The organism is Methylobacterium sp. TK31, assembly GCF_055361545.1.
The window spans coordinates 1,190,852-1,412,567 of sequence record NZ_CM143964.1 but is presented as its reverse complement, the minus strand read 5'-3'; the positions used below and the strand labels follow the sequence as shown (position 1 = coordinate 1,412,567).

The following is a 221,716-nucleotide window of genomic DNA, read 5'->3' as shown; positions in this document are numbered from 1 at the left end:
GATAAAACGCAGCACCGCCCGCAAGATGCGCGACGGCCGCGCCCTCAACGCCGTCAACCGCCCCGCCCTGGTGGCGCTCGCCCACGCGCGCGGCATCCCGCTCGCCAGCCACGACGACACCACCCTGGCGGACGTCGCGCTGTCGCGGGACGAATCGGTGGTGCTCGCCGAGTTCCCCACCACCCTCGAGGCCGCCGAGGCCTCGCACGCGGCCGGCATCACCGTGATGATGGGAGCCCCCAACCTGATCCGGGGCGGCTCGCATTCCGGCAATGTCGCGGCCCACACCCTGGCGGAGGCCGGCACCCTCAGCATCCTGTCCTCGGACTACGTGCCGGCGAGCCTGCTGATGGCGGCCTTCGGACTGCCTGAGCGCGTCCCGGGCATCACCCTGCCGCAGGCCGTCGCTACCGTCACCGCCAACCCCGCCCGCGCCACCGGCCTGGTCGATCGGGGCCGCCTCGAGCCCGGCCTGCGCGCCGACCTCGTCCGCGTCCGCCTCGCCCGCGGCGTGCCGGTGGTGCGCCAGGTCTGGCGCGCCGGCGAACGGGTGGTGTGATGCCCGGCGGCTTCGTCCTCGTGGTCGGCCCGAGCGGGGCCGGCAAGGACACTCTCCTGCGCCTGGCGCGGGACGCGCTCGGCCCGGATCCGCGCTTCGTCTTCCCGCGCCGCCTCGTCACCCGGGCACCGTCGGCGCACGAGGACAACATCGCCCTCACGGAGGAGGCCTTCGCCGAAGGCGCCGCCGTCGGCGCCTTCGCCCTGCACTGGCGGGCGCACGGTCTCGGCTACGCGATCCCCGGCGAGACCCGAGACCAGGCGCGGTCCGGACGGGTGGTGACCTGCAACGTCTCCCGCCGGATCGTGGGGCTGGCCCGGGAGACCCTGCCGCATGTTGGCGTCGTCGCCATCACGGCAACGTCCGAGGTGCTGGCCCGGCGCCTCGCCGCCCGCGCCCGGCCCGAGGACGGCGACCTGCGCACGCGCCTCGACCGCGTCGTCCCGATCGAGGCCGATTACACGATCTGGAACGATCGCGATCCGGAGAGCGCCGCCGCCATGCTGGTCGCGCACCTGCGGGAGCGGGCGGCCTGACCTTCGGCCGATCGCGGGTTCCGTCGTTGTCCAAACGAGAAGAGCGCGGTCCCGTCGGGGCCGCGCTCTTCTCGTTTCAACGGTTCGGCCGAGCGCTCGCGCACCCGGCCGGATCTGGCGGCTCACGCCTCCTGGCGGGGTCCGCGGGCGCGATCCTGCTCGGCGTTGCGCTCGGCCTTGAGCTTCTCGGTGATGTCCTCGCCGGTCTCCTGGTCGACGACCTTCATCGAGAGGCGGATCTTGCCGCGGTCGTCCTGGCCGAGGAACTTCACCTTGACCTTCTGGCCCTCCTTGACGACGTCCGTCACCTTGGCGACCCGCTGCGCGGCGAGCTCCGAGATGTGGACGAGACCGTCCTTGGCGCCGAAGAAGTTCACGAAGGCGCCGAACTCCATCGTCTTCACGACGGTGCCGTCATAGATCATGCCCGGCTCGGCCTCCGCCACGATCGAGCGGATCCAGTTGTAGGCGGCCTTGATGGCCTTGCCGTCGCTGGACGCGATCTTCACCGTGCCAGTGTCGTCGATGTTGATCTTGGCGCCGGTCTTCTCGACGATCTCGCGGATCACCTTGCCGCCGGTGCCGATCACTTCCCGGATCTTGTCGGTGGGGATCTGCATGGTCTCGATGCGCGGGGCGTACTCGCCGAGCTCGGGACGGGCATCGGTGAGCGCCTTCGACATCTCGCCGAGGATGTGGACGCGGCCTTCCTGCGCCTGGTGCAGGGCGACCTTCATGATCTCCTCGGTGATGCCGGCGATCTTGATGTCCATCTGCAGGGAGGTGATGCCGGACTCGGTGCCCGCCACCTTGAAGTCCATGTCGCCGAGGTGATCCTCGTCGCCGAGGATGTCGGACAGCACGGCGTAGCGCTCACCCTCGAGGATGAGGCCCATGGCGATGCCCGCCACCGGACGGCGCAACGGCACGCCGGCATCCATCAGCGACAGCGAGGCGCCGCAGACGGAGGCCATCGAGGAGGAGCCGTTCGACTCGGTGATCTCGGACACGACGCGGATCGTGTACGGGAACTCGTGGGCCGGCGGCAGCACGGGATGCACGGCGCGCCAGGCGAGCTTGCCGTGGCCGATCTCGCGACGGCCCGGGGAGCCCATGCGGCCGGTCTCGCCCACCGAGTAGGGGGGGAAGTTGTAGTGCAGCAGGAAGGTCTCCTTGTAGGTGCCTTCCAGCGCGTCGATGAACTGCTCGTCCTCGCCGGTGCCGAGGGTGGCGACCACGAGGGCCTGGGTCTCGCCGCGGGTGAACAGGGCGGAGCCATGGGCGCGGGGCAGCACGCCGACCTGGGACTCGATCGGGCGCACGGTGCGCACGTCGCGGCCGTCGATGCGCGAGCCGGTGTCGAGGATGTTCCAGCGCACGACCTTCGACTGCGCTTCCTTGAACGCGGCCTTGACCTTCTCGGCCGGGAACTTCTCGGCGCCCTCGGCGCAGAGGGCGGCCATCACCTTCGCCTTCACGGCGTCGACGGCGGCGTAGCGCTCCTGCTTGACGGTGTTCTTGTAGGCAGCGCGCAGGTCGGCTTCGCAGACCTCCAGCACGGCGGCTTCCACGTCGCCGTTCTCGGGCGCGGAGAAGTTGCGGGGCTCCTTGGCGGCCTTCTCGGCGAGGCGGATGATCGCCTCGATGACCGGCTGGAAGTGCTTATGGCCGAACATCACGGCGCCGAGCATGACCTCTTCGTCGAGCTCCTTGGCCTCGGACTCGACCATCAGGACGGCGTCCTGGGTGCCGGCGACGACGAGATCGAGGGTCGAGGCCTCGAGGTCGGCCACGTGCGGGTTCAGGGTGTACTGGCCGTTGGCGTAGCCGACGCGGGCGGCGCCGATCGGGCCCATGAAGGGCACGCCCGACAGGGTCAGGGCGGCGGAGGCCGCGACCATCGCGAGGATGTCGGGATCGTTCTCGAGGTCGTGGGTCAGGACGGTGACGACGACCTGGGTGTCGTTGCGCCAGCCCTCGACGAAGAGGGGGCGGATCGGGCGGTCGATGAGGCGGGAGACCAGGGTCTCCTTCTCGGACGGACGGCCCTCGCGCTTGAAGTAGCCGCCGGGAATGCGGCCGGCGGCGTAGGCGCGCTCCTGGTAGTTCACGGTCAGCGGCAGGAAGTCGATGCCGGCCTTGGGCTCCTTGGCGGACACGACGGTGGCCAGCACCGAGGTCTCGCCGTAGGTCGCCATCACGGCGCCGTCGGCCTGGCGGGCGACCTTGCCCGTCTCGAGGACGAGCTTGCGGTCGCCCCACATCAGCTCTTCGCGTTGGATATCGAACATATGTCTAGCCTTCCTGCGGTCGGGCGAACCCGGCGCCGCCAGGGGCAAGATGGCGGGGGGCGCCGCATGCCGCGCCCCCCGCGATCCTGTCCCCGGCGCATCCGCCTTCAAGTCGCCCGGGTCTTCGGGTGGCCGGACCCATTCCGGCAGCCCGAACTGTCAAAACGCGGCCCCGGGCCGGGCCCGGAACCGCGTGGGAGTCGCCGTGCTTAGCGGCGGATGCCGAGACGCTCGATGAGGCTGCGGTAGCGGGCCTCGTCCTTGCGCTTGACGTAGTCGAGCAGCGAGCGGCGCTGCGAGACCATCTTCAGGAGACCGCGGCGGGAATGGTTGTCCTTGCCGTGGGTCTTGAAGTGGCCGGTGAGGTTGGTGATCCGCTCGGTGAGGATCGCCACCTGGACCTCCGGAGAACCGGTGTCCTTGCCGCCGGTCGCGTATTCCTTGATGAGCGCGGTCTTGCGCTCTGCCGTGATCGACATCGCAGTGCCTTTCGGTACGGGTTTTCGGAAAGGGCGGCCTCGTCGCGAGGACCGCGCCACGCTCGTGGAAGGCCGGTGCCGGGATGTCGTCCAGCACGGTCAGGCCCACAAGCAGCTTGTGCCCCGGCCCCGTTCGCACGGGTCGGAGCGGCGCGGACCATACACGAAACCCGCCCCGGCGCCAGCCCTCGGGGTGTCGCGGTCCCGCGCGAAGACGTTTCGAGGGGGGCTCAGGCCGCGGCGGCCTCGGTGCCGGCCACGGCCCGGATGTCGCTGGCCAGGGCCTCGATCCGGACGGGGTCCGAATCCCATGCGAACATGAAGCGGGCGCCCCCGCCGATGAAGGTGTAGAAGCGCCAGCCCCGGGCGCGCAGGGCCTCAAGGTGATCGGGTGCGGCGCGCAGGAACACCGCGTTGGCCTCCACCGGGAACATCAGCGCGAAGGTGGTCACGTCCGCCACGGCCGCGGCGAGGCGCTGCGCGCAGGCATTCGCGTGGGCCGCGTGGCGCAGCCAAGCCCCATCCTCCAGCACGCCGACCCAGGGGGCCGAGAGGAAGCGCATCTTCGAAGCGAGTTGCCCGGCCTGCTTGCAGCGGTATCCGAAATCCTCCGCCAGCGCGGCATCGAAGAACAGGATCGCCTCTCCGGCCGCCATGCCGTTCTTGGTGCCGCCGAAGCAGAGGAGATCGACGCCCGCCTTCCAGGTCATGTCGGCAGGGCTGCAGCCGAGGCTGGCGCAGGCATTGGCGAAGCGCGCCCCGTCCATGTGCAGGCGCAGACCGAGGTCCCGGCAGGTGGCGGCGATCGCCCGGATCTCGGCGAGGCTGTAGAGCTGACCCGTCTCGGTGGGCTGGGTGATCGTCACCACCCGGGGCTTCGGAAAATGGATGTCCGAGCGACCCGTGGCGACGTCCCGGATCAGGGCCGGATTCAGCTTGCCGTCGGGGCTCGCCACCACCAGAAGCTTCGAGCCGTTGGAGAAGAATTCGGGGGCGCCGCACTCGTCGGTCTCGACATGGGCCGAGGCCGAGCAGATCACGCTGTGATAGGATTGGCAGAGGGAGGCCAGCGCCAGGGCGTTGGCGGCGGTGCCGTTGAAGGCGAAGAACACCTCCGCGGCGTCCGTCTCGAACAGGCTCCGGAACGCATCGGCCGCCCGCTTCGTCCAGGGATCCTCGCCATAGGCCGGGACCGAGCCCCGGTTGGCCGCCTCCATCGCGGCCCAGGCCTCGGGGCAGATGCCGGCGTAGTTGTCGCTCGCGAATTGCTGGGGCTCGGGGGGCATGGTTCGCTCTCGTCTGGCATGGTCCGCATCCGGAGCGCGGCGATCGACCGAGACAGAGATATGGCGAAGCCCGTTTGTTTGCCGGTCCGGCCACATCCCCGCCGTTTGCCGGAGGGCGCCACCTTGCCCGGGAGAGCAGGTTGGCGTCGGGGAACGCCCCGACTCTTGATGCTGGCGGGCGTCCTACCAGAGGGGCAGCCCGCTGACAACACGGACAGGTTGCTACCCGTCTCCGTCCATGCTGTCCGACCGGGATTGGTGCTGTCGGAAACTCTGGCGTGGGACTTGCGCCGATTGGCGGGCGAACCACCCCCATGCGAAGGTCCGGCCGATGACGGGCAATAGCCTCACCGCACGCAAATCCGTCGCCGACATCCTGACGGCCGACGCCGAGGGCGTCGAGGGCGCACGCCTGCCGCGTTCCCTCTCCGCCTTCGACCTCGTGGCGCTCGGCGTCGGCGCAACCATCGGGGCGGGCATCTTCGTCCTGACCGGCACGGCGGCGGCGAACTATGCCGGTCCGGGCCTGACCCTGTCCTTCGTGCTCGGCGGCGTCGCCTGTGGATTCGTCGCCCTCTGCTACGCCGAACTCGCCGCGATGGTGCCGGCCCCGGGCAGCACCTACACCTATGCCTACGCAACCCTGGGCGAGGCCTGCGCCTGGATCATCGGCTGGGACCTCGTCCTCGAATACGCGATGAGCGCCGCCACCGTGGCGGTGGGCTGGTCGGGCTACGTCCGCTCGCTCCTCGGCGATGCCGGTCTGCGCCTGCCTCCGTCGCTCACGGCGGCCCCCTTCACCCCCCTGCCCGGCGGCGCAACCGCATGGTTCGATCTGCCGGCGGCGGCCATCATCGGCGCGCTGACCCTGCTTCTCGTGCGCGGCAACCGCGAATCGACCCGGGTGAACGCCGTGATGGTGGTGATCAAGGTCGCGATCATCCTGGCCTTCGTCGGGGTGGGTGCCGCCCACGTGGATGTGGGCCTGTGGTCGCCCCTGGTGCCGGAGAACACCGGCACCTTCGGAGCGTTTGGCTGGAGCGGGGTCCTGCGCGGGGCCGGCGTGGTCTTCTTCGCCTTCATCGGCTTCGAGACGATCTCGACGGCGGCGGGCGAGACGCGCCGCCCCCAGCGCGATGCTCCGATCGGGCTCCTCGGGTCACTGGCGATCAGCACGGTACTCTACGTGGCGGTAGCGGCGGTGCTCACCGGCCTCGTCCCCTATCGGGCCCTCGACGTGCCCGATCCCATCGCCAAGGCGGTGGAGGCGATTGGCTTCGGGGCCTTCGCGGTGGCGATCAAGATCGGGGCCATCCTCGGCCTGACCACGGCGGCGCTCGCCGCTCTCTACGGGCAGGCCCGGATCTTCTACGCGATGGCGCGGGACGGGTTGCTGCCGCTGGCCTTCACCCGGGTACATCCGCGCTTCCGGACGCCGGCGACCAGCCAGATCGCCATCGGCGCGGTGACCGCCCTGGTCGCGGGCCTGGTCCCGATCGACCTGCTGGGCGAACTGGTGAGCATCGGCACCCTCTTCGCCTTCCTGGTGATCTGCACGGCCGTGCTTGTCCTGCGCCGGACGGACCCGGCGCGGCCCCGCCCCTTCCGGGTGCCGGGCATGCCGGTGGTGCCGGTCCTCGGCATCCTGTCCTGCCTCGGGCTCATGCTCGGGCTACCCGGGGACACCTGGCTGCGGCTCGCCCTGTGGCTCGTCTTGGGCTTGGCGATCTATTTCGGCTACGGCCGACGGGCGGCGCGCCTGCGCCGGATGCGCGCGCCGGGCCAGCAGGTGGTCCCGGCGCGCTGACACTCAGGAGTAGTGACGCGGGCTCGGACGGCCGGAATAGCGCCGGCGCAGGTAGGAGACGAGCTTGGGGAGCAGGAAGGCGACGAGGAGCTTGCGCATGAGAAAACCTCCGGTTGGGTTGGACGGCCTGGAAGCCGCCGCGTCGCAAACCCAATGCGGGGTCGGGCCCGGGCGTTCCGGAGCCGGCTGAATCAATCCGCGGTCGCTGATCGGTGGAAGCGTGCCGCGCCGCCTCAGCGCACGATCACCGCGTGCACGCAGTAGCCCGCGAAGCGCTGATGCACCCGCGCCTCCGCGCCGAGCGCCGAGGCGACATCCGCGATCGTCTGCGGCAAGGCTGCCCGCGGCATCACCGAAAATGCCGCCAGCCAGCGGTTCAGGACAGCGCGGACGGGTCGCGGCAGGCCGGCCTGACCGCCGAAATCCACGACGTGGAGCTGGCCGTCCGGCGCGAGGTGTCCGGCGGCCTCGGCCAGCACGCGCTCCCAAGGCGGGATCATCGACAGGGCGTAGGAAATCACGATCCGGTCGAAGCGCGACCGTCCGAACAGCACTTCCGGATCGAAGGCGGTGGCGTCCCCGCATGCGAGGCGGATGCGGGGTTCGAGCCCGGCGCGGGCCACGCTGCGGGCGGCCGTCGCGAGCATCGCCGCCGAGACGTCGAGCCCGTGGCAGGCCGCTTCGGGATAGGTCCGGGCGATGCGCACGAGGTTGCGCCCGGTGCCGCAGCCGATCTCCAGCACGGCGCCGCCCGCCGGTACGGCGAGCTCCGCGATGACCCGATCGCGCCCGAGGAGATAGAACTTGCGGCTGGCGTCGTAGAGATGGCGCTGGCGCCGGTACATCCGGTCCATCGCGTCCGCGGCGTCGCTCACGCGGCACGCAGGCGGTAGAGGTGGAAGCCGCCGTAGATCGCCGAGCGGTCGCGGAGCACCGCGGCCCGGCTCTCGGCCTCCGCATAGTCCCAGGCTCCCAGAATCGCGCCCGGCACCCGGCCAGGCAGGCAGCGCTCGTCGGCGGCCGTACGGAAGATGACCCGCGCGCCCGGCCGGGCGGTGCGGGTGATCTCGGTCCACAAAGCGGTCAGGTCTGCGTCGCTCATCCAGTCCTGCGCGTCGAGGAGCACGTAGGCATCGGCGCTCCGGTCCGGGCTGGCGGCCAGGAATGCGGTCATCGATTGTTGGCGGTAGCTCACCCGCCCGGCCCGGGCCCGCAGGGCCTCGAAGTGACGCGGCTGCAGGTAGGGCGGCAGCGCGGCGTCGGGACCCGGCGCGTAGCCGCGGCCGAAGGCCTGCCAGGCGAAGTAGTTGTCGGCGAGGTCGAAATCGCAGGCGAGGCGCTCCAGACGATGGCGCAGGACGTCGACCATGCCGCCCGGCCGGTCCTGGGCGAGGGCGCGGTACTGGGCCGGCGGGATTCCGAGGCCGTAGAGGGAGGCCGGACGCCGGATCAGCCAGCGTATGAGGCGCTTCTCGAACAGCGGCGCGACGTGCGCGTCGAACAGGACGCGTTGCTCGGCCCTGTCGCGGGCCTTGAGGACGGCGGAGAGGTCGCAGCCATAGAGGCGGGCCAGCCGGTGTCCGGTCCCGATGAAGCGTCCGAGCAGGCCGTGCCGGAAGACGTTCTCGGAGAAGGCGGCGATGCGCCGGCGTCCGTCGAGGCGCCGGGCCTCCCAGTAGGCCCGCGCGGAGGCATCGAGGTGGGGCGCGATCTGCGCATCGTACGCAGCGATGTTGTCGGCCGTGTCGGCGCGCCCGAAGAAACGCCGGTAGGCCGCTGAATCGGGCAAGCGCGTCAGGGCCGCGAGCTTGAGCCGTCCCAGGGCGACATGCGCCCCGTTGAGATCGACCGCGCTGATTCGCGCCGGATCCGCGGTGAGGTAGGACAGCACGTTGCAGCTGCCGGAGGCGATGGCGACGACATGATCCTCTGGCCCCAGGGCCAGGGCCTCCATGTCGACCGCCGGATCCTCCCAGATCTGGGGGTAGACCAGCCCGCTGAAGGCCAGCGTGAACAGCCGCTCCGACAGGCCGGCGCGGGACAGGGCCCGGCTGCGGTGCACGGCCTGGGTCAGGCCGAGGCTGGTTTCGCGGCGAACCGCCCGTGCGGCAGGATTCATGCGGGCTCTCGGGCTGTCCATCGGGGATGATGGACGCCGCCCCTACGCCCCGCGCATGACCGGCCGGTGACAACCCTCACAGCTCCAGGGTGAGCGTCACCGGCGCGTGGTCGGAGGGACGGTCCCAGCCCCGGACGTGGCGGGCCACCGTCATGTCGCGCACCGTGCCGGCGAGGTCGGGGGAGACCCAGGCATGGTCGAGGCGCCGGCCCTTGTCGGCGGCCGCCCAGTCGGGGGAGCGGTAGCTCCACCACGTGTAGATCTTCGTCGGTTCCGGCACGAGCAGGCGGGCGGCGTCGATCCAGCCCGCCTCGCCCCGGAGGGTCTCGAGCCGCTCGGTCTCGACGGGCGTATGGCTCACCACGTCGAGGAGCTGCTTGTGCGACCAGACATCGTGCTCCAGGGGCGCCACGTTGAGGTCGCCGACCAGGATCGCCGGGCCCTTCACCCGCTGTCCACCCCAGGCGCGCAACGCATCGAGGAAGTCGAGCTTATGGGCGAATTTCGGATTGAGATTCCGGTCGGGGACGTCGCCGCCGGCGGGCACGTAGAAATCATGCAGCGCGATCCCGGCCGCCTTGCCCGCTTCCGGGCCCAGCACCGCCGAGATGTGGCGCGCGTCCTGGCGCTCGCAGAACGCCATCACGTCCCGGGTGACGAGGGGGAAGCGCGAGAGGATCGCGACGCCGTTATAGCCCTTCTGGCCGGCGAAGACGACGTGCTCGTAGCCCGAGCCGCGCAGGGCCTTGAGGGGAAATGCATCGTCCGGACACTTCGTCTCCTGCAGACAGAGGACGTCGGGCTGCGCTTCGGCCAGGAAGCGCAGGACCGAGTCGATGCGCAGGCGCACCGAGTTGATGTTCCAGGTGGTGACGGTCAGGCGCACGGCGTTCGGCTCGCGTGAAACTGGAAAATGTTTAAAGGATCGTGCGCGCGTCGGCGCGGCGGGCCGGCATAGACCGGATCGCCGCGCCCGTCGCCGGAAAATGCTGCGCTGGGAGCTCGCGATCTGTGCGGGCTCCGGGCGAGATCGAGGGATCGTCACCGTGTCGCGCATCCGTTCCGCGCTCTTCAATGCCTACTGGGCCGGCTGGACCGCCCTGTTCATCATCCCGCTGGCGGTCCTCGCCCTGCTGGGCGCGCCGGCGCGGCCCATCCGCGCCTTCACCAGGCTCTGGTCGCGGGGCATCCTGTTCGGCCTCGCCCGCATCGTCGGGCTCACCTACGTCGAGGAGGGCCGCACCCGCATCCCGGAGGAGCCCTGCCTCATCGTGGCCAACCACCAGTCGGCCTGGGAGACCCTGGCCTTCCTCGTGCTGGTGCCGAACGTCGCCATCGTGGCCAAGCGCGAGCTGGTGGCGATCCCCATCGTCGGCTGGTTCCTGCGCCGCTCACCGATGATCATCATCGATCGGGCCAACGGCACCCAGGCCCTGCGGGTGATGATCGACGAGAGCCGCGCGGCGATCGCTCAGGGGCGCTCGGTGCTGATGTTTCCCGAGGGGACCCGTGGCGGCATCGCCGAGCCGGTCCAGTTCAAGCGCGGCGTCGAGCTGCTCTACGCCAAGCTCGGCCTGCCGGTGCTGCCCGTGGCGGTGAATTCCGGTCTGTACTGGCCCCACGGGGGCGCCCGTCACAGTCCCGGTGCCGTCACGGTGAGCTACCTGCCCCCCCTGCCCCCGGGCCTGAGCGGCGCCGAATTCATGCGCGGCACGCAGGGGGCGATCGACTCCGAATTGAATCGCTGGCGTGACCCTGCCGCGCCGGCGGCCTCGACGCTGCAGGCCGAGGCTTCCTAAGGGGGCGACCCCTACGGATCGAGCCCCTCGGCCTTGCGCTGGGCCGCCCGGCGACGTTCGACGCGGGCCACCGAGAAGATCGAAGCCTCGTAGAGCAGCAGCATGGGGATCGCGAGCGAGAGCTGCGAGATCACGTCCGGCGGCGTCAGCACGGCGGCGGCCACGAAGACGAGGACGATGGCGTAGCGCCGCTTCTCGCGCAGGAATGCCGTGTCGATCACGCCGATCTGCCCGAGCAGGGTCAGGATCACAGGCAGCTGGAAGGCGATGCCGAAGGCGAAGATCAGCGTCATGATAAGCGAGAGATACTCGTCCACCTTCGGCAGGAGGGCGATCGTCGCCTCGCCCGGCTGCCCGATCTGCTGCAGCGAGACCGAGAACTGGATCAGCAGCGGCATCGCCAGGAAGAACACCACCAGGGCGCCGAGGATGAAGAAGATCGGCGTGGCGATCAGGTAGGGCAGGAAGGCTTGGCGCTCGTTGCGGTAGAGGCCCGGGGCCACGAAAGCGTAGATCTGCGTGGCGATGACCGGGAAGGCCAGGAAGCCGGCGCCGAACACGCTGAGCTTGATGTTGGTGAACACCTGCTCGAGGAAGTGCGTCGCAATCAGCTTGGCGTTCTCGACCCCCACCACGGAGACGTAGGGGTAGACGAGGATGTTGTAGATGTGCCGGGAGAAGAAGAAGCACCCGAAGAACATCACCACGAAGGCGGCCAGCGACTTGATCAGCCGCGACCGCAATTCGATGAGATGATCGAGAAGCGGGGCCCGTGAGGCTTCGATCTCGGCTTCGTCGGTCTCGTTGATCATCGGCCGGAATCAAGCTGGGGTTTGGCCGGCGTCTCGGGACGAGGCGACTCGGTGGGCGTGGCTGGCGGTTCGGCGGCCCAGGTGTGGGTCGCGCCCGGCGCGGGTACCTCGGGCACGGGACGCGAGGGAAGGTCGGGCAACGATTCCACCGAGGCGGCCGCATGTGCGCCGGGCTCGGGCGAGGCCTGGATCGTATTCTCGCGCTCGGCCAACTGGTCGGCGACGTTGGCGAGGCCCTGGGCCGGCGACGGCGTCGTCTTTGTCTCGGCCCGGCCATCGACGGCGCCCTTCAGCTCGTCGCGGATGGTCTGCACGGGATTGAAGGTCGGCCCCATCGTGCTCGCCGAGCGCTTGACCCCGTCCACCTCGCGGCGGATCTCGTCGAACTCGGCCTCGCGGATCGCCTCGTTGAACTGCGACTGGAACTCGCCGGCCATGCGCCGCATCTTGCCGGTGATCTGGCCGACCGTGCGCAGAGCCTTCGGCAGATCCTTCGGGCCGATGACGATGAGGGCGACGCCGCCGATCAGCATCACCTCGCCCCAACTCATGTCAAACATGGTGTCGACTGTCCCGCGACCGTACGCCGCCCATCAAACGGCGCGCTGCCATGGCAGGTCACGGCGCCTTGCGCCAGACCCGCCATCGGCCGCAGCGCCCCGGTTTCGCGTCGTGGGTCAGATGACCTTGCGGTCGGCCGACACCGTATTGGCGGTGGCGGGCTCGCCCTGGTGAGGCAGCGTCCGCACCGGCTCGCCCGCGCTCGGCGGCGGCACGGCCGTGGTGGTCGGCGTCTCGTCCTCGGCCATGCCCTTTTTGAAGGCCTTGATGCCCTTGGCGACGTCGCCCATCAGGTCCGAGATCTTCCCACGGCCGAACAGCAGCATCACGATGCCGGCGACGATGATCCAGTGCCAGATACTCATGCTGCCCATGGCAACCTCCCGCGCCGCAGCTCGAACACTGCGCGGCGCCGTCTCGTGTGTCGATTGAGGGCGAACCTAAGGATCGGGCACCCCGAGCACAAGAAGTGCGGGTGACGCGCGCTCCGTTCCGATCGCCGCATCGCGGACATGCAAGTTTCCCGCCCGCCGCCGGTTCATAGACCAGCGGCGTGCCATTGTCGCCTGATCGAACGGAACGCTCAGGCGGCCAGGGACAGGGCCGCCTCGAAGCGGGCGCGAGCCTCGTCCACGTCGAAGGCGTCGCTCTCGGCGGGAAGCCGGGCCAGGGCGCCCTCGGCCCGGCGCAGGGCCGCGCCGGCCAGGACGGGTGCGCCCTCGGCGACGCCGCGCATCTCGTCCGGATCGCCGTTGCAGTGCAGGCCGACGTCGATCCCGGCGGCGAAGCACGCCTCGGTGCGGGCCCGGAACGTCCCCTGGAGGGCGTGCATCGAGAGGTCGTCGGTCATAAGGAGGCCGTCGAAGCCGATGGCGCCGCGGATGATGTCGCGGATCACGATGGCCGACTGCGTGGCCGGATGCGCCGCGTCGAGGGCGGTGAGGACCACGTGGGCGCTCATGGCCATCGGCAGGTCGGCGAGCGCCCGGAACGGCACGAAGTCCTGGGCTCTCAGGGTGGCGAGGTCCGCCTCGACCACCGGCAGGCCTTTGTGGCTGTCGCAGTCCGCGCGGCCATGACCGGGGATATGCTTCATCACCGGCAGCACGCCGCCCTGCATCAGGCCTTCGGCCACCGCCCGGCCGATCTCGGCCACCCGGTCGGGCGCAGTGGCGTAGGCGCGGTCGCCGATCACGTCGTGCGCGCCGGCCACCGGAACGTCGAGGACGGGGGCGCAGTCGACGTTGATGCCGACGCTGGAAAGGTCATGGGCCATCAGCCGGGCGCCGAGATGCGCGATGGCCGCGGCAGAGCCGTTGAGGCCGCCGAAGCGGCGCCCTGCCGGATAGGCCGGCCAGTGCGGCGGCCCCATGCGCTGGACCCGACCGCCTTCCTGGTCGATGAGGATCGGGGCGTCCGCCCGGCCGACCGTGGTCCGCAGCGCGTCGGTCAATGCCCGGACCTCGTCGGGCGTGCCGATGTTGCGCTTGAACAGGATGAAGCCCCAGGGCGCCACATCCCGGAAAAAGGCAGCTTCCTGGGCCGAGAGAGTCTTGCCGGCGCAACCAAGGATCAGGGCACGGGAGGTCATGATCGGGGACGCATCCTGGGTGGTTTGCTCGATGGCTCGAGCGAGCGCGGCGGGACGGTTGTCGAGAGGGATTCGGCGACGAATCGACACCACGCCAATCGGGGCAGGATGCGGCCGGAAAACGTCGGAGGGAACGGGGGATGCCCAGGAGGCCGGCAGCGTGGCGTGACGGCCACAGGGCGCGTCGCGTGCCGAACCCACTCGGATCACCGGCGCGTGGGGCGACCGGGCGCGCAGAGGCGCCGAGGTCGACCGATCTTGTCGTCGAATCTCAGTTCTTGGCGACGAAGCACTGCCCGCCCGCACCCTGGAGTTGGGTGCAGAGGGCGGCCGCCTCGGTCTTGCCGAGAGGCCCGACGCGAACACGGAAGATCGTCTTGCCGTTGACTTCTGCCTGGCGGATCAGGGCGGGCTGACCGGAGAGCTGGCTGTACTTGCCCTGCATCTGACGGAACGCGGCCTGGGCCTCGCTCTCGCTGGTGCGCACGCCGAGCTGGACGGCGTAGCCGCCGCCCGAGGACGCTGCGGCGGGGGGCGTCGCCGCGACGGGCGGCGGGGCGGCGATGGCGGAGGTCGCCTCGGGCGCCACGGCGGCGACGCGCTGCGGCGCCTTGACGCGCGGAGCCGGGGCGGGTGTGGGCTCGGGCGGCGTCGCGGCGGGCGCCTCGGCCACCGGGGTCGTGGCCGCCGGCGGCGGCAGCCGGGTCGCGCGCTGGCGCAGGGACGGGCTCGCGGCGGCGCCGTCACCGGCGGCACCCGGGAGGGTCATGGTCGGGATCACCGAGGTCGGTGTCGCGGTCGCCTCGGCGGACGCCTCCCGCTGCGGCGGGGGCGGAGGCGTATCGGGCTTGACCGAGACGGTGCGGACCCGGCGCGGTTCGCCGAGGGAATCGGCGAGACCGCCCTGCTGGGCCGGCAGCGAGGCGGCCGGTGCCGCACTGCCGGGAGTCGCCCCGCCTTCGCCCGTCCCGAGGGCCGCGCGGGCGGCCTGGGCCACGTCGAGCGGCTGCTCCTCGCGGTTGACGATCCGGATCTGGCCGTCCTTGGCGGTGCGCTCGTAGATCTGCTTGTTCTGGTCGGGGATCTCGACGCCGTCGGACTTCTGCGGCGCGATCTTCAGGGGCGCGGTGTCGGCCAGGATGGTGGGGACGCCGCTGCCCCCGGTGGAATGGCCGTGCAGGCCGCGCCAGGCCAGGGCGCCGGTGACGCAGAGGGCGAGGACGCTGAGACCGGCACCCACCGATACGAGGCGGCTGCGCTTGCGCGGACGCTCCAGGGGGCGGACGCGGTCGTCGGCATCGTTGGGAGCGAATTCGGCCGCGTTCGGGTCCGGGTACCCGCCCTGCGCATCTCCGTACGCGCCGTGGTCGACGGAGGCGAGATACTGATCGAAGGCGTCGGTGGGCGAGGCCGGCTGCGGAGCGGGCTGATGCGCGTGCGTCGCAGCCTGAGGCGCATGGGTCTGGGCAGTCCGGGCCCGGGCCGGCGCATCGACGAAGCTCGGCTCGATCCGACTGCGGGCAGCCGCGTCGGCCCGGGAATCACGGGCCTGGAGCAGGGCACGGAACGGGTCGTCCTGCCCGACGATGCGGGCGAGTTCGGCCAGGGGGTCGGCTTTGCCCGCGCCCGGAGCCGGAACGGGGGCGGCTCCCGAGACGGGGGCCTGGGCCGGCGCCGGAGGCTGCTGCAGATCCCGCGCAAAGGCGTCGAAATCGACCGTCGCCCGCGAAGCGTTCGTCGTCATGGCAGCATCCCTCTTCACGCCGAGATCACCTCACCGCATTTCGTCCGGCGCGGTGACGCCCAACACCGCGAGGCCGGAGGCGACGACGCCCCGCAAAGCCTCAACGAGGGCCAATCGAGCCCGAGTGGAGTTTCGGTCGGCAGGATTAATAAACCGTAATTGCGGCAAGTCTTTGCCTTTGTTCCACAAACCATGCAGCGACGAGGCCAGTTCGTAGAGGTAGAACGCTACCCGATGCGGTTCATGCGCGGTCGCCGCCGCCTCGATGACACGAGGGTACTGCGTGACGAGTCGCATGATTTCGATCTCGCCCGGGTCGGTGAGCAGCGACAGGTTCGCTTCGCCGAGCAGGCCGACGCGCGAAAAGTCCTCGCCCGGCATCGCCTCGCGGGCTTGGCGGAACACCGAAACGCAGCGTGCATGGGCGTACTGCACGTAGAAGACCGGGTTCTCCTTCGATTGCTCCACCACCTTGGCGAGGTCGAAATCGAGGGTGGCGTCGTTCTTCCGGTAGAGCATCATGAAGCGGACGGGATCGCGCCCGACCTCGTCGACGACCTCGCGCAGGGTGATGAACTCGCCGGCGCGCTTCGACATCTTCACGGGCTCGCCCGCGCGCAACAGCCGCACGAGCTGGCACAGCTTCACATCCAGGGTGGCGTTGCCGTCGCTCACCGCCCTCACGGCGGCCTGCATGCGCTTGACGTAGCCGCCGTGGTCGGCCCCGAGCACGTCGATGAGGTCGGTGGCGCCGCGGGCGATCTTGGTCCGGTGATAGGCGATGTCGGAGGCGAAGTAGGTGAAGGAGCCGTCCGACTTCAGCAGCGGCCGGTCGACGTCGTCGCCGAACTCGACGGTGCGGAACAGGGTCTGTTCGCGGTCTTCCCAATCCTCGGGCAGCTGGCCCTTGGGTGGCGGCAGGCGCCCTTCGTAGACGAGGCCCTTCTCGCGAAGCTCCGCCAGCAGGGCCGGGACCTCCTCCTTGAGGGTGGCCTCCGAGAAGAACACGTCGTGGTGGATGCCGAGACGGGCGAGGTCGTCCCGGATCAGGTCCATCATCGCCGCGATGGCGAAGGCCCGCACGGTCGGCAGCCAGTCCGCCTCCGGCTGGTCGAGGAGGGCGCGGCCGTGAATCTCGGCCAGACGGGCACCCACGGGCACGAGGTAGTCGCCGGGATAGAGCCCCTCCGGAACCGGACCGACGGGCTCGCCGAGGGCCTCGCGATAGCGCAGGAAGGCCGAGCGGGCGAGCACGTCGACCTGAGCGCCGGCATCGTTGATGTAGTATTCGCGCGTCACGTCGCGTCCGGCCGCCACCAGAAGGTTGGCGAGCGCGTCGCCGAACACGGCGCCGCGCCCGTGGCCGACATGCATCGGTCCGGTCGGGTTGGCCGAGACGTATTCGATGTTGACCCGGCCCCCCGGCATGGCGCCGCGCCCGTAGCGCGCGCCCTCGGCGAGGGCCGCCCGGACGACGGCGTGGAAGGTGCCCGGGGCCAGCCGCAGGTTGATGAAGCCGGGGCCGGCAACGGTGGCCTCCGTCACATCCGGGTCGGTGCGCAGGGCCGCAGCCAACGACTCGCCCAGGGCTTTCGGGTTGGTCTTCGCCTCCTTGGCCAGCACCAGGGCGGCGTTGGTGGCGAGGTCGCCGTGACTCGGGTCGCGCGGCGGCTCCACCACCACGCGGGCGAGGTCGAGCCCCTCGGGCAGCTGCCCCGACCGGATCAGGGCCTGCACGGCGCCGCGCACGCGGCCCTCGAAGGTGGCGAAGATGTTCATGGTGCCGTAAAAATCCGTGTCCGGGGCTCGGCGGGGCCGTCCGTCCCGCGGGGAACGCTCCGCCCCCTCGCCCAGGCCGGGGCATAGCAAGCAGGCTCACGGGTGTCACGGCAGGGCTGGTCGCCCCGCGTCGTGAAGCCTTCCTTTCCCGGCACGGTTACCGGCCCGTTGGCGCGATCGCTCTGTTTCGCACCATCGCCGAGACGGCCGATTGGGCCTGTCGCGCGAGTGCCGCAATCGCGCCCGCGAATCGATAAAATTGCGCGGATCGACTTCAGCGCGGAACAGGTCCCGCGGCGGCACCCTGGCGGCATAGGACGTGAGGACGCCGCCATGGACCGGACGAAGATGATAGCGCTGATCCTGCTCGCGGTACTCGCCATGCTGACGACTGGCCCCTCGCAAGCCCAGACCCTGGCCGCCCTGCCCACGCCCTCCCCCGCCGCGCTGACCCTGGCCGCGGCCCGTCCGTTGCCGGCCTGGGCCGCCTTCTGCCAGCGCTACGCCGCCGAATGCGCTATCGACGCCAACGAGCCGAACCGCATCGCCCTCACCCCGGCCATCTGGAACACCATCGTCTCCATCAATCGCCGGGTGAACAAGTCCCTCGCTGCCGTGACCGACCAGGAGCACTGGGGCGTGCCGGACCGCTGGGATCTCGCCGAGGACGGCTCGGGCGATTGCGAGGACTTCCAGCTCCTCAAGCGCAAGCTCCTGGCCGAGACCGGCCTGCCGCGCCGGGCGATGCGGATGACGGTCGTCATCGACGAGAAGGGCGAGGGCCATGCCGTGCTGACCCTGGTCACCGACCGCGGCGACTTCATCCTCGACAACAAGACCAGTGACATCCTGGCCTGGTATCGGACCGGCTACGTCTTCATCAAGCGCGAGTCGGCCGACACCGTGGCATGGGTCTCGCTAGGCGGAGTGACCTCGCCCGTCACCACCGCCAACCGCTGAGAGCGCAAGGCGCGACGGGTTCGCGTCCCTCTCCCATCGAGACGGCGAGACGCGGAAACATCATTTCTCCTGTGGAACTGGTGTGGAACCAATGCGTTCGCCTGCGCGTTAACGCGGGTTTAACTTTCCGATTGAGCCCGGATCGTTCCCGTGTAAACCTTGTCGCTCCACCAGGGGATGGCAGGGCGACCGGCATGCGGCACGCGATACTGCGAAGCGTCGATGGATTGCCGCACGGGGAGCGTGGTGCCCTCTGGCGACGCCTCGGGCGCACCGTGCAGTTCGGTCTCATCGGCACCATCCTGCTGATCGGCGGTGCCAGCACCGAGGCCCAGACCGTCGCCGCCCTGCCCGCTGCGCCAGCTCTCGAGGAAGGTCCTCCGGCCCGTCCCGTCGCCGCCTGGACCGCCTTCTGCGCCCGGATGCCCGACGAGTGCACGGTCGACACGACCCAGCCCGCCGTCATCGCCCTGACGCCGCGCATCCGTGACCTCCTCAACCGCGTCAACCGTCGGGTGAACGCCCGGATCAAGCCGATCACCGACCTCGCGCATTGGGGCGTGGTCGACCGCTGGGACTATCCCGACGACGGCTTCGGCGACTGCGAGGACTACCAGCTTCTGAAGCGCCGGATGCTGGTGGAGCGCGGCCTGCCCCGCCGCGCCCTGCGGATGACCGTGGTCATCGACGAGATCGGCGAAGGCCATGCGGTGCTGATGGTCCGCACCGATCGCGGCGACCTGATCCTCGACAACAAGACGAACGCGGTCCTGTCGGGCCCGCGAACCGGCTACACCTTCATCAAGCGCGAAGGCCAGGACGGCCTCGCCTGGGTCACCCTGAACGGCGGCGCTTCGCCGGTGGCGACCGCCAACCGCTGAGAGGGGCGTCGCTGAAGAGCGCACGAAAAAGGCCGCCCCGGAGGCGGCCTTTCTGTTGGGTCGATGCAAGGAGCCGGCGGCGGTCCCTCGGCCGTGCGGCCAGGCTCGCTCAGACGCCCGCGATCAGGTGCGCGAGATCGAGGGCGACACGGCCGGACATCAGGCTCCAGCCACAGGCGATCATCGTGGCGATCATCACGAAGGGGATCGGACGGCGCTCCAGCCGACGCCCGCGCACGGTGTTGCGCAGGATGATGAAGGGTGCGCCGAAGGCCAGCATCGGTAGGGCCGCCACGGCCGTGACACCGCCGCGCTCCAGTAGGCTGAAGCTCGCGCGGCGCTCCGTGAACAGCTCGAAGGCGCTGGCGAGCAGGCCCGAGAGGGCGAGGCCGACGCAGAGGGTCTGCAGGGAGTCGAGGGCCGAGGGGCTGAGAGTCATGACGCGTACGCTCCACCATCGAGAGGCGATGTGGCGCGCAGTGTGCCGCGTCGTTTACGAAACGTTAAGGGTTTCCTGCCGTCAGGGTTAAATCCACGCACAGGCTCGTGCGGACGCAGAATTCCCCCGACAGGCGCAGAGCCCTCAATCCTCGAGGTCTATGTCCAGGATCGCCATGGCGAAGTTGAACGAGCGGTCGCCGTCCTCGTCGTCCACCGAGACCACGCCGAGGAATTCCTCGCCGATATAGACCTCGGCCGAATCGTCCTTCTTGGGGCGGGGAACGAGGCGGATGTTGGTGTTGGCGAAGGTCCGGCGGAGGTAGTCCTGCACCTTCACAATGTCGGTCTTGTTCACGCTGATCGCCTCTCGCGTTCGGGTCGGTCGGGGCCTCCGGCTCATGGCCGGTCGCGCGGCGGACCGGAGGACCTGCCGTTGGCGACCGGGGCCGGGCTGGCCCCCGCTTGCCACGCCACCGGGGGATGGGCAAGCCAGGGCGCCGGGCGGGCTCACCCGCGTGGCGGCGTCCGGTTCAGATGCCCTCGGCCATGTGGATGAACTGATCCATGGCGACGAGCTGGTCCATGGCGCGCGACGGCTCGGCGCAGCCGGCGGTGCCGACCACGCGGGCGGGTACGCCGACCACGGTGGTGTTGGCCGGCACCGGGCGCAGCACCACTGAGCCGGCGGCGATCCGGGCGCAGGCCCCGACCTCGATGTTGCCCAGGATCTTGGCCCCGGCACCGATCATCACGCCATGCCGGATCTTCGGGTGACGATCGCTGCCCTGCTTTCCGGTGCCGCCCAGGGTCACGGCATGGAGGATCGACACGTCGTCCTCGATCACCGCCGTGGAGCCGACCACGAGTCCGGTGGCATGGTCGAGGAAGATGCCCCGCCCGATCCGCGCCTGCGGGTGGATGTCGGTCTGGAACACCTCCGACGAGCGGCTCTGGAGATAGAGCGCGAGGTCGCGCCGCCCGGCGGTCCAGTACCAGTGCGCCAGGCGGTGGGCCTGGATGGCGTGGAAGCCCTTGAAGTACAGGACCGGCTCGATCGCGCGGCTGGTGGCCGGGTCGCGGTCGAGGACCGCGGCGATGTCGGCGCGGAAGTCCTGACCGAGGCTCGGCTCCGCGGTGATCGCCTCGAAGAAGCCGTGTGCGATCAGTTCGGCCGGCAACGAGGCGTGCCCGAGACGAGCCGCGACACGGTGCGCCACCGCTCCCTCGAGGGAGATGTGGTTGAGGATCGTCGCCACGATGAAGGAGGCGAGTTGCGGTTCCTCGCGGACGATCGCCTCGGCCTCGGCCCGAAGGCGCGCCCAGGTCGGATCGCACACCGCCAGCGGCTCGGAGCCTTTCGCGGCGATGGGGAACGGGCTGGCGGACATCGGGTCCTCCTCTGGACCGGGCGCGTCGCGTTGCGTTGGACCGGAGCGCGACGCGATGCGCGGATCGCGCCGCATTGGCGGGATTCCACTCCCGCCCCGCGGCATTCCGGGATGGTTATGCCTGTCGTCATGCGGTCAGACAGATGAAACGCGTGCCCAACCGGACGTCCCATAGCTTGGTGTGCATCGCACGGCCGATCAAGCCCATGCGGTTTCCAAGGGAGCCGCGCGGCAACGAACCGTCAGGCGCTGCGCCGGTGATCGAGGGTACCGAAGCGGGCCTCGATGGCCTCCGCCAGACGGTCGACCATCACGTCGACGGGGACGTCGGAGGTGTCGACCACGGACGAGGCGCGGGCATAGAGGGGCTCGCGGCTGGCGAGCACGGCGCGCAGTTCCTGCATCGCCGAGGGGTGGTCGCCGGTGGTGGTCAGTTCGCCTTGGTCGCGCACCCGCTGCATGTGCTCCTCGGGGCGGGCCCGGAGCCAAATCGTGAAGAAGGCCTGCAGCAGCAGATCGTAGGTCAGCGGCTCGGCGACGATGCCGCCGCTGGTGGCGAGAACCAGCGGGCCGGGATGCTCGGTAAGCCGGCGCAGGGCTGCCTGCTCCAGGCGGCGGTAGCCCTCCTGGCCGTAGATCGCGAAGATCTCCTTCACCGAGAGTGCGTTCTCGCGCTCGATCTCGGCATTGAGCTCGACGAAGGTCCAGCCCAGGCGATCGGCGACCCGGCGGCCGAGGGTCGATTTGCCGGCGCCGCGCAGGCCGATCACCGCGACCCGCGGCTGTGGCGCCTCGCCGCTCGCCGAGGATTGGCCCGACAGGATACCCTTGGCCAGGGCGATCTGCTCCGGCGAGGCATTGCCCAGGAGGTCGCGGATCACGTGCCAGTCCGGCAAGGTCTCCTGCCCGGCGATCAGGTCGTCGAGGCGCACGCCCATGGCGTTGGCGACTCGCCGCAGCAGGATGATCGAGACGTTGCCCTGCCCGCTCTCGAGCTGCGCGATGTAGCGCTCGGACAGACCGGAGGTCTGCGAGAGGAGCTTGCGCGACAGGCCCCGCACGGTCCGGGCGTGACGAACCCGCCGGCCCAGGTCAGCCAGGAAGGTCGATTCTTGTTCTACCGCGCCGGCCATGCCGTCGTCCGTTTCCTCAGTTCGCGTCCGGACCGGAAGGCCACACGCAGGTTGCTGCAACAGAATGTCGATTGCGGACTTATGGTCACAGATACGGAAATAGTGTGCCCATCAACCGTGGTTCGGTCACCCCGGAAAGCCGACACAGCGGATATTCAACGCCGGAACGACGCTCCTGGGTTGTTGCGATGATCGTGCCGGAACGGGTCCAAGCACGTCGCTTCGCATTGCACCATGTGAGACGAGGCGCGTCCCGACGCAAGCGGCTACGGACACCAGAACGGGGGAAACCCGTGAATCGGCCCTATCTCTCGCGCCATCGGGGGGAAGGCCAGGCGGACCCGGAGGTCTTGATCGGGGGAGTCTCGACCCAGGGGGCCTTGCGCCGAAACGCCGCGCGGTCGCCGGCGGGTTACTGCGCGGCCGGCGCCAGCGCCGAGGCCTCGAGAACGGTGCCGGCCACCGGCGCTTTCTTCGCGACGGTCGGGCGGCCGACGGCGGCGAGGGCGACGGCCGAGGGCCGGCGGGGCGGCAGAGGCACCTCGACCGATTCCGTGAACACGGCTTCGACCTGGGCGCCGGCCTGGGTCATCCCCGGGACGATGCCGGGGTGGGGACTGATGGCGGCCGTAGAGGCCGGGGGCACAGCGTCGGCCGGCGTCAGCGTCGCGACCTCGACCGTACCGAGACCGGTGAGTGAGGCGGGCCGGCGCGGTGGCAACGGTACCTCGACCATCTCGATCGGAACGCCGTTGGCTGTGGGGCTCGGCGCGTAGGCGAGTGCGGTGTTGGCGGCGATGACGGCGGGGCTGTCGGTGCGGGCGAAGGCATTGGCGAAGGCTTCGCCGGACTTCGGCGTTTCGAGGTCGTCGGGAACACCGGTCTCGATGCCGAGGCGCTTGGCGGCGTAGTAGTAGCCGCGGTTGTAGAAATTGTAGGCCTGGGCAATGTCGCCCTTGGCGGCCCGGTAGGCGCCTGCGAGGTAGGCGATGCCGTAGCGCAGGTTGACCCGCGGATCGAACAGCCCGGCCGCATCACCCTGGTAGCCGAGGCCCTTCGCGGTGGCGTGCTTGATCTGCATGAGCCCCAGTGCGCTGCCGCCCTTGGCATTCGGGTTGTAGTTGCTCTCGCGCTTGACGACCTGGTGGACGAAACTCGACGGAACGCCGTTGGCCTTGGCCTGCTGCTCGATCAGCGCATCGATGTTGTCCCGCGCCGCCGCACCCTGGGCCAGAGCCGCGCCGGGCGGGAGCATCCCGCACGGCATGGCGACCGCGGCGACGGCGAGGAGCAGGAAGCGCTGGTTCATCGGAGACCCGGATCGTCCTTGTTCTTGGACGGTCAAGGTCCGGGCGAATTGAGGCCGGAAAGCGGCTCAGACGGGTCCAGCGTGGCCGTTTCCCCATGTGCTGTGTCGCACATGGCACAGTGAAGGCCGGTAGGATCGGTTTGTACCCAGAGCGATTCGCCAACGTTGCCAAGGACCTCACGGATCTGCGAGGCCGTCGGCGGATGGGTGGCGTCAGCGCCGCAAAATGAAATCGTCGACGGCTTTCGCGAACCCATCGGCGTCATTCGTGGCCGTAACGGCTCGCGCTGCGGCCTGGACCGCCGGCGCCGCGTTGCCCATCGCCACGGAAAACCCGCTGCGGGCGAACATCGGTATATCGTTGGCAGCGTCGCCCAGGGTCGCGATCCGGGACCGGTCGATGCCGAGGTGCCGGCTCATGGCGTCGACGAAGGCGGCCTTGCCGGAGCCGGGCGGTGTCACGTCGAGATAATAGGCCTGCGATCGGTGGACGTCGGCGCGTCCCGCCAGCGCTGCGGCGATCTCGGTCTCGCACGCCTTCAGATGGATCGCATCGGCGCTGACTCCGACGATCTTGGCGGCGTGATCCAGCAGGGCCGCAAGGTTCGCGACCACGTTCGGCTCGGCCTGCAGGGTCCGGCGCTCGAGGTCGGTGTAGGGGCCATGCGGGTCGGTTAGGTTCCATTGACCGTGCGCGAACACCCAGATGTCGAGGCCCTTCGCCGCGAAGCGCCGCGCCGCTTCGCGGGCGGCCTCCGCCGGGATCAGCGTCTCGGACAGGATGGTGAAGTCGGGTGCGACCAGGGTGCTGCCGTTATAGGCTCCCATTGGGAGGGTCAGGCCAAGTTCTGTCGCCAGAGACTTCAGGCCCACGGGCGGCCGGCTCGACGCGAGGGTGAAGGCGATTCCCGCCGCCTCCAGGCGCCGCACGGCTGCCCGTGTCGCGGGCGTCAGGCTCTTGCCGGTGGTCACCAGGGTGCCGTCCACATCCGAGATCACCAGGGCGATGTCGGCGTGTTTCGTATCGGAGGACAAGGTCATGGACTTCGGCAGGGTCTCAGAGTTGCGGGGCACCCTCTCCCAATCCCAACCGGGCCACGATCGTTGCGACGATGGCCTCGGGTGCTGCGTCGATGCTCACCGCCAAGGCCTTCTCCCCCAGCACCGGCGGCTCCAGGATCGCGAACTGAGTGTCGAGGAGGCCTGCCGGCATGAAGTGCCCCTGCCGGCGCGCGAGACGCGCCTCGATCAGGGCCCGCTCGCCCTCCAGGTAGACGATCCGCACGTCGGTGCGGCCCCGGACCAGCACGTCGCGATAGGCTCGGCGCAGGGCCGAGCAGACCACCACGCCGGGCCTGCGCTGCTGCAATTGCGTATCGATCCAGGCGCCGATCGCCGCGAGCCAGGGCGCACGGTCGTCGTCGTCGAGGGGGTGCCCAGCCCGCATCTTGGCCACGTGCTCGGGGCTGTGGAAGCTGTCGCCGTCGACGAAGTCCCAGCCCAGATGCTCGGCGAGACGGGACGCCACCGTGCTCTTGCCCGAGCCCGAGACGCCCATCACCACGAGGACCATGGGCGTGCCGCCGGGTACCGGATTCTGACCTGATGGCATCGCGTGTCCTCTCCCGGCGGCCGTATCCAAGTGACCGACCCTGGCCTTCCAGTCGGTCTCGGCGTCTTAGCAGGCCAGGGGAGATGGGATTGTGCGGAAACATGCCCGCCGGCGGTTTGCTTCCCGAGACGTCTCAGGGCGCGAGCGCCGCCAACGGACAGGGAGCGGGCAGAATGGGATCGAGGGCCCGCTCGCGCAGGCGCTGGGGACCGAGGGTCATCGCGAAGAAGTCGTAGTACCCGCGCCGGTCGTTGGCGAGGAGGAACTGGAAGTGCATCCGGAACGGCCGCCAGCGCACCTTCCTGTAGGTCTCGATGCTGATGATTTCCCGGAACCGTGCCGAGCGTACCAGGGGGTTGGCGATCGACCTGCCCTGGAGGTCGAGGTCGAGATGTTCCACCGGATTGAAGCCGGGGAAGTTCATCCAGTCCTGGGGCGCCTGGAAATCAGCCCAAACGAGGCGCTGCGAGGTCACCAGGCTCGCGACGTCCGCGCGCAGGCCCTTCGCCGTGCCCTGCATCGCCACCAGGGGCAGGCCGGACCCGAGTGTGACGAGGGCGAGCGTGGAGGGACCGGTACCGAGGCACGGGTCGCGGGCGAGCACCCGGGCCGTCACCTCCACGGCGCTCAGGCCCCCGGAGGAGTGGCCGAGGATCAGGATCTCGTCGGGCGGGTCCCCGGCCGCCGCCATGCCGGCGCAGCGCGCGAGGACATGGTCGGCGAAAGTCTCCAACCGGCACGCGTAATCGGGCCTCCGCCCTTGGCCGTGCTGCCAGTTGAAGACCCAGTCGTTCAGGAGTTGCCAGAAGAAAATTCGATTGAGGAAAGCCTCCATCGCCTTGATCCAGACGATGCCGATGAGGAGGCCCGCCGGCAGCGTCACCCAGAGCGGCCAACCGAGGCTGTGTCCGAACGCCGTTCCGAGATGGGCATGCACGAAGGCTGCGATGGCCAGGGTGCAGAGGGCGAGGAGCAGGACCATCACCAGCGGATAGAGGATGACGTTGCCGTATTTCCAGTTCAGCCGGTAAAATCGCACCATCAGGCCGGAGAGGATGGTCTGAAGTGTTCCGACGACGAGGAGGCAGACGCTGACCGGGCGACTACGGCGAAAATCCTCCCGGACGAGGTCGTCCCACAGGAGGACGTCGTATGTGGTCTCGGCCCCCCGCGTCTCGGGCTGGGCCGCCACGCGCCAGCTCTGCACCAGCCCGTCGGGGCTCAGCGTCGCCCCCGAAATCCTGCGCCTGGGCTCGCCGAAGCGCTTGGCGTAGCGGGCCAGCTCGCGCACGAACAGCATGCGGTAGCGGCTGCTGCCCTCCGGGTCGTAGCCCGGAATATAGAAGATGTGCCGTCGCACGACCGGACCCGGAACGCCCTGGGCTAGACCGGGGGGCGTATAATCAAACGATGATGTCATCGAATCCGGTTCTGCCGAAATCCAAGTTATGTAAATCAAGCCGCGTGGTTCTAACGAGAGCGCATATCGCGGTGCGCCTTTCAAGCACCTTCCGGATCACAGTTTGTACGGGGAAAGGCGTGTGTAGTGGGGATGGCCGCCGGAGGCAGGATGCTCGCCGTCGGACTGTGACCCCACCGCCACGGACAGCGACCCGACGATGGTCTAGGCAGCCCATGAGAGAAACCGACAGGCGATCCTGCATGCGCGCACTGCCTTTGGCCCTCTGCACCGTTCTGGGGACCGCCCTGACGGTGTCGGGCTGCACGTCCCTGCTTCCCGCCGCCGGACCGACGACGGGTGCGGTGGTGGAGGGGGCCGACATCGCGACCAGCGAGGGCACGTTCGCGCGCTACGAGATCGTCGACCTGTCGGCGGCCACCATCGAGGCTTTGCGGGGGCGCGCGCTGGACAGCCTGCTGGCCTCCTTCGGCGACCGGCGCCCCTCCCTCGAGGCCGTGATCGGGGTCGGCGACTACGTGGCCGTGTCGGTCTGGGAAGCGGGCTCGGGCGGCCTGTTCTCCGGGCCCCTCGTGGCCGACCGCTTCTCGGCCGGGTCGAAGTCCGCCCTCATCCCCGAGCAGGTGGTGCCCCGCGACGGGGCCATCAGCGTGCCCTATGCCGGGCGCATCCAGGTGGCCGGACGCCGGCCCCAGGACGTGCAGGCCCTCATCGAGACCGAGCTCGCCGGCAAGGCGATCCAGCCCCAGGTGCTGGTCTCGGTCACCAAGGCGGTGTCCCAGACCGTCACCGTCACCGGCGAGGTCGTGGCCGGGGCCCGCGTGCCGCTCTCGGGCAAGGGCGACCGCCTGCTCGACGTGGTCGCCACCGCCGGCGGCGTGCGCGCGCCCGTCAACGAGACCTTCGTGCGCCTCTCGCGCGGCCCGCAGACCGCCACGGTGCCGCTGACCACCGTGGTGTCGAACCCGGCCGAGAACATCTTCCTGCGCCCGGGCGACACCCTGACCCTGGTGCGCGATCCCCAGACCTTCCTGGCGGTGGGCGCCCTGGGCAACGCCACCGAGATCCCGTTCCAGGCCGAGGGCATCACGCTCGCCCAGGCGCTGGCCAAGGCCCGCGGCCTGTCCGACTTCCAGGCCGATCCCTCGGGCACCTTCATCTTCCGCTTCGAGCCGGCCGCGGTGGTGCGCCGGCTGAAGCCCGGCAGCCCGCTGCTCGGCACCCCGCTGGTGCCGGTGGTCTACCGCATCAACATGCGCGATCCCAACAGCCTGTTCCTGACCCAGGCCTTCCGCATGCGTAACCGCGACCTCGTCTACGTCTCCAACGCCCCCTTCACCGAGGTCCAGAAGGTCCTCTCCGTCTTCTCCACCATCACCGCGCCCGTCTCCGCCGGCGCCTCTCTCTACGCGACAACCCGATAAGGTGTGATCCGCGGATGCGGACGTACCGCGTATGCGGCCCACGCCCGCGCCGATGGTCCCTCTTGCGTTCTCGCGCGGCATCGCGCACGGGTCGCTCGGCCCGATCGATGCCGGAAGGTACCGGGACATGGATCCGGTGCGCGCGCCGAACCTTGGCGGCTGACCGATCCGCCTCTATCTTCTAGCGAGGTCGACCGAGGCGTGAGACGGGGCGGGATGAGGTTCAGACGCGCGGCCCGGCGCTTCGGGCGCGCCGGCGGCTTGGCTGGCAGCCTGTTCCTCGCCGCCGTGATCGCCGGCACCGCGTCGGCCCGAGCCGACGTGGTGATCGGCGTCGCCGTCCCGCGCTCCGGCGCCTACGTGGCTGTGGGCGAGCAGGTTCTGCGCGGGGTCCAGGCCGCAGCCCGCGACGCCAATGCCAAGGGCGGGCTGGACGGCCAGACCATCGTCCTCGACGTGCAGGACGACGCCTGCGATTCCAACAGGGCCGTGGCAGTGGCCAACCACTACGCCACCCAGGGCGTCCGCCTCGTGGTCGGCCACGTCTGCTCGAACGCGTCGCTGGCGGCCTCGGAAGTCTACGCCGCCAACGGTACGGTGATGATCACGGCCGCTTCGGTCGCCGCCAAGCTCACCGACCGGGGCCTGCCGACGATCTTTCGGGTCTGCGGACGCGACGACGATCAGGCCAAGCTCTCGGCCACGGTGCTCGCGGAGCGGTTCCGCGACAAGAAGATCGCCATTCTCAACGACCTGACGCCAGGCTCGCGCAACCTCGCCGCCGCCACCAAGGAAAACCTCAACCGGATCGGCATCAACGAGGCCATCGCTACCGCCTTCGCGGCGGGCGATGCCGATGACGCGGCCCTGGCCGACCGCCTCAAGGAGGCCGGGATCGCGGTGGCGTATTACGGCGGAGACGCCCGCGAGATGGGCCGCCTCGTACGGATCTCGGCCGAGCGGGGCTTCAAGCCCCAATGGTTCGGCACCTCGGCCATCGCCACCCAGGAATTCGCCACGATCGCCGGGCCGGCCAGCAACGGCGTTCTGATGACCTTCTACCTCGATCCGCGCCGCAAGCCGGAGGCCGCTGCCGTGGTCGCCGCCTTCAAGGCCGAGGGCGTCGACCCGGAAGGGTCGACGATCTACGGCTACGCCGCGCTCCAGGCGCTCGTGGCGGCCGGCAACTTCGCCCATACGACGGAATCGAAGCGGATCGCCGCCACCCTGCACGCGGAGCGCTTCGACCTGGTGCTCGGTTCGGTCGGGTTCGACGGCAAGGGCGACGTCACCGCCCAGGGCTACGTCCTCTACGTCTGGAACGACGGCACTTTCACCTACGCCAAGTAGTTTTGCACCTACGCCGAGTGGTTTTTCCGGCGCCGCGCGGTTTTGCCGAGGCCAGGTGGCTTTCGCGAGCTCGTGTCCGCTGCGATGTGGTCCGGGCGGTCGCGACGTATCCGAACGTTTCGGGATCGTTTCCGGTCCTTCGTCGTTCGTGAACGGCGGACGTTCTGGCCGCGGACCGATCGCGCCGCAACGGGACGATTCGAGATCTTTCAGCGAGGCGTCATGCCCCCATCCTCCGTGCTCCCGGTTCCCGGGCGCCGTGCTCTCCTCTCTACAGGCCTCGGTGGCGCGGCGGCTCTCCTGGCGGCGCCCGCACGCGCCGAGGCGTCGCCGGACGTGCGCTGGCGTCTCGCTTGTGCCTTTCCCAAGAATCTCGACATCCTGTTCGGCGCCACCGAGATGCTCGCCCGCATCGTCGCGGAGGCCAGCGACGGCCGCTTCCAGATCCAGCCCTCGGGGCCCGGCGAGCCGGTACCGGCCGAGGGCCTCCTCGACTCCGTGGCCGCCGGCACCGTCGAGATGGGCTATGGTCCTGCGACCCTGGGACTGGCCAAGGACCCGACCTTCGCCCTGGCCACCGCTCTCCCCTTCGGCCTGAACGCACGCGGTCAGAGCGCCTGGTGGTTCCAGGGCGGTGCCGCCGAGCTGTTCGGTGAGATCTTCGCCAAGCACGGGCTGGTCGCTGTGCCGGCGGGGAATACCGGGGCCCAGATGGGCGGATGGTTCCGCCGCGAGATCAAGGCGCAGGCCGATCTCCAGGGCCTGAAGATGCGGATCGCCGGCCTCGGCGGGCAGGTGCTGGCCAAGCTCGGGGTGGTGCCGCAGGCGACCCCGGGGCCGGACATCTATGCCGCTCTCGAGGCCAAGACGATCGACGCCGCCGAGTGGATCGGCCCCTACGACGACGAGAAGCTCGGGCTTCAGAAGGTGGCTCCGACCTATCACTATCCCGGATTCTGGGAGGGCGCCTCGATGCTCCATCTCTGGATCCAGGCCGATGCCTGGAAGGGGTTGCCCAAGAACTATCGGACGATCGTCCAGGCGGCGGCGGCCCAGGTCCATGCCGACGTGCAGGCGAAGTACGACGCGCGCAACCCGCGCGCCCTGCGCCGCCTCGTGGCGGGCGGGGCGCAGTTGCGCCCGTTCCCGCAGGACGTGATGGAGGTCGCCCTGAAGACCGCCAACGACGTCTATGCCGAGATCGGCGCCAGGAACGCCGATTTCAAGCGGGTCCACGAGGCGATGAAGACCTTCCGGAACGAGGAGTACCTCTGGTTCCAGGTGGCGGAGTACACCTACGACAACTTCATGATCCGCGCCCGTGCCAGAGGATGACAGGGCCGGACAGAAAAAAGGCCGCTCCGAAGAGCGGCCCGAAGTCTAGGGAGGAAACGCCCAAGGAGGGCAGCAGGACCGCGACGCCATCGCGTTCCCGCAATGCACAATCTGAACCTCTCATGCGGAAATGCAAGGCGGATAGGGCAGGATCCGTGTCGCTTTTCGTGCCCCTGCACACGTTGCCCCATTTCTGTATCCAAAATGACGCACCCGAGCAGCCGGCAAATGCTGGTCCTGCCCGGTATGTCCCGATCCAAATGATGATGGGTCAAGGATTTGGGCGAATTCAGTTTTCGCGGATTCCTCTGCTGAATCCGCAGGGATCCGCCACGTTCCCCCGGTCTTTTCTGCCTGGGGTGCCGCGCGGGGCGACCACCCCACCTTTCATGACGAACCAGGAGGCGATGAGCGGCGATGGCGATTCAGGCGGGACGGATTCGGGTCCTCAAGGAGGCCGAGCACCGGGCGGAGGGACGCTACGTCCTCTACCTCCTGCAGCAGGCGAATCGCGCGCATGAGAACCCGGCGCTCGAACTGGCGATCGGGGAGGCCAACCGGCTCGGCCTGCCGGTGCTTGTTTGTTTCGGGCTGCTCGACGGCAAGAACGGCTTTCCCGAAGCCAATGCCCGGCACTACGCCTTTCTGCTCCAGGGACTCGCCGATGCGGCGGCCGGCCTGAAGGCCCGGGGCATCGGCTTCTGCCTGCGCAAGGCCTCCCCCGCCCGGGTCGCGATCGATCTTGCCGGCGAGGCCGCCCTTCTCGTCCTCGATCGTGGTTATCTCGCGATCCAGAAGCGCTGGTACGACGAGATCGTCGAGGCCGTCGACACCCGGATCGTCCAGGTGGAGGGGGACGTCGTGGTGCCGATCGAGGTCGCTTCGACGAAGCACGAATATGCCGCCCGCACCCTTCGCCCCAAGCTGCACAAGCATCTCGACGACTACGTCGCGCCCCTGACGGCCCGGAAGGTGAAGCACCCGGCAGGGCGCGGTCTTCCGAAATCCGAGGTCGACATCGCTGACCCGGAGGCGGTGCTGGCCGGCATGAGCCTCGACCGCATCGTCGGTCCGGTACGTCGCTTCACCGGCGGCGAGACCGAGGCGCGCCGGCGTCTCAAGGCCTATCTCGAAGGCCCCTTCGCCGATTACGGCAGCGATCGCAACCGGCCGGAAGCCGGGGCGGCCTCGCACATGAGCCCCTACCTCCATTTCGGCCAGATCTCGCCCGTCGAGATCGTGCTGGCGGTCCGCGCCGCCAAGGCCGGCGGCCGCGAGGACAAGGCGTCCTACGTCGAAGAGGTGGTGATCCGGCGTGAGTTGGCGATGAACCACGTCCACTACACGGAGGGCTACGACAGCTACGCGCGCGCCGTTCCCGAATGGGCGCGCAAGGTCTTGGCCGAGCATGCCGACGACCCGCGGCCGAAGACCTACACCGAGGCCGAGCTCGCCGAGGGCAAGACGCACGACGTCTACTGGAATGCCGCTCAGGCCGAGATGCGCGAGACCGGCTACATGCACAACCATCTGCGCATGTACTGGGGCAAGAAGATTCTCGAATGGTCGCCCAGTCCCGAGGAGGGCTTCGCCCGCACCCTGCGGCTCAACAACCGTTACTTCCTCGACGGGCGCGATCCGAACTCATTCACCAACGTCGCCTGGGTCTACGGTTTGCACGATCGCCCCTGGGCCAGGCGCAAGATTTTCGGGACGGTGCGTTACCAGAGCGAGAATTCCCTGCGGAAATTCGATGCCAAGGCTTATCTCCGGACCGTCGAAGATCTCTGCCGAGCGGAAGCGGGGGATGAGGGCTGACGCCCGTCGGGGTATGCCCCTTGCCTGCGGCCCCATCCGAAGTCCGTTCCCCCAATACTGGCGCCGAGCCGCGGATCGCATGCCCCCAACCCGCTCCCCCAAGGTGCTGCGAGCCCGTGTCGTGCAGGTCAAAGCCCTCCACACCAAGGTCCGGTCCGGGATGACCCCGCGCATGCGGCGCCTGCGCGGGGCCACCCGCGACGCGTTCGGATTGTGGCGCCACCGCCTGCTGTTCCTGATCGGCGGCATCGGCGTGGGGCTCGCCGCCGTGGTGATGGCGGCGCTGGCCGATGCGGCGCAAGGGGGCTTCCGACGGGTGCTCGGCCTCTCCCCTCTGGTAGCCCTCGGCCTGACGCCCTCCGGCTTCGCCCTCTGCGCATGGCTCGCCCGCGAGGTCTTTCCGAACGCGCAGGGGTCCGGCATTCCCCAGGTGATCGCTGCGCGCGAGACTGGCCAGAGGGCCCTGCGTCGCGCCCTCGTCTCTCTCAAGGTCGCGGCGGGCAAAATCGTGGTGATGAGCCTCGGCCTGCTGTTCGGTGCTTCTACGGGACGTGAGGGGCCGACGGTGCAGGTCGGGGCCGCGATCATGGCGGCGGCCGGCCACCTCACGCCGGAGCGGGTGCCCGGGCTCATCCTCGCCGGCGGGGCGGCGGGCGTGGCCGCGGCCTTCAACACGCCGCTCGCCGGCATCGTCTTCGGCATCGAGGAGCTCGGCAGGGCCTACGAGGCCCGCACAGGTGGGCTCATCGTCGCCGCCATCGTGGCGGCCGGGCTCACCGCGATGGCGCTCACCGGCAACTACACCTACTTCGGCACCTCCAACGTCGCCTTGCCCTTCGGGCCGGGCTGGATCGCCGTGCCGGTGCTCGGGGTCTTGGGTGGCCTCGCCGGCGGCGGCTTCTCCCGAATCGTCCTCCTGTTCGCACGCGGCCTGCCCGGGCGCCTCGGGGCTGCCATTTCCGCCCGTCCCGTCGCCTTCGCGGCGGCCTGCGGCCTCGGGGTCGCCCTGTGCGGACTCGCGTCCGGCGGAGCGGTCTACGGCACCGGTTACGAGGAGGCGCGCGCGCTCCTGCACGGCACCTCGGAATCCCACGCCGACTTCGCGCCGCTGAAATTCATCGCCACCCTGCTCTCGGCGATCAGCGGCATCCCCGGCGGCCTGTTCGCCCCCTCCCTCAGCGTCGGAGCCGGGCTTGGCGCCGCCTTGCAGGGCTGGTTCTCCGGCGTGCCGGTGTCTGCCCTGGTACTCGTCGGCATGGTCGCCTACCTGACCGGCGCCCTGCAGGCGCCGATCACCGCCTTCGTCATCGTCACCGAAATGACTCAGGACCACGCCCTGATGATCCCGCTCATGGTGGCGGCTCTGATCGCCGACGCCGTCTCGAAGGCGGTCTGCCGCGAGGGGCTCTACCATGCTCTGGCCCACATCCTCCTGGAGCGGGCCGCCGCCGAGGAGCGCCCTGCTGTCCCGGCCCGGCCTTGAGCGGCCTCGTAAAACAGCCGAGCTTGGGCGGAACGCATGGCTGCGCAGGCGGTTATCGGTCGGTTCCGCGAGCTGGAGTGTTGCGCATGACCCTGTTGAAATGGGCTCTCATCTGTTTCGTGATCTCCCTCATCGCGGGCGGCCTTGGCTTCACCGGCATCGCCTCGGGTGCCGGCTCCCTGGCCCGCATCCTGTTCGGCCTGTTCCTGGTTGTTGCCATCGTTATCGTCGTCGTGGCCTTCGCCATCGGGCAGGCGGTATTCTAGGGCGGCATCGGTGCCGGAGCGGATCGCCCTCGTCACCGGAGCGACCTCCGGCATCGGCACCGAGACTGCCCGCGGTCTCGCTCGCGTTGGGTTCCGCGTCGGCCTCGTCGGCCGGGATCCCGAGCGCACCGAACGCACGGCCGCCGAGATTCGGGAGGCCGTGCCCGGCGCCTCGATCGACGGCTTCGTGGCCGACCTCGCGTCGCAGGCGGAGATTCGTCGCCTCGCCGCCGAAGTCCGGGCTTCGTATCCGCGTCTCGACGTTCTGGTGAACAATGCCGGCGCGATCTTCGACCGTTACGCCACGACGGTGGACGGGATCGAGAGGACTTGGGCCCTCGACCATCTCGCCTATCTTCAGCTCAGCCTCGAACTCCTCGACCTTCTGAAGGCCAGCGCGCCGGCACGGATCGTCAGCGTTGCCTCGAGGGCCCATCGACGCGGGCGGATCGCCTTCGACGACATTGGCCACGCGCGCCGTTACAGCCCGATCGCCGCTTACTCACAAGCCAAGCTCGGCAATGTGCTGTTCAGTGCCGCCCTCGCGCGGCGGCTCTCAGGCAGCGGCGTCACCAGCAACGCTCTGCATCCAGGTGTCATCGCCAGTGGATTCGCATCGGGAACGGGCGGCTGGCTCGGCCTCGGCTGGCGCCTGATCCGGCCCTTCCTGTCGAGTCCAGAGGACGGGGCCACGACATCGCTGCACCTCGCGACCTCTCCCAGGGTCGAAGGCGTCAGCGGGCTCTACTTCGAACGCTGCAAGGCCGTGCCGTCCTCGGCCCTGGGTCGGGACACAGCGCTTCAGGAGCGGGTCTGGGCCGTCAGCTTGGCACAGTTGGGCTTAGCCGATCCGGTGCGGCTCTAAGAGAGGCCATGGGCGGCGTTCGTGCTTAAACTGTTGAAATCGTTTTCATGCACTGGACGCATGCCCGCTCCCCCACGGAAGCAATTGCATGGTGCGGTGCGAGATGGCATTTGAACGCCATGCACCGCGGCGATGGCGTCGCCGCGGTGTGCCCTTCTTGGGCGTTTCCTCCCTAGACTTCGGGCCGCTCCCTCACCGGGGCGGCCTTTTTTCTGTCCAGTGGATGGGCGTTTTATCCGCCCCTTGGCGCGCCGACAAGCAAAATTGTGCGCAATCACACGACGAGACGCAGACATTATTCTGCGCCGGCCCTCTCGGGCCGGCTTTCAACTCCTGCGATCACCCAGCCGGGGGCTGTGCCAGGAAGGCGCCGGACAGGGCCTGTTCGATCAGCGTCCGCGTTTCGGCAACGCCGTAGAGAGCGATGAACGAGCCGAAGCGCGGCCCCCGCGCCTCGCCGAACAGCACGTTGTAGATCGTGCTGAACCACGCCTGCGATACGCCGGGGCGCCCGTCCGGGCTCTTGGCCTTGCCCGACATGTCGGGGAAGTGCCGGCGCCCGACTTCGTAGACCACAGCCTGCAGGCCTTCGGGATCGACAGAGTTCTCGTGCGTGGCAAGCGTGGCGGAGAGATCCTCCAGCGCCGCCCGTTCCGCCTCGGTCGCGGCGCGATAGGTCTTGGCCGGCCTTACCAGATCGCGGAAATACGCCAGGGCATGCCCGACCAGGCGGGCGAGCACCGGATGGGTCTCCGGCCCGACATCCGGGTCGTAGCGGCGGATGAAGCCCCAGAGCACCGCCGGGTCCTCGGTGTTGGCCACCGCCGCGAGGTTCAGGAGCATGGCGAAGGTCAGCGCACCGCCCTTGCCGACCGCCTCGGCTGCAGGCGGATGTCCGGCATGCAGGTGCCAGACCGGATTGCCGAGCTTCTGCGCCGGCTCCTGGCCGGGGAACTTCTCGAGGAAGCCGAGATAGTCGTCGACCTGTCGCGGAATCATCTCCACGAACAGGCGCTTGGCCTCTCGCGGCTTGTTGTACATGAACAGCGCCAGGCTGTCGGCGGTGCCGTAGACCAGCCAGTCGTCGATCGACAGGCCGTTGCCCTTCGACTTGGAGATCTTCCTGCCGTCCTTGTCGAGGAAAAGCTCGTAGTTGAACCCCTCCGGCGGCTCGCCGCCGAGCGCCCGGGCGATCTCGCCGGAGAGCTTGACGGAATCGATGAGATCCTTGCCGGCCATCTCGTAGTCGATGCCGAGAGCCACCCAGCGCATGGCCCAGTCGGGCTTCCACTGCAGCTTGGCATGCCCGCCCGTCACCGGGGTCTCGTACCGTTCGCCGGTCTTCGGGTCGCGCCAGACCAGGGTGCCGGCCGCGACCCGGACCTCGTCGATGGCCACCTGCATCACCTCCCCGGTCACCGGGTGGATGGGCAGGAACGGCGAATAGCTCGCCGAGCGCTCGGCGCGCAGCGACGGCAGCATGATCGCCATCACGGCGTCATAGCGCTCCAGAACCGTGAGCAGGGCCGTGTCGAACACGCCCGAGCGATAGCATTCGGTGGCCGAGCGGAACTCGTAGTCGAAGCCGAAGGCGTCGAGGAAGCGGCGCAGCTCGGCGTTGTTATGGGCCCCGAAACTGTCATGGGTGCCGAACGGGTCCGGGACGCGGGTCAGCGGCTGGTTCAGGGCACCGATCAGCAGGGGCTTGTTCGGTACGTTGTCCGGCACCTTTCGCAGGCCGTCCATGTCGTCCGAGAACGCGATCAGCCGGGTCGGCACGCTGTCGTTGGTGAGAACCCGAAAGGCGTACCGGACCATGGAGGTCCGCGCGACTTCGCCGAAGGTGCCGATATGCGGCAGGCCCGAAGGCCCGTAGCCGGTCTCGAACAGAACCTCTGATTTCGGGCGGCGTTCCAGCCGCGCCACGAGCTTGCGCGCCTCCTCGAAGGGCCAGGCCGCGGCGGTGGCGGCCGCCGCGATGAGATCGGGGTCGGAGGGAAGCGGGGACGGCATGGGACAGCGTCAGTTCTGCGAGGATGGTCGGGACGGGCGATCGAGAAGGCCGGCACCGTAGGGAGGGCGACCCGGAGGGTCAACGCGGCAGCCCCGTCGGGACCCGGCTGGAGGAAACCCGGCCGGAACCCGCTGCGTCCTCACGGCGCCCTGCCGCTTTTCGTGTTCGAGCGTCTCATGCAGCGGCCGCCTCTTCGCAGGGTCGCCGTGATGTCGGCCCCGATCACGGGCCGAGGCCTCGCCCGGAGGTTCATCGATTCGAACCGCGATGCCGCCAGCGGAACTCCGAACGGCAGGGGCCAGGCCCGGCACGGGCACATGATGGCGTGCCCAAGCCCGAGACGGCCACACCATCCATCTCCCGGGTCCACCGCCAGTCCGGCGCCGTCGGACCGGCCGGGCCGCACAACACCGGCGGCGTGCGCAGCTCTCGGACGCAGGACGCCTCGAACCTGGACCGCGATCTGCTGCGGATGCAGCCGGCGCAGACCTGAAGCGTCTCCGGCGCCGTCCTGTTTCACATCCTTGCCGCGTGCACCTGCGAGACATGCTCCGATCCCGCTGCGCGGCCCCGGCCGGCGCGTCCGAGAGCATTCATGACTGCAAGCCCCACGATCACGAGTCCCACGATCACGAGCCCGACGACGGCACGCGCCATACCAGCCGCGGATCTCATGAGTAAGGTCAATGCGCCCGAAATCCGGGCCACCCGGCTCCTGTTCCTCATCGTCGGCTTCGGTGTGGCGGCCTGGGCACCCCTGGTACCCCTCGTGAAGGGGCGGGCGGGGCTCGACGACGGCACCCTCGGGCTGCTCCTCCTCTGCCTCGGCATCGGTTCGCTGGCCACCATGCCGGTGGCGGGCGCCCTGGCCGGGCGCTTCGGAACCCGCCCCGTCCTGGCAGCCGCCGTCCTCGTCACCGGCGCGGCGTTGTTGACCTTGTCCCATGCCGCCGGCCTGTCCGTCCTCGCAGCCGCCCTGACCACGCTCGGGATCGGCCTCGGTCTCCTCGACTGCCTGATGAACCTGCAGGCGGTGGCTGTGGAGCGCCGGGCGCAACGGCCGATGATGTCGGGCTTCCACGGCCTCTACAGTCTCGGCTGCATCCTGGGCGCGGCCGGCTTCAGCGTCCTCCTGAGCCTCGGCCTGTCGCCGCCTGCCGCGACCCTGGTTGTCGTCATTGCCATCGCGGCCGCCTTCCTGGCCGCCCTGCCCGGTATCCTGCCTGCGGTGGCGGACGGTCCCGGCGGCCCGGCCTTCGCCCTGCCGCGCGGCCCCGTGCTCGGCATCGGGCTCCTGTGCTTCGTCGTCTTCCTTACGGAGGGCTCGGCCCTCGACTGGAGCGGCGTCTTCCTGATTCAGGAACGCGGCCTCGATCCGACCCGGGCCGGCCTCGGCTACGCGGCCTTCTCGCTGACCATGACGGCGGGCCGCCTCGCCGGCGACGCCCTCGTGCGCCGGCTGGGACGTCGCCGCATCGTCGTCCTGGGCGCGCTCCTCGCGGCCGGCGGCCTCGGCCTCGCGACGGCGGTGCCCCTCTGGCCGGTGACGCTCGTCGGCTACGCCCTGGTGGGGGCCGGCTGCGCCAATATCGTCCCGGTTCTGTTCACCGCCGCCGGCCGACAGGAGACCGTACCGGCCAGCCTCGCGATCCCGGCCGTGACCACCTTGGGCTATGCAGGCGTGCTCGCCGGCCCCGCCGCCATCGGGCTCCTCGCCCATGCGACCAGCCTGACCCTGGCCTTCCTCCTGGTGTCCGTCCTTCTCCTCGCCGTCGCGGGCGGCGCCGGGCGAGTGCGCGTCTGAGGGGACGGTCAGGGATTCGGCCAGGAGAAGCGGATGTTGCCGTCGCGCAGGCCGGCGAGCACGACCTCGATGCCGCCCGATCGGATCATCCATTCGAGCCGGTGATCGCGATACGCGCGGCGGCGTCCGCCGGTGGTGTAGAGGTCGGCCGCCTCCGCCATCCGGGCGGCGGCCGCGTCGAACTCCGCGAAGGTGGACGCCACCGAGGGGCGGGCGCTCACCCGGGCGTGCCAGTGCGCCAGCGGCGTGCCGGGCGCGGGCCCGAGGCCGTAATGCACCGAGCGGTTGACCATCGGAGCCGCCGCCGCATCGGCCCAGCCGAAGCGCGCGCCGCCGAACCAGTCGGCGCTGCCGAGGCGGTCCGAGAGCCAGGCCTGAAGCACCGCCGTCTGCGCCGCCGCCTGGGCGCGCAGGTGCGCGGCGAGGTCCCCGCTGGCCCGGCGGAACCATAGCACCTCGCCGAACCCCCAGTTCACCGCCTCGTACTGGGTGTCGCAAACCTCTTCGGTGATCCGCGCGAAGGCCCGCGCGGCGGGCTCGGCCGGCAAGAGCGGCGGCTCCGGCCAGCGCTCCTCGACATATTCGAGAATCACGGTGGATTCCCACACCGTCGCGTCCCCGTCACGGAGCACCGGCACCTCGGTGCGGGGATTGGTGGCCGCGAAGGGGCCCTCCGCGCTTCCCGTACCGAAGCTCTCCGGTAGCTCGGACGTGAACGGCACGCCCTTCTCGCGGAGCGCGATCTTGACCTTCTGGGCGTAGGACGAGAGCGGGTGCTCGTAGAGCAGCATGGCGAAGAGTTCCTCGGAATTTGCGGGATGCCTGTCGCCCCAACGCCCGAAGGCTTGGTGGAGAAGTCTTGGTGAAGGCAGCCGGGATGCTGGACCGGCCCCTAGAACGGGCTCACCGGGAAGAACCGCAGGTACAGCTCGGCGTATTTCCCTTCGTCCCAGAGGCGCTGGAGCGCGTCGTCGAGGGCCCGCGACAGGGCCGGGTCGTCGGGGCGGGTGACGAGGCCGATGCCCTCGCCGAAATAACGGTTCTCTAGGTAGTCGCCACCCGTGAAGGCGCAGCAGCCCGCGGCGTCGACGCCGCCGATCCAGAGGGCGAGGTTGAGGCCGTCGGCGAAGACGTAGTCGACCTCGCCCCGGCGCAGCGCTCCCTCGGCGCTCGCGAGGTCGGTGAAATCCTTGCCCGCCGCCCTGGGGAAGAACGTCTTGAGGTAGGCGGCGTGCGCGCTGCCGCCGACCACGCCGACGCTGCGCTCGGCCAGGGCGGCGGCGGAGGGGGCGGGCAGGCCTCTGTCGGAGCGGGCGGCGAAGCGGGCCGGCCAGCGGAAATACGGTCGGGTGGCGAGGAAGCGTGCGCGCAGGGCCGGCGTGAGCGGGATCGCGGCGGCGACCACGTCGCCCTGCCGGTCGGCCAGGGCGTCGAGGAGGGTGTCGAAGCGCCGGGCCTGCACCGTGCAGGTCATCGCCAGGCGCTCGCAGACCGCGCGGGCGAGTTCCACCACGAAGCCCGTGGGGGCGCCGTCCGGTCCGGCGAAATGCAGGGGCGGGAAATCGTCGTCGGTCAGGAAGCGGACCGTGCGCGTGCTCGGCTGGGGCTCCATGCGCTCCTGGCGCGCGCGCGGATTCCAGAAGTTCGGGATCGTCACCCCGTCCGCCCGGGCCGGCGGGGGAGCGGCGAGACCGCACAGCGCCGCCGCCAGTGCAAAAGCGGAGACCCGGCGCCGGAACCGGCTTGTCTTTCGGCGTCCGAACGCAGAAGTTGCAGGCGTGGCGCGCGGGTTGCGCGTGGAATCGGACTGGCTCACGGCCCTCCCCTAGCACATCCGCGGGCCGCCGGGAGGCCGTGCGCGGTGTCGCTCCTCGGTTTCAGCGCTCCCGACGGGTGGCCCGCCCCGCTGCCGCCCGAAATCGGATTCCTCGCGCATCAGGGCTTCGACGCCGACCGCCTGGCCCGGGCCGCCGCCCTGGCCCGCGCCTGCGGCAGCGACGCGGCCACGGCGCTGATCCACGCCGACCTGATCTCCGAGGAGGCCTATTACCGCGCCCTCGCGGCCGCCCTGGGAACCGCGTTCCTGGCGGGCGATATCCAACTCGGCGACGCCACCCGCTTTCCCGACAGTCTCGTGGCCGGCCTCGCGCCCCTGACGGCTCCGCGATCCCTGGCCTCCTCCGGACCGGCCACGGTCCGCGCGCCGCGCGGGGCGGCCATCGCCGCCCTGCTGCGGACGGGCACGCGCTCGGCCATCACCACCCCGCGCGCGCTGCAGGCGGCGGTGTTTTCGGCCAACCCGGCCGGCATCGCCGCATTCGCCGCCGATACGCTGCAGCGCCACCGGCCCGACTGGGCCCTGGGGGCGGGCAGCCAGGCGCCGCGGCTCGCCATCGTCGGCCTCGCGCTCGGAATCGCCGGCCTCGCCGCGGGGTTCATCCCCGGCCCCGTCCTGATCGCCGCCTGGACCCTGGTGCAGCTCGGCTTCCTCGCCATGGTGACGGTCCGCATCGCCGCCGTCAGCGTCGAGGCCGAACCGCCCTTCGAGGCGCCGCTGCCGGATACCGCCCTGCCGGTCTACACCGTGCTGGTGGCGCTCCACCGCGAGGCCAGGGTGGTGCCGCGCCTCGTGGCGGCCCTGGCGCGCTTCGACTACCCGGCGGCCAAGCTCGACATCAAGCTGGTGATCGAGGCCGACGACCGCGAGACCGATGCCGCCCTCGCGGCGGCGCGCCTTCCGGCCCGGTTCGAGATCGTCCGGGTGCCGCCGGGCCTGCCCCGCACCAAGCCTCGGGCCCTCAACGCCGCCCTGCCCCTGGCGCGCGGGGCCTGCCTCGTGGTCTACGATGCCGAGGACGTGCCCGATCCCGGCCAGCTCCGCGCCGCCGCGACCCGCTTCGCCCATGCCTCGGCCGCGACGGCCTGTCTGCAGGGCCGGCTCGTGATCGACAACATGGATGACGGCCGCCTCACCCGCTGCTTCGCCATCGAGTACGCCGCCCTGTTCGATGTCCTGATCCCGGCCCTCGCCTCCTGGTGCGTGCCGATCCCGCTGGGGGGCACCTCGACGCATTTCCGCACCCGCATCCTGCGCGAACTCCACGGGTGGGATGCCTGGAACGTCACCGAGGACGCCGACCTCGGCATCCGCCTCGCCCGGGCGGGCTACCGCGTCGGCGACCTGCGCAGCGACACCCTCGAGGAGGCGCCGCGCGCCCTCCTGCCCTGGCTGCACCAGCGCACCCGCTGGATGAAAGGCTTCCTGCAGACCAGCCTCACCCATTCGCGGGCGCCGCGCCGCACGGCGCGGCAACTCGGGCCCCTCGGCACCCTCTGCGCCGTCGCCCTGGTGCCCGGAACGGTGATCTCCGCCCTCGCCTATCCGTTCCTGATGGGCCGCGCCGCCTACGACTTCGCCGCGTTCGCGGGGCGTGGCTTTCCGGCGCCCGGCGGGTTCTGGTCGAATTTCCCGACCGGCACCTCGGTGACGCTGTTCCTGGCCGGGCTGCTCGCCATGCTGCTGCCGGCGGCACTCGGCTGCGTCCGGCGCGGCTGGTTCGACCTGCTCGTCTGCGTGCCGTGGATGCCGCTCTACTTCCTGCTCGTGAGCCTTGCCGCCTGGTCGGGCCTGTTCGAACTCGTCCGCGCGCCCAATCGCTGGCACAAGACGGAGCACGGCCTCGCCCGAACCTCCCGCACCGGCGCGTTGCGTACGGGATGAGGATGAATTCGACCGGCGCCTCGGTCTCGAAATTGAGAATTGTTAAATATTAACGCTGGTCTGCGGGCCCTCAGCTCAAAAGCGCAGCCCAGACGCGCCGAACCGCAGCTGCAACTGCGGCGAAGGTCGATCCGATCATAAGTATCAAAAAGATAATGAGTAGCGTGAACCGGTTTTCCGATTCTGGAACGCTATCTGTTTCACTTCGGGCCATCGCAGCTCTCCGGTCTGGTAACTGCGAATATATCGCAATCGGTTTGCCAATGCGATGTGAACCCTTGGTGGCCTATCCCCTATTGGTAGAACACAACGTCGTGATCCGGTCGCCCGGTCGCGGGCCGCGCGACAGGGTCGGATCAACCCAGGTCCAGGGCCTCGAGCGTCTCGGCGACCCTCCGGCGCGCCGCCCCGGCCAGGGGCAGGATCGGGCGCGGCGGCTCCGCGCGGCAGAGCCCGAGTAGGTCGGCGCAGGTATAGATCACGCGCAGGCTCGAATAGGTCCGGAACAGGTCCCAGAGCGGTTCCAGCCGGGCATTCAGGCGCCGCGCCTCGGCGGCGTCCCCGGCTGCGACCGCCCGGACGATCGCCAGGGCGGGCTCCGGAAACAGCCCGGCGGCGACGCTGTACCAGGCCTCGCCGCCCGCCAGCAGCGTCTCGACGGCGTTCCAGTCGCCGCTGTAGCCGAGGGAGAACCCGGCCGGTACCACGGCGCGCAGCGCGCCGAGATGCTCCGCCGCCCCGCCCGGCTCCGGGGCCGGGCTCTTGATCGCGACGATCCCCGGAACCTCCGCGAGGCGGCCGACGAGGGCCGGCGTGAAGCGGAAATGGGTGGTGCCCGGGTTGTCGTAGAGGCAGAGCGGCAGCCCGGATTCCCGCGCCACCGTCTCGCAATGCACGAACACCTCGTCCTCGGTCAGCGGCGTGTAGGACATCGCCGCCAGGAGCCCGGCCGCGGCCCCGGCCCCCCTGGCGTCCTGGGCCATCCGCACCGCCTCGTCGGTGCGCAATGCGCCGACGCCGACGAGAACCGGCACGCGGCCCGCCGCCGCCTCGACGGCGGCCTCCACGGCCCGGCGGCGCTGGTGGCGCGCGAGGAACGCATAGGTGCCGGTGCTGCCCAGCAGGCCGATCGATCCGACGCCGGCCGCGACCAGGGGATGCAGCAGGGCGCGCAGGGCGCCGAGGTCGACCTGACCGTCGGCGTTCGCGGGCGTGATCGGAAAGGCCGACAGGACGGTCATGGTCGCTCCAGGGGCAGGCGGACGGGGCGGCGGCGGCCCCCGGTCGTCCGCGGCGGCTGACGGGATTTCGGCGCTCAGAGCATTTTGCCGAGTTCGGCCGCCGCCTCCTCGGGCGGGCGGGCAAGGTTCAGGGCATTGAGGAAGCGGTTCTGGCCGTTCATCACGTAGACGAGGGCGGTGTGCTCCATGGTGTAGTCGCCGTCCTTGGTCGGTACCTTGCGGACATAGGCGCGGTAAGCCTTCACGGCCGCGTTCACCTCTTCGGGTGAGCCGGTCAGGCCGACGATGCGCGGATCGAAGCTCGCCAGGTAGGTCTTCAGGGCGGCGGGCGTGTCCCGCTCGGGGTCGACGGCGATGAACAGCGCGCGGGTGTCCCGGCCCTTCGGCCCGAGGGCCTGGAGCACGTCGCCGATCTGCTGCAGCGTCGTCGGGCAGACGTCGGGGCAATGGGTGAAGCCGAAGAACACGAGGTGGGTCCGGCCCGCATAGTCGCGCTCGGTGACGCGCTGCCCGTCCTGGTTGGTCAGGGTGAAGGGACCGCCGACGCTGCTCGTCCCGGCCTCCTGGGTCTTCGGAGCGAGCACCACGAAGGCGGCGACGCAGAGCCCGACGAGGCCGATCGCGAAGGCGAGGAGGGGCAGGAGCGTGCGACGCATGGAAGACGGCCTTGCGGTCGAGGAAGGTGCCGGCTTCAGACCACAGCCGCCGAGCCTGGGCAATCCGCCAAACCGCCGCCGCCCAACCGCCGTCGAACGGGCTCAGCCCGGCTGCGGCTCGCCCGCACCCGGCTCGCCCGCACCCGGCTCGCCCCTGCGCCGGTCCACCGCCAGGGCCGCGCTCTCGCGCCTGAGCGGCCGGCCGACCGGACAGGCCTCCTGCACGAAGCCGTTGAGGGTGTTGAGCAGGCTGTCCTCCACCTGCCGGTAGAACACGAACTGCCCGCGCTTCTCGCCCACGATCAGGCCTGCCGATTCGAGCACCGAGAGATGCTGCGAGATCGAGGGCTTCGACATCGAGAACCGCCCGGCGATCTCCCCCGCACTGAGTTCGGTGTGGGCGAGATAGGCCAGGATCTTCCGGCGCACGGAGGAGGACAGGGCTTCGAAGACGCGCTGCATGGACGCAGGGTTTAAGCGATGAGCTAACCATTGACAAGTCCAGATGCAACGGTGTTTAGCTTATTGCCTAAACATCGAAGCAGGCTGCGCCATGGCTGAACCGTTCCGCTGCACCTCCACCGCCCGCATGGTCGCCGAAGCGGACACCTCCGCCGCCGAAGGGCACCTGGAATGGGCCCCGGCCAAGTCGCTCTGGATCACCGGGATGGTCGGCACCGCCCTGTTCCTCGGGCCCGTCCTCGTCACCCCCGGGGCCGTCGTGCTGTTCGCGCTCACCACGGTCGTCACCCTCTGCGCCGGCCATTCGGTCGGGATGCACCGGTTGCTCGTCCATCGCAGCTTCTCGGCCCGACCCTCCGTCGCGTATCTCCTGATCTATCTCGGGACGCTGGTCGGCATGGCCGGGCCGGTGGGGATGATCCGCCTTCACGACATGCGGGACTGGGCGCAGCGACAGGCCGAATGCCACGCCCTGCACGCCAACCGGCTGCCGATGCTGCGCGACGCCCTCCTGCAGATGCACGCCCGCCTCGTCCTGACGCATCCGCCCCGCTTCCAGCTGGAACCGCGGGTCGCGCAGGACCGGGTGCTCCGGTGGCTGGAGGCGACCTGGATGTTGCAGCAACTGCCCTGGGCCGTGCTGTTCTACGCCTCGGGCGGATGGCCGTGGGTGATCTGGGGCATTCCCGTCCGCATCGCGGTGTCGCTGACGGGGCACTGGCTCGTCGTGCACCTGACCCACCGCAACGGTCCGCAGGGCTGGGTGGTCGACGGCGAATCGGTCCAGGGGCACGACCTGCCGGCCGCGGCCTGGCTGACCTTCGGCGAGGCCTGGCATGCGACGCACCATGCCTGGCCGGACTCGGCGCGCCTCGGAACCGAGCCGGGCCAGGCCGATGCAGGCTGGCGTCTCCTGCGCGTGCTGGAGCGCCTGGGTCTGGTCTGGGACCTGAAGCAGCCGGGCAACCTGGAGCCCCGGGCCGGGGTGCGCCGGGTCGCGACGGCGGGGGCGCAGCCGGAGCCGCCGCCCCGCGCGCCCTCGGCGCTCAGATCGCGAGCTTGTCCGGCTCGATGGCGGCGATCGCCTCCCGGGCGCCCAGGCGGCGCAGGGCTTCGCCCACCATGAGGAGCGCCGGTCCCTCGTGACCGGACGCTTCGACCCGGTCGGCGAGGTCGCGGGCCGTCCCCTCCACCACCTGCTGGTGCGGGCGGGTGGCGTTGAAGACGAGCAGCGCCGGGGTCGCAGGGGCGAGGCCCTCGGCGATCGCCCGCTCCAGCAGCACGGCGAGGGTCTTCTTCGGCATGTAGACCACGGTGGTGACGCTCGGGTCGGCGAGCGCGCCCCAGTTCAGATCCTCGGGCAGCGCTCCGCGCCGGTCGTGGCCGGTGACGTATTGCAGGCGGCGCGCCGCGTCGCGGTTCGTCAGCGAGACGCAGAGCGAGGCGGCCGCCCCCTGCGCGGCCGAGACGCCCGGAACCACGCTGACCGGGATGCCGGCGGCCCGGCAGGCCTCGATCTCCTCGCCGGCCCGGCCGAACACCAGGGGGTCGCCGGACTTGAGGCGCACCACCTGCTTGCCGGACTTGGCGAGCTGCACCATCAGCGCGTTGATGTCGTCCTGGCGGCAGGACGGGCCGTGCCCGGTCTTGCCCACCAGCATGGTGCGGGCCTCGCGGCGGGCATAGTCGAGGATCTCGGGCGCCACGAGGTCGTCGTACAGGATGACGTCGGCGTTGCGCAGGCTGCGCAGGGCCTTGAGGGTGAGGAGCTCGGCATCGCCCGGGCCGGCGCCCACCAGCGTCACCGCCCCGCCCTTCGGCGCCGCCTCGGTCTGGCCCAGCAGCTCGGCGAGATCCTGGTCCGTCGGCACCCGGTCGGGCTCCGCGAAGGCGCGATCGGTGAAGCGCTCCCAGAAGGCGCGGCGGTCCGAGAAGCCGTGGAAGCGGCTCGTGACCTCCTCGCGCCAGTCGCGGGCGGCGCCGATCCAGGCCTTGAACCCGCGCGGCAGCATGCCCTCGATCCGGGCCCGCACGGTCTGGCCGAAGACCGGGGCAGCGCCCTCGGTCGAGATGCCCACCACCATGGGCGAACGGTTGACGATGGCGCCGAACTTCACGTCGCAGAGATGCGGCCGGTCGACCGCGTTGACGATGGCACCGGTCTTCCGGGCCGCGGTCACGAAGGCGATGCAATCGTCCTCGTCCTCCATGGCGCCGATGCAGAAGGCGGCGCCCGTCAGGTCCTCGGGCTGCCACTGGCGCAGGTGCAGGGTCACGGAGCCCGCGACGATCTCGGCCGGCACCGCGCGCAGCTCCTCGCTCGGCTCGGGGGCGTAGACGTCCACATGGGCCCCGGCGGCGGCCAGCAGCTTCACCTTCCAGGGCGCACCGCCGTTGGAACCGGCCAGCACCGCCCGCTTGCCGTGCAGCGGCACGAAGACGGGCAGGACGGCCAGGGGCTCCAGCCCTGCGGGGGCTCCGCCACGGACCGGATCGATGCCGGCGGGCCGGGTTTCACGGGGGGTGCGGGGCGTGCTCATGGGACTCGGGACATGGGTGTCGATTGGGCCGAAAGTGAGCCTATGCGGCGTTGCGCGCAAGCACCTCGGGCAGCAGCTTGCGGATCTCGGGGATGCACGAGCCGCAATTCGTGCCGGCCTTGCAGGCCGCACCCACCGCCTCGACGGTGCCGGCCCCCGCGGCGATCACCCCCGTGATGACGTCGAGGCCGACCCCGTGGCAGGCACAGACGGTCGGCCCGGCCGACGCGGTCTCGGCCCGGCCCGACAGGAGGGCGCGCCGGGCCGGGGGCGCGGGCTCCGGCTCGGCGAACAGGCCCTTGGCCTCCTCCCAGCCCGGGCGGGCCTCGGCCGGGCCCAGCGCCAGGCAGGCCACGAGGCGGCCGGCCTCGTAGACGGCGCAGCGGTAGCGCCCGCGGGCATGGTCGGCATATTCGGCGAGTTCGTGGCCCTGGAACAGGCCGCGCATCATCAGCGCCACGGCGCGCGAACTCTCCTGCGTGGCGAATTGCAGGCCCGAGCCGCCGGAGATCGTGGCCCGCGCCCACCACCAGCCCTCCGGCAGGGTGTGCGCGCCGCGGGTGAGCAGGAAGCCGCGGTTGCGGTAGGGCACCGGGGCGATGCCGGCCGGCGTCGCCTTCAATTCGGGCTGGCCGGAGACCGGATCGGGCACGCCCCGCACCAGGGCGCCGACCCGGGCATCCGAGGCGGTGGCGGCGCTCCAGTGGAAGGCCGCGAACAGGTTGCCCGGCCGCACGGCGTCGGTGACCATCGCCTCCAGGGTCGCGGTGCCGTGCGGCGTCGCGATCCGGGCGAGATCGCCCTCCTTCAGCCCGAGCGGAGCGGCGTCGTCCGGATGGATCTCCACGAAGGGCACGGAGCGGTGGGCCGAGAGGCGCTGGCTCTTTCCCGTGCGCGTCATCGTGTGCCAGTGGTCGCGGACCCGGCCCGTGTTGAGGACGAGGGGGTAGGCCTCGCTCACCGCTTGCGCCAGCGCCGGGGCCTGCACGGCCACGAAGCGGGCGCGCTTGTCGAAGGTGTAGAACTGCCCGTCGGCGAAGAGCCGCGCCTTGGCCTTGCCGCGCTTCGGCAGCGGCCATTGCAGCGGCGGCGTGGTCGCGTAGGCCGCATCGGCCATGTCGCTGACGGCCCCGATATCGAAATCGCGGGTGCCGTTGTTCTCGAAGGCCGAGAGGCTGGCATGCTCGCGGAAGATCGCGGCGCTGCCCGAATAGGCGAAGGCCTCGCCGTGGCCGAGGCGCTTGGCGACGTCGCAGACGATCTGCCAGTCGGCCCGGGCCTCGCCGGGGGCCTTCAGGAAGCTGCGCTGGCGCGAGATCCGGCGCTCGGAATTCGTCACCGTGCCGTCCTTCTCGCCCCAGGCGAGGGCCGGCAGCAGCACGGTCCTGCCACCCGTCGCCCGGGCGCTGTCGCTGTCGGCCACCGCCTCCGAGACCACGTAGAGGTCGAGGGACTTGAGGCTCTCGCGGATCAGGTCGGCGCGCGGCATCGACACGATGGGGTTGGTGCCCATCACCCACAGGGCCTTGATCTTGCCGCGCTCGATCGCCTCGAACAGGGCGACCGCCTTCATGCCCTCGCCGGTGATGATGTTGGGCGCGCCCCAGAAGCGGCGGACGCGGTCCACCTCCTCGGGGGTGAAGTGCATGTGGGCGGCCAGCATGTTGGCCAGCCCCCCGACCTCGCGCCCGCCCATGGCGTTGGGCTGGCCGGTCAGCGAGAACGGCCCCGCGCCGGGCAGGCCGATGCGGCCGGTGGCGAGGTGGCAGTTGATGATCGCGTTGCCCTTGTCGGTGCCTTGAGCCGACTGGTTCACCCCCTGCGAGAAAGCGGTGACGACGCGCTTCGTCCGGGCGAACAGCTCGAAGAACCGCGCCACGTCGGCCTCGGACAGGCCGGTGGCGGCGGCGGTGGCGGAGATCGTCGGCGCGATGGCGCGCGCCCGCTCGAGGGCGCCGTCGAGGCCGGTCGTGTGGTCGAGGACGAAGCGGTAATCGAGGGAGCCCGTGCTGGCGAGGTGCACCAGCAGGCCGGAGAACAGGGCGGTGTCGGTGCCGGCCTTCAGGCCGAGGAAGAGGTCCGCCTCCTCGCCCGTCTGGGTCCGGCGGGGGTCGATCACCACCAGCTTGGTGCCGCGTTTCGCCCGCGCGTCGACCATGCGGCGGAACAGGATGGGGTGGCACCAGGCGGTGTTCGACCCGACGAGGACGATGAGGTCCGCTTCCTCGAGGTCCTCGTAGCAGCCCGGCACGGTGTCCGAGCCGAAGGCGCGCCGGTGGGCGGCCACCGCGCTCGACATGCACAGGCGCGAGTTGGTGTCGACGTGCGGGGTGCCGAGGAAGCCCTTCGCGAGCTTGTTGGCGACGTAGTAGTCCTCGGTCAGGAGCTGGCCCGAGAGGTAGAACGCGATCGCGTCCGGCCCGTGCTGCTCCGCGATCCGGCGCAGGGACCCCGCCACGGTGCCGAGGGCCGATTCCCAGCTCGTGCGGACGCCGTCCACCTGCGGGTGGAGCAGGCGGTTGTCGAGGGAGAGCGTCTCGCCCAGCGCCGAGCCCTTGGAGCAGAGGCGCCCGAAATTGGCCGGGTGTGCGGTGTCTCCGGCGATGTCCGCACCCCCCTGCCCGTCCGGCGTGGCGAGCACGCCGCAGCCGACGCCGCAATAGGGACAGGTGGTCTTGACGGGGGCGGCCGGTGCCTGGACGTGCGCATTCATGGCGGAATCCTCGGCGGGTTTTCTATGGTCGTGGATGGAGGCAAGAGACGGGCCGGGGCAGACCGCCCACCCTCTCCCCTCTGCGGGAGAGGGTGCCTGCGGAGCAGGCGGGAGAGGGGCCCGCGCGACCAATTCGGAAAGGGCGGTGCTCCCCTCTCCCGACCCGCATGCGCGGGCCACCCTCCCCCGCAGAGGGGAGAGGGTTGAGATGGCGCGCTCAGTACACGTCGGCCTGATAGCGGCCGGTCTTCTTGAGATGGGCGAGGTAGGCCACGGCCTCGTCGGGGTTCTTGCCCCCGTGCGTGCCGGCGACGTCGATGATCGCCCGCTCCACGTCCTTGGCCATGCGCTTGGCATCGCCGCAGACGTAGAAATGCGCGCCGCCCTCGAGCCAGGTCCACAGCTCCGCGCCGGTCTCCCGCATGCGGTCCTGGACGTAGGTCTTCTCGGCGCCGTCGCGGGACCAGGCCAGCGACAGCCGCGTGAGCACTTTCCTGTCCTTAAGGGCGTTCAGCTCGTCCTTGTAGAAGAAGTCGGAGGCCTGCTTCTGGTGGCCGTAGAACAGCCAGTTCCGGCCCGGCGCTCCCGTCGCGTCGCGCTCGCGCAGGAAGGCGCGGAACGGCGCGATGCCGGTGCCGGGACCCACCATGATGACGTCCTTCGCGAGGTCCTCCGGCAGGGCGAACCCGTGCGCCTTCTGCAGGTAGACCTTCACCTTCATGCCCTCGGGCATCCGCTCGCCCAGATGGGTCGAGGCGACGCCGAGGCGCAGGCGCGAGCGGTGGCTGTAGCGCACCGCGTCGACGGTGAGCGAGACCCGGCCCGGATCGGCCTTCGGCGAGGACGAGATCGAGTAGAGCCGCGGCTGCAACTCGTCGAGGGCTTCCAGGAACACCTCGGCATCGGGGCGCGCGCCGGGGAACTTGTGGAGGGCGCCGAGCACGTCGAGATGGGCGGCGTCGCCGTCCGGGTCCTCGCCGGCGGCGAGCGCCTGCGCCTTCCGGCGCGCCTCCCCCGAGGTGAGGAGCGAGAGGAGCTGGTAGAGCCCGTCCGGCGCACCGCCCAGCGCGTAATCGGTCAGGAGCCGGTCGCGCAGGGTCTTGCCGCCGATCCTGCGCTCGGGCCGTGCGCCGAGCTCGGCGATGACCGCGTCGACCAGGGCCGGCGCATTGGTGGGGAACAGCCCGAGGGAATCGCCGACCACGTAGTCGATCGGCGTGTCCGTCAGGTCGATCTCGATGTGCCAGGTCTCCTTCTCGCCCCCCGGCGCGTTGAGGCGCGTACGGGAGACGAAGGTCGCCTCCACGGGGTTCTCCCGGCAGAATCCGAGCGGACCGAGTTCGGGGGCGGCCTTGGGCGCAGCGTCCTCGGACGCCTTCGGCGCTCCGCCGCCGGCGGCGCCGAATTCCTCCTCGAGCTTCTTCAGCATCCGGAGCGTGTCCTTGCCGCCCGGCTGGCACAGGTTCAGGCGCTCCTCGTTCTTGAGGAAGATCGCGTTGGCGTAGTCGGCACAGTTGTAGCCGCACTGACCGCAATCCTGCTGCGCCATGGCGGCCATCAGCTTCTGCGGCTCGGGCCGCTCCTTGGCCATCTCCATGCGCTCGGGCAGAGGCAGCGAGGGATCGTGCCAGGGCGCGTCGTCGTTGTCGGCGAGCCTCACGCCGCCGGCCGGCGCGTCGCCCGGTGCCAGCGCCGTGGCGCCCTCGACGGCGGGGCCCAGCAGCGCCGCGAAGTAGCCCGAGAGCCAGGCACGCTGGTCCGGATCGAAGGGGGCGGTCTCGGGGATGAGAACCAGGGGGGGCGTGACGTGCTCGCTCATGCGGCGGCCTTCAGGACGGGTTGCTCTTCGGCGATGTTGCGCAGGGATTCGGGGCCGGTGCGGGCGGTGAAGGCCTGGAAGCTCTCGTCCGGGCCGGTGCGGCGGGCGAGGTAGCTCCGCAGCAGAGCCTCAATGCGGGCCGGGCAATCCTCGGCCCTCACGGCCTTCCAGATCTCGGTGCCGATCTTCGGGCTGTCGCCGAAGCCGCCGCCGACGACGATGTCGTAGCCCTCGACGGTGTCGCCCTCCTCCGAGACCACGACCTTGGCCCCGATCAGCCCGATGTCGCCGATGTAGTGCTGGGCGCACGAGTGATGGCAGCCGGTGAGATGGACGTTCACCGGGACGTCGAGCTCCGTCAGATGGGCCTCGATGTAGTCGGCGATGACCAGGGCGTGGCCCTTGGTGTCGGAGGCGGCGAACTTGCAGCCGCGATTGCCCGTGCAGGCGACGAGGCCGGCGCGGATGCTGGAGGCCTCCGTGGTGAGTCCGAGCGCCGCGACCCGCGCCTGGACCTCGGCCACCTTCGCGTCGGGCACGCCGGAGAACAGGAAGTTCTGCCAGACGGTCATGCGGATGGCGCCGTCGCCGCATTCGGCGGCGATTCGTGCCAGGGCGCGCATCTGGTCGGTGGTCATCTTGCCGACGGGCAGGATCACGCCGATCCAGTTCAGGCCCTCCTGGACCTGACGGTGCACGCCCACATGGGCGAAGCGGTCCATGCCGCCGCGGGGCGCGACGTGGGCGGCGTCGACCCGGTCGAGCTTGGTCCCCAGCACCTCCTCGACGGCGGCGAGATACTTGTCGAAGCCCCAGGCGTCGAGGACGTACTTCATCCGGCTCTTGTTGCGGTTGGTGCGGTCACCGTTCTTGATGAAGACCCGCAGGATGGCGTCGGCGACCCTGTTGCAATCCTCCGGCTTCAGCACGACGCCGGTGTCGCGGGCGAGATCGCGGTGACCCGAGATGCCGCCCAGCACGAGGCGCATCCACACGCCCGGTGCGACGCTCGCCCCCTCCAGCACCCGCACGGCCTGGAAGCCGATGTCGTTGGTCTCCTCCAGCACCGGCATCACGCCGCCGCCGTCGAAGGCGACGTTGAACTTGCGCGGCAGGCCGAAGAGCGAGCGGTCGTTGAGGATGTGGTTGTGCCAGGACTTCGCCAGGGGCCGCGTGTCGAGCAGCTCCTGCGCATCGATGCCGGCCACCGGCGAGCCGGTGACGTTGCGGATGTTGTCGGCGCCCGCACCCCGGGCGGTGAGGCCGAGATCGATCAGCCCGTCGAGGAAGGGCTGGCCGTGCTCCGGGATGATCTCGCGGACCTGCAGGTTGGCCCGGGTGGTGACGTGGGCATAGCCGCCGCCATGCGCATCGGCCAGATCCGCGATGCCGGCGAACTGCCAGTGGTGCAGGATGCCGTTGGGGATGCGCAGGCGGCACATGTAGGAGTTCTGGGCCGGGGCCACCCAGAACAGACCGTGATAGCGCCAGCGGAAGTTGTCCTCGGGTTTGGGCGCCTTGCCCGTGGCGGCCTCGGCGATGAGCCGGTTGTGGCCGTCGAAGGGGTTCTCGGCGCGCTTCCACTTCTCCTGCTCGCAGAGCTTGCCGCCGGCCTTCACCGTGGCGTCCTGCGCCTTGATGTGGATCGCGTCGGGGCCGGTCGGCTCGGCCGGCGGGGCGGAGGCGCCCGGCCCGAGGGCCAGGCCGCCGGTCAGCCGGGCGGCACTGATGCCGGAGGCGAAGCCTTCCAGATAGCGCTTCTGCTCGGCGTTGAATGCGTCGGCCATGGGCGGGCTCCTCACGCTGCGAGGGGTTGGGAGACGGGCGCGGGGCGCCCGAACAGGAGGTCGTCGCGGTGATCGGCGATGGAGCCACCGGTGCGGATGAGCTCCTTGCACCAGCCCTGCTCGCCGATGTCGCCGACGAAGACCGCGCCGATGAGCCGGTCTTCGGCGACGACGAGCTTGCGGTAGAGGCCGAGGCCGGGATCCGACATCAGCACGGTCTCGGCCCCCTCCGGCGCCTCGATCTGGCCGGCGGAGAACACCGGCAGCCCCGAGACCTTCAGGCTGGTGGAGAGGGCGGTGCCGAGGTAGCTCGCCTCCTCGCCGACGAGGTGGCGGCTCAGGGCCTCGGCCTGCTCGTAGGCGGGCTCGACGAGGCCGTAGACCTGGCCCCGATGCTCCGCGCACTCGCCGAGCGCGTAGATCCGGGCATCGGAGGACTGCATCCGGTCGTCGACCGTGATGCCGCGCGCGGTCTCGATCCCGGCGTCCCGGGCCAGCGCCACGTTGGGACGCACGCCGACCGACATCACCACCAGGTCGGCCGGCAGGACCGTGCCGTCGGCCAGGACCAGGCGCTCGACCCGGCCGTCGCCCTCGACCGACGCGGTGTCGGCCTTGAGCAGCACCTTGACGCCGCGGGCCTCCATGGCCCGCTTCACCAGCCCGGCGGCGGCATGGTCGAGCTGGCGCTCCATCAGCCGGTCCATGACGTGCAGGAGCGTGGTGTCGACGCCGAGCCGCGCGAGGCCGACGGCGGCCTCCAGGCCGAGGAGGCCGCCGCCGATCACGATGGCCCGGGCGTGCGCCACCGCCGCCCTGCGGATGGCGGCGACGTCGGCGAGATCGCGGAAGGTCAGCACGCCGGGCAGGTCCATGCCGGGCTTCGGCAGGCGGATGGGCAGGGAACCCACCGCGAGGACGAGCTTGTCGAAGGGCAGGACATGGGCCTCCCCCACCATCACGAGGCCGTTCTCGCGGTCGATCTCGGTGACCGGCGCGCCGGTGATGAGCCGGATGCCGTGGTCCGCGTACCAGTCGAGGCCGCGGAAGGCGCAGGCGCCCTCGTCGACCTCGCCGCCGAGCAGGGACGAGAGCAGCACGCGGTTATAGGCCGCCTGCGGCTCGGCCCCGACGACGGTGACGTCGTACAGGCCCGGCGCCCGCTCGGTGAGGCGTTCCAGGAAGCGCAACGACGCCATGCCGTTGCCGATCACCACCAGCCGTTCCCGCATCGTCCGAGACCCGTTCCTCAGGCAGCGATGGCGGGCTTGGCGTGGCGCGCGTAGAGGAATTCGAGCACCTCGGCGCGGGCGTGGGTGTAGGTCGCGTCCTCCACGAGATCGAGGCGGCGGCGCGGGCGCTCGAGGTCGACCCGCAGGATCTCGCCGACGGTCGCGGAGGGGCCGTTGGTCATCATCACGATGCGGTCGGAGAGGAGCACCGCCTCGTCGACGTCGTGGGTGATCATGATCACGGCGTTCTTCAGCCGGGCATGGATGTCCATGAGCGAGTCCTGGAGATGGGCGCGGGTGAGGGCGTCCAGCGCCCCGAAGGGCTCGTCGAGGAGCAGCACCTTCGGCTCCATCGCCAGGGCCCGCGCGATGCCCACGCGCTGCTTCATGCCGCCCGAGATCTCGCTCGGGCGCCGGTCGGCGGCGTGGGTCATGTTCACCAGCGACAGGTTGTGGTCGATCCAGGCGTTGCGCTCGGCCCTCGACTTCTTGCCCTTGAAGACCTTGTCGACGGCGAGCGCCACGTTCTCGCGCACGGTGAGCCAGGGCAGGAGCGAGTGGTTCTGGAACACCACGGCGCGGTCGGGCCCGGGGCTGTTCACCTCCTTGCCCTCGAGCAGCACCCCGCCGGTGGAGGCCTTGAGCAGGCCGGCGACGATGTTGAGCACCGTCGACTTGCCGCAGCCCGAATGCCCGATCAGCGAGACGAACTCGCCCTTGTCGATCTTCACGCTGACGTCGCGCAGGACCTCGTTGGTCCGGCCCGAGCGGGTGAAGCTGATGCCGACGTTCTCGATGCTGAGATAGCTCATGGGATTGTCTCCTCAGGCCGTCGCGGTGCCGCGGGTGACCAGGGTGCCGACGAAGGCGACGAAGCGGTCGAGGATGAAGCCGATGATGCCGACATAGACGAGGGCGACGATGATCTCGGAGATGTGGGAGGAGTTCCACGCATCCCAGATGAAGAAGCCGATGCCGACGCCGCCGATGAGCATCTCGGCCGCCACGATGGCGAGCCAGGACAGGCCGACGCCGATGCGCAGGCCGGTGAAGATGTAGGGAGCCGCCGAGGGCAGCATGATCTTGGCGAAGAACTCCAGCGGGTTGAGGCGCAGCACCGCCGCCACGTTGCGGTAATCCTGCGGGATGTTCCGGATGCCCACCGCCGTGTTGATGATGATCGGCCAGATCGAGGTGATGAAGATCACGAAGATCGCGGAGGGCTGGCCGTCCCGGAAGGCGGCGAGCGAGAGCGGCAGCCAGGCCAGCGGCGGAATCGTGCGCAGCACCTGGAAGATCGGGTCGAGGCCGCGCATGGCCCATTCCGACTGGCCGATCAGGGTGCCGGTGAGGATGCCGGCGACGGTGGCCAGGGCGAAGCCGAGGGCCACGCGCTGGATGCTGGCGGCGATGTGCCAGAACAGGCCCTTGTCGGTGCCGCCGTTGTCGTAGAACGGGTGGGCGATGATGTCCCAGGCCTCGGTGACGACGCGCGAGGGCGGCGGCAGGCCGGCGCCCGGGCGCGAGCACAGCATCTCCCAGATCACCAGGAAGGCGATCAGCACCACGATCGGCGGGATCAGGTTCTTGGCGATGGTGTTCAGGGTGGCCATCGTGACGAGGGGCGCCCGCTTCGGCTTGGCCGGCGCGGCGGCGGCCGGGCTGGCCGCGAGGGTGGTGGTGTTGGCCATCACGCGATCCTCTTGATGCCGAGGCTGGACAGGTAGGCGGCCGGATCGGCCGGATCGAAGACCTTGCCGTCGAAGAAGGTCTCCTTGCCGCGCGAGGTCGAGGCCGGGATCGCCGTGACGCCGAGGGCCTTCGCCGCCTCGCGCCAGAGGTCCTCGCGGTTCACCTTGGCGACGAGGGCCTTGGTGTCGGTCTGCGCGTCGAACTTGCCCCAGCGGATGTCCTCGGTCAGGAACCAGAGGTCGTGGGACTGGTAGGGATACGACGCGTTGTCGTTCCAGAACTTCATCACAAAGGGGCTGTTCTCGACCACGCGGCCGTCGCCGTAGTCGATCGTCCCCTTGATGCGGCCGGCGACGTCCGAGACCGGGACGTTCATCCACTGGCGCTTGGCCGCGATGGCGGCGACCTCGTCCTTGTTCTCGGGCTTGTCGCACCATTGCTGGGCCTCGAGCACGGCCATCAGCAGCGCCTTGGTGGCGTTCGGGTATTTCTCCGTGAAGGAGGCCCGCATGGCGAAGGCCTTCTCGGGATGGTCCTTCCAGAGTTCGCCGGTGGTGAGCGCGGTGTAGCCGAGGCTCTGCTGCACGAGCTGGGCGTTCCAGGGCTCGCCCACGCAGAAGCAGTCCATCGTGCCGACCTTCATGTTCGCCACCATCTGGGGCGGCGGCACGACGATGGTCTCGATGTCCTTGTCCGGGTCGATGCCGCCGGCGGCCATCCAGTAGCGGATCCAGAGGTCGTGGGTGCCGCCCGGGAAGGTCATGGCCGCCTTCACCGACTTTCCGGCGGCCTTCTTCTTCTCGATCGCCGCCTTGAACACCTTCGCGTCGAGGGCGACCTTCTGGTCGAGGTACTCCTTGGCCACCGAGATGCACTGGCCGTTGGTGTTGAGCCGGGCCAGGATGTGCATCGGTACGGGCACGTTGTTCTGCGTCACCCGTCCGGCCGAGATGAGATAGGGCATCGGCGTCAGGATGTGGGCGCCGTCGATGCCGTTGCCCTCGGAGCCGAGCACGAGGTTGTCGCGGGTGGTGCCCCAGGAGGCCTGCTTGAGGACCTCCACGTCGGGCATGCCGTGCTTGGCGAAGAAGCCCTTCTCCTTGGCCACGAAGAGCGGGCTCGCATCGGTCAGGGCGATGAAGCCGAGCTTGGCCCCCTTCACCTCGGGGCCGGCGCCCTGCGCGAAGGCTCCGCCCGGCAGCGCGGTGCGGGCGAGCGCCGCCAGGGACAGCGTCGCGGCGGCACCCTTCAGCAGATCACGGCGGTTGTTGCGGAAACCGTCAGTCATCGAACCCGACATCCTCGAAAGCAATGGGCATCCATCAAAGAAAAAACCGCCGACCAAGCACATCCATCGAACGCAAGATCTGCGTTCCGTGGGGGACTCGGGTCAGCGGCTCTGCCGACGGATAAGGCTCGTCATCGTTGGCGAGCCCTCCGACACCTGCACGGGGCGTGCCAAGTCGGGTCGGCGCGTCGGGCCGGGGCGATGCGGGCGATGTCGGAATCGTTCCAAGGTCTTCGGGACGCAGCCGTTTGTCGAGAATGCCTCACCGTCCGAGCCCGGCTCCGGGGCCGGACGAGGCCGCGCCGATCGAGCCGGTCGGGCGCGCCTCCCCGTGTGTCTGCCTCGTCGCGCGCCAGCTGCCGCACTGCACAATTCACAGGCAGGCTGCCGGAACGGGCGGCAGCGCCCCGGCTCAGTCGCCGACCGCTGCAGCGTACAGGTCGGGTCGGTAGATCGCGCGGGCGCGGGCGGCCAGGGTCGGGTTGGGGAGGATCTGGCCGGCGGCGGCCATGCGGTCGAGAAGCCACTCCGCCTGTCCGGGCCGCGGCCGTTCGGCCTCCGCTCCGAACACCACGAACTGCTCCGCCCGCCGCTCGGTCCCGTCCGGGTCGATCACCACGGTGCCGGCCAAGGCCCGATGGACGAGCCCCGGGTCGATGCCGAGATGGCTCGGATGGGCGAGCAGGCTCGCCAGTTCGCGCCGATTCTCGGGGGCGGCGCACCAGTGCCCCGCCCGCCGCACCGCCCGGACCAGGGCCGCGCACGTCTCCGCCGCATAGGCCGGCAGGGCCAGCACCTTTTCCGGGCAGTCCGGCGCCAGCTCGCAGCCGAGGGCGGCGATGCGGCCGTAGCCCTCGGCCACCGCGACGCTGTTCCAGGGGCTGCCGACGCAGAACCCGTCGATCTGACCGGATTGCAGGGCCTCGGCGATCCAGGGCGGGGGGATGACCACCAGCCGGGTCGCGGCGTCGAGGTCGAGGCCGCCGCGGGCGGCGAACATCCGGAGCTGGTAGGTATGGCACGAGAAGGGGTGCACGGTGCCCAGGGTCAGGGGCCGGCCCTGCGCGGCCCGCCCGCGTGCGACGCGGGAAAACGCCTGCGCGATCGTATCGAGATCCGCGGCCTCCGGCGCCATCTCGGCCCAGAGCGGGCGCGAGACCGTGACCGCATTGCCGTTGAGGCTGAGCCCCAGGGGCACCACGAGGTCGGTCTCGGGACCGCTGATTCCCAGCGCGCTGGCGATGGCGAGGGGTGCGAGCATGTGGGCCCCGTCGAGGTGGCCCAGCGCCAGCTTGTCCCGGAGCGTCGCCCAGGAGGGCTCGCTGACGAGGTCCACCGCCAGGCCCTCGGCGGCGGTGAAGCCGCCCTCCACGGCGGCGATCAGGGGCGCCGCGTCGATGAGCGGCACGTATCCGAGGGCGAGTCTCATCGGGGCGGGCCTCTCATCCCAGGAGGTCCGCCGCCGTCACGATGGCGCGGGCGATGTCGGCGATCTTCCGCTTCTCGTTCATGGCCTTGCGCCGCATCGTCCGGTAGGCTTCCTCCTCGGAGAGGCCCTTGGCGGTCATGAGGATGCCCTTGGCCCGCTCGATCAGCTTGCGGTCGGCGAGTTCGCCCCGCGCCTCGGACAGTTCGCGCTGCAGCCGCGCGAAGGCGTTGAAGCGCAGGATCGCCACGTCGAGGATCGAGCGGATGCGCTGCGGCTGCAGGCCGTCGACCACGTAGGCGGAAATGCCCGCATCCATCGCCGCCTGCATCATCGGCACATCGGAGCGGTCGACGAACATCGCCACCGGCCGCTCCACGTGCCGGGACAGGCCCGACATCTGCTCCAGGATGTCCCGGCTCGGGCTTTCCAGATGGATCACGACCACATCCGGGTTCAGCGCGGCCACCCGGGCCGGCAGGTCGGGGGTGTCGGGCAGAACCACGACGCGGGTCGAGCCCGCCGCCGTGAGCCCCTCCTCGAGGATCGCGGCGCGCGCCCGGCTCGGATCGATCACGGCGACGGTCAGGGTCGGCTCGGTCATCGGGATCTGAGGGTGGGTCGGGATGGAGGAAGGGGTTCGGTTCGCGGCCGTTGGCTGGGGACTGCCATGTTCCGTCGGCGGGCGACAGGAAAACCTGCGCGATGATCCGACGGGTGAGGGCCCGGCACGCAAGCGGCGTGCCCGAACGACCGTTACCATCGCGAGAGGAAACAGCCCAGGTTCTGCCGCAAACGGACCGGCTAATGCCGTCGGCCATCGAACCGATCGCCGAATCGCACAGTGAGGTGACCCGGATGTCAGCGTGCACGCCCCCCGCTCCCTCGGCGTTCGACACGGGCACCGCACGCGGCGTCACCCCGCCCCTCCTGCCCACCCTGATGATGGCGGTGATCCTCGGCGCCGCCTCTTATCTCTGTCACGAGCCGGGTCGCGAGCCGGCGGCCGTGGCGCCGACAGCCTCGGCTCCGGCGACGGCGGTCGCGACCGCCCCCCAGGCGGTGGCGGCGACGCCCTACATCCCGGCGCCCCTCGCCTTCCAGACCCAGTTCCCGATGGTGGTGCTCGCTCAGGCCGAACCCGCTCCCGCGGTTCAGGCCCACAAGGCGCTTCCTCGGGCGGCGGCGCGCCTCGCCGCGCCGCGCCGGCTCGACGCGGCGCGCGTCGCCGGCAAGGCCCCCGCGCCCACGGCCACCGACAAGCCGCTGCCCTTCATGCCGGAGGCCGAGGCCGACGGCACGGTCGCCGCCGCGGACGACGGCATCCTGCCCGAGGTCGCCCTGCCCTTCGCACCGACGATCCGGGCCGTGACCCGAGCGGGCGCCGCGGCCGGTGCCTTCGTGGGCGCCGGCGGAGCGGCGATCGGGGCCGAGACCGCCACCCTCGGGGCCGCCGTGTCGGGCTGGGTCGAGCGCCTGCGCTGAGGCCGGGCGCCGTTTCGGGCGGCAGACACGCGGCAATTGCCGCGCCGACCCTGGACCCTGCCCGGTTCGGGGACTAGGTGGACGCCAGCGATGACGCACCGCCGCGCGCCGCGTGACGGTCGGCTGCGCGGATACGAGGACCTGGATGGCCGGACGGATCGAGGATTATGCACTCGTCGGCGATGGCCGTACCGCTGCGCTGATCGCCCGCGACGGCAGCGTCGACTGGCTCTGCTGGCCCCGCTTCGATTCCGCCGCCTGCTTCGCCGCCCTGCTCGGCACCGAGGACCACGGCTACTGGAAACTCGGTCCCGTCGATGCGGCGACGACCACCCGGCAGTACCGCGAGGGCAGTCTCGTCCTGGAAACCCGGCACGAGACCGCCGGCGGCGCCGTGCGGGTGACCGACTACATGCCCGCCAACGACGGCGCGCACCTCGTCCGGATCGTCGAGGGGATCGAGGGCTCGGTGCCCATGCGGATGCGCCTGCGCGTGCGCTTCGATTACGGGCTCGCCGTGCCGTGGGTCTCGCACAACGAGCTCGGCGATCTGCGCGCGATCTCGGGGCCGCACAAGGTGGTGCTGCGCACCCTCGTGCCGACGTTCGGCCAGGACCAGACCACCGTCTCGGAATTCACGGTCGAGGCGGGCCAGAGCGTGGCCTTCACCCTGAGCTACGGCGCCTCCCACGAGGACGACCCGGCGCCGATCCAGCCCCGCAAGGTGCTGTTCGAGACCGACCGCTACTGGCGCGACTGGTCGGGCCGGGCCGCCTCCGGCACCCCGTGGGACGCGATCCTGAAGCGGTCGCTGCTCACCCTGAAGGCGCTGATCTACCAGCCCACCGGCGGCATCGTCGCGGCACCCACCACCTCCCTGCCGGAGGATCTCGGTGGCGTGCGCAACTGGGATTACCGATTCTGCTGGCTGCGCGATTCCACCTTCACCCTCATCGCCCTGATGGATGGCGGCTACCTCGACGAGGCCCGCGCCTGGCGCGACTGGCTGGTGCGCGCGGTCGCGGGCAATCCGGAGCAGGCCCACATCCTCTACGGCATCGCCGGGGAGCGCATGCTGCCCGAGATCGAGCTCGACTGGCTGCCCGGCTACGAGAACTCGAAGCCCGTGCGCATCGGCAACGCGGCGGTGGAGCAGTTCCAGCTCGACGTCTACGGCGAGATCTTCGACGCGCTCTACCAGGCGCGCCAGCGCGGTCTCCAGGGCGACGCGGACGGCTGGCGGGTGGGCGAGGCGCTGCTGCGCCATCTCGAGAAGGTCTGGTGCACCCCGGACGAGGGCATCTGGGAGGTGCGCGGCGGGCGCCGGCACTTCGTGCATTCGAAGGTGATGGCCTGGGTCGCCTTCGACCGTGCCATCCGCTCCTTCGAGGAGGCGGAAGGGCACGAGCAGGACGAGATCCGCGCCACCGGCGTGAACCACCGGCCGAGCCGGGCCCGCGACGTGCCGGTGGGGCGCTGGCGCGAGATCCGCGACCAGATCCACGCCGAGGTCTGCGCCAAGGGCTTCGATCCCGAGCTGAACAGCTTCGTGCAATCCTACGGTTCGAAGCGCCTCGACGCGAGCCTGCTGCTGATCGCCCATATGGGATTCCTGCCCCAGGACGATCCCCGCGTGGTCGGCACCGTCGATGCCATCGGCCGCACCCTGATGCGCGACGGCTTCGTGCTGCGCTACGACACCGAGAACCAGACCACGGACGGGCTGCCCGGCGACGAGGGCGCGTTCCTGCCCTGCTCGTTCTGGTATGCCGACAACCTCATCGGCCTCGGCCGCTGCGAGGAGGCGCGTGCGCTGATCGAGAGGCTGATCGGCGTCTGCAACGATGTCGGATTGGTGGCGGAGGAGTATGATGTGCGGGCACAGAGGCTCGTGGGCAATTTCCCGCAGGCCTTCAGCCACGTCACGCTGGTGAACACCATTCTCAACTACAGCCGGGCCAAGGGTCCGGCCAAGGAGCGGAGCAGTGGCTCCGCGGATGCCGGATCCCCGGGTGCGGCCACGGCCGCGCCCCAACGGCGCGACGCCTGAGCGTTCGGAACGCGGTCGGCGAACAAGCCCAGAAACGAAGGACGACGAGCAATGAGCGGAGCAGACACCAAGCCGAACGCGGCCCTGAGCGAGATCGACAAGCTCAGCATCGACACGCTCCGGACGCTCGCCATCGACGCGGTGCAGAAGGCCAATTCCGGCCATGCCGGTGCCCCGATGGCGCTGGCCCCCGTGGCCTACACCCTGTGGAACCACTACCTGCGCTACGACCCGGCGCATCCGCACTGGCCGAATCGCGACCGCTTCGTGCTCTCGGCCGGCCACGCCTCGATGCTGCTCTACGGGCTGATTCATCTCGCCGGCGTCGTCGAGAAGGATGGCGGCAACGCCCCTGCCCTCACCATCGACGACCTCAAGAACTTCCGCCAGCTCGACAGCCGGACCCCGGGCCATCCCGAGTACCACTTCACCACCGGCGTCGAGACCACCACCGGCCCGCTGGGCCAGGGCGTCGCGAACTCCGTCGGCATGGCGATGGGCGGCCGCTTCCTCGGCGAGCGCCTCAACCGGCCCGAGCTGCCGCTGTTCGACTACAACGTCTACGCCATCTGCTCGGACGGCGACCTGATGGAGGGCGTCGCCGCGGAGGCCGCCTCCATCGCCGGGCACCTGCGCCTGTCGAACCTGTGCTGGATCTACGACAACAACACCATCACCATCGAGGGCCACACCGAGCTCGCCTTCTCGGAGGAGGTCGCGGCCCGCTTCCTCGCCTATGGCTGGCAGGTCCTGCGGGTGGCCGACGCCAACGACGTCCACGCGGTCTCGTCCGCCCTGGAGACCTTCCTCCAGTCCAGCGACCGCCCGACCCTGATCGTCGTCAACTCGATCATCGGCTACGGCGCGCCCAAGAAGCAGAACACCGCCAAGGCCCACTCGGACGCCCTCGGGGAGGACGAGGTCAAGGGCGCCAAGCGCGCCTATGGCTGGCCCGAGGACGCGCAGTTCCTGGTGCCGGACGGCGTCTACGACAACTTCCGCAACGGCATCGGCAAGCGCGGCGCCGAGCTCTACGCCACCTGGGACGGCTTCTTCCGCGAGGCGAAGGCGGCGGACCCGACCCATGCCGAGGAGCTCGACGCCTTCCTGGAAGGCCGGCTGCCGGAGGGCTGGGACAAGGACATCCCGGTCTTCGAGCCTGACGCCAAGGGCCTCGCCACCCGCGAATCCTCCGGCAAGGTGCTGAACGCCATCGCGCAGCACGTGCCGTTCATGCTCGGCGGCTCGGCCGACCTCGCGCCGTCCAACAAGACCAACCTCACCTTCGAGGGGGCCGGCTCGCTCACCCCCTTCGAGCCGGGCGGCCGCAACATCCATTTCGGCGTCCGCGAGCACGCGATGGGCTCCATCGTGAACGGCCTCGGCCTCGTGGGCCTGCGGGCCTACGGCGCCACCTTCCTGGTCTTCGCCGATTACATGCGCCCGCCGATCCGCCTCGCGGCGCTGATGGAGGTGCCGGTCTTCCACGTCTTCACGCACGATTCGATCGGCGTCGGCGAGGACGGCCCGACCCACCAGCCGGTGGAGCAGCTTCTGACCCTGCGGGCGATCCCCGGCCTCGTGACCCTGCGTCCGGCGGATGCCAACGAGGTCGCGGAGGCCTACCGGGTGATCATGGGCCTGAAGGACCAGCCGGCGGTGCTGGCGCTGAGCCGCCAGCCGCTGCCGACCCTGGATCGCTCGAAATACGCGGCCGCATCCGGGACCGCCCAGGGGGCCTACGTGCTCGCCGATTGCGAGGGCACGCCGGAGGTGATCCTCATCGGCACGGGGTCCGAGGTGCAGCTCTGCGTCTCCGCCTACGAGGCGCTGACGGCCGAAGGCGTGAAGGCCCGCGTCGTCTCAATGCCCTCCTGGGACCTGTTCGAGCGCCAGGACGAGGCCTACCGCAACAGCGTGCTCGTCCCCGAGGTGCTGGCCCGCGTCGCCGTCGAGCAGGGCTCGGTCATCGGCTGGGACCGCTACGCGGGCTCGGCCGGCACGATCATCGGCATGCACACCTTCGGCTCCTCGGCACCGATCAAGGACCTGCAGACGAAGTTCGGCTTCACGCCCGAGAAGGTGGTCCAGGCCGCCCGCGACCAGATCGCCCGGCATCGGAAGTAGGCGGCGCAGGGTCTCGGGACCCTGCTCGGAACGTGATCCTCCTCCCCGCGCGGGGCGGAGAGGTGCATGATCGATGACGGATGAGGCGACGCTGCCTGTCGTGCGCGGCGTCGCGATGACGGACGACGAGGAGTTTACATGAACCCGCTCAAGGCTCTCTTCCCCGAACAGGGTCAGGCCGTGTGGCTCGATTTCGTCGCCCGCGGCTTCGTTGCGCAGGGCAAGCTCAAGGCGCTGGTGGACGAGGACGGCCTGCGCGGCGTCACCTCGAATCCCTCGATCTTCGAGAAGGCCATCGGCGGGTCGTCGGAATACGACGACGCCCTGAAGGCCGTGATGGACAAGGGCGATGCCCGCGTCATCGACCTCTACGAGGGCTGCGCGGTGGCCGACATCCAGGCCGCCGCCGACGTGCTGCGCCCGGTCTACGATGAGAGCGACGGCGCCGACGGCTATGTCAGCCTCGAGGTCTCGCCCTACCTCGCCCTCGACACCGAGGAGACCCTGGCGGAGGCCCGCCGCCTGCACGAGCTGGTGGCCCGCGACAACCTCATGGTGAAGGTGCCGGCCACCCGCGAGGGCATCCCGGCGATCCAGGCCCTGACCGCCGACGGCATCAGCATCAACGTCACCCTGCTGTTCTCGGTCGGGACCTACGAGGCGGTGGCCCGGGCCTTCATCGCCGGGCTGGAGGCCTTCGCCGCCAAGGGCGGGAACGTCTCGAAGGTCGCCAGCGTGGCGAGCTTCTTCATCAGCCGCATCGACGTCGCCGTCGACAAGGCCCTCGACGAGAAGGGCGGCTTCGACGACCTCAAGGGCAAGGTCGCCATCGCCAACGCCAAGCTCGCCTACCAGCGCTTCAAGGCCATCCATGCCGAGCCGCAATGGCAGGCCCTGGCCGCCAAGGGTGCCAAGGCGCAGCGCCTGCTCTGGGCCTCCACGGGCGTGAAGAACAAGGCCTATTCGGACGTTCTCTACGTCGAGGCGCTGATCGGCCCCGAGACCGTCAACACCATGCCGCCGGCCACCATGGACGCGTTCCGCGATCACGGGACCGTCAAGGCCGCCATCGAGAGCGATGTCGCGGGCGCGCAGGCCGTGATGGCGCGGCTCGCCGAGGCCGGCATCGACATCGAGAAGGTCGGCGACACCCTGGTCGAGGAGGGCGTCCAGCTCTTCATCGACGCCGCCGACAAGCTCCTCGGCGCAGTGGCGAGCAAGCGGATCGACTTCCTCGGGACGAAGCTCGATGGGCAGACCCTCGTGCTCGGCGAGACGCTCGGCGCCGCCGCCAAGAAGGCGGTCGAGGAGTGGCGCGCGTCCGGCAAGATCCGTCGGCTCTGGGCCCACGACAAGACCGTCTGGAGCGGGGCCGACGAGGACCGCTGGCTCGGCTGGCTGCGCATCGTCGAGGACGAACTCGAGCACGTCGCCGATTACGAGGCCTTCGCCGAGGAGGTGCGGGCGGGCGGCTTCAGCGACGTCGTCGTGCTCGGCATGGGCGGGTCGAGCCTCGGCCCGGAGGTGCTCGCCGAGACCTACGGTGGCCGCGAGGGCTTCCCCGCCCTGCGCATCCTCGATTCCACCGATCCCGATCAGGTCCGCGAGACGGAAGCCGCGATCAGCCTGCCGACCACTTTGTTCATCGTGGCGAGCAAGTCGGGCTCGACCCTCGAGCCCAACGTTTTCCGCGATTACTTCCTCGGCCGGATGAAGGAGGTCGTGGGGAGCGAGAAGGCCGGCGCCCACTTCGTCGCCGTCACCGACCCCGGCTCGGCCATGGAGAAGGCCGCGAAGGCCGACAACTTCCGGCGGATCTTCTACGGCGTCCCGCAGATCGGCGGACGCTACTCCGTGCTCTCGGCGTTCGGCCTCGTGCCGGCGGCGGCCTCGGGCATCGACGTGAAGGCCTTCCTAGACACGGCCCGCACCATGGTCCGCTCCTGCGGCCCGGCCGTTCCGCCGGCCCAGAACCCGGGCGTGCTCCTCGGCACCGCCCTGGGCGCGGCCGCGCTCACCGCCGGCCGCGACAAGGTCACGATCGTCGCCTCGCCGGGCATCGACACGTTCGGCGCCTGGGCCGAGCAGCTCATCGCCGAATCCACCGGCAAGGAGGGCAAGGGCCTGATCCCCATCGACGGCGAGCCGGTCGACGTGCCGGCCGTCTATGGCCGCGACCGCTTCTTCGTCTACCTGCGCCTCGACGGGCGTGCCGATCCCCACCAGGACGAGGCCGTCCGCAACCTCGAGCGCGAGGGGCATCCGGTGGCGCACATCACCCTGGCCAACGAGGAGCAACTCCCGCAGGAGTTCTTCCGCTTCGAGATCGCCACGGCGGTGGCGGGCGCGATGCTCGGCATCAATCCCTTCGACCAGCCCGACGTCGAGGCGAGCAAGATCGAGACGAAGAAGCTGTTCGATGCGGCCGAGAAGAGCGGCGCCCTGCCGGGCGAGACCCCGATCTTCGCCGACGAGACGATCGCCCTCTACGCGGATGCGGGCAATGCCGGCGCCCTGCCCCAGGCGGTCGAGGGCCTGGACGCGGCGATCGCGGCGCATCTCGCCCGTGCCAAGGACGGCGACTACGTGGCCCTGCTGGCCTACGTGGCCCGCAATCCCGGCCATCAGGCGATCCTGCAGGAGGCCCGGGTGGCGCTGCGCGACACGCGCCGCCTCGCGACCTGCCTCGAATTCGGGCCGCGCTTCCTGCACTCCACCGGCCAGGCCTACAAGGGCGGTCCCGATACCGGCGTCTTCCTGCAGATCACCGCCGACCCGTCGGCCGATCTCGCGATCCCCGGCCGCAGCCTCGGCTTCGGCACGGTGGTGGCGGCCCAGGCCCGGGGCGACTTCGCGGTCCTGGCCGAGCGCAGGCGCCGGGCCCTGCGCGTGCACATCAGGGGCGGCCAGGTCGAGGCCGGTCTGAAGCGCATCGCCGCGGCGATCCGGGCGGCGCTGTAGGATCGGACGGCGGGCTCACCGGCAGCCAAGCGAACCCGCAAGCAAGCGAACCCGCGAGCAAGCGAAGACCCGGCCGTTTCCAGGAGGGAGCGGGCGGGTCTTCGGCTTTCGGGCGGTCCAGGACGCTCGCGATCAGGTGCGCGCGCGATCAGGTGCGGGGGACCCGTTGGCCTACGACGCGAAGCCGTTGTCCCGGCCCCAGATGATCGCCTCGCCACGGCGGTGGATGCCGAGCTTGCGGTAGAGCGCGGCCGCGTGATTGCGCACGGTGTTGGGTGTCAGGCCGAGGCGCTTGGCGATGGCGCCGTCGCCGAGGCCCTGGCAGATCAGGCGAAGCACCTCCGCCTCGCGTCGGGTCAGATCGGGCCTGGCCGGCGCGGGATCCGACGCGCGCGATTGGCGCAGGTTGCCGAGCTTCTCGATCAGGCCCCGGCTGAACCAGGAAGTGTCGGCCATCACGGCCTCGATCGCGTCGAACAATTCCCGCTCGGAGCGCTTGCGGTCGCTGATGTCCTGCAGCACGGCGAGGAGGCAGGCCTCCTCGCCGATGGTGACGCTCTCGGCAGAGACGAGGCAGTCGAGGTCGACGCCGTCGTGGCGGCGCAGGCAGGCCTCGAAGCCGAGGACGCTTCCCTGCGCGGAGAGTTCGGCTCCGAAGCGTTCGCGCTGGACGCGATCGGCCCACAGGCCGATCGCGTCCAGCGCCTGGCCGATCACGGCGTCCTCCTCGTGGCCGAAGGTCCGGCTGAAGGCCTGGTTGATCCCGAGGACCGCGAGGCCGTCGGCCCGGCACAGCAGCGTCGGCACGGGGGTCAGGCGGAAGGCGGTGGCGAAGCGCTCCTCACTGTGGCGCAGGGCCGTCTCCGCCTTCTTGCGCAACTCGAGATCGGCGAAGGTGAAGAGCATGCAGGGCTCGTCGCCCATGTCGATGGGCTGGCCGGCCACGATGACGAAGCGGGTGCCGCCGTCCGGCAGGCGCAGGCAGGCCTCCATCTGCGGGATCGTCTCGCCGGCATTGAGGCGGGCGATGGCGAGGTCCCGGCTGCGGGCCTCGTTCAGCACGTCGATCTCGTAGACGCTGCGCCCGATCACATCGGCGCTGCGGTAGCCCGTCATCTCCAGGAAGCCGAGATTGACCTTCACGTGGCGCAGGTCCGACAGGCGGCAGATCACGGCCGGTGCCGGGTTGGCGTTGAAGGTCTTCTCGAAGCGCTCCTCGGCCTCGAATTGCGACGTGACGTCGGCCAGGATCAGCACGAGGCAGTCGGGCGCGCCGGCCGCGTCGGTGATGACGAGGCTGCGCACGCGCTGGGTCGCGTTGAAATCGGGTCGGTCCGTGCGCCGGACGTTGACGATGACCTCGTCGAAGGTCTCGCCGGCCAGGACCCGCTCGATCGGCATGCGGGTGATGACGTGGTTGTTGCGGTAGCGCAGGACGAACGTGTCCCGGAACGCCGAGACCGTCCCGCCGAGTTCGGCGAGGTCGGTGGCCCCGTGCATCGCCAGGGCCGCCGCGTTGGCCCAGGTGATGCGCTGATCGGGCTCGATGAGGATGACGCCCTCGGAGAGGCCGGCGATGATCTGGTGCAGCTGAGATCGGTCGACACCCGTCGTCAAAGGTTCTGGCATCCTGCGTACGGAGCGGCGCTCGCGCGATCGGCGGCGCCTGGGTGCGTCGGCGCCCCTGTGCGAACGAAGCTGTCCACCGGGAGGCAAACGCGGGAGCCCGCGACTCGTTGCCGATTCGGCCCCGCCGGGGAAGCGTGGCCGCTGCTTTGCATGCAATATTCCTGCTCATTTCGTAAGCGGGAGGTTGCAATGTGCCAGGGTGACGATCCGAGTTGCGGCCATTTCGCGGAGCATCGCCGCCGCTTCCTGGGAGACCTCGCGCCGGAGCGGCGGGCCTTCCTGAAGAGCGGCTTCGTTGCCTCGGGCGGGGCGGCGGCCCTGATGGCCGGCGGCCTCACCCTGCCGGGGCCGGCCCTCGCGGAGGCGAGCGCGAAGCGAGCCCTGAAGCAGACGGCGCATTACCACCTGCCCGCCACCGCCGAGACGGTTCACTGGGGCTATTTCAGCCGCAGTCTCAAGCCCCAGGTCGAGATCGAGTCCGGCGACTACGTCACCATCGAGACCCTGACCCACCACGCCAACGACGATGCCGAGCGCATGGTCACGGGCGATCCCGGTGCGGAGAGCGTCTTCCTCTGGACCAAGGACAAGAAGGGCGTCCCCCGGCGCGGGGCCGGGCCGGAGGACACCAAGTTCGGACCCGGCGGCGGCCTCGGCGTGCACATCTGCACCGGCCCGGTCGCAATCCGGGGCGCCGAGCCCGGCGACGTCCTGGAGGTGCGCATCCTCGACGTGGCGCCCCGCCCCTGCGCCAACCCGGCCTTCAAGGGCCGCACCTTCGGCAGCAACGCCGCCGCCAACTGGGGCTATCACTACAAGGACATGATCACCGGTGATCGGCCGCGCGAGGTGGTGACGATCTACGAGGTCGACGCCACGGGGGCCCGCGATTGGGCACAGGCGGTCTACAGCTTCCGTTGGCCCGGCGTGACCGACCCTGCCGGAATCGACCACCCCACCATCGACTATCCAGGCCTGCCGGTGGACCACGCCAGGACGACGCGCAATTTCGACGTGCTCAAGGGCTTCCGGGTGCCGATCCGCCCGCATTTCGGCACCATGGGCCTCGCGCCCAAGGAGGCCGAGATGGTGAACTCCATCCCGCCCAGCTATACCGGCGGCAATATCGACAACTGGCGCATCGGCAAGGGCGCGACCCTGTACTATCCCGTCGCCGTGCCGGGGGCCCTGTTCTCGGTGGGCGACCCGCATGCGAGCCAGGGGGATTCCGAGCTCTGCGGCACCGCCATCGAGTGCTCGCTCACCGGCACCTTCCAGTTCATCCTGCACAAGAAGGCGGATCTTCCGGGTACGGCCCTCGAGACCCTCGATTTCCCGATGATCGAGACGGCCGAGGATTGGGTGCTCTCGGGTTTCAGCTACCCGAACTACCTCGCCGATCTCGGACCCGACGCGCAGAACGCGATCTTCGCCAAATCCTCCGTCGATCTCGCCATGCGCGACGCCTTCCGCAAGATGCGCCAGTTTCTCATGCACGGGCATGGGCTGACCGAGGACGAGGCGATCTCGCTGATGTCCATCGCGGTGGATTTCGGCATCACCCAGGTGGTCGACGGGAACTGGGGCGTCCATGCCATCGTGAAGAAGGCGATCTTCCCGGTGCGGACGACCTGAACCGCGGGCATCGCCCTCGTCAGAGGCGACCGACGCGCAGCGACAGCGGCCAGCGGATGGCTCTCTGCGCGTCGGGGTCGCCCCAGGCCGCCGCCAGGGCTTCCCCGAACGCCACGATCGGCGCGCGGCCGATGGCCCGCTCCGCCGCCCGGACGGCCGACCACGTCTCCGTGTAGCCGATCAGGTCGGGCAGCCGCCAGTTCAACGCGATCGCGAGATCCGGCATCCCGATCTCCGGAAACGGGAACGGGAGCGATCGGTAGCCGTCCTCGACGTGGCGCCGCTCCGGCGGCCAGTAGGGACCGAGAGTCCGGCGGTAGAAATGCTGGATCACGGCGTCGACCGCGGCATCGTCCACATGCAGCACGCCGTAGCTGATCAGCGCCAGGATTCCACCGGGACGCACAACCCGTCGAACCTCGGCGTAGAACGCCGTGAGATCGAGCCAATGCGCGGCCTGGGCGACGGTGACGAGATCGGCGCTGGCCTCCGACAGGCCGCTCCGCTCGGCGGGAGCGGTGCCGTAGGTGACGCGGGCATGCGGCGTCGCGTGGGCGGTCTGCTCCGCGCTGGCATCGGTGGCGACCACGCGCGCGAACCGATCGGCGAGCAGGACGGAAAGCTGGCCGGTGCCGCAGGCGCAGTCGAGGGCCAGGGCGTGCCCCGGTGCGGCCTCCGCGAGCGCGTCGACCAGCGCCCGCGGGTAGGTCGGCCGGTGCGCCGCATACCCGGCCGCATGGGTCGAGAAATGATCCTTGAAGGTCGTCATCGGCGACAGCGCCCGCGTGATCGAGGCTCCACCCCGCTCAGGAACCCCGCCCGATCGAGGCAACCGGCGGTTCGCGATCACCGTGCGCCGCTCTCGCGGGGCGCCCCATGCGGTCGGGATCGTTCGCCTGCCCGGATGCGAATGTCGGGCGCGGTTCCCGAGGGGGCCGCCCCGGGCGAGGACGACGCGCCGCGAGCCAAAGGCCTTCCGGGTCGGCGCCCGGACGACGGGGGCTCGGGGCGTCGGCCTCGATCCGAGACCTCAGCAGCTCAGGCGGCGCCCTTCGCGACGGCCGAAGACCCGGTAGTGCGCGGCGCCGGATTCCATCTGGCCGCGGTTCACCGCCCGGCGGACATCCGGGTTGCAGCGCAGGTATTCCGCCTCGTCGAAGCCGTAGTCGCGCCGGCCGCGGCCGCGATCCCGGAAGTCGTCGTCGCGGTCGCGATATCCGTCGCCCCTGCCGCGGTAGCCGTCGTCGCGGCCGCGATAGCCGTCGTCGTATCCGCGGTAGGGCTGGGCGAGGACAGGGCTCACCGAGCCGAGGATCGTCAGCCCCAGAACCGCTGCTGCACAGAGTGACTTCATGTCCAAGTTTCTCCTTACCGGACGCGGAAAACGGTTGCGCTTGCGTTTTGGTTCAATCCGCCTCGACGATCCGGCCCTCGAGTCCGAACAGGCGACCGAGGCCGCGCACCCGGTTGAGGATTCGGTCCCCGGGCAGGGCGCTCTGATCCGCCGGCAGGGTCAGCGTCACCCGGCCATCCGCGATGGTGACGGGACTGCGTCCGAGGGCGCCCGCCATTCCGGCCGAGAGCGGGAAAGCGAGGCGCAGCAGGGCTCCGAGCAGGCGGGCGCGCTCGAACAGGCGAGGCCCGGCGAGGTTGCGCAGCATCGGGCTCGCCTTCTCGGGCGCGATGCCCTCGTGACGGAAGTAGATGGCGAGGGCGAGATAAGCCCGGCCCGGGTGGTCGATGCCGACGAAGGCCGCGTGGGTGATGACGTTGACGCTCTGCTCGCCCCGGTAGTCCGGATGGGCCCGCCAGCCGATATCGGACAGGAAACACGCCGCGTGGCGCAGGCGCCGCTCGTCGGCGGTCTCGGGCTGTTCGAGGCTGGCGATGAAGCGGTCGCTCCAGGCGATGAGGTCGCCGGCATGGCCCGGCGAGCGGGCGCGCAGCGCATTCAACTCGGCCGCCGCCGCGAGCAGGGGGTCGGCGAGACGGGCGTCGCGGTCGAGCTGCTCGTAGAGCAGGCCTTCGCGCACGCCGCTGGCCGAGATCGCGAGCTCGCGCGGGCGGCCGATGCGGATGATCTCCTCCAGCACCACCGCACCGTAGGCCAGCAACGGCCGGCGCGCCTCGGAAACGCTCTCCACATCCTGCAGCAGGGCGGCGTCGGTGCGCTCCACCACTTCGAGGAAGTTCAACTCGTCCGAGGGCTCGACGCTGTAGCCGTGCATGACGTGGAGCGGATAGCCCCGGGCAGACTGGTGCAGGCGGGCGAGCGCACGCCAGGTACCGCCCACCGCGTAGAAGCTGCGTCCGCGCAGGGTCTCCAGCTGTGGCGCGGCCTTCTTCAGGTTCTCGCGGACGATCTTGAGCGCCTTCTTGACCGAGCCCCCGGACAGGTCCTGGAGGGCGAGGCCGCCGAGCGGCATGGTCACGCCCATGCCGACCGTGGCGCCGCGCACGTCCACGAGTTCGAGGGAGCCTCCGCCGAGGTCGCCGACGACCCCGTCGGGGGCATGGAAGCCCGAGATGACGCCGAGCGCTGAGAGCTCGGCCTCGCGCCGGCCGGAGAGCAGCTCGATGCGCTGGCCGCAGGCGGCTTCCGCAGCCGCGAGGAATTCCCGGCCGTTCTCGGCGTCGCGCGCGGCGGCGGTCGCCAGCACGAAGATCCGCGAGACCCGCATGGTGTCGCACAGCACCCGGAAGCGCGCGAGCGCCACGAGCGCGCGGCGCACCGCCTCCTCGTTGAGGCGGCCGGTGGAGAGCACGTTCCGGCCGAGGCCGCACAGCACCTTCTCGTTGTAGAGCGGCGTCGGCGCCCGGGTCAGGCCGTCATAGGCGACGAGCCGCACCGAATTCGAGCCGATGTCGATGATCGCCACCGGCTCGATGTGGTCCCCGGCCCCCGGCAAGGGGTTCCCCTGGAAGGGCCTAGGGCGGGCTGGGTCGAGGCCCATGCGGGCTCCTCTGGACGGTCCGTCAGCCACGCTGCGCGCGTCGGCTCAGGGCGCGCGGGCTCGACTTCTTCGACGACTTGCCGCGCCCGGACAGGCTTGGATTCGTCATGAAATACTTGTGCGCATTGAACGGCTCCTCCCCCTCGGCCGGTTGGATCCGTTCGCTGGCACCCGACGCCAGTACACGCCAGCTCTGGCGGTTGTCGAGGAGGTTGGCCAGCATGATCTGGTCCAGCACCTGCTGATGCACCGTCGGATTGGTGATCGGCAGGAGCGCCTCGACGCGGCGGTCGAGGTTCCGGCTCATCAGGTCGGCGGACGAGATGTAGACCACGGCCTTGGGGTGGGGCAGCCCGACGCCGTTGCCGAAACAGTAGATGCGTCCGTGCTCCAGGAAGCGCCCGACGATCGACTTGACCCGGATCGTCTCCGACAGCCCCGGGATGCCCGGCCTGAGACAGCAGATGCCGCGCACCACGCAGTCGATCTGAACGCCGGCCTGGGAGGCGTCGTAGAGCGCGTCGATGATCTGCTGGTCGACCAGCGAGTTGCACTTGATCCAGATCGCGGCCGGCCGGCCCGCCTTCGCGTGAGCCACCTCCGCCTCGATGTTCTCGAGGAGTCGCGGCTTCAGGGTGAGCGGCGAGACCGACATCCGCTCCAGCTCGGCGGGTTCGGCGTAGCCGGTGATGAAGTTGAAGATCCGGCTAACGTCGCGGGCCACCGCCGGGTCGGCGGTGAAGAAGGACAGGTCGGTGTAGATGCGGGCGGTGATCGGGTGATAGTTGCCGGTGCCGACATGGCAGTAGGTGACGAGGCGGTCGCCCTCGCGACGGACCACCATCGACAGCTTGGCGTGGGTCTTCAGCTCGATGAAGCCGAACACCACCTGCGCGCCGGCCTTCTCCAGGTTGCGCGCCCAGCGGATGTTGGCCTCCTCGTCGAAACGGGCCTTCAGCTCGACGAGGGCCGTCACCGACTTGCCGAGCTCGGCGGCTTCCGCCAGCGCCGCGACGATCGGCGAGTTCGAGGAGGTGCGGTAGAGCGTCTGCTTGATCGCCACCACGTTGGGGTCGCGGGCGGCCTGGGCGAGGAACTGCACCACCGCGTCGAAGGATTCGTAAGGGTGGTGGACGATGAAGTCCTTCTGCCGGATCGCCGCGAAGACGTCGCCGCCGCTCTCGCGGATGCGCTCGGGGAAGCGCGGGTTGTAGGACTTGAACTTCAGGTCCGGCCGGTCGATGCCGACGATCTGCGACAGCTCGTTGAGGGCGAGCATGCCCTCGACGAAGATCACGGCGTCGCTGCCGATCTCGAGTTCGTCGGCCACGAAGGCGCGCAGGTCCTCGGGCATCCCGGCCTCGACCTCCAGCCGGATGACGACGCCGCGGCGGCGCTGCTTCAGCGCCGTCTCGAAGTGCAGGACGAGGTCCTCGGCCTCCTCCTCGATCTCGAGGTCCGAGTCGCGGATGACGCGGAACGCGCCCTGCCCGCGCAGGGCGTAGCCGGGGAACAGCCGGCCGGTGAACAGGACGATGACCTGCTCGATGGCGATGAAGCGGGCGGTCGCATCGTTCTCGGCATCCGGCAGGCGCACGAAGCGGTCGAGCACCGCCGGCAGGCGGATGAGCGCGCGCAGGGTGCGCCCGTCGCGGGGGCGCACCAGCATCAGCGCGATGGTGGAGCCGAGATTCGGAATGAACGGGAACGGATGCGCCGGGTCGATGGCGAGCGGCGTCAGAACCGGGAAGACGTGGTTGAGGAAGTAGTCCTCCAGCCACGCCCTGTGCTCCGGCGTCAGGCCGGCGGGCTCCGTCAGCTCGATGCCGACACCGAGGAGTTCGTGGCGCAGCTCGCGCCAGCGCGCCTGTTGGTCGAGGGCGAGGTGCGAGACTTCCGTGCCGACGCGGGCGAGCTGCTCGGCCGGGGTCAGGCCGTCCTGCGAGGGCAGGACGAGGCCGGCGCGGACCTGGTCGTGCAGGCCGGCGACCCGCACCATGAAGAACTCGTCGAGGTTGTTGGCCGAGATCGAGAGGAAGCGGACCTGCTCGAGGAGGGGATGGTTGGCGTTCGAGGCCTCCTCCAGCACGCGGCGATTGAACTGGAGCCAGGACAGCTCCCGGTTGACGAACCGCTCGGGGGAGTGGCGCAGGGCGAGCCCCGCCTCCCGCACGGAGTCGCGCGCTTGCGCGCCGGGCCCCGCCTCCGCGGGCGTGGGCAGGTCGCCGGCCATGGGCAGGTCCAGGTCGGCATCGGGCAGAGCGTCCGGCACCGCGGGCGGCGGAGTCTCCGACGACGGCGCCACGGCCTCGGGCGCATGGTCGGCGGAGGCCCTGGCGCCGGGGGGCTTCGCGGCAGGCGTCCTTGTACCGAGTGGCTTGGCATCGAGTGGCTTGGCATCGGATGCCCTAGCGGCCGGGGCCTTCGCGGAAGGGGCTCTGGCGGCCACGCTGGCGGAGGCGGTTCGGCGCACGGCAGGCTGGGCGCGGGCCTGGGTGCCACGCGGGGTGGCCGTCTCCACTGCGGTTGCGTCCGGGTCCATGTCCGCCAAGTGCGTCTCTCCTATGGGTTGTGTGACCGGCTCTAGCACGGGGCGGGCCGGTGTTTTTGACAGTTCGATGACAATCACGGCCGCGCGATCCGGTGGATCACGGGCCGTCGACGTCCTCGTCCCCGCTTTCGTCGCCCTCGGTCTCGTCCGTTCCGAAGCCGAGGCGTTCCAGCACCGCCAGCGCCAGGGGCTTGGTGATGCGCCGGCCCCGGCTCAGGGCATCCCGGTCCAGGGCGGTGACCACTTCGCGGGCCCGCCCGAGGGAACGGTCGATCCGCAGGGCCAGCGCCTCGACGATGGCGAGATCCACCACCAGCTGCCGGTCGACGAACAGCTTGACGAGGACGGCGCGCAGCAAGGCGTCGTCGGGCGGCAGGATGGTGGCGCCGGGCGCGAGGCGCAGTCGCGAGCGCAGATCCGCCGTGGTCAGGCCCAGCCCCTCCACCGAGCTGGCCGAGGTCAGGAGCACCGGGCAGCCGCGCTCGCGCGCGAGGTTGAGGAGGTGGAACAGGGCCGCTTCATCGCGGGGCGCACCGCCGGCCGCACCGGCCCGGTCGATATCCTCGATCACCACGGCGCCGTTGGACAGGAAGCGCGGGACGGTGTCGGCGGTGATCTCCGAGGCCTGCGCCGTCCAGGCATGGGAGCGCGTCGCCCAGATCGAGGCGAGGTGGCTCTTGCCGCTGCCCGGCGGCCCGGTGAGCAGGCACACCGTGTCGGGCCAGTTGGGCCAGGCCTCGATGAGCGCGTAGGCGGCCTCATTGGCCGGTCCCACGAGGAAATCCTCGCGCCCGTAGCGCGGGTCGGCCGGCAGGTCGAAGGCCAGCTGCTTCGGGGGGACGGTATCGCGGGTTGCCATTCAGGGTTCGGGCTTGGACAGGAGCACGGGCGCGTCCGCGTAGTAGAGCGGGCTCTGCAGGTAGCGCTCCAGGACGAAGCGGACCAGCACGCCGATGGAGGCCGCCACCGGGACGGCGAGCAGCAGCCCGAGGAAACCGAACAACGAGCCGAAGGCGAGAAGGGCGAACATCAGCCAGACCGGATGCAGGCCCACCGATTCGCCCACGAGCTTGGGCGAGATGATGTTGCCCTCCAGGAACTGCCCGACCACGAACACCCCGATGGTCAGCCCGATATGCAGCCAGTCGGAGTCCGGCCAGAACTGCGCCAGGGCGACGCCGGCCGAGAGCAGGAACCCGGTGAGCGTGCCGACATACGGGATGAAGGTGAGGAATCCTGCGATCAGGCCGATGAGCACGCCGAAGTTCAAGCCGACGAAGAACAGGCCGACGGCGTAGAAGGTGCCGAGGATGAGGCAGACCAGCGTCTGCCCGCGGACGAAGCCCGTCACCGCCCCGTCGATCTCGCGCCCGAGGCGCCGCACCACCGGGCGATGGCGCGGCGGCACCCAGCCGTCGAGGGTCGCGATCATCCGGTCCCAGTCGACGAGAAGATAGAAGGCCACCACCGGCGTGACGACGAGGAGCGATGCGATGGAGATCAAGGCCTGGCTGCCCGACCACAGGGACTTCAGGAAGGTCAGGAACCAGGTGCCCCCCTGCCCCACCAGGGTACCGACCTGGGATTGCAGGTCGGTGAGCACGTCGGCCCCGCCCACGCGCTGCAGCAGCGGGCCGGCCCGCTCGGCGAGGATGCCCTGGAGCCGCGAAACCATCCCCGGCAGGGTCGCCACGAGGGCGGAGACCTGATTGGCGGCGAGCGGCACCACGAGCAGCAGGGCGACCACGAGACCGACCACGAAGACCGCCAGGATGAGGAGCGAGGCCGAGAGCCGTCCGAGCCCGAGGCGCTCGAGGCGGTCGGCGATCGGGTCGAGGAGGTAGGCGAGGGCCAGACCCGCCACGAAGGGCAGCATCACGTCGGCGAGCAGGTAGAGCAGCAGGACAAGGCCCACGAGGGCCATCAGCCCGATCATCGCTCTGCCGCGCATCGGCCGTTCCCCGTCCACGTCGTCCGTCACCCAACAGTGGGAACGGGAGGGGACGCGGTCAAGGCTGCGCTGCGCAGGCCGAGGTTCCCCCTCACCCGCGTCGGCACCCCGGTCGACGCCGCCGCGAATACCCGATCCCCGCGATGACGGACTCGCGGAGGCGCGCGGGAGCGGTTAGAGGTCGCGGAACACGGACCCTCGGAGAGCGGCGCGGATGACCGGCGAGCCCAAAAACGGAATGACCTACGCGCAGGCGGGTGTCGACATCGATGCCGGCAACGCCATGGTCGAGACGATCAAGCCGCTGGTGCGGGCCACCCGTCGGCCGGGTGCGGATGCCGAGATCGGCGGATTCGGCGGGTTGTTCGACCTGAAGGCCGCGGGCTTCCGCGACCCGATCCTGGTGGCGGCCAACGACGGCGTCGGTACCAAGGTCAAGATCGCCATCGAGACGAACCGCCACGACACGATCGGCATCGACCTCGTGGCGATGTGCGTGAACGACATCATCGTGCAGGGCGCCGAGCCGCTGTTCTTCCTCGACTATTTCGCCACCGCCAAGCTGGTGCCGGGGGTCGGCGCCGACATCGTGCGCGGCATCGCGGCCGGGTGCCGTCTCGCCGGCTGCGCGCTGATCGGGGGCGAGACCGCCGAGATGCCGGGCCTCTACGACGGCTCCGACTACGATCTCGCCGGCTTCAGCGTCGGGGCGGCCGAGCGGGGCACCCTGCTGCCGCGCGGCAACATCGTGCCCGGCGACGTGGTCCTGGGTCTGCCCTCCTCCGGCGTCCATTCCAACGGCTTCTCCCTGGTGCGCCGGATCGTCGAGAGGAGCGGCCTGTCCTATGACGATCCGGCGCCCTTCGAGCCCGCCCGGACCCTCGGCGAGGCCCTGCTGGAGCCGACCCAGATCTACGTGAAGCCGCTGCTGGCGGCCCTGCGCACCACGGACGGCATCAAGGCGCTCGCCCACATCACCGGCGGCGGCTTCCCCGACAACCTGCCCCGCGTGCTCCCCGACGGTGTCGGCATCAGCATCGATCTCGACGCGATCATCCCGCCGCCGGTCTTCGGCTGGCTCTCGGACGTCGGCGAAGTCGCCGAATCCGAGATGCTGCGCACCTTCAACTGCGGCATCGGCATGGTGGTGGTGGTGTCGCCCGAGAGCGTGAGCGCCGTCTCGAAGGCCCTCGACCTCGGGGGGGCCTCCCCGGTCCGCCTCGGCCGGATCACCCCGCGCGGGGCCGAGCCCGTGACCTTCGAAGGCCGGCTGGCCTTCTGATGGCGCCCGCCCGCCCGTCATCGCCCGGACGCAGGACCCGCGTCGCCATCCTCATCTCGGGCCGCGGCTCGAACATGGCCTCGCTGATCGCGGCGGCCGAGGCGCCGGACTACCCGGCCGAGATCGTGCTGGTGGCGGCCAACCGGCCCGAGGCCCCCGGCCTCGCCTACGCGTCCGGGCGTGGAATCCCGACGCGCGCCCTCGACCACAGGGCCTATCCGAGCCGGGAGGCCTTCGACGCGGCGCTGCACGCCGAACTGGAGGCGGCCGGCATCGACCTCGTGTGCCTCGCCGGCTTCATGCGGATCTTCTCCGCCGCCTTCGTCGAATCCTGGGCGGGGCGGATGATCAACATCCACCCGTCGCTGCTGCCGCTGTTCAAGGGCGTACATACCCATGAGCAGGCGCTCGCCGCAGGGGTGCGCCTGCACGGCTGCACCGTGCACTACGTTGTCCCTGAGCTCGATGCCGGCCCGATCATCGCGCAGGCCGCCGTTCCGGTCCGCCCCGGCGACGATCCGGAGGCCCTCGCCGCCCGAATCCTGGTGCAGGAGCACCGGCTCTACCCCCAGGCCCTGGCCCTCGTCGCGGGCGGGCAGGCGCGCCTCGACGGCGCACAGGTGGTGTTCTCGGAGGGCGTGCCGGATGCGGAGGGTGCGCTGCTGAGCCTGTAGCCGGGCAAACGCCGCGGCCGGCTCATGCGTTCGGCAGGTGGGTCGCCAGGGCTTCGAGAACGGCCATGCGTACGGCCACGCCCATCTCGACCTGCTCGCGGATGAGCGACTGCGCTCCGTCGGCAATCTCCGAGGAAATCTCGACGCCACGGTTCATGGGGCCCGGGTGCATCACCAGGGCGTCGGGCGCGGCCAGCCGCAGCTTGTCGGCATCGAGGCCGAAATAGCGGAAATACTCCTTCACGGAGGGCACGAAGGAGCCGTTCATGCGCTCGCGCTGCAGGCGCAGCATCATGACGATGTCGCAGCCCTCCAGCCCCTTGCGCATGTCAGTGAAGACCTCGACGCCGAAGCGCTCGATGCCGGTGGGCAGCAGGGTCGAGGGAGCGATCACCCGCACCCGCGCGCCGAGCGCCTGGAGCAGGATGAGGTTCGAGCGCGCCACGCGGCTGTGCAGGACATCGCCGCAGATCGCGACGCGCAGGCCCTCGATCCGGCCCTTGTTGCGGCGGATGGTCAGGGCGTCGAGGAGGGCCTGCGTCGGATGCTCGTGGGCGCCGTCGCCGGCATTGACCACCGCGCAATCGACCTTGCGGGCCAGCAGGTGCACGGCGCCGGCCGCGTGGTGACGCACCACGATGATGTCGGGCCGCATGGCGTTGAGCGTGGCGGCGGTGTCGATGAGGGTCTCGCCCTTCTTCACCGAGGACGAGGCCACCGACATGTTCATCACGTCGGCCCCGAGGCGCTTGCCGGCGAGCTCGAAGGAGCTCTGCGTGCGCGTCGAGGGCTCGAAGAACAGGTTGATCTGTGTGCGGCCGCGCAGGGTGGTGCGCTTCTTCTCGACCTGGCGCGAGAGCGCGACGGCGTCCTCCGCCCGGTCGAGCAGGATCTCGATGTCGGGTCGGGAAAGCCCCTCGATCCCGAGCAGGTGCCGGTGGGGGAAGCTCTGGGGCGCGGCTGTCATGCTGGGTCCAGGGCTATAGGCCGGGCCCGAGGGACCAGCAAGGGGGCCGGCAGAGGGTCTCGGCGCCTGCCGGCCCGCACGGGCTCAGCCCCCTCCCGGCGCGACCAGCGGGCGCAGGGATTCGGCCAGGTCCGTGAGGCTCAGGCCCCCCTTCTGCAGCACCCGGTCGGCGCGCCCGGCGAGCCGCCTGCGGTCGTCGGCGGTGATGTCTTTGGCCGTCAGCACCACGACGGGGATGTCGCGCCATTCCGCCCGCTCGCGCAGGGCTCTCAGGAAGCCGAAGCCGTCCATCTCCGGCATCATCAGGTCGAGCAGGATGAGGCAGGGCTTCTTGGCCGCGGTCGCCTCCAGGCCGGCCACGCCGTTCTCGGCCGCGGCGACGCGCCAGCCCTCGCGGGTCAGCATCGCGGAGAGGCGCTCGCGCGCGTCCGGGTCGTCGTCGATGATCAGCACCGGACCCTCGTGCTCGGAGGGCTTGAACCGCTCCATGGCCGACTTGAGCTGGCTCCACTCGATCGGCTTCTGGAGGTAGTCGGTCGCGCCCAGCGAGAAGGCGAGGTTCTGCTCGTCGAGCACTGTCACCATGATGATCGGGGTCACGCCGAGTTCCGGGTCGGCCCGCAGCGTCCGCAGCACCGACCAGCCGTCCATGCGCGGCATGGTCACGTCGAGGAGGATGACCCGCGGTCTGAGTTCGCGGGCCCGCTCGACGCCCTCGCGCCCGTCGCGGGCGGTGGCGACGGTGAAGCCGTCGCGCTCCAGGAAGCGCGCCAGGAGGTCCCGCGTCGCCGCGTCGTCGTCGATGATGAGGACATGGCCGCCGGGGATCGGCCGCGCCTCGCCCTGGCGATGCAGGACGTCATGGTCGTGGTGGGCCACCTCGATCGGATTCGGCGCCACGTAGCTCGCGGGGACCGCCAGGGTGAAGGTGGTGCCGGCGCCCTCCTCGCTCTCCACTTCGATGCGCCCGCCCAGCATCTCGGCGAAGGCGCGGGTGATGGCGAGGCCGAGGCCGGTTCCGCCGAACCGGCGGGTGGTCGAGGCGTCGGCCTGGGTGAAGCGCTGGAACAGCTTGGCCTGCTGCTCGGGATTCATGCCGATGCCGGTGTCGGTGACCCGGAAGGTGAGCCAGTCGACCCCGTCGCGGGTCGCGCGCGAGACCGCCAGGACGATGCGCCCGCCCTCGGTGAACTTGGCCGCGTTGCTCAGGAGATTGATGAGGCACTGGCGCAGCTTGGTCTGGTCGGTCCGCGCCTCGCCGAGCCCGTCGGCCATCTCCAGGGCGAGGGCGTTGCCCTTCTTGTCGACCAGCGTCTCCACGGTGGCGGCGACGTCGCGGACGGTCTCGGCCACCGGGAAGGTCTCGGCGAAGATCTCCATGCGCTCCGCCTCGATCTTCGAGAGGTCGAGCACGTCGTTGATGAGGCCGAGCAGGTGGCGGGCATTCGCCTCGATCTTGCGCATGTCGGCGAGGAGCCCCTCCTCGCCGAGGTCCTCGATCTCCTCCTGAAGCATCTCCGAATAGCCGATCACCGCCGAGAGCGGCGTGCGCAGCTCATGGCTCATGTTGGCGAGGAACTGGCTCTTGGCGCGGTTGGCCTCCTCGGCCGCCTCCTTGGCGGCCTCCAGAGCGAGTTCGGCCTCCTTGCGGGCGGTGACGTCGGAATGGGTGCCGACCCATTCGCGGATACTGCCGTTCTCCTCCAGGATCGGGACGGCGCGGGCCGACATGATCCGCCACACCCCGTCCTGGCGGCGGACGCGGTGCTCGATCTCGTAGGGCGAGCGGGTCTCCAGGGCCTGGGTCCAGGCCGTGCCGGTGCGTGCGCGGTCTTCGGGATGGATGGAACCCAGCCATCCGTCTCCGGCCGCCTCCTGGGGCGTCTGGCCGGTGAAGCGGGTCCATTCGGAGGGCGTCACCTCGAAGCCGCCCTCGGGATTGGTCGTCCAGACGATGGCCGTGGTGGCCTCGGTGAGGGAGCGGAAGCGCTCCTCGCTGTGGCGCATCCGCTCCTCGGAGAGCTTGCGCAGGGTTTCGTCCGAGACCACGAGGCCGACGCCGTCGGCCTGGACCCGCCCCGCCGCCGCGGCGCCGGTGCGGCCGCGCAGGGGATAGAAGCTCATCTGGAAGTGGCGCACCCCCCGCGGGGCGCTCGGCGTCGGAACCGCCACGTCGACATTGGTGGTCACCAGGCCCTCGTCGCGGGCCGCCTTGAGTTTCGGGATCAGCTGTTCCCGAAGGGTCTGCACGTTCGCCCAGATCGGTGCGCCGAGATCGGCGCCGAAGCCGCGCTCGTTCATGGTGGCGAGCGCCCGGTTCATGTGCTGGATCGTCAGGTCGCGGTCGAGGAAGCCGAGGCCGACGGGGGCATTGGCGAAGACCCCGTCGAGGAGGGCGGCCGTGCGCTGCTCGTCGCGCCGGCGCACCAGGGCGAGGCGTCCGAGGAGCCCGACGGCCCCGAGCGCCGAGGCGATCGACACCAGCAGCAGCACCAGTGAGAGCACGCGGTGGCGCGCCTCGCTGGCGGCGAGGACGTCATTGGCGTGGTTCTGCACGGCCTTGGCGGCGGCCCGCACGCCGTCCATGGTGCGCTTGCCCTCGCCCATCCGGGCGAGCGAGACGGCCGCGTCGTAGCCCTGGTTCCGACGCAGATCGATGACGTGCGCGGCGTAGCTGCGCTTGGCCTCCACGAAGCGGCGCAGGTCGCGCATGTGCTGGGGACCCTGCGCGTCGGTCTCACGCGTCACGGCCTCGATGGCGTTGAGCTGGCCGTCGATGGTGTTCTGCGCCGCCTGGTAGGGTTCCAGGTAGGGCTCCTCGCCGAACAGGACGTAGCCGCGCATCCCCGTCTCGAGCTCGACCATGTTCGAGAGCAGACGCTCGCTCTCGGTCAGGATCGCATGCTGGCGCGCGCCCTCCATGCGGCTCGCCTCGCCGGCGAGGTAGTTCCCGACGCCCGCCGCCACCGCGACGCCGATGAGCACCAGGGCGAGGGGCGAGCTCGGCACGCCTGCGAGGATGCGCGGCTTGCGCCAGGCACGATCGGGACCCTTCGGGGAGGCGCTGGTCATGCGATGCGGTTCATGGAGTTGGCGCCCTGGGGCGGGAGGGAAGTCCGGCGTGGTCGCGACGGCGACGGAACGCAGTAGCAGGATCGGCGTCCCGACGCTCGCAAACGCGCCGGCTCCGCTTCCGTTCATCCAGGCTCCCGCCGCACCGCACGCGAGGCTCGCTCAATCGGCGCCCTCGTCCGGAATGGCGAGGCGCATGCCGCAGGCCTTGCAGTGGACCGCATCGCTCTCGTGGCGCTGCAGGCCGCAGGCCGGGCAGGGAAACCGCACCTTGGGCGGGCGGAACAGCACCTGGGCGAGGCGCAGGAACAGCGTCACCCCGAAGATCATCACGGCGACCGAGATCAGGCGTCCGGTCGGACCCGGCAGGGTGATGTCGCCGTAGCCGGTCGTCGTCAGCGAGGTCACGGTGAAGTAGAGCGCATCGATGGCGTTGCCGATCGCCGGGTTGCTGCCGTGCTGGGTCGCGTAGACGATCCCGGTCATCACGAAGACGAAGACCGCGAGGTTGGTGGCCGCCAGGATGGCGTCCTCGTTGGCGCGGAAGATCGTGCTGTCGGTGCGCAGCCGGTCGAGGAGCTGATAGGTGCGGAGCAGGCGCAGGGTCCGCAGGATGCGCAGGAACCCGACCCCCTCCCCGATCACCGGCGCGAGGAAAGAGATCACCGCGGCGATGTCCGCCCAGGTCGAGAGGTGCAGGAATTCCCGCGCCCGGTTCCGGCTGATTGCGAGGCGCGCCAGGAAGTCGAGGAGCACGACGAGGCCGAGAGCGACGTCGATCCCTTCGATCCAGGCGTGGCGCGGCAGGAACGAGGTCACCACGACATAGACCACCGTGGCGGCGTCGAAGACGAGGAGGCCGTAGCGGAAGCGGTGGGCGCGGTCCGTGGAGCCCTCGTAGAGGGCGGCGATGCGCGCGGTGAGCGTGGTCATGGCGGACGGACGGTTGGGTTCTCGGCGCTCAGCGCCGGAGTCGGTTGCCGAGGACGAAGCCGAACAATCCCATCAGGATGATGCCGGCGGCCCCCTCGATGCCCACCAGCAGGTTGGTGACCCGGCCCACCGGCTTGACCCCGATCTCGGGCGGGTTGGCGGTCATCATGTTGAGGGCGCTGTAGCTGACGAGATCGAGGGGATTGTAGGTCGCCCGCCCGTCGCCCCCCTCGGGGATGAGGCCGCCGGTGAGGCCGTAGAGGCCCGCGAACACGAAGATGAGGATGACGAAGGCGCGGGCGATGCGCGACAGGCTCTCGCCATAGTCGCAGAGCCACTCCACGAAGCGGTCGGCGACCCACTGATAGCCGTGCCGGGCGAGGTCCGGGCCCGCGCGCCGCTCCCAGGCCGCCCGGGCCTGGGCCCCTGCGTGGAACCGGCCCATCCGGCGCCCGCGCTTGTAGGCCCAGCTCGCCGCATCCTGGCTGCCGATGCTCTTGAAGTTCTGCTCCAGGGCGAGATAGCTCGCCTGGGCCGCCACGTAGTCCCGGGCGATCTCCTCGCCCACAGCGCCGCCGAGCTGGTCCACCCGCATCCGCGTGCCGTTGAGCCAGGCCCCGGCGAAACGGGCGTGGCGCAGGTCGCAGGTGGACAGGTTGAGCCGCACCAGGCTCGTCTCGGACAGGTCCGCCTCCGACAGGTCGGCCCCGTCGAGCTTCACCCCGGTGAAGTTGGCGCCCCGCAGGCGCGAGCCCCTGAGCTGCGTCTTCTTCAGGCTGGCACCCTCGAAATCCGCATAGGTGAGATTGACGCCCACGAGCTTGACCTCATCGAGGCGGGCGCCGCGGAAGTGCGTGTAGTCGGCATCCGCCCCGGTGAAGTCGGCGCCCCAGAGGTCGGCCCCATCGAAGTTGGCCCCATCGAGGAGCGTGCGGCGGAGCTTGGCGAAGCGCATGGCGGCGCCGCCGAAATGCGCATCCTCCAGCATGGCGTCGTCGAAGCAGGCCTCGCCTCCGGCGACGCCCGTGAACCGGGCGCCGCTGAGATCGGCGCCCGCGAAGTTCGCCTCCTCCACCGTGGCGCCGGCAAAGAGCGCAGAGCGTCCGAGGACACCCGCGAGGGTGGCGCCCGCGAGATTCGCCCCGGTGAGGTCCGTGTCTTCCAGGTGTGCGTCGGTGAGGTCCGCCCCGGCGAGGGCGAGGCCGGCCTGCTTCGGGTCCCACCAGGCCGGCGGTTCCGGGGCCTCGGTAAGCCGGGCCGCGAGGGCGTCGCGCCCCAGGGGCAGGCCGCCGAGGTTGTGGGATTCTCCGTCCGGCACGCCTGCGAGACCGCCGGCCTCGAAGCGGGCGAGCAGAGCGTCGACACGGATGCGCGCGGCGGCGGCCTCGTCGGCGTCAGGCTGCACGACCGGCCTCCCGGCCCATGCGGGCACCATTCCGGACCTCAGGCGTTCCGCAAGGCTTGGCCACGGGGTGCCGGCGACGGCGCGGGAGACAAAGTGTGGCGGGGACGTGGATGGCACTCGGCCTGAAGGCCTTGGGGATGCTGCTCGTGGTGGCGACGCTGCTGCCGTTCATTCCCAGCAATTCCGGCTTCATCCGCACCTTCGATTTCCCGCGACTGCAGATTGCGGCCCTGATCGTGCCGGTGGTCCTGGGCCTGCTGCTCGTGGCTCGCGACGCCACCGGGGTGACGCTCGTCGCCGGCCTCCTCGCAGCCCTAGCCTACCAGGTGGCCTGCATCTACCCGTTCACGCGGCTGGTCTCGCCGCAGGCGGTCGCGGCCGAGCCGGGGGCCTGCCGCTCCGAAGCCGGCGTGTCGATCATGATCGCCAACGTGCTCGAGTCCAACCGCGCCTACGCACCGATCCTCGAACTCGTCGCGGCGCAGGATCCCGACCTGCTGCTGCTCGTCGAGACCGATGCGGCCTGGGCGCAGGCGCTCGAACCCCTGCGGGCGCGCTATCCCCACGTGCTGGCCCAGCCCCAGGGCAACACCTACGGCCTGATGTTCTATTCCAAGCTCGTCCTCACGGACCCGCAGGTGCGCTTCCTCCTGGAGGAGGACGTCCCCTCCGTCCGCACCGGCGTGACCCTGCGCTCGGGCCAGACCTTCACCTTCTTCGGGGTGCATCCGCGCCCGCCCCATCCGGGCCAGAGCAGTGCCGCGCGCGACGCCGAGCTCGTCCTGGTGGCGCGCGAGGTGAAGGCGGAGGGGCGTCCGGCGGTGGTCGCGGGCGACCTCAACGATGTCGCCTGGTCCAGGACGAACGACCTCTTCCAGCGGATCAGCGGGCTCCTCGACCCACGCATCGGGCGCGGTCTCTACCCGACCTTCAACGCGAAATGGCCGCTGCTGCGCTGGCCCCTCGACCACATCTTCTTCAGCGACGACTTTCTCCTCGGCCGGATCGAGCGCCTGGGCCCTATCCAGTCCGACCACTTCCCGATCCTCATCAGCCTGTGCCGCAGCGAGCAGGCCCCGCACCGGCAGGCGGCGCCGGAGGCCACGGCGGAGGATCATACGGACGCTCGGAAAGCCCTGGAGGCCGCGCCCTGAGAGCCGGCGCCGCGGTTGCGCGCTCAATGCTGCGCGACGCCCGCCGCCATGTTGATCGCCAGCGCCAGGACGCTGGTGTTGAAGAAATAGGCGTAGATCGTCTGCACCGTCGCCACCCGGCGCATCGCCTTGCTGGTGATGTCGGTGTCCGAGGTCTGGGACGTCGCCCCGATGGTGACGGAGAAATAGAAAAAATCCCAGAAGTCCGGATTCTCGTCGCCGTTGAAGTCGAGGCCGCCGCGGGAGGTGTCGTCGTCGGCGCCGTAATAGAGGTGCGCGTAGTGCACCGTGAACACGACCTGCACGAAGAGCCAGGCGCAGATCATGGTCGCGGCGGCGAGGGCCAGATGGCTCAGGCGATAGGCTTCGCTGCCGTTGCCGCCGAGGACGAGCATGGCCACGGCACCGAAGCTCGCCGCCGCCGCCAGGATCGCGAAGAGCGAGACCGTGAAGGCGCTGTCGTCGAGGCGCGAGGCCTCTGCCCGCAGGGAATCCTGCGACTGATGGGCCGCCTTGCCGACGATGAGCCCGCAATAGACGAGGACGCCGAGGCACCAGCCGATGAGGAGCCGAACCGACAGATCGGCGAAGGGCAGGACCAGGGCGAGCACCAGGGTGAGCCCGACGCTGACGAGGAGGCGCGGCCGGAGCCAGAAGGCGTTGATGGGATTGAGCATGCGCCGCCTCGACGGAGTGAGCCCTGCTCCTGCGCCCGCAGGTGCCCTATCCGCAAGCCTTGTCGCAGCGTGGTCCCCCGACCCGAACGAACCGGGCGATCCAGGGCCGGATCGGCAGAAAGAGGCGGTAGGCCACCTCGCCCAAGCGGAGCACGCCCGGCAGGCGGGCGAGGCGCGCGAGGAGGCGCCAGCGCGGCAGGACGGACCAGAGCGCGGCGAAGCCGGCGGCGCCCGAGACCAGGGCGCCATCCGGGGACCGAACATGGAAGCGGGCTCGGGCCGCATCCCGCGTGAGGCCGGACCCGAGTTCCGCCGGACCCTCGGCACCGACGTCCATCCAGGCGACGCGCTCGGCGCCTTCGGAACGCCGGTACAGCCGGATCTCGGCGGCGCAGAGGGGGCAGGCGCCGTCGTAATAGACCGTCAGCGCAGGAGTCGCAGTCTGGATGGTGGACATCCTCGGGAGATAGGGCGCTGCCCACGACGCGACACGGCCGCGGATCGCTCCGCGGCCGTGTCGGATTCACTCAGGTGCCGGCGTCAGCGGCGGGCGAGGGCCTTGAGGGCGTTGCGGCCGGCGTACAGGGCCTGGGAGCCGAGGCCCTCCTCGATGCGGATGAGCTGGTTGTACTTGGCCAACCGGTCCGACCGGGCGAGCGAGCCGGTCTTGATCTGCCCGCAATTCGTCGCGACCGCGAGGTCGGCGATGGTCGAGTCCTCGGTCTCGCCGGAGCGGTGGGACATGACGGCGGTGTAGCCGGCGCGCTGGGCCATATCGACGGCCGCCAGCGTCTCGGTGAGCGAGCCGATCTGGTTGACCTTGACCAGGATGGAGTTGCCGGTCTGCTCGGCGATGCCGCGCGACAGGCGCGTCACGTTGGTGACGAACAGGTCGTCGCCCACGAGCTGGCACCGGTTGCCGACCCGGTCGGTGAGCAGCTTCCAGCCCTCCCAGTCGTCCTCGGACATGCCGTCCTCGATCGACAGGATCGGGTAGGCGTCGACGAGGCCGGCGAGGTAGGCGACCTGCGCCTCGATATCGCGGGTCTGGCCCTCGCCCTCGTAGTGGTAGGCCCCGTCCTTGAAGAACTCGGTGGCGGCGCAGTCGAGGGCCAGGACCATGTCGGTGCCGGGCTTGAAGCCGGCGGCCTGGATCGACTGCATCACGAAGTCGAGGGCGGCCTCGGCCGAGGGCAGGTTCGGGGCGAAGCCGCCTTCGTCGCCCACGTTGGTGTTGTGGCCGGCCTTCTTGAGGGCACCCTTCAGGGTGTGGAACACCTCGGCGCCCATGCGCACGGCCTCGGCGAGCGAGGACGCGCCCACCGGCATGATCATGAATTCCTGGAAGTCGATCGGGTTGTCGGCATGCGCACCGCCGTTGATGATGTTCATCATCGGCACGGGGAGCACCCGGCCCTGCGTTCCACCGATGTAGCGGTACAGCGGCAGGCCCGCGGTCTCGGCGGCCGCCTTGGCGACGGCCAGCGAGACGCCGAGGATCGCGTTGGCGCCGAGGCGGCTCTTGTTCGGCGTGCCGTCGAGCTCGATCATCGCCTCGTCGATGGCGATCTGGTCCTCGGCATCCATGCCGCCGATGGCGTCGAGGATGTCGGACTGCACGGCGTTGACAGCCTTGCGCACGCCCTTGCCGCCGTAACGGCCCTTGTCGCCGTCGCGCAGTTCCATCGCCTCGTGCGCGCCGGTGGAGGCGCCCGACGGTACGGCCGCACGGCCGAAGGAACCGTCCTCGAGCAGCACGTCGACCTCGATGGTCGGGTTGCCCCGGCTGTCGAGGATCTCACGGGCGGCGATGTTGGTGATCGCGGTCATGCAGGCGCCTTCCGGACGTTTCGGCTTGTCGAGGCCTCAATCCGCATGAGGCCGGGGCCGTCCCGGACGATGCCCACGTGGCCGCGTCCGGGACGGGTGATCCCGCCGAGGCTTATCCGCCAACGCCTCGCGTCCGGCAAGCGCCCTCGGTAGCCTGTCACCTCCGGGCCGACAGATTTTCCCGTATCCGGTCCGGGCCGGATCGCGTCAGCGGTCGCCGGCGCCCGACAGGAGCAGTTCGATCTGCGCCATCCCGTTCTCCCGGGCCTTGGCCTCCGTGGGATGATTGCGGTCGGAGCGCTGAATCAGCTTCCCCTTCCGGCGAATCGCCCACTGGTATGGACTGCCCGGCGCCTTGGGCGGCTGGATCTCCAGGGTGTAGGGGTAGGTAGCCGTGTTATCGTCGCTCATGCCCCCCATATGGCACGCGGACCCCGCGCCTGCCACTCGCCGACGACACTTGGGTGGCGAATTGGTTGGATTTCGGCATAAGGCCTGACGCTCGCGACGAGGTCCCCGTCCCGTCTCCGGAAGATATTGCCCATGACGCAACCGCCTTCAGGCGCCGAGAGCCTGCAACTCGGACAGATGACGCCCCTGCCCGGCAGTCCGGACGAGGCCCGCCTCGACCGCGTGCCGAACCCCCATCCCGGGACCGACTATCTCGCCCGCTTCACGGTGCCGGAATTCACGTCGCTCTGCCCGGTCACCGGCCAGCCGGATTTCGCGATCCTGGTGATCGACTACGTGCCGGATCAATGGCTGGTCGAGTCGAAGTCGCTGAAGCTCTATCTGACGGCCTTCCGCAATCACGGGGCTTTCCACGAGGATTGCACGGTGGGCATCGGCCTACGCCTGAGGGAGTTGCTGGCGCCGCGCTATCTGCGGATCGGCGGCTTCTGGTACCCGCGCGGCGGCATCCCCATCGACGTGTTCTGGCAGACGGGCGAGCCGTTGAAGTCCGTCTGGCTCCCCGATCCCGGCGTTCCGCCCTATCGGGCGCGCTGACGCCCGTTCCCGAGGGCGGTGGCGGGTTCGCGTCAGGCTGCTTCCACCATCCGCGTCTCGATGGTGGGCCAGGCTGCCTGCGCGGCCAGGCGCAGGCGTAAGCCGCGGCCGATCCGGCACCGTTCGGCCTCGACCATCGGGCCGTCGGGCACGATCGGGCGACAGCGGCCGGGCGGTGGATCGTCGATCCCGTCGACGTCGCGCTTCCAACCCTGCGCGGTACCTGTTCCGAACCACGCGCGCGAACCGCTGTCGAAGTACGATTCGGCCGGCAACCCTTCCGCCAGCAAAATGTCGTGCCGATCGAGCTCCACATGCCAGTAGGTCACCTTGCCGACCGGTTCGCGGCAGATCGCGATCCCGTCGATGAGGTTCATCACGGGAACCAGGACGCCGCCCCTGTTCTCGGCGTCGGCGCCGACCAGCACCGGGTGTCCGGGCGAAAGACGCAGATCCCGAGCCGGTACGGCCCGCCCCCTGGAATCCGTTCCGAAGGCGCCTGCCAGGATGCGCACGGGCCATTGCGTGGACGGCATGGGATACGCGTCCGGCAGGACGTCGCGTCGGCCAATCCAGCGGATCGCACGGCGTCCGCCCGTGGCGGTGATCGCCATATCGCTCAGGCGCAGATCCTCGATGGGTACCGCGCTGGCGATGTCGTCCCGGACGACCGCGATGCGCGTTCCCGTGGTGAAGCAGACGGGATCGGCAAACCTGATCCTGCCGATGTTCGTCAAGGTATCCACGGCGCCCGTGGTTTTGTCGGTGACCGTGGCGAAGGTGGCGCTGGTCCTGTCGATCTTGAAGTTCGCACTGGATCCCGTGACGACGAAGACATTGTCTCCGCCGCCACCGTCGACCACGTTGCTGTTGCCGTTGCCATAGATGACGTCGTTGCCGGCGCCGGTGACGACCTTGTCGATCCGCGTGCCGAACGCGATACTGATGTTGTTGGTGATGGCGCTGTTGGCGCTGGCTGTACTGAATGTGCCGGGATTGAGGTTGATCCGGGCATTCGTGCTGAAGCCGGAGACATCGAGCGTGTTGTCGACACCGCGATTGTAAAGCGTGACGAAGGGGGTGCTGTTCTTATTGAAATCGAAGAAATCTCGGGAGGCGCCGACGATGTTCGTATGGAAGCCATAGGTCTGGCCACCCGCAAAAGTGCCGCTCTTCGACTCGCCGTAGAAGCGCTGGATGGCCACGATGTCGAGTGCCATCGGCGTCTGGGCCCAACCACCCTGCCAATCGGCGGTAACGGGCGCCTGCGATGCGAACACCGCGTTTGGGTCGCCGTTTCCGAGATAGGACATCAGGGTCCAAAGGTTCTGATCGTAGGGACCCCGCTGCGCTTCGAAGGTGCCGCCGTTGTAATATCCTCCGTGGCCAAGACCGATGGTGTGACCAATCTCATGGGCCACATTCCCCATAAGACCTGAGTTTACGATATCGAAGCTGCCCCATGCATTGTCCGGCGCTTCGAGAGCGACGTTCATTTGACCTCCCCGGGCATTGGGTGAGGTTTGAGACGGAATATCCTCGCTTCCGATCGGCTGGCGGCCGTTGTTCGGAATGAAGGTGGCACCGCCGCCCTCTCCAGTCGTCGTGAACAGCACATTTGCTGTCGCGGCCGTGGGTACATATTTGAATTGAATGTCTGCGATGTCCGACCAAAGCGTCAGGCCGGCGGTATAGGCAGCCTGTGCTTCAGGTGGAAGATTGGCGCTGAAGGAATAGGTAACCGTTCCGCCTGGGGTTCCAGCTAGACTTGTTGATGAGAGGGGTTTGCCTTCGCTGTCGTTGTTCCACTTATTCATCCAGACGTCGGTTGTGCTGAATTTTTTGTAGTTCCAGGTATAATAGGTGTCTTTTCCGAGCTGTCCGTTCTCTTCGAGGCCTGACAGAAACGTGACTTCGTCGCGCTGGCCTTCATCGAGGTCCGTCAAGGTGGCCATTCCACTTCCCCGCTGCTGTGGAAGGCCATCAACCCTCCCCTGCGGAGCTTGTGGAACGAAGCGCGAAAGTTGATACGCGTCCGCTCACAGGATGCCTTCGGCCGGCTTGGCCAACGGCTGGTTCCCGGCGCGGAAGCCTCCGGCCGCTCTCACGCGAGGACATGGTACGGATGTGACGGCGGAGGTGAGACCGGTGCCCTACCGATCGAATCACTGAGTCCAAGTCCAAGCCGCATGATCGCGTGCGTTGATACAGGCCGCCGACGACGCGTGCCGACCTCCAAAACAAATCCAGGGCAGTCGACGAAGTCGACCGCCCTGGATTTCGGCAAACATTATGCTGTCTCTGACAAATCAGGGCCGACTTAGTAGCCGTAACCGTAGGCCGGGCAGGCATAGCCGTCACGATAATAGGCATCACGTGCTGCACCGGCGGCGATCGCACCGGCCGCGAGGCCGGCGATGCCCAGACCGACGGCTGCGCCGGTTCCGCGTGCCGAACCCCCATCCCGGGACCGACTATCTCGCCCGCTTCACGGTGCCGGAATTCACGTCGCTCTGCCCGGTCACCGGCCAGCCGGATTTCGCGATCCTGGTGATCGACTACGTGCCGGATCAATGGCTGGTCGAGTCGAAGTCGCTGAAGCTCTATCTGACGGCCTTCCGCAATCACGGGGCTTTCCACGAGGATTGCACGGTGGGCATCGGCCTACGCCTGAGGGAGTTGCTGGCGCCGCGCTATCTGCGGATCGGCGGCTTCTGGTACCCGCGCGGCGGCATCCCCATCGACGTGTTCTGGCAGACGGGCGAGCCGTTGAAGTCCGTCTGGCTCCCCGATCCCGGCGTTCCGCCCTATCGGGCGCGCTGAGCGGTCCGCGTCCGCCCTATCGGTCCTCGACGAGGGCGCGTCGAAGCTGTTCGATGAGCTCGCCCTGCGCTTCCGTCGGGCCGCCATGGACGGACCCGACCGTCTGCAACATGTCGACGAGCTCTGCGGTCTCGGATCGCGTAAGCCGGTCTTTCAGGAGCGGAGCCAGGGTCTTGATGACCGCCCACGTTTCCGGGGCTTGGTCCGCCGCATGGCGAATCACTGCCATCCGCGTGGCGAGGTCCTCTTCCGATGTTTCGGTCACGGAACGCATTCGAGACAGTATCTCACTCTCCTGTTCGGGTGTCGGCAAGCCGCGCTTGCGTGCGACCAGCATCATCAGCACGCCCGCGGCATCCGCTGGATCCCGCAGGGATTTTAGCGGCGCGAGACGGGTTTGGATGTCGCTAGCCCTGAGGCGCCGGCTCCTGCGCCAGTCGTGCAGGGCGTGATCGAGATGAGCCCACCCGTCGCCGTAGCGGAGCCAGTAGGTCATCCCCGTGAGGAGAACGCTCGCGACCGCGAGAAGGATTGGCATCGGAGGTCGCCCGGTGGTGTGCGCCACACCGTTCCATGCAACCGAGTCGATAGGTTTGCAACCTTCGATTTCGTCTGCGGGACAGGCATGGCCCCCTGACCGGAGAAATCCCCCACCCACGAGAAAGGGCAGCCGGCTCGCGCCGACTGCCCTCCTGAAAGACCGGACCGGAAGGCTTAGTAGCCGTAACCGTAGGCCGGAGCACCGTAGCCGTAGGCCGGGCGGGCATAGCCGTCACGATAATAGGCATCACGGGCCGCACCGGCGGCGATCGCACCGGCCGCGAGGCCGGCGATACCGAGACCGACGGCTGCGCCGGTTCCGATCCCACGACGGCGGCCGCCATAGGCGTAACCACGACCATAGCCGCGACCGCCGTAGACATGCCCGTGGCCGTAGCCACCATGGCCGTAGCCGTAGCCACGCGGGCCGGCTTCGGCCGAGGTCGCGGCGGCGAGGCCGCCGAGCGAAAGGGTCAGAGCGGAGACGAGGGCGAGCTTGCGCATGGTATCCTTCGGCGTTCGAGAACGTATTGGATATTCCAACGTCACGCTGACGCGATCGTTCCCGGAAGCCCCATCGGGCACGCGACACGCGGCCCGGATCATTCGTCTTGGTGAATCGATCCGGTCCGACGGCCTCCCGTTCCGCCGCGCCTGGATTGGCCGATCCGCGCGCAGGAGCTTGGCTTGTCCCGGACGACCTAGCCGGCCGGTCGCGCCTTGGCCAAGCGATCGAAGGCCTGCAACTCGGCGAGCAGCGCCGGCATCGCCTTCAACGGCACCATGTTCGGGCCGTCGGACGGGGCATGGTCCGGGTCGGGATGCGTCTCGATGAACAGGCCGGCGACGCCTACCGCCACGGCGGCCCGGGCGAGCACGGCGACGAACTCCCGCTGCCCGCCGGAGGTGGCGCCCTGCCCGCCCGGCTGCTGCACCGAGTGGGTCGCGTCGAACACCACCGGAGCGCCGTGCGTGACCCGGGCCATGATCGGCAGGCTGCGCATGTCGGAGACCAGGGTGTTGTAGCCGAACGAGGCGCCGCGCTCGGTCACCAGGACGTTGGGATTGCCCGCGCCCGTCACCTTGGCGGCCACGTGCGCCATGTCCCAGGGCGCCAGGAACTGGCCCTTCTTCACGTTCACCACCCGCCCGGTGGCGGCGGCCGCGAGCAGCAGGTCGGTCTGACGACAGAGGAAGGCCGGGATCTGGAGCACGTCGATCACCTCGGCCGCGGGGGCGCATTGCGCCGCCTCGTGCACGTCGGTGAGGACGGGCAGGCCGAAGCGCTCCTTGATCTCCGAAAAGATCGGAAGCGCTCCCGTCAGGCCGAGCCCGCGGGCGGTGGCGCCCGAGGTCCGGTTCGCCTTGTCGAACGACGCCTTGAAGACGAGGCCGATCCCGAGCCGGTCGGTCATCGCCTTGAGGGCGTCGGCGATCTCGATCGCGTGGTCGCGACTCTCGAGCTGGCATGGGCCGGCGATGAGCGCGAAGGGCAGGTGATTCGCGAAGGCGACCGAACCGGCGCTGACGGTGGGGGCGGAAGGAGAACTCTCGGGCATGGCGCCCGGTCTAGCCCGGCCGGGCGCCCGCGGGAAGGCCGGCGCGACGGCGAAGCACGCTCCGGGTGCTCGGCACCAGCACGCAGCGGGTGCGCGGCGAGGCGAAGGGATCGGCGTCGGGGGCGGTCTCGCACCGCAGGGCCGCACGACCCACGAGGCCCCGCTGCGGCAGCCCCGTCACCAGGGCCTCCTGATGCAGGGCGAGGGCGAGGGCCTCGACCGCCTCGGGCTTCGCGCCGGCCAGCGCCCCGGCGGCGAGGCCGATCACCTCGTAGTACCGGCGACCCGGCTCGCGCTCCAGGGCCGAGAAGACCATTCGGCGCATCCGGCAGTCGAGGCTCATGCGCTCGGCATCGGCCGCGCGGAACACGGCCTGGGCCCCCTCGCGCCCGGCAAGCGACGCGCCGGTGGCCCGGATCATCCGCGCCGTGAGGGCATCGCAGGCATCGGCCGCCGCCGCGGGCGCCGCGACGCCGAGGGCCAGGGGAAGCAGGATCGCGGCGAGCCGGGAGGAAAGCGTCATGGGGCCGATCTAGCGCAGGGGACGTCCACCGCCCACCGCCTACCGCCGCGGAACGATCGAACCCGTGGTTTCGCCCTGGCAGGCTTCGTGGGCGTGGGAGCGCAGGATCCGGGGCAGGTGAACCGGATGGGCACCGGCCTCGTCCTCGAAGGTCCCGGTGAGCGCATCGGCACCGGCGACGCCCTGGAAGTGGAGCGGCCCGGCTTCGGTCTCCACCGCGAAGCTGAGCGCCTTGGTGGCGTCGTCGAGCGTCATGTCCGCGGCCGCGCGGGGACCGGACTGCTCGGCCCCCTCGTAAGTCAGTCCGTCGCCGTTCGGCGAGCGACGCAGGATGATCCGCTGGCCGCTGCGCGTACCGGTCTCCTTCAGGGTGCAGAGGTCGGCATAGACGAAGGTGCCGGACGCCCAGGCGGTGCGCGCCTGGGCCGGGGCCGTCTCGACGAGGAGGAGGCAGAGGGCCAGGCCCGGCAGGACCTGCGCGCCGGTGCACTGTAACCGCCTCGCGGTCACCGTCTTCGGGGTCGTCATCGCGTCACCTCCCGGATGCGTGCCGCATTATCCGGCGCGGACGTTTCCGGATTGCGACAGGAGTTCAGGCCGCCGGGCGCGCGCGGACCCGATGCTCGGCCTCCAGGGATGCAAGAAGGATGCAGAGGGCGATGCCCTCGGCCGCCTTCGTCACGTCGCCGAGGCTCGGGAAGGTCGGGGCGAGGCGCAGGACGCTGTCCTTCGGGTCGCGGCCGTAGGGCGAGGTCGCCCCGGCCGGGGTCAGGGCGATCCCGGCTTCCTTGGCGAGCCGGACCACCTCGGTGGCCGTCCCTTCGCGGGCCTCGACGGTGATGAAGTAGCCGCCCTCGGGCCGGGTCCAGCGTGCCGCGCCGGTGCCGGCGAGATGCCGCTCCAGGGCTTCCTGCACGGCCGCGAACTTCGGCGCGATGAGGGCGCGGTGGGCATCCATATGGGCCCGAAGCCCAGCGTCATCGCGCAGGAACCGCACGTGGCGGAGCTGGTTCAGCTTGTCGGGGCCGATGGTCTGCTTGGCGGCGCGGGCCAGGAACCAGCGGGTGTTCTCGGGCGAGCCGGCAAAGACCGCGAGACCGGCGCCCGCCAGGGTGATCTTCGAGGTCGAAGCGTAGAGGAAGGGCCGGTTCGGGTAACCGGCCTCGGCACACGCCGCCAGGATGTCACGCACCGGGTGGCGATCGGCGGTGAGGTGGTGCACCGCGTAGGCATTGTCCCAGAACAGGCGGAAATCGGGCGCGCCGGTCGTCATGGCGGCGAGCCGCCGGACGGTCTCGTCGGAGAAGATCTCGCCCGATGGATTGGCGTATTTCGGCACGCACCACATGCCCTTCACGGCCGGATCGGCGACGAGCGCCTCGACCACGTCCATGTCGGGCCCCTGCCCCGTCATCGGCACCGGAATCATGCGGATTCCGAACTCCTCGCAGAGGGCGAAGTGGCGGTCGTAGCCCGGTACCGGGCAGAGAAAGACCGGGGTCTCCTCCTGCGACCACGGCCGCTCGGAGCCCGGCACGCCCTTCAGGAGCGCCCACACGATGGTGTCGTGCATCAGGGCGAGGCTCGAATTGCCGCCGACCACGATCTGGTCGGCCGGCGCATCGATGAGATGGGAGAACAGCGCCCGCAACTCGGGCAGGCCCTGCTGGCCGCCGTAGTTGCGCGCGTCCTCGCCGGCCGCGGTGGTGTAGTCGCCGTTGCCCGGCAGGGCGAGCATGCCGGTGGAGAGATCGAGCTGCTCGGGCGCCGGCTTGCCGCGCGTCATGTCGAGCTTGAGGCCCCGGGCCTTGAAGGCATCGTAGGCGCTCCGGGCCTGCGCGTGCAGGTCCGCGAGGTCAGCCGTGCTGCGGTCGGCGATCGTCGTCATGGCGGGTCAGGTCCGGGTGGGGCCGCGCGGGCGGTCGAAAAAGCGCGCGCACCATGACGTCTCGCACCGTCCGCGTCACCCCGCACGGGCGCGGGGCTCGCGGCTTCAGGGTTGCGTGGCATGCCAGGCGGCGAGGCCCTGCAGGTCGCGGGAAACGCCCGCGCCTGGACGGCACTGCCCCGCGGTACGACCTTTGGCCACGCATGCAGGTTGCCGGCCGCCGGGAATCGTCCGTTCGGCACGCGAAAGCGCCGGCCCTCGGGGAGGACCGGCGCTTCGGCATCCCATCGGGGGACTGAGAGCGGGCCTGCCGCCCGCTCAGGCTCAGCCCGCCTTGTTCAGGGCCACCGCGACGAAGCGGGTGACGCCCTTGGCGCTCTTGACCCGCATCAGCACCGCCTTGCGGCCGCTCGACTCGGCGGAGCGGACGCGCTCGGCCACCTCCGAGGGCTGCGAGACGCTGGAGCCCGCGACATCGAGGATGATGTCGCCCTGCTCGATGCCCTTGGCCGCGGCCGGACCGTCGGGGTCGACCTCCATCACCGCCACACCCTCGGAGCCGGCACCGACCTCGGAGGCCGGGGCGAGGCTGAGGCCCAGCCGCGGCTGTCCGTTGGCCGAGGAGCCGCGGTCGGTGCTCGCCACCTTGGTGTCGTTGGGCAGGACGCCCAGTTCCACCGTCGCGGTGTCGGACTTGCCGCCGCGCAGGTAGGTCAGCTCGACCTTGGCCCCCGGCTTGATGCCGGCGATCTTGCGGGACAGCTCCTTGGCGTCGTTGATCGGGGTGCCGTTGACCGATTCGATCACGTCGCCGGACTTCAGGCCCGCCTTCGCCGCGGGCGTCCCCGCCTCGGCATGGTCCACCAGGGCGCCCTTGGCCTTGTCGAGGCCGAGGCCGTCGGCGATGTCCTTCGTCACCGGCTGGACCTGCACGCCGAGGTAGCCGCGCGCCACCTTGCCGTCGGCCCGGAGCTGGTCGACCACCGCCTGCACGGTCTCGGCCGGGATGGCGAAGGCCAGGCCGACGCTGCCGCCGGAGGGCGACGCGATCGCGGTGTTCACGCCCACCACCTCACCGCCGACGTTGAAGGTCGGGCCGCCGGAATTGCCCTTGTTGATCGGCGCATCGATCTGCAGGAAGTCGTCGTAGGGCCCGGCGCCGATGTCGCGGCCGCGGGCCGAGACGATGCCGGCCGTCACCGTGCCGCCGAGGCCGAACGGGTTGCCGATGGCCACCACCCAGTCACCGACGCGGGGCGCCGACTTGCTGAGCGAGACGTAGGGGAAGGTGCCGCCCTCGGTGATCTTGAGGAGCGCGAGATCGGTCTTGGGGTCCTTGCCGATCACCTTGGCGTCGAGGGTGCGGTTGTCGTCCAGAGTCACCTGCACGGTCTTGGCCTTGTCGACCACGTGGTTGTTGGTGACGACGTAGCCGTCGGCCGAGATGATGAAGCCGGAGCCCATGGCGCCGCGCTGGCCCTGGCGCTTGGGCGCACCGAAGCCCTGGCCGGGACCACCCTGGCCCGGGCCGCCCTGGCCGAAGCGCTTGAAGAACTCGCGCAGCTGCGGCGGGACCTGCTGGTTCGGGCCCTGACCCGGACCGTCCTCGTCGTCGGAATCGGCGCTGTCGTCGAGCTTCACCTTCACGGCGACGACGCCGGGCTTCACCTTGTCGACGACGCTGGCGAAGGAGCCCGGCGGATGGTCGGGGGTCTCGATCGGGTTCTTGGACAGGGACTGGGCGTAGGCCGGGGTGGCCGGCTGGGTCAGGCCGACGCCGGCCGCGCCGGTCGCCACGAGGGCGGCCACGGCGACGGAGGCGAGGGCGTTGCGGCGCAGGCGGTTGGGCTGAGCGGTCATAGGGGTCTCCGGAACGGGGGGCCGCCATCGGCAGGCCGTGATCCGGTTTGTAGGGGGCGCCGCCTGACCCCGGCGTGGCGTGAAGATTACGGTTTGGACAGGTTCGGGTCCGGTGGCGGCAGGGGCACGAGGCCGGCCCGCGCGCGCAGGTCGAGAAGCAGGCCCGCCGGGTGCGTGTCGAGAACCGGCGTGACGGGCAGGCCGGCGGCATTCAGCAGGCGCGCCGCCCAATGGTTGCAGACGTTGGCGTAGGAGAAGCGCCCCGCGCCGTCGTAGAACAGGCTCGGTCCGTAGAGACCTGGGCCGCCGGCCACCGGCTGCCCGTCGGCGACGCGGAAACTTCCCTCCAGGCGCGCGAGCAGGTGCGCGAGGCCCTGCTTCGAGACCTGCAGCGGCACGAGATCGGAATACGGGAAGCTGTCGCGGGCCGTCCGCTCCAGGCCGACCACCTGGACGACCCCGTCCCGGCCCCCAGGCGTGAACAGGGCCGCGAGGGCGAGGCCGAGATCGAACTGGGCGAGCGTCGGGGTCGACCGGTAGAAGCGGGCCTCGCCCCAGCCGAACTCGATCTCTGGATAGGCACGGAACCGCGTGGCGATGCTGGCGAGGGCCGGCCCGCTGCCCGCTCCCGTCAAGGCCGCGCGCGGCAGCACGAGGCCGGAATGCCAGCCGTGCGACACCAGCGCGATGGCGACGCCGTCCCCGACGGGCGCCGGATAGAGGCCCGGGTCGCCCGGACGCGCCGTCAGCAGCGCGGCGAGGAGCAGCCATCCCACCACGAGGGCCGGGAGGGCGCCGAGGCCCGCGAGAACCGTTGCGATCCGCGAGCGGCCCACGTGTCCGGCCCCGCGCCCGGTCAGGGCGCCTGCCAGACCTGGCCGTGATAGTCGAACCGGTCGGGCTGGCTCGCCAGGGCGGCGAGACCCGTCAGCGCCGGGTCGTGCACGGCGATGACGCTGGTCGGGATCGCCTGCATCTGCGCGACGAAGGGCGGCTTGTTCTCGAAGGCCGCACGGAAGGCGCCGCGCCGGAAGACCTCGATGATGCGGGGCGCGATGCCGCCGCCGATATAGACCCCGCCGGTGGCCAGGAAGGTGAGCGCCAGGTCGCCGCAGACGCGGCCCAGGAGCTTGGCGAACAGGTTGAGGGCGGCCGCCGCGTCCGGGTCGGTGCCGGCGAGCCCCGCCTCGGTGATCGCGGCGGGGTCGAGCCGCGGCCCGTCCGCACCGGTCCGGAGCCGGTGCAGGCCGGCATGGAGCCGGGTCAGCCCGGGCCCGGAGAGCAGGGTCTCGACGGTGATGCGGCCCTCCACCTTCTCGAGTTGCGGCCAGAGAGCGAACTCGGCCGGTGAACTCGGCCCGAAATCGACGTGACCGCTCTCGGTGGAGACGATGACGAGGCGCTGTCCCACCGGCAGCAGGGCCGCCGCGCCGAATCCGGTGCCGGGACCGAGGACGAGGCGTGCGCCCTGGTCCCCGGACCGGCCCTCCTCGCGATCCGGGCCGATGGGGGTCAGCTCCGAGGGGCTGATCCCTGCGGCACCCGCCGCCACGGGCACGTAGTCGTTCACGACCACGGAGCGCGACAGGCCGAAATCCTGTCCGATCCGGGCGCCCTCGATCACCCAATGGGCATTGGTCAGCTGGACCGCCGGTCCGTCGACCCGGGCCGCCACCGCCAGGATGGCCGAGCGCGGCGCGGCGCCGTTCCCCTTGGCCAGGGAGGCGCGGATGGCGCCGCTGGGGTCGGCATGACCGGCCGTCGCCTCGTGCGAGAGGAGGACCGGCTTCGCCCCCGCTTCGGGGACCAGGGCGAAGCGGGCGTTGGTGCCGCCGATATCGCCGACGAGGACGGGAAATTCGAACATGCGCGCCGCTTCCGTCTGGAGCCCGGGAGAGAACGGGGGTTGAGGGGATCGATCGAGGGACGCCGCTCAGGCGGCCGGCAGGGCGTCGGGGTCGATCTCCGCCCCGTCGGCCCAGGCGTAGAGCAGGCGGCGCACGTCCTCGGGATCGATGAGACGGCGCGCGGCGATCGTCTCGGCCCCGCCGATGCGGACGCTGACGCCGCCATCCGCGTTGACCACCGCGAAGGCCTTCTCGTCGGTGAGATCGTCGCCGAGGAAGATCGCCCGCCGGCCGGCATAGGGCAGGGTCTCGGCGAGCGCCCGGATGGCATGGCCCTTGGTGGCGGAGGCGGGCACGATCTCGCCGACCGCCTTGCCGAGCTGGAGCCGGTAGTCGGACCCGAGCGCCTGGGCCGCGGCCTTCACGGCTTCCTCGGCGGCGGCCGCATCGCTCGGCGTGGCGAGGCGCCAGTGCACCGCGACGGAGGCGCCCTTGTCCTCGATCAGGACGTGTTCGAGGCCGGCGACGGCCGCGTGCAGGGCCGGCACCTGGGCACGCAGGTCCGGATGATCCCCGGCGGAGCCGCCCGAGACGACGCCGTCGACCCGGCGCTCGACCCCGTGCAGGCCGGCGATGTCGAAGCGTGCGGGAGTCAGGAAATCGTCGATCACCCCGATGGGCCGGCCCGTGACGATGGCGAGTGCGCCGCCGAGCCGGGCGCGCAGGCGCTCCAGGGCCGGGGCGAGGGCCGGGTCGACCCGGACCTGGTCGGGCTTGGGCGCGATCTCCACCAGGGTGCCGTCGAAGTCGAGATAGAGGGCGAAGGCGGTCGGGTCGGTCACGCGGGATGTCCCTTCGTCTGATCCGGGCCTGCGCTAGCATGCCCTGCGCCAGGGGAAAACGCGGGACGGGGAAATCCGGAGACGGGAACACGGGGCGGGCGCAACACCCTGCCCTATCTGTCCGGACTTCCGATCCCCGCACGGCAAGGTCCCGATCGCATGTGGCCCACCCCGATCCCGCCCGGCCCGAACGAGGAGAGCGTCTGGGACTACCCGCGTCCGCCCCGGCTCGAGCGGGTTCCCGACCGGCTGCGCGTGGTGCTCGCCGGCCGGACCATCGCCGATACCGGCGCCGGGTTCCGGGTGCTGGAGACCAGCCATCCCCCGACCTACTATTTTCCACCCGGCGATGTGGTGGCCGGCGTGCTCGGGCCCGCCCGCCGGGCCGGCATCTGCGAGTGGAAGGGACGCGCTGTCCTGTACGACGTCGCGGCGGACGGCTTCCGCGCCGAGGGCGCCGCCTGGGCCTATCCGGACCCGACGCCGGATTTCACCGCGATCACCGGCTACATCGCCTTCTATGCCGGTCCGATGGAGGCCTGCTTCGTCGGAGACGCGCGGGTGACGCCGCAGCCCGGTGGGTTCTATGGCGGCTGGATCACGCCCGGCATCGTCGGCCCGTTCAAGGGCGGTCCCGGCAGCATGGGTTGGTGAAGGCTGCGCCGGATCGCACCGGTATCCCGCCCGGAGCGGGCGGCGATGTCCGATCAGGAGCCGTCGCCGCCTTCAGGACGCGCGCCGCAGGGTAATGCGGGTCAACTCGGACGGGCGGCCGAGGCGGAGCGCGAACCCGGCCCACAGGCCGGTCCCGTTGTTGACGTAGAGGGTCATGGCGCCGACCCCGTAAGCGCCGGAGACGAAGCCGTTGTTGCCCCGCGCCACGAGCCGGTCCAGCCCGACGATCATGCCGCCGTGCGTATGGCCGGACAGCTGCAGCGCCACGCCGCGCGCGGCGGCCCGTGGGGCGTTCGCCGGCTGGTGATCGAGCAGCACGATCGGCGCGCCCGCGGGCGCGCCCGCCAGCGCGGCGTCCAGGTCGGGGCCCGGATGGCCGGTGGCGGGCGCCGAGCGGTCGGTGACCCCCGCCAGCACCAGCGCGCCGTCGCCCCGCGTCAGGACGGCATGGGTGTTGGCGAGGATGTGCATCCCCATGCCGGCGAAGTGGCGCATCCAGGCGTCGACGTCGAAGAAGTACTCGTGGTTGCCGGGAATCGCCCAGACGCCGTCCCGTGCCGTCAGGGCGCGCAGGGGCTCCACGTCGGCCCGCCGCGCCGCGAACGAACCGTCGATGAAATCCCCCGTGATCAGGATCGCATCCGTGCCGAGTCCGTTGGCCCGCGCGACGACCGCCTGCGCCCAGGAGGCGGGGAACAGGCGGCTGATGTGAAGGTCGGTCAGGTGGAGGATCGTGTAGCCCTCGAAGCCGGGCGGCAGGTCCGTGATCGCGACCGTGACGTCCTTCAGGGGCGGCACGCGCACGGCCTGCGCGACCGCGACCGCCGCCAGCACCGCGGCCGTCAGCGCCGTCGTCAGGCGCCATGCGGTGGAGACCTGCCAGCCGGCGCCCGGCAGGATGCGGGAGGCCAAGGCCGCGGCATCGAGCGCGACCAGCAGGAGCGCCATGAGGACGATCGCGCCGAACGCCCCGCTGAACAGCATCACCAGAGGCCGCGGAAATTCGGGCGAGAAGACGGAGCCGGAGGAGAGGCGGCTCCACAGGTGGTACTGCGAGGCCACCAGCAGGATCACGGTGAGACCGAGCTTGAGCGCAAGCGGCCAGGGCAGCGGCCAGACCCCCCGGGCGATGACGTAGAGGCAGGGCAGGCCGAAGATCAGGTGGATCATGGCTCCTCCATGGACCGAGGCACGGGCCCAGCGCAAAGCTTTCCGCTCTGCGTTGCGGGGCCCGCAGGACGCTCCCGGCGCGCAGGGCAGGCACCGGGAGGGCAGCTTCGCGTGGCCTTCGAGGCGGGATGGCGTGTGGGGGCGATCGCGTCGGCCTGCCGGCGCACGCCAGGGTTTGCGCCGTCCGGCTGCGCCGCTATGCCAGGGCCGGTCGGCGGGGCTGCCGGCCGGGGACGGAGCAGGTGTGATGCACGGTGAGATCGCAAGCGAGCCACGGGCCCTCGGGCTCTGCCCGGACCGCCTGGAGCGGATCGACGGCTGGATGCGGCGCCTCGTCGACGACGGCAAGGTCGCGGGCCTGTCGGTGATGCTGGCCCGCGGCGGGAAGACCGCGTTCTTCCGCGCTCAGGGCCGTGCCGACATCGCCCGCGGCACGCCCTTCGCGCCCGACACCATCGCGCGCATCTACTCGATGACGAAGCCGCTGACTTCGGTGGCGGTGATGATGCTCTACGAGAAGGGCCGCTTCCAGCTCGACGACCCGATCACGCGCTTCCTGCCGGAATTCTCGGACCTTCGCGTTCTCACCGGCGGCAACCGGGCGAAGTTCGACAGCGAGCCGGCGCGGCGCCCGATCACGATCCGGGACCTCCTGACCCACACCTCCGGCCTGACCTACGGCTTCATGGAGGCGACCCTCGTCGATGCCCTCTACCGCCAGAACGGCGTCGATTTCGGCGAGGCCCAGGAGGCGAGCCTCGCCGAGGTGGTGGGCCGCCTCGCCCGGCAGCCGCTCCTCGCCCAGCCCGGCGCCGAGTGGAACTACTCGGTGGCGACCGACGTCCTCGGACACCTCGTGGCCGTGGTGTCGGGGCAGGATTTCGCCGATTTCCTGCGGCGGCGGGTGATCGAGCCCCTCGGCATGGTCGACACCGATTTCTTCGTGCCCGCCGACAAGCTGCCGCGCCTGGCCGCCAATTACAGCCTGTTCCGGGACCGCACCCTGAAGCTCTACGACGACGCGGTGGGCAGCCGCTTCGCCCGTCCGCCGGCTCTGGCCTCGGGCGGCGGCGGCCTCGTCTCGACGGCCTCCGACTACATGCGCTTCTGCCGCTTCCTGCTCGGCCGCGGCGAACTCGAGGGCACCCGGCTGCTGGGGCGCAAGACCGTCGACCTCATGCTGATGAACCATCTCGACGGGGACCTGGCCGCCATGGGCCAGCCGCGCTTCTCCGAGACCGCCTATACGGGTATCGGCTTCGGCCTCGGCGTCTCGGTGATGCTCGATCCGGCCCGGGCCCAGATCGTCGGCACGCCCGGCGAGGTGGCCTGGGGCGGGCTGGCCAGCACCGCCTTCTGGGTCGACCCGGCCGAGGATCTCGCCGTGGTGCTGCTGACGCAGCTCATCCCCTCCTCGGCCCTGCCCCTGCGGCGCGAGTTGCGCGTGCTGACCTACGCCGCCCTGGTGGATTGAGGGACACCCGAAACGCGAAACGCCGCCGGCCCGAGGCGGGACGACGGCGGTTCGTAGCTCCTTGCGCGCTGCGCCCGCGCGCGGGCGCAGGCCTACTCGGCGGGCGCTGCGGCCGGGGCGGCCCCGGGCTTGGCCGCCGGCTTCGGCGCCGGCGTCTTGGCCGTACCGGTCGCGGCGGGGGCGCCCGCCCCGGCGGCCGGCGCCTTGGGCGCCCATTCCGCATCGGCGCGGGGGCCGCCCGGACCGTTGGTCGGGCCGGTGAGCTGGCCCGGCACCACGTCGTTCACCCGGTTCCAGGTCTGCGAGCCGCAGAGGAAGCCCAGCAGGCAGCCCCGCACCGACAGCTCGGTCGGCTGGTCCGACCACATCGTGACGTCGTAGAACTTGCCCTCGTCGGCGTTGTAGATCTTGCCGCCGTAATGGCCGTCCGGCTGCGGCTTCAGGCCCATGATCAGCTGGAGTCCGAGGGACGGACGGGTCTGCTTCTTTGGATCGGGATTCTTGAAGTCGATGCGGGGCTGGCCCTGGTCGTTGAGGGGCACCTTCAGCCAGACCACGTAGCCGCACAGGTTGGTGTTCTGCGGTCCGCACTTCTCGGTGCGGATGCGGGCGCGCCCATCCTCGGTGAGCCAGGTGCCGCTGGCGTCGTTGGGGGCGGCAGCCAGTGCGAGGCCCGGCAGAGCGGCGGCAACGAGCCCGGCCAGGGGCGCCAGCCGGCGCAGGGCGCCCGCGATGGTGGATCGATTCGTCATGCTTCCAACAACCCTCATGCGCTCGCCCCGTGGCGACCCGCCCTCGTCCGCAGGACGGCAAGCGCTTGTCACGTGATGCCTCGCCATCCGATGCGAAGGTGACGGGATCATGGCCGGCGCGGCACGAATCCCGCAGATTCCGCGTGACGACGCGGTGTCGTCTACCGTTCCGGAGCCGGCAGGAGACGAAGTCTTGCGGATTGTTGAAGTCGTGGTGGACCGGCGAAATCTTGAGAGACCGGCGAAGTGTTCAGGTATCGGCGAAGTCTCGAGCGCTCCGCACATTGCCGAGAACGTTCGCTCATGCCGGCGAACGGCCCCGCGAACGATCGGCCAAGCTCCGCGTTTACGGCCGTGCTTCTTGCGGATGGCGGGCGGATCGATGACGGATGGACCGGTCGGGATGGGGCGGCGCTTCGAGGCCGCGGACATCCGTCTCGGCGTGGCGCTCGCCCGGGACAAGGATACCCGCCGGGTGCGGGCGCTGGCGGCGGCGAGCGAGGCCGGCGGCTGGAAATGGCTGCTCGCCCTCTCCACCGGCACCCTGGCGCTCGGGGTGCTGCGGCGGAATCCGCAGCTCGCGGAGGCCGGGCGGCACATGCTGCTCGCCGGAATCCTGGCCGCGGGCACCAAGACGACGATCAAGCGGGTGGTGCACCGGACCCGGCCCAACGTGTTGATGGACAAGGGTCTTTACGAGAAGGGCTGGTTCGGGCCGAATGTCGGTCCCTGGCAGTCCTTCCCCTCGGGTCATTCGGCCCTGAGCGTCGCGGTGGCGGCCGCCGCGACCCGGGCCTATCCGGAGATCCGCGGCGTCGCGACGGCGGCGGCCCTCGGAGTCGTGGTCGTCCAGGTCCTGCGCGGCGCGCACTTCCCGGTGGACGTCGCCGCGGGGGCGCTGATCGGGTTTTCGGCCGAGGCGGTCGGGCACCGGATCGGTCTCGGGCGGGAGGTCGTTTCGGGCCTCGCGACGCCCGGTATGCCAGCATGATCGCGTCGAGGTCGCGCGGCATCGCGTGCCGGGAACGCCGCGACGCGACCTCCGGTTGACGCGGCATTCCATCGGAGATGCCGCGTGACCGACAACCCCCTGACGACCTATCCCCGCCCGCCCTTCGAGGCCCAGCCCCAGAGCTTTCCCGGCAAGACCGGGAAGATGTCGCCCGAGCCGGATCACGGCGAGGCGAGCTACCGGGGCTCGGGCAAGCTGACGGGCCAGGCCGCGCTGATCACCGGCGGCGATTCCGGCATCGGTCGGGCGGTGGCGATCGCCTTCGCCCGCGAGGGCGCCGACGTGGCGATCGCCTACCTGCCCGAGGAGCAGGCGGATGCCGAGGCGGTGGCGGGCTGGGTCGAGAAGGCCGGCCGGCGCGCCCTCCTCCTGCCGGGCGACCTCAAGGACCCGGCCCATGGCCGCGACCTGGTGGCGCGCACGGTCGCCGAATTCGGCCGCCTCGACGTCCTGGTCAACAACGGTGCCTTCCAGCAGCCGAACCAGGGCCTCGACGCCATTGAGGACGCGGTCTTCGAGGACCATTTCCGCACCAACGTGTTCGGGCCGTTCTACGTGACCAAGGCTGCCCTGCCCCACCTGAAGCCCGGGGCCTCGGTGATCTTTACCTCCTCGGTGAACTCCAAGCACCCGATGCCCTCGCTGATGGCCTACAGCGCCACCAAGGGCGCGCTCAGCAACATGGTGCTCAGCCTGTCGCAGCTGCTGGCCGAGAAGGGCATCCGGGTGAACGGCGTGCTGCCGGGGCCGATCTGGACGCCGTTCATCCCGGCCGGGATGAGCGAGGATGCGGTCAAGTCCTTCGGCAGCCAGGTCCCGTTCGGGCGCCCGGGCCAGCCGGCCGAGCTCGCCTCCGCCTACGTGATGCTGGCCTCGGCCGAGAGCAGCTACACCTCCGGCGCCCTCGTCACCGTGGCCGGGGCGATGCCGGTCCTCTGAAGGCCTGCGGCCGGCCCCGGCCGTCGCGCCGGGGTCGACCGGAAGGATGATGCCGAACGGTTCGGCCGGTTCGCGCGTTCCTGTGGCCTCGGAGGGGGAGGAGCAGGATGCGCACCTGGAGGGCGATGGACCGGGCCCCGCATGACGGCCGCTGGATCATCGCGATCCACCGGGCCGACCCGGACCGGCGCGCGGTGATCCGCTGGGACCCGGCGGGCCTCGGCGATCCCCGGCCCTGGCACGTCGCCTCCTGCCAGCACAGCTACCCCGCCGAGGCCTTCACGGACTGGATGGACTTCCCCGATTGTCCCCCGTCCGCCGAGGACCGCGAACCCGGCACCGCAGGAGGTCACGATGGCGCGCGAAGCGATGGGTCCCCTGACCCTGGACGTTGAGAGCTGCCCCGAGGACGCCACCCGCTACCGCTGGACCGTCCGCGCGGCGGCCCATGTGGTGCGCAGCGCCCCCTACTCCCTGCCCGACGCGGAGGCCGCCCTGCACCAGGGCCGCGCGGCGATGGCCGAGGCGGCCGCCCTCAGCCGCGACACCGAGATCCGCGCGCCGGACTGAGTTTTCCGGACGGACGGCACGGAACGCCCCTCGGCGAGATTACGAGAAGGGGCGCTGGCCGCCGATCCCGGCCACTCTTGCGGCCATCAAAGCTGCGCTTGAAGCTCAAGCAATCGAGTTCGTTGATGACGGGCAGACATTAGGCATCTCGCTAGCAAAGCTCGCTGGCGCGTAGCCTTCGCGCTAGACTAAGAGCCTAGTCGGTGATACTCGTTGACATATGGTGCACTAGTAGGGAATCCGACCGTCGGACAGACGGAAAGTCCCAGGCCAGCACTAGTCCTAGCCCAGTTCGGAACCGAACGGCGACGCTCGTAACGCTGCCGCCGGCCCCGAAAAGGGTCAGACTATGTTGTCATCCACCACCTACCTCTCTGTGGTTTGCGAGCCACGGTCAGGGTTAGTCAAAAACGCTCGGTTGAGCGTTCTTAACAGAAGCCGTAGGCGCGTCCCCCATGGACATCTCGCCTGCGGCTTCGTTCGTTTGAGCCTCGGCATCACCATTATCGGCGTCTGCTTCGACTGCGTTGTTGGGAGCGACGGGATAGATACCATCCGCGCGACGCTCGATCACCTTTTCCTGCTGAAGCGTCCAGAGCGTTCCCCGAATACTGTTCAGCTTAAAGCCCGTAAGTCGCTGAAGGTCTCGCGTTGAAAGGCCAGGCCGCTCGACAACCAGTTTGTGGATCGTAGGCTTCACACTACCCGGCGTCGCTCGCTTCTTGTCTTCAGCCCCCGATTCCTGTGACCAGCTGCCAGTATGATCAGACGATTGATCTGACTCCGCTGGGCTCGATCCCATACCGGTGAGAGTATCAGTCAGCCCCGTTAAGCGCGCCTTGAACTCAGCCATTGCCTCGGCGCGACCAACCTCACGCCCTCTCTCATACGCTTCGTCGAGAAGCTTCTTGTGAGCAAGGCCAGCCTGTTCAAGAAGCCCGAAAAAGGTTGCGACAGCCGACACGATTGATCCTCCGAATCGTCATATAGCATGCCTTCTGATGCCATTCAACATTGCATCTTCAGACACACGATAGAGCGCGAACATATAGCGAGCGCAAGAAATGTTTGCAGCCTGTTGGTTTAATCACGGCACACTCGCGGTGCGCGCTGATAGTTGGACGCATCAGAGGGAGGCCTTCTCATGCTAAGAAGACGTCTAACGAGAGGCGAAGTCTCTAGGGCTGATGCCCTGTTGGCCGATGTGAGGCGCATGGTGACGGACGCGGCCAGGAGCGATCCGGGCCTGCTATTTGCGCTCCGGCGACGCCTGTTCATCCGTCTGATGTACTAGGAGCGCGGTACGCCAGGCAGTGAAGCACAAGGCGCGGAGGCGGACGCTGCGTGATGTGCGGCGAGTTGATGGACATGAAGGGGTCGGAGTTGGTTTGGGCTGACCCAGTAGACGGGAACACGGCCGAGAATATCCAGCTTGTACACCATATGTGCCGCCAGACGGATCAGGCAGAGCAGGGGTTCAGGTATGGCCGGATGCATGATCAAAATCGAGAACCGGCACACCGGGTCTAGAAGCTCGAAGCCGGCTGGAAGCCGCGAGGAAGCCATGATCTGGGTCGCTCGGCAGCTTGAAGCCACCGCCGATAATCCTGAGACCTATTGCCTGAGCGTGGAGCCGGAAAAGTTCTACAAAAGCACCGCCGACCTGCCATGGCAGGAAGGCTATGGCGACTGGGAGTAGGCACCCAGCACTCAGGCGAATTTGCTACCTAACATCGCGCTGACGCGCCTCCGATCCGGCACCTGCCTCGCGGCGGGGTCGCGTGACGCCGACCGCCCGTCGGCGCGCGCCCGCCGGACTTATGCGACCAGCCGCTGCACGGCCGCCATCACCGCCTCGGGCCGGTAGGGCTTGGCGAAGAACACCCCGCGGGCGGGCAGGCGGTGCGGCTCGGGAATGCGCTTGCCCGACACGACGATGATCGCCACCGGCGGCCAGCGATCGCGGATCGCCTGGGCGAGCTCCAGGCCGTCCCCGCCGTCCGTCGGGTCGATGTCGGAGAACACCAGCCGGATGTCGGGGCGCATCTCCAGAAGCCGCAGGGCGTCGTCCGCCCCGCTGGCCTCCAGCACCTCGAGGCCCGCCGCCTCCACCAGGTCCACGGCCTGCATGCGCAGGACCGGCTGGTCCTCGATCACCAGCGCGGCGCCCCTTCGCGCCGGCGGCCCGTCCGATCGTGCGCCCACGGCCACCTCCTCAAACATGCTGCAGCTGGGCGAGCGGCGCCCGCATCGTCGCCTCGAACCCCGTGGGGGGATAACGGAGGTCGACGTCTCCGGCTCCGTCCAGGCCCATGCGGATCAAGCGCGAGCCGAAGCCCTTGCGCCCGGAGGTCGCCGGCGCCACCGGGGGCGGCCCGCCGCGCTCGACCCAGTCCAGCACGACGCTGCGCTCCGCGTCGGGGCCTTCCAGGCGCCACGTGATCAGGACCCGTCCCTCCGGGGCGGACAGAGCACCGTACTTGGCCGCATTGGTCGCCAGCTCGTGCAGCAGCAGCGACAGCGACAGCGTCGCCCGCGGCCCGAGGTCGAGCTCCGGTCCGGAGACGTCGACCCGGTCGCCCTGCCCGGCCGCGCCCAGGACGGCCTCGACCACGTCCCGCGCCGGGGCCGCCGTCCAGGTCTGGCGCAGCAGCACGTCATGGGCGGTCGCGAGCGCGTGCAGCCGCTGCTCGAACGCCTCCACCGGCGCCCGGTCCGGCACGCTCCGCAGGGTCTGCGTGGCGATCGAGAGCACCATCGCCATGGTGTTCTTCATCCGGTGCGAGATCTCCTGGTTGAGGACGCGCTGGTCCTCCTCCGCCCGCACCCGGGCGACGCCCGCCTCCAGCCGCTCGGCCACGTTGCGCAGGAACGCCAGTTCCTCGGCCAGCCAGGCGCGCGGCTCGACGTCGTGGACGATGAACACCGCCACCGTGCGTCCGCGCTCGCGGACCGGCATGTGGACGAAGGCGTTGACCGAGAAGGACTGCCAGAGGGCGGCATCGGCGCGGGTGCGCGGGTCGGTCGCCACGTCGTCGACCACCAGTGGCTCGCCCCGCCGCAGGGGCGCGCGGATGTCGCCGAAATCATCGTAGCGGTGCCGGCCGGCGACGCTGCCCTGGCCGGGCGCCGTCCAGTCCGGCTCGATCTCGACGTACTCGACGTCGCCCACGACGCGGCCGAAGCCCGCGCGGGTGACCCCCAGCGTCGTCCCGACGATCTCGGTGGCCGCCCGGGTCATCTCCGGGGTCGTGGTCAGGTTGCTCAGCCGGTCGCCGAGCGCCAGCTGCGCGGCCCGGCGTGCCTCGGCCTGCACGCGGTCGGTCACCTCCAGGAACAGGGCGGCGAACCGCTTGCCGCCGACGGAGAAGGCCCGCCCCTCGTACCAGCGGTCGAGGCTGCCGACCCGGCGCAGGAACGCCACGGATTCGCCGGTCTCGACCACCTGGACGAACTCGTCGATCCAGGCCTCCTCGATGCCGGGGAACACCTCACGGACCGTGCGGCCCGTCGCGGAACGGGCATCGATGCCGAGGAGGTCGCCCCAGGCGCGGTTGACCTCGATGTAGCGCCAGTCGGTCGCCCGGCCCGCGGCGTCGCGGACCACCTCGCCGACGATGAAGCCCTCGCTCAGCCGCTCGAACAGGCTCCGCCAGTAGGCCCCGACCTCGGCCAGCTCCGCCTCGCCGTCCAGGCGGTCGTAGACCGCGGCCATCAGGCGGGCCAGCGTCTCGAAGAACGCCAGCGCCTCGCCGTCGAAGACCGGCACCCGGGTCGAGGCGAAGGCGATCACCGCGGTGAGTTCGCCCCGACTGACGACCGGGAAGCCGGCATAGGCATCGAAGCCGAGCTGCCGGGAGAGGGCATCCTGGGCCTCGTCGCCCGCCTGGATGGCGGTCCGGATCACCGGGCGCCGTGTCGCGGCGACGACCCCGCAGGTCGGATCGCCGAAGGCCCGGCGCTTCAGGAGCGCCTGCGCCTCGGGCGTGATGTTGACGGCATGGGACAGGCGCAGGTGGCATCCGTCCGGGGCGATGTCGTAGAGCAGGGCCCGGTCGAACCCGAGCACGTCGGCGCCCTCCGTGAGGATCGGTTCGAGAACCGCGGTGGGGTCGTCCGTGAGGAGCAGCGCCGCCGAGGTCTTGGCCAGGACGTCGAGACGGCGGGCGCGACGCAGTTCGGTCTGCTGGACCGCCAGGAGCGTGTCGCGGTCCTGGACGGCGCGGCGCATGCCCAGCTGCGTGACGACCTGGGCGGCGAGCGTGCGCAGGTCCTCGATCTGGTCCCCGGTCAGGCCGCCGGGCCGGGGCACGGTGTCGATCACGCAGAGCGAGCCGAGGACCTGCCCCTCGGGCGTGCGCAGCGGAGCGCCGGCGTAGAAGCGGATCCACGGCGCGCCGGTGACGAGGGGATTGGTGGCCGTGCGCGGATCGGCCGTGAGGTCCGGGATCACGAGCACGTCGGGCTCGGCGAGGACGAACTTGCACACCGAGCGGTCGAGATCGGTCTCGCAATGGGGGAAATTGCGCCGCGCCTTGAACCACTGGCGGTCGGCGGCGACGAAGCTGACGAGACCCACGGGGGTCCGGCACAGCCGGGTCGCCAGGCGCACGATGCCGTCGAAGGCCGGTTCCGGCGGCGTATCGAGGATGCCGTACTCGGCCAGAGCGTCCAGCCGAGCTTCGGAACCGACGAGGCGGTCGGTGAGCGAATGCAGATCCATGCCGCGGTCGTCGGCCCGGTAGCGGACGGCCGGGTGCGTCCACCCCTCCGTGGCCAGCGCGACCGGACGATCCCGCGCTCTGCCCTGGGTGGCTGATAGCACCCGGGCGGCGGGGTGGAAACCGACCGGCGCGCGCCGTGGCCCTCGCGACGGGGCCTTCGCGACGGGGCCTTCGATATGGGGCCTTCGAGACGGCCCCCGCGAACCGCCCGGCACGCACGCTGCGGCTCGCGGGGGCCGCCAACGCCGGAGCCCCGGCCCTGGCGGCGTGGCTTAGCTGCGCGGTGGGCGGCTTGGCCTAGCCGTTCGACCGCGCGAGGGCGGGCAGGTCCGCCCCGGCCTCGATCGCGGCCGCCGGGGGGAGGCGTCCGAGGCCGAGCAGGTGCAGGAAGGCGGTGAAGGCCGTGTTGCGGCCGATGCTGCAGGCGGCGGTCACCCGGTCGCCCGTGACGTAGTAGGCGATGAAGTCGAGGGCGTCGGGGTCGCCCTGCAGGACGATCCGGTCGAACCCCTTGGCGTAGCCGCCGTAATCGAGCCGCTTGTCGCCCTGGTTGCTCCAGAAGAACGGCGCGCCCGCGAAGGCGTCGCCCCGGCCGAGGATGGCCCGGGCCACGTGCGTGCCGTGCTGCTGCGCCAGGCGCCAATGCTCGATCCGCGCCGTCTCGCCGCTCGCCGTCTCCGGGAAGGCGGCGATGTCGCCCGCGATCCAGACGCCCTCCGCGAGCGTCAGGTCGCCGCCGACCGGGAGGCCGCCGCTCGCGTCGGGCGCGACGCCCGCGACCAAGCCGGTCTCCGGCTCGGCGCCCGCGCCCACGAGGACGAGGTCGGCGGGTAGGCGCCGTCCGTCCTCCGTCTCGACGGCCTCGACGCGGCCGGTGCCGGCGATCCGGGCGACGGAGCCGGTCGCGAAGGCGACGCCGTTGCCGGCGTGGTAGCGCTTGAGCGCCGCGCCCACCGCCTCGCCGAAGCGCTTGGCGAACGGGACGTCCTCGCGCGCCAGCACGGTGACGGAGAGCCCGCGCTTGTTGAGGAAGGCGGCGGCCTCCAGGCCGATGAAGCCGGCGCCCACCACGACCACCGATTTGGCCTCGCCCGCCGCCTCGCTGAGGCGGACCGCGTCGTCGAGGCTGCGCAGGGTGAAGACCCCGTCGAGGTCCCGGCCGGGAAAGTCCGGCAGCACCGCCCGGCTCCCGGTGGCGACCAGGATCGCGTCGGCCGTCAGGGTGCGGCCGTCCGCCAGGGTGACGCTGCGCCGGGCGGGATCGACCCGGGTCGCCGCCCCGGTGATCCGCTCGACCCCGTTGGCCCGGTCGAAATCGGGCTCGATCCACGTCTTCTCGGGCGGGGTCGGCTTGGCCAGGAACTGCTTCGAGAGCTTGGTCCGGTCGTAGGGCGGGTGCGCCTCGCGGCCGACCATCGTGATGCGGCCGTCATAGCCCTCGCGGCGCAGGGTCTTCACGCAGGCCACGGCCGCCGCGCCCGAACCGACGATGAGCACCTGCGCCACGGGGGCGCCCTGCGTCTTCTTCGGCGCAGGCTCCGGCGTCAGGGTCGCGACGGCCTCGGCCCCCTCGATGCGGACGGGATAGCGCGTCAGGGCCTCGAGGGCCGGCGGCTCCTCCAGGCTCCCGTCGGTGAGCGCGAAGGCGGCCTTGTGCCAGGGGCAGTAGAGGCGTCCGCCGCAGATCTCGCCCTTGGCGAGCGGCGCCCCGAGATGCGGGCACTTGGCCTGGAACGCCCGCACGCCGGAGCCGTCGCGCACGAACAGCACTTTCTCGTCGCCGGCCGTGCCCTCCGCCATGCCTCCCATCGGGATCGCGTCGAGGGCGAGGCGGATCTCGGTTCCGGACATGGCTGGTATCCCTCCCGGCGCGCGCCGGCGCGCCCGGCCGATCAAGTCGCCGAGCCCGTCCCGGTTGCACCGTGCGACATCGCGGGCCCGGCCTACCCGATCCGCACCGTGCGCCGCAGGCGCCGCCAGCCCAGCACCACGCCCGAGAGGGCGATCGTGGCGCCGAGGCCGTTGAGGAGCCACATCACCGCGTCCCAGGCCGGGCGGGCCTGGAACAGGTTTCCGAAGTCGAGGCGGTGCGGCGCCTCGAACAGCCAGCGCTGGAGCCGGCCGCTGGCGTCGAGGCGGTCGAGGAGCGCGCCGGTCTCGGGGTCGATGTGGAGCCAGGTCGCGGCCGGGTCGTCGAAGCGCAGGCGCAGCACCGGCAGCGGCCGGGTGTCGTGGTGGGGATACCAGTAGGCGTCGTAGGCGGTCAGGGTCTCGGCCCCGGCGAGGCGGGCCTGCGGCAGGGCGCGGGCGGCGGCCGCGCGCAGGGTCGCCTCCGTGGGCGCCGGGACCGCGACCCGGCGACCGCCCGCCTCGGCGGCGACAAGCACGGGCCGGCCGTCCACCTGCGTGAACCGGATTTCGACGAGCCCCGGCCGGGCCAGGCCGTCGAGGGCGGCGCGCCCGACCGGGGCCGGGGCCCCGGCATAGGCCTCCCGCATCGGTGCCGGGGGCGTGCGGGGCGAGAACCAGTGGTTCGGGTTCATGGAGAGCCAGCCGCTGGCGACGAAGGCGAGGAGGCTCAATCCCCCGAGGGTGCCGAGGAGGTGGTGCCAGCGGGCGAACCCGCGATAGGGCGTCACCGCCCCGGAGGCGTAGGGCCGGCGCAGGCGCAGGCGCCAGATCCCCAGGGCGAGGCCGCTGAGCACCCCGGCGGTGGCGATGCCCGAGACCCACAGCACGCTGCCCCGCCAGAGCTCGCCCCGCGCCCGCAGGGGGGTCGGGTAGAACCAGTGCGGGATCGCCCCGAGCCAGTTCCACAGGCGCTCCCGGCGGGTGGTGTCGAGGACGACCGCGCCGGTGCGGGCCGAGACGTAGAGCTCGGTGCCGGCCGCGTCGCCGAGCGCCACCACGTGGAAGGGCCGCAGCGGGTCGTAGCGGTCCCGCACCGTCCACTGGTCGCGGGTCACCGCCCGCACGGTGGCGCCCGGCCCGAACGGGGCCCGGGCCGCCGCGGCGTCGACCGGGCCGAGGGCCTGCCCGGTCTCGGCCGAGACCGTGTGCCGGGCGCCGTCCCGCGCGGTCACCTGATAGACCGGCGTACCGCCCCGCATGGACAGGTCGAGGCCGCCGGGGGCCGGCGCGAGCCCCGCCCGCGCCAGGGCCTCGTCCGGCCCGAGCAGGACCCGGTCGAAGGCGATCGGCGCGAGGCGGGACAGGCGCTCGGCCTCGGTCAGGGCCGGGAAGGCCACGTAGAGCATCACCAGCCCCGACAGCACCCAGGCGGCGAGGAACAGCCCCGTGGCGATGCCGAGCCAGCGATGGCCGAGGATCAGCCAGCGCTTCAGGGTTTTGAGCCGCATCAGAACCGCACGCTGTAGGCGATCTCGACGGAGCGCGGCCGGCCCAGAAGCCAGTTGGTGCCGACCCCGTTCACGGCGTTGCCGCTGATCGCGTAGACCGTGTCGAACAGGTTGTAGGCGCGCAGCGACAGGCGCGAGTCCGGCGTGACCTGATGGTCGAGCCCGGCATTGACCAGGGTGTAGGCCGGGCGCGGGGCCTGGTTGCCGAAGTCGCTGAAGGTCTCGCCCACGTGCTGCAGGCCGACCCGGGCCTCCCAGGCCGGGGCGAAGGCCCAATTGACCCAGAGGTTGCCGACCCGCTCCGGCACGTCGATGGGCTGGCGCCCGGCATAGGACACCACCGTGCCGCCGACCGCCTGGTTGAAGTCGTCGTACTGGGCGTGCAGCAGCGCCAGGTTGGCGTCGATGCGCCAGGCCTCGGCGAGGTGCAGGCTCAGGGCCGCCTCGACGCCGAGGGAGGATTGCCGGCCGACCTGGGTCGAGAGCGTCGGCTGGCCCGGCACCGTCGAGATCAGGTTGTCCTTGACGATGCGGTAGCCGGCCAGCGTCCACTCCGCCCGGCCGCCGAAGGCGACGCCCTTGGCGCCGATTTCGACCTGCTCGCCGGTGGAGAGCCGGAAGTTGGCGAGATTCTGCGACAGCGAGATCAGGCTGCCCACCGGGTCGGTGGCGGTGGCGTATTGCGCGTAGAGCGCCAGCAGCGGCGTCGGGTTGTAGACGGCGCCGAAGCGGTAGCTGAGCGCCCGGAAGTCGCGGTCGAAGCCGGCGCCGGTGACGAGGTCGGTGCGGTGGAGGACCGGCGCGTCGTAGCGCACCCCCGCCAGCAGGGAGACCTGGTCGGACAGGATCAGGCGGTTCTCGGCGAAGACCGAGGCCTGGGAGGTGCTGGTGGCGTAGGCGGGCCGGGCCCGGCCCTCGGCGGGGAACAGGCCCGGGTCGTAGACGAAGGGATCGACGCTGGTGCTGGTGTCGAAGAAGAAGTTGTTGGTGTGCCGGAAGGCGATGTGGTTCACGTCGAACCCGGCCAGGAACTCGTTGCGGAACCCGAACAGGGTGCCGCGGAAGGTGGCGTCGAGGCGGTTCCCGACCTGTTCCTGCTGGTGGTAGATCTCGAGATAGTCGGAGCGGTCGATCCGCCCGGTATCCCGGTTGAAGGCGTATTGCTCGACGTCCCGCCACTGGCGCCGGCTCTGGAGCCGGTAGGCGGTGTTGCGGACCGTGACGTCGGCGCTCGGCGTCCATTCGGCGCGCAGCTGCGTCCAGTTGTCGGTCCAGAGGATCTGGGCGTCGCGGACGTTGTAGTTGTTGAACCGGAGGGATTCGAGGATGCGCCCGTTCACCAGGGGCGTGCCCCAGTAGCGGGCCGGCTCCTGGTACCCGAAATCATGGCTCAGGGTGACGGCGAGGTCCGGCGTCGCCTGCAGGGTCAGGGCGCCCGAGACCGCGAGGTTGCGGAAGCTGCCGTCCGGCGAAACCCAGCCCTCGGCGCGGTTGCCGCTGACGTTGAGGCGGTAGGCCAGGGCCTCGCCGATGGGTCCGCCGGAATCGAGGGCGAGGCGCGCCAGCCCGTCCGAGCCGAGAGCCGCGCGGGCCTCGTTGAAGGGCGTGAACAGCGGCTTCTTCGTCACCACGTTGACCACGCCGCCGATGGCGCCGTCGCCGTAGAGCACGGAGGCCGGCCCGCGCAGCACCTCGATGCGCTCGACGTTCCAGGTGTCGAAGGGAAACGTCACGGTGCCGGCGCCCACGAACAGGCGGGTGCCGTCGTAGAGCTGCTGGATCGAGTTCGGGCCGGCAAAGCCCCGGGCCGTGAAGGCGCCGTTGCCGTTGCCCGGCGCCGCCACCGTGGTGATGCCGGTGGCGTTCTGGGTGACGGCCTCGGCAACCGTGTTCTGGCCGCGCAGGCGGGTGGTCTCGCCCGCGATCACGTCGATGCTGGCGGGGGTCTCCAGGGGCGTGAGCCCGAGGCGGCTGGCGCTGCGGCCGGGGCTGCGCAGGTTGAGGCCCTCGGCCGGCGGCGGCCCGCCCCGCCCGGATCCCGCGACCTCGAGGGTCTCCAGGGTCACGGCCGGCTGGGCCTCCGGGGCCTCGGCGCCGGCCGGCATCGGCAGCAGGCCGCCGAGCAGGGCCGCGAGGGATAGGGACGTGAGGGGCCAAGCCCGGTGACGGGGCCAAGTGAGGTGACGGGGCCAAGCGAGGTGACGAGGCCAAGACTGGTGACGGGGCCGGGCATGGCGCCGGTGCGGCCGGCGGCGGTTCGCGGGGGAGAGCGGGATCGGGGCGACGGGCATGGGACAACCGGAAAGGCGCGCGGGCATCGGCAGGCGCCGAAGTGCCGTCTCCACTAGTGCGAATGTTATAACATTACAATCGCTGGTGGGAGCCCCACGCGACTCCGTCCACGGCGCAGCCGTCACCGGACCGCACGGCGCGGCCGGAGGGAGCAGGCGGGGGCGGGACGCGTGGGCGGAGACGGGCATCGACGGGACGGCTGACGCGACGGGTCGCGTGAAGTGGCACGTCACCGCGAACGAGGCCCAAGCCCGGGGCCGCCGCGAGGACGGCCGAGCGCTTCGACACCCACCAGGACACCCCGCCCGATGCGTTTCGCGTGTGACCACGACTGACGGCAGGTCTCCTGGCTCGCGGGTCACCGCCCTCTCATCGTCTTCCCAGGCCGGACAGGCCCAGTGACGTGTTGATGAGGGGCTCGCCGCTCACAGTTGCGGGGGCAGCCGCGGCCTCGGGCTCTCGCCCTCACCGCGTTCCCTTTTGATCCTCGTTAACGAGGAACCGTCCCGGACAGGCTAGGCGGTTTTCGGGGGGGCGGTCAAACCGCCCCGGCCGCCGGCCTGTGGGAAAGCGGGCGGGCGATGCCGCCACGGGGACGAATCCCGCCCGGGGACGAATCCCACCGTGAAGCGTTGGCCCCGCGTCGACGCAGCGGGCTGTGACCGAGCCGAAGGAGCAGGAGGCACGATGTCGGATGACGGAATCACGTTCGAGCGGATCCGCGAACGCGCCCATGAGATCTGGGAGCGCAACCACCGCCCCGAGGGATTCGAGGTCGAGTTCTGGCTGATGGCCGAGCGGGAGCTGCGCGCCGAGCGCGCCCGCAACGAAGCGCGGACGGCGGTGCCCGAGCCGCAGGAGGGCGCCGGCTCCTGACGCGGCAGGGCTTCGGGACCCGGCCATGCGCGCGGGGTCGGCCGCCGGTCGGGCGACCCCCGGTGCCGATGCGGCCTGAACGGGCAGGATGCGCAGAGCTTGACGGGCCCATGCCAACAAAGAGGCTTCCGCTGTCCTGACTCCGGCCTTATGCCGAAGCGCGATGCGTCGCGCGATTCGATTGAGACTTCCAGGGAAGTTGCAGACGCTGGGGGCTCGATTGAATCTCGCGATCCATAGTCCGATTTCGCGTCCGGCCGTCGATGAACTGAAGCAGGGTCGACCTGTCGGTGTCGCGAAGTCCGCGCCCCTGTATTCCATTCAGATCCTGCGATGCATCGTGGCATCGTTCGTGATCATGGACCACGTGCTTCTGAATTTCACGGCCGAGACTCTCTACGGGTACGATCTGAAGAGCATCGCCTGGATGTTCGGTGATCTCGGCGTCGAGACCTTCTTCGCCATCAGCGGTTGCCTGATGATGGTCACGTCGGAGGACAAGTTCGGCCAGGCGGGCGCCCAGGTCGGGTTTCTCAAGAAGCGCTTCCAGCGGCTGATCCCGCTCTACTGGCTCATCTCCGCGCTGCTCCTGTTCGCCATCGTGCGCAAGCACGCTCTCCCGCCGCTGAACGAGATCGCCGCGTCGTTCCTCTTCCTGCCCCTGGTCAATTCCGCCGGCGAGGTCCGGCCGATCCTGACGCAGGGATGGACGCTGAACTACGAGATGCTGTTCTACGTCATCTTCGCCTTCAGCCTGCTGTTCGCCAAGCGGACCGGAATCCTCGTCCTGTGCGGGGTCTTCCTTGCCCTGTTCGGCATCGGCCTGTTCGAGAAATCCCTGCTGGACACGCGCTCGCCCGCGACCACGCTGCAATTCTGCACCGACCCGATCATCCTGACCTTCCTGGGCGGTGCCATGGCGGGCCTGCTCCGCCCGACGCTGGCCGCCCGCTTCCCCGCCGCCCTGCCCGCCCTGGGGCTCGCCCTCCTCGCCGCGGCTTTGCTCTGCCTGGTCGGCGGCGCCGCGATCCTGGCGGACGATGCGGTGCCGCGCCCGGTCGCCGTGAAGTGGGGCGTGCACGCCGCGGCGGTCCTGGCGGTCCTCGCCTGCCTGATTCCCCACAGGGCGCCGGAGAGCCTGATCGCCAGGAGCCTGAATCTCCTCGGCGACGCGTCGTTCTCCACCTATCTCGTGCACACCTTCGCCATCCGCTGGGGCTTCATGCTGGTGGCGGCTTTGTCGATCACCAGCGACATCGCGAAGGTCGTGCTGCTGCTGGTCTTCGCGAACCTCCTCGGGCTCGCCGTCCACCTGGTCCTCGAGCGGCCGCTGCTCCGCGCGGTCCGGTTCAAGCCCTTCGCCACCTTCAAACCCTTCGCCACCTTCAAGCCGTTCGGCCGACGCGGCTGAACGGCGCCCGTCCCGCGGCCCGCGAGGCACGCTCAACGCCCATCCGCGCGATGGTCATCCCGCTTCACGGGCAAGTCTCGTCTTTGGCAAGTCTTGTCTTCGGCAAGTCTTGTCATGGGCGCGCCCCGTCATGGGTAAAATGTCTCACGAGTAAGACGTCTTATGGGCACGATGTCTCATGGGCACGGGGTCTCATGGGCGAGATTTCACGGGCGCGTCTTTCGGCGGATACGGCTTCGGCCCGGGCCGAGGGGCGGATGGACTTGACGGCCGCCTTCGATGTGCAACGATAGTCTGCCCGATGGCGTTGAGGGGGGCAGATTCCAGCGCGTGCCGCGCTGATGTCCGCCCCTTGGGAAACCCTCGATGAACCGGTCGCCCGATCAGGCGCATGATCCCGAGCGTCTCGTGGACGCTCCGCCGGCCCGGTCCGTCCGGGTGGCGCTCGGCCGTCTCCTGCACGGCGTCTCGATCCTGGCCGCCCTCGGCCTTGGCGTGGGACTGACCTTCGCCTGGGTGATCTTCCTCTGCTGGGCGGCTTATGGGTTGCTGTGGCTTGTAATAGGATGACGACCGCAGTGCAGCTTGAATGCTGCAAAGCACAAATCTGCTCTTTATTTCTGCTTGTGTCCTCCAAATACCTAGGTAGTCTCGCCAGCGTTGGTGTTGGTGCGCACATGCTGTTGATCTGTTTCGCCTCGCTCGGAGCCGCCGCAAGCCAGGCCGTTCGCCTGCCCGGATTGTTCGTGATCGTCTCGCTGCTGGCGGTCGCCATCGGCGTCGAGGGCGCCCTCGAGCATCGCGCGATCGGGATCGTCCTGGCGGATGCGATCTGGATGCTCGTGGCGGTCGAGGCGACCTATGTCGCGACGTCCCTGCTCTGGAACTCCGAGCCCACGCCCGTCTCGCCCCGGAAGGCGTGACCGTCCGACACGGGCGGGCGACGCGACTCGCGATGAGTCAGCGTGGCAAGGTCAACGCGAAAAGATCCGGGTCCTGATCAGCAGCCGCAGCAGGAGCATGCCGGCCAGGGTGCCGAGGAGTGCTCCCATGCCGCTCGCCGCGAAATCGACGACCTGGGCGGTCCGGCCCGGAATCCAGGACTGGCCGATCTCCAGCACGCCCCCGAGGGCCACGAGCGGCAGGGCGATCCGCCACCAGCGCCGCGCGCCGTAGCCGAGGACGAACAGCCCGGCCGTCCCGCAATAGGCGACGGTGTGCTCGATCTGCCCGGGCAGCGAGGTGCGCGCCTCCCATTCCCGCGGAATCCACGAGAGCCAGACCAGGGCGGCGACGCTGAGCCAAGCCGCCACGCGGAACAGCTTCGGATAGGCGGCGTGGATTCGCGACATACCTGCTCCCGTCCTCCGGCCCCTGCCCGGCCGCTGCCTTGCCCGGCCCTTGCCTTGCCCAGCCCTTGTCTTGCCCGGTCGCGCCGGGGCCGCGGCCACCGCAGCGCAGCGCGGGCCCTGCGACGTCCTACAGGATGGGGAGCGGATGCGGATAGGGGATCGGGGGTGACGGCTCGCTGAACGGCGGAGCGGACATGCACCGCCGCGGCGAACCCCGCAGCCGCTGAGACGAAGTCTCACGCGCGGTGCAGCGAAACGCTGCCCGGTTCGATCTTCGAAGATGTCGTGAAGTAGAATGGCGCGCCCGAAAGGATTCGAACCTCTGACCCCCAGATTCGTAGTCTGGTGCTCTATCCAGCTGAGCTACGGGCGCCTGCGACCGGTGGGCGTTGCCGCCGCCCCGGTGTGAGCGGGTGTTTAGAGGCTCCCTTTTGCGCTGGCAACCCTGGCCGGGCAGATTTTTCGCGCCGGGCGGAATCCCGTTCTGTCCGGGCGCGACCGCGCGGGCGCCGGGACCGCAGCCCTGCCCCGGGCCGCGTCGGGGCCGAGCGCTCGACCGAACTGTAACCGGGGATTTGGAAGTTTTCTCGCGATCAGCGACGCATTCGGAGGCGATCCTGGATATCCGCACCGATCAGGTCCGGTCCTGTGCTTGGGCTGATCTTGTCATGTCATCCGCCAAGACCTGTCACAACAAGATGGAACATTTATGACAACGCGCCGGCTTGGCCATTCGCGTCCGAATGCCTGAGCTTTGGTTTGAATTTCTGGGCTCTGTTTCGAGTTCCTGGGCTCCGGCCTGGAACGCTTTGCCGTCCTGCCGAATTGAGAGGGACTTTCGCCCGTCGCGGAGTCGCAGACGGATCGCAGCGTCCCAGACTCAGAATTACCAAGGAGAATGCCGTGAAACGGTCCCTGACCACCCTCGCCATCCTGACGGTCCTCGGTGCGGGTTCGGCCTTCGCCCAGACCACCGTGACCGGCACCCCGGCGCCGGACGCCAAGTCCAGCGCCACCTCCGGCGGCCAGGAGGCCGTGACCCGGCCCAACACCGACAAGCCGGACGCGACCAAGCCCGCCACCGCCAAGGCCGCGTCCAACGCCAAGCTCGAGGAAGGCGCCAACAGCTTCACCGAGGCCCAGACGCACCACCGCCTCACCGAGGCCGGCTACAAGGACGTCAAGGGCCTGACCAAGGACGACAAGGGCATCTGGCGCGGCGAAGCGGTGCTCGACGGCAAGCCGGTCAAGGTCGGCGTCGACTTCAAGGGCAACGTGGCGGCCCAGTAAGCCCGCCCCGGCCCCTCCCACCCTCGTCCGCCCACAGGAGTACCCCATGGCCCATCAGACCATCACCGCCCTGTACGACGACTACAACGATGCCAGCGCGGCCGTCTCCAAGCTGGAGGCCGCCGGCATCGCCCATTCCGACATCAGCATCGTGAGCAGCAACGAGGGTGACCGGCATGCCGGGCGCCTGCGCGGCACCACCGACCTCGACGCCCCCGTCCACGGCGACACGCCCGAGAAGGCCTCCAGCGGCGCCGGTGCCGGTGCCACCGTCGGCACGGTCCTGGGCGGCGCGGCCGGCCTGCTGACCGGCCTCGGCCTCCTGGCGATCCCGGGCGTCGGCCCCGTGGTGGCGGCCGGCTGGCTCGTGGCCACGGTGACGGGCGCCGGCATCGGCGCCGCGGCCGGCGGCCTCGCCGGCGGCCTCACGGGGGCGGGCCTCAGCGAGACCGACGCCCACACCTACAGCGAGGGCGTGCGCCGCGGCGGCACCCTCGTCACCGTCCGGGCCGACCAGACCCACGCGGCCCGGGTGATGGACATCCTCGAGGAGCACGGCTCGATCGACGTCGACGAGCGCGCGCAGAACTGGCGGGCCGAGGGCTGGACCGCCCCGCAGGCGGCCGCCGCCACCTCGCCGGACGCGATCCCGGGCAACGCCCTGGGCGGCACCGTCGAGGGCCGCAACCGCGTGCGCGCCTACCCGACCACCCCGGTCTGAGCCTCCACCCCGCCGCCCGCTCCGCGCGGGCGGCCCGCAGGCCGCACGAGAGACCCCGGCGCCTTCGGCACCGGGGTTTTTCGTGTTCGAAGAGGCCGGGACGATGCTTCGGAGGACGGACGCGGATGCGCGCCCGGGCCATCGCCATGGGCGGGGCCGGTCTCTCGACGAAGTATCGGGTAAAGGTGGGTCCCGGAGCCGAAGCTCCGGGTTCTGTTTCGACGGTTACCCTACCGCAAGATGCTTACGCCGCGAGGCGGGCATCCATGACAACGTTATCGTTGGCATTTAGAGTTTTGGCCAAATGCCCGAAACAGGGGTTGCCTGCGTCGAACCGGTCGAGTCCTTACCGACAGCCGCATCGTCCCGCACCGAAGTGTGAGCGAACTCGCGATCCCTTTACCGCCCAGTCGATCCTATTTCGCCCCCATCAGAAGACCACCATCGAGCACGGGCCTGCCGCAGCGGATGGGCTTGTGGTGGAGGCGCCGGAGTACTGCCCTCCGGGTCCTGAAACGTTATTACGAACCGGTCATCAACCGCAGGCCCGATATAGGCGAAAACGCCGCGCGGGTCCAGCCGGCGCGCTATCCCGCCGCACCCGCCGGAGGCTCCCCTGCTGGCGCCGTCTCCCGTGCCATCTCCCGCGCGAACCAGTCGGCGTAGGGCGTGGTGCGGGCCATGTGGCGGTTGAGGTCGGGCGCGCCGTCGTCCCACCAGACCGGGCCGCGCTCGCCCAGGCCCCGCTTGGCCGCGTCGACGGCGCGGCGGGCCGCGGCGACGGCCTCCGGGTCCTCCGCCGCCTTGCCGGCCTTGACGGCCCGGCGGGCATCCATCAGGGCGGCGACGAGGGTCTCGCGCGTGGCCGGTTCGAGATCGGGCCGGGTCCGGCGCCAGAGACGGCCGCGCACCACGAGGTAGCGCCCGTCCGGGGTCACCAGCGGCGGGGGCTCTGTCCGCGGCGCCGCGTCAGGCCGTGGCGCGGCTCTATGCCGTGGCGCAGTTCTATGCCGTGGCGCGGCCTGGGCGATGGACCTGCTCCTCGATCAGGGCCTCGACGGCCGCGATGGTGTTCTCGAGATCGGCGACGCGGCGCAGCACGCTGTCGGGCGGCAGCATCTCGATCCTCGCGGCTTCGGTGATGAGGGTCCTCTGAGCGTCCTTGAGGCGTTCGAGGAGAGATTCCAGGTCTGACATCGTTCGCCTTTAGCGGATGCCAGGGGCCCGCCGCAATGCACATCGGCGCAGGTGGGCCGAGATATCCTTGGGTGATCTGGCGGCTATTGTCCGGTCGCGCGCCGAAATCCGGCGCGCGACCCGAGGTCTGGGTTCGGGTGTAGATCTCAGTTCGGGTGCAGATTTCAGTTCGGGTGCAGATTTCAGTTCGGGTGCAGATTTCAGTTCGGGTGGAAGACCACCTTCACGCAGCCGTCCTGCTTGTCGCGGAAGGTCTTGTAGAGGTCCGGACCGTCGGCGAGGTCGGCCGACCGGTGTGTGATCAGCGAGGTCATGTCGAACTTGCCCGCCTGGATCAGCTTCGTCAGCGTCTCGAGGTAGCGCTTCACGTGGGTCTGGCCGCTCTTCAGGGTCAGGCCCTTCTGCACGATCGAGCCCATGTTGACCGGCACCGGCCCGCCATAGACGCCCGGCACCGAGACGATGCCGCAGGGGCGCACGGCCTTGATCGCCTCGGCGAGCACGTAGGGGCGCTCGGTCGAGGTCAGCTTCTCCTGGAGGGTGCTGAGCACCCCGGCGATGCCGTGGCCGGCCGTGGCCTCCATGCCGACGCAGTCGATGACGCCGTCGGCGCCCTCCCCCTTGCTGATCTCCAGGATGCGCTCGAAGACGTCCTCCTTCATGAAGTCGATGACGTCGGTGGCACCGTACTTGCGGGCGAGCGCGAGCCGCTCGGGTACGGTCTCGATCGCGATGATCCGCTCGGCGCCCATGATCTTGGCCGACTGGATCGCGAACAGGCCGACCGGTCCGGCGCCCCAGACCGCGATGATCTCGCCGCCCTTGATCTCGCAATGCTCGGCGCCCTGCCAGCCGGTGGGCAGGATGTCGGTGAGGAACAGGACCGACTCGTCGTCCATGCCCTCAGGCACCTTCATGGGGGCGACGTCGGCCATGGGCACGCGCACATACTCGGCCTGGCCCCCGGCATAGCCGCCGGTGAGGTGCGAATACCCGAACAGGCCCGCCGTGGTGTAGCCGAACTGCGCGGCCGCCATCTCGGCGTTGCGGTTCGAGCGCTGGCAGACCGACCAGTTGCCGAGCAGGCACTGGCGGCACTCGCCGCAATTGATGTTGAAGGGCACGACGATGCGGTCGCCCTTGCGGAACTTGGTGAAGCCGGTCCCGACCTCGACCACCTCGCCCATGAACTCGTGCCCGAGGACGTCGCCCGCTTCCATGGTGGGCATCTGCCCGTCCATCAGGTGGAGGTCGGAGCCGCAGATCGCGCAGGACGTCACCTTGATGATGACGTCGCGGGCATCCTCGATCCGCGGATCGGGGACGGTGTCGCAGCGGATGTCGCCCTTGCCGTGCCAGCACAGTGCCTTCATGGCGGATCTCCAGTCGCCCGGGGGCCGGAATGTCCGGCGCGCGGTCAGAATCGGGTATGGGGGAGGCGGTGGCCGGGAATGGGCCTTCCGGAGGAGAAGATGCCCCGGCGGCGCCTTGTTCCCCGGCGGGGCCTGTCTCGGTTCCCCGGCGGGGCCTGTCCCGGTTTCCCTGGCGGGGCCTGTCCCGGTTTCCCTGGCGGGGCCTGTCTCGGTTTCCCTGGCGGGGCCTGTCTCGGTTTCCCCGGCGGGGCCTGGCCGGTGGAACGGGGGCGGCGTCCGCCCCGTTGGCCCCGCGATCCGCGCCGGGCTCCGGGCCCGGCCGGGTGGCTTGCCCGGGAAGGCCGCATGCTGCTCCTCGTCCTGTTCCTCCTGTTCCTGGCGACCCTGGTGCTGATGGTCGTCCAGCGGCGCCATATCGGCCGGCTGACGTCGTTCGCGACCCTGCTGGCGACGGTGATGCTGATGATCTGGATGCAGGACAACGGCCTCCTGCCGGGCACCCGGGGGCGCTACAGCGACGACCGCCCCCACACGAGCCTCGATCCGCCCCGGCCCGCAGCGCCCGTGCCGGCGGCGCCCATTCCTGCACAGGCCATTCCTGCACAGCCCAATCCTGCACACCCCACGCCCGCAGCGCGCGCGCCCTGACGGGCCGGGCCGTCACAGCCCGGCCCCCGTGTCGCTGGATCGCGCAGGGAGGCATGGACCGTTCCGGCCGATCGTGCGTTCACCGCACGGCCCGAGCACGCGTCTTGCTCGGGGGTCCGAGTTCGTTTCATGAGCTCGGGTCCCGCATGGGCCGTCCGGGATGCGATCTGCCGGGCGGAATCGGGGCCGACGACGATCGAGGGGTAGAGGGGCCATGGCGAAAATCCTGCTGGTGGAAGATCACGAGGAGATCTGGGACTTCCTGTCCCGCCGGCTGAAGCGGCGCGGCTACGACGTGATCCTGGCGCATGACGGCGAGTCCGGCGTGCAGCAGGCGCGCACCGGCCAGCCCGATGTCATCCTCCTCGACATGAACCTGCCGATCCTGGACGGCTGGTCGGCGGCCCGCGTGCTGAAATCCGGCAGCGACACCAAGGGCATCCCGATCATCGCCCTGACTGCGCACGCCATGTCGGGCGACCGCGACAAGGCGATCCAGGCCGGCTGCAACGACTACCACCCCAAGCCGGTGGATTTCTCCAAGCTGCTCACCCAGATCAATGCCGCGGTCGGCCCCCAGGCGCCCGCCATCGCCTGAGGCGCCCGCCTCCGTTCGAGGCGTCTCTCCGGACCGCCGCGCGCGCGTCCGGCGCGTCGGCCGCCGCGTCGCTCACCCCAACGAGACCCATCCCCAGCATGAGCGACGATCCCATCACCGCCCGCCTCCTGAGGCAGGCGATGCCGGTCTTCACGACCCTGGCCTCGTGCCTCCTCGTGATCACCATCGCGGCGGCCCTGTATCTCGGGCGCGACATCTTCGTGCCTGTGACGCTCGCGATCCTGCTGAGCTTCGTCCTCGTGCCGGGGGTCCGCCTCCTGCGCCGCATCCGGGTGCCGCGCGCGCTCGCCGTCCTCGCCGTGGTGCTCACGGCCTTCGGGGCGCTCCTCGGGGTGTCGCTCCTGATCGCCAACGAGGCGGCCCAGCTCGCCTCGGACCTGCCGCGCTACCAGGTGACGATGCGCGAGAAGATCGCCTCCCTGAAGGAGGCGACCGCCGGCAGCGGCACCCTCTCCCGCATGGTCGACATGGTGCAGGACCTCAGCGCCGAGCTGCAGCCGGATCCGAACGCCACGACCCCCGAGGGCAGCGCGGGCAGCCTCGCCCATCCGCTCCACGTGCAGATCGCCACCGCCAAGGCGGGGCTGCTCGGGACGCTGGGCGCCGTGGCCGGGCCGATCCTGCATCCCCTGGCCACCACGGGCCTGATCCTGATCTTCACGATCTTCATCCTGCTGCAGCGGGAGGACCTGCGGAACCGCGCGATCCGCCTGGCGGGCTCGGGGGATCTGCGCCGCACCACCGCGGCCATCGACGACGCGGTGGCCCGCCTGAGCCGGTTCTTCCTCGCCCAGCTCGTCCTCAACATCGCCTTCGGCGTGGTGATCGGCTTCGGCCTGTGGTGGATCGGCGTGCCGAACCCGATCCTGTTCGGGGTGCTCGCCGCGATCATGCGCTTCGTGCCCTATATCGGCGCGGCGATCAGCGCCCTCCTCCCCCTGATCGTGGCCGCCGCCGTCGATCCGGGCTGGAGCATGGTCATCGCCACCGCGATCCTGTTCGTGGTGGTGGAACCCATCGCCGGCCACGTGGTCGAGCCGCTGCTCTACGGCCATTCCACCGGGCTCTCGCCCATCGCGGTGATCCTGGCCGCCACCCTCTGGGCCTTCCTGTGGGGGCCGATCGGCCTCGTGCTGGCGACCCCCATCACCGTCTGCCTCGTGGTGCTGGGGCGCCACATCGAGCGGCTCTGGTACCTCGACGTGATCCTGGGCGACCGCCCGGCCCTGTCGCCCCCGGAGATCTTCTACCAGCGCATGCTGGCGGGGGACCCCGAGGAGGCGATCGACCAGGGCCGGATGTTCCTCAAGGCGCGCGCCCTCGTCACCTACTACGACGAGGTCGTGCTCGCAGGCCTGCTGATGGCACAGGAGGACCTCTCGCGCGGCACCCTCGACCGGACCCGCCAGGACGAGGTCGGCGCCGCCCTGCGCGCCGTGGTCGCCCGCCTCGGCAGCGTGCCGGGGGGCCGCGGGCTCCGGTCGGGCTCCGGCTCGGCCGGCAATTCCGAGACCTCGGCGGCCATCGCGGCGATCGGCCCCGACCGGCAGGTCGCCGCGGTGGTCCTGCGCCCCGACGACCTCCCGGCCCGCTGGCGGGCGCCGCGTCCGGTGCTGTGCGTGTCGAGCCGCGGGCCCTTCGACGAGGCCGCGACCCTGATGCTCGGCCAGATCCTCGACCGGCACGGCCTCGGGGCGCAGGTGATGTCGATGGCGCAGCTGCGCCGGGGCGAGACGCCGGACGACCTCTCGGGCATCGCCCTGGTCTGCTTCTCCTACCTGGAGCCCGTCAGCCTGTCGCAGATCCGCCTGAACGTGCGCCAGGCGCGCCGGGCCATTCCGGGCGTCCGGGTCATCGTCGGCTTCTGGCGCGAGCGCGATCCGGCCTCCCTCGACCGGCTGCGCCGCACCCTCTCCGCCGACATGCTGGTGACCACCCTGAACGGGGCGCTCGACGCGGCCCTGACCTTCGCCAAACGGGGGTGAGGCCGGGCCGGGCCGGGAGGGGGCATTTGACATCCCCCTGGCCTTGACCCACTTCTCCCCCGCGCCGACCCCCTCTCCGGACGGGTGGCGACGCCCCCCGCACAATCTGCGTACGGTCGTCGCTGCGGGTCAGGCCCTGACGAGAGGCTAGTACCAGCACATGAAAGTCGTCGTCGTCGAGTCGCCGGCCAAGGCCAAGACGATCAATAAGTATCTCGGCCGCGACTACGAGGTCCTCGCCTCGTTCGGCCATATCCGCGACCTTCCGGCCAAGGACGGCTCCGTCGATCCGGAGGCGGACTTCCACATGCTGTGGGAGCTCGACGACCGCGGATCGAAGCGCGTCTCCGACATCGTCAAGGCGCTGAAGGGGGCCGACGGCCTGATTCTCGCCACCGATCCGGATCGCGAGGGCGAGGCCATCTCCTGGCACGTGGTCGAGGCGCTCACCGCCCGCCGCGCCCTCAAGGGCATGCCGGTGGAGCGCGTGACCTTCAACGCGATCACCAAGGCGGCGGTGGAGACCGCCATGCGCCAGCCCCGGCAGATCGACCAGGCCCTGGTCGACGCCTACCTGGCGCGCCGGGCGCTGGACTACCTCGTCGGCTTCAACCTCTCGCCGGTGCTGTGGCGCAAGCTGCCGGGCGCCCGCTCGGCCGGGCGCGTGCAGTCGGTGGCTTTGCGCCTCGTCTGCGAGCGCGAGCGCGAGATCGAGGTCTTCAAGCCGCGGGAATACTGGTCGCTGGTGGCGACCCTGGTGACCGAGACCGGCGCCAGCTTCGAGGCCCGCCTCACCGGCGCCGACGGCAAGCGCATCCAGCGCCTCGACGTCGGCAGCGGCGAGGAGGCGGCGGCGTTCAAGCGCGACCTCGAGCTCGGCACCTTCTCGGTCGGCAGCGTCGAGGCCAAGCCCGCCAAGCGCCACCCCGCCCCGCCCTTCACCACCTCGACCCTGCAACAGGAGGCCTCCCGCAAGCTCGGGATGGCGCCGGCCCAGACCATGCGCGCCGCCCAGAAGCTCTACGAGGGCGTCGAGATCGACGGCGAGACGGTGGGCCTGATCACCTACATGCGGACCGACGGCGTCGACATGGCGCCGGAGGCCATCGCCGATGCCCGCCGGGTCATCGGCCAGGAATACGGTGAGCGCTACCTGCCGGGGAGCCCCCGCAAGTACAGCGTCAAGGCCAAGAACGCCCAGGAGGCGCACGAGGCCGTGCGTCCCACCGACATGGGCCGGCTGCCCAAGACGGTGGCCCGCACCGTCGATGCCGAGCAGGCCAAGCTCTACGAGCTGATCTGGACCCGCACGGTGGCGAGCCAGATGGAATCGGCCGAGCTGGAGCGCACCACGGTGGACGTCGTGGCAGGGGTCGGGCCGCGCAAGCTGGAGCTGCGCGCCACCGGCCAGGTGGTGAAGTTCGACGGCTTCCTCACCCTCTACCAGGAGGGCAAGGACGACGAGGAGGACGAGGACGGCCGGCGCCTGCCGCCGATGAAGGCGGGCGACCCGCTCAAGCGCGAGCGCATCGCCTCGACCCAGCACTTCACCGAGCCGCCGCCGCGCTATTCCGAGGCCAGTCTCGTCAAGCGCATGGAGGAGCTCGGCATCGGCCGGCCCTCCACCTACGCCGCCGTGCTGCAGACCCTGCGCGACCGCGAATACGTGCGGATCGACAAGAAGCGCCTCGTGGCCGAGGACAAGGGCCGCCTCGTCACCGGCTTCCTCGAGAGCTTCTTCAAGCGCTACGTCGAGTACGACTTCACGGCCGACCTCGAGACGCAACTCGACCGGGTCTCGAACGCCGAGATCGACTGGCGCGAGGTGCTGCGGGACTTCTGGCGCGACTTCTCCGCCGCGATCGCCGGCACCAAGGAGCTGCGCGTTGCCGAGGTGCTCGACGCCCTCAACGACCTGCTTGGCGCCCACATCTTCCCCGAGAAGGCGGACGGCTCGAACCCGCGCACCTGCCCGACCTGCGGTTCCGGCCAGCTCTCCCTGAAGCTCGGCAAGTTCGGCGCCTTCGTGGGCTGCTCGAACTATCCGGAGTGCAAGTACACCCGCCAGCTCGCCGCCTCGGGCGTCGAGGGCGACGGCGAGGGCTCGTCCGAGAACGGCGGCCAGCCCGGCACGCGGGTGCTCGGCAACGACCCCGTCTCCGGCCTGCCCGTGACGGTGCGCGACGGCCGCTTCGGCCCCTTCGTCCAGCTCGGCGAGGCCTCGACCGAGAAGGAGGCCCCGAAGCCCAAGCGCTCGTCGATCCCGAAGGGCACCAGCCCGTCCTCGGTCGACCTGGAGATGGCCCTGAAGCTGCTCTCCCTGCCGCGCGAGGTGGCCCGCCACCCCGAGACCGGCGAGCCGATCCTGGCCAATCTCGGCCGCTTCGGACCCTACGTGCAGCACGGCAAGATGTACGCGAATCTCGGGCGCGACGACGACGTGCTGGAGATCGGCGCCAACCGGGCCATCGACCTCATCGTGGCCAAGGAGCAGGGCGGGGGTCGGCGCGGGCCGGCGGCCGATCCGGGCCGTCCCCTCGGCGAACACCCGGAGACGGGCAAGCCCATCGTGGTCAAGTCGGGCAAGTACGGTCCCTACGTCACCGACGGCACCACCAACGCGACCCTGCCCAAGACGCTCGCCGCCGAGGCCATCGACCTGCCCCAGGCGCTGGAGCTGATCGCCGCCCGGGAAGCCGCGGGCGGGGGCAAGAAGAAGGCCCCGGCCCGCAAGGCGGCGGGCGCCAAGGCCCCGGCGAAGAAGGCCCCGGCGAAGAAGGCGGCGGCCAAGACAGGGCCGGTGAAGAAGGCTTCCGCGGAGACGGGGGAGGCGGATGCGGTGCCAGCCGAGGCGTCGGCCCCCAAGAAGGCAGCTGCAAAGACAGCGGCTCCGAAGAAGACGGCTCCGAAGAAAGCGGCGGCCAAGAAGGCGGCGACGCCCGACGCCGACACGCCCGCCGCGGCACGCCGGAAGGCCTAGGACCGGTGGCCGGGGTGCCGGCCGCTGTCACACCGGTGCCATGCGGGCCGGCTAGCGGGAGAGGTCGCCACCCGCCGTCCCCTCGCCTACACGGACCCGCCGCATGACCGAACCGACGCGCACCCGCTCGCAGGCCGCGGAGGCCGCCGAGGATCGCGGGTCGAACGACAGCGCGAATCCGACCTTCGGCGACGTGGTGGCGGCCCGCTTCGACCGGCGCGACCTCCTGCGCGGTCTCCTCGGCGTCGGCGCCATCGCGGCGGTGGTGACGCCCCGCGCCCTGGCCGCCGGCGCTGCGCAGGCGGCGGAAGCCCCCGGCACCCGCTTCCCCTTCGCTGAGATCGAGGCCGGATCGGACGCGCACCATCACGTCGCCGCCGGGCACGACGCCGAGATCCTGATCCGCTGGGGCGACCCGGTGCTGCCCGGCGCGCCGGCCTTCGACCCGCGCAACCAGACGGCGGCCGCGCAAGCGCAGCAATTCGGCTACAACAACGATTTCGTGGGCTACTTCCCGATGCCGGGGGCGGCCGACCCGGCGTCGCACGGCCTCCTGGTGGTCAACCACGAATACACAAACGAGGAACTCATGTTCCCCGGCCTCGGCCGCCAGGACGGCAAGGCGGTCGACTTCAAGGGCATGACCCGGGACCTCGTCGACATCGAGATGGCGGCCCATGGCGGCTCGGTCATCGAGATCCGGCGCCGGGACGGCCGCTGGACGGTGGTGCCGGATTCGAAATACGCCCGTCGCATCACCGCCACGACGCCGATGGCGCTGACCGGCCCGGCCGCCGGCAGCGACCGGGTGAAGACCGCCGCCGACCCCGGCGGCCGGTCGGCCCTCGGGATGATCAACAACTGCGCCGGCGGCACGACCCCCTGGGGGACGTGGCTGACCTGCGAGGAGAACATCAACTACTACTTCTCCGGCGCCTTGGCCGAGGGCTCGCCGGAGGCCGCCAACCACAAGCGCTTCAACCTGCCGGCCGGCGCCTATGCCTGGGGCCGCTACCACGAGCGCTTCGACGTCGGACACGAGCCGAACGAGCCCAACCGCTTCGGCTGGGTGGTGGAGATCGACCCGTTCGACCCGACGAGCGTTCCGAAGAAGCGCACGGCCCTGGGGCGCTTCAAGCACGAGGGCGCGGCCGGCATCGTCGCCAAGCAGGGTCAGTACGTGATCTACCAGGGCGACGACGAGCGCTTCGACTACGTCTACAAGTTCGTCACCCTGGGCCGGGCCGACAGCGGCGACCGCGACCTTCTCGATTCCGGCACCCTGCATGTCGCCCGCTTCGACGCCGACGGGCGCGGCACCTGGATGCCGCTCGTCTTCGGCCAGGGGCCGCTGACGCCGGAGAACGGCTTCGCCTCGCAAGGAGACGTGGTGATCGGCGCCCGCCTCGCCGCCGACCGGCTCGGGGCCACCAAGATGGACCGGCCCGAGGACGTCGAGGCCAACCCGAAGACCGGCAAGGTCTACGTGATGCTGACCAACAACGGGAAGCGCAGGGCGGATCAGGTCGATGCCGCCAACCCGCGCGCCGACAACCGATTCGGCCACATCGTCGAGCTCACCCCCGACGACGGCGACCATGCCGCCACCGGATTCGCCTGGGAGATCCTGGTCCGCTGCGGCGATCCGAGCGTCGCGGCGGTGGGCGCCACCTTCTCGTCGGCCACCACGGCGAACGGCTGGTTCGGCATGCCGGACAATTGCTCGGTCGACGGCCTCGGCCGGCTCTGGGTCGCCACGGACGGCAACGCGCCCTCGCGGACAGGGCGCAACGACGGCATCTGGGCGGTGGAGACGGAAGGGCCGGGCCGCGGCACGGGCAAGCACTTCTTCCGCGTGCCCCACGGCGCCGAGATGTGCGGGCCCTATTTCACCCCCGACGACACCACCTTCTTCGTGGCCGTCCAGCATCCCGGCGAGGCCGACGAGGAGGACCCGAAGGCGGTGCCCGCCACCTTCGAGGCGCCCGCCACCCGCTGGCCCGACTTCGACCCGGCGATGCCGCCGCGCCCCGCCGTGCTGACGATCACCCGCCGCGGCGGCGGTCACGTCGGGACCTGAGGCGCCCCATGGCGGACGCCTCTCCGCAGCGATCGTCCGATCGCGCCACCGTCAGGCCTTCTTAACCACCCTCATACCATGTCATGGGGTGGTACGCCCTGTGCGGCGGGGGCTTCCGGCTCCCGCCCCGCGGAGCGGGAACCCCTTTCTGTTTCCGGTTTGTTCCGGTATGGTGAGAGGATGAAGGCGAATGCTGCACGGTCTCCCTCTGCGATCCGGCCCGCGAAGCCCGCGGCCGCACCATCACCCGCGCGAGGCGCTCCGGTGAGCGACCCCGCACGCGATCTCTTCGCCGGCGGCAAGGCGCCCCTGCCGAAGCCCAGCGGGCGCCGCAAGCTCGACGCCGCCGTGGCGCCGATCGCACCGCCGCCCGCCTCGGCGGAAGCCGGCTACGACGCCTCCACCATCGAGGTGCTGGAGGGGCTGGAGCCGGTGCGGCGCCGCCCCGGCATGTATATCGGCGGCACCGACGAGCGCGCCCTGCACCACCTCTTCGCCGAGGTGATCGACAACTCGATGGACGAGGCGGTGGCGGGCCATGCCAGCTTCATCGAGGTGGAGCTGGAGGAGAGCGGCCACCTCGTCGTCACCGACAACGGCCGCGGCATTCCTGTCGACCCGCACCCGAAATACGAGAACAAGTCCGCCCTCGAGGTCATCATGACCGTCCTGCATGCGGGCGGTAAGTTCGACTCGAAGGTCTACGAGACGTCCGGAGGCCTGCACGGCGTCGGCATCTCGGTGGTCAACGCCCTCTCGGACGAACTCGAGGTCGAGGTCGCCCGCGGCCAGACCCTCTACCGCCAGACCTTTTCGCGGGGCCACGTGCAGGGTCCCCTGGAGACTGTCGGCCGGGTGCAGAACCGGCGCGGCACCCGCGTGCGCTTCCACCCCGATGCGGAAATCTTCGGGGCGCTGAAGTTCGACCCCCGCCGCCTGTTCAGGATGGCGCGCTCCAAGGCCTACCTGTTCGGCGGGGTCGAGATCCGCTGGCGCTGCGCCCTCGCTCTCCTGGAGGGCATGGACGACGTGCCGGCCGAGACCGTGCACCGCTTCCCCGGGGGCCTGCGCGACTATCTCGCCCGCGATCTCGAGGGCAAGGAGCTCGTCACCGACGCGATCTTCTCCGGCAAGATCACCAAGCCGGGCGGGCACGGCTCCCTGGAATGGGCCGTGGCCTGGATGGTCACCGACGACGGCGTCTCGGCCTCCTACTGCAACACCATCCCGACCGCGGAGGGCGGCACCCACGAGAGCGGCCTGCGCGTCGCCCTGCTGCGCGCCCTGCGCGAGCATGCCGAGCGCGTCGGCCAGGCCAAGCGCATGACGGCGGTGACCACCGATGACGTCATGGCGACCTGCGCCTCGATGCTCTCGGTCTTCATCCGCGAGCCCGAGTTCCAGGGCCAGACCAAGGACAAGCTCGCCACCGTCGAGGCCTCGCGCATCGTCGAGACCGCGATCCGCGACGCCTTCGATCATTGGCTCGCCGCCTCCCCGGCCCAGGCCAACAAGCTGCTCGACTGGGTGATCGACCGGGCCGAGGAGCGCCTGCGCCGGCGCCAGGAGAAGGAGGTTGCGCGCAAGTCCGCCACCCGCAAGCTGCGCCTGCCGGGCAAGCTCGCCGACTGCTCCAAGGCCGGCATGGCCGGCTCGGAGATCTTCATCGTCGAGGGCGACTCGGCCGGCGGCTCGGCCAAGCAGGCGCGCGACCGCGCCACCCAGGCGATCCTGCCCCTGCGCGGCAAGATCCTCAACGTCGCCTCGGCGAGCCGGGACAAGCTCGGCGCCAACCAGCTGATCTCGGACCTGACCCAGGCGCTGGGGTGCGGCACCGGCACCGGCTACCGCTCGGAGGACCTGCGCTACGAGAAGGTGATCATCATGACGGACGCCGACGTCGACGGCGCCCACATCGCCTCGCTGCTGATCACGTTCTTCTACCGGCAGATGCCCAAGCTGATCGACCGCGGGCACCTCTACCTGGCGATCCCGCCGCTCTACCGGATCAGCCAGGGGGCCAAGACGGCCTATGCCCGGGACGACGACCACAAGGCGCAGCTGATCAAGACGGTGTTCAAGAACGGCAAGGTCGAGATCGGCCGCTTCAAGGGCCTCGGCGAGATGATGCCGGCGCAGCTGAAGGAGACCACCATGGACCCCAAGAAGCGCACGCTCCTGCGGGTCGAGGTGCTGGACGAGGCCCGCGATTCCACCGGGGACGCGGTCGAGCGGCTGATGGGCAACAAGCCCGAGGCGCGCTTCACCTTCATCTCCGAGCGCGCGGCCTTCGCCGACGGGGCCGAGCTCGACATCTGAACGCCGATCGCCCGCGCCTTCGGGATTCCGGGGGCGCGGGCGACGATCTGCGGTTCCCGAGCGGGCGTCCGCCTCGAAGGGGAGCCCAAACGCAAGAAAGCCCGGCCGCGAGGCCGGGCTTTCTTGTTGACCGGGGCCCGCGCGACCGGATCGATCGCGCGGGAGGCCGTTGGTTCAGATCCTAGTAGGAGCCGAACTTGTAGTTCAGGCCGGCGCGGACGACGGCGAACTCGGTGTCGCGCACCTGACGGCCGCCGCTGACCAGGACGACGCCCGGGCTGGTGGTGGTGACGACGTTGCCGACGTTGTTGACCGCGAAGGCGCCGTTGTTGCGGTTGCCCTGGTCGAGGTTCACGTACAGACCTTCGATCTTCAGCGTGACGGCCGAGGACTTGAAGAAGTTCAGGAACGAGTCGGTGGGGAGCGCGTACTCGACGCCGCCGCCGGCAGCCCAGCCGGTCTGGAAGTCGTCGCGGCTGGAGTTGGTCAGACCGAAGTCACGACCGCCGCCCGAACCGTAGGCGAAGCCGCCGGTGCCGTACACGAGGGTGCGGTCGAAGGCGTAGCCGAGGCGGCCGCGGACGGTGCCGAAGTAGTCGAGGCCCGAGACGCCGGCCGGGTTGAAGACCTGCTGGGCGGCCAGCGGGCCGGTCGAGGAGAAGCGGTTCCGGTCACGACCGAAGTCGACGTACTGGGCGTCGGCCTCGACACCGATCACGACACCGGAGCCCGGGGTGAACTGGTAGTTGTAGCCGACCTGACCACCGCCGACGAAGCCGTCGTTGCTGCGGCCGTTGCCGAAGGCGACGACAGCGGTCGAGCCCGGCAGGACGAGCGTGCTGGCGCCGTTCACGCCGATGACGGTCGCCTGGTTGTTGCTGGAGGCGTCGAAGCCGTAACCGGCGTTGAAACCAGCGTAGAAGCCGGTCCAGGTGAACACCGGCACCGGCACGAACACCGGGGGAGCCGCGCGGCGCGGAAGGTCAGCGGCCGAAGCGACGGCAGTCAGGCCGGCGAGCACGGTGGAGGCGAGAAGCAGTCTTTTCATTGGTTTACCTGGTCCTGGTTGGCGAGAGCCGGCGCGCTTGTAGTCCCTGGCCGACGCGAGGTCTGTCGCTTTCCTGCAACAAGGCCACCTATTAGGCCCCCAGATGTCAAAGAAGGGTAAAGGTTAGCGGCGGGTCATCATGACCTTTGCGCATCGGTGCCATCACGCACATTCAGCGGAAATAGATCAGCGCTGCATTGTAAGCCGATTGTTGAAATCAAGGCCCTTCGCAACACTTTCTTGAGATCCGATCTCTCGGCAGAATTATGCTTCTGTCCGCGCCGCACCGGAGTTTTCCTGCATCCTGCGGATCGCCGCTTGCCGGATGTCGGCAACGCGACGCGGTCGCCGGGGTGACGTCGCGCCGTGCGGGTCAGGCGGCCCGTGCGGATGCGGCGCGATCGCCGAGGCGGGCGCGGCCGGCGGCGGCCGGGCCTCAGGCCTGCCTCAGGTCGGCAGAGGCGAGCGTCCGGGATAGGCGATCACGGCAACCGGGAGGTTGAGGCCGTCTTATGAAGGGCCCGGACGAGCCCCAGAGGCGAGGGGGGCGGCCTCGGCCCGCGACATCGGCGGCTCCGTACCCGGGCGCTCCACGAGGATCGCCAGCCCCTGCCCCCTCGCCCGGGGCGACGGGGCGTGGCTCCCAGCCGTCGGCGCCGGAACCGGGAGACCCGTCACGAGAGGCCGGGCGCCCGACCGGGGCGAGCCCGCGCCCTCACTCGGCATCGCAGGGCGCGGGCGTCAGGCGCGGGCCAGCAGGGTGGCGAGCGCCGGCGACAGGCCGATGCTGGCGAGCGAGGGAGCCGTACCCGCCGCGCGCCCTCCCCCGGCGGCGGCCAGCACCGCGCGGGTCCCGGCTTCCACCGAGCAGAGCACCGGTGCCGGGACGGCGGGCTGGATGCGGGCCTCGAGCCCGGCCAGGGCCGCGCCGCCGAGGATCACCGCCTCGGCGCCGTCCTCCCGGACGCAGGCGGTGCAGGCCGCCGCCAGGAGGCCGAGGGCCGCCTCCGGATCGGCGGCGATCTCGGCGCCGGTGGGCGCCACCGTGCGCACGCCGGTCAGGCGCCCGCCGAGGCCGAGGCCGGCGACGAACTCCGTGAGCATCGGCCCCCACAGGACGCCGCCCGTGACGATGGCGAAGCGCCGGCCGTCCGCGCCGGCGGCCCGGCAGGCGGCCTCCGCCATCCCGACCACCGGCACGGGGGAGACCTCCCGCAGGGCGGCGAGGCCGGGATCGCCGAAGCAGGCGAGATAGACCGCGTCGCAGCCGGCTCCGTGTTCGGCGAAGGCGTCGAGGGCCGCGTGCCCGGCGATCGCCGCCGCGGCGCGGCTGGAGATGTAGCGCGCTCCGAACCGGCCGGTGGCGGGCACCAGGGCGACCCCCTCCCCGGCGATCGCCCGGACATGGCCGGCCACCAGGTCGGTGACGGAGGCGGTGGTGTTCGGATTGATGAGCAGGATGCGCACGGGCGGGCCTCGGTCCGGGTCGGGATCGCGACGGCCGAGGCAAGGGGCCGGCCAGCGGTTCCGGTCGCCGGACGCATCGGTCATGAGGCGCATCGGCTTGCGGATAAGCCGTCCTGTGCGGGTTCCTCTCGATTGACAAGGCCGTGCAAGGCCCTAAGTGTCCCCCGCAACGCGTGTGCGCGGCGGGTCGTGTGTCGAAGCCGCCCCTGATGCCAGCCGTCGCCGTGTCGATGTCCTCCGCGCCGGTTGGTCCATTCCCGCGCGCAACGGTTCTCATAGAATATGTCTTTTGCCGACCTCGGATTGAGCGACAAGGTCCTCCAGGCCGTCACGGCGGCCGGTTATTCCGAGCCCACGCCGATCCAGGCCCAGGCCATCCCCCACGTGCTCGCGCGCCGCGACGTCCTCGGCATCGCCCAGACCGGCACCGGCAAGACGGCGGCCTTCACGCTGCCGATGCTGACGCTCCTGGAGAACGGCCGGGCCCGCGCCCGCATGCCGCGCACGCTGATCCTGGAGCCGACCCGCGAGCTCGCCGCCCAGGTGGTGGAGAATTTCGACCGCTACGGCATCAACCACAAGCTCAACGTCGCCCTGATCATCGGCGGCGTCTCCTTCGCCGAGCAGGACGCCAAGCTGATGCGCGGCACCGACGTGCTGATCGCGACGCCGGGCCGCCTCCTCGACCATTTCGAGCGCGGCAAGCTGCTGCTCACCGGCGTCGAGCTCCTCGTCATCGACGAGGCCGACCGGATGCTCGACATGGGGTTCATCCCCGACATCGAGCGCATCGTGAAGATGGTGCCCTTCACGCGCCAGACGCTGTTCTTCTCCGCCACCATGCCGCCGGAGATCGAGCGGCTGGCCGACATGTTCCTGCACACGCCGCAGCGGATCGAGGTGGCCCGGCCCGCCTCCACCGCCTCGACCATCGTGCAGAAGCTCGTGGCGACGAGCTCGGAGGGGCACGAGAAGCGCGACCTGCTGCGCCGTCTCATCCGCGGCGAGGCCGAGCTGAATAACGGCATCATCTTCTGCAACCGCAAGCGCGACGTGGCGCTGCTGCAGAAGTCGCTCGCCAGCCACGGCTTCAACGTGGCGGCCCTGCACGGCGACATGGACCAGCGCGCCCGCACCATCGCCCTCGACGGGTTCCGCTCGGGCGAGGTGCCGCTCCTGGTGGCCAGCGACGTGGCGGCGCGCGGGCTCGACATCCCGGCCGTGAGTCACGTCTTCAACTTCGACGTGCCGCACCACCCGGAAGACTACGTGCACCGCATCGGCCGGACCGGCCGCGCCGGGCGCGCCGGCCATGCCTTCACGCTGGTGAGCCGGGCCGACGAGCGCTCGCTCCACGCCATCGAGGCGCTGATCGGCCAGCCGATTCCCTGGGCCGAGGGCGACCTCGCCTCGGTGCCCGAATCCGCCCCCTCCGCCGAGGGCGGCGAGTCGACGCGCACCCGCTACCGCGGCAAGTCCGGCCGGCAGGTCCGGGGTGGAGAGGGCCGCAAGCCCGAGGGCCGGAGGTCCGAGGGACGCGCCGCATCGGCCGGACGGGCGGAGCCGAGGGCCGAGGGCGCCCGGTCCGACGCCGCGAGGCCGGAGGCCGGCGACCGGCCCGAGATGGCGGCGGAGGAGCGCGCGCCGAAGCGGGAGGGGCGCCGCGACGCCCGCGGCGGACGCACCGCGCGCCGCGGCCCGTCCGAGCGTCCGGCTCCGGAAGCGGAGGCCGCACAGGATCTCGCGCCCGCCCCCGCGGCGCAGACCCAGCCGCGTTCGCCCCGGCCCGAGCGGAATTCGGAGCGGTCCCGCGAGGAGCGTCGGCCGCCTCGTCGCCGCGGCGAGGAGGACGAGGGCGAGACGCCGGTCGGCCTCGGCTCGCACGTGCCGGCCTTCCTGTTGCGTCCGGCCGTGGTCAAATCGTCCAAATAGACCAGTACTGCCAGTAGAACGGCACGCTAAGTCGTTCGTCCACGTCGACCTTAACCGCATCTCCACGAACGTGACCGCATGATGCTCGTCATGGGGACGCTCCGGGATCGCGCCGGGTGGACGGGACGGTTGGACGAACGATGGCTGGCAGTCATGGCGACAGCGACCGGAGCTTTGCGCTCGCCGAGCGTGCCAACGCGCTGCTTCGTGATTATGGCCCGTCGGCCGAGCCGCGCGCCTATGCCGTCTGGTACGCCTACGTCTCGGGCACCCAGCCGCACATGAACGACGCCGTGAAGCGCCTCACGGCGGCCGCCGGGCGGCTGACCGAGGCGGATGTCGACGGCCTCTACGGAACCTACCTCGATCCCGCGCGCCTCTCGTCCGTCACCGAGCGGGCGAGCAACAGCGTGCTCTCGGAGATCGCCGGGGTGATGGAGGTGCTGGACCTCTCCCTGGGCTCCACCGCCCAGTACGACGCCTCGCTGCGCGACCTGGCGAAGGACCTCGACGGCACCGTTCCCACCGCGGCCAGCGTACACAAGGTCGTCGCCGCCCTGGTGGCGACCACCCGCGAGGTCACCGCCAACAACCGCACTCTCGAGGCGCGCATGCGCGAGAGCCGGCGCGAGATCGAGACCCTGCGGGAGACCCTGGAGGCGACGCGCCTGGAGAGCCTCACCGACCCGCTCACCGGATTGTCGAACCGCAAGCAGTTCGAGGACAGCCTGTGCCAGCTGGTGCAGGGCGCCTCCGCCTCCGCCCCGGCCTGCCTGATCGTCATCGACGTCGATTCTTTCAAGCGCTTCAACGACGTCTACGGCCACATCACCGGCGACCAGGTGCTGCGCCTCGTGGCCATGGTCATGCGCGAGCACGTCAAGGCCCGCGCCGTCCTCGCCCGCTTCGGCGGCGAGGAATTCGCCATGCTGCTCCCCGGCACGGACCGGGCGGCGGCCTTCGCCATCGCCGAGACGGTGCGGACCAGCGTGATGGCGCGCGAACTGGTGAAGCGCTCCACCGGCGAGTCGCTCGGCAAGATCACGATCTCCCTCGGCCTGGCGGTGCACCGCCCGGGCGACACGGCGGTCTCGCTGCTCGAGCGCGCCGACCAGTGCATGTTCAGGGCCAAGCGCGACGGCCGCAACCGCACGGTCGACGACGCCGACAGGGACCTGTCGAGCGTCGCCTGACCTCGGACTCCGTGGCCCCGACCCCGCGCTCAGGCGCCGGCGTGGACCGCCTCGGGGTTCACGGGGGTGATCGCCACGGACTCGCCGCAGCCGCAGGCCGAGGTCTGGTTCGGGTTGTTGAACACGAACTGGGACGAGAGCTTGTTGGTCTGGAAGTCCATCTGCGTCCCGAGCAGGAACAGCAGCGCCTTCGGATCGACGAAGACGGTGACGCCGCGATCCTCGACCTTGTCCTCGCCGGGCTTCTGCGCCTCGGCATATTCCATGGTGTAGGACATGCCGGCGCAGCCGCCGTTCTTCACGCCGACGCGCAGGCCGGCGATGGGGCGGTCCGCATCGGCGATGATGGCCTTGATGCGTGTCGCCGCCGCGTCGGTCAGCGACAGGACCTTGAACTTCGATGCCATGATGTCTCTCCGACGGCCGGGTTCAAGGCCCGGGCGGGTGAGGGTGATTGAACCCGGTTAAGATAAGGATTGCGGAGCCCGGGGTCCATGGCCGGCCGCGCGGGAAGCGACGCCCTGTGGTAGGGTGGCGCGAGGGAAGGCAAGGAAGGATCGTCATGGCAGACGCCGCACGCCTCACCATGACGCCCGAGGATTTCTTCGTCTGGCAGCGCGACCAGGACGAGCTCTACGAACTCGTCGACGGCCACCCGGTGCCGCGGCACCGGATGATGACCGGGGCCAGTATGCAGCATGACCGGGCGACGGTGAACCTCATCGTCAGCCTCGGGACGCAACTGCGCGGGACATCCTGCCGTCCGACCACCGCCGACATCGCGCTCCGGACCAGCATCCGGGGCTTGCGCCGGCCGGACGTGATGGTCGAGTGTGCGCCCCTGATCCAGGACACCTACGAGGCGCGCGAGCCGAAGCTGGTGGTCGAGGTGGCATCGCCCTCCACCACGACGATCGACCAGACCCGCAAGGTCGAGGAGTACAAGCGCCACCCGACCCTGGCCTACATCCTCTTGGTCGAGACGCTGAAGCCGCAGGCCCTGCTCTACCGGCGCCTGGGAGACGGATGGGACATCGAGACCTTCGAGGGTCTCGAGGCCGTCATCGACCTGCCCGCCATCGGCGCGACGCTCGCGATGGCGGATATCTATGACGGGCTGAGCTTTCCGCCACGCCGGGATCTCGCTGCCGAGGCCTGAGCCTCCGCTACCACATGTCCAGGGCGACGCGGGCCTCGTCGGACATCCGGCTCTGGTCCCACGGCGGGTCGAACACCATGGTGACGGCGCAGGACTGCACGCCCGGTACGGCGGCGACCGCCGTCTCGACCCAGCCCGGCATCTCGCCGGCCACGGGGCAGCCCGGGGCGGTCAGGGTCATGTCGATGGCGACCTTGCGGTCGTCGGCGATGTCGACCTTGTAGATCAGGCCGAGCTCGTAGATGTCGGCCGGGATCTCGGGATCGTAGACGCTCTTGAGGGCGACGACGATGTCGTCGGTCAGGCGGTCGAGTTCCTCGGGCGGGATCGCCGAGTCGCTCGCGATGGTGGGGGTGTTGGCCCCGCCGGTGATGGCCGAATCGGTCATGGCTCTGTCTCTCGTCTCGGGTCGCCTGCGCCGCGCGGCGCCGCCGACTGAAAAATCGTCAGGCGAACATCATCTCGGCCTTGGCCAGGGCCTCGGCGAGGGCGTCCACTTCCTGCGTCGTATTATACAGGCCGAAGGAGGCGCGACAGGTGGAGGTCGCGCCGAAGCGGGTGAGGAGGGGCATGGCGCAGTGCGTGCCCGCCCGGATCGCGACGCCGTAGCGGTCGATCACGGTGGCGATGTCGTGGGCATGCGCCCCCTTCATCTCGAAGGCGATGACGCCGCCCTTGCCCTGGGCGGTGCCGATCATCCGCAGGGAATTCATGGCCCCGAGGCGCTCCTGGGCGTAGCCGAGCAGGGACGCCTCGTGGGCGGCGATCTTCTCGCGGCCGACCCCCATCATGAACTCGAGCGCGGCGCCGAGACCCACCGCCTCGATGATCGCGGGCGTGCCCGCCTCGAAGCGGTGCGGCGGGTCGTTGTAGGTGACCGAGTCCTGGCTCACGGTGCGGATCATCTCGCCGCCGCCCTGGTAGGGGGGCAGGCGCTCCAGCCAGTCCTTCTTGCCGTAGAGCACGCCGATGCCGGTGGGGCCGTAGACCTTGTGGCCGGTGAAGACGAAGAAGTCGCAGTCGAGCGCCTTCACGTCGATGGGCTGGTGGACGGCGCTCTGGGCCCCGTCGAGGAGCACCGGCACGCCGTGGGCATGGGCGATGCGGACGATCTCCCGGGCCGGCGTCACCGTGCCGAGCACGTTCGACATGTGGGTGATCGCCACCATCCTGGTGCGGGGCGTGAACAGCTTTTCGTACTCTTCCAGCAGGAAGTTCCCCGCGTCATCGACGGGAGCCCACTTGATGACGGCGCCGCGACGTTCGCGCAGGAAATGCCAGGGCACGATGTTGGAATGGTGCTCCATGATCGAGAGGATGATCTCGTCCCCCTCCCCGATCAGGCCGGCCCAGCCCATGGACGAGGCCACGAGGTTGTAGGCCTCGGTCGCGTTGCGGGTGAAGATGATCTCGTCGGTGGAGGCGGCGTTGAGGAATTGCCGCGTGGTTTCGCGGGCGCCCTCGAACCCCTCGGTGGCGGCGTTCGCCATGAAGTGCAGGCCGCGATGGACGTTGGCGTAGCCCGTCTCCATGCAGGTCACCATCGCGTCGATGACCGCACGCGGCTTCTGGGACGAGGCCGCGTTGTCGAGATAGACCAGCGGCCGGCCATAGACCTTCTCGGCGAGGATCGGGAATTGGGCCCGGATCGCCTCGACGTCGTAGGGCTGGAGATCTGCGGGCTGGGTGAGGACGGGTGCGTTCATGCCTGGACCTGTTTCGTGTCCGACCCTCCCCCCTCTGCGGGGAAGGGTGCCTCGCGGAGCGAGGCGGGAGAGGGGCAGCGCTGCCGCTCGATCGCGTGTTCCACCGTGTCGATCACGACGCTGAGATGACTGACAACCAAGTCGTTCGGGAAACGAAGAACTTGAAAGCCTTGGTGGTCGAGCCAAGCATCGCGCTTCGCGTCGCGTGCCCGCCGGAGTTTCGTTTCATGCGGTTCGCCGTCGAGTTCGACGACCAGCCGTGCCAACGGACAGAGGAAATCAACGATGTAAGGCGCGATAGGCACCTGCCGCTTGAATTTATGGCCGTTGAGACGACCACTTCGAACCTGCTCCCAGAAAAGGGCCTCGGCCCTGGTCATCAGGCGCCTCTGCTCCCGAGCAAAGGCGCGCAGATGGGGTGAGATCTCGTTCAGCTTTAGCGGTCTGTCCATCGATCTAACCCTCACCATCATCCTTCTCCCCTCTGCGGGAGAAGGTGGCCCGCGGAGCGGGTCGGATGAGGGGAGCGGCCTATCCGAAGCCGTCGACCCCTCTCCCGCCTGCTCCGCAGGCACCCTCCCCCGCAGAGGGGGGAGGGTTTCGTCAGCCGCGCGCCGCGAGCCACGCCTCGATGGTGCCGACCAGCGCCTCGCGGGCGCCGTCGTGGCTGACCGACTCGATGGCCGCGCCGAGGAAGGCCTGGACCAGCAGGCTCTCGGCCTGGGCCTTCGGCAGCCCGCGCTGCATCAGGTAGAACAGCAGGTCCTCGTCGAGGGCGCCGCAGGTGGCGCCGTGGCCGCAGGCGACGTCGTCGGCGAAGATCTCCAGCTCGGGCTTGTTCATCATCTGGCCTTCGTCGGACAGGATGAGGCAGGCCGACATCATCTTGCCGTCGGTCTGCTGGGCCGCCTGCTGGACGATGATCTTGCCCTGGAACACGCCCGTGGCCTCGCCGTCCACCACGGTCTTGAACAGCTCGCGGCTGACGCCGCCGGTGGCGGCATGGTCGGCCAGGAAGGTGGTGTCGGCGAGCTGGCGGCCGTTGAGCATGGCCGCCCCGTTCACCACCGCGCGGCCGTCGGCCCCGGCGAAGTTCAGGTAGACCTGGTGGCGCGAGAGCACGCCGCCGACGACCACGTTGACGGTCTCGACCGCCGAGGCGGCGCCGAGCTTCACCGAGAGCGTCGAGAGGGCCACGGCCTCGCGGCCCTCCGCGTTGAGGCGGGCGTGCCGGAAGGTGGCATTGTCGGCCACCGTCACGTCGAGGGCGTCGTTGGGCTGGTAGGCGACGCCGTCCGGCCCCTCGTGGCTCTCCAGCACCATGACCTCGGCACCCTCCCCCAGCACCACGAGGGCGCGGGTGGCGGTGGAGAAGGCCTGGGCGCCGGAGGCGACGAAGCGCAGGTGCAGCGGCGTCTCGACCTTGGCGCCGGGCTCGACGGCGATCAGCGCGCCATCCGCCAGGAAGGCGGTGTTGAGCTGGTAGATCGGGTTCTCGGAGGCCTGGCGCACCGGCGTCAGCCGGTCGAGATGCGCGTGGCCCTCGGTGAGCGCCCGGGTCAGCGGCGTGACCGTGACGCCGGCCGGGATGCGACCGAGATCGGATTCGGCCTCGATCAGGTGGCCGTTGACGAAGGTGAGGCGTACGGCCTCGATCCCGGCAAAGCCCTTGGCGCTGGCCACGGCGGCCTGCGCGACCTCGGCCGAGGGCATCTCGGCGGGGTGGGCGGCATCGCGAAACGCCGAGCGCAGGTCGGTGTACTTGAAGGCCTCGACGCGACGGGTCGGCAAGCCGACCGCCTCGAAGTAGCGGAACGCCTCCTCGCGGGCGATCGAGACGCCCGTGGGGTACTTCATCCTGGTGGCTTCGAAGAGCTTGGACAGCCCGGTCTCGGCCGCGGTGCGGAGGGGGGTGATGTCGGCCATGGTCAGGCAGCCTCGCCCGTCCGGTACTCGGCGTAGCCCGAGGCCTCAAGGGCCTTGGCGAGGTCCTTGTCGCCCGATTTCACGATCTGGCCCTGCGACATGACGTGGACCACGTCCGGCACGATGTAGTCGAGCAGGCGCTGGTAGTGGGTGATGACCAGGAAGGAGCGGCCTTTCGCACGCAGGGCGTTGACGCCCTCGGAGACGATGCGCAGGGCATCGATGTCGAGGCCGGAATCGGTCTCGTCGAGGACGCAGAACTTCGGCTCCAGCAGGGCCATCTGCAGGATCTCCATGCGCTTCTTCTCGCCGCCGGAGAACCCGACGTTGAGGGCGCGCTTGAGCATGTCCTTGTTGATCTCGAGCTTCTCGGCCGCCCCGTTCACCCGGCGGATGAAGTCGGGGGTGGAGAGCTCGCCTTCGCCCCGCGCGCGGCGCTGGGCGTTCAGGGTCGCCTTGAGGAAGGTCATGGTGCCGACGCCCGGGATCTCCAGCGGGTACTGGAAGGCCAGGAACACGCCCGAGGCGGCGCGCTCGTCGGGGCTCATCTCGAGGATGTTCTCGCCGTCGAGCAGGATCTCGCCGTCGAGGACTTCATAGTCCTCCTTGCCGGCGATGACGTAGGAGAGGGTCGACTTGCCCGAGCCGTTCGGCCCCATGATGGCCGCGACCTCGCCGTCGTTCACGGTGAGGTTGAGGCCGTTGAGGATCTGCTTGTCCTCGATGGCGACCACGAGGTTCTTGATTTCGATCATGAAAGGTTAGTCCTAGAAATGGTGCCGACGATGGCACGCGGCCGGATCGTCAGAGAAATTTTTGAAGCGCAGCGATCACGGCGACGGCTGCCGCGATAATCGCTCCGAGCTTCACGGTCATTCGGAGTTCAAGTTCTCGGAGCGAGCCGTCGATCTCCGCCTTGAACGATTTCAGGTCCGCCCGCAGGGCCTTTTCCATATCGACCAGATCCGCTCTGGTCGCGGAATCGGCGAGGATCATGTCCCGCGCCAGCTCGGCATGGGCGATGGCCTGTTCGCGTCCGACCCCCACCTGTTCAAGGCGTTGGGTGAACTTGAGGGTGTCGAACGCGAAGGCCATGGCGTTTTCTCAGCCCACCGAGCCTTCAAGGCTGATCGAGATCAGCTTCTGGGCTTCGACGGCGAACTCCATCGGCAGCTGCTGCAGCACGTCGCGGACGAAGCCGTTGACGATGAGCGCGGTCGCCTCCTCGTTGGAGAGGCCGCGCTGCTGGCAGTAGAACATCTGGTCTTCCGAGATCTTCGAGGTGGTGGCCTCGTGCTCGAACTGCGCGGAGCTGTTCTTGGACTCGATGTACGGCACGGTGTGCGCGCCGCACTGGTCGCCGATCAGGAGCGAGTCGCAGTTGGTGAAGTTGCGCGCGCCCGTGGCCTTGCGGTGTGCCGAGACGAGGCCCCGGTAGGTGTTCTGCGAGCGTCCGGCCGAGATGCCCTTCGAGATGATCCGGCTGGTGGTGTTCTTGCCGAGATGGATCATCTTGGTGCCGGAATCGACCTGCTGCATGCCGTTCGAGACCGCGATCGAGTAGAACTCGCCGCGGGAATTGTCGCCGCGCAGGATGCAGGACGGGTATTTCCAGGTGATCGCCGAGCCGGTCTCGACCTGCGTCCACGAGATCTTCGAGTTGGCGCCGCGGCAATCGCCGCGCTTGGTCACGAAGTTGTAGATGCCGCCCTTGCCCTCGTTGTCGCCCGGGTACCAGTTCTGGACGGTGGAGTACTTGATCTCGGCGTCGTCGAGGGCGACGAGCTCGACCACGGCGGCGTGGAGCTGGTTGTCGTCGCGCTTCGGAGCGGTGCAGCCCTCGAGATACGAGACGTAGGAGCCCTTGTCGGCGATGATCAGCGTGCGCTCGAACTGGCCGGTGTCGCGCTCGTTGATGCGGAAATAGGTCGACAGTTCCATCGGGCAGCGCACGCCCGGCGGGATGTAGACGAACGAGCCGTCGGAGAAGACCGCCGAGTTCAGGGTCGCGAAGAAGTTGTCGGTCACGGGCACGACCGAGCCGAGGTACTTGCGCACTAGGTCGGGGTACTCGCGGATGGCCTCCGAGATCGGCATGAAGATCACGCCGGCCTTCGACAGCTCGGCCTTGAAAGTGGTGGCCACCGAGACGGAGTCGAACACCGCGTCGACCGCGACCCGGCGCTCGGGGGCGATGCCCTCCAGCACCTCGACCTCGCGCAGCGGAATGCCCAGCTTCTCGTAGGTCTTGAGGATCTCGGGGTCGATCTCGTCCAGCGACATCGCCGCCGGGCGCTTCGGGGCCGCGTAGTAGTAAATGTCCTTGTAGTCGACTTTGTCGTAGGAGACCCGCGCCCAGTCGGGCTCCTGCATGGTCTGCCAGCGCTTGTAGGCGTCCAGGCGCCAGGCCAGCATCCACTCGGGCTCGTCCTTCTTGGCCGAGATGAAGCGGATCACGTCCTCGGAGATGCCCTTGGCGGACTTCTCCATCTCGATCGTGGTCTCGAACCCGTACTTGTACTGGTCGAGGTCGATCGAGCGGACCCGGTCGATGGTTTCCTGCACTGCAGGCATTACACGTCTCCTGACATGCCCGGCGTCAAGGGCCGGGTGTGGGTCGGATGGCTTGGGAAGGCGGCACTCACGCCGCGTGCCCCTGCCGTCGATATAGGGTCTCCACCAAGCGTTCGCAGGCGGCGCGACACCGCGCTGCGTCGCTTTCGGTGCTGTTCCACCCGAGGCTCACGCGCAGGGCCCCTGCGGCCAGCGCAGGGGTGACGCCCATGGCCGCGAGGACCGGCGAGCGGGCGACCTTGCCGGAGGCGCAGGCCGAGCCGGAAGAGATCGCGACGCCCGAGAGGTCCAGCCGCATCAGCGCCGTCGGGGCGTCGAGCCCCGGGACGGCGAAGTTCAGGGTGTTGGGCAGGCGCGGGGCGCCGGCACCGAACACCACGAGGTCGGGTGCGCAGGCGCGCAGGCCGTCCTCGATGCCGTCGCGCAGATCCGCGAGGTGCTCCGCCCGCGCGGGATCGGCGAGGTCCGCGGCGACCCCCAGCCCGACGATGCCGGGCAGGTTCTCGGTGCCGCCGCGCAGGCGCGCCTCCTGGCCGCCGCCGCGCAGGAAGCCCGCGCCCAGGGTCACGCCCTCGGCGAGCACCAGGGCGCCGACTCCCTTGGGCGCGCCGAACTTGTGGCCCGAGAGGCTGAGGGCGTCGAGGCCGAGGGACGCCATGTCCAGGGGGATCTTGCCGACCGCCTGGACCGCGTCCGAATGCACCAGTGCGCGGCCATGCGCCCGGGCCAGGGCGACGATCGCCGGGAGCGGCTGGATCACGCCGGTCTCGTTGTTGGCGGCATGGATCGAGATCAGAACGTCCGTCCCGGCATGCCGGGCGAGCAGGGCTTCCAGGGCGCCGAGATCGATCACGCCGGCCGTGTCCACCGGCACCCGGTCGACCGCCTCCGCCGGGAAGCGGTGCCCGGCCGAGACGCAGGGATGCTCGGTGTCGCCGATGAGGAGGCGCGTCGGTGCGGGACGTCCCGCCCGCGCCAGGGCACCGGAGAGGACCGCGTTGGCAGCCTCGGTGCCGCCGCTGGTGAAGATCACCCGGCCCGTCCCCGCCCCGACCCGCCGGGCCACCGCGTCCCGGGCATTCTCCAGGGCGGCCCGGGCCGCCCGGCCCTCCGCGTGGATCGACGAGGGGTTGCCGGTCAGGGTGAGCGCCCGCGCCACGGCAGCCGCCACCTCCGGCCGAACCGGTGAGGTCGCGTTGTGGTCGAGGTAGGCGCGGGGCGAAGTCATCCGGGAAAAACCACTGGCAGCGTCAAGGTCGAAAACGACAAATCCTTGCTTTTGCCCCCCACGATCATGCTAAGGCCCGGACACGATACGTGTTCCGGTCGCCTCTCGTGCGGGGAACGCGCCGGTCCGAAGCTGGCTCGAACGACGCTTGTTTAGAACGATTCTAGTTCGCTAGAATTATTCTAAGAGCGCTTTTAGGTTCGTGGCCGGACGAGTCAAGGCACGCCTCACGGCTTTGCCCAGGCGTCGGATGCGCGCGAGTTCCCGCCGAGCCGGCGATCCACCGCGCGATGCCCGCCCGGGCCATCCGCTCAGGAGTGTTGGTTCCCATGCCCGAAGTCATCTTCACCGGTCCCGCCGGCCGTCTCGAGGGGCGCTACCAGGCGCCCAAGAAGAAGGGCGCGCCGATCGCGATCGTGCTGCATCCGCACCCCCAGTTCGGGGGTACGATGAACAATCAGATCGTGTACAATCTTTTCTACACCTTCGCCAATCGCGGCTTCGCGGCCCTGCGCTTCAACTTCCGCGGCGTCGGCCGCAGCCAGGGCGCGTTCGACCACGGCACCGGCGAGCTCTCCGACGCGGCCTCGGCCCTCGACTGGGTGCAGTCGGTGAACCCGGAGGCCCGCGCCTGCTGGATCGCCGGCGTCTCGTTCGGCTCGTGGATCGGCATGCAGCTGCTGATGCGCCGCCCCGAGATCGAGGGCTTCATCTCGATCGCCGCGATGGCCAACCGCTACGACTTCACCTTCCTGGCGCCCTGCCCGTCGTCGGGCCTGTTCGTGCACGGCTCCGAGGACCGGGTCGCCCCGGCCCGCGAGGTGATGCCGGTGATCGAGAAGGTGAAGACCCAGAAGGGCGTCATCATCGAGCACCAGATGGTGGAGGGCGCCAACCACTTCTTCGACGGCAAGGTCGACGAGCTGACCCAGACCGTCGACACCTATCTCGACAAGCGCCTCGGCCCGAAGCCCGAGGCGGCCTGAGGCGCAGGCCGCGCCGCGGCGATCGGTGGAAGAATCCCGGCGGAGCCTTCGGCTTCGCCGGTTTTTTCCGGGGACGGCCGGCTCTGCCCGATGTCAAGTTCGCAGGATGCCGGTGGGGCCTACGCCTTGATGAGGGCCGTGAAATCCGACCATTGCTCGACGCGGAAGGCCCGCAGATCCCGGACCGAGCGCGAGAACCACGTGAGCCCCTTCAGGGCCGCGATGGCAGAGAACAGCCTCGCCAGATCCTCGTCCTTGCTGGTGTAGAGGCTTACCTGCACCCAATCGAAGCCGTGTCCCGAAAGCGTCGTGCGAATGTCGCTGTAGGCCTGCGAAACGCCCCTGGGATGGTGGGCTTGCGCCTCCGCGACCACGAGGTCGAACGCGATGGCGAACATCAGCGCTCCCGGGGATCGTCCAGGATGTCGGCGAGCCGGTAATCGACTTCCTCACGCGTCTCCAGCACACGAATCCGCATCGTCCGGTCGCCGTCCGGAAGCGGATCGCCCACGCTGACGATCTCATAGACGGGACCGACCTGCCCGAAGCGGCGCCAGGTTCCGACCAAGCCCTGGACGTTGGGGAATGAGGCGGGCGCCATGTCGTTCATCCCGGTATCCTACAGCGATTCCGGCGACCGCCTAGCGGAGAACGAAGACGGGTCTCGTCCTCACGCCTTGGCGTGCACCACCGGCACGGCGGGCGCGCCCTCCCACTCGGAATGGGCCGGGATCGACTCGCCCTTCATGACGATGGTGAGCGGGCGCAGGCGGGCGTAGTCGCCGACCTTGGTGTCGTAGAGCACCGTCGAGAAGGCGCCCACCGAGACGCCGCGGCCGACCTCGACCCGGCCGACCTTCATGATGCGGTCCTCGTAGAGGTGGGTCTGCAGGGCGGAGGTGCGGTTGATGGTGGCGAAGTCGCCGATGGTGACGCAGTCGAACTCGGTGATGTCGGTGGTGAGCATGCATACGCCCTGCCCGACCTTCACGCCGAGGAGCCGCAGCATCCAGGGCAGGAAGGGGGTTCCGACGAGGTGCTCCAGCAGCACCTTGCCGGCGAGACCCCAGTACAGCACCGCGACCGCCTCGGTGCGCATGGCCCACCACGACCACATCGGCTGCATGCCGGGCTTGTAGACGCCCATCAGCAGCCACTTCACCGCGATGACCGTGAACGACTGGATGAAGGCGATGGCGACGGAGACGGCCACGAAGCTGATCGCGAGGCCGGTCCAGTCCTGGGCCAGGATCGCCGGGTAGAAGTAGAAATCGATCGCCGAGATCGCGAGGGTGATGAACAGCATCGGCGAGAACGAGGTCGAGAACGCCTCGAAGATGCCGCGCCGGAGCTTCGGGCCGATGCCGGGCTCGTAGGTCTGGGTGTTCGAGCCGAGATCGACCCGCTGCCGCGAGGGCAGCTTGATCGGCGGCGAGCCGAACCAGGTGTCGCCCGGCGTCATCAGGTGGTTGGCCGGAGGCTTCGACTTGATGCCGATGAGCACGTCCTGCGGGATGACGGCGCCCGGCGGCACCACGGCGTCGTTGCCGACGAAGACGCGCGGGCCGGTATGGACCTCGTGCATCGTCATCCAGCCGCGCCGGATCTCCTCCTCGCCGAACACCACCTCGTCGGCGATGAAGTTGCGCGCGCCGATATCGGCCAGGTCGTAGCGCCCGGCGAGGTTGGTGGAGATCTCGGCCCCCTGCCCCATCCGGGCGCCCATCAGGCGGTACCAGGCCCGCATGTAGACCGTGGCGAACAGGGAGGAGAGCGTCTCCAGCGTCACCTCCGCGGCCAGTGCCACCGCCCACTTGCGCATGTAGAAGCCGCTGTAGATCGAGTGGGTGCCCGAGGAGACGCGGGGCAGTACGACCCAGCGGATCGCCGCGATCAGCAGCACCGTGCCCGCCGTCATCAGCATGGCGGTCGGCCAGGTCAGCAGCGGCAGGTACCAGTGATAGTCGATGTCGGTGATGTCGCCGAGGGAATCGCTGAGCTGGTCGAAGATGTAGAAGGCCGGGAAGATCGGCAGCAGGCCGATGGCGGGGATCGCCGCCAGCAGGAAGGTGTAGAGCGCCGCGAAGGCGAAGCGCCGCCCGGGCGAGGCCGTGGCGGGCGCGGGCAGCGCCTCCGGGTCAGCCTCGCCGACCTTGCGCCCGGGCGAGCCGTCCCAGATCTCGGCCGCACCCACCCGCGTGCCGGTCGGGATGGTGGTGAGGTCCCCGATCTCGGCATGGTCGCCGATGACCGTGTCTGGCCCGATGACACAGGAGGCGCCGATGGCGACGTCGGCGCCGATGCGGACGCGCCCGATGATCAGCGCGTCGCCCACCACCTCCGCGTTGGCAATGACGAGGCGCCCGCCCAGCGAGGCGCCGGGGCCGACGCTGAGGAGGTCCGGCGCGCCGATCTCGGCGTCGGAGATCAGCGCGTCCTTGCCGATGTCGGCGCCCAGCAGCCGCAGGTAGAATACGATGGCGGGCGAGCCCTGGAGCCATTTGATGTGGACCAGCGGCGTCAGCCGCTGCGCCAGCCACCAGCGGTAATAGTAGACTCCCCAGAGCGGATAGCGCCCGGGTTTCGTGCGCCCGAGGATCAGCCACTTGGCCGCCACCGCCACCGCCGCCGTCACGGCGTTGATGCCGATATAGACCAGGAGCAGGACGGCGAGTTCGCCGAAGAACCCGAGCCCGCCGCCGGTGAGCAGCAGGTAGGTCACGAAGATGCCGAGCCATTGCGCGGTGGCGAGCGCGATGACGAAGGGCAGGGCCGCGGCTTGCGCGAGGCCGCAGAGGAAGCGCCGCTGGAGCGAGGGAGCCGGGAAGCTGAGATCGCGGATCGCCATCTCGGTGCCGACGCCGCCGGTGCGGGCGATCAGCGTGTCGGCCATGGCCCGCAGGGTGCGCTGGCCGTAGACGTCCTGCAGGGTGATGGCAGCCAGGGCCGGCACCTCGCGGACCGCGCCGACGAAGCGGGCGGCCAGCAGCGAGTGGCCGCCGAGATCGGCGAAGAAGTCGCCCTCGAGGGGAATGGCCTGGTTGCCGAAGATACGGTTGGCGGCGGCCAGCAGCGCCGCCTCGGTCTCGTTGCGCGGCGGCTCCTGCTCGCCCGACGTGTCGGCCACCGTGAGGGTGGCGATGCGCAGGGCCTTGCGGTCGACCTTGCCGGAGGTCAGGCGCGGCAGCACCTCCACCGTCTCGAAATGGCCCGGCACCATGTAGGGCGGCATCTGCTCGGCGAGCGTATGGCGCAGGGCGGCCTTGTCGATCTCGGTGCCGCGCTCGGGCACCAGGAAGGCGACCAGGCGGTCGACTCCGTCATCCTGGCGCAGCACCACCGCCGCCTGGTTGATGCCCGGCAGGACCTGGATGCGCGACTCGATCTCGCCGAGCTCGACCCGGAAGCCGCGGATCTTGACCTGGTCGTCGATGCGGCCGTGGAACAGGATGTTGCCGGCGGCGTCGAGGGACACCGCGTCGCCGGAGCGGTACAGGACTGGGTCGGTCCCGTCCGAGGCGTAGGGGTTGGCGATGAATTTTTCCGCCGTCAGCTCGGGGCGCTTCAGGTAGCCCTTGGCGACGCCGGGGCCGCCGATCAGGAGTTCGCCCTGCTGCCCCCGCGCGAGGAGCTCGAGCGCCTCGCCCGCGACATACACCGAATAATTCGGGATCGGGCCGCCGATGGTCACGGGCGTGCCGGGCTGCATCTCTGCCGCGGTGGCCACCACCGTGGCCTCGGTCGGGCCGTAGGTGTTGAAGAGCTTGCGCGCCCCGCTCGCCCAGCGGGCGACCAGCGGCTCGGGCAGGGCCTCGCCGCCGAGCAGCACGAGGCGCACCGTGGGCAGGTCCCGGGAGATCATGGCGAGCAGCGTCGGCACCGTGTCGAGGACGGTGACGCCGGCCCGGGCGATGATGTCCGGCAGGCTCTCGACGTCGCCCATCATGGCCGGCGAGGCCACGAACAGCGTCGCGCCCACGAGGTAGGGCACCCAGATCTCCTCCATCGAGAGATCGAAGGCGACGGAGGCGCCCTGGAAGACCACGTCGTCCGGCCGCATGCCGTAGAGCGCGTTCCCGGAGCGCAGGAAGTGGCAGATGTTGGCGTGGCTGATGACGATGCCCTTCGGCACGCCGGTCGAGCCCGAGGTGTAGATGAGGTAGGCCGGGTGCTCCGGCGTCAGGCCCGCCGCGCGCGGGTCCGGGAGCGCGGCCTCCGCCGGCGTCGCGGCGGCGAGCCCGGCCACCGTCAGGCTCGGGGTGCCGGCGGGTGCCTGCGGCTCCAGGGCCGGCGAGACTAGGAGCGCCTTGGCCTGGGCGTCGTCCAGGCAGACCGCGACGCGGTCGGCCGGGGCCTCGGCGTCGAAGGGCAGCCAGGCCGCGCCCGACAGGGCGATGCCGATCTGGGCGATGAGCAGGTCGGGCCCCCGCGCCATCCAGAGGCCGACCACGTCGCCGGGGCCGATGCCGCGATGGGCGAGGCCGCGGGCGATCGCCCCGGCCTGCGCCTCGACCTCCGCGTAGGTGAAAGCCGGATGGCCGCCGTCGGGGCCGGTGCGGGCGCCGTCGACGAGGGCCGGATGGTCGGGCCGCGCCCGGGCGCTCGCGCGGAAGATCTCGCTGAGGGTCTCGTCGCGGATGAGGTCGGGGCGGACCTCGCCGCGCAGGACCGCCCGCGGGCCGGCTGCTTCCGTCGAGGGACTCGTCTCCTGTGGCCCGCGCGCTGCCGCCCGGGGCCGGGTCGTCTCGGCGAGACTGGTCATCCGCTGCTCCGCTGCCGGCGCCCGATCGATCGGGTGCCGTCCTCCTGGCCGGGTAGGCGCCCGGATCGCGCCGAAATCACGGCGCGTCTAGCACGTTTGGACGGCAGGCTTGAACCGAGATTGAACGCGTAGGACTGGCAAGTGGACCGCCAAAGCAGACCGCCAAAGTGGACTGGCAAGTCAGGCCCAGCGCCACCCGGCCCGGTCGAGGACCAGGACGCTGCCCTGGCGGATTCCGATGCGGGGCGCGTCGCGGATGCCGAGATGGCCCCGGATCACCAGGATCGCCCGGGCGACGCCGCCATGGGCGACGATCACGGTGGGCCGCGTCAGCGCGGTGATGGCGGGCGTGACCCGCTCCACCAGCATGGCGTAGCTCTCCCCGGTGCCGCCGGGGGGACGATAGCCCCAGCGGTCGCGGTCGCGGGCGAGCGCCCCGGCGGAATCCCAGCGCCGGATCTCGGCCCAGGTCGAGCCCTCCCAGGCGCCGAAGCTGATCTCGGTCAGGCGGGGATCGAGGCGGTAGCCCTCCGGGTCGAGGCCGAGGGCCGCGCGCAGGGTCTCCATGGTTCGCCGGGTCCGGGTCAGCGGGCTCGCGACGAAGTCCATGCCGGCGAGGTCGGCGCCGCCGGTGGCCCCGGCGAGGCGGTCGCCCACCGCGCCGGCCTGGCGCAGGCCCTCGGCGTTCAGGTCGATGTCCCGCTGTCCCTGGAGCCGCCCCTCGGCGTTCCAGTCGGTCTGGCCGTGGCGGATGAAGTAGATCGGGTTCACGGCCTCAGGCCCGCCGCTCGCCGGAACGGCCGAGCCGGGCTATCCGTTTGCGCACTCACATCCTGGCCCTGCACATCCTGGCCCTGCATCTCGGCGGCCGCCCCGGTCCGCCCGTCACCGAGGGAGCGAGTCTCATCATGTCGAAGCATCACGGCAAGCATCGCCGGGGCCAGAGGTCGGAAGAAACCGGGGCTTCGGCGTCGCAGCGTGACGTTTCGCACCGCAAGGACGGCGCGCACCCCAAGGCCGATCGGCATCGCAGGAAAGACAAGGCACGCCGGGCCGGGCACCCGCCCTCCTCCGCCCACTGGGCCCGCGAGGCCGAGAGCCTGGCCCGGGCGGCCGTCGAGACCGTGGACCACCGCCTCGCGCCCGCCGCCCCAGGCATCGTCACCGTGCCGCCGGGACGCCGCTGCGACCTCGGCGCCATCGACCCGAACGTCGATGGCGGCCTCGACAAGGACGAGGCGAAGGCGGCGCTCGTCACCGAGCGCGCCCGCATCGTCGCCCTGCAGGAGCGGCTCTACGCCGAGCACAAGCGCAGCCTGCTCGTCGTCTTCCAGGCCATCGATACCGGCGGCAAGGACGGGACCATCCGCGCCGTGTTCGAGGGCGTGAACCCGCAGGGCTGCCGGGTGTGGTCGTTCAAGGTGCCGAGCGCCGAGGAGAGCGACCACGATTTCCTCTGGCGCTACCACGCCAAGGCGCCGGCGCGCGGCATGATCAACGTGTTCAACCGGAGCCATTACGAGGACGTCCTCGTGGTGCGGGTGAAGGACCTCGTGCCCGAGCCGGTCTGGCGGGCCCGCTACGCCCAGATCAATGATTTCGAGCGGATGCTCGCCGCCTCCGGCACCACCGTGCTCAAGTTCTTCCTCCACATCTCGAAGGACGAGCAGAAGGAGCGGCTGGAGGCCCGCATCGCGAACCCGGACAAGCACTGGAAATTCGACCCCGCCGATCTCGTGGAGCGTCGATCCTGGGACGCCTACCAGGCGGCCTTCGCGGATGCGCTGTCCGAATGCTCCACGCCGCAGGCGCCCTGGCACGTAGTTCCGGCCAATCGGAAGTGGTATCGCAACCTCCTCGTCGCCCGCACCATCGCCGACACCCTGGAGGCGATGGACCCGCAATTTCCGGAGGCGAAGGCCGGGATCGCCGGGACGACCGTTCCGGATTGACCCGGTGCGGCGATGAACCCAAAGGTTGTATCCGGAGTCTCGCGGGGCCCGCGCGACCGATGGGAGCCCAGGCATGCTGACCGTCCGTGACGTCGCCGTGTCGGGCTACCGGTCGCTGCGGGCGATCCGCTTCCCCGTGGGGGGCCTCTCGGTCTTCATCGGCGCCAACGGCGTCGGCAAGACCAACCTCTACCGGGCGCTGGAATGCCTGCAATCGGCCGCCACCGGCACCCTGATCCGGAATCTGGTGGCCGAAGGCGGCATGGAATCCGTGAGCTGGGCCGGCACGCGCAAGGTCCACGAGTCGGCCCGGATCCGCTGGAGCGTCGAACTCGCCGACGACGTTACCGGCTTGGCCTACGATTATGCCGTCGAGGTCGGCTGCAAGCCGCCCAAGGCCGCGGCCGGCTTTCCCCTGGAGCCCGAATTCAAGACCGAGCGGCTTCGCCTGATCTCGGCCCGGCGACCCGCCACCCTGCTCCACCGCGACGGGCCGGGCGGCTTCCTGCGCGACGGAGAGGGGTGCAAGCGCAGTCTCGGGGACGATCTGCTGTCGTCCGAGACGGTGCTCGGCACCATCCAGGATGGCGGCGCCTATCCGGAACTGCATCATGTCCGCAGCGCCCTGACGGCTTGGCGCTTCCACCACGATTTCCGGACCGATGCCGCCTCGGCGCTGCGTCGCCCCTGCCTCGCGGTGACGACCCCGACCCTGTCGTCGGACGGCTCGGACCTCGCGGCCGTGTTCGCGACGCTCGCGCATATCCGGCAGGACACCGTCGACCTCGCGGCGGCCGTGGACGACGCGTTCCCCGGCGCCCGCCTCGACCTTCCGGTGCCGGGGCGCCAGGCGCGGTTCGGGATGGTGTTTCCCGACTATCCGAAGCGGGTCTTCGAGGCGGCCGAACTCTCCGACGGGACGCTGCGGTTCCTGGCCCTCGCCGGCGCCCTGCTCGCCTACCGGCTGCCGCCGTTCATCGCCCTCAACGAGCCCGAGACCAGCCTGCATCCCGACCTGCTGGAGCCCCTCGCCCGCATGATCGTGACCGCCTCCGGGCGCACGCAGGTCTGGCTGGTAACCCATTCCGAGCGCCTGGCCGAGGCCATCCTGGCGCAGGGCGGGACGCGCCCCCACCGGGTCGTCAAGCGCGAGGGCGCGACCTGGATCGACGGCCTGAAGCTGTTCGGCGCCTTCGACGAGGACGATTGAGGCGGCGCGCCGCCGACCGTCACTCCTTGTCGAGGCTGAGGTCCGGGGCTTCGGGGTTCTTCATGCCGACGACGTGGTAGCCGGCATCGACGTGCAGGATCTCGCCGGTCATGCCCTTGCTCATGTCCGAGACGAGGTAGGTGGCGGTCTCGCCGACCTCCTCGATGGTCACGGTGCGCCGCAGGGGGGCGTTGTACTCGTTCCACTTGAGGATGTAGCGGAAATCGCCGATGCCGGAGGCGGCCAGCGTCTTGATCGGGCCGGCCGAGATCGCGTTGACGCGGATCTTCGAGGGGCCGAGATCGGCGGCGAGGTAGCGCACGGAGGCCTCGAGCGCGGCCTTGGCGACGCCCATGACGTTGTAGTGCGGCATCCACTTCTCGGCGCCGTAATAGGTCAGCGTGAGCAGCGAGCCGCCGTTCGGCATCAGCTTCTCGGCGCGCTGGGCGATGGCCGTGAACGAGTAGCAGGAGATCAGGAGCGACTTGGTGAAGTTCGCCTCCGAGGTTTCGACGTAGCGGCCCGTCAGCTCGTCCTTGTCCGAGAAGGCAATGCAGTGGACCACGAAGTCGATGCCCTCGGGGAACACCTCGGCGGTGGCGGCGAAGACCGCGTCGATCGAGGCCGGATCGGTGACGTCGCAATGCCCGACCACGTGGGCGTCGAGGTCCCGCGCCAGGGGCTCGACGCGCTTCTTCAGGGCGTCGCCCTGGTAGGTGAAGGCGAGCTTGGCGCCGTGGGCGGCCGCGCTCTTGGCGATACCCCAGGCGATCGAACGGTTGTTGGCGACACCGAGCACCAGGCCGCGCTTGCCGGCGAGGAGACCGCCGACGTGATCGTGAACCGGGTGCGTGTCCGCCATGTGTCACCTGAGCGAGAGCCGTGGCGCGTGCCGACAAGGCCCGTCGGGCGACGGATCGGCGTGTTCGCGCCGGGCATCCTTAGCGGAGGCGCGCCTGGGACGGAAGTCCGGCGCCTGACAGCGCCGGAGCGCCGTCGCACCTCCGGCGAAGGCCCGGATCGGCCGACTCCGCCGGCCGCCCGGTCAGCCGGCCTTGGCCGCGCGCCGGGCCCGGGCGAACTCGGTGAGCGCCGGGTCTTCGCCGCTGGGCAGCATCACGGCCGTGACGGCGAGGAGGTCGCCCCGCGTCCCGTCCTTCTTCGGCAGGCCCTTGCCCCGGAGGCGGAAGGTGCGGCCCGAGCCCGTCATCGGCGGGATCTTCATCTCGACCGCGCCCGTCAGGGTCGGCACCCGGATCGGGCCGCCGAGGATCGCGTCCTCCAGGGGGATATCCACGCTGCCGCGCAGGTCCGCGCCGTCCACGGTGAAGCGGGCATGGGGCAGGATGCGGATGGTCAGCAGGGCGTCCCCCGGCGCGCCCCGCAGGCCGCCGGGATTGCCGAGGCCGCGCAGGCGGATGGTCTGGCCGTCGACGACGCCCTTGGGCACGACCACGTCCACGTCGCGGCCCCCCGGCAGGGACAGGCGCAGCTTCTCCTCGCTGGCGACCTGCTCCAGGCTCACGCTGAGCTCGGCCGCCACGTCCTCACCCTTGACCGGGCCGCGCTGCGGGCCGCCCGGGCCGGCGCCGGCCGCCCGGAAGGCGTCGCCGAACAGGTGGGAGAAGATGTCTTCGCCGATGCCGCCGCCCCCGGAGGGACCGCGGCCACGCGCGGCGCTCTCGAAGTCGAAGCCCCCGCCGCCGCCGCCGCGACCGCCGCCGAAACCGCCGAAGCCCTCGAAGCCCGTGGCGCGCGGCTTGCCGTCCGCGTCGATCTCGCCGCGATCGAACTGCGCGCGCTTGCCCGCATCGCCCAGGATTTCATACGCACTGTTGGCCTCCGCGAAGCGGTCCTTGGCCTTGGCGTCGTCCTGGTTGCGGTCGGGATGGTAGGCCTTCGCGAGCTTGCGGTAGGCCTTCTTGATGTCGGCTTCGCTGGCGCCCTTGGGGACACCCAGCACATCGTAGGGATTTCGCATCGGTCTTCAGGATTCTCGGTGCCGCCTGGAGACGGGCACGGGCCCGGCCCCTTCGGATTCGTCTGTCATGTGGACGGCCTGTTGCTTCTCTGCAACGGTCTCGCGCGAGAATTCGCTGCGATTGGCGCGGCGTCAACGCTTCTGTTCGCACTGCGATCCGAACGGACCCGAAACCGCCCCCGGCGATGGCCTCAGGAGGCCGCCTTCGCGGCCCGCACCCGGGTCAGGGTCCAGTCCCCGCCGGAGGGCTTGCAGCCGGTACCGCGCACGAAGCGGCTGCCCGCCGGCGAGATCACCGAGGCGAGAAAGTCGCGGCAGACGAGATCATTGGCGACGTAGGGCAGGCCGGTGGGATTCACCGAGCCGCGCAGGGTCGTCTCCGGGTTGTCCCACTTCACGGGGCGGCCGTTGCCCTGCGGATCGAGGGCCACCGCCAGGGCTGCGTTGGCGCGCCGCCAATCCTCGGCGCCGAGGTCGTTCCCGAAGCCGAGCGGGCGCTTGTCGATGCTGCCCGTGCTGGTCGGCTCGTCGGGCAGCGCCGGGCTCGCCGGGTCGCCGCGCTTGGCCGCCTGCGCGACGGTGCCGGACGCCGCTGCGGTCTCCTCCGCCTGGAAGGTGATGATCGGCAGCCCGCAGCCGCCGAGGCCGAACAGCAGGCCGAGGCCGACGGCCTGCGCGGCGCGCTGCGGCACGGTCCTCGACCGGCGACGGACACGAATTTCTGGGACGGCCTGGGCTTTACAGTCGCGCCGACGCATTACACCTGATCTCAAACGACGTGTTGGGCCGAAAACGTTCGTGTCCCACGTCGGTGCCCCCGACCCGGATCTCACCACAGGATTACGCCTTGGAACGGTTAAGGATCGATGATCCCGCGTCCCGGAGCTCTGCCGGGGACGCCCTCGGGCCGGACGGCGACTTCACCCGCGCTGCCGATCCCTGGGCGCTGTTCGCGGCCTGGATGGCGGAGGCCGAGGCCTCGGAACCCAACGATGCCAACGCGATGGCACTGGCCACGGCCGGGGCCGACGGCCTGCCGGACGTGCGCGTGGTGCTGCTGAAGGGCGTCGATGCGCGCGGATTCGTGTTCTACACCAACGTCGATTCCGCCAAGGGCGAGGAACTGCGCGCGAATCCGCAGGCCGCCCTGGTGCTGCACTGGAAGAGTCTGCGCCGGCAGGTCCGCGCCCGCGGCCCGGTGAGCCGCGTCACGGCGGAGGAGGCGGATGCCTATTTCGCCAGCCGCGCGCGCAACAGCCGCCTCGGCGCCCATGCGAGCCGCCAGTCGCGTCCCCTGGCCGACCGGGCGACCCTGGAGCGCGAGGTCGCGGCCCTGGCCGAGCGCTACGGCGAGGGCCCGGTGCCGCGCCCGGAGAACTGGACTGGCTTTCGCATCGCCCCGGTCTCGATCGAGTTCTGGCAGGACGGTCCCTTCCGCCTGCACGACCGGGTCCGCTTCACCCGCGACGGCGGTCCCTCCGACGGCGGCGCCTGGCGCGGGGCGCGGCTCTATCCGTGACGCCCGCGCCGCCGTGCTGCGTCGCGGGATGACCCTGGATTTTAGGACCCGCGCCGCTTAGACCTGAGCGTGGCGCGGGGGTTTCTCGGCGGCACGGCGGTCTCGCCGGCCGGAGGCCTCCCGATCCTGAAGGAACGGTCTTGGCCTCATCCAACGAACGCCGGCGCATCATGCTGCTCACGGGGGCGAGCCGTGGCATCGGCCACGCCACCGTCAAACGGTTCTCGGCCGCCGGCTGGCGGGTGATCACCTGCTCGCGCCACGCCTTTCCGGAGAACTGCCCCTGGGAGATGGGGCCGGAGGATCACCTCCAGGTCGACCTCTCCGATCCGCAGGATACCCTGCGGGGCATCGAGGAGGTGGCCGGACGCCTCGCCGCCGAGGGCGGCCTCCTGCACGCGCTGGTCAACAATGCCGGCATCTCGCCCAAGGGGCCGCAGGGCGAGCGCCTCGGTGCCATCGCCACCGATTTCGGAGCCTGGCAGCGGGTGTTCCAGGTCAACCTGTTCGCCCCCCTGCTCCTGGCCCGCGGCCTCTGCGAGGAGCTGACCCGGGCCAAGGGCTCCATCGTCAACGTCACGTCGATCGCGGGCTCGCGCGTGCATCCGTTCGCGGGTGCCGCCTACGGCACCTCCAAGGCGGCCCTGGCCGGCCTGACCCGGGAGATGGCGAGCGATTTCGGGCCCCTCGGCGTCCGCGTGAACGCGATCTCGCCCGGCGAGATCGACACCGCGATCCTGTCGCCGGGCACGGACAAGATCGTGGCCGGAATTCCGCAGCGCCGGCTCGGCACCCCCGACGAGGTCGCCAAGGCGATCTACTTCCTGTGCACCGAGGCCTCCTCCTACGTGAACGGTGCCGAACTGCACATCAACGGCGGCCAGCATGTCTGACCGGGGGGCGCGCCGCGCGCTTCTCACCGGGCTCCTGGGATCCGCGATCGCTGCGGCCCCCGCCTGCGCGGAGCCGTCGGTGACGATCCTCGACCTGCCGTTCCGGGCCCGGGCGCTCCGGGGGCCGGGCAGCGAGGTCGCGATCGCGGTGGCGACCTCCGGCCTGCTGCCCCTCGCCCGGCCCCGCAGCGCCGATCCGGCCGCGGTCGAGCCGGAAGCGCCGATCGCCGTGGTCTGGGGCGATGCCGGCGGCGCGGCCCTCAGCCTCGTCGAGGGGCAGGTGACCACCACCCTGCTCGGTGCCGAGGCGGTGGAGGGGCTGGCGGCCGCCGAGACCCCGCGCGGCGCCCTGCCCGGCTCCCGGCGCGCCGTCTCCGGCCCCTTGAGCGCGCATCTGGCGAACCCCGTGCCGGCCCTGGCCGGCGGCCCCGAGCAGGCCGGAAGCCTCGTCCTCCGCGAGCGCCAGCCCGTGGCGATGGGAGGCGACCCGAAGCCCGTGCCGGTGGCGACCACCACGCTCACCCCCGCTCCCGACACGGCCTTCGCCCTGCGCCGGCCCCGGATCGGGCGTCTGGACGGCAGGCCCGTCGTCCTCGCCGTCACCGTCGCCCCCACCGGCGGGGCCGCCCTCGCCCTGTACGGCAAGGCCGAGGCGGGGACGGACTGGACGCTGCTGGCGCGCAGCCCCGAGCAGGCCCCCGGCCCGGGCGGCCAGCCCCTGAAGCCGGCCGCGCTGGCGGATTTCTCCGGGACCGGCCGGCCGCAGGTCGCGGCCGTGGCGGCTCCCGACGGCGCCGGCCGGCTGCAGGTCTGGACCCCCGAGGCCGGCGCCCTGCGTCTCGCCCGGGAGATGCCGGGCTACACCAACGTCTCCCCCGGGGAGGGCGAGGCCGATCTCGCGGCCCTGGTCGAGCCGGAGCGCGAGGGCGCCCCCGACCTCGCCCTGCCGATCGCCGACCGGAGCGCCGTGGCGATCCTCTCCCTCAAGGAGGGCATCCGGGAGCGCGCGCGGGCCGCCCTGCCCGGTCTGGCCGCCTTCGGCCTCGCCAGCCTCGGCCGGGGCCCGGCGACCCGCCTCCTCGTCGGCCTCGCCGACGGGCGCATCGCCGTGGTGACGCCGTGAGCGGCGCCGATCCGGAGGCGGCCGAGTCCCGCCTGTTCCCGACGCGGCCCTTCGTCGGCACCTCGATCGCGGTCCTGCGCGACGACCGCGTGCTCCTCGCCGCCCGCGCCAACGAGCCGATGCGCGGCGTCTGGACCCTTCCGGGCGGCCTCGTCGAGGCGGGCGAGCCCCTGGCCGAGGCGGCCCTGCGCGAATTGCAGGAGGAGGTCGGGCTGTCGGCCGAGGTGGTCGGCGTGCTCAGCCCCACCGAGATCATCCTGCGCGACCCCGAGGGCCGCGTGCGCCATCACTACGTCGTCCATCCCCACGCCGCCCTCTGGCGCGGCGGCGAGCCGGAGGCCGGCCCGGAAGCCCTGGGCGTCCGCTGGGCCACCCTCGCCGAGATCGAGACTCTGGCGACCACCCCCGGCCTCGCCGATACCGTCCGCGAGGCCTTCGCCCGGGCCGCCCGTCGCATGGAGCCGGCGGCGTGAGGGGTCGCGGTGCGGGACTCGCGGTCGCATCCGGCCTGGCCGTGCTGATGGCCCTGCCGGATTCCGGCTTCGCACAGCAATCCCGGGGCGGCTCGACCCGGGCGGCCCCGAAGCCGGCCGAGAAGGAGAAGGAGCCGCCGCCCCCGCCCGAGCCGCCGCCGGCGCCCTACGATCGGGACCTGCTCCGCCTCTCGGAGGTCATCGGCTCGCTGGCCTTCCTGCGCGAGCTCTGCGCCGCACCGGATGCCGCCGAATGGCCGGCCCGGATGAAGGCCCTGATGGAGGCCGAGGGCGTGACCCCGAGCCGGCGCGACCGCCTCGCCGGCGCCTACAATCGCGGCTACCGCGGCTACAGCCTGACCTACCGGGTCTGCACCCCCGCCGCGACCGAGGCGGCCGCCCGCTACGTGGCCGAGGGCGAGCGCCTGTCGCATGCCCTGGCGAGCCGGTTCGGCGGGTAGTGATGCCGGTCCGCCACAGGGTGCGGGCGGTACGCGAAAACGAAGAATTTGAGCGCCCGCGTTAACCGCTTCGCAATTCCTGGCTTTGCGATCTCCACCGATCGCCCTATCCTCATGGTTACTCGCCGGGGTCGTTCACCGGCGCAAACGATGATGTGGCCCATGCACATGGATACGGTCTCCGCGCCCTTCGAAGCGGATCTCGACGACAAGCGCGTCGCCCTGGGCTACGTCTCGGAAGCCTTCGCGGAAGGCTGTCTCGACGGTCTCGACGGCGACTGCATGGCCCAGGCCGCCCTGTTCGCGGCCTTCCAGGAACTGGTCACCACCTACGGCGAGGAAGCCACCGCCCGCTACGCCGAGGGCTTCCCGGACCGCATCCGCGGCGGCGCCTTCACCACCAGCCCGCAGCATTGACGACACCGCCCGTCGACCGCTGCGGCGCGACGGTGTGACGACCACGGGGCAGGCGCCGGGCGCCTGCCCTTTTTGCTGCGCGACGGCGATCAGGCCGGCAGCAGGGCCTCTTCGAACAGCACCGCCTCGCCGCGGGACGGCGCGGTGAGCGCTCCCTCCCACATCACGCTGTGGCCGCGCACCAGGGTGCCCACCGGCCAGCCCGTCACGGTGACGCCGTCATAGGGCGTCCAGCCGCATTTCGAGGCGATCCAGTCGTTGCGGATGGTCTCGCGGCGCTTCAGATCCACCACCGTCACGTCCGCGTCGTAGCCCACCGCCAGCCGGCCCTTCCGGGCGATGCCGAACAGGCGCTTCGGGCCGGCGCTGGTGAGGTCGACGAACCGGGCGAGCGACAGCCGGCCCGCCGCGACGTGGTCGAGCATGATCGGCACCAGGGTCTGAACCCCGGTCATGCCCGAGGGGGAATCCGGGTAGGGCTTGGCCTTCTCCTCCAGGAGGTGCGGCGCGTGGTCGGAGCCGAGGATGTCGGCGACGCCCTGGGACAGCCCGTGCCAGATGCCGTCGCGATGGTCGGCGCCGCGCACCGGCGGGTTCATCTGCACCAGCGTGCCGAGGCGGGCATAGGCCTCGTCGCCGTCGAGGGTGAGGTGGTGCGGCGTCACCTCGCAGGTCGCGACGTCCTTCGCCTCGGCGAGGTAGGCCATCTCCTCCTTCGTCGAGATGTGCAGGATGTGGATGCGGGCACCCGTGGCCCGGGCGATGCGCACGAGGCGCTGCGTCGCCTTCAGGGCCGCCTCGGGCGAGCGCCAGACCGGGTGCGAGGACGGATCGCCCGGCACCCGCCGGTCCTTCTGCGCCCGCAGCATCGGCTCGTCCTCGGCGTGGAAGGCGGCGCGCCGGCGGGTCCGCTTCAGGATTTCGGTGACGCCGGCATCGTCCTCCACCAGCAGCGAGCCCGTGGAGGAGCCGACGAAGACCTTGATGCCGGCCGCGCCCGGCAGGCGCTCGAGCTCGGGAACGAGGTGTGCGTTCTCATGGGTGCCGCCGACCCAGAACGCGAAGTCGCAATGCATCCGGTGGTGCGCCCGGGCGACCTTGTCGGCCAGGGCCTCGGCGCTGGTGGTGAGCGGGTTGGTGTTCGGCATCTCGAACACCGTGGTCACGCCGCCCATGACGGCGGCGCGCGAGCCGGATTCCAGATCTTCCTTGTGGTCGAGCCCCGGCTCGCGGAAATGCACCTGGCTGTCGATGACGCCCGGCAGCAGGTGCAGGCCGGTGCAGTCGCGCCGCTCCGCGGCTTGCACCGCCGCGAGGTCGCCGATGGCCGCGATACGCCCGGCGCGGATGCCAAGATCGGCGCGGTGCGCGCCGTCCTGGTTCACCACGGTGCCGCCGGTCAGAAGGAGGTCGAAGGGCTGGTCCATTCCGAATCTCCTGGGGCCGTCCACGTTCCGGACGCGCATTGAGACGGGGTCGCGGGCGGCTTATGTCAGGCCCGGACGGGGCGCAATGCCGCTGCCGCTCGTGAAGGAGTCGCCATGCCGATCGCCCTGCTGCCGGACCGCGCCGTCGTCACCCTCTCGGGCGAGGAGGCCACGAGCTTCCTGCAGGGCGTGGTGACCTGCAACGTCGAGACCCTGGAACCCGGCGAGGCGCGTCTCGGCGCCCTGCTCACCCCCCAGGGCAAGATCCTGTTCGACTTCCTCGTCGCCCGCACCTCGGAGGGCTTCCAGCTCGATGCCGCCGCCGAGCGCGCGCCCGATCTCGCCAAGCGCCTCGGACTCTATCGTCTGCGGGCCAAGGTGACGATCGCCCTCGACCCCACCCTCGGCGTCGCGGCCGCCTGGGACGGCGCCGAGACCGCGGCCGATGTCACCCGCCTGCGCGACGGCCGCCTCGCGGCGCTGGGCGAGCGCCTGATCTTCCGGCTCGGCGCCTTCTCGGCGGACGCGACGGAGGCCGACTACCACGCCCACCGCATCGCCCTCGGCATCCCGGAGGGCGGGCGCGACTTCCCCTGGTCCGATGCCTTCCCGCACGAGGCCCTGATGGACCAGCTCGGCGGCGTCGATTTCTGCAAGGGCTGCTATGTCGGCCAGGAGGTGGTCTCGCGCATGCAGCATCGCGGGACGGCCAGGACCCGAATCGTCCCGCTGGTCGCGGTCTCGGACGAGCCGCTGCGGACCGGGACCGAGATCACCGCCGGGCAGCGCGCGCTCGGCACGGTCGGCAGCGTGGCGGGCGGGCGCGCCCTCGGCACCCTGCGCCTCGATCGCCTGGCCGACGCGCTGGCGGCCGGCGAGCCCCTGCGGGCGGGCGCGGTTCCGGTCGGCGTCGAGAAGCCGGCCTTCGCGACCTTCGCCTTCCCCGAGGCGGCGCCGGCCGGCTGAGCGCGCCCCGCGATCGACGCCGCCGCCGCGCCCGGCTAAACCCTCGCCGATGCTCACCGATGCCTCCGGTCTGATTCACCACCCCGACGGCTGCGCCCGCTGCTGGTGGGCCGGGCTCGACCCCGTCTACGTCGCCTACCACGACACCGAATGGGGCGTGCCGGAGCGGGACGGCCGCGCCCTCTACGAGAAGCTGATCCTGGACGGCTTCCAGGCCGGCCTGTCCTGGATCACCATCCTGCGCCGCCGCGAGGGGTTCCGCCGCGCCTTCGCGGGCTTCGATCCCGAGGCGATCGCGCGCTTCACCGAACCCGACATCGACCGGCTGATGCAGGATACCGGCATCATCCGGAACCGGGCCAAGATCGTCGGCACCATCGCGGGGGCCCGGGCCTATCTCGGCATCGAGGCGCGCGGGACGGGCTTCTCCGCATTCCTCTGGGATTTTGTCGATGGCACGCCGATCCAGGGTACGGCGCGGGACCGTCGCGGCATCGCCACCGAAACCGAGATCTCGAGAAAGCTGTCCAAGGCCTTGAAGGCGGAGGGATTCTCGTTCTGCGGGCCGACCATCGTCCACGCCTTCATGCAGGCGGTCGGCCTCGTCAACGATCACCTCCGCGGCTGCCACCGGCACGGGCCCTGCGCCGCCCTCGGCAACCGCGCCGGCGGGAGCCCGGCATGAGCGTCGACCGTGGCCGCGCCTGGCAGCGGATGCTGTCGGGACGGCGCCTCGACCTCCTCGACCCGGCCCCCCGCGACATCGAGATCGCCGACATCGCGCATGGGCTCGCCCGCGTCGCCCGTTGGAACGGGCAGACGGCCGGGCCGCACGTCTTCTCCGTGGCCCAGCACGCTTTGCTTGTGGAGGCCATCGGCCGGACGCAGTCCCCGGACTCGACCGGTGCCGACTGCCTCGAATTGCTGCTGCACGACGCGCCCGAATACGTCATCGGCGACATCATCTCGCCCTTCAAGGCGGCGATCGGCGATTCCTACAAGGCGGTGGAGCGCCGGCTTCTGACCGCCATCCGCCAGCGCTTCGGCCTCGCCGAGCCGGGCGCGGACCTGTCCGCCCTGGTCAAGCGGGCCGACGGCATCGCCGCCTATCACGAGGCGACGCGCCTGGCCGGGTTCTCCGGCGGGGAGGCCGATGCGATCTTCGGCGCCTGCGGTGCCCTCGCTCCCGAGGCCGAGGCGTTGCTGGCGCCCTGGCCCACCGCCGTGGCGCAGGCCCGCTTCCTCGCCCGCTTCCATGCCCTCGCGCAGCCGGATCCCGCCTGATGCCGCATCTCCAGGTCTGCCCCCTGTCCCGCCTGCCCGAGACCCTGGACGTGTCCGGCGCGACCCACCTGATGACCCTGATGAAGGTGGGCACCGCGATCGCCCGGCCGGAGGGAATTGCGGAGGGGCGCCACTGCGTCGTCGAGGTCAGCGACATCGTCGCCCCGATGGACGGCCACGTCACGCCGGGCGAGGCCCATATCGCCCAAATCCTCGCTTTCGCCCGGGCCTGGGACCGGTCGAAGCCCCTGCTGATCCACTGCTACGCCGGGATCAGCCGCTCGACCGCGGCGGCCTACATCGCCGCCTGCGCCCTGGCACCGGCGCGCGACGAGGCCGAGATCGCCCGGTCCCTGCGGGCGGCGGCCCCGTCGGCGACGCCCAATGCCCTGTTCGTCGCCCTCGCCGACCGCATGCTGGGCCGGGACGGACGCATGGTCGCGGCGATCGCGGAGATCGGACGTGGAGCCGAGGCCTTCGAGGGGAAACCGTTCCGCCTGGAGCTCGCACCCGACCTTCAGGTCGTCGCCTAGGTCTCTGACAGAAAAGCGGTCTCAGCGATGTCGGCGGCGCTTGCGACCCGTGCGAAGGCGGGGGCGCCGGAGGTGTGGCGCAAACGCCGCCCCGGACGACGAAACGACGATCCCCGGGCCGGATCGGGTTGTCGGCTTCCGGGCCGGAGGCTTAGACCGTCAGAATCACGGGGTAGTTTAGAATGAGTGTCACGCGACCCGCCGTTGCGTCGACGTCCGGAGCGGACGAGGCAGCCCTCGACCTGCCCTTCGAGAAGGCCTTGGAGCAGCTCGAAGACATCGTGCGCCGCCTGGAGAAGGGGGATGTCCCCCTCGACGAGTCGGTGGCGATCTACGAGCGGGGCGAGGCGCTGAAGCGCCATTGCGAAGGCCTGCTCCAGAAGGCCGAGGCCCGCATTCAGAAGATCACCCTGGGTGCGGACGGCAAGGCGGCAGGGGTCGCGCCGCTCGACGTCGACTAGGGAGCGTTCCCGCTCCCGAACGAAATACTCCATTGGCGGCAAGCGATTGCGCGCATGTTTTCCCTCCGGGCGTGAGGTTGGTTCGGTGTCACGGCAAGAAACCTCGCAAGACAAGATTCCGCAGGCGTCCGGTCCTGGGGGGTCGGTGAGTTCGTCGGAGGCGACGGCGATCCTGGACGGTCTGGCGGAGCCTTCGGCGCTGCGGCTGTTGCCGGAGAGCGAGCTGCAGGCGGTGGCCGATGCGGTGCGCACCGAGATGATCGACGCGGTCTCGGTCACGGGCGGGCATCTTGGCTCCGGGCTCGGCGTGGTCGAGCTCACGGTGGCGCTGCACCACGTGTTCGACACCCCCGACGACCGCATCGTCTGGGACGTCGGCCACCAGGCCTACCCGCACAAGATCCTCACCGGCCGGCGCGACCGCATCCGGACGCTGCGCCAGCCCGACGGCCTGTCGGGCTTCACCAAGCGCTCGGAGAGCGTCTACGACCCCTTCGGGGCGGCCCATTCCTCCACCTCGATCTCGGCGGCGCTCGGCATGGCCGTGGCGCGCGACCTCGACGAGGCCTCGGCCCGGGCGCAGGGCGGGCCGGCGGGCAAGCGCCGCAACATGATCGCGGTGATCGGCGACGGCTCGATGTCGGCGGGCATGGCCTACGAGGCGATGAACAACGCCGGCGCGCTGAAATCCCGCCTCATCGTCATCCTCAACGACAACGACATGTCGATCGCGCCCCCGGTGGGGGCGATGTCGGCCTACTTCGCGCGCCTGGCCTCGGGCGGCACCTACCAGTCCCTGCGCGAGACCGCCAAGCAGCTGGGCCGGCTCCTGCCCAAGGGCCTCTACCAGCGCGCGGCCGCGGCCGAGGAATACGCCCGCTCCCTGGTGGTGGGCTCGGGCACGATGTTCGAGGAGATGGGCTTCCACTATGTCGGGCCCGTCGACGGGCACAATCTCGACCACCTGCTGCCGGTGCTCAAGAACGTGCGCGACTCCGAGCAGGGCCCGATCCTGCTGCACGTCGTCACCCAGAAGGGCAAGGGCTACGCGCCGGCCGAGGCCAGCGCCGACCGCTACCACGGCGTGGTCAAGTTCGACGTGCTCTCCGGCGTCCAGGCCAAGGCCAAGCCGAACGCGCCGGCCTACACGCGGGTGTTCGGCGAGAGCCTGATCAAGGCCGCGGACGCCGACGACAAGGTGGTGGCGATCACGGCGGCGATGCCGGGGGGCACGGGCATCGACCTGTTCGGCAAGGCGCATCCCGAGCGCACCTTCGATGTCGGCATCGCCGAGCAGCACGCGGTGACCTTCGCGGGCGGGCTGGCCACGGAAGGCTACAAGCCGTTCGTGGCGATCTACTCGACCTTCCTGCAGCGGGCCTACGACCAGGTCGTGCACGACGTGGCGCTGCAGAACCTGCCCGTGCGCTTCTGCCTGGACCGGGCCGGCCTGGTGGGGGCGGACGGGGCGACGCATGCGGGCGCCTTCGACCTGGCCTATCTGTGCTGCCTGCCGAACATGACGGTGATGGCGGCCTCGGACGAGGCGGAGCTGGTGCACATGGTGGCGACGTGCCACGCGCACGACACGGGCCCGATCGCGCTGCGCTACCCGCGCGGCGAGGGGGTGGGCGTGGACCTGCCCGAGCGGGGCTCGGTGCTGCCGATCGGCCGGGGCCGGATGGTGCGGGCGCCGGAGGGCGCGCGGGTGGCGCTGCTGAGCCTGGGCACGCGCCTGTCGGAGGCGCTGAAGGCGGCCGACGCGCTGGAGGCGGAGGGGATCGCCGTGAGCGTGGCGGATGCGCGCTTTGCCAAGCCGTTGGACGAGGCGCTGATCCTGGATCTCGCCGCGCGCCACGAGGTGCTGGTGACGCTGGAGGAGGGCTCGGTGGGGGGCTTCGGCGCCATGGTGCTGCACCTGCTGGCCGAGCGGGGGGCGCTGGATGCGGGCCGGGTCCGGGTGCGCACGCTGACGCTGCCCGACAGCTACCAGGACCACAACACGCCCGACGCCATGTACGCCGAGGCCGGCCTCGACGCCGCCGGCATCCTCAAGACCGTCAAGGACGCCCTGCCCGAACGGAAGGCGCGCGGCGCCAAGCTCGTCAGCGTCGTCCAGAAGTAGAACCGACTGGAAGCCTCCCGCGGAGCCGAAGGCCCCGCGGGAGAGCGCTGCAGAACTACCGCAGGCCTACTTGATCACCGCGCAGGCGATGCGGGCACCGGCGCCGCCGATGGGCTGGGTGGTGTGATCGTCCTCGTTGGCGTGGATGATCAGGGCCGAGCCGTCGCCGTCCTTGAGGGCGCCCTCGCCGGTCAGCGGCGTCTCGCTCGACACCTCCGCGTTCACCGAGCCGTCGGCATTGGCGAAGACGTTGGGCAGGTCGCCCTCGTCGGGACCTTCCGGGTTCAACAGGCCGTGCTTGCTCTGGTCGTGATTCACGTGGGCCTTCGACTTCTCGAACTTCGCGGTGTCCGAGCAGTCGCCCACGGCGTGGAAATGGATGCCGTGCCAGCCCGGGGGCAGGCCGCCGGGCTGGATCGTCACGCGCATCACGAGGGAACTCGCGCCGTCGCGGATCATGATCTTGCCGATGGTCTCGCCCTTCCCGTTCTGGATCGGGCTCTCGAAGGTCTGCGGGGCCGCGGGCGGCGGCGCCTCGGCGGGCGCGGCCGGGGCGGGCTGCGCGAGGGCAGTCTGGGCGGCGAAGGCCGTGCTCGCCACGAGGGCGAGGACCGACGGAAGTCGTCTCATGAAATGGCTCTCCTCTCCACGCCGGGTACGCCTGTGGAGCGTCAACGAAGATGGTCCCGGGGCGATCCACGGCAATGCCGGGGATGCGCGACCTTTCCCATGCCGGGGGCGGCGAGGCCAGACGGCGCGACCCGGGTTCGGCGCGAATGCCTGTGTCCGGCGGCACGCCGATGCTTGCGCCGCGTGGACGAACTCTTAAGGTTTCGCTAAGTTTCGCCTGACGAGGCCGGTGCTCGACCCTGATTCGCCAAGTCTCTCCCGGTGGATGGGCTCAAGATCCTGACCCGGCATCGACAGTGATCGCAGCATGAAGACGCGTTGGGAGGTTCCCATGACGTTCACCGTCCCTCGCCGCCTCGGGTTCCTCGCTCTCGTGATCGGTGTCCTGCCGACCCTGGCCCTGTCGGAGACATCGTCCACGGCCGGGCGGACATGGACTGATCCGCCGGCCCGCAGCGCCGCCGAGACCAAGCCCGCGCCGGCGCCAGCGGCGTCCCCGGACCCGTCCAGCGAGGCTTCCAAGGCGGCCCCCGTCGAGGCGAAGCGCCCGACGCGCGCGGTGGTCCGGGCGTCCAGGACCGCGCGCCGGTATACCGAAGCACGCGTGCGGGTCACGCACCCTGCGGCGTCTTCCTCGGCGCCGCGCCGTCAGGCCGTGCGGACGGTCGCGCGCGCCCCGGCCGTCCGGCGCGTCGCCCAGCGGCCGGCCCCCTACGCGGCGCGGCCGCCGGTGGTTCGCTACAGCTACGGCGTCGTTCCGGACTCCACCGGGCCGTTCGTCTACGAGGACGACCGGGCGCGCCGGATCCGGCAGGCCCAGGAGGCCGGCTACCTCGTGGTGCGGTCCCGCAGCATCGAGTTCCCCGACGGCCGGCGCCTGCGCACCTACCGCCCCTACGAGGAGGAGAGCGACGACTGAGGGGCCGAGCGGCCTCCGGGCGTCGCGCACGAAAAAACCCCGCCGGGGCTACCGGCGGGGTTCGGGTCGGATCGGGTGCGGAGCGGTGGATCAGCGCAGGCGGCCCGGCCGGGCGGGCTCGAACACGATGCGGCGGTGGAAGGCGCACCAGCTCTTGCCGTCCGGCGCCGGGGCGCCGCAGCAGACGGCGCGGTCGTTGGGCTCGCCGATGATGAATTTACACACGAAGGCACCGGACTGCGCGAACGGCACCCGCAGCTCGGCGGAGGGCTCGGCGATGGCATCGGCCTCGCCGACCTGTGACATGCGGACAAGCTGGTTCATGGATCGGATGACTCGCGGACTGGCTTTCGCGGGCAAGGCCCTGCGGATTCTGACGGATCGGGAGCGCGTCGCCTTCCGGAGGGCCTCTCCCCTGCATGGACTCAGCGGGCGGCCCGCGAACATGAATGGGGAGACTTGCGGACCCTGAGCGGGTCGAAAGCGCGGCCGAACCGGACGCGACAGCGTCATGATGCTGTTATATCTGGGGTTTGCCCCTCGGCAAACAAGTGCTGACGCATGTGTGTGTTGCAACGCACAGCTTTCCGGCCGCTCCGCGCAAGGCGTCGCGGGCAGGACCGGACCCGTCACGAAGCAGCGCATCGTTTCATCCCGGGCCGCGGCGAAGAATCGGGCGCTGTCATCGTCCTGTGACGGGACCGTCATAGCAGCGGAGCGTGCCGGGCGTCGCGGCGGGATCACCCCGCCCGCGCGATCGCCCCGCCGAGGGAGCCGACCCATGGCCGATGCGATCGCCCCCGGACTTCGCGCCGCGTCGCCCGAGGCCGGATCGGGGCGCCGCCCCGGCCCGAACCTCGACGGCGGCATCCATGTCGCGGGCCTCGTCGCCTTCGCGGTGGTCCTCCTCGGCGGGCTCGCCTATGCCGGATACAGCCTGATCCACGACATGAACGCGGTCGGCGAGACGCCGCTGGCGATCGGCGCCTTCGCCCTCCTGGCCCTGGCGCTGCTCATCGCCCTGGCCTTCGAGTTCGTGAACGGCTTCCACGACACCGCCAACGCGGTGGCGACGGTGATCTACACCCACGCGCTGCCGCCGGTGGTGGCGGTGATCTGGTCCGGCGCCTTCAACTTCCTCGGGGTGATGCTGTCCTCCGGCGCGGTGGCCTACGCCATCGTCACCCTGCTGCCGGTGGAGCTGATCCTGCAGGTCGGCTCGGCCGCCGGCTACGCGATGATCTTCTCGCTGCTGATCGCCGCGATCCTGTGGAACCTCGGCACCTGGGCGCTCGGCCTGCCGAACTCCTCCTCCCACGCGCTCATCGGCTCGGTGATCGGCGTCGGCCTCGCCAACCAGCTGATGGCGCCCGCGGGCCAGGGCACCTCCGGCGTCGAGTGGGGGCAGGCGGTGAAGGTGCTGGAGGGGCTGCTGTTCTCGCCCGTCCTCGGCTTCGTCCTGGCAGCCCTGCTGCTGCTCGCCATGAAGGCGGTGGTCAAGCGCCGGGACCTCTACGAGGCTCCCCGGGGCGAGGCCCCGCCCCCGCTCTGGATCCGCGGCCTCCTCATCCTCACCTGCACCCTGGTGTCGTTCTTCCACGGCGGCAACGACGGCCAGAAGGGCATGGGCCTGATCATGCTGATCCTGATCGGCGCCGCCCCCACCGCCTATGCCCTGAACCGGACCATGTCGGACGACACGACCCCGGCCTTCGTGCAGCAATCGAAGGACGCCAGCGCGGTGTTCGCCGCCCGGGCCGGGACCGCGCCGCGTCCCGACGCGGCGGCTGCCCGCGGCCAGGTCAGCGAGGCCCTGCGCACGAAGGCGCTGAACAGCCCCGCCGTCTACGCGGCGCTGGCCGCCCTCTCGGACGACATCGCCGCCTCGGTGCAGCGCCACGGTGCGATCCGCCAGGTGCCGGCCGCCGCGACCCCGAACCTGCGCAACGACATGTACCTCGCCGCCGACGCGGTGCGGCTGCTGCCGGCCGCCGGCGCCGGCCTCCCGGAGGCCGAGGGCAAGACCCTCAAGGCCTACGAGGGCCTGCTCAACGACGGCACCCGCTACATCCCGACCTGGGTGAAGGTCTGCGTCGCCCTCGCCCTCGGGCTCGGCACCATGGTCGGCTGGAAGCGCATCGTCGTCACGGTGGGCGAGCGGATCGGCAAGACCCACCTCACCTACGCCCAGGGCGCCTCGGCCGAGATGGTGGCCGCCGGCACCATCGGGCTCGCCGAACTCTACGGCCTGCCCGTCTCCACCACCCACATCCTGTCGAGCGGTGTCGCCGGCACCATGGCGGCCAACGGCTCGGGCCTGCAGGTCGCTACCGTGCGCAACATGGCCCTCGCCTGGGTGCTCACCCTGCCGGCCGCCATCACCCTGGCGGGCGGCCTGTTCTTCATCCTGCGGCACGTCTTCTGATCGGCAGGGCCTTCTTCCGACAGGAGTAAGGGGCGTCGCCCGACGGGAAAGGCATCCCCTCGTCCTTGCGGAGAGCGACCGGGGACGGGGGGACGGCCCCCGGTCCGTGGCGGCCGGCGGAGCCGGCTTCGCCGAGGCGCTGCCCTACAGACCCCCTGCCCCGCCGAATCCCCGCGATCCGGCGGCCATCGCGCTTTCTTGAGGTCGCGCGGCGCTGCGTGTAGGTCGGGGGGCAGGCTGAACCCGGTCCGGACGGCCGCAAGGGACCCCATGCGCGTCTTCGTCACCGGCACCGCCGGCTTCATCGGCTACCACCTCGCGCGGCGCCTCCTCGCCGAGGGCCACGCCGTCACGGGCTTCGACGGATTCAGCGACTATTACGACGTCGGCCTGAAGCGGGCGCGCCACGCCGAGCTCGAACGAGATCCGTCCTTCACCCCCGTCGAGGCCCGCCTGGAGACGCCGGGCGCCCTGCTGGAGGCGGTCGGCCGGGCCGAGCCCGAGATCGTCGTACACCTCGCGGCCCAGGCCGGCGTGCGCTACAGCCTGGAAAATCCCGGCGCCTACGTCGAGGCCAACCTCGTCGGCACGGCGAATCTCATCGAGGCGGTGCGGGCCCATCCGGTGCGCCACCTCCTGTTCGCGTCCACGAGCTCGGCCTATGGCGGCAACACCGCCCTGCCGTTCCGCGAGACCGACCCCGCGGTGACGCCGCTGACCCTCTACGCCGCCTCCAAGCTCGCCGGCGAGGCCATGGCCCATGCCTACAGCCACCTGTTCGGCATCCCGACGACGGCCTTCCGGTTCTTCACGGTCTACGGTCCCTGGGGCCGCCCGGACATGGCGCTGTTCCTGTTCACCCGGAAGATCCTGGCCGGCGAGCCGATCACGGTCTTCGCCGGCGGCGCGGCCGAGCGCGACTTCACCTATGTCGACGACCTCGTGGCGGCGATCCGCGGGCTGATGGACCGGCCCCCGCCCCGCCCCGGCGACGGGCAAGGCCCGGCCTGCCCCGGCGACACCCTGAGCCCGGTGGCCCCGTTCCGCCTCGTCAATATCGGCGGCGGGCGCCCGGTCCGGGTCGACGCGATGATCGACGAACTGGAGCAGGCCCTCGGCGCCCGCGCCGAGCGTGTCCTGCAGCCCCTGCCGCCCGGCGACGTGCCCCGCACCGATGCGAGCACGGACCTGCTGCGCGCCCTGGTCGGGCACGTGCCCGAGACGCCGATCACCGTCGGCATCCCGGCCTTCGTGGCCTGGTACCGGGCCTATCACGGGGCCTGAACCGCCCCGATCCTCCTCACAGCCCGGCCCCGGCCGGCTCCGCCGCGATGGCGTCACAACCGACGAGCCCGATGAGCCCCAGACCCCTTCCGCCGCGGCGCGGCCCCCGATCCGGCCCGCCCCGCCGCCTGCCCGGATGCCGGCCATGACGCCGGCCATGACGGCCCTGCGCTCCACCGCCCTGGCGGCGGCCGGGCTCCTCGCCTTCCTGGCGTTCTGGGAGGCGATGCCGCGCCTCGGCCTGATCAACCCGGCCTTCCTGCCGCCGCCGAGCACGATCCCGGCGGCCTTCCTGAACGAGGTCCGCCTCGGCGTCTGGGGCGAGGCCGTCCTGTCGAGCCTGAGCCACTACGTCGCCGGCCTCGCCGTCGGCGCCGGGGCGGGCATCGCGCTCGGTCTCCTCAGCGGGATGTTCGGCTGGTTCGAGGCGGCGACCGCCTGGATCGTGCGCCTGCTGCGGCCGATCCCCGGCCTCGCCTGGGTGCCGTTCGCCATCATCTGGTTCGGCGTCCAGCCCGAGGCCGCCGTCTTCATCATCGCCATCGGGGTGTTCTGGATCGTGTTCTTCGCGACGCAGGGGGCGGTGCGCGGCGTCGACCGCGACCTCATCGAGGTGGCCCAGGCCTTCGGTTTCGGCTCGCCCTGGTCCCGGCTCACCAAGATCCTGCTCCCGGCCGCGACGCCCGGCATCCTCGTCGGCCTGCGCACGGCTTTGGGCCAGGCCTGGATGGCGGTGGTGGCCGCCGAGATCTTCGGCGTGCCCGGCGTCGGCGCCCGGATGATGCAGGCCTCGAGCCTGCTCTCCACCGACATCGTCGTCGTCTACATGCTCACCATGGCCGCCCTCTACGGCCTGTTCGATACGGCCTTCGTCGCCCTCCAGGGGTGGCTCCTACGGTGGCGCGCCTGAGATGCCCGAATCGATCACCTCCGAGCCGATCATTTCCATCGCGGGCCTGAGCCTTGCCTACGCGCGCGCCGGCACCCGGACCGTCATCCTGCAGGACCTCGACCTCGACGTCGCCCGCGGCGAATTCCTCGTCATCGTCGGCGAATCCGGGGTCGGCAAGTCCACCGTCCTGCGGGTGCTGATCGGGCTGGCCCAGCCGAGCTCGGGCAGCGTGCGCCTGCGGGCCCGCCCTGACTGCCGCACCCCGATGGCGCTGGTGTTCCAGGATGCCCGGCTCCTGCCCTGGCGCCGGGTCGTCGCCAACGTCGCCTTCGGGCTCGAGGGCAGCGGCCTGTCCAAGGCCGAGCGCCTGGCCAAGGCGCAGGCCATGCTCGACCTCGTGGGCCTGAGCGACCTCGGCCAGCGCTGGCCGCACCAGCTCTCCGGCGGCCAGCGCCAGCGCGTCGCCATCGCGCGGGCGCTGGCGGTCGACCCGGACGTGCTCCTGATGGACGAGCCCTTTTCGGCGCTGGACAGCTTCACCCGCGAGGGCCTGCAGGACGAGCTGCAGCGCATCCAGGCGACGACGGGCAAGACCATCCTGTTCGTCACCCACGACATCGACGAGGCGGTGACGCTCGCCGACCGGGTCGTGGTGCTCGCCGGCAGCCCCGGCCGGCTGGCGGCCGAGATGCCCGTGACGGTGCCCCGGCCCCGCCGCCGCCGCGACGCCGCCCTGCAGGAGGCCGCCCGGCAATTGCGGATGGAACTGTCGAACCGCTCGGCGGAACTCTAAGGTCAGGGGGACGCGGAGCGGTGCGAAAAGGGTCGCGGCCGCGGCCGTTGCCATCGCCCGCCCGGGGCTCTACCCCGCTCAGACCACCCGTTCTGTTCGAGGACCAGGCCGATGCGCCGCCGCACCCGCTCGCTGATCGGCACGATCGTGATGCTGGCCTTCATCATCATCTACGCGCCGCTCGCCATGGCGCTGGCCGACAGCCGGATCTCCGAGACGCCGGCCCCCGTGCAGGCGGTGCTCTACGCGCTCCTCGGCATCGCCTGGATCTTCCCGCTGATGCCGCTGATCAGCTGGATGGGCAAGAACGACGTGAGCGAGACCGACGTCGGGGATCGGCGCTGACGGCCCCGGACGCGGGGAGCCCCCCCGGACCGGCCAGAAAACCTCGGCCGGCGTCGGGTTTTCGCCGCACTCGCGGGCCAGAAGCGCACCGTATCCTTCGTCAAAAGGCCGTCGTTCCGCTCAATGCCACGCCTGTGCACGCCCTCGCTCCTGCTCGGCCTTGCGATCCTGTCGGCCCTCCCCCTCCTGACGGCGCGTTCCGCGCAGGCGCAAGGGGCGCCGCGCTCGGTCTCCGACTGTGAGCGCCTGAAGAACGACCTCGCCTACAACCAGTGCCTCGCCATGTTCGGCCCGGCCGCCAAGAACGTCGCCGGCGGCGTCTCCGCCGGGGCCGCCTCGGCCTCGGCCGAGGTCGCCAACGCGCTCGCGGCGATCCCGCAGAGCATCGCCGCGAGCGCCGCCGCGACGGGGGCCGCCATCGCCTCGATCGGGCACCGCACGCGGCGCGGCCGCCACGCCCGCCACGGCCGCCAGAGCGCCAGCTTCGCCATCGCGGGCGGCGAGAGTCGCTCCTACCGCCGGTATCGCCGCCGGCGCTGAGCGCCGCCGTCGCGCCGCCTCAGCCGACATTGAGCCGGCGGCCCCGGTTCCAGGCCAGGAACGGCACCCCCGAAAGCATGGCGGAGAGCGCGGCCTCGGTCTGGTGATGACCGTTCACCGAGACCCGCGGCAGCGCGTGCAGGTGGTCCGCATGGGCCGCGAACAGGTGGCCCGGCCTCGTCGTCACCGCCGTGGCGAAGCCGAGGTCGCGGGCCAGGGCGAAGTCGCGCGGGCCGGCCGAGGTCGGATCCCCCACCGGGTAGGACAGGTGCGCCACCGGGCGGCCGAGTTCGGCCGCGATCCGGGCCCGCCCCTCCCCGATCTCCCGGCGCGCGACGGCCTCGCCGTGCTTGGCCAGCATCGGATGGCTGACCGTGTGGGCGCCGAAGGTGACCAGCGGGTCGCGGCCGAGGGCGCGCAGCTCGGACCAGGACAGGCAGAGGTCGGCGGCCATGCCGCCCGGCGCCAGACCCGCTTCGGCGCAGAGCGCGGCGATGAGGGCGAGGAGCCGCACCTCCGGCCCCGCGCGCAGGTCGCGGTAGACCCTGTCGAAGGCGGCGGATTTCTCGCGGGCGTCGCGGGCCGGCAGGTCGAGGCCGGCCCCGGGCAGCCGGACCCGGTCGAGGCGGCCGATCGCCGCCTCCAGTTCGAGCCACCACAGGCGCCCCCGCCCGCTCGCGAAGTCGCTGGTGAGGAACAGCGTCCAGGGCGCTCCGTGACGCCGCAGGATGGGGGCGGCGTGCTCGGCATTGTCGCGGTAGCCGTCGTCGAAGGTGAGCACCACGAAGGGGCGCCCGCCCGCCGCGAGGCGCTCCGGCACGGCGTCGAGGCCGACGATCTCGAAGCCGCGCCGGCGCACCAGCGCCAGGGTCCGCTCGAGGAAATCGGGGGTGATCGCCAGGAGCCCGTTGGGTGCGTAGGCCCCCGGAGCCTCGGGGCGGACGTGGTGGAAGGTCAGGATCAGCCCGCACCCGCGCGCCACCGGGCCGAGCCAGAGATCCGCCCGGCTCGCCGCGATGGCGCGGAAGCCGGCGGCGAACAGGCGGTGGCGCCGGCTCAAGGGGGGCGTCGGGGTCGCGGAGGAATCGGGCGCGGACATGGTTTATCCGTTTCGGCGGCCCCGCAGGGGAACACGCCAACCGGCAAGGTTTCGTTACCCACGCGCGCAGACGGCGGATGACGGCCGGTGCGGCGTCACCGGTGGGTTAAGGGCTGCGGGTCCAGGGTCGGGCGACGATCGGGCGGGCCGCGGCCCGCCGGCCACCGAGGATGATGGCATGGCTGTTCTCGCCGACGAACTGACCGGAGCCGGAGCGATGCGCGCGCGGGTGCAGCAGGGCCTGGCCGCGGAGGTCTTCCACGACCTGGCCGCCGCCGAGGCCCTGTGGCGCGGCCTGGAGGCGGATCCGGCCGTGCTGGCGACGCCCTACCAGCGCTTCGACTGGGTCGCGGCCTTCACCCGGACGATGCCGGGCGCGGACCTGCGCATCGTGGTCCTGCGCGATGCGGGCGGGCGCCCGCGCGTGCTCCTGCCCCTGGCGGTCGCCCGCGAGGGCGGGGCGAACGTGGCCCGGGTCGTCGGCGGCAAGCACGCCAACTACCACATGCCGCTCTTCGCCTCGCGCGAGGCGGCCGCGATGCCGCCGGAGGACCTCGCCGAGGCCCTGCGCCGGCTCGGGCGGGAGACCGGGATCGACGCCTTCGCCCTCTCGCACCAGCCCCGCTTCTGGGACGGCGCCGCCAATCCCCTGCACCACCGGGCCGAGCCCGCCCCGAGCGACGGCTACGGGCTGATCCTCGGCCCCGATCCGGACACGACGCTGAAGCGCGTCTTCAGCAGCGACGCCCGCAAGAAGCTGCGCGCCAAGGAGCGCAAGCTCGTGGAGGCCTTCGGCCCGGTGGCCTGCCGGCGCGCCGAGACCCCGGAGGAGGCCGAGCGCTTCCTCGCGGCCTTCTACGGGCAGAAGGCCGCGCGCTTCGCCGCCCTGGGCCTCGCCGACCCCTATGCCGACCCGGCGGTGCGGGCCTTCCTCGCCCGGGCGGCCTCGCCGGCGGGCGGGTCCGTCCTCGAGGTGACGGCCCTGGTCGCCGGCCGGACGGACCGCGTCTTCGCGGTCTTCGCCGGGGCGGTCGACGCGCAGCGCTACAGCGGCATGTTCACCGCCTTCGATGCCGACCCGGCGGTGAGCCGGTCGAGCCCCGGCGACATCCTGCTGCACCACCTCATCGGCGACCAGACCGCCCGGGGCCGGCGGAGCTTCGACCTCGGCGTCGGCGAGGCCCGCTACAAGAGCAGCATCTGCGACGAGACCATCGAACTCGGCGAGGTCGCCCTGCCGGTGACCCTGCGCGGCCAGGCCTTCGCCGTCCGGACCATCGCCGCCGCCCGCCTCAAGCGCCGGATCAAGCGCGACCCGCGCCTGATGGCCCTGGTGACCCGCCTGCGCCGGCGCCGGGCCGCCCCGGCGGAGTGACGATCGCGCCCCGGACGCCCGGCACCGCCCCCCGCGGAGGCGAGGGGCGGTGCCGGGGGATCGAATGGTCGTCTCGGGGCAGGCGTCTCGGGCCAGGCGTCTCGGGCCAGGCGTCTCGGGGCAGTCGTCCCGGATGGACCGGTTCAGGCGGCCGAGCGGCGCAGGGGCATCGCGTCCTCGGTGAAGACGGGCGCCTCGGGGGCGTGGGCGGCGACGGCCTGGTCCTGGGCCACCAGGATCTGGGCGGCGCCCGAGGCTTCGGCCAGGGCGTAGAGGTCGAGGAGGTCGGCATCCTCGGGGTCGCGGTCCGAGGCGATGACCACCGTGTCCATGCGGGCGCCCGCCACCGCGAGGATGTCGCGGGCGGTCCGGGCCTGCGGCGTGCCGAGGCGGCAGACCACCCAGTCATAGGCCTGGGCCAGGGCGTCGAGGGTGATCGCCAGGGCCTGCGGCTCCTCGGCCAGGACGGCGGCGTCGACGAAGCCCCGCGGGATCGCGTGCAGGCGCGAGCCCGGGATCGACTGGATCACGTCGACGAAGGCGGCCTCGCCCGCCACGAGGTCGGTGAGGCCGACATCGTCCGCGCCGCAGGCGGGACCGTTGAGATCGACCACCACCACGCTCGCATCGGCCGAGAGCCTGCCGCCGAGGCTGACGGCGAGGCCGGCTTCCTGGTGCCTGGCCGGCACCGCCTCGACCACCAGGATGGCGCGGCCCGCGCCGGACAGGGCAGGCCCGGCGCCCGTGCGCAGGCGGGCGACGAGCGGATCGAGGGCATAGGCGCCCGCCTCGGCGGGGGCCGGAGCAGGGGCCGCCTCGGGCCGGACCGGGGCCAGGCTCGGCCGGACGGGCGCCGCCTCGGGCGGCGCGACCGGCGCGGCGGCGCCCGGGCCTGCGCTGACGACGGCGGCCGGATGGGCCGTGGCGACATCGCCCGGGCGGGCCATGGCGAGGGAGGCCTCCGGGAAGGCGAAGGGCTGGTGGACGTAGGCCGGGCGCTCGGCCGCGGTCTCGGTCTCCTCCTCGCGCCGGCGCCGGCGGCCCGAGCCGTCCGGATCGCCGAGGAGGTGACGGGCGATGACGCCGCCCATGGAGAACAGCAGGCCGAGCACCGCCGCCAGGAGCACGATCGGAAGCTTCTTGGGGAAGGACGGCGTCTCGGGGGTGATGGCGCGCGAGACCACGCGGGCATCGGCCGGGGCCGCGCTCTCGGCGTCGCGGGCCGAGGCCTCGCGGTAGCGGGCGAGGTAGGATTCGAGCTGTTCGCGCTGGGCCTTCGCCTCGCGCTCCAGGGCCCGCAGCTGGACCTCGCTGGAATTGCCCTTCGAGACCACGTCGCGCTGCGCGTCGACGGCCGCGCTCAGGCTCTCGACCCGGGCGGCGGCGATGCGGGCATCGTTCTCCAGGGTGCGGACCACGCGCTCGGCGGTGGCCTTGATCTGGGCGTCGAGGTCCGAGATCTGCGCGGTCAGTTCCTTGATGCGCGGATGGGCCGGCAGCAGGGTGCGGGATTCGAGGGCGAGCTGGTTGCGCAGGGTGATGCGCTGCTCGACGGTGCGGCGGATGATCTCGTTGTTGGCCACGTCCGGGATCTCGAAGGCGCGGCCGTCCTTGATCATCTCCTTGATCAGCTTGGCGCGGCCGGCGAGGTCGGCCTTGGCGGTCCGGGCCTGGGAGAGCTGCGTCGACAACTCGCCGAGCTGCTGGGCGCCGAGGGGCTGGCCGGCGGCGCCGCCGGTGGCGATCAGGCCGTGGCTGGCCCGGTAGGTCTCGACCTTGGCCTCGGCCTCGGCGACGCGGGTGCGCAGGGTCTCGATGTTGCCGCCGAGCCAGGTCGAGGCGTAGCGGGCGGTGTCGGTCTTGGCCGCGTCGAGGGACGCGATGTAGAGCTCGGCGATGGTGTTGGCCGCCTGGGCCGCGAGATGCGGGTCCTTGGAGCGGAACTCCACCGTGAGGATGCGCGACTTGCCGGCCGGGTAGACGGTCAGGCGGTCGAAATAGGTCTCCAGCATCCGCTCCTCGGGCGGGCGCTCCATCGGGTTCTTGGCCAGCCCGATCATCATCAGGGCCCGCTGGAGCGGGCCGAAGCCGGAGACGCTGGGGTCGAACTCGGCGTTGCCGGCGAGCGACAGCCGGCGGATCGCCTCGCGGGCGAGGTCGCGGGACATCACCACCTGGACCTGGCTCGCCACCGCCTGCTCGTCGATCGGCTGGGGCTGCTCGCCGCGCTCCTGGGCCGTGCGGGTATAGGGGGTGTCGCGGCTCTCCAGCAGGATCTTCGCCTCGCCGGTGTAGCGCGGCGAGACCACCTGCACGAAGACGATGGCGGCGATGGTGGCCAGGGCGGTCGGGACGACGATCCAGCGCCAGGACCGGCGCAGCAGGCCGGCGAGCTGCGACAGGCCCAGGCCCTCGCCTTCCGGTCCCGCGCTTCCGGCGGGCGGCGCATCGCGTGTGGGCTCGAACGGCGAAGAGCGGGGCATGGCTCGATCTTTACGCAAGGCAAGGATGTCGACCGCGAGATGGCCGGCTTTCCACGACTAGACCGGTTTAAGGTTGACCGGACGTTAAGAACCGCGCGTTTCGCCGGCGCCGATGCGGGACGTCAGTCTTCGTTAACCATATCGGCCTAACCGTCGGTCGGAATTCTCCTCACGACGGCAGTAGTGATGAACCGGCGATCACTCCTCTTAGCTCTTTCGTCGAGCCTGGCGCTCGGCGGCTGCCTGCGCCCGGACTTCCGGACCGATCAGCTCGACGCGACCGGGACCGGCTCCATCGGCGCGCGCTACACGCTCTCCGCCGGGGACCGCCTCCGGGTCATCGTCTTCGGCCAGGACAACCTCTCGAACATCTACGCGGTCGACGGCGCCGGCAACATCGCCATGCCCCTGATCGGCCTCGTGAAGGTCGGCGGGCAGCCGACCAGCCAGGCGGCCCGGACCATCGAGGCCAAGCTGGCATCCGGCTTCGTGCGCGAGCCCCACGTCACCGTGGAGGTCGACGCCTACCGGCCCTTCTACATCCTGGGCGAGGTCACGACCTCGGGGCAGTACCCCTACGTCAACGGCATGGCCGTCGAGACCGCGGTGGCGATCGCCGCCGGCTTCGGTCCCCGCGCCGCCCGCGACTACGCGGTGCTCACCCGCGAGGGCCGGGACGGCCTCGTCTCCGGCATCGTGCCGATGACCTATCCGGTGCGCCCGGGCGACACCATCGTGATCAAGGAACGGTTCTTCTGAGAGCCCGCGGGGCCGAAGCCCCGCGGATGCGAACGATCCTGCCGCGTCGGTTAGGACTCGCCTAACCGAACCGAGAACTATCTCGCTGATCCGGCCATTCGCACGCGGCCGCGAGGAGACGGGATTAACGGTCTGCGCACCTGTCCCGCGCCAAGGTCTCCCGACGGACGAGCGGCCCGGCCGCTCGCGCTACGGTGCCTGGAGCAACTGTCGTGAGTGCGTTCACCCTGGGTCCGACCGCCGCCGACGGCGCGGCTTCGTCGATCAACGCCGCCTCGGGCGGTCTCCCCGTCCAGCGCATCCTGCACGTCTTCCGCGCCCCCGTCGGCGGCCTGTTCCGGCACGTGGTCGACCTCGCCCGCCTCCAGGCCGCGGCGGGGCATCAGGTCGGGATCGTCTGCGACGCCTCCACCGGCGGCGAGCGCGCCGCCCAGGCCCTGGCCGACCTCGCGCCCTGCCTCGCCCTCGGCATCACCCGCCTGCCGATGCGGCGCAACCCGCACCCTTCCGACCTCGCGGCCCTGCGCACCATCGCCCGGCGCGCCGCGGCGGTGGGAGCCACCGTGCTGCACGGGCACGGGGCCAAGGGCGGCGTCTATGCCCGCATGGCCCCGGTGCGCGGCGCCGCGCCGATCCGCGCCTACACGCCCCACGGGGGCAGCTACAACTACAAGCCCGGCACCCTGCGCCACCGGTTCTACATGGGCCTGGAGCGCCTGATGGGCCTGCGCACCGACGTGTTCCTGTTCGAGAGCGAGTACGTCGCCGGGCGGCACCTGGCCTATGCGGGCGACCCGCGCCGCATCACCCGGATCGTCCACAACGGCATCGGCGAGGCGGAATTCGCCCCCATCGTGCCGGCCGAGACGCGCTTCGACCTCGTCTATATCGGCGAATTGCGGGACGCCAAGGGCGTGCCCTTCCTCCTCGACGCCCTGCTGCGCCTGCGCGCCGCCGGCCGGCCGCTGCGCCTGCTCATGGTCGGCTCCGGCCCCGATTCGGCGATCCTGGCCGACCGGGTGGTGGCGATGGGCCTCGGCGAGGCGGTGGCCTTCGAGCCGCCGCAGGCGATCCGCCCGGTCCTGGCCCGCGGCCGGCTGATGGTGGTGCCCTCCCTGGCCGAGTCCCTGCCCTACGTGGTGCTGGAGGCGGCCGCCGCCTGCCAGCCCCTCGTGGCCACCAATGTCGGCGGCATCCCGGAGATCTTCGGGGCCGCCGCCTCCGAACTGGTGCCGGCCCGCGACGGCAAGGCCCTCGCCTCCGCCATCGCGCGGGTCCTCGACGAGGAGCCCGAGGCCTGCCGCCGGCGCTTCGAGAGCCTCGCGGCCTCGGTCCGCACCCGCTTCTCCATGACCCGCATGGGGTCGGACGTGCTCTCCGGCTACGCCGCGGCCCTGCGCGCCCGCTCCCTCGGCGCCGGCCACGCCGTCGCCCCGACGGTCCCCTGATCCATCTCCGCCCGCCTCCCCTCCGACCCCGACCCCCGTTCCCAGTTCCAAGACGCGTACCCCGAGACGCGTACCCGAGCCCGGAAGTCAGCCATGAGCGCCTTCGATGTCCGTGACCTGCTGGATGCCGCCGGCCGGTTCGCCCCCCAGGCCGACGGCGCCTCGGCGGCCGCGCTGCCGCCCGCCGAGGCGCGGGTGCACCCGGCCGCCGCCAAGCGCCTCTCGCCGGTGGTGCTCGCCGGCTGCGTCCGGATCGCGGACTTCGTCCTGATCGCCGGTCTCGGCATCGTGATCCAGCGGCTGCAGCTCTCCGGGATCGTGCCGCTGTCGCCCCGCTACCTCGCCGCCGCCCTGAGCCTCGCCGCCCTGGCGGTCTGCCTGCTGCAGGCCTCGGGCGCCTACGGCATCGCGGCCTTCCGGACCCTGCGCGGATCGGCGCTGCGGCTGGTGGGCGCCTGGTCGCTGGCCTTCCTCCTCGTCGCCACCGCGATGGTGTTCGCCAAGATCGCCGACCACTATTCCCGGGTCTGGATGGCCAGCGTCTTCGCCTCCGGCCTCGCCGCCCTCCTCGCCGGGCGCTTCGCCCTGGCCCGCTTCATCACCGCGCAGATGCAGCGCGGCCATTTCGACCGGCGCACCGCCATCGTCGGCGGCGGACCCGTGGCCGAGGACCTGATCCGCGCCCTCGACGCCCAGTCGGAATCGGGCGTGCGCATCGTCGGCGTCTTCGACGACCGCGGCGACACCCGCTCCGACACCGTGGTGGCGGGCTACCCGAAGCTCGGCACCGTGAGCGACCTCGTCGCCTACGCCCGCACCACGCGCCTCGACCTGATCATCTTCACGATCCCGATCGCCGCCGAGGACCGCATCCTGCAGATGCTGGCCAAGCTCTGGGTCCTGCCCATCGACATCCGCCTCTCGGCCCAGGCCTCGAAGCTGCGCCTGCGCCCGCGGGCCTATTCCTACCTCGGCGCGGTGCCGGTGCTCGACATCTTCGACAAGCCGATGGCCGACTGGGACATCGTCGCCAAGAGCATCTTCGACCGGGTCGTCGGCTGCGCGATGCTGCTGGCGCTCGCTCCCGTGATGCTCGCCGTCGCCCTGGCGGTACGCCTGACCTCGGCCGGGCCGGTGCTGTTCCGGCAGAAGCGCTACGGCTTCAACAACGAGCTGATCGAGGTCTTCAAGTTCCGCTCGATGTACGTGAACCAGAGCGATGCCGGGGCCGCCCGCCTCGTGACCCGGGACGATCCCCGCGTCACGCCCGTCGGCCGCTTCATCCGCCGGACCTCTCTGGACGAGCTGCCGCAGCTCTTCAACGTCATCAAGGGCGAGCTCTCCCTGGTCGGCCCGCGCCCGCACGCCCTCCAGGCCAAGGCCGCCAACACCCTCTACGACCAGGTGGTGGACGGCTACTTCGCCCGCCACAAGGTCAAGCCCGGCATCACCGGCTGGGCCCAGGTCAACGGCTGGCGCGGCGAGACCGACACCAGCGACAAGATCCAGAAGCGCGTCGAGCACGACCTGCACTACATCGAGAACTGGTCGATCCTGTTCGACGTGAAGATCATGCTCGCGACCCCGGTCTCGCTGTTCCGGACCAAGAACGCCTACTGATCCGGGAAAGCCCCCGAACGCAAAGAGGGTCCCTCAACGGAAAAAGGGCCGCCCCCCGCGAGGGAGGCGGCCCTTTTTCCGTTCGGTCGCGAAGGGCGGAGCGTCGCCCTACGGCAGGGAGCCGGCCTTCTTCTTGGCCTCGGTCATCGTGTCCTCGCAGCCCTTCATGTCGCCGGCCTTGTCCTGGGCGCGGGCCTTCTTGATCAGGTCGCGGGCCTCGGCCACGCCGCCGGCGCTGGCCGTGGTCGACGGGTCGGTCGGCTTCACGTTCGGGGCCGTGTCGAGGGCCTTGGACGAGTGCGACGAGGTCGGGCCGCCCGGCGGCTCCTTGCCGGTGACCTGCTCGGCGCCGGTGCTATCGAGGCGGCGCTCGATCGTGGCGATCTGCTCGGAGCAGGACGAGGCGAAGGCGGGTCCGGCCGCGCCGAGGAGGACGAGGGCGGCGGGCAGGACGGTCATGATCCGCATGGATGGGCTCTCCGGGGTAGGGCGGGCGCGCGGGTCGGCGGCCCGGATCGGGGTGTCGCGAGAAAAGCGCCGGCTGCCGGACGGGGTTCCTTACCGAACCGGCCTCCCCCGGTGGCTCCAGCGTCGCAGGCTCGGGCGGAGCCAGCGGTTCCCCGGTCCCGCGCCACCCCGGCGATCGGGTCCGCCGCGCGGCTCCGACCCGCCCCCGCGGGGGGCACCATCGTCCTGCCCCCAAGACGCGCCGGCAGGTCCCTCCGAACGGTATATTTCGTGGATCTTCGCAATATCCCGCTTTATAGTTCTGGTACTCCATCAATTTGTTTCGCCAACTACGTTTAAGAGTTCGGAAAACAGTCGCGACGCAGAAGTCTTCTGGTCCCGTTTCACGCAACGACCGGCTTCATCTGCATGCGCATCACCCTTGGGCACAAGCTTGCGGCGGTCGTGGCACTGCTGAGCCTGGTCGCCGTCGGCATCTCCATCTTCGCCCTGCGGCAGGCGAATCTCGAACAGCAGCGCGCCGCCGCGACGGAGGCAGTCTGGAACGCCGGGCTTCAGGCCCGGGGCCTGGCGCAGTCCATCGAGCATGCGGTGGTGCAGGCCACCGCCATGTTCACGGCCGCGGACACGGGCGAGGCCAAGGCCCGTCTCTCCGCGCTGCAGGGCGCCCTCGCGCAGGTCGAGCAGGCGCGTGGCCCGTTTCTCGTCGCCCTGGACGGGCAGCTGTCACCGGAGCGCAAGCGCACGCTCGACCTCGCGGTGACGGAATTCATCGCCTATCAGACGGATACGGCGGAGCTCGGGCTCACCATCTCACCGAGGGCCGCCCTGATTCAGGCCAGCGACGCGGCGACGGTCAAGAACCGGGAAGCCATGGTGGCGGAGATCAATGCGCTCGGGGACGAGGTCCTGGCGCGCCTCGAGTCCCAGCGCGCCGAGGTCGCCCAGGCGCAGCGCCGGGCAGGCCTGACGCTTCTCGTCGTGCCGGCCTGCGCCCTCGCCATCGGCCTCGTCGCCGCCTTCTGGATCATCGCGACCCAGATCCAGGCCCCCCTCCATCGCCTCAGGGGGTCGATGCAGGCCCTCGCCGCCGATCGACTCGATGGGGCGATCCCGTTCACGCGCCGTCGCGACGAGGTCGGCGAGATGGCGCACGCCATCCGGGGCTTCCAGGTCGCCCTCCTCGAGAAGCGGCGGCTCGACGCGCATGCCGAAACGCGCATGGCCGAGGACATCCGTCGCGCCTCCGCCCTCGCCGAGGCGACCCGCACCTTCGAGAGCGAGACCGAAGGCGCCGTCGCGGACCTGGCCGTCTCGGCCGAGGCCCTGCAGGCCGCGGCCGATACACTCTTCGGCACGGCCGGCGACACGACGGCACAGACCGCCCGCGTCGCGACCGCGTCGGATCAGTCGGCCGGCCTCATCGACAGCATCGCCGGCGCCGCCGAGGAGCTGTCCAATGCGGCGCGGGAGATCGAGGACCGGGTGCGGCAGACGAGCGAGATCGCATCCGTGGCCCTGTCCGACGCAGGCGGCCTGGAAACGACGGTGACGGACCTGTCGCGGGCCGCCCGGGAGATCGGAGCCGTGGTGACGCTGATCCGGAGCGTGGCGGAGCAGACCAACCTGCTCGCCCTCAACGCCACGATCGAGGCGGCCCGCGCCGGCGAGGCGGGGCGCGGGTTCGCGGTCGTCGCGGCCGAGGTCAAGGCACTGGCGAGTCAGACGGCTCTGGCGACCGATCGGATCGCCGGTCAGATCGAGGCGATCCAGACCGCCGCCGACGGAACGGCGGGCGCGATCGGTTCGATCGGCCGGACGATCGCGCAGATGAGCGGGATCGCGACCGGGGTCGCCGCGGCGGCCGACCAGCAGGGGCAGGCCAGCCTCGCGATCGCTCGGGCCATCTCGGGAGCGGCGGCGGATGCCCGCACCGTGTCGGACAGCATCGGTGGGGTTCGGAAAGCCGCCGCGTCGAACGAGGCGCAAGCCACGCAGGTCCGAACCAGCGCCCTCCGGGTCAATGCGGGCGCGCACGGCCTGCGGGACGCGATCGAGACCTTCCTCGCCCGGGTCCGGGCTGCCTGAGGGGGCCGGCCGGATCCCGGCGGCGCGCGCCGCCGTCCGGCACCGGGGCGCCGGGTTCAAAACGAAGGCGCGCGGGATCGTGTCCGATCCCGCGCCCCCGCCCGCCCGTCCTGTCCGGTGCGCCGGACTACCAGGTCACGCGCACGCCGCCATAGGCCGAGAGCGGCTGGACCAGGGTGGTGGTGCGCGGATCGTTGATCACGAAGTTGCCCGCCACCGGGCCGGTCTCGGCGAAGGTGCCGAAATTGGCGTAGCGGTTGTTGAACAGGTTCGTGACCAGGGCGAAGACCTGCACGTTCGGGCTGATCTGGATGCTCGTGTTCAGGTTCGCGGTGAAGTAGGGCGGCAGCTTGCGGTTGATGTTCGACTCGTCGCCCCGGTAGTAGGACGAGGAGAAGGCCGACAGGTTCATGCCGAAGGTCCAGATCGGCGTGATCAGGTAGTTGAACCCGGCCTTGAACTGGTGGTTGGGGATCAGCGGGACGTTGTTGCCGCGCCGGACGTTGATGAGGCCGTCATCGGCGAGCGGGTTGTTGGGCGAGGAGAGCTCGCCCTCGAACTGGAAGGTGGCGTCGATCAGGGCGTAGTTGCCGTAGAGGCTGAGGCGCTCGCCGACATACTCGCCGGAGACCTCGATGCCCTGGCGCTGGGTCGCCGGCACGTTGACGAAGTAGCCGCGCGCGGCATTGCCCGGCACCGCGACCTGGAGGATATCGTTGCGCAGGTCGGTGCGGAAGGCGCCGATCTTGTAGTTGAACAGGCCGTTCTCGTAGAAGTTCGGCACGGTGCCGCGGAAGCCCACCTCGTAGGTCTGGCCGGTGACCTGCTTGAGCGGCGGGTCGGCCACGAGCGAGTTCGGCAGCAGGCAGGGCCGGTCGGGATTGGCGCAGGCGAGCTCGAGGGGCGTCGGGGCGCGGTTCGACTCGGAATAGCCGCCGTAGAGGTTCAGCCAGGGGAAGAAGCGGTAGGTCGCACCCACCACCGGGTTCACCTTGGTGAAGTAGTGCGTGCCCGTCACGTCGGGCGAGAAGCCGGTCTGGTCCTGGGTCGAGATGCGGGCGAAGTTCAGGCGCGCGCCGGCGGTGAGCGACAGGGCGTCGGTGACGTCGAAGGTGTCGAGGGCGTAGAGGCCCATGTAGAGGTTCGAGCCCGTGACGTTGCTCGGCGCGATGCCGAGGGCCGCCGCCGTGCGGATCGCCTCGGTGCCGAGGCCCGGGATCGTGCCGTAGTTCGGGTTCAGCGGATCGGTGGTGACGCTGAGGTCCGGGTTGATCACCCCGAGGGTGCTCGACGCCTTGTAGGTGTAGTTGGCCGCATCGATGCTGCCGCCGACCACGAAGGTGTTGTTGTGCCCGAAGACCTGGTCGCGGTTGGCCGCCTGCAGGGTGCCGCCGTAGCCGGTGGCCTCGGTGCGGATCGTGTCGAGGGTGCCGTAGGGCACGCCCGTGGTGAAGGGAATGCGCTGGCCCTGGCGGCCCAGGATCGTGAACTGGTCGCGGAAGGCACGATCGCTCAGGGCACCCCGCTCGAAGCCGTCATCCTCGAAGCAGAGGAAACCGCGGTTGCTGGAGCGGGTGCTGCACTGCTCGAAATTGCCGTCGTTGCCGTCGATCACGAACTGGCTGAGGCGGCGCACGTAGGCGTTGCCCTGCAGGTCCCAGGTCGGCGAGATCGCGACCTTGCCGGTGACCTGGATCTGGCCCTGCTCGGTGGAGATGGTCTGGGGCGAGGTGAAGATCGCCCGCTCGTTGACGTGGGTGAAGTCCACCGGCGTGGCGGCGGCGGCGCCGAAGAAGGTCTTGGCGCCCGACGCGATGATGTGGAACTCGGAGTCGAGGGACTTGTGGCCGAGGTCGGCATAGACGCGCCCGATCTCGGAGGGCGACTTGATGCGCCAGCCCTCGTCGCGCAGGCCCTCGCCGGCGAAATAGAAGCTCCAGGGGCCGATGACCTCACCGTATTGCAGCGAGCCGAGGATGCGCCCGTTGGAGCCGCCGCTGACGGTGATCTCCTTGCCCTGCCAGGTGAAGCCGTTCTTCATCTCGATATTGACCGCGCCGCCGAGGGCGTTGAGGCCGAAGATCGGATTGCCGGTGACGACGTCGATCCGGTTGATCGCCACCGAGGGGATCAGGTCCCAGTTCACGACGTCGCCGAAGGCTTCGTTGATGCGCACGCCGTTCTGGTAGACGGCGAGGCCCTGGGGCGCGCCCTGGAGCGGCGAGGCGTCGAAGCCGCGATAGGTCAGGGTCTGTCGGAAGCCGTTGCCCTGCCCGTCCGACAGGTTCACGCCCGGCGTCTTGCGCGCCAGGGTGAAGGTCGGGTCGAGGGTGGCGCGGTCCTGGGCGAAATCGGCCGCCGTCACGGTCTCGACGGTGTTCGGGATCTTGTAGAGGGACTGTCCGCCGCCGCCGCCGGTGGCGCCGACCGGAGTGGTCGCCACCACGTCGAGCTCGCTCAGCGTCACCGATTGCTGGCCGCCGGCACCCTGCGCCAGAACGGCGCCCGGCAGCAAGGCCACCGACAGCAGCAAGCTGCTCCGCAGTGTCCGCTTCGTCATCCCCAGTCCCCCAAGATCGTCTTCGCGTGCCTGCCCCTTGGCCGAGGCTTCGAACACAGTCTTGCGAGGATCGCGGAGTGAGAACAATCGCACGCCGCGCCGATTCAGCGCTTTTGCGCGCCGGCTGCTCGATTGGTGGTCCGGCGTGGCGCTGCGGACACGATTTTTCTTACGATTTCAACGGTTTGGGGAGAGTTCAGCAAGTCACCCGGGAGAAAGTGGCAATGCCGTCCGGGGTCGGCCGCGGCCCGGACGACGCCCCGCCCTCAGAGGCGGGCCTGGATCTTGCGCGCGATCTCGCCGAGGCGCTGCTCCAGCAGGGTCGGGACTTCGCAGACATAGGTCAGGGACGAGCTGCGCTCCTGGAAGATGCGCCGGTCCCAGGTGAACTTGGTCTCGAGCTCCGAGGCGTCCTTGGGGATGTCGCGGGCATCCTGGGCGCTCGGCGCGTCCTTGGTGGCGCTGATCTGGTCGGCCTCCTGGCGGATGCGCTCGGCCATGCGGCGCTGGCCCTGGGCGTAGCGGCCGATGCCGGCGACGACCTTGTTGCGCTCGCCGTTGATCACCTCGAACACCCCGGCGAAGACCCGGGTGAGGCGCTTCTCCTTCTCGGCGCCGGCCTTGGCGACGAAATCGTCGAGGAGCGGGTCGACCTCGGACAGGGCCGTGCGGCGCGAGGCGATCTTCTGGGCCAGAGCCGCGGCTTCGAAATCGTCGCCCCAGGGGCCGGCGGCCTCGAGGTCCGGCCCGGTCCAGACGGTGCCGGGGCTCAGGGTCGAGACCTTGCGCTGGACGCAGGGCCAGTCCGGATCGGATTTCGGCTGGGCCAGGACCGGGCCGGCGCCGACGGTCAAGAGGGCGAGGCCCGCGAGGGCGCGGAGGCTGAGCGTGCGAGAAATCATCAGGAATTGTCTCCGGCCGGGCCGCCGCGCCGGGCCATGATGCCACGGCCGGGATCGTAGGCGACGACGGCGAGGGTGAAGAAGGCGAGCGTGGTGCCCACGACCACCGCGCAGGCGATCGGCTCGAACTGCCCGTAGAGGGCGAAGCGCACGAGCTGCACCGCGTGCGAGAAGGGGTTGAGCTGGCAGATCCAGTACAGGGTCTCGGAGGATTCCCGGATGCGCCAGAGCGGGTAGAGCGCCGAGGAGGCGAAGAACATCGGGAAGATCACGAAGTTCATCACGCTGGCGAAGTTCTCCAGCTGCTTGACCATGGAGGAGAGCAGCAGGCCGATGGCGCCGAGCATCAGCCCCGAGGCGATGAAGGCCGGCAGCGCCGCCAGGTAGCCGAGGGCCGGGATGTCGAGGTCCCAGAACCACGCGATGGCCAGGAAGGCGTAGGCCTGCACCACCGAGACGGTGACGCCGGCGATCAGCTTGGCGAGCAGCAGCAGCCAGCGCGGATAGGGGCTCGTCAGCAGCACCTTCATCGAGCCGACCTCGCGGTCGTAGACCATCGAGAGCGAGGATTGCATGCCGTTGAAGAGCTGGATCATCACCGCGAGGCCGGGCACCACGTAGACCTCGTAGAGCACGTAGGTCTGGTAGGGCGGCTCGATCGAGACGCCGAGCGTGTTGCGGAAGCCCGCCGCGAAGATGAATAGCCAGACCAGGGGCCGGACCAGGGCCGAGAAGAAGCGTTCCTTCTGGTTGAAGAAGCGCAGCAGTTCCCGGCGCACGATGCCGCCGAGGCAGATCAGGTAGCCGACCGCGTCGAGGCGCCCGAGATGGGGCACGGAGCGTTCCGCCAAGCCGGGTGTCGCTGGAGCCGAAAGGGTGGGCGGTGTCGTCACGGGAGGCGTCATCGGGCAAACCGCTCGGTCTGGAAGGACGCGACACGCTCCCTCTCCCGGAAGGAGAGGGCTGGGGTGAGGTGTGGTCCACCTCCGGACAGGTCACGCACCTCACCCTGTCCCTCTCCTTCCAGGAGAGGGGACCCGCCCTCGATGCGCTGCGATGAGCGATCAAACATCATGCGGCCTGCCGCGCGGGTTCGGCGACGAGGCGGCGGAAGGCCGCCTCGAGGGTCTCGTCGCCCTGCGCGATGGAGCCGGCGGTGCCGCGGGCGACGATGCGGCCCCGGTGCAGCACGACCGCGTCGTCGCCGGCGTCGATCTCCTCGAAGATATGGGTGGCCCAGAGCACCGACAATCCCTCCTCCCGCACCAGGGCGCGGACGATGGCGACGATGTCGGCGCGCGATTCGAGGTCGAGGCCGACGGTGGGCTCGTCGAGGAGCAGGAGCCGCGGCTCGTGCACCAGGGAGCGGGCGATCTCGATGCGCCGGGACTGGCCGCCCGAGAGGGTGCGGACCTTGTCGTCGCGCCGGTCGGCCAGGCCGACGCGGTCGAGGAGCGCGGCGATCCGCGCCTTGGCGGCCTTGCGGGCGATGCCGTGCAGGCTGGCGTGGTAGAGGAGGTTCTGCGCGACGGTCAGGTCGGTGTCGAGGGTGCGGGCCTGGAACACCACGCCGAGGCGGGCCAGCGCCCGGCTCGGCTCCCGGTCGAGGGCATGGCCGAGGATCGAGACCCGGCCGTCCTGGTTCGAGTAGAGCCGGGTGATCACCGAGAACAGGGTCGTCTTGCCGGCCCCGTTCGGCCCGAGGAGCGCGGTGAAGCGTCCGCGCGCGACGCTGAGGGAGACGTCGGACAGGGCCGCCCGCGCGCCGAAGCGGTGGCTGACCTGGGCGACCTCGAGGGCGGGGCTCGTGGTTACGGCACTCGTGATCACGGCACTCATGGCTTCAACGCCCGCTTGGCGTCGCCGACCGCGTCCAGGCACTCGTCGAACTCGCCCTCCCCCATCTCGCGCTCGGCCACCCGCAGGGCCTTCTTGAGCTTGGGCCGGACCGCCTCGGGGGCGGGTCTATCGAGTTCGGCCCGGATCATCGCGATGCCCTCCGCGCAGGCGGCCTTGTCGTCCGCGCGGGCGGCGACGCTCCCGAGGGCGAGGAGGACGGAGAGGGCGAGAACCGGGGGAGCGCGCATCGACGGAGATCCTACTTCACGATGAACTTACTTCACGATGAACTTGCCGGTCATGCCCTTGGATTCGAGGCCATGGACCGACCAGGGATACTCGCCGGGCCGGATCGTCACGAACTCGATCGCGATCTCGCCCGGATCGTCGAACTCGAAATGGTCCGGCGGGCCGCTGCCGTGGATCTCCAGGTGCTGGATGACGATCTGGTTGAACCAGATGTTGCGGAAGAACTCGGTGGCGTAGAACTTGTACTCCTGCCGGCCCTTGGCGACGATCCGCAGGCGGTAGGCCTTGCCGGATTCGAGCTCGATCTCCTTGTTCTCCACGACGAAGTCGTTGCCCTCCTCATTGCCGAGGACGAGGTCGGGCAGGTTCTGGCGCTTCTTCGTCAGGTCGAGGGCCTGGGCCGGCGCCAGCCAGGCCGAACCCGTGGCGAGGAGCGCCGCCAGGGCGAGGGCGGTGCGCCGCATCGTTCGCGTCATTCGTTGTCCTCCCGTTGGCCGCCCGAGGGCGGTGCCGCCTTGGAGCGGTCGTCGTTTTCGATCTCGCGGAGCCCTCCTCCCCGCAGGGGCAGGGCTCTCGCAGAGGGTGGTGCGGCGTCATTCCGGGGCGCCGATGACGGGGTGCTCCATGAGGCGCCTCGGCTCGCGAATCCGGCTTCTGCGACGGCCCTGCCCCGAGGGGGAGAGGGACGCACTCAATTCGGCGAGACTGCGACCCCCCAGGGCAGCAGCCCCACGGGGATGCTCTTGACCACCTTCTCGGCCGCCACGTCCACGACCGAGATGTCGTTCGAGGAGCCGTTGGTGGAGAACAGCAGCTTCTGGTCCGGCGTGAAGGCGAGCTGCCAGACGCGCTGGCCCACGGGGAGGTACTTCTCCACGGCAAAGGTCTTCGCGTCGATCACCGCGATGCGGTTGGCCGGGCCGAGCGCCACGAAGGCCTTGGCTCCGTCCTTGGTGATGCGGATGCCGACGGGCTGGATCGCCTCGTCGTTCACGCTCGGGATCTTGAATGTGATCTTCTTGATCACCCGCCGCGCGGCGACGTCGATGACGCTGATGGTGCCGCCGACCTCGGCCGAGACCCAGAGATACTTCCCGTCCGCCGTGAACTCGGCGAAGCGCGGGCGGGCATCGACCAGGATGTTGTCGATGACCTGGAAGGTCGTGGTGTCGATGAAGTGGGCCATGTTGGTGGTCTCGGACGTGTTCACCAGGATCTTGCCGTCCGGCGACAGGCCCATGCCCTCGGGCTCGACGCCCACCGGCACCTCGGCCATGACCTTGTTCTTCTCGACGTCGATGACGGTGACCTGGCTGTCGTCCTCGTTGGCGACGTAGAGCAGGTTGCCCTGGGGACCGAGGATGAACTGCTCCGGATCGGGGCCCGAGCGCAGGGAGCGCACGACCTTGCCGGTGCTGGTGTCGAGCACGTCGATGCGGTCGTCGTCGCTGGCGCAGACGAACAGTTCCTTGCCGTCCTTGCTGGTGGTGACGCCGCGCGGGCGCCGGCCGACCTTCCAGGTCCCGGTCACCGCCATCGTCTCGGTGTCGATGACGCTGACCGAGTTGCCCTTCTCGTTGGTCACGTAGACCGTGTAGGCCTGCGCCGGAGTCGCCAGCGACGTGCCGGCCAGCATCGTGCCTGCCAGCAGCGCCAGGCCCAGGATCGTTCCGGACGCGTCTGCCCTGAAGCCGCGGCTCATGGGTTCCTCCTCGGGGCCATCGCTGTGTCGTGCGCGATTGATTGGGCGTTACTATAGTGCAGCCCCCTCCCACGGGGAGCAGGAGACTGCAAGCGGGTGGGGATCGTGTTGCCGCAGGTGGCCCGGGCGATCCCGGCCTCGCGCGAACGTGACGGGATCGGTCGGGGCGCCGGTTCAGCCGGGAAACGTGCTCAGTCGGGAAATTTGCAGGTGGTCTCCGGCAGGTCGATGCCGAGGGTGTCCAGCGGCGTGCGCTGGTGCGTGAAGCCCTGCTCGGGCGCCACCGAGACCAGGGCCTTGGGCTGCACCACGATGAGGGGCTGGCGCAGCTGGTGGTCCCAGGGCCGGTAACTCAGGGAGACGCCCTTGTAGGCCGGCAGGCTGAAGGCCGGATCGGCGAAGTAGGGGGCGAGCACCGCCGGGTCGGCGGTCTTCTTCTGGGTCGCCGCTTCGCCCACCGAGCGCACGGCCGCCCAGGCCTGGTAGTCGAGGGGCCGCATCAGCCGGCCCGACTGCCGGCGGAAGCGGTTCTGCGCCTGGGCCGCGCCCCAGGTCTCCAGCATCGGGTGCCAGGTGGTGGCGATCAGCCCCTGCGTGCCGGCCACGGGACGCGGATCGACGGTGCGGAACGGGACGTAGTCGCCCCAGTCGCCGGCCTCGTCGGCCACCACCGCCATGTCGTAGTCGAGCCCCCGGGTGAAGACCATCGCCTCGGAGCGGGTGGGCGTGTCGCCCCGCGCCTTGGCCAGCGGCCCGAAGGTCCAGGGCTTCTCGGCGTTGATCTTCAGGGCGAATTTCTTGGCGGAGTTCTTGAACGCCTCCGCATAGAGCCGGTCGTTCTCCTGCGGGCCCACGATGAGGAACATCTTGCGCCAGCGCATCAGGGTGAAGAACTGCGCCAGGGCGTCCGTCTGCATCGCCCGGCTCGGCAGGACGTGGAAGACGTCGCGCCGGCAATCGGCCCCGCGCAGGCGGTCGTCGGGGGCGGCGATGTTGAAGATCGTGACGCCCTGCCCCTTCAGCGCATCCGCGATGGCGAGGAGTTCGGCCGCCGGCAGCGCCACCACGAGGTAGCGGATGCCCCGCCCGGCGAGGTCCCGGGCCGCCGCCACCCCATCCTTGTCTCCCTCGAGGGCGACCTCGTCGAGGACGTAGGTCTGCTTGGTGAAGCGGCCGGTGTTGTTGTTGTCCTTGACCGCCATCCGGGCGCCGGCGACGCCCTCGTCCTCCGGCACCGCCTCGGCGTCGTAGGAGGAGGGGGCGGGCTCGGGCCGGTAGATCAGGCCGATATGGGTCTCGCTCGGGGCGATGGCCGGCGCGGCCGGCTCCTGTGCCGAGGCCGGGGCCGGGGCGAGGCCGCACAGCCCGAGGCTGAGGGCGAGCGGGGCGAGGAGGAGGCGTGCGGGGCTGAGCATGTGGGGGTGAGGCTAACAACATTGCGCCGCCGCGCTCAATCGCGGATTGCTAAGCGGTTCCTAAGGGCGCCCGGCCGAAACCTCGGACGCAGCTCCGCAACGGGGCGGCGGCATTTGCGCGCCGGACGGTTTCCGGGCAGATCTCGGGGAACTGATGAAGCCGGCGGGATCGTGCGGGCGTCCGGCGCGTTCCTGTGGTCCCTCCTGGTGCCGCCCCCAGCGGAGAACTTCGCCCATGGCCCCGTCTCCGGTCCGCTCAGCGCTCGGGCTCGCCGCCCTCCTCGCCGCCGGCGTCCTCGCGGGCCCCGCCCGGGCCGCGCCCGAGAAGGCCGCGATCTTCGGGGTCGAATTGTTCGATCCCGGCGTGGTCGGCGGCCGCAAGGCCCGGCCCGACGAGGTCCGGCGCCTCGGCCTCGTCACGGACGAGCTGCGCAAGGCGCTGGCCGACAGCGTCGAGCCCGTGGACGTCGCCCCCCAGGCGGCCGAGATCGCCAAGCAGGCACCCCTGTACAAGTGCGACGGCTGCGCGGCCGCCATCGCCAAGACCCTGGGGGCCGACCTCGCGGTCTCCGGCTACGTCGAGAAGGGCTCCAACCAGATCTTCAACCTCACCGTGACCATTGCGGAGGCCGCCACCGGCAAGGTCATCCGCGGCGGCCGGGTGGTGATCCGCGCCGACACCGACGACACCTGGACGCACGCCATGCGCTGGGTGGTGAAGAACCGCCTCCTCACCGAGCCCCTGCCGAACCGGTCCTGACCGGTCGGGCTTTCGAAAGGCGGGGGGTTTCCCTTATCCCCGCCCATGCGCTAGGCCCGCGTTCAGGCCGGAAGCGCCAGCTTGAGGCCGAACTTGCCCCGGCCGCGCCACCCTGGGCGCGGCGCTTCCCGACCCGGGCGTCGTCGATGGTCTCCCCCGAGGCCCCCGAGCAACCGAAACCCGCGCTGATGTCCGTGCCTCGCGTCTCCCCATCCGTCGATTTCCGGTCCTTCGCCGTCGATTCCACGGCCCTCCGGCTCCTCGTGAGCGTGCGGGATGCCGGCGAGGCGGACCTCGCCGCCCAGGCCGGCGCGGACCTCGTCGATGCCAAGGACCCCGACCGCGGCGCGCTGGGCGCCCTCCCCGCCGGGACCGTCCGCGCCATCGTGGCGCAGGTGGCCGGCCGCGCCCGCGCGAGCGCCGTGGCGGGCGAGCCGGACCGGGCTGAGCTGGTCCCCGCCATCGCCGCCATGGCGGCCACCGGCGTCGACGTCGTGAAGGTGGCGGTGGGAGGCGATTGGTCCGAGGACGACCTCGCCCGGGCCGGGACCGCCGCCTCCGGCCGCCTGATCGCGGTGCTGTTCGCCGAAGACGGGAAGGCCGCCGGTCTCGTGCCGCGCCTGCGCCGCGCCGGGTTCCTCGGCGCCATGATCGACACCGCCGGCAAGGACGGGCGCCGCCTCACCGACCACCTGGCCCCGGCGGCGCTCGCGGCCTTCACCCGCGCCTGCCGCGACCACGGCCTGGTCTCGGGCCTTGCCGGCTCCCTGGCGCTCGCCGACATCGCGGACCTCGCCCCCCTCGGCCCGCATTACCTCGGCTTCCGCGGCGGCCTCTGCGTCGGGGGCGACCGCCGCCGGGCCCTCGATCCCGTCCGGGTCGCCGAGGCCGTGCGCCTGATCCGGGCCTCGGCCCGGCGGGACGCCGCCTGATGCGCGTGCCGGCCGCCCCGACCGTGGTGAAGCTCGGCGGCAGCCTCGTCGCCGATGCCCCCCGGCTGCGGGCCTGCCTCGCGCACCTCGCCGACGGCGCGGCGGCCCCCCGCGTCGTCGTCCCCGGCGGCGGACCCCTCGCCGAGGCGGTGCGGAGCGCCCAGGCCGCCCTCGGCTTCTCCGACGCCCTTGCCCACCGCCTCGCCCTCGACGCCATGGGCCGCATGGCCGAGATCCTTTCGGAGCTCGAGCCGCGCCTCGTTCCCGCCCGGGACCCGGAGGCCATCGCCGCCGTCCTGGCGGCCGGCCGGGTCCCGGTCTGGGACCCGGTCGCCCTGCGGGACGGCCATCCCGACATCCCCGAGACCTGGGACGTCACCTCCGACAGCCTGGCGCTCTGGCTCGCCGGCGCGATCGGCGCCCCGCGCTGCTGCCTGGTGAAATCCGCCGACCGGCCGGCGGGGACGGACTGGGCGGAGCTCGCCCGGAGCGGCTTCGTCGACGCGGCCTTCCCGGCCTTCGCGGCGCGCTATCCCGGCCGCATCGAGATTCGTGGTCCCGGCCTCGATTCCGCGAGGGCCGCCGCATGAGCGCGCCCGAGCATCTGGTCTTCATCACCGGCCGCATGGCCAAGGCGCGCCTGGAGAAGGTCGCCGCCACCCTGCCGCCGGAGCGCTACGCCTGGAGCATCGCCGATGCCGGCGTGAAGGTCGCCGCCCTGATGACGGAGGAGATCATCCGTCGCCGGGTGACGATGCCCGAAGGCGCCACCCGCATCGTCCTGCCCGGGCGCTGCCGCGCCAATCCGGAGGCCCTGGCCGCGCATTTCGGCCTGCCGGTGGAGCGCGGCCCCGACGAGATCGTCGACCTGCCGGCCTATCTCGGCCTCGCCGGGCGCACGGTCGATCTCTCCCGCCACGACCTGCGCATCTTCTCCGAGATCGTCGACGCCTCGAAGATGACGCCCGAGCAGATCCTGGCCAAGGGCCTCGACCTCGCCCGGCGCGGCGCGGACGTGATCGACCTCGGCGGCCTGCCGGACACCGAGTTCCCGCATCTCGAGGATTGCGTGCGCCTCCTGAAGGGCGCCGGGCTCAAGGTCAGCGTCGATTCCTTCTCCCTCGACGAGCTGACCCGGGGCGCCCGGGCGGGGGCCGACTTCCTGCTCAGCCTCAACGAGCAGACCCTGGATCTGGCCTTCGAGACCGACGCGGTGCCGGTGCTGGTGCCGGTGCGCCCCGACGACCTGCCCTCCCTCGACCGCGCCATCGAACGCATGGAGAAGGCGGGTCGGCCCTACATGGCCGACCCGATCCTGGAGCCGATCCATTTCGGCTTCGTGGACTCGATCACCCGCTACCACGAGACGCGCAAGCGCTGGCCCGGCATCGAGATGATGATGGGCACCGGCAACCTCACCGAGCTCACCGAGGCCGACAGCCTTGGCGTCACCGCCCTGCTGGTGGGGATGTGCTCCGAACTCGCCATCCGCAACGTGCTGATCGTCCAGGTCTCGAACCACACCCGCCGGACGGTGGAGGAGCACGACGCCGCCCGCCGGGTGATGTTCGCGGCCCGCGCCGATTCGGCCCTGCCCAAGGGCTACGGCCGGAGCCTTCTCGCCCTCCACGACAAGCGGCCCTACGTGCAGACCCCGGACGAGATCGCGATGCAGGCGGCCGAGGTGAAGGACCCGAACTACCGCATCGCCGTGGCCGAGGACGGCATCCACCTCTTCAACCGCGACCTCCACGCGACCGGCACCGACGCGATGGCCTTCTTCTCCGATCTCCAGAGGACCGGCAACGTGGCGAGCGACGGCGCCCACGCCTTCTATCTCGGCGGCGAGCTGACCAAGGCCGAGACCGCCTGGCGCTTGGGCAAGCGCTACGTGCAGGACGAGCCCCTGGCCTGGGGGGCGGCGGCCGATGCCGAGGCGGAGGACACCACCGCCTTCAAGAAGGCCGGGCACACGAAGCATTCCGGCCCCGCCGCGGCCGAGATCGCGGCCCGCGACGCCACGCCGCCCGAGGCCGGCGCGGCGGCCCCCGAGACGACGGGACCGGGCGAGACCCGGGCCGCCGACGCGATCTCGGAGACGCCCGCCGAGGGCGGCGGCCGCATCGTCTGCGGCAAGTTCGTCCCCGACGAGCCGGCCCCGGCGGACCGGGTCGCCCCCGCGGGAAAGGGCTGATCCCGTGCCGCTGATCCTCGAGACCGTCGTCACCACCACCGCCCGCGACGGCACGCTGCACCTGGTGCCGTTCGGGCTGATCCAGGACGGCCAGGACTGGATCCTGGCGCCGTTCCGGCCCTCGCCCACCATCCTCAACCTCGCCGACAACCCGGTCTTCGCCGCCTCCAGCCCCAGCGACGTGCGGGTGATCGCCGGGGCGGTGACCGGCCGGCGCGACTGGCCGACCCTGCCCTGCGCGCGCATCGCCGGGCGCCGCCTCGCCGAGAGCTTCGGCCATGCCGAGTTCGAGGTCGCGGCGATTGAGGACGATCCCGTGCGTCCGCGCTACCGGGGACGGATGGTCCATGCGGCGGCGCATATCCCCTTCATCGGCTACAACAGGGCGCAGGCGGCGGTGCTGGAGGCGGCGATCCTCTCCACCCGCCTGCACATGCTGGAGCCCGACAAGATCCTGACCGAGATGCGCTACCACGCCATCGCGATCGCCAAGACCGCCGGGCCCGCCGAGCGCGAGGCCTGGGACTGGATCGAGGACAAGGTCGCCGCGGCCCTCGGCCGCGACGACCGCATCCTCGAGCGTTCCCCCCCAGCACCGTAGAATGTGCATTTCCGAGGAGACGAAGACCCGATGAAGTTTCTTAACTTGGCGACCGTGGCGGCCTTCGCCCTGGTGTCGTTCGGCGCCCAGGCGCACGGCCCGACCCGCAAGAAGGTCGAGGAGACCGTCGAGATCAACGCATCCCCGGACAAGGTCTGGGCCGTGATCGGCAACTTCCAGGACATGAGCTGGCTGCCGCCGGTCGAGAAGACCGAGGGCAAGGGCGGCAACGAGGTCAAGGCCACCCGGACGCTGACGCTCAAGGGCGGTGCCACGGTGGACGAGGAGCTGTACAAGTACTCCGCCGAGAAGATGAGCTACTCGTACCGGATCACGAAGGTCGACGTGAAGACCCTGCCGGTGAACGACTACTCCTCCACCCTCAAGGTCGAGGATGCCGGCGGCGGCAAGTCCAAGGTCGCCTGGGACGGCGCCTTCTACCGCGGCTACATGAACAACGATCCGCCGCCCGAGCTGAACGACGAGGCCTCGCAGAAGGCCGTGCGCGGCCTCTACCGCACCGGCCTCGATGCCCTGAAGGCCAAGATCGAGAAGAGCGGTTCTTGATCGCATCGCGAACGGGGACGGGCCGGCGCTTCGCCGGCCCTCTCCTCCTGAGCCTGGTCCTGCTCGGCGCCCCGGCCCGGGCCGACGAGGCCCTCGTCACCGCCCAGGGCGCCAACAGCCTGGCGATCGTCGATCTCGAGGCGGGCAGCGTGGCCGCGCAGGTGCCGATCGACGGCGCGCCCGCCGGAATCGCCCTCTCCCCCGACCGCCGGACGGCCTTCGTCACCCGCCCCGAGGGGCCGGGCCTCGCCGTGGTCGATCTCGCCAGCCGCACGGTGACCGGCACCCTCGCGCTGCCGGGCGGGCCGCTCGGCATCGCGGTCAACCCGAAATCCGGCGCGGTCTACGTCGCCGACTGGTACGGCAGCCGCGTCTTCGTGGTCTCGCCCGACGGCGCGCGCCTCGACACCGAGATCCAGGTCGGCGCCTCGCCCTCCGGCCTCGCCGTGACCCCCGACGGCGCCACCCTCCTGGTGGCCAACCGCGAGGGCGATTCGGTCTCGGTGGTCGACGTCGCCAGCGCGCGGGAAATCCAGAGGATTCCCGTCGGGCGGCATCCCTTCGGCATCACCCTCGATGCCGAGGGCACCCGCGCCTACACCGCCAACGTGACCTCGAACGACGTCTCGGTGATCGACGTGCCCGGCCGGCGCGAGCTCGGCCGGGTCACCACCGGCGAGCGGCCCTACGTGGTGGCTCTGGCCGGCCCGCGCGGCTTCGTCACCGACCAATATTCGGGCACCGTCACGGTGTTCAACCTGAAGACGCTCACCAACGTCGCGGCGATCGAGGTCGGCGACCACCCGGAGGGCATCGCCGCCGCCCGCGACGGCCGCAGCCTGGTCGTGGCGAACTGGGGCTCGAACACCCTGAGCGTGATCGACGCGACCACGCTCAAGGTGACGGGCGAGATCAAGGTCCCGGACGGGCCCCGGGCCTTCGGGGATTTCCTGCGGTGAGCGTCGGAGGCCGGGTGCGCCGCGCGTGAGGCGCCGGATCGTGCGAAGAGTGCACCCTGGCTGTTCGCCCGGAAGCGGCCGTTCGCCGGGCTCGACGCAATCACGGCCTGTGGGGGTTGTGCGAGGCGATTGGTCCGGCGCCTACGGGCGAGCGTACCGCCCTGCCTGCGCCTGAGGTGCCGTGAGCGTTTTCCCAAAGCGGCCCTGCGCGCAGAAACGGTCGTGGAGTCGTCTTGCCCCCGATGCCGGCGACACAGGCGCCGGGGCGCGTGTCTCCCGGAGGTGGATGCGTCGCCAGCGGGGTTTCCTGGCTGGCTTTTGCGGACTGGACTCCTAAATCCTCGCGCTCTGCTTGAGGACATACCCATGCTGTCGCGATCTGCCCTGTCCGGCTTTTCCGCCTTGATGCTCGTCGCGAGTTCGGCGCATGCGCAACAGCCGACGGGTCAGGCGGAACTGGACTGCTCCCGATTCACGCACAACCCGGACGGATCGTGGAGCGTGAAACAGCCCCTCGAACTCTTCAGCGAGATTGGTCGTGTCCGGATTCTTCCCGGCCCGCCGTTCAAGCCCGGCATGTCGTTCGGAGGGCTCGACATCGCGGGGCTCCTCGATCAGCAGTGCCGCTGAACGTGCGGCCATCCGTTCGCTGCCGTGATGGCGCAGGGGCGTGCGCGGCCCTGATCGACGAGGCCGGCGCGACACCGATTCAGGATCACGGGTTCGGTCGGCCCGCACCGGTCCGCATGCTCGAATGCCGCCGACACAACATCAAACCAGCCCGCCAGAAACCAGCCCGCAAGGCCGGATCGCGCGCATGAATCCTCTTCACGCATCCAAGCGTCGTGTCCTGATATCGAACCTTGGCAGTCTTGGTGACATCATCCCTTTCCTGGGTCTCGGCAAGAGGTTGCTCGGGCGCGGCCACGACGTCTCATTCGCCACGACTTCGAACTATCGTGCGCAGATCGAGGCGAGCGGTCTGACCTTCCGTGCCATCGGCTCGGCCCGGCGTATGGAGGACCTGCACGCCGATCCTGACCTCTGGCACCCAAAAAAGGGGATGAAGCTGATGTTCGACCTCGCGGTCGAACTCGCCGAGCCCAGCCGGTCCCTCGTCGAGGAGGGGCTGCTGCGGTCACGCTCGGAGGGCGTGCCCTTCGTTGCCGTCGGCGGAATGCTGAGTTTCGGCCTGCGGCTCGCGCGCGATCTCCAGCGCTTTCCGCTGATGACACTCTACCTGTCGCCATTCCTGATGCGCAGCCGCTATCAGCCCCCGGTTCTGCCAGGGCTTCCCCTCCCATCGTGGCTCCCGGGACCGGCGATCCATCGTATCCAGCGCCTCGCCGAGCGGTTCGTCGTGGATCCCGAGCGCCTTCCGGCCCTCAATGCGCTCCGCGTCAAGCTGGGGCTGGAGCCGATCCGCAATCTCTCGGACTGGCTGCCGTCACCCGACCGGCTCTGCCTGACGGCGCCGCCCTGGTTCGCGCCGCCCCAGCCCGACTGGCTGCCGCAGACGCGACAGACGGGGTTTCCCCGCGTCGAGGCTGCCGGTTTCACGGGCGAGATGAGCTCGGAACTCGTCGCCTTTCTGCGGTCGGGAGAGAAGCCTGTCGTCGTGACCTACGGATCGACGATGCGGCACGGACGCGATTTCTTTCGCACGGCGTCGCGGGTCTGCGCGGAGGCGGGCCGACGGGCGGTGCTCGTCACGGGCGACGCGGAATCCGTCGTCGAACCGAGGCGACCGGACCAGTTCGTGGAGCGCAGCGTGCCGTTCGGCGCCTTGCTGCCCCATGCCGGCGCTCTGATCCACCATGGTGGAATCGGGACATGCTTCGAGGCCTTCGCTGCCGGGATACCCCAGATGGTGGTTCCGAATGGCTTCGATCAACATGACAATGCCGCGCGCATCGCGAAGCTCGGTCTCGGTGTCGACCTCTCCCGGCGGGCCTTCACCCGCCGAGGCGTGTCGACGCTCTCGCGGATGATGACCGATCCGGAGATCCGCCGGAGCTGCGCGGACGCCCGAAGACACTGCGCGCAACAGGACGGAATCGCCGATGCCTGCACCCTGGTCGAGGCCATGCCAGAGGCCATGTCAGAAGCCATGTCAGAGGCCAAGTCCGAGGGCGCGGGGGGACCGCTGCGCGGCGATCACCTGGAACGGGCGGAGCCGGTCGCCTAGCGCGGGCCGTGCGACCTGGACCGGCAGATGTCGACCCTGATGCGGGATCGCGGTGCAACCTCCGGCGAACCGAGGGCAGACATCGTCTCACGGCTTCGCTCTGAGGCGGTCATGCTCGTCGTTGGCCGCCTCGATCGCCGCGCCATTGTCGAGTGCCCAGGTGCAGAGCGCCTCGAAGGGTTGGCGCAGGGAATGGCCGAGCGGGGTGATCGCATACTCGACGCCGATCGGGGCGGTCGGCAGCACTGTCCGAGTCACCATCCCGTTGCGCTCCAGCCGCTTCAGCGCGTCCGCCAGCGCCTTGTGCGTGATGCCGTCGAGCCGCCGCTTGATCGCATTGAACCGTGCCGGCCGCGGGCAGAGCACCGTGAGGATCAGGATCGTCCACTTATCGGCGATCTTGTCCAACACCGGGCGGACCCGCGCCATGTCGGCGAGCGCGCACGCGGACAGGGCATCAAGATCGGTATCATCGGCCATATCTAGGCTATCCTAAGTGCGTTCTTGATAGCAGATATATGCTGTGTATCTCTTGCGCGGTCGCAGATGAAGGGATGCCGCGATGGCTCGCATGGTGGACAAAGTTGCGCTCGTCGTCGGGGGAGCGAAGGGCATTGGTCTCGCGGTCGCCGAGCGGCTGGCGATCGAGGGCGCGTCGGTCGTCCTCACGGGGCGGCGGGCCGACGAGGTCGAGGCAGCGGCGACGCGGATCGGGCGCGGTGCGCAGGGTCTCGTCGCGGACGCGGCCCTGCGGGAGGATCTGCACCGCGTCGTGGAGACGGTGCGGGAGACGCATGGCCGGATCGACGCGCTGGTCCTCAACGCGGGCCTCTCGGAACCGGCGACCCTGCGCGACGGGACACCCGAGCATTTCGACCGGCACTTCGCGGTCAACGTCCGTGGGGCGGTCTTCGGGTTGCAGGCGGCGCTGGCCGCGATGGGGCGGGGTGGGTCGGTCGTGCTGATGGGGTCGATCGCCGACGCCGCAGGCATCACGCCCTACGGGACCTATTGCGCGACGAAGGCGGCGCTGCGCTCCTACGCGCGCACCTGGACAGCAGAACTGGCCCCGCAGGGCATCCGCGTGAACGTGGTGGCCCCCGGCCCGACCGACACCGCCATGATGGCGGGCGTACCTGAGGAGCAGCGGGCCGCACTGATCGCGCCGATCCCACTGGGCCGCATGGCGCGTCCCGAGGAGGTGGCGGCGGCCACGCTGTTCCTCCTAAGCGACGAAGCGAGCTTCGTCGCGGGGGCCGAACTGTGCGTCGATGGCGGGATGCGCCAGATCTAGCGTCTCGATAGCAGGTTCGGCCTGTCGGCTTCGGCCGGTCGGCCTGCCCGAAGCAGACCATCTCGCAACCACCCGACCCAGACAGAGCCCATCCTCCACCCAGCTGCCGCGGAGCGGAGCTTCCGGGGGGCGCGCACGGACGGGACCGGGCGTCAGGCGCCGACCGCGAGAGCCTGCGACTCCCTGCCCCTCAGGCCGCCGCGGGCGGCTCCGGGGCGTCGGGCTCCTCCGGCGAGTTCAGGATGTCCTCCAGCTCGTCCACCAGCATGTCGATCTGGTCCTGGGTCGCCAGCACCCGCAGGGTCTGGCCGGATTCGGTGGCGAGGGCGAGCTCGATGCCGCCGCCGGAGCGGGTGGCGAGGATGCGGGCGAGTTTCTGCGGCGTGCTCATGCGTGGGGTCTCTCCAGGGGATCAGGACGGGTCGGCTGCCAGCAGCGCCACGGCGACGGCGGGGCCGCAGGTGGAGGCCCAGTCGGCCCCGGCCTCGGCGAGCCGGCCTGCGATGAGGTCCGTGAGGGCCAGGGCCGGCCGGCCGAGGCGGGCGGCCAGGCGCTCGGCGAGGAAGCGGCCGGCGCCGCACACCACGACGGGCGCCTCCGCCGGCAGCGTCCGGCGCGACAGCACCAGGGCCGCCGCATCGTGCAGCAGCCGGAGCTGGCACTCCGCGAAATGCGCCGCCAGGGCGCGCCACTCGGCGGCGCTGCCCTCGTCGCGGTCGCGGCCGACGATGCGGGCGAGGCGGGTCTCGCTCTCGGAGATCGACTTGCCCTTGAGGTCGACGCTGTGCTGCTGGTCGGCGCCCTCCGGCAGGTCGCCGAGGATGCGGTGGATGTCGGCCGCCGTGGCGAAGGTCTCGGCCATCAGCCCAGTGCGCCGGCCCCGGAACGGGGCGTGGTCGGCGAGCGCCACGAGGTGCGAGCGCACCACGCCGGTATAGACGAGCTCCCCCGTCTCCAGGCGCTCGGCGTCGCTGTAGCCGGCCGCCGCCGGTGCGCCGGCCGCGATCGGGATGAGGTCGGCGGTGGTGGAGCCGACGTCGACCAGGAGCCCGTCGGCGACGTGGCGGCCGATCAGGGCGGCGGTGGCGTGCCAGTTCGCCGAGGCGATGTCGGCGGCGTGCGCGGCGGCGGCGTCCGGCGCGAGCAGGCCGGAGCGGCCGCCATAGATCCGCACCCGGCCGGCGAGATGCGTCGCGGCCCAGGCGGAGATCTGCCGCACGCCGTCGGTGCGGCCGTCGAAGCAGTCGGTGAGTTCCCCCGTCATGGTGACGACGTGGTCGGCCGGTTCGCGCGTCCAGGCGGGCAGCTGCGCCAGGGTCTCGTCCAGGGCGGGAAGCCCGCGCCAGAGGCGGCACGGCGCCTGGACCACGGCGGCGACGCGGCCGTCGCGGACCAGGGCCGCCTTGACATGGACCCCGCCGAGATCCCAGCCGATCACCGGCGTGCCGGGGGTTGCGGCAGGGGATCCCGAGGCAGGGTGTCCCGAGGCGGGGTATCCAGATGCAGGAGATCCAGATGGTGATGTCACGGGCGGGCCTGAACGCGGGAGAGAGCCGGAGGGCGGACGAATTCGAGATCATCCCGGTGATCGACCTGCGCCACGGAGCCGTGGTGCGGGCGCGGGCCGGGGACCGCGCCTCCTATGCCCCGATCGTCACGCCCTTGGCAAAGGGATCGGCCCCGGCGGAGGTGGCCCGCGGGCTCCTGGGCGCCGTGCCGGCCCGGATCCTCTACGTGGCCGACCTCGACGCGATCATCGACGGAGCCGCCCCCGACACGGCGAGCCTCGACGCCATCGCGGCCGCCTGCCCCGGCACCACCCTCTGGGTCGATGCGGGATTCGCCGATGCGGCCGGGGTCGAGGCCTTCCTCGGCACGGGCCTCGGCCGGCCGGTGATCGGCAGCGAGAGCCAGGCGGATGCCGGCCTCGTGCGCGCCCTGGGGGACCGGGCGGTGTTCTCCCTCGACACGCGGGAGGGCGAGCGGCTCGGTCCGGCGGCGCTGCACGAGACGCCGGCCCACTGGCCGCGCGACGTCATCGTGATGACGCTGGGCCGGATCGGCGTGGGGGCCGGGCCGGATCTCGACCGTCTGGCGGCGGTGGCGGCCGCGAGCCCGGGCACGCGCCTCTACGCGGCGGGCGGGGTGCGGGACGCGGCGGACGTCGCGGCCCTGCGGCGGGGCGGCGTGGCCGGCGCCCTCGTGGCCTCGGCGATCCATGACGGGACGCTGCGGGCTTGAGCGCCCGCGCAAAGGAGAGGGGCGGCCCGAAGGCCGCCCGGTCCCGAACAAAGAGGGGCGGCCCGAAGGCCGCCCCGTGTCGTGTTCATCGTCCGAGGAAGATGGAAGCCAGTCGCTGGAGCAGGCCCCGCGGTGCGGGCGGAGGCGCGCTCTGCCCAGGACTGCCCCCGATCTAAGCGTTCGACGCGAAGGGGTGCGAAGCGGAGTTGCGCTGCTCGGTGACGACGGCAGCGGTGGGCTCGCCCTTGACGGCGCGCTCGATGGAGAGCTTCACGGCGTCGTAGTTGTACTTCTGGATCTTGGCGTCGTCGGCCGCTTCCCAGTGAATGAACACGCCGACCAGGATGAACAGGTCGTCGGCCTCGTCGGCGGGAATCGTGCCTTCGGCCACGCAATCCTGAACGGCCTTGGCAACGCCGTGCTGGGCGGGGCCGAACATCTGGACGGCCTGACGGGCGTCGTTGATGGTGACCTTGTTGAACATCAGGGTGTTGGGCTTGCAGGGCAGGTTCGGCGCGATGACCGCGAGCAGGCTGGTGAAGCCGTGCTTGTTGTTCACGAGGCCGTTGCAGAAAGCGGCTTCGGCCGGCGAACCGCGCGGTCCGATGATGAGATCGATGTGGGCGACCTCGTTGCCATCACCGACGAGGGCCTCGCCGACCAGAACCTTGTTGATCTTCGCCATGTGGGGTTTCTCCCAAAGTCTTGAAAAGACGTGACCGCCCCCGAGCTTCAGGCGCGGTCGGCAGCTATCCTTGTTCACGGCGTCCAGTCCATCGAGGGACCGGACCGGTTAGCCCGGATCGCGGCGCGGACCCTACTCTGGGGCCTTGCCGGGAACAACCCTGCGCGGGGCGTGCAGCCTGGCAATTTATTCATCGCCCGCCGGAACCTTCACGAACGGCGAAGAAATCATGCTTGGACGGTCGATGTCAGGCCTTGGTCGCGAGCAGGCGGGCGAGGAACAGGGTGGCCACCGTGAAGTCCGCGCTGGTGCCCGGATTGAGTCGGGCCGCCTTCCAGGCCCTGTCCCGTTCGAGCAGGACGTCCACCGGGGCCGTGGCGAGGTCGAGAGCGAGCAGCGCTTCCGCCTCGGCGCGCAGGGCTTCCGCCCGCTCCGGGCCGTGCTTGCGCGCCACGTGGCTGTCCGGCACCCGGGCGAGATAGGCGAGGTAGACGGCGGTGGTGCACCAGGGCGGCGCCAGGGCCCGCGCCCGGGCTTCCGCCAGGGCCGGCAGGCCGATGGCGAACAGGTCGGCGAATCCAGTGACGTAGGCCCGCGCGATGGCGTCGCGCGGGGCGGCCTCCGCCATGGCGGCCCGGAGCGAAGCGGGGGCCGCCGGATCGGTGACGTCGTGGCGCTCGGCCCGGCCGAGGCCGCCCGGATTGGCCCGGCGGATCGCCGCGAAGACGTCCCGCGCATCCGCGGCGTCGAAGCCGTCGAGCACCGCCCCGAGGGCGGCGCGCAGGGGCGGGCCCGCCTCCGCTGCCCGGGCGAGGGGCGCGCAGAGCAGCAGGATGCCGAGATTGGTGTTCTGGCCGACCCGCTCCATCGTCGCCTCGACCGCCCGGAGCACCCGCCGGCCGACCGGTGCCCCGGCCTCGGCGAGGGCGGGGCTGGAGATCTCCGCGCTCGCCACGAAATCCGCCACCGCCATGCGGTGGCCGTCGGCGAAGGCGTGGACGTTGCCGGGCTTCAGGGCGTCGAGCTCGTCGAGGCAGCTCGCCCGGTAGGCGGCGGCGACGGCCTCGGGCGCGCTCATCCGAGGGCCGCGACGAGGCGGGGCGGACGGGCGGCCCGCACGGCGTTGAGGAAGCCGCGGGCGACGGCGAGGGCGATGTCGACCTCGGTGACCTGCTGCAGCCCGGACCAGGCCGGCATCGAGTTCACTTCGAGCACAAGGTAGCCCCCCTGCCCGTCCTCGACGAGGTCGATGCCGGAGTAGTCGACGCCGACCGCGGCGGCCGCCCGCTCGGCGAGCTCCGCGGCGGCGGGCGGCATCGCCCAGGCCAGGGGCCGGCCGCCGCGATGGACGTTGGTGATCCAGCCGTCGCCCTCGCGGATCATGCCCGCGATGGCGCGGCCCTCGCAGACGAAGACCCGGTAGTCGCGCCAGAGGCCGTCGCTGCGGGCGATGTAGCGCTGGAGGTAGTAGACCCGGGACACCGCCTCCTCGTCGGGCAGGTCCTCCGGGCGCTCGATCAGCTGCAGGCCCTCGCCCTGCGAGCCGAAGAGCGGCTTCAGCACTAGGGGACGGCCGGGCCGGGCCTCCCGTGCCACGATCTCGGCGGCGGCCTCGCGCTTCGAGAGCACGTAGGTCTCCGGAGTCGGCAGGCCGGCGCGGTCGACGAGCAGGCTCGTCATCGCCTTGTCGACGGAGCGCTCGATCGCGCCGGGGGAATTCCACACGAGGGTGCCGGCCGACATCAGGGCGTGCAGCACGCCGAGGCGCATGGTGGTCGCCTCGAAGGTGCCCCCCGCGATGGTGCGCAGGAGGACGCCGTCCGGCAGGGTCTCGAAGCCGGGCACCCGCAGGGGCTCGGGGCCGCCCGTCACCACCGCGACGTCGGCCATGGAGAACAGCACCGGCGCGGCGCCGAGCTGTTCGAGGGCGGCCCTCAGGCGCGCCTTGTGCCAGTTGCCGTTGTCGGCCGCGAGCCCGATCCGCATGCTTTCTCACACCCTCAACGTCGGTTCCTTCTCCCCCCTGCGGGAGAAGGTGGCCCGCGTCAGCGGGTCGGGTCGGGACGAAGTCCCGCAAGAGGGGAGCGCCAGATCCGGATCCGTCGCCCCCTCTCCCGGTCGCTCCGCGACCACCCTCCCCCGCAAAGGGGGGAGGGTTCATGCGCCGGCGCCTTACCGGAACGAGGCCTCGACCAGCTCCGGCATCAGCTGGCCACCGCGGAAACTCCTGCCGGTGGTGACGGAGGTGACGATGACCTCGGCGGGGCTGAAGAGCGCGCCGTCGATCTTGTAGAAGTCGCCGTTCACCCGGGCGAAGATGTCGGCGAAGGGCGCGCCGTGATCGGCCGAGTTCGACGAGGGCACCTGCTCGGCGAGCTGCTGCGCGTCGGCGTCGTCGGCCTCGACGAAGAGCTGCACGCGGCCGCCGTAGATGATGGCGTCGTTGGTGCGGCCCATGGCCTGGATGAAGTCCGGGTGCTGCGGCGAGAGCGGGGCGGAGCCGATGCCGTCCACGATCTTGTGCAGGTCGAAGCCGACGGTGTGGGCCTTGTGCAGGGCGACCTCGAGGACGCGGGCGACGACCTGGGTCGAGCCGGCCAGGCTCTGGGTCGGGGCGTAGATGAAGGTCAGCTGCTCGGGGGCCAGGCCGGTGGCCTCGGCCACCTTGGCGACGACGGAGGCCGGCGGGCCGCCGGCCGCCTCCAGCACCAGGGCGGTCTGGGTCGCGGTGTCCTTGTAGCCGAGCTCGCCGTAGAGGTCCTCCACCACCGCGACGGCGCGGCCGGGGCCGGAGCCGAGGGCGAAGAAGCCGGAATCCCCGGTCTCGTCGGCCAGCGACCAGCCGGCATACTGGCTGCCGAGGCAGGCGATGACCGGATCGGCGGCGTGCACGATCACCGAGTAGGGCCAGGACGCGATCGGGCCGGAGGGGGCGATCGAGACGGTGCCGAGGCCGCCGAGGCAGATCTCGGCGATGCGGCGCCCGGCCTCGATGGAGCCGCGCACGCTGGCGCCGGCATCGACCATGCGGGCGCCGTTCTCGGTGGTCACGGACAGCCGCAGGGCCTCGGCATCGGCGACCAGCCGCTCCACCAGGGGGGCGGTCAGGGCGTTGACGCTCGGAAACGGGAATTTCGCGCCGCTCGGGCTGGTGGTCATGGGTGTCCCTCCGTCAGGGCGAGCAGGGTCCGCAGTTCCGCGGCCCGGCTTCGCAACATCGCTCTCGTGGCGGCCGAGTCCGGCCCTGTGGCGAACAGGGTGCACAGCGGCGCGTGGCGCGCCACCGTGGTGCCGGGTCTTGGGCGGTCGCGCACGAAATCCGGCCAGGAGATCGGCGGCATCGGCGCGTAGCCGCTGGCCGCGTAGCAGATTTCGGACGCTGCCGCATCCATTGGTGCGGGGTCCGGATCGGGCAGGCGGCCCAGGCTCGCGGCGATGTGCTGGGCGAGGAGCGGCGTCGGGCGCCGGTCGAGCACGTCCAGGGTGGCGCCCGGGCGGGGGTTGATCTCGGTGAGCCACCAGGCCTGCCCGTCCACGAGGAAATCGGCGCTGGCGAGGCCCCTGAGGCCCGTGGCCGCGGCCAGGCGCGCGACCCCGGCCGCCATCGCCGCCGACAGCCCGGGCGCGAGCACCGGCGGCTCGTGGCGCGCCCGTTCCAGGGCACCGGCATACCGGAAGGGCTGCAGGGGCGACGGGGCGCCCCACTGCTCGGTGACGCCCGCCACCCGGATCGCGGCGCCGTCGGCCAGGATCGCCAGCGACACGGCCCGTCCCGGCACCCGCGCCTGGAAATAGGCCCCCGCCGGTGCGGGCCCGCCCGGCGCCGGCCGGATATGCGTGCCCCCCGAGCCCCCTGCCCGCTTGAGGAGCCAGGCGCTGCGGTCCGGCACGGGATCGCGGCTGACGGCCGGGTGCGGAACGCCGTGATCCCGGCAGAGCGCCGCGAAGGCGTCGGGGTCCTTGAGGGCGGCCACGCAATCCGGGCCGGCGCCGAGGAGGCGGTGGCGCTGCGCGAGGGCCCGCATCAAGTCGGGGGCGGCCTCGAAACCGCTGCCGAGGACGAGGCCCAGGGGCGGCGCGGAAGCCTCGGCCGCGAGGGCGTCGAGGGCGTCGAGAACGGCCTCGCCCCCGAGGCGGCCTGCGCCGAAGCGCCCGTCCGCCGGCCGATAGCCCGCGGCCAGGGCCTGCGTGTCGGCATCGCCGAACAGGTCGAGGACGAGGGGGATCAGGCCCGCCCGCCGTGCCGCCTGGGCCAGGGCGCGGCCGGACTGGGCGGCGATGAGGAGGGGTCGACCGGCCGGCGCCGGGGCCGGCCCGGACGGGCCGGCCGTCAGCCCGCCACCTCGACCGCCAGCGTGTAGGCGTCGCGAAAATCGAGGCAGAGCGGCTCGTCGGCCTCCAGCATCCGGCGGAACAGGCGGGACTCGGTCTGGTACTTCACGTTGCCCACCGCCAGGGCGCCGATGCCGACGCCCCGGCCGGTCGGCAGGGGCACGTCGATGGCGTTGACGTCGATGCCGGCGATGCCGGCGGGCGGCACGGCGTTGACGTCCGAGGCGACGAGCAGGTTCGGGGCGGATTCGAGGTCTTCCGCCGTGAGGATCGGGATGCCGGCCGGGCCGGCCGAGAGGATGACATCAGCATTGGCGATGGCGGCGCGCCGGGCCGCCACGGTGGAGCCGTCCACCGCCTCGACCGCGACGTCGAAGCGCCAGCGCATGGTGTTGGCGATCTTGCTGACGCGCTCCTCGCCGTCATGGCCGACGAGGACGGCCCTGGCGCCGTGCAGGGCGCCGATCACCGCGGCGACGTAGGCGACCACCCCGGCGCCGCCGAAGATGACGATGCGCTTGCCCTCGAGGCCGGTGTCGAACTTCGCCTTCAGGGCGCGGGTCACCTCGGCCACCATGGCGGCGCCGGTGGTGAAGGAGCCGGCCGGATCGGCGAAGATGTGGTTGGCGAAGGGCGGCACCAGGGCCTTCTTGGCCCGGTCCACCATGTCGAGGGCCTCCTCGGCGTTCTTGCCGCCGATGAAGATCCCGGTGCGCACGCCGTCCTGCGGGCTACGCGAAAAGATCGAATCCTGGACCAGCGTCGTCACGTCGGCGAGCGTCGCATTCGTGTAGGTGGCGATGGTCTCGAAGCCCGCATCCACGGCCATGTTCA

General features: G+C 70.7%; 199 protein-coding genes, 1 tRNA gene, 1 other RNA gene, 3 pseudogenes and 2 riboswitches (2 of these 206 cut by a window edge). Of the genes and pseudogenes, 86 read left to right on the top strand and 118 right to left on the bottom strand.

Annotated features, from left to right (window positions below):
* Positions 1-559, top strand: the 3' portion of a protein-coding gene (locus ACXJY8_RS06465; RefSeq protein ID WP_463777651.1) for an alpha-D-ribose 1-methylphosphonate 5-triphosphate diphosphatase. Its footprint begins 584 nt before the window's first position; 559 of the gene's 1,143 nt are visible here — the last part of the coding sequence; its start codon lies beyond the left edge, outside the window; the stop codon is at positions 557-559.
* Entirely contained in the window at positions 559-1,095 is a 537-nt protein-coding gene (gene phnN / locus ACXJY8_RS06460) for a phosphonate metabolism protein/1,5-bisphosphokinase (PRPP-forming) PhnN (protein WP_463777648.1), read from the top strand. The genes ACXJY8_RS06465 and phnN overlap by 1 nt, the downstream gene beginning before the upstream one ends.
* Before the next feature lie 122 nt (positions 1,096-1,217).
* Here the strand turns inward: phnN and pnp are convergent, their stop codons facing one another.
* The 3 genes from pnp to ACXJY8_RS06445 all read right to left on the bottom strand — a co-directional run bounded on the left by pnp (position 1,218) and on the right by ACXJY8_RS06445 (position 5,151).
* On the bottom strand, positions 1,218-3,386 hold the full coding sequence (gene pnp, locus ACXJY8_RS06455; protein WP_463777644.1) for a polyribonucleotide nucleotidyltransferase: 2,169 nt from the start codon (positions 3,384-3,386) through the stop codon (positions 1,218-1,220).
* 209 nt (positions 3,387-3,595) lie between these two features.
* Positions 3,596-3,865 (bottom strand): 30S ribosomal protein S15, encoded by a 270-nt coding sequence (gene rpsO / locus ACXJY8_RS06450; protein WP_055950756.1) that lies wholly within the window; start codon positions 3,863-3,865, stop codon positions 3,596-3,598.
* A gap of 230 nt (positions 3,866-4,095) precedes the next feature.
* A complete protein-coding gene (locus tag ACXJY8_RS06445; protein WP_463777638.1) occupies positions 4,096-5,151 on the bottom strand; it encodes a threonine aldolase family protein in 1,056 nt (351 codons plus the stop codon).
* Positions 5,152-5,215: 64 nt separating this feature from the next.
* A riboswitch (SAM-I-IV-variant riboswitch) is annotated at positions 5,216-5,328 on the bottom strand.
* Positions 5,329-5,482: 154 nt separating this feature from the next.
* On the opposite strand from ACXJY8_RS06445, the gene ACXJY8_RS06440 reads away from it, so the two are divergent.
* Complete coding sequence (locus ACXJY8_RS06440) at positions 5,483-6,958, top strand: amino acid permease (RefSeq protein WP_463777635.1); 1,476 nt, start codon at positions 5,483-5,485, stop codon at positions 6,956-6,958.
* 233 nt (positions 6,959-7,191) lie between these two features.
* On the opposite strand, the gene ACXJY8_RS06435 is transcribed toward ACXJY8_RS06440, so the two are convergent.
* The 3 genes from ACXJY8_RS06435 to xth all read right to left on the bottom strand — a co-directional run bounded on the left by ACXJY8_RS06435 (position 7,192) and on the right by xth (position 9,963).
* Positions 7,192-7,833 (bottom strand): class I SAM-dependent methyltransferase, encoded by a 642-nt coding sequence (locus tag ACXJY8_RS06435; RefSeq protein ID WP_463777633.1) that lies wholly within the window; start codon positions 7,831-7,833, stop codon positions 7,192-7,194.
* Entirely contained in the window at positions 7,830-9,077 is a 1,248-nt protein-coding gene (locus ACXJY8_RS06430; RefSeq protein ID WP_463777630.1) for a BtaA family protein, read from the bottom strand. The genes ACXJY8_RS06435 and ACXJY8_RS06430 overlap by 4 nt, the downstream gene beginning before the upstream one ends.
* Positions 9,078-9,153: 76 nt before the next feature.
* The gene (gene xth, locus ACXJY8_RS06425; protein ID WP_463777626.1) at positions 9,154-9,963 is read right to left on the bottom strand and encodes an exodeoxyribonuclease III; all 810 of its coding nucleotides are present in this window, start codon (positions 9,961-9,963) and stop codon (positions 9,154-9,156) included.
* A gap of 160 nt (positions 9,964-10,123) precedes the next feature.
* Between xth and ACXJY8_RS06420 the strand changes: the two genes are divergently transcribed.
* Positions 10,124-10,876, top strand: coding sequence for a lysophospholipid acyltransferase family protein (locus ACXJY8_RS06420; RefSeq protein ID WP_463777622.1), 753 nt, complete (start codon positions 10,124-10,126; stop codon positions 10,874-10,876).
* A gap of 11 nt (positions 10,877-10,887) precedes the next feature.
* Here ACXJY8_RS06420 and tatC read toward each other — a convergent pair whose 3' ends face one another.
* From tatC to argS, 6 genes are all read right to left on the bottom strand, one after another.
* Positions 10,888-11,688 (bottom strand): twin-arginine translocase subunit TatC, encoded by an 801-nt coding sequence (tatC, locus tag ACXJY8_RS06415; RefSeq protein WP_055950733.1) that lies wholly within the window; start codon positions 11,686-11,688, stop codon positions 10,888-10,890.
* Positions 11,685-12,248 carry a Sec-independent protein translocase protein TatB gene (gene tatB / locus ACXJY8_RS06410; RefSeq protein WP_463777615.1) on the bottom strand — a complete coding sequence of 188 codons (564 nt, stop codon included), beginning with the start codon at positions 12,246-12,248 and terminating at the stop codon, positions 11,685-11,687. Before tatB ends, tatC begins: the two co-directional genes overlap by 4 nt.
* Positions 12,249-12,365: 117 nt before the next feature.
* A complete protein-coding gene (locus tag ACXJY8_RS06405; protein ID WP_108040106.1) occupies positions 12,366-12,623 on the bottom strand; it encodes a twin-arginine translocase TatA/TatE family subunit in 258 nt (85 codons plus the stop codon).
* Positions 12,624-12,832: 209 nt separating this feature from the next.
* Entirely contained in the window at positions 12,833-13,840 is a 1,008-nt protein-coding gene (nagZ, locus tag ACXJY8_RS06400; protein ID WP_463777608.1) for a beta-N-acetylhexosaminidase, read from the bottom strand.
* Positions 13,841-14,111: 271 nt separating this feature from the next.
* Positions 14,112-15,584 carry an SPOR domain-containing protein gene (locus ACXJY8_RS06395; protein WP_463777604.1) on the bottom strand — a complete coding sequence of 491 codons (1,473 nt, stop codon included), beginning with the start codon at positions 15,582-15,584 and terminating at the stop codon, positions 14,112-14,114.
* 30 nt (positions 15,585-15,614) lie between these two features.
* Positions 15,615-17,363, bottom strand: a complete 1,749-nt coding sequence (gene argS / locus ACXJY8_RS06390) for an arginine--tRNA ligase (protein ID WP_463777600.1) — start codon at positions 17,361-17,363, stop codon at positions 15,615-15,617.
* A 348-nt stretch (positions 17,364-17,711) separates the two neighbouring features.
* On the opposite strand from argS, the gene ACXJY8_RS06385 reads away from it, so the two are divergent.
* Both ACXJY8_RS06385 and ACXJY8_RS06380 read left to right on the top strand, forming a co-directional pair.
* Positions 17,712-18,323 carry a transglutaminase-like cysteine peptidase gene (locus ACXJY8_RS06385; protein ID WP_463780438.1) on the top strand — a complete coding sequence of 204 codons (612 nt, stop codon included), beginning with the start codon at positions 17,712-17,714 and terminating at the stop codon, positions 18,321-18,323.
* A gap of 194 nt (positions 18,324-18,517) precedes the next feature.
* Positions 18,518-19,204 (top strand): transglutaminase-like cysteine peptidase, encoded by a 687-nt coding sequence (locus tag ACXJY8_RS06380; RefSeq protein WP_463777596.1) that lies wholly within the window; start codon positions 18,518-18,520, stop codon positions 19,202-19,204.
* A gap of 109 nt (positions 19,205-19,313) precedes the next feature.
* Here ACXJY8_RS06380 and ACXJY8_RS06375 read toward each other — a convergent pair whose 3' ends face one another.
* From ACXJY8_RS06375 to ACXJY8_RS06340, 8 genes are all read right to left on the bottom strand, one after another.
* The gene (locus ACXJY8_RS06375; protein ID WP_055950713.1) at positions 19,314-19,643 is read right to left on the bottom strand and encodes a DUF6949 family protein; all 330 of its coding nucleotides are present in this window, start codon (positions 19,641-19,643) and stop codon (positions 19,314-19,316) included.
* A gap of 144 nt (positions 19,644-19,787) precedes the next feature.
* Positions 19,788-20,000 carry a DUF3126 family protein gene (locus tag ACXJY8_RS06370; protein ID WP_055950709.1) on the bottom strand — a complete coding sequence of 71 codons (213 nt, stop codon included), beginning with the start codon at positions 19,998-20,000 and terminating at the stop codon, positions 19,788-19,790.
* Positions 20,001-20,175: 175 nt separating this feature from the next.
* Positions 20,176-21,033 (bottom strand): serine O-acetyltransferase, encoded by an 858-nt coding sequence (cysE, locus tag ACXJY8_RS06365; RefSeq protein ID WP_463777588.1) that lies wholly within the window; start codon positions 21,031-21,033, stop codon positions 20,176-20,178.
* Between the two features lie 242 nt (positions 21,034-21,275).
* Positions 21,276-22,226, bottom strand: coding sequence for a helix-turn-helix transcriptional regulator (locus ACXJY8_RS06360; RefSeq protein ID WP_463777584.1), 951 nt, complete (start codon positions 22,224-22,226; stop codon positions 21,276-21,278).
* A 352-nt stretch (positions 22,227-22,578) separates the two neighbouring features.
* Positions 22,579-23,475, bottom strand: a complete 897-nt coding sequence (locus ACXJY8_RS06355) for a transglycosylase SLT domain-containing protein (protein WP_463777580.1) — start codon at positions 23,473-23,475, stop codon at positions 22,579-22,581.
* A gap of 213 nt (positions 23,476-23,688) precedes the next feature.
* Complete coding sequence (locus tag ACXJY8_RS06350) at positions 23,689-24,516, bottom strand: HAD family hydrolase (protein ID WP_463780436.1); 828 nt, start codon at positions 24,514-24,516, stop codon at positions 23,689-23,691.
* A 16-nt stretch (positions 24,517-24,532) separates the two neighbouring features.
* Positions 24,533-25,087, bottom strand: a complete 555-nt coding sequence (locus ACXJY8_RS06345; protein ID WP_463777577.1) for a gluconokinase — start codon at positions 25,085-25,087, stop codon at positions 24,533-24,535.
* Between the two features lie 133 nt (positions 25,088-25,220).
* The gene (locus ACXJY8_RS06340; protein ID WP_463777573.1) at positions 25,221-26,507 is read right to left on the bottom strand and encodes an alpha/beta hydrolase; all 1,287 of its coding nucleotides are present in this window, start codon (positions 26,505-26,507) and stop codon (positions 25,221-25,223) included.
* Positions 26,508-26,749: 242 nt separating this feature from the next.
* On the opposite strand from ACXJY8_RS06340, the gene ACXJY8_RS06335 reads away from it, so the two are divergent.
* From ACXJY8_RS06335 to ACXJY8_RS06305, 7 genes are all read left to right on the top strand, one after another.
* The gene (locus ACXJY8_RS06335) at positions 26,750-27,931 is read left to right on the top strand and encodes a polysaccharide biosynthesis/export family protein (protein WP_463777569.1); all 1,182 of its coding nucleotides are present in this window, start codon (positions 26,750-26,752) and stop codon (positions 27,929-27,931) included.
* 216 nt (positions 27,932-28,147) lie between these two features.
* A complete protein-coding gene (locus tag ACXJY8_RS06330) occupies positions 28,148-29,281 on the top strand; it encodes a branched-chain amino acid ABC transporter substrate-binding protein (RefSeq protein ID WP_463777564.1) in 1,134 nt (377 codons plus the stop codon).
* Positions 29,282-29,503: 222 nt separating this feature from the next.
* The gene (locus tag ACXJY8_RS06325) at positions 29,504-30,616 is read left to right on the top strand and encodes a TRAP transporter substrate-binding protein (RefSeq protein WP_463777562.1); all 1,113 of its coding nucleotides are present in this window, start codon (positions 29,504-29,506) and stop codon (positions 30,614-30,616) included.
* A gap of 417 nt (positions 30,617-31,033) precedes the next feature.
* Positions 31,034-32,434, top strand: a complete 1,401-nt coding sequence (locus ACXJY8_RS06320; RefSeq protein WP_463777558.1) for a deoxyribodipyrimidine photo-lyase — start codon at positions 31,034-31,036, stop codon at positions 32,432-32,434.
* A gap of 172 nt (positions 32,435-32,606) precedes the next feature.
* Positions 32,607-33,917, top strand: a complete 1,311-nt coding sequence (locus ACXJY8_RS06315; protein ID WP_463780434.1) for a chloride channel protein — start codon at positions 32,607-32,609, stop codon at positions 33,915-33,917.
* Between the two features lie 86 nt (positions 33,918-34,003).
* Positions 34,004-34,183 (top strand): DUF1328 domain-containing protein, encoded by a 180-nt coding sequence (locus ACXJY8_RS06310; RefSeq protein ID WP_056213599.1) that lies wholly within the window; start codon positions 34,004-34,006, stop codon positions 34,181-34,183.
* A gap of 10 nt (positions 34,184-34,193) precedes the next feature.
* Positions 34,194-35,048 carry an SDR family NAD(P)-dependent oxidoreductase gene (locus tag ACXJY8_RS06305; protein WP_463777553.1) on the top strand — a complete coding sequence of 285 codons (855 nt, stop codon included), beginning with the start codon at positions 34,194-34,196 and terminating at the stop codon, positions 35,046-35,048.
* A 339-nt stretch (positions 35,049-35,387) separates the two neighbouring features.
* Here the strand turns inward: ACXJY8_RS06305 and ACXJY8_RS06300 are convergent, their stop codons facing one another.
* Entirely contained in the window at positions 35,388-37,061 is a 1,674-nt protein-coding gene (locus ACXJY8_RS06300; protein ID WP_463777551.1) for a lysine--tRNA ligase, read from the bottom strand.
* A gap of 674 nt (positions 37,062-37,735) precedes the next feature.
* On the opposite strand from ACXJY8_RS06300, the gene ACXJY8_RS06295 reads away from it, so the two are divergent.
* A complete protein-coding gene (locus ACXJY8_RS06295; RefSeq protein WP_463777547.1) occupies positions 37,736-38,866 on the top strand; it encodes an MFS transporter in 1,131 nt (376 codons plus the stop codon).
* An 8-nt stretch (positions 38,867-38,874) separates the two neighbouring features.
* Here the strand turns inward: ACXJY8_RS06295 and ACXJY8_RS06290 are convergent, their stop codons facing one another.
* Both ACXJY8_RS06290 and ACXJY8_RS06285 read right to left on the bottom strand, forming a co-directional pair.
* Complete coding sequence (locus ACXJY8_RS06290) at positions 38,875-39,657, bottom strand: glutathione S-transferase family protein (RefSeq protein WP_463777545.1); 783 nt, start codon at positions 39,655-39,657, stop codon at positions 38,875-38,877.
* A gap of 101 nt (positions 39,658-39,758) precedes the next feature.
* Complete coding sequence (locus ACXJY8_RS06285) at positions 39,759-40,577, bottom strand: transporter substrate-binding domain-containing protein (protein ID WP_463780432.1); 819 nt, start codon at positions 40,575-40,577, stop codon at positions 39,759-39,761.
* Positions 40,578-40,727: 150 nt separating this feature from the next.
* Between ACXJY8_RS06285 and ACXJY8_RS06280 the strand changes: the two genes are divergently transcribed.
* On the top strand, positions 40,728-42,587 hold the full coding sequence (locus tag ACXJY8_RS06280; RefSeq protein WP_463777542.1) for a glycosyltransferase: 1,860 nt from the start codon (positions 40,728-40,730) through the stop codon (positions 42,585-42,587).
* A 356-nt stretch (positions 42,588-42,943) separates the two neighbouring features.
* Here ACXJY8_RS06280 and ACXJY8_RS06275 read toward each other — a convergent pair whose 3' ends face one another.
* The 3 genes from ACXJY8_RS06275 to ACXJY8_RS06265 form a co-directional block, all read right to left on the bottom strand.
* Positions 42,944-43,828 carry a dihydrodipicolinate synthase family protein gene (locus ACXJY8_RS06275; RefSeq protein WP_463777539.1) on the bottom strand — a complete coding sequence of 295 codons (885 nt, stop codon included), beginning with the start codon at positions 43,826-43,828 and terminating at the stop codon, positions 42,944-42,946.
* A 74-nt stretch (positions 43,829-43,902) separates the two neighbouring features.
* Complete coding sequence (locus ACXJY8_RS06270; RefSeq protein ID WP_463777536.1) at positions 43,903-44,484, bottom strand: SCO family protein; 582 nt, start codon at positions 44,482-44,484, stop codon at positions 43,903-43,905.
* Between the two features lie 102 nt (positions 44,485-44,586).
* Positions 44,587-44,946 (bottom strand): metalloregulator ArsR/SmtB family transcription factor, encoded by a 360-nt coding sequence (locus ACXJY8_RS06265; RefSeq protein WP_463777532.1) that lies wholly within the window; start codon positions 44,944-44,946, stop codon positions 44,587-44,589.
* 91 nt (positions 44,947-45,037) lie between these two features.
* Here ACXJY8_RS06265 and ACXJY8_RS06260 point away from each other — a divergent pair, with 91 nt between their 5' ends.
* A complete protein-coding gene (locus tag ACXJY8_RS06260; RefSeq protein WP_463777528.1) occupies positions 45,038-46,072 on the top strand; it encodes a fatty acid desaturase in 1,035 nt (344 codons plus the stop codon).
* On the opposite strand, the gene cysG is transcribed toward ACXJY8_RS06260, so the two are convergent.
* From cysG to ACXJY8_RS06210, 10 genes are all read right to left on the bottom strand, one after another.
* Positions 45,993-47,486, bottom strand: coding sequence for a siroheme synthase CysG (gene cysG, locus ACXJY8_RS06255; RefSeq protein ID WP_463777524.1), 1,494 nt, complete (start codon positions 47,484-47,486; stop codon positions 45,993-45,995). The two genes, ACXJY8_RS06260 and cysG, sit on opposite strands and share 80 nt — an antisense overlap.
* A gap of 40 nt (positions 47,487-47,526) precedes the next feature.
* Positions 47,527-50,199 carry a nitrate reductase gene (locus tag ACXJY8_RS06250; protein ID WP_463777520.1) on the bottom strand — a complete coding sequence of 891 codons (2,673 nt, stop codon included), beginning with the start codon at positions 50,197-50,199 and terminating at the stop codon, positions 47,527-47,529.
* A 217-nt stretch (positions 50,200-50,416) separates the two neighbouring features.
* Positions 50,417-52,018 (bottom strand): sulfite reductase subunit alpha, encoded by a 1,602-nt coding sequence (locus ACXJY8_RS06245; RefSeq protein ID WP_463777518.1) that lies wholly within the window; start codon positions 52,016-52,018, stop codon positions 50,417-50,419.
* Entirely contained in the window at positions 52,015-53,805 is a 1,791-nt protein-coding gene (locus ACXJY8_RS06240) for a NirA family protein (protein ID WP_463777515.1), read from the bottom strand. The genes ACXJY8_RS06245 and ACXJY8_RS06240 overlap by 4 nt, the downstream gene beginning before the upstream one ends.
* Positions 53,806-53,816: 11 nt before the next feature.
* A complete protein-coding gene (locus ACXJY8_RS06235; RefSeq protein WP_463777512.1) occupies positions 53,817-55,037 on the bottom strand; it encodes an NAD(P)/FAD-dependent oxidoreductase in 1,221 nt (406 codons plus the stop codon).
* A gap of 17 nt (positions 55,038-55,054) precedes the next feature.
* Entirely contained in the window at positions 55,055-55,849 is a 795-nt protein-coding gene (locus ACXJY8_RS06230; RefSeq protein WP_463777510.1) for an ABC transporter ATP-binding protein, read from the bottom strand.
* A 12-nt stretch (positions 55,850-55,861) separates the two neighbouring features.
* On the bottom strand, positions 55,862-56,728 hold the full coding sequence (gene ntrB, locus ACXJY8_RS06225) for a nitrate ABC transporter permease (RefSeq protein WP_463777508.1): 867 nt from the start codon (positions 56,726-56,728) through the stop codon (positions 55,862-55,864).
* A complete protein-coding gene (locus tag ACXJY8_RS06220) occupies positions 56,728-58,017 on the bottom strand; it encodes a CmpA/NrtA family ABC transporter substrate-binding protein (protein ID WP_463777505.1) in 1,290 nt (429 codons plus the stop codon). The genes ntrB and ACXJY8_RS06220 overlap by 1 nt, the downstream gene beginning before the upstream one ends.
* Positions 58,018-58,429: 412 nt before the next feature.
* Positions 58,430-59,446: a CmpA/NrtA family ABC transporter substrate-binding protein gene (locus tag ACXJY8_RS06215; RefSeq protein WP_463777502.1), complete on the bottom strand. Its 1,017-nt coding sequence runs from the start codon at positions 59,444-59,446 to the stop codon at positions 58,430-58,432.
* 13 nt (positions 59,447-59,459) lie between these two features.
* Complete coding sequence (locus tag ACXJY8_RS06210) at positions 59,460-60,047, bottom strand: ANTAR domain-containing response regulator (protein ID WP_463777499.1); 588 nt, start codon at positions 60,045-60,047, stop codon at positions 59,460-59,462.
* A 254-nt stretch (positions 60,048-60,301) separates the two neighbouring features.
* On the opposite strand from ACXJY8_RS06210, the gene ACXJY8_RS06205 reads away from it, so the two are divergent.
* From ACXJY8_RS06205 to ACXJY8_RS06190, 4 genes are all read left to right on the top strand, one after another.
* Positions 60,302-60,928, top strand: a complete 627-nt coding sequence (locus tag ACXJY8_RS06205) for a hypothetical protein (RefSeq protein WP_463777497.1) — start codon at positions 60,302-60,304, stop codon at positions 60,926-60,928.
* Between the two features lie 145 nt (positions 60,929-61,073).
* Complete coding sequence (locus tag ACXJY8_RS06200; protein WP_463777495.1) at positions 61,074-62,978, top strand: glycoside hydrolase family 15 protein; 1,905 nt, start codon at positions 61,074-61,076, stop codon at positions 62,976-62,978.
* A gap of 51 nt (positions 62,979-63,029) precedes the next feature.
* Positions 63,030-65,105, top strand: coding sequence for a transketolase (gene tkt / locus ACXJY8_RS06195; RefSeq protein ID WP_463777492.1), 2,076 nt, complete (start codon positions 63,030-63,032; stop codon positions 65,103-65,105).
* Positions 65,106-65,243: 138 nt separating this feature from the next.
* Positions 65,244-68,066, top strand: a complete 2,823-nt coding sequence (locus tag ACXJY8_RS06190; protein WP_463777489.1) for a bifunctional transaldolase/phosoglucose isomerase — start codon at positions 65,244-65,246, stop codon at positions 68,064-68,066.
* A 171-nt stretch (positions 68,067-68,237) separates the two neighbouring features.
* Here the strand turns inward: ACXJY8_RS06190 and ACXJY8_RS06185 are convergent, their stop codons facing one another.
* Complete coding sequence (locus ACXJY8_RS06185; protein ID WP_463777485.1) at positions 68,238-69,683, bottom strand: helix-turn-helix transcriptional regulator; 1,446 nt, start codon at positions 69,681-69,683, stop codon at positions 68,238-68,240.
* A gap of 201 nt (positions 69,684-69,884) precedes the next feature.
* On the opposite strand from ACXJY8_RS06185, the gene ACXJY8_RS06180 reads away from it, so the two are divergent.
* Positions 69,885-71,330 carry an acetamidase/formamidase family protein gene (locus tag ACXJY8_RS06180; protein WP_463777482.1) on the top strand — a complete coding sequence of 482 codons (1,446 nt, stop codon included), beginning with the start codon at positions 69,885-69,887 and terminating at the stop codon, positions 71,328-71,330.
* Between the two features lie 19 nt (positions 71,331-71,349).
* Here ACXJY8_RS06180 and ACXJY8_RS06175 read toward each other — a convergent pair whose 3' ends face one another.
* The 6 genes from ACXJY8_RS06175 to ACXJY8_RS06150 form a co-directional block, all read right to left on the bottom strand.
* Positions 71,350-72,099 carry a class I SAM-dependent methyltransferase gene (locus tag ACXJY8_RS06175; protein WP_463777479.1) on the bottom strand — a complete coding sequence of 250 codons (750 nt, stop codon included), beginning with the start codon at positions 72,097-72,099 and terminating at the stop codon, positions 71,350-71,352.
* 261 nt (positions 72,100-72,360) lie between these two features.
* Positions 72,361-72,684, bottom strand: a complete 324-nt coding sequence (locus ACXJY8_RS06170) for a hypothetical protein (protein WP_463777477.1) — start codon at positions 72,682-72,684, stop codon at positions 72,361-72,363.
* A gap of 52 nt (positions 72,685-72,736) precedes the next feature.
* Positions 72,737-74,284 carry an exopolyphosphatase gene (gene ppx / locus ACXJY8_RS06165; protein ID WP_463777475.1) on the bottom strand — a complete coding sequence of 516 codons (1,548 nt, stop codon included), beginning with the start codon at positions 74,282-74,284 and terminating at the stop codon, positions 72,737-72,739.
* A 22-nt stretch (positions 74,285-74,306) separates the two neighbouring features.
* On the bottom strand, positions 74,307-76,517 hold the full coding sequence (locus tag ACXJY8_RS06160; protein ID WP_463780430.1) for an RNA degradosome polyphosphate kinase: 2,211 nt from the start codon (positions 76,515-76,517) through the stop codon (positions 74,307-74,309).
* A gap of 415 nt (positions 76,518-76,932) precedes the next feature.
* Positions 76,933-77,694 (bottom strand): P-loop NTPase family protein, encoded by a 762-nt coding sequence (locus tag ACXJY8_RS06155; protein WP_463777472.1) that lies wholly within the window; start codon positions 77,692-77,694, stop codon positions 76,933-76,935.
* Complete coding sequence (locus tag ACXJY8_RS06150) at positions 77,695-78,786, bottom strand: AI-2E family transporter (RefSeq protein WP_463777470.1); 1,092 nt, start codon at positions 78,784-78,786, stop codon at positions 77,695-77,697.
* Positions 78,787-79,000: 214 nt separating this feature from the next.
* Here ACXJY8_RS06150 and purM point away from each other — a divergent pair, with 214 nt between their 5' ends.
* Together purM and purN are read left to right on the top strand one after the other, a co-directional pair.
* The gene (purM, locus tag ACXJY8_RS06145; protein WP_463777468.1) at positions 79,001-80,068 is read left to right on the top strand and encodes a phosphoribosylformylglycinamidine cyclo-ligase; all 1,068 of its coding nucleotides are present in this window, start codon (positions 79,001-79,003) and stop codon (positions 80,066-80,068) included.
* Positions 80,068-80,742, top strand: coding sequence for a phosphoribosylglycinamide formyltransferase (gene purN / locus ACXJY8_RS06140; RefSeq protein ID WP_463777466.1), 675 nt, complete (start codon positions 80,068-80,070; stop codon positions 80,740-80,742). Before purM ends, purN begins: the two co-directional genes overlap by 1 nt.
* Positions 80,743-80,764: 22 nt before the next feature.
* Here purN and ACXJY8_RS06135 read toward each other — a convergent pair whose 3' ends face one another.
* From ACXJY8_RS06135 to ACXJY8_RS06120, 4 genes are all read right to left on the bottom strand, one after another.
* Positions 80,765-81,709, bottom strand: coding sequence for an aspartate carbamoyltransferase catalytic subunit (locus tag ACXJY8_RS06135; RefSeq protein WP_463777463.1), 945 nt, complete (start codon positions 81,707-81,709; stop codon positions 80,765-80,767).
* Between the two features lie 84 nt (positions 81,710-81,793).
* A complete protein-coding gene (locus ACXJY8_RS06130; protein WP_463777459.1) occupies positions 81,794-84,781 on the bottom strand; it encodes a response regulator in 2,988 nt (995 codons plus the stop codon).
* A gap of 162 nt (positions 84,782-84,943) precedes the next feature.
* Positions 84,944-85,714, bottom strand: coding sequence for a potassium channel family protein (locus ACXJY8_RS06125; RefSeq protein WP_463777455.1), 771 nt, complete (start codon positions 85,712-85,714; stop codon positions 84,944-84,946).
* Positions 85,715-85,742: 28 nt separating this feature from the next.
* The gene (locus tag ACXJY8_RS06120; protein WP_463777453.1) at positions 85,743-87,149 is read right to left on the bottom strand and encodes a pentapeptide repeat-containing protein; all 1,407 of its coding nucleotides are present in this window, start codon (positions 87,147-87,149) and stop codon (positions 85,743-85,745) included.
* Between the two features lie 80 nt (positions 87,150-87,229).
* Between ACXJY8_RS06120 and ACXJY8_RS06115 the strand changes: the two genes are divergently transcribed.
* Entirely contained in the window at positions 87,230-88,273 is a 1,044-nt protein-coding gene (locus ACXJY8_RS06115) for an endonuclease/exonuclease/phosphatase family protein (RefSeq protein ID WP_463777450.1), read from the top strand.
* Positions 88,274-88,296: 23 nt separating this feature from the next.
* Here ACXJY8_RS06115 and ACXJY8_RS06110 read toward each other — a convergent pair whose 3' ends face one another.
* The 4 genes from ACXJY8_RS06110 to ACXJY8_RS06095 form a co-directional block, all read right to left on the bottom strand.
* Positions 88,297-88,950 (bottom strand): DUF1345 domain-containing protein, encoded by a 654-nt coding sequence (locus ACXJY8_RS06110; protein WP_463777448.1) that lies wholly within the window; start codon positions 88,948-88,950, stop codon positions 88,297-88,299.
* 46 nt (positions 88,951-88,996) lie between these two features.
* Positions 88,997-89,407: a thiol-disulfide oxidoreductase DCC family protein gene (locus ACXJY8_RS06105; protein ID WP_463777445.1), complete on the bottom strand. Its 411-nt coding sequence runs from the start codon at positions 89,405-89,407 to the stop codon at positions 88,997-88,999.
* A gap of 83 nt (positions 89,408-89,490) precedes the next feature.
* Complete coding sequence (gene eno, locus ACXJY8_RS06100) at positions 89,491-90,780, bottom strand: phosphopyruvate hydratase (RefSeq protein WP_463777442.1); 1,290 nt, start codon at positions 90,778-90,780, stop codon at positions 89,491-89,493.
* Between the two features lie 207 nt (positions 90,781-90,987).
* The gene (locus ACXJY8_RS06095) at positions 90,988-91,191 is read right to left on the bottom strand and encodes a hypothetical protein (protein WP_055951167.1); all 204 of its coding nucleotides are present in this window, start codon (positions 91,189-91,191) and stop codon (positions 90,988-90,990) included.
* Between the two features lie 132 nt (positions 91,192-91,323).
* On the opposite strand from ACXJY8_RS06095, the gene queF (ACXJY8_RS06090) reads away from it, so the two are divergent.
* Entirely contained in the window at positions 91,324-91,788 is a 465-nt protein-coding gene (gene queF, locus ACXJY8_RS06090) for a preQ(1) synthase (protein WP_463777437.1), read from the top strand.
* Positions 91,789-91,820: 32 nt separating this feature from the next.
* Here the strand turns inward: queF (ACXJY8_RS06090) and ACXJY8_RS06085 are convergent, their stop codons facing one another.
* Positions 91,821-93,743 (bottom strand): Hint domain-containing protein, encoded by a 1,923-nt coding sequence (locus ACXJY8_RS06085; protein WP_463777434.1) that lies wholly within the window; start codon positions 93,741-93,743, stop codon positions 91,821-91,823.
* 490 nt (positions 93,744-94,233) lie between these two features.
* Between ACXJY8_RS06085 and queF (ACXJY8_RS06080) the strand changes: the two are divergent.
* Positions 94,234-94,611: pseudogene (queF, locus tag ACXJY8_RS06080) on the top strand (preQ(1) synthase); the annotation flags it as partial.
* A 16-nt stretch (positions 94,612-94,627) separates the two neighbouring features.
* Here queF (ACXJY8_RS06080) and ACXJY8_RS06075 read toward each other — a convergent pair.
* The 10 genes from ACXJY8_RS06075 to otsB all read right to left on the bottom strand — a co-directional run bounded on the left by ACXJY8_RS06075 (position 94,628) and on the right by otsB (position 103,670).
* Positions 94,628-95,149 (bottom strand): hypothetical protein, encoded by a 522-nt coding sequence (locus ACXJY8_RS06075; protein ID WP_463777430.1) that lies wholly within the window; start codon positions 95,147-95,149, stop codon positions 94,628-94,630.
* A 176-nt stretch (positions 95,150-95,325) separates the two neighbouring features.
* Complete coding sequence (locus ACXJY8_RS06070; protein WP_463777428.1) at positions 95,326-95,655, bottom strand: hypothetical protein; 330 nt, start codon at positions 95,653-95,655, stop codon at positions 95,326-95,328.
* Between the two features lie 197 nt (positions 95,656-95,852).
* A complete protein-coding gene (kdsA, locus tag ACXJY8_RS06065) occupies positions 95,853-96,710 on the bottom strand; it encodes a 3-deoxy-8-phosphooctulonate synthase (protein WP_463777425.1) in 858 nt (285 codons plus the stop codon).
* A gap of 10 nt (positions 96,711-96,720) precedes the next feature.
* Positions 96,721-97,233 (bottom strand): hypothetical protein, encoded by a 513-nt coding sequence (locus ACXJY8_RS06060; RefSeq protein WP_463777423.1) that lies wholly within the window; start codon positions 97,231-97,233, stop codon positions 96,721-96,723.
* Between the two features lie 39 nt (positions 97,234-97,272).
* The gene (locus ACXJY8_RS06055; protein WP_463777419.1) at positions 97,273-97,761 is read right to left on the bottom strand and encodes a hypothetical protein; all 489 of its coding nucleotides are present in this window, start codon (positions 97,759-97,761) and stop codon (positions 97,273-97,275) included.
* Between the two features lie 64 nt (positions 97,762-97,825).
* Positions 97,826-99,121, bottom strand: coding sequence for an aspartate aminotransferase type Ic (locus ACXJY8_RS06050; protein WP_463777416.1), 1,296 nt, complete (start codon positions 99,119-99,121; stop codon positions 97,826-97,828).
* Between the two features lie 324 nt (positions 99,122-99,445).
* On the bottom strand, positions 99,446-100,981 hold the full coding sequence (locus ACXJY8_RS06045; RefSeq protein ID WP_463777412.1) for a Do family serine endopeptidase: 1,536 nt from the start codon (positions 100,979-100,981) through the stop codon (positions 99,446-99,448).
* Between the two features lie 86 nt (positions 100,982-101,067).
* On the bottom strand, positions 101,068-101,817 hold the full coding sequence (locus ACXJY8_RS06040; RefSeq protein WP_463777408.1) for a DUF2459 domain-containing protein: 750 nt from the start codon (positions 101,815-101,817) through the stop codon (positions 101,068-101,070).
* Between the two features lie 20 nt (positions 101,818-101,837).
* Positions 101,838-102,848, bottom strand: a complete 1,011-nt coding sequence (locus tag ACXJY8_RS06035; protein WP_463777403.1) for a glucokinase — start codon at positions 102,846-102,848, stop codon at positions 101,838-101,840.
* Positions 102,849-102,914: 66 nt separating this feature from the next.
* The gene (otsB, locus tag ACXJY8_RS06030) at positions 102,915-103,670 is read right to left on the bottom strand and encodes a trehalose-phosphatase (RefSeq protein WP_463777398.1); all 756 of its coding nucleotides are present in this window, start codon (positions 103,668-103,670) and stop codon (positions 102,915-102,917) included.
* 159 nt (positions 103,671-103,829) lie between these two features.
* On the opposite strand from otsB, the gene ACXJY8_RS06025 reads away from it, so the two are divergent.
* On the top strand, positions 103,830-104,324 hold the full coding sequence (locus ACXJY8_RS06025) for a DUF427 domain-containing protein (protein ID WP_463777394.1): 495 nt from the start codon (positions 103,830-103,832) through the stop codon (positions 104,322-104,324).
* Between the two features lie 72 nt (positions 104,325-104,396).
* Here the strand turns inward: ACXJY8_RS06025 and ACXJY8_RS06020 are convergent, their stop codons facing one another.
* Positions 104,397-105,515: a metallophosphoesterase gene (locus ACXJY8_RS06020; RefSeq protein WP_463777390.1), complete on the bottom strand. Its 1,119-nt coding sequence runs from the start codon at positions 105,513-105,515 to the stop codon at positions 104,397-104,399.
* Positions 105,516-105,762: 247 nt separating this feature from the next.
* On the opposite strand from ACXJY8_RS06020, the gene ACXJY8_RS06015 reads away from it, so the two are divergent.
* Positions 105,763-106,989: a serine hydrolase domain-containing protein gene (locus tag ACXJY8_RS06015; RefSeq protein WP_463777386.1), complete on the top strand. Its 1,227-nt coding sequence runs from the start codon at positions 105,763-105,765 to the stop codon at positions 106,987-106,989.
* A gap of 92 nt (positions 106,990-107,081) precedes the next feature.
* Here ACXJY8_RS06015 and ACXJY8_RS06010 read toward each other — a convergent pair whose 3' ends face one another.
* Positions 107,082-107,741 (bottom strand): DUF2147 domain-containing protein, encoded by a 660-nt coding sequence (locus ACXJY8_RS06010; RefSeq protein ID WP_463777383.1) that lies wholly within the window; start codon positions 107,739-107,741, stop codon positions 107,082-107,084.
* Between the two features lie 382 nt (positions 107,742-108,123).
* Here ACXJY8_RS06010 and ACXJY8_RS06005 point away from each other — a divergent pair, with 382 nt between their 5' ends.
* The 3 genes from ACXJY8_RS06005 to ACXJY8_RS05995 all read left to right on the top strand — a co-directional run bounded on the left by ACXJY8_RS06005 (position 108,124) and on the right by ACXJY8_RS05995 (position 110,262).
* A complete protein-coding gene (locus ACXJY8_RS06005) occupies positions 108,124-108,732 on the top strand; it encodes a phosphatase PAP2 family protein (RefSeq protein WP_463777379.1) in 609 nt (202 codons plus the stop codon).
* Positions 108,733-108,816: 84 nt separating this feature from the next.
* Positions 108,817-109,692 carry an SDR family oxidoreductase gene (locus tag ACXJY8_RS06000; protein WP_463777375.1) on the top strand — a complete coding sequence of 292 codons (876 nt, stop codon included), beginning with the start codon at positions 108,817-108,819 and terminating at the stop codon, positions 109,690-109,692.
* Positions 109,693-110,046: 354 nt separating this feature from the next.
* Positions 110,047-110,262, top strand: coding sequence for a hypothetical protein (locus ACXJY8_RS05995; RefSeq protein WP_463777371.1), 216 nt, complete (start codon positions 110,047-110,049; stop codon positions 110,260-110,262).
* A 400-nt stretch (positions 110,263-110,662) separates the two neighbouring features.
* Here the strand turns inward: ACXJY8_RS05995 and ACXJY8_RS05990 are convergent, their stop codons facing one another.
* Positions 110,663-111,226, bottom strand: a complete 564-nt coding sequence (locus ACXJY8_RS05990) for a hypothetical protein (RefSeq protein ID WP_463777366.1) — start codon at positions 111,224-111,226, stop codon at positions 110,663-110,665.
* Positions 111,227-111,757: 531 nt separating this feature from the next.
* Between ACXJY8_RS05990 and ACXJY8_RS05985 the strand changes: the two genes are divergently transcribed.
* On the top strand, positions 111,758-111,961 hold the full coding sequence (locus ACXJY8_RS05985) for a hypothetical protein (RefSeq protein ID WP_463777364.1): 204 nt from the start codon (positions 111,758-111,760) through the stop codon (positions 111,959-111,961).
* Between the two features lie 119 nt (positions 111,962-112,080).
* Here the strand turns inward: ACXJY8_RS05985 and ACXJY8_RS05980 are convergent, their stop codons facing one another.
* From ACXJY8_RS05980 to ACXJY8_RS05960, 5 genes are all read right to left on the bottom strand, one after another.
* The gene (locus tag ACXJY8_RS05980; RefSeq protein ID WP_463777362.1) at positions 112,081-112,467 is read right to left on the bottom strand and encodes a response regulator; all 387 of its coding nucleotides are present in this window, start codon (positions 112,465-112,467) and stop codon (positions 112,081-112,083) included.
* Between the two features lie 10 nt (positions 112,468-112,477).
* Complete coding sequence (locus ACXJY8_RS05975) at positions 112,478-114,985, bottom strand: GAF domain-containing protein (protein WP_463777360.1); 2,508 nt, start codon at positions 114,983-114,985, stop codon at positions 112,478-112,480.
* Positions 114,986-115,283: 298 nt separating this feature from the next.
* A complete protein-coding gene (locus ACXJY8_RS05970) occupies positions 115,284-116,837 on the bottom strand; it encodes an FAD-dependent oxidoreductase (protein ID WP_463777357.1) in 1,554 nt (517 codons plus the stop codon).
* A 92-nt stretch (positions 116,838-116,929) separates the two neighbouring features.
* On the bottom strand, positions 116,930-118,345 hold the full coding sequence (locus tag ACXJY8_RS05965; RefSeq protein ID WP_463777353.1) for a PepSY domain-containing protein: 1,416 nt from the start codon (positions 118,343-118,345) through the stop codon (positions 116,930-116,932).
* A complete protein-coding gene (locus tag ACXJY8_RS05960) occupies positions 118,345-120,450 on the bottom strand; it encodes a TonB-dependent receptor (RefSeq protein ID WP_463777351.1) in 2,106 nt (701 codons plus the stop codon). Before ACXJY8_RS05960 ends, ACXJY8_RS05965 begins: the two co-directional genes overlap by 1 nt.
* 506 nt (positions 120,451-120,956) lie before the next feature.
* Positions 120,957-121,156: riboswitch (cobalamin riboswitch) on the bottom strand.
* 168 nt (positions 121,157-121,324) lie between these two features.
* Between ACXJY8_RS05960 and ACXJY8_RS05955 the strand changes: the two genes are divergently transcribed.
* From ACXJY8_RS05955 to ACXJY8_RS05940, 4 genes are all read left to right on the top strand, one after another.
* Entirely contained in the window at positions 121,325-121,513 is a 189-nt protein-coding gene (locus ACXJY8_RS05955) for a DUF2934 domain-containing protein (RefSeq protein WP_463777348.1), read from the top strand.
* A 163-nt stretch (positions 121,514-121,676) separates the two neighbouring features.
* Positions 121,677-122,924, top strand: coding sequence for an acyltransferase family protein (locus ACXJY8_RS05950; RefSeq protein ID WP_463777344.1), 1,248 nt, complete (start codon positions 121,677-121,679; stop codon positions 122,922-122,924).
* A 366-nt stretch (positions 122,925-123,290) separates the two neighbouring features.
* Positions 123,291-123,494, top strand: coding sequence for a hypothetical protein (locus ACXJY8_RS05945; protein WP_463777341.1), 204 nt, complete (start codon positions 123,291-123,293; stop codon positions 123,492-123,494).
* A gap of 107 nt (positions 123,495-123,601) precedes the next feature.
* Positions 123,602-123,847 carry a hypothetical protein gene (locus ACXJY8_RS05940; protein ID WP_463777338.1) on the top strand — a complete coding sequence of 82 codons (246 nt, stop codon included), beginning with the start codon at positions 123,602-123,604 and terminating at the stop codon, positions 123,845-123,847.
* Between the two features lie 51 nt (positions 123,848-123,898).
* Here ACXJY8_RS05940 and ACXJY8_RS05935 read toward each other — a convergent pair whose 3' ends face one another.
* Complete coding sequence (locus ACXJY8_RS05935) at positions 123,899-124,276, bottom strand: VanZ family protein (RefSeq protein WP_463777333.1); 378 nt, start codon at positions 124,274-124,276, stop codon at positions 123,899-123,901.
* Between the two features lie 296 nt (positions 124,277-124,572).
* Positions 124,573-124,649, bottom strand: a tRNA-Arg gene (locus tag ACXJY8_RS05930).
* Positions 124,650-125,179: 530 nt separating this feature from the next.
* Between ACXJY8_RS05930 and ACXJY8_RS05925 the strand changes: the two genes are divergently transcribed.
* Together ACXJY8_RS05925 and ACXJY8_RS05920 are read left to right on the top strand one after the other, a co-directional pair.
* A complete protein-coding gene (locus tag ACXJY8_RS05925; protein WP_447677967.1) occupies positions 125,180-125,566 on the top strand; it encodes a hypothetical protein in 387 nt (128 codons plus the stop codon).
* Between the two features lie 46 nt (positions 125,567-125,612).
* Positions 125,613-126,287 (top strand): hypothetical protein, encoded by a 675-nt coding sequence (locus tag ACXJY8_RS05920; protein WP_463777328.1) that lies wholly within the window; start codon positions 125,613-125,615, stop codon positions 126,285-126,287.
* 202 nt (positions 126,288-126,489) lie between these two features.
* On the opposite strand, the gene ssrA is transcribed toward ACXJY8_RS05920, so the two are convergent.
* The 4 genes from ssrA to ACXJY8_RS05900 all read right to left on the bottom strand — a co-directional run bounded on the left by ssrA (position 126,490) and on the right by ACXJY8_RS05900 (position 128,857).
* Positions 126,490-126,869, bottom strand: a transfer-messenger RNA (tmRNA) gene (ssrA, locus tag ACXJY8_RS05915).
* A 5-nt stretch (positions 126,870-126,874) separates the two neighbouring features.
* Positions 126,875-127,228, bottom strand: coding sequence for a hypothetical protein (locus ACXJY8_RS05910; protein ID WP_463780427.1), 354 nt, complete (start codon positions 127,226-127,228; stop codon positions 126,875-126,877).
* 64 nt (positions 127,229-127,292) lie between these two features.
* On the bottom strand, positions 127,293-127,484 hold the full coding sequence (locus ACXJY8_RS05905; RefSeq protein WP_463777325.1) for a hypothetical protein: 192 nt from the start codon (positions 127,482-127,484) through the stop codon (positions 127,293-127,295).
* A gap of 200 nt (positions 127,485-127,684) precedes the next feature.
* Entirely contained in the window at positions 127,685-128,857 is a 1,173-nt protein-coding gene (locus ACXJY8_RS05900) for a zinc-dependent alcohol dehydrogenase (protein WP_463777323.1), read from the bottom strand.
* A gap of 345 nt (positions 128,858-129,202) precedes the next feature.
* Between ACXJY8_RS05900 and ACXJY8_RS05895 the strand changes: the two genes are divergently transcribed.
* The 6 genes from ACXJY8_RS05895 (at position 129,203) to parE (ending at position 139,488) form a co-directional block, all read left to right on the top strand.
* Positions 129,203-129,505, top strand: a complete 303-nt coding sequence (locus tag ACXJY8_RS05895) for a hypothetical protein (RefSeq protein WP_463777318.1) — start codon at positions 129,203-129,205, stop codon at positions 129,503-129,505.
* A 214-nt stretch (positions 129,506-129,719) separates the two neighbouring features.
* A complete protein-coding gene (locus ACXJY8_RS05890) occupies positions 129,720-130,103 on the top strand; it encodes a response regulator (protein ID WP_055955569.1) in 384 nt (127 codons plus the stop codon).
* 98 nt (positions 130,104-130,201) lie between these two features.
* Complete coding sequence (locus tag ACXJY8_RS05885) at positions 130,202-132,109, top strand: AI-2E family transporter (protein WP_463777312.1); 1,908 nt, start codon at positions 130,202-130,204, stop codon at positions 132,107-132,109.
* A 160-nt stretch (positions 132,110-132,269) separates the two neighbouring features.
* Positions 132,270-135,089 (top strand): type I DNA topoisomerase, encoded by a 2,820-nt coding sequence (gene topA, locus ACXJY8_RS05880; protein ID WP_463777309.1) that lies wholly within the window; start codon positions 132,270-132,272, stop codon positions 135,087-135,089.
* 103 nt (positions 135,090-135,192) lie between these two features.
* Entirely contained in the window at positions 135,193-137,169 is a 1,977-nt protein-coding gene (locus ACXJY8_RS05875; protein WP_463777307.1) for a PhoX family protein, read from the top strand.
* Between the two features lie 264 nt (positions 137,170-137,433).
* Complete coding sequence (parE, locus tag ACXJY8_RS05870) at positions 137,434-139,488, top strand: DNA topoisomerase IV subunit B (RefSeq protein WP_463777305.1); 2,055 nt, start codon at positions 137,434-137,436, stop codon at positions 139,486-139,488.
* 181 nt (positions 139,489-139,669) lie between these two features.
* Here the strand turns inward: parE and ACXJY8_RS05865 are convergent, their stop codons facing one another.
* Together ACXJY8_RS05865 and ACXJY8_RS05860 are read right to left on the bottom strand one after the other, a co-directional pair.
* Entirely contained in the window at positions 139,670-140,536 is an 867-nt protein-coding gene (locus ACXJY8_RS05865; RefSeq protein ID WP_463777302.1) for an outer membrane protein, read from the bottom strand.
* Positions 140,537-141,277: 741 nt separating this feature from the next.
* The gene (locus ACXJY8_RS05860) at positions 141,278-142,003 is read right to left on the bottom strand and encodes an aspartate/glutamate racemase family protein (protein ID WP_463780423.1); all 726 of its coding nucleotides are present in this window, start codon (positions 142,001-142,003) and stop codon (positions 141,278-141,280) included.
* Between the two features lie 282 nt (positions 142,004-142,285).
* On the opposite strand from ACXJY8_RS05860, the gene ACXJY8_RS05855 reads away from it, so the two are divergent.
* Positions 142,286-143,935 (top strand): DEAD/DEAH box helicase, encoded by a 1,650-nt coding sequence (locus ACXJY8_RS05855; RefSeq protein ID WP_463777299.1) that lies wholly within the window; start codon positions 142,286-142,288, stop codon positions 143,933-143,935.
* Positions 143,936-144,075: 140 nt separating this feature from the next.
* The gene (locus ACXJY8_RS05850; protein ID WP_463777297.1) at positions 144,076-145,128 is read left to right on the top strand and encodes a GGDEF domain-containing protein; all 1,053 of its coding nucleotides are present in this window, start codon (positions 144,076-144,078) and stop codon (positions 145,126-145,128) included.
* 29 nt (positions 145,129-145,157) lie between these two features.
* Here ACXJY8_RS05850 and ACXJY8_RS05845 read toward each other — a convergent pair whose 3' ends face one another.
* On the bottom strand, positions 145,158-145,535 hold the full coding sequence (locus tag ACXJY8_RS05845) for a HesB/IscA family protein (RefSeq protein ID WP_447678817.1): 378 nt from the start codon (positions 145,533-145,535) through the stop codon (positions 145,158-145,160).
* A 155-nt stretch (positions 145,536-145,690) separates the two neighbouring features.
* On the opposite strand from ACXJY8_RS05845, the gene ACXJY8_RS05840 reads away from it, so the two are divergent.
* Positions 145,691-146,287 (top strand): Uma2 family endonuclease, encoded by a 597-nt coding sequence (locus ACXJY8_RS05840; protein WP_463777293.1) that lies wholly within the window; start codon positions 145,691-145,693, stop codon positions 146,285-146,287.
* Positions 146,288-146,294: 7 nt separating this feature from the next.
* Here the strand turns inward: ACXJY8_RS05840 and ACXJY8_RS05835 are convergent, their stop codons facing one another.
* From ACXJY8_RS05835 to ACXJY8_RS05800, 8 genes are all read right to left on the bottom strand, one after another.
* Positions 146,295-146,675 (bottom strand): SUF system Fe-S cluster assembly protein, encoded by a 381-nt coding sequence (locus tag ACXJY8_RS05835; protein WP_463777291.1) that lies wholly within the window; start codon positions 146,673-146,675, stop codon positions 146,295-146,297.
* 58 nt (positions 146,676-146,733) lie between these two features.
* Positions 146,734-147,993 carry a cysteine desulfurase gene (locus tag ACXJY8_RS05830; protein WP_463777289.1) on the bottom strand — a complete coding sequence of 420 codons (1,260 nt, stop codon included), beginning with the start codon at positions 147,991-147,993 and terminating at the stop codon, positions 146,734-146,736.
* The gene (locus ACXJY8_RS05825) at positions 147,990-148,445 is read right to left on the bottom strand and encodes an endonuclease domain-containing protein (RefSeq protein ID WP_463777287.1); all 456 of its coding nucleotides are present in this window, start codon (positions 148,443-148,445) and stop codon (positions 147,990-147,992) included. Before ACXJY8_RS05825 ends, ACXJY8_RS05830 begins: the two co-directional genes overlap by 4 nt.
* 151 nt (positions 148,446-148,596) lie before the next feature.
* On the bottom strand, positions 148,597-149,919 hold the full coding sequence (gene sufD, locus ACXJY8_RS05820) for a Fe-S cluster assembly protein SufD (protein ID WP_463777284.1): 1,323 nt from the start codon (positions 149,917-149,919) through the stop codon (positions 148,597-148,599).
* A gap of 2 nt (positions 149,920-149,921) precedes the next feature.
* The gene (gene sufC, locus ACXJY8_RS05815; protein ID WP_463777281.1) at positions 149,922-150,674 is read right to left on the bottom strand and encodes a Fe-S cluster assembly ATPase SufC; all 753 of its coding nucleotides are present in this window, start codon (positions 150,672-150,674) and stop codon (positions 149,922-149,924) included.
* 49 nt (positions 150,675-150,723) lie between these two features.
* Positions 150,724-151,014, bottom strand: coding sequence for a CCDC90 family protein (locus tag ACXJY8_RS05810; RefSeq protein ID WP_463777279.1), 291 nt, complete (start codon positions 151,012-151,014; stop codon positions 150,724-150,726).
* Between the two features lie 9 nt (positions 151,015-151,023).
* Positions 151,024-152,493, bottom strand: a complete 1,470-nt coding sequence (sufB, locus tag ACXJY8_RS05805) for a Fe-S cluster assembly protein SufB (RefSeq protein ID WP_056423928.1) — start codon at positions 152,491-152,493, stop codon at positions 151,024-151,026.
* Between the two features lie 67 nt (positions 152,494-152,560).
* The gene (locus ACXJY8_RS05800; protein WP_463777276.1) at positions 152,561-153,721 is read right to left on the bottom strand and encodes a cysteine desulfurase family protein; all 1,161 of its coding nucleotides are present in this window, start codon (positions 153,719-153,721) and stop codon (positions 152,561-152,563) included.
* Between the two features lie 329 nt (positions 153,722-154,050).
* On the opposite strand from ACXJY8_RS05800, the gene ACXJY8_RS05795 reads away from it, so the two are divergent.
* Entirely contained in the window at positions 154,051-154,707 is a 657-nt protein-coding gene (locus ACXJY8_RS05795; RefSeq protein WP_056186925.1) for an alpha/beta hydrolase, read from the top strand.
* A 119-nt stretch (positions 154,708-154,826) separates the two neighbouring features.
* Here ACXJY8_RS05795 and ACXJY8_RS05790 read toward each other — a convergent pair whose 3' ends face one another.
* The 5 genes and pseudogenes from ACXJY8_RS05790 to ACXJY8_RS05770 all read right to left on the bottom strand — a co-directional run bounded on the left by ACXJY8_RS05790 (position 154,827) and on the right by ACXJY8_RS05770 (position 160,240).
* A complete protein-coding gene (locus tag ACXJY8_RS05790; protein ID WP_463777273.1) occupies positions 154,827-155,105 on the bottom strand; it encodes a virulence factor in 279 nt (92 codons plus the stop codon).
* Positions 155,105-155,308: a DUF5397 family protein gene (locus ACXJY8_RS05785; RefSeq protein WP_463777271.1), complete on the bottom strand. Its 204-nt coding sequence runs from the start codon at positions 155,306-155,308 to the stop codon at positions 155,105-155,107. Before ACXJY8_RS05785 ends, ACXJY8_RS05790 begins: the two co-directional genes overlap by 1 nt.
* 69 nt (positions 155,309-155,377) lie before the next feature.
* Positions 155,378-157,480 (bottom strand): annotated as a pseudogene (locus tag ACXJY8_RS05780) (Pls/PosA family non-ribosomal peptide synthetase); the annotation flags it as partial.
* Positions 157,481-157,597: 117 nt separating this feature from the next.
* Positions 157,598-159,469: pseudogene (locus ACXJY8_RS05775) on the bottom strand (non-ribosomal peptide synthetase); the annotation flags it as partial.
* Positions 159,470-159,649: 180 nt separating this feature from the next.
* Complete coding sequence (locus tag ACXJY8_RS05770) at positions 159,650-160,240, bottom strand: histidine phosphatase family protein (RefSeq protein ID WP_463777267.1); 591 nt, start codon at positions 160,238-160,240, stop codon at positions 159,650-159,652.
* Between the two features lie 137 nt (positions 160,241-160,377).
* On the opposite strand from ACXJY8_RS05770, the gene ACXJY8_RS05765 reads away from it, so the two are divergent.
* Together ACXJY8_RS05765 and ACXJY8_RS05760 are read left to right on the top strand one after the other, a co-directional pair.
* Complete coding sequence (locus tag ACXJY8_RS05765; RefSeq protein ID WP_463780420.1) at positions 160,378-161,421, top strand: polyphosphate kinase 2 family protein; 1,044 nt, start codon at positions 160,378-160,380, stop codon at positions 161,419-161,421.
* A gap of 73 nt (positions 161,422-161,494) precedes the next feature.
* A complete protein-coding gene (locus ACXJY8_RS05760; protein ID WP_463777264.1) occupies positions 161,495-162,631 on the top strand; it encodes an AAA family ATPase in 1,137 nt (378 codons plus the stop codon).
* Positions 162,632-162,650: 19 nt separating this feature from the next.
* Here ACXJY8_RS05760 and fabI read toward each other — a convergent pair whose 3' ends face one another.
* From fabI to ACXJY8_RS05745, 3 genes are all read right to left on the bottom strand, one after another.
* A complete protein-coding gene (gene fabI, locus ACXJY8_RS05755) occupies positions 162,651-163,493 on the bottom strand; it encodes an enoyl-ACP reductase FabI (RefSeq protein ID WP_463777262.1) in 843 nt (280 codons plus the stop codon).
* Positions 163,494-163,676: 183 nt separating this feature from the next.
* A complete protein-coding gene (locus tag ACXJY8_RS05750) occupies positions 163,677-164,612 on the bottom strand; it encodes a DnaJ C-terminal domain-containing protein (protein ID WP_463777259.1) in 936 nt (311 codons plus the stop codon).
* A 191-nt stretch (positions 164,613-164,803) separates the two neighbouring features.
* On the bottom strand, positions 164,804-165,370 hold the full coding sequence (locus ACXJY8_RS05745; protein ID WP_463777255.1) for an RT0821/Lpp0805 family surface protein: 567 nt from the start codon (positions 165,368-165,370) through the stop codon (positions 164,804-164,806).
* An 89-nt stretch (positions 165,371-165,459) separates the two neighbouring features.
* Here ACXJY8_RS05745 and pdxH point away from each other — a divergent pair, with 89 nt between their 5' ends.
* The 6 genes from pdxH (at position 165,460) to ACXJY8_RS05715 (ending at position 169,498) form a co-directional block, all read left to right on the top strand.
* Positions 165,460-166,131, top strand: coding sequence for a pyridoxamine 5'-phosphate oxidase (gene pdxH / locus ACXJY8_RS05740; protein ID WP_463777253.1), 672 nt, complete (start codon positions 165,460-165,462; stop codon positions 166,129-166,131).
* Between the two features lie 170 nt (positions 166,132-166,301).
* On the top strand, positions 166,302-167,024 hold the full coding sequence (locus tag ACXJY8_RS05735) for an SDR family NAD(P)-dependent oxidoreductase (protein ID WP_463780417.1): 723 nt from the start codon (positions 166,302-166,304) through the stop codon (positions 167,022-167,024).
* Positions 167,025-167,103: 79 nt separating this feature from the next.
* A complete protein-coding gene (locus ACXJY8_RS05730) occupies positions 167,104-168,147 on the top strand; it encodes a serine/threonine-protein kinase (protein WP_463777249.1) in 1,044 nt (347 codons plus the stop codon).
* The gene (locus ACXJY8_RS05725) at positions 168,144-168,620 is read left to right on the top strand and encodes an NUDIX hydrolase (RefSeq protein WP_463777245.1); all 477 of its coding nucleotides are present in this window, start codon (positions 168,144-168,146) and stop codon (positions 168,618-168,620) included. The genes ACXJY8_RS05730 and ACXJY8_RS05725 overlap by 4 nt, the downstream gene beginning before the upstream one ends.
* Before the next feature lie 47 nt (positions 168,621-168,667).
* On the top strand, positions 168,668-169,081 hold the full coding sequence (locus ACXJY8_RS05720) for a TIGR02301 family protein (RefSeq protein WP_463780415.1): 414 nt from the start codon (positions 168,668-168,670) through the stop codon (positions 169,079-169,081).
* Positions 169,082-169,243: 162 nt separating this feature from the next.
* Positions 169,244-169,498 (top strand): hypothetical protein, encoded by a 255-nt coding sequence (locus ACXJY8_RS05715; protein WP_056469536.1) that lies wholly within the window; start codon positions 169,244-169,246, stop codon positions 169,496-169,498.
* Between the two features lie 89 nt (positions 169,499-169,587).
* Here the strand turns inward: ACXJY8_RS05715 and ACXJY8_RS05710 are convergent, their stop codons facing one another.
* The gene (locus ACXJY8_RS05710; RefSeq protein WP_463777235.1) at positions 169,588-170,925 is read right to left on the bottom strand and encodes a dihydroorotase; all 1,338 of its coding nucleotides are present in this window, start codon (positions 170,923-170,925) and stop codon (positions 169,588-169,590) included.
* A gap of 114 nt (positions 170,926-171,039) precedes the next feature.
* Here ACXJY8_RS05710 and ygfZ point away from each other — a divergent pair, with 114 nt between their 5' ends.
* The 6 genes from ygfZ to dxs all read left to right on the top strand — a co-directional run bounded on the left by ygfZ (position 171,040) and on the right by dxs (position 176,294).
* Positions 171,040-171,891, top strand: a complete 852-nt coding sequence (ygfZ, locus tag ACXJY8_RS05705; protein WP_463777231.1) for a CAF17-like 4Fe-4S cluster assembly/insertion protein YgfZ — start codon at positions 171,040-171,042, stop codon at positions 171,889-171,891.
* Positions 171,892-171,940: 49 nt separating this feature from the next.
* Positions 171,941-172,576: a DNA-3-methyladenine glycosylase I gene (locus tag ACXJY8_RS05700; protein ID WP_463777226.1), complete on the top strand. Its 636-nt coding sequence runs from the start codon at positions 171,941-171,943 to the stop codon at positions 172,574-172,576.
* The gene (locus tag ACXJY8_RS05695; protein WP_463777222.1) at positions 172,573-173,175 is read left to right on the top strand and encodes a YfbR-like 5'-deoxynucleotidase; all 603 of its coding nucleotides are present in this window, start codon (positions 172,573-172,575) and stop codon (positions 173,173-173,175) included. Before ACXJY8_RS05700 ends, ACXJY8_RS05695 begins: the two co-directional genes overlap by 4 nt.
* Complete coding sequence (locus ACXJY8_RS05690; RefSeq protein WP_463777218.1) at positions 173,175-173,708, top strand: tyrosine phosphatase family protein; 534 nt, start codon at positions 173,175-173,177, stop codon at positions 173,706-173,708. Before ACXJY8_RS05695 ends, ACXJY8_RS05690 begins: the two co-directional genes overlap by 1 nt.
* A 182-nt stretch (positions 173,709-173,890) precedes the next feature.
* The gene (locus ACXJY8_RS05685) at positions 173,891-174,169 is read left to right on the top strand and encodes an exodeoxyribonuclease VII small subunit (protein WP_463777215.1); all 279 of its coding nucleotides are present in this window, start codon (positions 173,891-173,893) and stop codon (positions 174,167-174,169) included.
* Between the two features lie 172 nt (positions 174,170-174,341).
* Complete coding sequence (gene dxs, locus ACXJY8_RS05680) at positions 174,342-176,294, top strand: 1-deoxy-D-xylulose-5-phosphate synthase (RefSeq protein WP_463780409.1); 1,953 nt, start codon at positions 174,342-174,344, stop codon at positions 176,292-176,294.
* Between the two features lie 66 nt (positions 176,295-176,360).
* On the opposite strand, the gene ACXJY8_RS05675 is transcribed toward dxs, so the two are convergent.
* Complete coding sequence (locus tag ACXJY8_RS05675; RefSeq protein WP_463777211.1) at positions 176,361-176,924, bottom strand: superoxide dismutase family protein; 564 nt, start codon at positions 176,922-176,924, stop codon at positions 176,361-176,363.
* A gap of 331 nt (positions 176,925-177,255) precedes the next feature.
* Here ACXJY8_RS05675 and ACXJY8_RS05670 point away from each other — a divergent pair, with 331 nt between their 5' ends.
* A complete protein-coding gene (locus tag ACXJY8_RS05670) occupies positions 177,256-177,843 on the top strand; it encodes a hypothetical protein (protein ID WP_463777207.1) in 588 nt (195 codons plus the stop codon).
* A gap of 90 nt (positions 177,844-177,933) precedes the next feature.
* On the opposite strand, the gene ACXJY8_RS05665 is transcribed toward ACXJY8_RS05670, so the two are convergent.
* Positions 177,934-178,167: a GcrA family cell cycle regulator gene (locus tag ACXJY8_RS05665; RefSeq protein ID WP_055951417.1), complete on the bottom strand. Its 234-nt coding sequence runs from the start codon at positions 178,165-178,167 to the stop codon at positions 177,934-177,936.
* Between the two features lie 457 nt (positions 178,168-178,624).
* On the opposite strand from ACXJY8_RS05665, the gene ACXJY8_RS05660 reads away from it, so the two are divergent.
* From ACXJY8_RS05660 to ACXJY8_RS05635, 6 genes are all read left to right on the top strand, one after another.
* Positions 178,625-180,268, top strand: a complete 1,644-nt coding sequence (locus ACXJY8_RS05660; RefSeq protein WP_463777201.1) for an inorganic phosphate transporter — start codon at positions 178,625-178,627, stop codon at positions 180,266-180,268.
* 270 nt (positions 180,269-180,538) lie between these two features.
* Positions 180,539-181,552: an NAD-dependent epimerase/dehydratase family protein gene (locus tag ACXJY8_RS05655; RefSeq protein ID WP_463777197.1), complete on the top strand. Its 1,014-nt coding sequence runs from the start codon at positions 180,539-180,541 to the stop codon at positions 181,550-181,552.
* A gap of 157 nt (positions 181,553-181,709) precedes the next feature.
* Complete coding sequence (locus ACXJY8_RS05650; protein WP_463780405.1) at positions 181,710-182,462, top strand: ABC transporter permease; 753 nt, start codon at positions 181,710-181,712, stop codon at positions 182,460-182,462.
* Position 182,463: 1 nt separating this feature from the next.
* Positions 182,464-183,237, top strand: coding sequence for an ABC transporter ATP-binding protein (locus tag ACXJY8_RS05645; RefSeq protein WP_463777194.1), 774 nt, complete (start codon positions 182,464-182,466; stop codon positions 183,235-183,237).
* 111 nt (positions 183,238-183,348) lie between these two features.
* Positions 183,349-183,582: a DUF2842 domain-containing protein gene (locus tag ACXJY8_RS05640; protein WP_463777190.1), complete on the top strand. Its 234-nt coding sequence runs from the start codon at positions 183,349-183,351 to the stop codon at positions 183,580-183,582.
* 123 nt (positions 183,583-183,705) lie between these two features.
* Positions 183,706-184,122 carry a hypothetical protein gene (locus ACXJY8_RS05635; protein WP_463777188.1) on the top strand — a complete coding sequence of 139 codons (417 nt, stop codon included), beginning with the start codon at positions 183,706-183,708 and terminating at the stop codon, positions 184,120-184,122.
* 19 nt (positions 184,123-184,141) lie between these two features.
* Here the strand turns inward: ACXJY8_RS05635 and ACXJY8_RS05630 are convergent, their stop codons facing one another.
* Complete coding sequence (locus ACXJY8_RS05630) at positions 184,142-185,221, bottom strand: polysaccharide deacetylase family protein (RefSeq protein WP_463777186.1); 1,080 nt, start codon at positions 185,219-185,221, stop codon at positions 184,142-184,144.
* A gap of 178 nt (positions 185,222-185,399) precedes the next feature.
* Here ACXJY8_RS05630 and ACXJY8_RS05625 point away from each other — a divergent pair, with 178 nt between their 5' ends.
* Positions 185,400-186,596: a GNAT family N-acetyltransferase gene (locus ACXJY8_RS05625; RefSeq protein ID WP_463777181.1), complete on the top strand. Its 1,197-nt coding sequence runs from the start codon at positions 185,400-185,402 to the stop codon at positions 186,594-186,596.
* 143 nt (positions 186,597-186,739) lie between these two features.
* Here the strand turns inward: ACXJY8_RS05625 and ACXJY8_RS05620 are convergent, their stop codons facing one another.
* Positions 186,740-189,079, bottom strand: coding sequence for a GumC family protein (locus ACXJY8_RS05620; RefSeq protein ID WP_463777178.1), 2,340 nt, complete (start codon positions 189,077-189,079; stop codon positions 186,740-186,742).
* A 186-nt stretch (positions 189,080-189,265) separates the two neighbouring features.
* On the opposite strand from ACXJY8_RS05620, the gene ACXJY8_RS05615 reads away from it, so the two are divergent.
* From ACXJY8_RS05615 to ACXJY8_RS05605, 3 genes are all read left to right on the top strand, one after another.
* Positions 189,266-189,838, top strand: coding sequence for a polysaccharide biosynthesis/export family protein (locus tag ACXJY8_RS05615; protein ID WP_463777176.1), 573 nt, complete (start codon positions 189,266-189,268; stop codon positions 189,836-189,838).
* Between the two features lie 263 nt (positions 189,839-190,101).
* On the top strand, positions 190,102-191,286 hold the full coding sequence (locus tag ACXJY8_RS05610) for a glycosyltransferase family 4 protein (RefSeq protein WP_463780403.1): 1,185 nt from the start codon (positions 190,102-190,104) through the stop codon (positions 191,284-191,286).
* Positions 191,287-191,379: 93 nt separating this feature from the next.
* Positions 191,380-192,906 (top strand): undecaprenyl-phosphate glucose phosphotransferase, encoded by a 1,527-nt coding sequence (locus ACXJY8_RS05605; protein ID WP_463777173.1) that lies wholly within the window; start codon positions 191,380-191,382, stop codon positions 192,904-192,906.
* Positions 192,907-193,014: 108 nt separating this feature from the next.
* On the opposite strand, the gene ACXJY8_RS05600 is transcribed toward ACXJY8_RS05605, so the two are convergent.
* Positions 193,015-193,374, bottom strand: coding sequence for a DUF2059 domain-containing protein (locus ACXJY8_RS05600; protein ID WP_463777171.1), 360 nt, complete (start codon positions 193,372-193,374; stop codon positions 193,015-193,017).
* A 408-nt stretch (positions 193,375-193,782) separates the two neighbouring features.
* Between ACXJY8_RS05600 and ACXJY8_RS05595 the strand changes: the two genes are divergently transcribed.
* The gene (locus ACXJY8_RS05595; protein WP_463777167.1) at positions 193,783-195,462 is read left to right on the top strand and encodes a methyl-accepting chemotaxis protein; all 1,680 of its coding nucleotides are present in this window, start codon (positions 193,783-193,785) and stop codon (positions 195,460-195,462) included.
* Positions 195,463-195,589: 127 nt separating this feature from the next.
* Here ACXJY8_RS05595 and ACXJY8_RS05590 read toward each other — a convergent pair whose 3' ends face one another.
* The 8 genes from ACXJY8_RS05590 to ACXJY8_RS05555 form a co-directional block, all read right to left on the bottom strand.
* The gene (locus ACXJY8_RS05590; protein ID WP_463777163.1) at positions 195,590-198,022 is read right to left on the bottom strand and encodes a TonB-dependent receptor; all 2,433 of its coding nucleotides are present in this window, start codon (positions 198,020-198,022) and stop codon (positions 195,590-195,592) included.
* Between the two features lie 266 nt (positions 198,023-198,288).
* Entirely contained in the window at positions 198,289-198,924 is a 636-nt protein-coding gene (locus ACXJY8_RS05585) for a hypothetical protein (RefSeq protein WP_463777159.1), read from the bottom strand.
* Entirely contained in the window at positions 198,924-199,829 is a 906-nt protein-coding gene (locus ACXJY8_RS05580) for an ABC transporter permease (RefSeq protein ID WP_463777155.1), read from the bottom strand. Before ACXJY8_RS05580 ends, ACXJY8_RS05585 begins: the two co-directional genes overlap by 1 nt.
* Before the next feature lie 166 nt (positions 199,830-199,995).
* Positions 199,996-200,763, bottom strand: coding sequence for an ABC transporter ATP-binding protein (locus ACXJY8_RS05575; protein ID WP_463777153.1), 768 nt, complete (start codon positions 200,761-200,763; stop codon positions 199,996-199,998).
* Positions 200,760-201,011 carry a hypothetical protein gene (locus ACXJY8_RS05570; protein ID WP_463777150.1) on the bottom strand — a complete coding sequence of 84 codons (252 nt, stop codon included), beginning with the start codon at positions 201,009-201,011 and terminating at the stop codon, positions 200,760-200,762. Before ACXJY8_RS05570 ends, ACXJY8_RS05575 begins: the two co-directional genes overlap by 4 nt.
* A 27-nt stretch (positions 201,012-201,038) precedes the next feature.
* Positions 201,039-201,488, bottom strand: coding sequence for a cupredoxin domain-containing protein (locus ACXJY8_RS05565; protein ID WP_463777148.1), 450 nt, complete (start codon positions 201,486-201,488; stop codon positions 201,039-201,041).
* A 215-nt stretch (positions 201,489-201,703) separates the two neighbouring features.
* Positions 201,704-202,714 (bottom strand): YVTN family beta-propeller repeat protein, encoded by a 1,011-nt coding sequence (locus tag ACXJY8_RS05560; RefSeq protein WP_463777144.1) that lies wholly within the window; start codon positions 202,712-202,714, stop codon positions 201,704-201,706.
* A 191-nt stretch (positions 202,715-202,905) separates the two neighbouring features.
* Positions 202,906-204,129 carry an ABC transporter substrate-binding protein gene (locus tag ACXJY8_RS05555; protein ID WP_463777142.1) on the bottom strand — a complete coding sequence of 408 codons (1,224 nt, stop codon included), beginning with the start codon at positions 204,127-204,129 and terminating at the stop codon, positions 202,906-202,908.
* A 235-nt stretch (positions 204,130-204,364) separates the two neighbouring features.
* Here ACXJY8_RS05555 and ACXJY8_RS05550 point away from each other — a divergent pair, with 235 nt between their 5' ends.
* From ACXJY8_RS05550 to ACXJY8_RS05510, 9 genes are all read left to right on the top strand, one after another.
* Entirely contained in the window at positions 204,365-204,889 is a 525-nt protein-coding gene (locus ACXJY8_RS05550; RefSeq protein ID WP_463777139.1) for a DUF3280 domain-containing protein, read from the top strand.
* Positions 204,890-205,077: 188 nt separating this feature from the next.
* On the top strand, positions 205,078-205,821 hold the full coding sequence (locus tag ACXJY8_RS05545; RefSeq protein WP_463777136.1) for a (5-formylfuran-3-yl)methyl phosphate synthase: 744 nt from the start codon (positions 205,078-205,080) through the stop codon (positions 205,819-205,821).
* On the top strand, positions 205,821-206,411 hold the full coding sequence (locus ACXJY8_RS05540) for an amino acid kinase family protein (protein ID WP_463777134.1): 591 nt from the start codon (positions 205,821-205,823) through the stop codon (positions 206,409-206,411). Before ACXJY8_RS05545 ends, ACXJY8_RS05540 begins: the two co-directional genes overlap by 1 nt.
* Positions 206,408-208,015, top strand: a complete 1,608-nt coding sequence (locus ACXJY8_RS05535) for a DUF6513 domain-containing protein (RefSeq protein ID WP_463777132.1) — start codon at positions 206,408-206,410, stop codon at positions 208,013-208,015. The genes ACXJY8_RS05540 and ACXJY8_RS05535 overlap by 4 nt, the downstream gene beginning before the upstream one ends.
* A 4-nt stretch (positions 208,016-208,019) precedes the next feature.
* Entirely contained in the window at positions 208,020-208,616 is a 597-nt protein-coding gene (locus tag ACXJY8_RS05530; protein WP_463777130.1) for a DUF447 domain-containing protein, read from the top strand.
* 30 nt (positions 208,617-208,646) lie between these two features.
* On the top strand, positions 208,647-209,183 hold the full coding sequence (locus tag ACXJY8_RS05525; protein ID WP_463777128.1) for an SRPBCC family protein: 537 nt from the start codon (positions 208,647-208,649) through the stop codon (positions 209,181-209,183).
* Positions 209,183-210,142, top strand: coding sequence for a beta-propeller fold lactonase family protein (locus tag ACXJY8_RS05520; RefSeq protein WP_463780401.1), 960 nt, complete (start codon positions 209,183-209,185; stop codon positions 210,140-210,142). Before ACXJY8_RS05525 ends, ACXJY8_RS05520 begins: the two co-directional genes overlap by 1 nt.
* Before the next feature lie 366 nt (positions 210,143-210,508).
* Entirely contained in the window at positions 210,509-210,772 is a 264-nt protein-coding gene (locus tag ACXJY8_RS05515) for a hypothetical protein (protein ID WP_463777126.1), read from the top strand.
* 187 nt (positions 210,773-210,959) lie between these two features.
* Positions 210,960-212,330: a glycosyltransferase gene (locus ACXJY8_RS05510; protein ID WP_463777123.1), complete on the top strand. Its 1,371-nt coding sequence runs from the start codon at positions 210,960-210,962 to the stop codon at positions 212,328-212,330.
* A gap of 87 nt (positions 212,331-212,417) precedes the next feature.
* Here ACXJY8_RS05510 and ACXJY8_RS05505 read toward each other — a convergent pair whose 3' ends face one another.
* Positions 212,418-212,810 (bottom strand): winged helix-turn-helix transcriptional regulator, encoded by a 393-nt coding sequence (locus tag ACXJY8_RS05505; protein ID WP_463777121.1) that lies wholly within the window; start codon positions 212,808-212,810, stop codon positions 212,418-212,420.
* Positions 212,811-212,892: 82 nt separating this feature from the next.
* On the opposite strand from ACXJY8_RS05505, the gene ACXJY8_RS05500 reads away from it, so the two are divergent.
* On the top strand, positions 212,893-213,624 hold the full coding sequence (locus ACXJY8_RS05500) for an SDR family NAD(P)-dependent oxidoreductase (RefSeq protein ID WP_463777119.1): 732 nt from the start codon (positions 212,893-212,895) through the stop codon (positions 213,622-213,624).
* 190 nt (positions 213,625-213,814) lie between these two features.
* Here the strand turns inward: ACXJY8_RS05500 and ACXJY8_RS05495 are convergent, their stop codons facing one another.
* Positions 213,815-214,015: a hypothetical protein gene (locus ACXJY8_RS05495; protein ID WP_463777116.1), complete on the bottom strand. Its 201-nt coding sequence runs from the start codon at positions 214,013-214,015 to the stop codon at positions 213,815-213,817.
* A 21-nt stretch (positions 214,016-214,036) separates the two neighbouring features.
* Complete coding sequence (locus ACXJY8_RS05490; protein ID WP_463777114.1) at positions 214,037-215,062, bottom strand: hydantoinase/oxoprolinase family protein; 1,026 nt, start codon at positions 215,060-215,062, stop codon at positions 214,037-214,039.
* 77 nt (positions 215,063-215,139) lie between these two features.
* Between ACXJY8_RS05490 and ACXJY8_RS05485 the strand changes: the two genes are divergently transcribed.
* On the top strand, positions 215,140-215,865 hold the full coding sequence (locus tag ACXJY8_RS05485) for a HisA/HisF-related TIM barrel protein (RefSeq protein ID WP_463777110.1): 726 nt from the start codon (positions 215,140-215,142) through the stop codon (positions 215,863-215,865).
* Positions 215,866-216,037: 172 nt separating this feature from the next.
* On the opposite strand, the gene fae is transcribed toward ACXJY8_RS05485, so the two are convergent.
* From fae to ACXJY8_RS05460, 5 genes are all read right to left on the bottom strand, one after another.
* Positions 216,038-216,550, bottom strand: a complete 513-nt coding sequence (gene fae / locus ACXJY8_RS05480; RefSeq protein ID WP_056220318.1) for a formaldehyde-activating enzyme — start codon at positions 216,548-216,550, stop codon at positions 216,038-216,040.
* 247 nt (positions 216,551-216,797) lie between these two features.
* Complete coding sequence (locus ACXJY8_RS05475; protein WP_463777106.1) at positions 216,798-217,628, bottom strand: triphosphoribosyl-dephospho-CoA synthase; 831 nt, start codon at positions 217,626-217,628, stop codon at positions 216,798-216,800.
* Positions 217,625-218,536: an ATP-grasp domain-containing protein gene (locus ACXJY8_RS05470; protein ID WP_463777104.1), complete on the bottom strand. Its 912-nt coding sequence runs from the start codon at positions 218,534-218,536 to the stop codon at positions 217,625-217,627. Before ACXJY8_RS05470 ends, ACXJY8_RS05475 begins: the two co-directional genes overlap by 4 nt.
* 186 nt (positions 218,537-218,722) lie before the next feature.
* Positions 218,723-219,709 carry a methenyltetrahydromethanopterin cyclohydrolase gene (gene mch, locus ACXJY8_RS05465; protein ID WP_463777102.1) on the bottom strand — a complete coding sequence of 329 codons (987 nt, stop codon included), beginning with the start codon at positions 219,707-219,709 and terminating at the stop codon, positions 218,723-218,725.
* Entirely contained in the window at positions 219,706-220,575 is an 870-nt protein-coding gene (locus ACXJY8_RS05460; RefSeq protein WP_463777100.1) for an ATP-grasp domain-containing protein, read from the bottom strand. The genes mch and ACXJY8_RS05460 overlap by 4 nt, the downstream gene beginning before the upstream one ends.
* On the opposite strand from ACXJY8_RS05460, the gene ACXJY8_RS05455 reads away from it, so the two are divergent.
* Positions 220,552-220,911: a hypothetical protein gene (locus ACXJY8_RS05455; RefSeq protein WP_463777098.1), complete on the top strand. Its 360-nt coding sequence runs from the start codon at positions 220,552-220,554 to the stop codon at positions 220,909-220,911. The two genes, ACXJY8_RS05460 and ACXJY8_RS05455, sit on opposite strands and share 24 nt — an antisense overlap.
* Here ACXJY8_RS05455 and ACXJY8_RS05450 read toward each other — a convergent pair.
* A protein-coding gene (locus ACXJY8_RS05450; RefSeq protein ID WP_463777096.1) for an NAD(P)-dependent methylenetetrahydromethanopterin dehydrogenase crosses the window boundary here: on the bottom strand, positions 220,881-221,716 show its 3' portion. The gene runs 58 nt beyond the window's last position; only the last 836 of its 894 coding nucleotides appear in the window; its start codon lies off the right edge, out of view — the gene reads right to left on this strand; the stop codon is at positions 220,881-220,883. The two genes, ACXJY8_RS05455 and ACXJY8_RS05450, sit on opposite strands and share 31 nt — an antisense overlap.

What these genes read in the sequence shown, in the direction of transcription:
- ACXJY8_RS05535 (WP_463777132.1), top strand. Translation starts at nt 206,408, where the DNA reads ATGAGCGCGCCCGAGCATCTGGTCTTCATCACCGGCCGCATGGCCAAG.
- ACXJY8_RS05970 (WP_463777357.1), bottom strand. Translation starts at nt 116,837, where the DNA reads ATGTCCGGAACCGAGATCCGCCTCGCCCTCGACGCGATCCCGATGGGA.
- ACXJY8_RS05505 (WP_463777121.1), bottom strand. Translation starts at nt 212,810, where the DNA reads ATGGCCGATGATACCGATCTTGATGCCCTGTCCGCGTGCGCGCTCGCC.
- ACXJY8_RS05560 (WP_463777144.1), bottom strand. Translation starts at nt 202,714, where the DNA reads ATGAGCCGCGGCTTCAGGGCAGACGCGTCCGGAACGATCCTGGGCCTG.
- ACXJY8_RS05670 (WP_463777207.1), top strand. Translation starts at nt 177,256, where the DNA reads ATGACGTTCACCGTCCCTCGCCGCCTCGGGTTCCTCGCTCTCGTGATC.
- ACXJY8_RS06320 (WP_463777558.1), top strand. Translation starts at nt 31,034, where the DNA reads ATGGCGATTCAGGCGGGACGGATTCGGGTCCTCAAGGAGGCCGAGCAC.
- ACXJY8_RS05500 (WP_463777119.1), top strand. Translation starts at nt 212,893, where the DNA reads ATGGCTCGCATGGTGGACAAAGTTGCGCTCGTCGTCGGGGGAGCGAAG.
- cysG (WP_463777524.1), bottom strand. Translation starts at nt 47,486, where the DNA reads ATGAGCACGCCCCGCACCCCCCGTGAAACCCGGCCCGCCGGCATCGAT.
- sufB (WP_056423928.1), bottom strand. Translation starts at nt 152,493, where the DNA reads ATGCCTGCAGTGCAGGAAACCATCGACCGGGTCCGCTCGATCGACCTC.
- tatB (WP_463777615.1), bottom strand. Translation starts at nt 12,248, where the DNA reads ATGTTTGACATGAGTTGGGGCGAGGTGATGCTGATCGGCGGCGTCGCC.
- ACXJY8_RS06125 (WP_463777455.1), bottom strand. Translation starts at nt 85,714, where the DNA reads ATGACCACGCTCACCGCGCGCATCGCCGCCCTCTACGAGGGCTCCACG.
- ACXJY8_RS06310 (WP_056213599.1), top strand. Translation starts at nt 34,004, where the DNA reads ATGACCCTGTTGAAATGGGCTCTCATCTGTTTCGTGATCTCCCTCATC.
- ACXJY8_RS05700 (WP_463777226.1), top strand. Translation starts at nt 171,941, where the DNA reads ATGCTCACCGATGCCTCCGGTCTGATTCACCACCCCGACGGCTGCGCC.
- ACXJY8_RS05620 (WP_463777178.1), bottom strand. Translation starts at nt 189,079, where the DNA reads ATGCCCCGCTCTTCGCCGTTCGAGCCCACACGCGATGCGCCGCCCGCC.
- ACXJY8_RS06175 (WP_463777479.1), bottom strand. Translation starts at nt 72,099, where the DNA reads ATGACGACCTTCAAGGATCATTTCTCGACCCATGCGGCCGGGTATGCG.
- rpsO (WP_055950756.1), bottom strand. Translation starts at nt 3,865, where the DNA reads ATGTCGATCACGGCAGAGCGCAAGACCGCGCTCATCAAGGAATACGCG.
- ACXJY8_RS05545 (WP_463777136.1), top strand. Translation starts at nt 205,078, where the DNA reads ATGTCCGTGCCTCGCGTCTCCCCATCCGTCGATTTCCGGTCCTTCGCC.
- fabI (WP_463777262.1), bottom strand. Translation starts at nt 163,493, where the DNA reads ATGGCGGACACGCACCCGGTTCACGATCACGTCGGCGGTCTCCTCGCC.
- ACXJY8_RS05660 (WP_463777201.1), top strand. Translation starts at nt 178,625, where the DNA reads ATGGCCGATGCGATCGCCCCCGGACTTCGCGCCGCGTCGCCCGAGGCC.
- ACXJY8_RS06135 (WP_463777463.1), bottom strand. Translation starts at nt 81,709, where the DNA reads ATGACAGCCGCGCCCCAGAGCTTCCCCCACCGGCACCTGCTCGGGATC.
- ACXJY8_RS05460 (WP_463777100.1), bottom strand. Translation starts at nt 220,575, where the DNA reads ATGCGGGCCCTCGCGCAGCGCCACCGCCTCCTCGGCGCCGGCCCGGAT.
- ACXJY8_RS06405 (WP_108040106.1), bottom strand. Translation starts at nt 12,623, where the DNA reads ATGGGCAGCATGAGTATCTGGCACTGGATCATCGTCGCCGGCATCGTG.
- ACXJY8_RS05905 (WP_463777325.1), bottom strand. Translation starts at nt 127,484, where the DNA reads ATGTCAGACCTGGAATCTCTCCTCGAACGCCTCAAGGACGCTCAGAGG.
- ACXJY8_RS06380 (WP_463777596.1), top strand. Translation starts at nt 18,518, where the DNA reads ATGCGGCACGCGATACTGCGAAGCGTCGATGGATTGCCGCACGGGGAG.
- ACXJY8_RS06350 (WP_463780436.1), bottom strand. Translation starts at nt 24,516, where the DNA reads ATGACCTTGTCCTCCGATACGAAACACGCCGACATCGCCCTGGTGATC.
- ACXJY8_RS05655 (WP_463777197.1), top strand. Translation starts at nt 180,539, where the DNA reads ATGCGCGTCTTCGTCACCGGCACCGCCGGCTTCATCGGCTACCACCTC.
- ACXJY8_RS05830 (WP_463777289.1), bottom strand. Translation starts at nt 147,993, where the DNA reads ATGAACGCACCCGTCCTCACCCAGCCCGCAGATCTCCAGCCCTACGAC.
- ACXJY8_RS06190 (WP_463777489.1), top strand. Translation starts at nt 65,244, where the DNA reads ATGAACCCGCTCAAGGCTCTCTTCCCCGAACAGGGTCAGGCCGTGTGG.
- ACXJY8_RS06385 (WP_463780438.1), top strand. Translation starts at nt 17,712, where the DNA reads ATGATAGCGCTGATCCTGCTCGCGGTACTCGCCATGCTGACGACTGGC.
- fae (WP_056220318.1), bottom strand. Translation starts at nt 216,550, where the DNA reads ATGGCGAAGATCAACAAGGTTCTGGTCGGCGAGGCCCTCGTCGGTGAT.
- ACXJY8_RS06270 (WP_463777536.1), bottom strand. Translation starts at nt 44,484, where the DNA reads ATGCGTCGCACGCTCCTGCCCCTCCTCGCCTTCGCGATCGGCCTCGTC.
- ACXJY8_RS05485 (WP_463777110.1), top strand. Translation starts at nt 215,140, where the DNA reads ATGGTGATGTCACGGGCGGGCCTGAACGCGGGAGAGAGCCGGAGGGCG.
- ACXJY8_RS05760 (WP_463777264.1), top strand. Translation starts at nt 161,495, where the DNA reads ATGCTGACCGTCCGTGACGTCGCCGTGTCGGGCTACCGGTCGCTGCGG.
- ygfZ (WP_463777231.1), top strand. Translation starts at nt 171,040, where the DNA reads ATGCCGATCGCCCTGCTGCCGGACCGCGCCGTCGTCACCCTCTCGGGC.
- sufC (WP_463777281.1), bottom strand. Translation starts at nt 150,674, where the DNA reads ATGATCGAAATCAAGAACCTCGTGGTCGCCATCGAGGACAAGCAGATC.
- ACXJY8_RS05470 (WP_463777104.1), bottom strand. Translation starts at nt 218,536, where the DNA reads ATGCGGATCGGGCTCGCGGCCGACAACGGCAACTGGCACAAGGCGCGC.
- ACXJY8_RS05715 (WP_056469536.1), top strand. Translation starts at nt 169,244, where the DNA reads ATGCACATGGATACGGTCTCCGCGCCCTTCGAAGCGGATCTCGACGAC.
- ACXJY8_RS06150 (WP_463777470.1), bottom strand. Translation starts at nt 78,786, where the DNA reads ATGCGCGGCAGAGCGATGATCGGGCTGATGGCCCTCGTGGGCCTTGTC.
- tkt (WP_463777492.1), top strand. Translation starts at nt 63,030, where the DNA reads ATGAGCGGAGCAGACACCAAGCCGAACGCGGCCCTGAGCGAGATCGAC.
- argS (WP_463777600.1), bottom strand. Translation starts at nt 17,363, where the DNA reads ATGAACATCTTCGCCACCTTCGAGGGCCGCGTGCGCGGCGCCGTGCAG.
- ACXJY8_RS06070 (WP_463777428.1), bottom strand. Translation starts at nt 95,655, where the DNA reads ATGCGCAAGCTCGCCCTCGTCTCCGCTCTGACCCTTTCGCTCGGCGGC.
- ACXJY8_RS06105 (WP_463777445.1), bottom strand. Translation starts at nt 89,407, where the DNA reads ATGTCCACCATCCAGACTGCGACTCCTGCGCTGACGGTCTATTACGAC.
- ACXJY8_RS05720 (WP_463780415.1), top strand. Translation starts at nt 168,668, where the DNA reads ATGGCCCTGCCGGATTCCGGCTTCGCACAGCAATCCCGGGGCGGCTCG.
- ACXJY8_RS05945 (WP_463777341.1), top strand. Translation starts at nt 123,291, where the DNA reads ATGAACCGGTCGCCCGATCAGGCGCATGATCCCGAGCGTCTCGTGGAC.
- ACXJY8_RS06235 (WP_463777512.1), bottom strand. Translation starts at nt 55,037, where the DNA reads ATGCGGGAACGGCTGGTGGTGATCGGCAACGGCATGGCGTCGTTGCGC.
- ACXJY8_RS06075 (WP_463777430.1), bottom strand. Translation starts at nt 95,149, where the DNA reads ATGCCAATCCTTCTCGCGGTCGCGAGCGTTCTCCTCACGGGGATGACC.
- ACXJY8_RS06445 (WP_463777638.1), bottom strand. Translation starts at nt 5,151, where the DNA reads ATGCCCCCCGAGCCCCAGCAATTCGCGAGCGACAACTACGCCGGCATC.
- topA (WP_463777309.1), top strand. Translation starts at nt 132,270, where the DNA reads ATGAAAGTCGTCGTCGTCGAGTCGCCGGCCAAGGCCAAGACGATCAAT.
- ACXJY8_RS05965 (WP_463777353.1), bottom strand. Translation starts at nt 118,345, where the DNA reads ATGCGGCTCAAAACCCTGAAGCGCTGGCTGATCCTCGGCCATCGCTGG.
- ACXJY8_RS05750 (WP_463777259.1), bottom strand. Translation starts at nt 164,612, where the DNA reads ATGCGAAATCCCTACGATGTGCTGGGTGTCCCCAAGGGCGCCAGCGAA.
- ACXJY8_RS05955 (WP_463777348.1), top strand. Translation starts at nt 121,325, where the DNA reads ATGTCGGATGACGGAATCACGTTCGAGCGGATCCGCGAACGCGCCCAT.
- ACXJY8_RS05675 (WP_463777211.1), bottom strand. Translation starts at nt 176,924, where the DNA reads ATGAGACGACTTCCGTCGGTCCTCGCCCTCGTGGCGAGCACGGCCTTC.
- ACXJY8_RS05900 (WP_463777323.1), bottom strand. Translation starts at nt 128,857, where the DNA reads ATGAAGGCACTGTGCTGGCACGGCAAGGGCGACATCCGCTGCGACACC.
- ACXJY8_RS05940 (WP_463777338.1), top strand. Translation starts at nt 123,602, where the DNA reads ATGCTGTTGATCTGTTTCGCCTCGCTCGGAGCCGCCGCAAGCCAGGCC.
- pnp (WP_463777644.1), bottom strand. Translation starts at nt 3,386, where the DNA reads ATGTTCGATATCCAACGCGAAGAGCTGATGTGGGGCGACCGCAAGCTC.
- ACXJY8_RS05645 (WP_463777194.1), top strand. Translation starts at nt 182,464, where the DNA reads ATGCCCGAATCGATCACCTCCGAGCCGATCATTTCCATCGCGGGCCTG.
- ACXJY8_RS06300 (WP_463777551.1), bottom strand. Translation starts at nt 37,061, where the DNA reads ATGCCGTCCCCGCTTCCCTCCGACCCCGATCTCATCGCGGCGGCCGCC.
- ACXJY8_RS05580 (WP_463777155.1), bottom strand. Translation starts at nt 199,829, where the DNA reads ATGACGCCTCCCGTGACGACACCGCCCACCCTTTCGGCTCCAGCGACA.
- ACXJY8_RS06010 (WP_463777383.1), bottom strand. Translation starts at nt 107,741, where the DNA reads ATGACGAATCGATCCACCATCGCGGGCGCCCTGCGCCGGCTGGCGCCC.
- ACXJY8_RS05570 (WP_463777150.1), bottom strand. Translation starts at nt 201,011, where the DNA reads ATGCGCGCTCCCCCGGTTCTCGCCCTCTCCGTCCTCCTCGCCCTCGGG.
- ppx (WP_463777475.1), bottom strand. Translation starts at nt 74,284, where the DNA reads ATGGGCCTCGACCCAGCCCGCCCTAGGCCCTTCCAGGGGAACCCCTTG.
- ACXJY8_RS06230 (WP_463777510.1), bottom strand. Translation starts at nt 55,849, where the DNA reads ATGAGCTATCTCAGCATCGAGAACGTCGGCATCAGCTTCACCCGCTCG.
- ACXJY8_RS06205 (WP_463777497.1), top strand. Translation starts at nt 60,302, where the DNA reads ATGTCAGCGTGCACGCCCCCCGCTCCCTCGGCGTTCGACACGGGCACC.
- ACXJY8_RS06245 (WP_463777518.1), bottom strand. Translation starts at nt 52,018, where the DNA reads ATGAGCGAGCACGTCACGCCCCCCCTGGTTCTCATCCCCGAGACCGCC.
- ACXJY8_RS05855 (WP_463777299.1), top strand. Translation starts at nt 142,286, where the DNA reads ATGTCTTTTGCCGACCTCGGATTGAGCGACAAGGTCCTCCAGGCCGTC.
- ACXJY8_RS06340 (WP_463777573.1), bottom strand. Translation starts at nt 26,507, where the DNA reads ATGACATCATCGTTTGATTATACGCCCCCCGGTCTAGCCCAGGGCGTT.
- ACXJY8_RS06290 (WP_463777545.1), bottom strand. Translation starts at nt 39,657, where the DNA reads ATGCTGCTCTACGAGCACCCGCTCTCGTCCTACGCCCAGAAGGTCAAG.
- ACXJY8_RS06375 (WP_055950713.1), bottom strand. Translation starts at nt 19,643, where the DNA reads ATGACTCTCAGCCCCTCGGCCCTCGACTCCCTGCAGACCCTCTGCGTC.
- ACXJY8_RS05735 (WP_463780417.1), top strand. Translation starts at nt 166,302, where the DNA reads ATGCTGCTCACGGGGGCGAGCCGTGGCATCGGCCACGCCACCGTCAAA.
- ACXJY8_RS05765 (WP_463780420.1), top strand. Translation starts at nt 160,378, where the DNA reads ATGTCGAAGCATCACGGCAAGCATCGCCGGGGCCAGAGGTCGGAAGAA.
- ACXJY8_RS05795 (WP_056186925.1), top strand. Translation starts at nt 154,051, where the DNA reads ATGCCCGAAGTCATCTTCACCGGTCCCGCCGGCCGTCTCGAGGGGCGC.
- ACXJY8_RS06085 (WP_463777434.1), bottom strand. Translation starts at nt 93,743, where the DNA reads ATGGCCACCTTGACGGACCTCGATGAAGGCCAGCGCGACGAAGTCACG.
- ACXJY8_RS05810 (WP_463777279.1), bottom strand. Translation starts at nt 151,014, where the DNA reads ATGGCCTTCGCGTTCGACACCCTCAAGTTCACCCAACGCCTTGAACAG.
- ACXJY8_RS05745 (WP_463777255.1), bottom strand. Translation starts at nt 165,370, where the DNA reads ATGCGTCGGCGCGACTGTAAAGCCCAGGCCGTCCCAGAAATTCGTGTC.
- ACXJY8_RS06020 (WP_463777390.1), bottom strand. Translation starts at nt 105,515, where the DNA reads ATGATCCACCTGATCTTCGGCCTGCCCTGCCTCTACGTCATCGCCCGG.
- ACXJY8_RS05825 (WP_463777287.1), bottom strand. Translation starts at nt 148,445, where the DNA reads ATGGACAGACCGCTAAAGCTGAACGAGATCTCACCCCATCTGCGCGCC.
- ACXJY8_RS06295 (WP_463777547.1), top strand. Translation starts at nt 37,736, where the DNA reads ATGAGTAAGGTCAATGCGCCCGAAATCCGGGCCACCCGGCTCCTGTTC.
- ACXJY8_RS06430 (WP_463777630.1), bottom strand. Translation starts at nt 9,077, where the DNA reads ATGAATCCTGCCGCACGGGCGGTTCGCCGCGAAACCAGCCTCGGCCTG.
- ACXJY8_RS06260 (WP_463777528.1), top strand. Translation starts at nt 45,038, where the DNA reads ATGGCTGAACCGTTCCGCTGCACCTCCACCGCCCGCATGGTCGCCGAA.
- ACXJY8_RS06240 (WP_463777515.1), bottom strand. Translation starts at nt 53,805, where the DNA reads ATGGCCGACGCATTCAACGCCGAGCAGAAGCGCTATCTGGAAGGCTTC.
- ACXJY8_RS05935 (WP_463777333.1), bottom strand. Translation starts at nt 124,276, where the DNA reads ATGTCGCGAATCCACGCCGCCTATCCGAAGCTGTTCCGCGTGGCGGCT.
- kdsA (WP_463777425.1), bottom strand. Translation starts at nt 96,710, where the DNA reads ATGCCCGAGAGTTCTCCTTCCGCCCCCACCGTCAGCGCCGGTTCGGTC.
- ACXJY8_RS06015 (WP_463777386.1), top strand. Translation starts at nt 105,763, where the DNA reads ATGCACGGTGAGATCGCAAGCGAGCCACGGGCCCTCGGGCTCTGCCCG.
- ACXJY8_RS05875 (WP_463777307.1), top strand. Translation starts at nt 135,193, where the DNA reads ATGACCGAACCGACGCGCACCCGCTCGCAGGCCGCGGAGGCCGCCGAG.
- phnN (WP_463777648.1), top strand. Translation starts at nt 559, where the DNA reads ATGCCCGGCGGCTTCGTCCTCGTGGTCGGCCCGAGCGGGGCCGGCAAG.
- eno (WP_463777442.1), bottom strand. Translation starts at nt 90,780, where the DNA reads ATGACCGCGATCACCAACATCGCCGCCCGTGAGATCCTCGACAGCCGG.
- ACXJY8_RS05585 (WP_463777159.1), bottom strand. Translation starts at nt 198,924, where the DNA reads ATGATTTCTCGCACGCTCAGCCTCCGCGCCCTCGCGGGCCTCGCCCTC.
- ACXJY8_RS06180 (WP_463777482.1), top strand. Translation starts at nt 69,885, where the DNA reads ATGTGCCAGGGTGACGATCCGAGTTGCGGCCATTTCGCGGAGCATCGC.
- ACXJY8_RS06210 (WP_463777499.1), bottom strand. Translation starts at nt 60,047, where the DNA reads ATGACCGAGCCGACCCTGACCGTCGCCGTGATCGATCCGAGCCGGGCG.
- ACXJY8_RS05960 (WP_463777351.1), bottom strand. Translation starts at nt 120,450, where the DNA reads ATGCCGGCCGGCGCCGAGGCCCCGGAGGCCCAGCCGGCCGTGACCCTG.
- ACXJY8_RS06325 (WP_463777562.1), top strand. Translation starts at nt 29,504, where the DNA reads ATGCCCCCATCCTCCGTGCTCCCGGTTCCCGGGCGCCGTGCTCTCCTC.
- ACXJY8_RS05635 (WP_463777188.1), top strand. Translation starts at nt 183,706, where the DNA reads ATGCCACGCCTGTGCACGCCCTCGCTCCTGCTCGGCCTTGCGATCCTG.
- ACXJY8_RS06160 (WP_463780430.1), bottom strand. Translation starts at nt 76,517, where the DNA reads ATGGCCGGCGACCTGCCCACGCCCGCGGAGGCGGGGCCCGGCGCGCAA.
- ACXJY8_RS06095 (WP_055951167.1), bottom strand. Translation starts at nt 91,191, where the DNA reads ATGAGCGACGATAACACGGCTACCTACCCCTACACCCTGGAGATCCAG.
- ACXJY8_RS06395 (WP_463777604.1), bottom strand. Translation starts at nt 15,584, where the DNA reads ATGACGACGAACGCTTCGCGGGCGACGGTCGATTTCGACGCCTTTGCG.
- ACXJY8_RS06250 (WP_463777520.1), bottom strand. Translation starts at nt 50,199, where the DNA reads ATGAATGCGCACGTCCAGGCACCGGCCGCCCCCGTCAAGACCACCTGT.
- ACXJY8_RS05850 (WP_463777297.1), top strand. Translation starts at nt 144,076, where the DNA reads ATGGCTGGCAGTCATGGCGACAGCGACCGGAGCTTTGCGCTCGCCGAG.
- ACXJY8_RS06110 (WP_463777448.1), bottom strand. Translation starts at nt 88,950, where the DNA reads ATGCTCAATCCCATCAACGCCTTCTGGCTCCGGCCGCGCCTCCTCGTC.
- ACXJY8_RS06265 (WP_463777532.1), bottom strand. Translation starts at nt 44,946, where the DNA reads ATGCAGCGCGTCTTCGAAGCCCTGTCCTCCTCCGTGCGCCGGAAGATC.
- ACXJY8_RS06130 (WP_463777459.1), bottom strand. Translation starts at nt 84,781, where the DNA reads ATGACCAGCGCCTCCCCGAAGGGTCCCGATCGTGCCTGGCGCAAGCCG.
- ACXJY8_RS05950 (WP_463777344.1), top strand. Translation starts at nt 121,677, where the DNA reads ATGCGTCGCGCGATTCGATTGAGACTTCCAGGGAAGTTGCAGACGCTG.
- ACXJY8_RS06155 (WP_463777472.1), bottom strand. Translation starts at nt 77,694, where the DNA reads ATGGCAACCCGCGATACCGTCCCCCCGAAGCAGCTGGCCTTCGACCTG.
- ACXJY8_RS06025 (WP_463777394.1), top strand. Translation starts at nt 103,830, where the DNA reads ATGTGGCCCACCCCGATCCCGCCCGGCCCGAACGAGGAGAGCGTCTGG.
- ACXJY8_RS05515 (WP_463777126.1), top strand. Translation starts at nt 210,509, where the DNA reads ATGCTGTCGCGATCTGCCCTGTCCGGCTTTTCCGCCTTGATGCTCGTC.
- sufD (WP_463777284.1), bottom strand. Translation starts at nt 149,919, where the DNA reads ATGGCCGACATCACCCCCCTCCGCACCGCGGCCGAGACCGGGCTGTCC.
- ACXJY8_RS05845 (WP_447678817.1), bottom strand. Translation starts at nt 145,535, where the DNA reads ATGGCATCGAAGTTCAAGGTCCTGTCGCTGACCGACGCGGCGGCGACA.
- ACXJY8_RS06120 (WP_463777453.1), bottom strand. Translation starts at nt 87,149, where the DNA reads ATGGTGCCCGCATGGGCCGGGAGGCCGGTCGTGCAGCCTGACGCCGAC.
- ACXJY8_RS05790 (WP_463777273.1), bottom strand. Translation starts at nt 155,105, where the DNA reads ATGTTCGCCATCGCGTTCGACCTCGTGGTCGCGGAGGCGCAAGCCCAC.
- ACXJY8_RS05475 (WP_463777106.1), bottom strand. Translation starts at nt 217,628, where the DNA reads ATGAGCGCGCCCGAGGCCGTCGCCGCCGCCTACCGGGCGAGCTGCCTC.
- ACXJY8_RS05550 (WP_463777139.1), top strand. Translation starts at nt 204,365, where the DNA reads ATGGCCCCGTCTCCGGTCCGCTCAGCGCTCGGGCTCGCCGCCCTCCTC.
- ACXJY8_RS05695 (WP_463777222.1), top strand. Translation starts at nt 172,573, where the DNA reads ATGAGCGTCGACCGTGGCCGCGCCTGGCAGCGGATGCTGTCGGGACGG.
- ACXJY8_RS05650 (WP_463780405.1), top strand. Translation starts at nt 181,710, where the DNA reads ATGACGGCCCTGCGCTCCACCGCCCTGGCGGCGGCCGGGCTCCTCGCC.
- ACXJY8_RS05800 (WP_463777276.1), bottom strand. Translation starts at nt 153,721, where the DNA reads ATGACTTCGCCCCGCGCCTACCTCGACCACAACGCGACCTCACCGGTT.
- tatC (WP_055950733.1), bottom strand. Translation starts at nt 11,688, where the DNA reads ATGATCAACGAGACCGACGAAGCCGAGATCGAAGCCTCACGGGCCCCG.
- queF (WP_463777437.1), top strand. Translation starts at nt 91,324, where the DNA reads ATGACGCAACCGCCTTCAGGCGCCGAGAGCCTGCAACTCGGACAGATG.
- ACXJY8_RS06330 (WP_463777564.1), top strand. Translation starts at nt 28,148, where the DNA reads ATGAGGTTCAGACGCGCGGCCCGGCGCTTCGGGCGCGCCGGCGGCTTG.
- ACXJY8_RS06035 (WP_463777403.1), bottom strand. Translation starts at nt 102,848, where the DNA reads ATGTTCGAATTTCCCGTCCTCGTCGGCGATATCGGCGGCACCAACGCC.
- ACXJY8_RS05985 (WP_463777364.1), top strand. Translation starts at nt 111,758, where the DNA reads ATGATCAAAATCGAGAACCGGCACACCGGGTCTAGAAGCTCGAAGCCG.
- ACXJY8_RS06055 (WP_463777419.1), bottom strand. Translation starts at nt 97,761, where the DNA reads ATGACGACCCCGAAGACGGTGACCGCGAGGCGGTTACAGTGCACCGGC.
- ACXJY8_RS05510 (WP_463777123.1), top strand. Translation starts at nt 210,960, where the DNA reads ATGAATCCTCTTCACGCATCCAAGCGTCGTGTCCTGATATCGAACCTT.
- ACXJY8_RS05785 (WP_463777271.1), bottom strand. Translation starts at nt 155,308, where the DNA reads ATGGCGCCCGCCTCATTCCCCAACGTCCAGGGCTTGGTCGGAACCTGG.
- ACXJY8_RS05525 (WP_463777128.1), top strand. Translation starts at nt 208,647, where the DNA reads ATGAAGTTTCTTAACTTGGCGACCGTGGCGGCCTTCGCCCTGGTGTCG.
- ACXJY8_RS05555 (WP_463777142.1), bottom strand. Translation starts at nt 204,129, where the DNA reads ATGCTCAGCCCCGCACGCCTCCTCCTCGCCCCGCTCGCCCTCAGCCTC.
- ACXJY8_RS05895 (WP_463777318.1), top strand. Translation starts at nt 129,203, where the DNA reads ATGCTGCTCCTCGTCCTGTTCCTCCTGTTCCTGGCGACCCTGGTGCTG.
- ACXJY8_RS05885 (WP_463777312.1), top strand. Translation starts at nt 130,202, where the DNA reads ATGAGCGACGATCCCATCACCGCCCGCCTCCTGAGGCAGGCGATGCCG.
- ACXJY8_RS06005 (WP_463777379.1), top strand. Translation starts at nt 108,124, where the DNA reads ATGACGGATGGACCGGTCGGGATGGGGCGGCGCTTCGAGGCCGCGGAC.
- ACXJY8_RS05890 (WP_055955569.1), top strand. Translation starts at nt 129,720, where the DNA reads ATGGCGAAAATCCTGCTGGTGGAAGATCACGAGGAGATCTGGGACTTC.
- ACXJY8_RS05625 (WP_463777181.1), top strand. Translation starts at nt 185,400, where the DNA reads ATGGCTGTTCTCGCCGACGAACTGACCGGAGCCGGAGCGATGCGCGCG.
- ACXJY8_RS05605 (WP_463777173.1), top strand. Translation starts at nt 191,380, where the DNA reads ATGAGCGCCTTCGATGTCCGTGACCTGCTGGATGCCGCCGGCCGGTTC.
- ACXJY8_RS06060 (WP_463777423.1), bottom strand. Translation starts at nt 97,233, where the DNA reads ATGACGCTTTCCTCCCGGCTCGCCGCGATCCTGCTTCCCCTGGCCCTC.
- ACXJY8_RS05690 (WP_463777218.1), top strand. Translation starts at nt 173,175, where the DNA reads ATGCCGCATCTCCAGGTCTGCCCCCTGTCCCGCCTGCCCGAGACCCTG.
- cysE (WP_463777588.1), bottom strand. Translation starts at nt 21,033, where the DNA reads ATGTCCGCCAGCCCGTTCCCCATCGCCGCGAAAGGCTCCGAGCCGCTG.
- ACXJY8_RS05540 (WP_463777134.1), top strand. Translation starts at nt 205,821, where the DNA reads ATGCGCGTGCCGGCCGCCCCGACCGTGGTGAAGCTCGGCGGCAGCCTC.
- ACXJY8_RS05920 (WP_463777328.1), top strand. Translation starts at nt 125,613, where the DNA reads ATGGCCCATCAGACCATCACCGCCCTGTACGACGACTACAACGATGCC.
- ACXJY8_RS05685 (WP_463777215.1), top strand. Translation starts at nt 173,891, where the DNA reads ATGAGTGTCACGCGACCCGCCGTTGCGTCGACGTCCGGAGCGGACGAG.
- ACXJY8_RS06275 (WP_463777539.1), bottom strand. Translation starts at nt 43,828, where the DNA reads ATGACCGTCCTGTCGGCCTTTCCGATCACGCCCGCGAACGCCGACGGT.
- ACXJY8_RS05565 (WP_463777148.1), bottom strand. Translation starts at nt 201,488, where the DNA reads ATGACGCGAACGATGCGGCGCACCGCCCTCGCCCTGGCGGCGCTCCTC.
- ACXJY8_RS06335 (WP_463777569.1), top strand. Translation starts at nt 26,750, where the DNA reads ATGCGCGCACTGCCTTTGGCCCTCTGCACCGTTCTGGGGACCGCCCTG.
- purM (WP_463777468.1), top strand. Translation starts at nt 79,001, where the DNA reads ATGACCGGCGAGCCCAAAAACGGAATGACCTACGCGCAGGCGGGTGTC.
- ntrB (WP_463777508.1), bottom strand. Translation starts at nt 56,728, where the DNA reads ATGGCCAACACCACCACCCTCGCGGCCAGCCCGGCCGCCGCCGCGCCG.
- ACXJY8_RS05615 (WP_463777176.1), top strand. Translation starts at nt 189,266, where the DNA reads ATGAACCGGCGATCACTCCTCTTAGCTCTTTCGTCGAGCCTGGCGCTC.
- ACXJY8_RS05865 (WP_463777302.1), bottom strand. Translation starts at nt 140,536, where the DNA reads ATGAAAAGACTGCTTCTCGCCTCCACCGTGCTCGCCGGCCTGACTGCC.
- ACXJY8_RS05995 (WP_463777371.1), top strand. Translation starts at nt 110,047, where the DNA reads ATGGCGCGCGAAGCGATGGGTCCCCTGACCCTGGACGTTGAGAGCTGC.
- ACXJY8_RS05575 (WP_463777153.1), bottom strand. Translation starts at nt 200,763, where the DNA reads ATGAGTGCCGTGATCACGAGTGCCGTAACCACGAGCCCCGCCCTCGAG.
- mch (WP_463777102.1), bottom strand. Translation starts at nt 219,709, where the DNA reads ATGACCACCAGCCCGAGCGGCGCGAAATTCCCGTTTCCGAGCGTCAAC.
- ACXJY8_RS05835 (WP_463777291.1), bottom strand. Translation starts at nt 146,675, where the DNA reads ATGACCGATTCGGCCATCACCGGCGGGGCCAACACCCCCACCATCGCG.
- ACXJY8_RS05975 (WP_463777360.1), bottom strand. Translation starts at nt 114,985, where the DNA reads ATGGATCTGCATTCGCTCACCGACCGCCTCGTCGGTTCCGAAGCTCGG.
- ACXJY8_RS06355 (WP_463777580.1), bottom strand. Translation starts at nt 23,475, where the DNA reads ATGAACCAGCGCTTCCTGCTCCTCGCCGTCGCCGCGGTCGCCATGCCG.
- ACXJY8_RS05840 (WP_463777293.1), top strand. Translation starts at nt 145,691, where the DNA reads ATGGCAGACGCCGCACGCCTCACCATGACGCCCGAGGATTTCTTCGTC.
- ACXJY8_RS05600 (WP_463777171.1), bottom strand. Translation starts at nt 193,374, where the DNA reads ATGCGGATCATGACCGTCCTGCCCGCCGCCCTCGTCCTCCTCGGCGCG.
- ACXJY8_RS06440 (WP_463777635.1), top strand. Translation starts at nt 5,483, where the DNA reads ATGACGGGCAATAGCCTCACCGCACGCAAATCCGTCGCCGACATCCTG.
- ACXJY8_RS05665 (WP_055951417.1), bottom strand. Translation starts at nt 178,167, where the DNA reads ATGAACCAGCTTGTCCGCATGTCACAGGTCGGCGAGGCCGATGCCATC.
- ACXJY8_RS05630 (WP_463777186.1), bottom strand. Translation starts at nt 185,221, where the DNA reads ATGTCCGCGCCCGATTCCTCCGCGACCCCGACGCCCCCCTTGAGCCGG.
- ACXJY8_RS05595 (WP_463777167.1), top strand. Translation starts at nt 193,783, where the DNA reads ATGCGCATCACCCTTGGGCACAAGCTTGCGGCGGTCGTGGCACTGCTG.
- ACXJY8_RS06215 (WP_463777502.1), bottom strand. Translation starts at nt 59,446, where the DNA reads ATGAGACTCGCCCTCGGATACGTGCCGCTCATCGACGCGGCGCCCCTG.
- ACXJY8_RS06050 (WP_463777416.1), bottom strand. Translation starts at nt 99,121, where the DNA reads ATGACGACGATCGCCGACCGCAGCACGGCTGACCTCGCGGACCTGCAC.
- ACXJY8_RS05710 (WP_463777235.1), bottom strand. Translation starts at nt 170,925, where the DNA reads ATGGACCAGCCCTTCGACCTCCTTCTGACCGGCGGCACCGTGGTGAAC.
- ACXJY8_RS06220 (WP_463777505.1), bottom strand. Translation starts at nt 58,017, where the DNA reads ATGACTGACGGTTTCCGCAACAACCGCCGTGATCTGCTGAAGGGTGCC.
- ACXJY8_RS06045 (WP_463777412.1), bottom strand. Translation starts at nt 100,981, where the DNA reads ATGACCGCTCAGCCCAACCGCCTGCGCCGCAACGCCCTCGCCTCCGTC.
- ACXJY8_RS06115 (WP_463777450.1), top strand. Translation starts at nt 87,230, where the DNA reads ATGGCACTCGGCCTGAAGGCCTTGGGGATGCTGCTCGTGGTGGCGACG.
- ACXJY8_RS06200 (WP_463777495.1), top strand. Translation starts at nt 61,074, where the DNA reads ATGGCCGGACGGATCGAGGATTATGCACTCGTCGGCGATGGCCGTACC.
- ACXJY8_RS05495 (WP_463777116.1), bottom strand. Translation starts at nt 214,015, where the DNA reads ATGAGCACGCCGCAGAAACTCGCCCGCATCCTCGCCACCCGCTCCGGC.
- nagZ (WP_463777608.1), bottom strand. Translation starts at nt 13,840, where the DNA reads ATGACCTCCCGTGCCCTGATCCTTGGTTGCGCCGGCAAGACTCTCTCG.
- ACXJY8_RS06315 (WP_463780434.1), top strand. Translation starts at nt 32,607, where the DNA reads ATGCGGCGCCTGCGCGGGGCCACCCGCGACGCGTTCGGATTGTGGCGC.
- ACXJY8_RS06170 (WP_463777477.1), bottom strand. Translation starts at nt 72,684, where the DNA reads ATGAAGTCACTCTGTGCAGCAGCGGTTCTGGGGCTGACGATCCTCGGC.
- ACXJY8_RS06345 (WP_463777577.1), bottom strand. Translation starts at nt 25,087, where the DNA reads ATGCCATCAGGTCAGAATCCGGTACCCGGCGGCACGCCCATGGTCCTC.
- ACXJY8_RS05640 (WP_463777190.1), top strand. Translation starts at nt 183,349, where the DNA reads ATGCGCCGCCGCACCCGCTCGCTGATCGGCACGATCGTGATGCTGGCC.
- ACXJY8_RS05590 (WP_463777163.1), bottom strand. Translation starts at nt 198,022, where the DNA reads ATGACGAAGCGGACACTGCGGAGCAGCTTGCTGCTGTCGGTGGCCTTG.
- purN (WP_463777466.1), top strand. Translation starts at nt 80,068, where the DNA reads ATGGCGCCCGCCCGCCCGTCATCGCCCGGACGCAGGACCCGCGTCGCC.